This is a genomic window from Streptomyces sp. CY-1 (assembly GCF_047218265.1).
Taxonomy (GTDB): domain Bacteria; phylum Actinomycetota; class Actinomycetes; order Streptomycetales; family Streptomycetaceae; genus Streptomyces; species Streptomyces niphimycinicus.
Genome location: NZ_CP178393.1, coordinates 8055343 through 8286028, shown reverse-complemented (window position 1 = coordinate 8286028; position 230686 = coordinate 8055343). Strand labels below are relative to the sequence as shown.

Below are 230686 nucleotides of genomic sequence, written 5' to 3'. Positions count from 1 at the left end.
GATCCCGAAGCTCCTCGGGATCGACGACGGGAAGCGTGGTCGGCTCGGCCTCGTACGTGGGCGGCTCGTCGCCCACATACGCCGCCGCCGCGGCCCGCCAGGGCCGGGAGGGGTCGGGGTGAAGGTCGGGCCGGGACGGAACGGGCGGCCGGGCGCCACGTGGAGGCGATGGAGGGACCGGAGCCCCAGGACGCCCGGACGCGCTCCCCGGACCGGAGCGTCCGGGCGCGTCTCCTGAACCGGTGCGGCCGGGTGCGCCCCCTGAACCCGCGTCACCCCGTGGGTCACCGGCTCCCGCGCGGCCCTCTGCGGCGCCGGACCCCGCACGCCCCTGGGAGGGCGATGCAGCACCGGGGCCCTCGTAGCCCTGCGCGGACTCCGAGCCCGCACCGCCGCATGCCGCACCCGAGCCCCCGCCGCCCCATGCCGCACCCGGGTCCGTACGTCCCGACGCGGCACCGGAACCCGCGCTGCCACCCTCCGTCGCGGCGCCGGAACCCGCGCCGCCCCGAGCAGGCGGGGCCGATCCGGAGCCCGCGTCACCCCCTCGCCCGGCACCGGACCCCGCACCACCCTGGGAGGGCGATGCGGCGCCGGGGCCTTCGTCGCCCTGCGCGGGTCCCGAACCCGCGTCGCCCCATGCAGCACCCGAACCCCCGCCGCCCCAAGCGGCACCCGGATCCGTACGTCCCGACGCGGCACCGGAACCCGCGCTGCCACCCTCCGTCGCGGCGCCGGAACCCGCGCCGCCCCGAGCAGGCGGGGCCGATCCGGAGCCCGCGTCACCCCCTCGCCCGGCACCGGACCCCGCACCACCCTGGGAGGGCGATGCGGCGCCGGGGCCTTCGTCGCCCTGCGCGGGTCCCGAACCCGCGTCGCCCCATGCAGCACCCGAACCCCCGCCGCCCCAAGCGGCACCCGGATCCGTACGTCCCGACGCGGCACCGGAACCCGCGCTGCCACCCTCCGTCGCGGCGCCGGAACCCGCGCCGCCCCGAGCAGGCGGGGCCGATCCGGAGCCCGCGTCACCCCCTCGCCCGGCACCGGACCCCGCACCACCCTGGGAGGGCGATGCGGCGCCGGGGCCTTCGTCGCCCTGCGCGGGTCCCGAACCCGCGTCGCCCCATGCAGCACCCGAACCCCCGCCGCCCCAAGCGGCACCCGGATCCGTACGTCCCGACGCGGCACCGGAACCCGCATTGCCACCCTGCGATGCGGCGCCGGAGCCCGCGCCGCCCTGGGAAGGCGTCGCGGCGCCGGAACCCGTACCGCCCCGAGAGGGGGAGGCCGCAGCGCCCCCCGCCGCGGCGTCTGGCCCCGCCCCTCCCCGGTAAGGCGATGCGGCACCGGGCTCCTCGTCGGTGGGAGATCGCCACCCCTGCGGGCCACCTCCCGTGTCGGCGGCGGAGCCCGGGGCGGCGTCGCCCGGATCCCCCGTCCGCGGGCCCCAGGGGGCGCCCGCGGCCGGTCTCTGGTTGCCCGCGTCCTCGGCACCGGCGAGCGTGCGGGAGGCCGAATCGAACCGGTCGTCCACGGAGTCCGAGGCCGCGGCGGGCCCCGCGTCGGCACGCCGTGGGTCGTACAACTCGCCCCACCAGTCGTCCTCATGACGGCGTCGGTCGCCCTGCTGGCTCATCCCCACATTGTCCACAGGGAGGCTCCACGGGAACACCACGCGATGACCGGCACGAGGCCCGCCCAAGACCCCCTCAAGCCCATCGGGACGCGCCCTCGGGGAGGCCGGGCGGAGCCGAGAAGAGACAGCTCCCCGGCCCCGGCCCGCCGCCCCGCGCCGCCCGCCCTCAGCCCCGGTACGTCTCCAGGAGCCGCAGCCAGACCTCGCTGATCGTCGGGAACGACGGCACCGCATGCCACAGCCGCTCGATGGGAACCTCGCCCGCGATGGCGATCGTCGCCGAGTGGAGCAGTTCGCTGACCCCGGGACCGACGAAGGTGATGCCGATCGGATGGCCCCGGTCCAGGTCGACGACCATACGGGCCTGGCCGCGGTAGCCGTCCGCGTACAGCACCGCGCCCTCGACCTGGCCCATGTCGACGTCGACAACGCGGATGCTGCGGCCCTCGGCCTCGGCCTGTTCCGCGGTCAGCCCGACCGCGGCGACCTCCGGGTCGGTGAAGACGACCTGCGGTACGGCCGCCTCGTCCGCGGTGGTCGCGTACTCGCCCCAGCGGCCGGTGTCCAGCCGCTCGACGCCCCGCGCGCGTGCCCCGATGGCCGCGCCCGCGATCCGAGCCTGGTATTTGCCCTGGTGGGTGAGGAGCGCCTGGCGGTTGACGTCGCCCACCCCGTACAGCCAGCCGCCCGGTACGTCCCGCACCCGGCAGCTCTCGTCCACCGTCAGCCAGCCGCCCGGTTCGAGGCCGACCGTCTCCAGGCCCAGGTCATCGGTGTGCGGGGTGCGCCCGGTGGCGAACAGCACCTCGTCCGCCTCGAGCTGTTCCCCGCTCTCCAGGGTCACCGTGACCGGTCCGTCCGTCCCGCCCGGCCGGGCGAGGCCCTTCACCGACGTCCCGGTGCGGACCTCGGCCCCGGCCTCCCGCAGCGTCTCGGTCACCAGCTCGCCCGCGAACGGCTCGATCCGCTCCAGCAGCCCGGAGCCGCGCACCAGCATGGTGACGCGCGAGCCGAGGCCGTTCCAGGCCGTGGCCATCTCGCAGGCCACCACACCGCCGCCCACGATGATCAGCCGCTCCGGCACCGAGGAGGAACTGGTGGCCTCCCGGCTGGTCCAGGGGTGGACGTCGGCGATCCCGGGCAGGTCGGGCAGCGAGGCCCGGGTTCCGGTGCAGACGGCCACGGCGTGCCGGGCGGTGAGGATCCGCTCCTCGCCGCCGGATCCGTCCGGCGGTGTCACCGCGACCCGCTTCGGCCCGACCAGCCGCCCGTGGCCGCGCACCAGGTCGATTCCGGCCGACTCCAGCCAGGGGAGCGCACCGTCGTCCTTCCAGGCGCCCACCTGCTTGTCGCGGTGGGCGAAGACATCGGCCGCCGCCAGCGCTCCGCCGACCGCCTGCCGCAGCCCCGGCACCTGGCGCGCCTCGGACCGCGCGAGCACCGGGCGCAGCAGCGCCTTACTGGGGACGCAGGCCCAGTACGAACACTCACCGCCGACCAGCTCACGTTCCACGATCGCCGTGGAGAGCCCGGCCGCGCGGGTCCGGTCGGCCACATTCTCGCCGACCGGGCCCGCGCCCAGCACGATGACGTCGTACTCGTCCGTGGCCTGGTTCATCGCAACTCGCTCTCTCGTTCCGTATCACCGTCTCAGGGTCATCGTGGCGTCGAGTTACCGCGCACAGCCACCCGAATCGGTGTTTAGGTCGTGTGCTCTTGGTGCGGGTGGTGCGGGTCCCGCGGCTCATGCACACCGGTCGCGGGCACACCGAAGTGCGGGCGACAGTGATCGCATGACTGTTTTCACGGAACCCGAGGCCGGCTACCTCAGATCGCAGCGGATCGGCCGGCTGGCCACCGTGGACGCGGACGGCCAGCCGCAGGCGAACCCGGTGGGGTTCTTCCTCAACGAGGACGGCACGCTCGACATCGGCGGCTTCGCCATGGGCAGGACGAAGAAGTGGCGCAACGCCGGGACGCATCCGAAGGTGGCGCTGGTGGTCGACAGCCTGGTGAGCGAGCGGCCGTGGATGGTGTGCGGGGTGGAGATCCGCGGGGAGGCGGAACGGCGCATCGGGCCGCATGACCTCGGCGCCCAGTTGAGCGACGAGGTCATCCGGATCCATCCACGGTGGGTGTATAGCTGGGGCCTGGAGGACGTGCCCGGGGCCACGAGCCGGAGCGTGGACTGACCAGCGCCGATGAGCCGACGAGCCGATGCCCGGACAGGACGGGACGGGACGGGACGGGACTGGCCGGGCGGGGCGGGCCGGACGGCCGCCCCGAAGGCAAGAGTTCAGTCCGCGAACGCGGCCACGTACGACGCCACGCACTGCCCCGGTGTGGTCAGCGATGTGACGACATGGCCGTCCACGGTCACCGGCGGGTCGAGCGGCACCTGGAGCAGACGCTCGGAGTGGGCCCCGGTGAGCTGCTCGGCCGGTATCAGTGTCCAGCCCTCGGGGTCCCGGCCCACCTCGAACAGCACATTGAGCAGGTCCCCGGCGGGTGGCCGCACCGGGGCCACGGGCAGGACGGCGAGGATCGCGTCGTGCAGCGGCGGGTCGCTGTCGCGGGCGGGGAGCCGCAGCCCGCGCGGGTCGAGGTCGTCCAGGCCGACCGCGGGTTTCCCGGCGGCGTGGTGGGTGCGCGAGAGCACCGCGTGCAGCGGCTCGGACCACGCGCGCGCCACCGTCACGGCCGCGGACGGCACCGCGCCCCGTACCAGCGCCAGGTCCAGCTCGCCGTCGCGGACGGCATCGAGGCGCGCGGTCACCGGCAGATCGATCAGTTCCGGCTCGGCGGGGCGTTCGCTGTCGCGCAGGCGGTCCAGCGCCCGGTCGAGTCGTCGAGTGACGCAGGACGCCACGCCGATCCGCAGAGCGGCCGCGGGTTCTCCGGCGACCACCCGTACCCGGGCCGCCGCGGCGAGGGTCTCACGGGCCGCGGTGAGCACCCGTTCACCGGCCGGGGTGAGCCGTACTCGACGTGAGGTGCGTTCGAGCAGGACCACGCCGAGCTCGCGCTCGAGCCGGGAGATCTGCTGACTCACCGCCGGCTGCACGATACGCAGCCGCTGTGCCGCGCGCCCGAAGTGCAGCTCCTCGGCGACGGTCACGAAATAGTGCAGCGCTCTCAGTTCCATACCTCAGATCTATCACGCGATGTGATCGATGCTGAGCGTATGTGGTCATTGTTCGCCCAGGTCAGCCCGGCTGTGATGAGTACGAGCCCGCCGAAGCGGTCTTGCCCGCCGCCGCCACGACGCGGGAAGAGACGCGGAAAAACGCGGGGACATCCGAACGGAGAACAGAAGTGACCACAACAACCCTCGGAATCATCGGCACCGGCATGGTCGGTGCCGGGGTCGCCCGCCGCGCCGTCGACGCCGGTCTGAACGTCGTCCTGAGCAACTCACGCGGCCCGGAAACACTGGCCGATCTCGTCGCCGGGCTCGGCCGACGGGCACACGCGGCCACCCCGGCCGAAGCGGCGAGCGCCGGTGACCTGGTCATCGCGTCCGTGCCGCTGGCCACCCACGAGCGGCTGCCCCGGGCGGAGCTCGCCGGAAAGACCGTGATCGACCCGATGAACTACGCACCGAATCCCGACTGGAGGGTCCCGGAGCTCGACAGCGACGAGCTGACCTCCAGCGAACTGGTGCAGCGGCATCTCGCCGGCGCCCGGGTGGTGAAGGCGCTGCACTGCATCGGGCCCAAGCAGATGCTGGACCTGTACCGCCCGGCCGGAGCCCCCGACCGCACCGCGCTGCCGCTGTCCGGCGACGACCCGGACGCCAAGAAGGAGGTGGCCGACCTGCTGGACGTCCTCGGCTTCGACGCGGTGGACCTCGGTCCGCTGGCCGACAGTTGGCTCAGCGAGCCCAACACACCGCTGTACGCCTTCCCATACGTGGGGCGGCCGCCGTCCGGCCTGGCCCCGAAGGACCTGGTGGCCTGGGTCCAGCAGGCGCCCGGCGTGCCCGTGTCCGCCGCCCGGGTCAGGGAGCTCGCCGCCACCGCGGTGCGCGGGCCGGCGGGCTTCCGGATGTAGCGGCAGGCGATCCGCCCGCTCCCCGCGGCACGGCCGAGCAGAGCGCCGGCGCGAAAGACGACTCCGCCATGGACTGGAAGACATGCCCCTGGAGGACGTGGCCCTGGAAGAGCCGTCTCCGCGCCGAACCCGCGACCGCACCGCATGGGCCAGGCTCTGCCGCGTACCGCTACGGCTTGCGCATCGGTCCGCGCTTGCGCTCCATCATGTGGCGGCCGAGCGCCTGCCGCTGCTTCCAGTCGCGCCGCATCTCGGCTCGCAGCCGCGCGTCCGTACGGGCCGCGAGCCGCTCGTTCTCCCGCAGCAGTTTGCGGTAGCTCTCCAGCCGCCGCTCCGGCAGTGACCCGTCGTCGACCGCGGCGAGCACCGCGCACCCGGGCTCGACCTGGTGTGCGCAGTCGGGGAAGCGGCACCGCTCGGCCAGTTCCTCGATCTCGGCGAACGCCTGTGCGACACCGCCCTCGGCGTCCCACATCCCCACCCCGCGCAGCCCCGGGGTGTCGATCAGCACCCCGCCCGAGGGCAGGGGCAGCAGATCGCGGGTGGTCGTGGTGTGCCGCCCCTTGCCGTCGCTGTCCCGGATCGCCCGTACGTCCTGGACGGCCGCGCCCACCAGGGCGTTCGCCAGTGTGGACTTGCCCGCGCCGGACTGGCCGAGCAGCACCGATGTGCCGGGGGCGAGCAGGGCGGCCAGCTCCGCCACCCCCTCCCCCGTGGCGGAGCTGACCGGCAGCACCCGCACTCCGGGCGCCGCCATCTCGGTGTCGGACACCAGATGGGCCAGGGTGTCCGGATCGGGCACCAGATCGGCCTTGGTGAGGACGAGCAGCGGCTGGGCGCCGCTCTCCCAGGCCAGCGCGGTGAACCGCTCCACCCGGCCCAGGTCGAGTTCGGCGGCGAGGGAGACGGCGATGACGGCGTGGTCGGCGTTGGCCGCCAGCACCTGGCCGTCCGAGCGCTTCGACGAGGTGGACCGCACGAGGGCGGTACAGCGCGGCAGCAGCGTACGGACGTAACGCGGATCGCCCTCGGCGTCCACGGCGGCCCAGTCGCCGGTGCACACGATCCGCATCGGATCGCGCGGCGTCACCAGCTCGGTGTCCGCCCGTACGGTGCCCAGGGGCGTGATGAGATCGCACTGGCCACGGTCCACGCGGAGCACCCGCCCGGGCATCAGGTCCTGTGCGGCGTACGGGGCGAACGCGTCCGCCCAGTCGTCGTCCCAGCCATAGGCGGTGAGAACGTGCGAAGACGCGGAGTCGGAAGAAGTGTTCAACACGGAGGAAACCCTTCGAGGAGCGGCCTCCGCAGAGGTGTCAGCCGGAGGCCGCAGGGGTGGGAACGAGGAAGTCCTGAACGCGAGCAGCGCTCGCCACCGTGACCGTCATCAATGTCCTCACCTCCTGCTTTCCTCAACTCGTGGCAACACGGGCCAACACGGAACGGGGGAACCGTAGCCCACCCCCGCGCGAGGGCGCCATCCATTTTTCCGGTGGCCATTTTCCGGCGGCCATTTTCCGGCGGGGTGGGCGCGTTTCCGGCGGGGCGGGCGCGTCAGCGCACCGGGTGGTCGTCGTCCGCCGCGGTGCTGTCCGCCGCGCCGCCCGAGCCGTCCGCCGCGGATCGTACGTCCGGACGCCTCGGCGCCTGCCGGGGCGTCCGGGGCTCGCCCGACCCCTTCCCCGGGGGCTCCGAGGGCTGACCGGCGGACGTACTGGTCGACGCCTCCGAGGACTTCCCCGACGGCTTCCCGGCGGCCTTCTCCGCCGCCTCGCGCCTGCTGTGCAGCCGGGAGCGTATGTCCGCGTGCGGCAGGAACTGGGCCCAGCGCTCGGGGAACTCCGACGGCGGGGTGATCTCCGCCGCGCCGTCGTCCGCCGTGCGCTGGTCCCTCGCCCGCAGCCGGGCGGTCTCCTCCCGGGCGCGGGCGGCGCGCTCCGCTCGCCCGGCGGCCGTGGCCACCGAGGGCCAGACCCGGTCGATCGCGGCGTTGACCGCCGCCCCGACCAGCACCGCGAAGGCGGACACCCCGATCCACAGCAGCACCGCGACGGGTGCGGCCAGCGAGCCGTAGATCGTCGGGCCCTCGACCGTATGGATCAGATAGATCCGCAGCAGAAAGCTGCCCAGCACCCACATCGCGAGGGCCACCAGCGCCCCGGGGATGTCCTCCCGCCATGGCGAGCGCACCGGCACGGACACGTGGTAGAGCGTGGTGAGGAAGGCGATGGACAGCACCATCACCACCGGCCAGTACAGGATCCGTACGGGGTCCCCGCTGGACGGCAGCAGGCCGACCACCGCCTCAGGACCGATCACCATCAGCGGCAGCGCCACCGCCCCGACCAGGAGCGCCACCAGATAGAGCAGGAACGACAGCAGCCGGGTCCTGACGATTCCGCGCCGCCCCTCCAGCCCGTACATGATGGTGATGGTGTCCACGAACACGTTCACCGCGCGGGAGCCGGACCACAGGGCGATGGCGAAGCCGAGCGAGATCACATCGGGGCGGCCGCCCTTGATGACATCGTCCAGCAGCGGGCGGGCGATCTCCCTGACGCCCCGGTCGGACAGCACGGTGGCGGAGGCGTCGAGGATGTTCTGCCGGATGGTGGCCACCGTGTCGGTGCTGGTCCACGCGTCGAAATAGCCGAGCAGCCCGATCAGGCCGAGCAGCAGCGGCGGCAGCGACAGCAGGGTGAAGAAGGCCGCTTCGGCGGCGAGCCCGGTGACCCGGTACTCCATGCAGGAATCGACGGTGTCCTTCAGCAGCAGCCAGGCCATCCTGCGCTTGGACACATTGCGGTACAGGGCGCGGGCCTTGCGGAGCCGGCCGGACGGCTTCGGTGTTTCTTCTGCTGGCTGCACCTTCTCACCGTATCGGGCGTATTCATCGCCGCTCATCCGGTGACCAGGCCGAACCTTCGGCGAAGGCGTCGGCGGAGGGGATGCCGCGCCGACTCGGCACCACCCTCCGCCCGCCGCGCCCAGTGTCCGTACCGGATACAACATGCGCAAAGGTTGCGCCGCGTTGCAGCCGTCCGGACGGCCGGTGGGAGCGTGGCGGCCGCGGGTCAGCAGCCTCCGCAGTTGTAGTAGGTCACGTCCCAGTGGTTGCTCTCGCGCGCGTAGACGTTGCCCGAGCCGGACTTGTACTGCTGGGCGCCGTCACCGGGGCGCGGGCCGATGTTGGTGAAGGTGCCGGTGATGTAGTTGCTGAGGCAGCTCGTGGGGCTGAAGTCCAGCTTGTAGCCGTTCCAGTGGCTGTACGTACCGGAGGCGTGCCCGGTCTCCGTGCCACCGGTGATGGTCAGCGCGCAGCCGCTGGCCCCCTTGAGGGTGATGGCACCCTGCACACTGGTCAGGTTGATCTGCTCGAACGAGGTGCAGGTGGGGTTGTTGCGGTCCGAGCAGCCCCCGCTGGAGGTCCAGGAGATCCCGGCGCCGCGCAGCCGGTTCGCCGCGTCGGAGTGGCTGAGCTTGGCCGCCGCGACGGCGGAGGAGGCGTCGGAGGCCACGGTGGCGCTGGGGGCGGCCACCGCGCTCTGGGCGGTGAGAACGCCGGTGGTGGCGAGGACCGCGCCGCCGAGCAGGGCGCCGAGTCTGATCCGGGTGCTGGTCACAGCCATGGTCGTCTTCGTCTCCTTCAATTGCGGATCCGTGGGCCGTCCGGGACGGCGGCAGCACGATCCCAGCCCTGCGGGTCGGGCGGGCGGCCGACCGGGGAAATCGGGACAGCGGGATCGGAAACCGCCCGCGAGCTGCGAAGACGGCGGGCGCTGGGATGGCCGATGGGATGCCGGGCGGTGCCGGGAGCGGCGATCAGCTCCCCTTGGCCTCCTTGGCGCCCCTGGTCTCCTTGGCGCCCTTGCCCTCCTTCGATCCGGCGCGATAGGCGCGGTCGCAGGCTTTCCAGGCGCTGAAGTCTTGGGTGAGCGCCCACAGCCGATGGGCCGCCCGGATGTTCCAGTCCGGGTCCAGCGCCTGCTCCCGGGTGCCGCCCAGCTTGCGCAGGGTGCCGTCGTAGAGCTGGAAGACGCCCCAGTTCCGGGTGGCGTTGGCGTTGGGCAGCGTGTAGAGGGGATCGAGGTACGAGGCGCAGTCCGCGATGCCGACCGCGCGGTCGGGGTCCTCGGTGAAGACCTCGCGGATGCGCCGGGTGACCCGCTCGGGCGTCCAGGTGTCGAGCGGCTTCCCGTCGTTCTCGTAGAGCGCCCGCTTCGTCCGCTCGTCCACCGATCCGTTCGCCGTCAGCCCGGTGCGGAGCTGGAAGACCACGACCCGCATCTGGGTGGCCGGTCCGAAGGCCCCGTCGATGTCGAGTTCGCCGCCCGCGCGGGCGAGCAGCGACTGGAGCTCGTGCACACACGCGTCCGACTGCCCCATGCTCACCACGACCGGACAGCGGGAGGACAGCAGCAGCCGATCGTCGGAGGACCCGTCCGAGCCGTCCGACGACATCAGCGCCTTCCCTATGAACAGCGCGACCGCCACCCCGGCGGTGAGCACGGCCAGGGCGAGCACGGCGACCAGCGGCCGACGGCGCCACGGCGGCGGGGCGGGCGCGGGTTCAGGGGCCGGGGCCAAGCTCTCCGGCTCCGGCCCCGGCTCCGGCTCCGGCTCCGGCCCCGGCCCCGGCTCCGGCTCCGGCAATACGCCGGCCCCCGTCTCGGCATCCGGCACCGCCTCCGTCTCGCTCCTTGAGACGGCCGGGAGGGCCGGGACGGCTGACGCGCCGGCCCCCGTCCGAGCGGCGGATACGGCGGCCGGGGCGCGGGAGACGTCCCGTTTGCGCTCGGCGTCGGCCAGGACCCAGCGCCGGTGCAGCTCCAGCAGCTCCTCGCCACTGGCCCCGCACACCTTGCCGAAGCGTGCGATCACGTCGTAGTCGCCGGGCACGCTCGCCCCCGAGCAGTAGCGGTGCAGCGCCGAGCCGCTCACCCCGCTGCGGGCCGCCAGCGCCGCATAGCTCCGGTTCGTCCTGCCCTTGAGCTCGCGCAACAGCTCCGCGAACTCCTCCACATCCCCGGTCCCGGACACCCCGTCCCCGCCCTCCCCGCTTGAGCGATACCCGTCAAGGCGAGTCAACGGCGTCCATGGTTATCTGTCCACCATGAGCAGCAGCGTGACCACCTGGCACCTGGAGCAGACCGCTCCCTCGGATCTCAGCCCGGCCCAGGAGCCGCCCGCCACGGCGGGGGTGCGGATCGCCCGGGCCGAGGTGCCGAGCCCGGAGTTCAGCCACTTCCTCTTCACCTCGGTGGGCTCGGACGTGTCATGGACCGACCGGCTGCTGTGGTCGCGCGGGGCGTGGGAGGAGCATCTGCACCGGCCCGGTGTGGAGACCTGGGTGGCGTACGAGCGCGGGACCCCGGCCGGGTATATCGAGCTGGAGGGCCAGGACGAGGGCGTGGTGGAGATCGTGTACTTCGGTCTGCTGCCCGCCTTCCGGGGCCGCCGCATCGGCGGGCACCTGCTGACCTGGGGGACCTCCCGCGCCTGGGACATGGCCGAGCGCTGGCCGGACCGGGTGCCGACCAAGCGGGTATGGCTGCACACATGCAGCAAGGACGGGCCGTACGCGCTGGACAACTACCGCCGCCGGGGCTTCCGGGTCTTCGACGTCAAGACCGCGGACGAGGAGTGACCAACACCACAGCGTCTTGCGATACGAGACAGATTCGTCCGCATAGTGGATAAAGGTGGACTCGCCAGAGACCACCATGCGACGCTTCCGTCATGTCTCGAGCTGGAATTGCCTTGGTGAGTCGACGCCACGTCGACCTCGGCCGCATGTCCAGCGCCATCTGTCCGGCGGGCTGACCCGCACCTCATAGGGCTCCCCAGCCCCGGGCAGCACCAACGCATCCCCCGCACCCCTCGCCGCCCCCGACGACGTGGGCGAGCGCGCACGCCTCGACATCCCCCCGCCGCATCTCGCACCGGCCACCGCCGTACACCCTGCCCACCTGCGCATGCGCAGGTCAGACGGTGCGCGCCGACGTAGCACCCGCCGCACCAGAGTCGCATCGAAGGACATACACCGCCATGGCTGCCACCCCGGAACGCGCAAGCGCAACGCCCCGCCGCAAGGCCGGACGCCACCGCGGCGAAGGCCAGTGGGCCGCGGGGCACTTCACCCCCCTCAACGGCAATGAGCAGACCAAGAAGGACGATGACGGTCTCAATGTGCGGACACGCATTGAGACGATCTACGCCCATCGCGGATTCGACTCCATCGACGGCGCCGATCTGCGCGGCCGGATGCGCTGGTGGGGTCTTTACACCCAGCGCAAGCCCGGGATCGACGGCGGCAAGACCGCGATCCTGGAGCCGGAGGAGCTGGACGACGAGCACTTCATGATGCGCGTCCGGATCGACGGCGGCCGGCTGACCACCGAGCAGCTCCGGGTCGTCGGCGAGATCTCGGAGGAGTTCGCACGCGGCACCGCGGACATCACCGACCGGCAGAACGTCCAGTACCACTGGATCCGGATCGAGGACGTGCCCGAGATCTGGAAGCGTCTGGAGGCCGTCGGGCTGTCCACCACCGAGGCGTGCGGCGACACCCCGCGCGTGATCGTCGGCTCGCCGGTCGCGGGGATCGCCGAGGACGAGATCATCGACGGCACCTCCGCCATCGACGAGATCCACCGTCGCTACATCGGCAGCAAGGAGTTCTCCAACCTGCCGCGCAAGTTCAAGACCGCGATCTCCGGGTCGCCGGTGCTCGATGTGGTGCACGAGATCAATGACGTCGCGTTCGTCGGGGTGCGCCACCCCGAGCACGGCCCCGGTTTCGATCTGTGGGTCGGCGGCGGTCTGTCCACCAACCCCAAGATCGGCGTCCGGCTCGGCGCCTGGGTCCCGCTGGACGAGGTCCCGGAGGTCTGGGCCGGGGTCGTCTCGATCTTCCGCGACTACGGCTACCGGCGGCTGCGCACCCGCGCCCGGCTGAAGTTCCTGGTCGCCGACTGGGGCCCGGAGAAGTTCCGCCAGGTGCTGGAGGACGAGTACCTGAAGCGCCCGCTGATCGACGGCCCGGCGCCCGAGGAGCCCGTCCAGCGGTGGCGTGACCACATCGGCGTCCACCGCCAGCGGGACGGCCGCTACTACGTGGGCTTCGCGCCGCGCGTCGGCCGGGTGGACGGGGCGACCCTCACCAAGATCGCCGACCTGGCCGAGGCGCATGGCTCCGGGCGGCTGACCACCACCGTCGAGCAGAAGATGATTGTGCTCGATGTGACCGAGGACCAGGTGGAGTCGCTGGTCGCGGGGCTGGAGGCGCTGGACCTCCAGGTCAAGCCGTCCCCGTTCCGGCGCGGCACGATGGCCTGCACCGGGATCGAGTTCTGCAAGCTGGCGATCGTCGAGACCAAGGGGCGCGGCTCCTCGCTCATCGATGAGCTCGAGCGCCGGCTGCCCGAGTTCGACGAGCCGATCACCATCAACCTCAACGGCTGCCCGAACGCCTGTGCCCGTATCCAGGTCGCGGACATCGGTCTCAAGGGCCAGTTGGTCATGGACGCCAATGGCGAGCAGGTCGAGGGCTACCAGGTGCACCTGGGCGGCGCGCTGGGCCTGGAGCCGGGCTTCGGCCGCAAGGTGCGCGGGCTGAAGGTCACCGCCGCCGAGCTCCCCGACTATGTGGAGCGGCTGCTGCACCGCTTCCAGGAGCAGCGCGAGGACGGCGAGCGCTTCGCCACCTGGGCGGCACGGGCCAGTGAGGAGGCCCTCAAATGAGCGAACGTGCTGCCCCGTTCTACTGCCCCTACTGCGGGGACGAGGATCTGCGCCCTTCGGAGGAAGGGCATGGCGCGTGGGAATGCGCGTCCTGCAATCGAGCGTTCCGCCTGTCGTTCCTCGGGCTGCTGGCCAAGGGCCTGCGGCGCGACCCGGTCGATGAAGGGGACACGGCGATATGACCCGGCTTGCGCACACCGACCTCGAGGGGCTCGCCGAGAAGGCGGGCCACGACCTCGAGGACGCCCCCGCACTGGAGATCCTGCGCTGGGCGGCGGACACCTTCGGATCGCGTTTCTGCGTCACCTCCTCGATGGAGGACGCGGTGGTGGCGCATCTCGCCTCCCGCGCCTTCCCCGGTGTCGATGTGGTCTTCCTCGACACCGGCTACCACTTCCCGGAGACCATCGGCACCCGTGACGCGGTGGCCGCGGTGATGGATGTCAACGTCATCACCCTGACGCCCCGTCAGACGGTGGCCGAGCAGGACGCGGAGTACGGTCCCGAGCTGCATGACCGCGACCCCGACCTGTGCTGTGCGCTGCGCAAGGTCCGGCCCCTCGAGGAGGGGTTGCGGGAGTATGACGCCTGGGCCACGGGATTGCGTCGGGACGAATCGCCAACCCGCGCCAACACCCCGGTCGTTGGCTGGGACGCGCGGCGCCGTAAGGTGAAGATCTCCCCGATCGCCCGCTGGACCCAAGCGGATGTCGACGCCTACATCGCCGAGCACGGTGTGCTCACCAACCCCCTGCTGATGGACGGCTATCCCTCGGTAGGCTGCGCGCCCTGCACCCGCCGGGTTCTGGAGGGCGAGGACATCCGGTCCGGCCGCTGGGCGGGGAGCAATAAAACCGAATGCGGGCTGCACGGCTGATGGCTGTCGACCAGGAGAACGAGATGAGCGCCCCCACGACCACCGGTGCCACGGTGTGGCTGACCGGTCTGCCGAGCGCGGGAAAGACCACGATCGCCTATGCGCTGGCCGAGCGGCTGCGCGGCGAGGGCCGCCGGGTGGAGGTGCTCGACGGTGACGAGATCCGTGAGTTCCTCTCCTCGGGGCTCGGTTTCTCCCGCGAGGACCGGCACACCAACGTCCAGCGCATCGGCTTCGTCGCCGAGTTGCTCGCCTCGCACGGTGTCACGGTGCTGGTGCCGGTCATCGCGCCGTATGTGGACAGCCGCGAGGCGGTGCGCAAGCGCCACCAGCGCGAGGGCACCCCGTATCTGGAGGTGCATGTCGCCACGTCGGTGGAGGTGTGCTCGGAGCGGGATGTGAAGGGGCTGTACGCGAAGCAGGCCAAGGGGGAGATCTCGGGGCTGACCGGTGTGGACGACCCCTACGAGGCCCCTGCCGACCCGGATCTGCGCATCGAAACCCACAGGAACAGCGTGCAGGAGTCGGCGGCCGAGGTGCGGTTGCTGTTGAGTGAACGGGGAGTGCTGTGAGCCACGCACGCGCGGCCATCGCATCGCGGGCCATGACGCTCCCCGCACCCGGGGGCCGTGCCCACGGCGAGGAATCCGCCGATATGACGGGAAGCTACTACCGCAGCCGAGCGAACGAAAGGGGCGCGGCATGACGACCGTGACGGCGATCAACGCGGAAGAGGGCGCGGGCCTGTACGCGCTCGCGCACTTGGACGCGTTGGAGTCCGAGGCGGTGCACATCTTCCGTGAGGTGGCGGGTGAGTTCGAGCGGCCGGTGATCCTGTTCTCCGGTGGCAAGGACTCCATCGTCATGCTCCATCTCGCGCTCAAGGCGTTCGCCCCGGCGGCGGTGCCGTTCTCGCTGCTGCACGTGGACACCGGCCACAACTTCCCCGAGGTCATCGAGTACCGGGACAACACGGTGGCCCGGCACGGGCTGCGGCTGCATGTGGCCTCGGTCCAGGAGTTCATCGACGACGGCCGGCTGCGCGAGCGCCCGGACGGGACCCGTAATCCGCTCCAGACGGTGCCGCTGCTGGACGCCATCGAGAAGAACCGCTTCGACGCGGTCTTCGGCGGTGGCCGCCGGGACGAGGAGAAGGCCCGCGCCAAGGAGCGGGTGTTCTCCCTCCGTGACGAGTTCGGCGGCTGGGACCCGCGGCGGCAGCGCCCGGAGCTGTGGCAGCTCTACAACGGCCGGCACTCCCCCGGTGAGCATGTCCGGGTCTTCCCGCTCTCCAACTGGACCGAACTGGACGTGTGGCAGTACATCGCCCGGGAGAAGATCGACCTGCCGCAGATCTACTACGCACATGAGCGTGAGGTCTTCCGGCGCAGCGGCATGTGGCTGGCGCCCGGTGAGTGGGGCGGTCCGAAGGACGACGAGACCGTGGAGCGGCGCATGGTGCGCTACCGCACCGTGGGCGACATGTCCTGCACCGGTGCCGTCGAATCGGACGCGGTGACCATTGAGCAGGTCATCGATGAGATAGCCGCCTCCCGGCTGACCGAGCGGGGTGCGACCCGCGCCGACGACAAGCTGTCGGAGGCCGCGATGGAGGACCGCAAGCGCGAGGGGTACTTCTAACGATGACGAGCAATCTGACGTCCGAGGAGCAGGCCGCCGCGGCCGCCGTGGAGCGGTCCGCGGCCACCTCGCAACTGCGGTTCGCCACCGCGGGTTCGGTGGACGACGGCAAGTCCACCCTGGTCGGCCGGCTGCTGCACGACTCCAAGTCGGTACTGGCCGATCAGCTCGAGGCGGTGGCACACGCCTCGCGCAGCCGTGGCCAGGAGGCGCCGGATCTGGCGCTGCTGACGGACGGGCTGCGCGCGGAGCGGGAGCAGGGCATCACCATCGATGTCGCCTACCGCTACTTCGCCACTCCCAAGCGGCGGTTCATCCTCGCCGACACCCCCGGCCATGTGCAGTACACCCGCAACATGGTCACCGGCGCCTCCACCGCCGAGCTGGCGGTCGTCCTGGTGGACGCGCGCAACGGCGTGGTGGAGCAGACCCGGCGGCATGCCGCGGTCGCCGCCCTGCTGCGGGTCCCGCATGTGGTCCTCGCCGTCAACAAGATGGACCTGGTGGACTACGCGGAGCCGGTCTTCGCGGCCATCGCCGAGGAGTTCACCACCTACGCGGCCTCGCTGGGCGTCCCGGAGATCACCGCCATCCCGATCTCGGCGCTCGCCGGGGACAATGTGGTGACCCCGTCGGCGAACATGGACTGGTACGGCGGCCCGACCGTGCTGGAGCATCTGGAGACCGTGCCGGTGGGCACCGACCCGTCCCAGGACCCGGCCCGTTTCCCGGTGCAGTACGTGATCCGTCCGCAGACCACCGAGCACCCCGACTACCGCGGCTACGCGGGCCAGATCGCCTCCGGTGTGCTGCGTGTGGGCGATGCCGTCACCGTGCTGCCGTCCGGCCGGACGAGCACCATCACCGGGATCGACGCGCTGGGCGCGATGGTGGACGTGGCGTGGGCCCCGCAGTCGGTGACCGTGACGCTCGCCGACGACCTGGACATCTCGCGCGGGGATCTGATCGCGCCGAGCGACCACGCCCCGGAGACCACCCAGGACGTCGAGGCCACCGTCTGCCATTTGCACGACCGTCCGCTGCGAGTGGGCGACCGGGTGCTGCTCAAGCACACCACCCGCACCATGAAGGCGATCATCAAGGACATTCCGTCGCGGCTGACGCTGGCCGATCTGTCGCATCACCCGGCGCCGGGAGAGCTGGCCGCCAATGACATCGGCCGGGTCGTGCTCCGTACCTCCGAGCCGCTGGCGCTGGACGCGTACGAGGACTCCCGGCGCACCGGTTCCTTCCTGCTGATCGACCCGGCCGACGGCACCACGCTGACCGCCGGGATGGCGGGCGACTCCTTCGCGGCGTCGTCCGAGGGTGCCGAGGCGGCTCGGGACGACGAGGGATGGGACTTCTGACGATGGCCGGTGAGGTGTTCTCGACGTTCGCCAAGGAGGGCGGCCGCGTAGGCAGCGGGGCGCTCGGCAGCGGTCAGGGCGGGGTCGGACGATGTGCGCGCTGATGCCGCAGTCCGCCCCCGTCCAGCACCGCCGCCGAAAACCGTCTGATCTGCCGGGCGTCCTCTGACGCCGCCCCGGCCCGTCGAGAGGAACACCTCCGTGTCGTCTGCCCACCGTCTGCTCGCCCCGCGACCAGCCGAGCGCCCCCGCCGCCACACCCGGATCCTGGCGGCGGCGGCCGTCCTTCCCCTGCTGATGGGCGCGCTGGGCGCCTGCGGCTACGGATCGGAGAAGAAGACCGACGACCAGGGGTCCTCCGCCCTTCCCGCGGCCGGCGGTGAGAAGATCGACGGCCTGGACAAGGTGAAGGTCGGCTACTTCGCCAACCTCACCCACGCCACCGCGCTGGTCGGCCTGCGCAAGGGCGGCCAGATCCAGCAGGAGCTCAAGGGCACCAAGGTCTCGCCGTTCGTCTTCAACGCCGGTCCGTCCGAGATCGAGGCGCTCAACGCGGGCTCCATCGACATCGGCTGGATCGGCCCCTCACCGGCCATCAACGGCTATGTGAAGTCGCACGGCTCCAACCTCAGGATCATCTCCGGGTCGGCCTCCGGCGGCGTCAAGCTGGTGGTCAACCCGAAGAAGATCAAGACCCTCGACGACGTCAAGGGCAAGAAGATCGCCACCCCGCAGCTCGGCAACACCCAGGACGTGGCCTTCCTCAACTGGGCCGCGAGCAAGGGCTGGAAGGTCGACGCCCAGAGCGGCAAGGGCGATGTGTCGGTGGTCCGCTCCGACAACAAGGTCACCCCCGACGCGTACAAGTCCGGTGCCATCGACGGCGCGTGGGTGCCCGAGCCGACCGCGTCCAAGCTGGTCGCCGAGGGCGGCAAGGTGCTGCTTGACGAGTCCTCGCTGTGGCCGGACAAGAAGTTCGTGATCACGAATGTGATCGTCCGGCAGGAGTTCCTCAAGGAGCACCCGAAGGTCGTCGAGGCCGTGCTGCGCGGCTCGGTGAAGACCAACGCCTTCATCAAGGCCGACCCCGAGCAGGCGAAGAACGCGGCCAACGCGGCGCTCAAGGAAGAGACCGGCAAGCCGCTGCCCGCCGAGGTGATCGACCCGGCGTGGAAGTCCATCCAGGCCATCGACGACCCCCTGGCCTCGACACTGAACACCGAGGCGGCCCACGCGGTCCAGGCGGGTCTTCTGGAGAAGCCCGACCTCAAGGGCATCTACGACCTGGCCCCCCTGAACAAGGTCCTCAAGGCCGAGGGCAAGCCGACCGTCTCCGACGCGGGTCTCGGCGTCAAGTAGCCGCCCGTCCGTCCCCGTACGCACGGTACGCACGGTACGCACGTACGCATGCACCCATCCATCAGGAGGTGACCGGATGTCCCCGGCGCTGACCACCGAGAAGGACGACCGGGCGGACGCCGCGGCGGCGGGCTCACCCGGCCCCGCCGACCCCGCCGGATCCGTATCGATCGCCCACGTCCACAAGTCCTTCGGCCGTCCCGGAGCGGCCCAGGCCGTACTCGAGGACATCAACCTTCAGGTGCGGCCCGGGGAGTTCGTCTGCATCCTGGGCGCTTCCGGCTGCGGTAAGTCGACCCTGCTCAATCTGATCGCCGACCTGGACAAGCCGTCCGCGGGGGCCATCGAGGTCCCCGGCGGCCGGCCGGCCCTGATGTTCCAGGAGCACGCCCTGTTCCCGTGGCTGACCGCGGGGAAGAACATCGAGCTGGCGCTGCGGCTGCGCGGGGTGCCGCGCGCGGAGCGCAGGCCGCAGGCCGAGCGGCTGCTGGAGCTGGTGCGGCTCGGCGGCGCCTACGGCAAGCGGGTGCACGAGCTGTCCGGCGGTATGCGGCAGCGCGTGGCGCTGGCCCGTGCGCTGGCGCAGGACTCCAGCGTGCTGCTGATGGACGAGCCGTTCGCCGCGCTCGACGCCATCACCCGCGATGTGCTGCACGAGGAGCTGACCCGGATCTGGAGCGAGACCGGCGTCTCGGTGCTGTTCGTGACCCACAACGTCCGCGAGGCGGTGCGGCTGGCCGAACGCGTGGTGCTGCTGTCCTCCCGGCCGGGGCGGGTCGTCCGCGAGTGGACGGTGGACATTCCGCAGCCGCGCCGCATCGAGGACGCGGCCGTCGCCGACCTGTCCGTTGAGATCACCGAAGAACTGCGTGGGGAGATCCGCCGCCATGGCCAGCAGTAAGACCACCCGCGGCACCGCGGTCGACGAAGCCGACGGCGGCAGCGGCGGCGGGCAGTCCATAGAGAAGTCCGTGGAGAAGTCCACGGCGAAGGCGAAAGCGGGCAACGCCCAGGACCTGGCGGGCCTGGAGGCCGGTCTGGACGCCCTGGACACGGTGCAGATCAAGCGGGTCTCACCGGTCGAGGTGCTGGTCCAGAAGGTGCTGCCGCCCATCGTGGCCGTGGCCGTCGTCCTGGCCCTGTGGAAGGTGCTCGTCCTCGCGAAGGTCACCGACGACTACAAGCTGCCCGACCCGGGTCTTGTCTGGGACGCGCTGCGCCAACTCTGGCTTCAGGGCGAGCTGTTCGACATCGTCTGGACCAGCGTCTCGCGCGGTCTGTTCGGCTTCCTCATCGCGCTGGTGATCGCGACCCCGCTGGGTCTGATCGTCGCCCGGGTGAAGTTCATCCGCGCCGGTCTCGGCCCGATCCTGTCCGGGCTCCAGTCGCTGCCCTCGGTCGCCTGGGTGCCGCCCGCGGTGATCTGGCTGGGCCTGAACGACCAGATGATGTACACCGTCATCCTGCTGGGCGCGGTCCCCTCCATCGCCAACGGGCTGGTGGCCGGCATCGACCAGGTGCCCCCGCTCTTCCTGCGGGCCGGCCGCACCCTCGGCGCCCGCGGCCTGGTCAGCGCCCGGCACATCCTGCTGCCCGCCGCGCTGCCGGGTTACGTCGCCGGGCTCAAGCAGGGCTGGGCCTTCTCCTGGCGCTCGCTGATGGCCGCCGAGATCATCGCCAAGTCCCCGGACCTGGGCCTGGGGCTCGGCCAGTACCTGGAGAACCAGCGCAACAACTCCGATATGGCGGGGGTGCTCCTCGGCATCCTGATGATCCTCGTCGTCGGCATCGCCATCGAGCTGCTGATCTTCGCCCCGATCGAGCGCCGGGTGCTGCGCAGCCGCGGCCTGCTGGCGAGCGCCCGCTGAACGGAAAGCACTGACCGGAAAACCGCCAAACGGAAAGCCACCATGTCTGCCCCGACCCTGCTGATCATCGCCCACGGCAGCCGCGACCCCCGCCATGCGGCGACCGTCGACGCGCTGCGCGCGCGGGTGCGGTCGCTGCGGCCGGGGCTGCGGGTGGAGGCGGCGTTCCTGGAGTTCAACGCCCCGCGCGTACCGCAGGTGCTGGCCCGGCTCGCCGCGGAGGACGCCACCGAGGTGATCGCCCTCCCGCTGCTGCTGACCCGCGCCTTCCACGCCAAGACCGACATCCCGGCGGTGCTGCGCGAGGCCACGGCCCGCCACCCCCGCCTGTCCGTCCGCCAGGCCGCGGTCCTGGGCCCGTCCCCGCTGCTCATGGACGCCCTGGAACGCCGCCTGCACGAGGCGGGACTGCGCCCCGCCGACCGCCCGTCGACCGGGGTCGTCCTGGCCTCGGCGGGCTCCACCGACCCGGAGGCGATCGCGGTGATCGCTGAAATCGCGCGGGAGTGGCGGCACACCGGATGGTGCGCCGTGCGACCCGCGTTCGCCTCCGCCTCTCTTCCCCGCACCGAGGACGCCGTCCGCGCCCTGCGCGCGGCCGGCGTCGCCCGGGTGGCCGTGGCCCCCTACGTCATCGCCCCCGGCCGCCTCCCCGACCGCATCGCGAGCGGCGCCGAGGCAGCGGGCGCCGACCTCCTGGCCCCCGTCCTGGGCCCCGCCCCGGAACTGGCCCGCCTGCTGCTGCGCCGCTACGACGAGGCCCGCACGGCACCCCCGGCCCTGCTGACGGCCTAAGACGCCACAGGAACGACCGCAGGGCGGTGGCCCACCAGGGCACTTCTGTCGTTTTCGTCCTGGCAGGTTCCCGTCGGGCCGTGCGGCCACCGGTCACGGGAACAGCAGTAGTTTCCCGGTGGTCGTACGCGACTCGATGTCCGCGTGGGCCCTCGCCGCCTCCGCCAGCGGGTACCGATCGCACGGCCGCGGCCGTGATCGCCACCGTCCAAGGCGGTGTCACCGTCCTGCTCTCCACCGGCTCGGCGGAACACCTGGAGGCCGGGCTGAACCTCTGCCTGGACCACCTGCTGTCGTAGCCGCGCGAGCACCAACGAAGTCCAGGACCAGGGCGGTCAAGCGGCCTGGTCATGGTCGAGCACCGCGCTCCCGGGGCGGCTGAGCCACACCAGCCTTGCCGTCACGCCGTCCTCACCGCCGCCTCGCGCGAACCATCGAAGCGCCCGCTCCGGCGAGTTGAGAACCATCTGGCCGGTGCCGTCGGCCGTGATCACGTGGACGGGGCCCTCATGGAAGGCCACCCCCCACGCCGCGACACACCCGTCTTTCAGGCCGGGCCGCACCTCGCATTCCTGGACGACGGCGAAGAGCCTGGGCGCGACGGCGAGGACGAGTTCGCAGAGTTCCTTGTCGAAGAGTTCTGGGGAGTGCGGCGTCTCCATCTGGGCCTCCACGAGGACAGTAGGCTTCGGCTGCCGCTCATCGCTACGTGATGAGCGCGTCACGTAAAGTACGCCACAAAGTTGTGCCCGCCACAAGTTTGTGGCGGGCGTTGGGGGCCGACGGAGCTAAGGGACGAACGTCTGTCGGGTTGTCGAGAAGTCGGAGGTAACGGGCATGGCGGTGAGGAGTCAGCCCACGGCACGCCAGGAGCGGCTGGGAACGAACTGCGCAAGATGCGTGAAGCGGCGGGCCTGACCGCCCGAGAAGCGGCCGAACGGGTCGGAACAACCTCGGCCCAGATGAGCCACGTGGAGGCAGGACGGGCGGGCGTCAGCGAGGAGCGACTGCGCGGAATGGCGACGCACTACGCCTGCCTCGACGACGCGCTGATCGACGAGTTGGTCGCCATGGCCGCGGAACGCGACAAGGGGTGGTGGGAGGAGTACCGGGGGACACTCGCGCACGCAGCCCTGGATCTCGCCGAACTAGAGCATCGATGTCGCCGTTTGCGCACCTTCCAAGGTGTCTACATCCCCGGGCTTCTCCAGGTGGACAACTACACGCGTGCGCTCATGGCCTACGGGGTTCCCCAGCCGTCACCACGCCAATTGGAGGCGCTGGTCGCGTTCCGCATGCGACGGCGGGAGGTGCTCGACAGCGGATCGCCTCCCGCGTATGAAGCGGTCATTCATGAAGCCGCCCTGCGGACACTCGTCGCCAACCGGGACGTAGCACGCCGACAACTCGCCTTCATACTGGAACAAGGCGAGCGCCCCGGCGTCACCATCCGGGTGGTTCCGTTCGATGCCGAAGGGTTCGGCGGCGCCGGGACCCCCGTGCTGTACGCATACGGCTCGGTACCGAGGCTGGACACCGTACATATCGATGTGCCGCACGGCCCTATCCTGCTGGATGCGGAGTCGCAGCTCGCGCGGTATCGCGCATTCCTCGACAAGGCCCTGACGTTCTCCCTGTCGGCGGAAAAGTCTCAGGACTTCATCCACACCATCATGCGGCAATTGTGAAGGGCAGGATCATGGAAAATCCGGCGCCATGGCGGAAGTCGTCGTTCTCCGGGCCTGGTGAGACCAACGACTGTGTCGAAGTCGCCGCGGCGGGCCGTGAGATACGGATTCGGGAAAGCGACACGCCCGCCGACATCCTCACCACCACACCGGGCCGACTCGGAAGATTCATACGCGCCGTCAAGGCGGGGACGCTCGACCACCTCGCGCGGTAGCCGGCGGGGCTAGCGGGCCACCGCCGTGGCCGCCGCGTGCACCGCGCGGATCAGGCGTTCGTTCTCCGGGGCCGGGCCGCCCGGGTAGGCGAAGCGGCGGCGGTTGTAGCCGTAGGCCAGGCCGGTGCGGGGGTCGGCGAAGGTCTGGGAGCCGGCGGCGCCGCCGTGCCCGAAGGCGCCCGCGCCGAGGACGGGGTAGATGTCGCACAGGGCCTGGAAGCCGAGGCCGAAGGCTTTGTGGGCGCGCGATACGAGGTCGTAGCCGATCGAGTGGATCTGCGCGAAGGCGGCGGCCGTGTCCGGCTTGAGGAGCGGTGCCTTGCCGTCGAGTTCGCTGATCGCGGCCGCGTACATCCCGGCCAGACCACGCGCCGAAGCGACGCCGCCGAACGAGGAGGGGCCCTTGGCGCGTACGACGCGGAGGTTGGGCAGTTCCGCGAGGTCGACCATCTGCGGGTGGTTGCGGTTGAAGGCGATGCCGGTCAGGCTCAGCGGACCGGTCTCTTCGGCGTCGAGTTCGGCCTGCTGCGCGGGGGTGGGGAGCATGGGCAGCGTGGTGAGGAAGCGTGGTTCGTGCTCCTCGGGCAGTCCCAGGTGGAAGTCGAGGTCGTGACGGGAGCGGACGCGGGCCTCGAACAGCTCCTGGATGCTCCGGCCGGTGACGCGTCGGACCACCTCGCCGGTGAGCGCCCCGATGACCAGGGCGTGATAGCCGAAGGCGGTACCCGGTCGCCAGTACGGAGCCTGGGAGGCCAGGCGCTCGGCGATGACACGGTCGTCGGCGAGCTCCGCCGGGAGGAGACCGGCGTCGGCGCCGACCACTCCGGCCCGGTGGGACAGCACATCGCGCAGAGTGATGTCCTGTTTCCCCTCGACCCCGAACTCCGGCCAGTAGTGGCTCACCCGCTGGTCCAGCTCCAGGGTGCCGTCCTGGACGAGCAGGGCCACCACCAGGTGGGCCGCGCCCTTGGTGGAGGAGAAGACCCCGGTCAGGGAGTCCGCCGTGATCTCCGGCCCGGTCCACAGGTCCACGACCCGCTCACCGTCGACGTACGCCACTAACTGGGCGGCGTAGTCGCCGCCTTCGGCCGCCGCGACGGCGCCGAATTCCCGCCGTACGGGTTCGAAGCCTTCGGCGACGGTCCCCTGGGGTGCGTTCTGCTCGGTCGACACGAGTACTCCTCGGTGGTCATCGTCTGTCATCGTCGCGGATGTCACTATCGGCGCTCGTGCCGCTTCCGAACCTCGCCCGCGCACGGACTATTCCCCCTGGCCGTTCACCGTACGTTCCGCATACCGCCCTCCGTGTGTGTCGGCCCGGCCCCCGGGCGGCGCTGGACTTCCGGGCATGCGCAACGAAGAGAGCAGTGTCCGCCGTCGGCTCGGCGTCCGGATGGGGGCCGCACTGGGGGCCGCCGTCGTCGTCGCGGTCGTCCAACCCCCGGCGCTGGCGGCGCCGGATGCCGGGTCCTGGACGACGGAGACGGTGGCCCCGGGGGTGCGGATGCGGGCCGGGGTTCTTGGGGACGCGGACGCCAAGCCGGTCTGGACGGTCACCGTGCAGGGGCCGGGTTCCGCGCCGCTGGGCGACCGGGCTTGGGCGGACGACACGGCGGGGCGGCTGCGCGACGCGGGGTTCGAGCCGCGCGTCGAGCGCGTGGTGTGGCCCGCCTACGCGGACACCCCGCACGGCACCATGGGGTGGCGAGTGCGGGTGGGCTCGTACGCCGCCTCCGGTGAGGCGCAGGGCGCGCGTGAGAAGGTGGCCGCGGCCGGGTTCACGGCGGTGGCGGAGTGGACCGGCTACGACGCGCAGCAGCCCGCCGACCGGGAGAGCGTCCATGTGGCGGTGATCGACCCGGCCCGGTTCACCGGCACCGTGGCGGCCACGCATGACAGCAGCGTGGCGGACCGCGAGACCACCTCGTCGGTCGCCGCGAAGCGCCACTCCCTGATCGCCGTCAACGGTGGCTTCTTCGTCACCGCCGACGCCGACGGCGTCCAGGGCACGATGGCCGGAATCTCCGCGTACGACGGGCAACTGGAGTCGATGGCCGCCGGTTCGCGGGCCGCGCTGATCCTCGCGGACGGCGGCCGGCACGCTCGTATCGCCGACCTGACCAGCACGGTCACCGCGCGGGCGGGGTCGTCCAGATATGCGGTGCAGGGCATCAACCGGGTGCCCGGCAAGGTGCGCAACTGCGGCCGCCCCGGGGCCACTCCGACCGAGCTGCCCCGGCAGGATCTGACCTGTTCCGAGGCCGACGACCTGGTGAAGTTCACCCCGAGGTTCCGCGCCGAACTGCCCACCGGGCCCGGCACCCAGGTGGTGCTCGACGCCGACGGCCGGGTGGTCTCCACCGGCCCGCGCGGCGGCACGGTCCCGGCCGGGGGCTCCGTGCTCCAGGGCATCGGCGCCGCGTCCGACTGGCTGACGGCCCACGCCGTGCGTGGCGAGCGGATCGCGCTGGAGGAGGTCGTCCGGGACACCTCCGGCCGCCGGGTCCGGCTCGACTCCGACGACAGCATCGTCAGCGCCGCCCCCACGCTGGTGAAGGACGGCCGTATCGCCATCGACGCCGCCACCGAGGGCACCCTCGACCCGAAGAACCTCTCCTTCGGCTACGCCTGGTCGAATGTGCGGCAGCCCCGCACGATGGCCGGGCTCGACAAGGAGGGGCGGCTGATCCTGGCCACGGTGGACGGCCGGCAGCCCGGTGTGAGCGAGGGCTTCACCCTGGAGGAGGCCGCCCGCTTCATGCGCTCCCAGGGCGCCGTCCAGGCCCTCAACCTGGACGGCGGCGGCTCCACCGCCATGGCGGTCAACGGCAAGCTCGCCAACATCACCTCCGACGCGACGGGCGAACGCGCGGTGGGCGACACGGTCCAGGTACTGCCGTAGCGGGTCGCGCTCGTGTTCGGCTCACTCCTGTGGGTGACATTCACCCGTTCTGGCCGCCACCTCACGGCTCGGGCTGGAAGCGTCGGCAGTCGTCAGAGCTGCGTGCCATGCTGGAGCCAGGGAACACACGAGGAGGCGGTGGTGGCGATCATGAGCGTCGCTGAGACGCGAGTCGACGATCACGAAGGCCCCTGGACGGTCGAGGACGTCCTTGCGCTCTCGGAGCATCCGGCACGCGCCCGCTTCGAACTCGTGGACGGTGTCCTCATGCTGTCCCCTGCCCCCGACTGGGACCACCAGACGGTGTCTTCCGAATTGCACAGCCAGATCAAGGCCGCCCTGGCCCGGTCAGGCGCGCCGTTCCGCTCCGGCGAAGCGGTGAACGTGACGGGGGAATCGAGACTCTTCATTCCCGACATCGCCGTCGTCGACCGTGCCGCCGCTCCACGCGGCACACTGGCTGCGCCGCTCGAGGCTGCGGTGCTTCTGGGAGAGATCGTGTCGCCGTTCAACCGGGCCGCCGATCGCATCCTCAAGCCCGCGCTCTACGCCCAGGCGAAGGTACCCGTCTATTGGCGGGTCGAGATGGAGCCGGATGTGCGTGTGGTGGTGCACGAGTTGGACGTGGCCACCTACCGCGAGGTGGCCACGGTCACAGGAAAGCAGTCAGTCGACGTCGCCGGAGTGTTCACCGTCGACCTGGATCTCGACGCCGTGCGCCGCGAGTTGGAAGGCTGACTCCGGGGCCTGCACCTCGGCCATCTCGGTAGCGCACGAACCGCGTTCAGCATGCCCAGGGGCGCAACCGGCTGCCCGGTTGCGCCCCTGGGACTGATCACTTCAGCCGTATGAGACTTACTCGACGACCTTCAGCAGCTTGTTCGGCGTGCCGTCGCCCGGGTTGGAGATCTTGTCGGCGGTCGCGCCGTCCGTCAGCGCCTTCGCCACGTCGGCCGGCTTGGCGTCCTGGTGGCCGCTGAGGTAGACGGCGGCGGCGCCCACGACGTGCGGGGTGGCCATCGACGTACCGGAGATGGTGTTGGTGGCGTCGTCGCCGGTGTTCCAGTCGGAGGTGATGTCCGAGCCGGGGGCGTAGATGTCCACCACGTCGCCGTAGTTGGAGAAGTCGGACTGCTCGTCCTTGTCGGTGCTGGAGGCGACCGTGATCGCGTCCTTCACCCGGGCGGGAGAGCTCTGGCTGGCGTCGGAGGACTCGTTGCCCGCCGCCACGGCGAAGGTGACACCGGAGTCGATGGCCTTCTGCACGGCGGCGTCGAGGGCCTCGTCGGGGGTGCCGCCCAGGCTCATGTTGGCGACGGACGGGCCCTCGTGGTGCTCGGTGACCCAGTCGATGCCCGCGACGACCTGCTCGGTGGTGCCCGAGCCCTGGTCGTCCAGCACGCGCACCGCGACGACCTTGGCCTTCTTGGCGACGCCGTGCTCGGCTCCGGCGATGGTGCCGGCCACGTGGGTGCCGTGGCCGTTGCCGTCGTCGGCGCTGTCGTCGTTGTCGACCGCGTCGAAGCCGGACGTGGCCCGGCCCTCGAAGTCCTTGTGGCTGGTGCGGACACCGGTGTCGATGACGTAGGCGGTGACGCCCTCACCCGCGCTGTCCGGGTAGTTGTACGCCTTGTCGCCCTCGGTGTCCTCCTGGTCGATACGGTCCAGGCCCCACGACGGCGGGTTCTCCTGGGTGCCCTTGACCGTGTAGCGGTGGTTCTGGACCACCTTGGCGACCGACGGGTCGGCGGCCAGCCGCTTGGCCTCGGTGTCGCTCAGCCCGCTGGCCGAGAAGCCGTTGATGGCGGAGTCGTAGGAGCGGCTCAGCTTGCCGCCGTACTGCTCGGCGAGGTCCTTGCCCTCCGAGGCGGCCTTGACGGTCTTGCCGCCCTTGAGCATGACGATGTAGCTGCCGTCCACGGCGCTCTTCGACTGGGTGCCGTAGACGGTGCCCTCAGCGGGCTTCGCGGTGGTGGCCCCGGCCGGAACGGCCACGAAGACACCGGCGGTGACGGCGGTCGCGGCGGCTACGGCGAGGCCGAGTCGACGCGCGTTGCGCTGCTTGTGAACTGCCATGACGAGGGTTCCTCCTCGTGCGGTTGTGGGGGGTAATCCGCACCCGGATCGCGTCCGATCCCTCAAGTGCGTCAGATCCGGAGTGTGTTGGGGCCACTCCGGTTCTGACAAAACCCTGACTGATGAGTACGGGTCAATTCAAGATCCCCACGGATGTGTGACATAGGCAACGTTCTGCGCTTCGACCGCTCCCCGACCTCAAGGTCAACGCGCTTTGCGTGTAAGGGGCTCGCATCAGGGAGGGTAGGGCTGTCCCCCCTTCTTCGGATGGAGGGAACCACCGGAGGGTTCACCGGTCAGCAGGATGGGTCGGCCCACCGCCGCGGCCTAGCGTCATCCATGAGTGGCGGGGACGTTCCGCCACCAGGGCATAAGGGGATGTCGTGGCGGACACAGGCCGCTTGGAGAGGCCGCGCGGGATAGCCGCCCGCGCGGGCAGTTGGAGCGCCCGTCACCGATGGGCGGCGGTCGGGGGCTGGGTGCTGCTGGTCATCCTCGCCCTGGCCGTCGGCTCGATGACGGGCCGGGTGGATGTAACGGACAGCGAGCAGGTTCCCGGCGAGTCCGGGCGCGTCTCGACGATCCTCGACGAGGCGGGCATTGACTCCGCGGCCGGGGAAACCGTCCTGATCCAGGCGAAGGGCGGCGGACTCACCGCGAACGACCCGGCCTTCCACAAGGCGGTCGACGCGGTGATTTCCGGCGTACGCGACACCGGCAAGGTGACCGCCCTCCGATCCCCGTACGAGACCAAGACCATCTCCGCCGACCGGCGCTCCGCGCTGGTGCAGTTCGAGATGCGCGGCGACCCGGAGAAGGCGTCCGAGCACATCCAGCCGGTCCTGGACGCGGTGGACAAGGCCAAGGACCGCCACCAGGACCTGCGGATCGAGGAGTTCGGCGACGCCAGCGGCCAGAAGGCATTCGACGACGCGTTCGGCGACGACTTCACCCAGGCCGAGTTCTCCGCGCTGCCGGTGGCCCTGGGCATTCTGCTGATCGTCTTCGGTGCGCTGGTGGCCGCCCTGCTGCCGGTCGTGCTCGCGATGACGGCGTTCCTTGCCACCACCGGTCTGGTGGCGGTGGTCAGCCACTGGGTGCACATGAGCGACACCGCCAACTCCGTGATGCTGCTGGTGGGGCTGGCCGTCGGCGTCGACTACTGCCTGTTCTACCTGCGCCGGGAGCGTGAGGAGCGCGCCGCCGGACGGGATGCGCAGACCGCGCTGCGGATCGCGGCGGCCACCTCCGGCCGCGCCGTCCTGGTCTCCGGTGTCACGGTGATCGTGGCGATGGCGGGCATGCTCTTCACCGGGATCGCCGAGTTCAAGGCGATGGGGCTCGCCACCTTGATGGTGGTGGCGGTGGCGATGGTCGGCTCGGTGACGGTGCTGCCCGCGCTGCTCTCGCTGCTCGGTGAGCGGGTGGAGAAGGGCCGGATACCGTTCCTGGCCCGCGCCAAGCGGCGCGGCGGCGGCGAGAGCCGGGTCTGGCGCACCGTCCTCGGCCCGGTGCTGCGCCGTCCCAAGCTGTCGCTGGCCCTCGCCAGTGGCGCGCTGATCGCGCTGGCCGTCCCCGCCGTGGGGATGAACACCGCGAACCTCACCCTGGACCAGGAGTTCGGCGACCGGCTGCCGGTCGTCACCGCGTACAACCACATCGACGAGGCGTTCCCGGGCGGGTCCGACCCGGCCAAGGTCGTGGTGAAGGCGGACGACATCGACGCGGCGCCGGTACGCGACGCCCTGGCCCGGTTCCGTACCGAGGCCGTGGCGAAAGGCGCCTCCAAGGGCCCGGTCGAGGTGACCGTCCACCGGGAGCAGAACGTGGCCGTGGTGGAGGTCCCGCTGATCGGCGGCTCGGACGAGGGCAAGGCCGAGAAGAGCCTGAACGTACTGCGGGACGAGGTGCGCCCGGCGACGCTCGGCACGGTGGACGGGCTGGACGCCCCCATCGGCGGTTCGACCGCCTCCTCCAAGGACTTCAACGACAAGCTCGGCTCGGCCGTCCCCCCGGTCTTCGCCTTCGTGGTGGTCTTCGCCTTCCTGCTGATGCTGATGTCCTTCCGGTCGCTCACCATCGCGGTGACCTCCATCGTGCTCAACCTGCTGTCGGTGGGCGCCGCGTACGGCATCCTCACCGCGGTCTTCCAGCACGGCTGGGGCGCGGGGCTGGTGGGCGCGGAGGGCGTGGGCGCGATCGTCTCGTGGCTGCCGCTGTTCCTCTTCGTGATCCTGTTCGGGCTGAGCATGGACTACCACGTCTTCGTGGTCTCCCGGATCCGCGAGGCGCGCCTGGCCGGGCGCAACACCAAGGACGCGGTGGTGCACGGTGTCGTGACCACGGCGGGCGTGGTCACCAGCGCCGCCGTCATCATGGTCGCCGTGTTCTCCATCTTCGGCACGCTGTCGATGCAGTCCATGAAGCAGATGGGCGTGGGCCTCGCGGCCGCGGTCCTCATCGACGCCACCGTCATCCGAGGGGTGCTCCTCCCGGCCGCGATGCTGCTGCTGGGCGAGCGCAACTGGTACCTGCCGAAGTGGCTGCGGTGGCTCCCGGACCTCGCCCACGACGAGCCCGCCCCGGCCCAGCGGCCCACCGCCGTGGTGGGTGCCCACGCGAGGCCAGGCGCGGACGACCGGCCCCGGCACGCCAGGGTCTGACCGCTCCAGGCGCCCACGCAACCGCGCAACAGTCAACCGGTCACATGGTCTTCGGACCGTGTGGCCGGTTCGGCGTCTTGAGGAGTCGGGAGGGGAAAAGGCGTTGCGGCTGGGCGTACCCGGTCCCTACGGTGCGGGGATACGGCGGAGATCCGCATACGCGACGTTCGCGTACGCGCGCATGGGAGGAGCGACCGATGGGCGGAAGTCCCGGCATCGGCGTGTTCACCCGCGTCAACACCCGCGGCTGTGCCCGGGTGGCGTGTGCGCGCTTCTCGCCTTCGCTTACCCGCCGCCCGCGGCGCGGCCCCGGTGCCCTGGCCGGCCCGGACGCGCCCGGTATCCCCATGAGTCTGTGAGCGGCCCGAACCGCTGACTCGCCCGGTTTCCGATCGTCTCTCGCGGTGAGCCGATCCCTCCCTGTGAGCTGATTCCTCGCGGTGAGCCGATCCCTCGCGGTGAGCCGATCCCTTACCCCCACGCGCCCTCGGCCAGGGCCCCCGCCAGTCCAGGAATCACTCGTTCCGGGACGGGCGGCAGGGCCCGTTCCGCGCTGCTGCCGCCCGCCCGGCTCCCAAAGGACCGTGGCCGTGGCCCGCAATCGACATCAACCCCCTGTCCCCCGCCGCACCGAACGCGACCGCGCGAGGCGCGCGTACGGGCAGAACTTCCTCATCGACCCGGGCGCCGTCGCCCGCGTCGTACGCGCCGCCCGCCCCGGGCCCGGCGATCTCCTGGTGGAGGTCGGCGCGGGCAAGGGGGTGCTCACCGAGGCGCTGGCGCCGCGCTGCCGTGAGCTGATCAGCTATGAGATCGACCGGCATCTGATCCCGGGACTGCGGGAGCGGCTCGCCCGGTATCCGCGGGTCCGGGTGGTGCATCAGGACTTCCTGGCCGCGGCGCCGCCGAGCGAGCCGTTCGCCCTGGTCGGCAATGTGCCCTACGCCCGCACCGCCGAGATCGTGGCCTGGGCGCTGCGGGCGATGCCCAGGCTGACCTCCGCGACGCTGCTCACGCAGGCGGAGTACGCCCGCAAGCGCACCGGGGACTACGGCCGCTGGTCCCTGCTGACCCTACGGACCTGGCCGGAGGTCGAGTGGCGGCTGTGCGGGCGGGTGGCGCGCGCCGCCTGCCGGCCGGTGCCCGCGGTCGACGGCGGGATCCTGCGGCTGACCCGGCGGCCACGCCCGCTGCTCACCGACCCGGCGGCCCGGTCCGCCTACGCGGAACTGGTCGAGCTGGGCTTCACCGGGCTCGGCGGCTCGCTCCACGCGTCACTGCGCCGGAGCTGTCCCGCCCGCGCGCTGGACCGGGCGTTCCGGGCGGCCGGGCTGGGGCGGGACGTGGTGGTGGCGTATGTGACGCCGGAGCAGTGGCTGGTCCTCGCTCAGGGGTTGACCGAGGTGGTGACCGGAACGCGATCGGGCGTCTCGAAGGAGTCGATGGTGCGGGTGAAGTCCCGGGTGGACAACAGCAACTTGTAGATGATGGCCAGCTCGAAGACGAGCAGCAGCACACCCGATACGACGGTCGTCGCCACCACCGCGTCGACGGCCGGGCCGATGATGAACACGCCCATCTGAAACTCGATGCCACTGATGAGATGAGCGCGGATGCGGTGGCGCAGCAGGAAGTTCCGGCACCGGACCCACCACGGGAAGCGGCGCCGGAACTCCTGGTGCAGATCGACGACGGCGGGGCGGCGCCGGGCCGCCGTGGCGTCCAGGGGTGCCGTGGCGTCCAGGGGTGCCGTGTCGGCGTCAGCCGCCGTGGCTTCCAGTGACGCCACCGGCTCCAACGGAGCCACCGTGTCGCGGTCCGTCTCCAGATCGGCCTCGGGGTTCTCCCGCAGCAGGTCCTCCATGAAGGCCAGCTCGGCCTGGTTCTCGGCCTTGCGGGCCGCCCGCATCCGGGCCTTGATCTGCTTGCGCATCCCATGCCGGATCTTGAAGATCTCCAGCGAGTCGATGTAGCGCAGCGAGTCCAGGGACGCGACGGCCAGCGCCAGCCACAGATACAGGACGTCGTCGGTGCGCGCGTACTGGCCGCCCATCAGGGCGACCGAGCAGACCAGGACCCGGATCCGGTCGAAGACGAAGTCCAGCCAGGCCCCGAAGACCGAGCCGGTGCCGGTCAGCCGCGCCAGCTTGCCGTCCATGCAGTCGAAGATGAAGCTCACGTGGTAGAGCACGGCCCCGAGCAGCAGCCATCTCCAGTCGCCCTGAGCGAAGCACGCGGCGGAGCCGAGGCCCACCAGGAACGCACCCCAGGTGAGCTGGTTGGGGGTGGCCCGGGTGTGCCTGGCGATCCAGCGGACCAGCGGTGTGGCCACCGGGTCCACGAGCATGACGGTCCACCACGCGTCTCGCTTCTTCTCGGTGATCCGGCGGACCTCGGCGAGCGGCGGTATGTCTCGGGGCATGGTCAATCTTTCTGGCGTTAGACACGAATTCACCTGAAGGTAAGAAGCCGTTAAGGGAAGAGACAAGATGAGGCAAGGGCAACCTTTGCCGAGGGGTAACGGTCTGCTGGGGGGACCGGGTCCATGGCACGGCCAGGTGCACCGGCCTGCCGGTTCCCGCTGCCCTGGCCCTTCAGACGGTGTTGATCTGAGCCGGGTTCTCGGGGAGCCGCCAGTTGCCGCCGCGGTCCCCCTTCGAAAAGCGCGCGGCGAGGTCGGGGAGATGGAGGAAGCAGGCCAGTGCGGTGGTGGCCTGGAAGGCATCGATCGCACGCTGGGTCATCGGCATGCCCAGGCGAAGAAGGCGCGGATTCACTTGGCCCTGGATCTCGTTGACGAAGGGCCGCAGCACGCTGTCGTAGTTCGCCAGTGCGGTCGGCAGGTCGCCCGGGTGCCGGTTGATTTCACCGGCCAGGACGTAGGCGCCGACCAGGCCGCCGGAGATGCCCATACCGCTGTAGGGGGAGGCGCAGTGCGCGGCGTCGCCGGCCAGGACCACACGGCCCCTGGACCAGGTGTCGGTGCGCACCTGGACGACCTCCTGGGAGTAGAAGAACGGGCTCGTCTTCATGCCCTCGATGAAGCGTTCGGTCTGCCACCCGGCGTCGCGGAACCTGCCGGCCCAGAACTCCTGCCGGCGCTCGACGGGCGCGCGGTGGATTGCCGAGGCTTCCTCGGACTCCTCCCGCATCACGAAGTACGCCTGGGTCTCGGTCGGGTTGTGGCTGCGACGCATGATCTGGCGGCCGCCCGGGACCATGTAGGTGTCCCGGATGTTGCTGTCGGAGGCGATGCGCGGGACGAACCAGTAGGCCATGTGGATACCGACGCGCCAGTACGGGTCGAAGCCCTCGGGGAGGATCGCCCGCCGGATGCGTGATCCCTGCCCGTCCGCGCCGACCAGGAGGTCGAATTCGGCGGAGGACCCGTCGGAGAAGTGCGCGACGACCCTGTGTGTGTCCTGCTCGAAGCCGTCCACGCTCTTGCCGAAGACGTATTCGGTGTCGTCCTTCGTCGCGTCGTTCAGGATGCGCACCAGGTCACCGCGCATGATCTCGTACTCGGAGGTGAGGGACTGGCGGCCTCGCCCGGAGGTATTGGCCATGATCGTCGCCCTGGCCTTGCCGCGGCCGTCGATGAACGCGACGCCGGCCTCGTCCACGAGCTTGCCGCGGACGGCGTCGAGAAGCCCCATCCGCTCGACGGCCTCGATGCCCTGCCCCCGGAGGTCGACCTGGGCCCCGGTGGCCCGCAGCGCCGGGAAGCGCTCGACGACGGTCACCTGGTGGCCGCCCCGAACGAGCCAGAAGGCCAGAGCCTGACCCGCGACCCCGCCACCGGCGACGAGGACCCGCAGGGAGCGCGCTTCCGAATTTGCTGTCATGCCCACGTCCTAAAATCTATCAGTGAATGATTCTTTTCCAGAGTCATCTATCAGCGATAGATTGTCAACGTGACCAAGATGAACCGTGAGACCGTCATCGCCGAGGCGCTCGGACTGCTCGACGAGGTCGGACTGGACGCCGTCAGTACGAGGCGGCTGGCGAAGCGACTGGGCGTCGAGCAGCCGTCGCTCTACTGGTATTTCCGCACCAAGAGGGAGCTCCTCGCCGCCATGGCGGAGGCGGCGATGGCGCCCCATGCGACGGCACCGCTGCCGACGCCCGACGACGATTGGCGCGCCTGGTTCCTGGACAACACCCGCAGCTTCAGACGGACCCTGCTGATGCGCCGGGACGGCGCACGGCTCCACGCCGGCAGCACCCCCACCGGCGACCTCGATCGGATCCGCCGCAAGATGGGCTTCCTCGTCGCTTCCGGCGTGCCCGAGAGGGACGCGCAAATGGCGATGCTGGCCGCCAGTCGCTTCACGGTCGGCAGCGTCCTGGAAGAACAGGCGGACACCGGCCCCGGCGGCAGCACGGATCTACCGGCCGATTTGCCGCCGATCGATCACGATTCGGCGTTCGAGGCGGGCCTGACCCTCATCCTGGACGGCTTGGCACACCGAGCCGGGGTGCGGGGCACGCCTGTCGGCGAATGATCATTTGACGACAGCCAGGGTCCATTCCTCCGCGCGGAAGGGGCCCATGGCCAACCTGCCGGCCCCTCGCGTCCTACCGCCGGCGGCGGCTCCTATCGCTGGTAGCGGGCGAGCACCAGATTGCCGTCCTCGACCAGCCGCTTCCGTAGCTCCGCCATCCCGATCGCCCCGCTGTAGTACTCCTGGAGCGCCGGGGTGGCCACCTTGTCCTTCCACTCGGGATAGCCGCGCACGGACTGGGCGGGCGCCGGGCGCAGCCGTCCGGCCAGGGCGGCGCCGGTGGCCCAGCCGTGCCGACGGGTGTGCAGGGCGGGGTCGCGCAGCGCGGTCAGGCCCGTGGGGAGCATCCAGTCGCCGCGGGCGAGCCGCACCATATGCGGTGGGCGCAGGAAGAAGTCGATGAAGCGGGCCGCCTCCCGCTGGTACGGGCTGTCGGCGGCGATGGACAGCGTCTGGGGGCTGACCCCCTGCCGCTGGTCGCCGCCGGGCCCGGCCGGGGACGGCAGTACGGTCCAGGCGAAGCCCTTGGGTGCCTGCTGCACGATCTGCTGGCGGTAGGAGAAGCCGAGGGGCACCATCGCGTACTTCCCGCCGAAGAAGCCGGGGAGGGTGTCGGAGCCGCCCATGCCGAGAGTGGTCCGCGCGGCGCTGCGGTCGCCGCCCAACTGGTCGTGGATGACGCGCGGCACCCGCTGGTCGGCGGCGTCGAACCGGACGGTGACCTTGCCGTCCGCGCCCCGGTGGAAGACCTTGCCGCCGGTGGAGAGGGAGAGGTTGAGGGTCGCGGAGACGGGCTCCTTGAGCGGCCAGGCGACGCCGTACGTCCCGTCGCCGGTCAGCTCCCCCGCGGCCTCCTCGAACTCGGCCCAGCTCCAGGGCCGTTCGGGGGTGGGGATCCGCACCCGGGACCGCTCCAGCAGGGCGCGGTTGGCGATGAGCACCCGCGGCTCCTGGAGGAACGGCACCCCGTGGATGCCACCGGCGAAGGTGGCGGTCTGCCAGGTCCGGGGCGGGATCTCGTCCCTGAGCCGCTGGGGCAGCAGGTCGGTGAGATCGGCGAGATAGCCGCCATAGGCGAAGTCGGCGAGGTCGTCGGTGGCGTCGTGGATGATGTCGGGCGCCTCACCGCCCTCGAAGGAGGTGAGCAGTTGGTCGTGGACGCTGTCCCAACTGCCCTGGACGTAGTCGACCCGGATGTCGGGATGGGCCGCGTTCCATTCGGCCACGAGCTGCTTGTTGGCCTCGATGGATTCCCGCTGCCAGGCAAGGGACTGGAAGCGGAGGGTGATCCGGCCGTCGGCCGCCCGCCGCCGTCCGGGCGCGCAGGCGGAGAGCAGGGTTCCGGCGGCGGACAGCGTCCCGGCGGCGGAGGCGGCCAGCAGCGTTCGGCGGCGCATCAGTGCTTCACCGCCCCGGCCAGGGTGCCGCTGGTGATCCGGCGCTGGATGAACGCGAACAGCACGAGCGAGGGCAGCGTCGCCAGCAGTGAGGCGGCGGCGAGCGGGCCGAGGTCGGCGACGCCCTCGGTGCCGATGAAGTGGGTGAGGATGACCGGCATCGTCTGTTTCTGCGGGGACTTGAGCAGGACGAGCGCGAAGAAGAACTCGTTCCAGGCGGTGATGAAGGCGAAGAGGGCGGTGGCCACGATGCCGGGGGCCAGCAGCGGCATGGTGACCGAGATCAGCGTCCGCGCTCTGCTCGCGCCGTCCACGGCCGCGGCCTCCTCCAGCTCACGCGGTACGGCCCGGGCGTACCCGGCCAGCATCCACAGGGCGAACGGCAGGGACCACACCACGTACACCATGATCAGACCGGAGAGGGAGTCGATCAGGCGGACCTCCTTGAGCACCAGGAACAGCGGGATGATCACCAGGACGAAGGGGAACGCCTGGCTGACCACGATCCAGCCGGTGGCCGCCCGGGACAGCGGGGAGCGGTGGTGCCGGGCCATCACATAGGCCACCGGGGTGGCGATGACGACGGTGATGGCCGCGGCGGCGAGGGAGGCGATCAGGCTGTTCCCGGCGGACCGCAGCAGCGGCTGCTCGTCGAACGCCTGGCGGAAGTTGTCGAGGGTGGGGTGGTCGGGGATCCAGCCGGGGTGGAGGCTCGCCAGCTCACGCGGCGGTTTGAAGGCGGTGGAGACCAGCCACAGCAGGGGGAAGGCGAGGAAGACCAGATAGCCGAGGAGGGCGAGGTACTGGCCGGTGCGGGCCGCGCGGCGCCGGGCGGTGGGGCCGCGACGCACGGCGCTGGGGCGGAGACTCCTGGTGGTGGGGCGGAGACTCCTGGCAGTGGGGCGGAGACTCTTGGCGGTGGGGCGGGTGCTCATGCGTCGTCGTCTCCCTTCAGCCGGGCGACGAGATGGACGGCCAGCAGGATGGAGACCACCGCCACCAGCACACAGCCCATCGCCGCCGCATAGCCGAACTGGCCATAGCGGAACGCTTCTTCATAGGCGAAGAGCATCGGCAGCCGGGTGCGGCCGCCGGGCCCGCCGCCCGTCAGGACGTAGACCAGGGCGAAGGAGTTGACGTTCCAGATGAAGCTGAGGGCGCTGATGGCGAGGGCGATGGGCCTGATGGCGGGCCAGGTGACGGTGCGGAAGCGGCGCCAGGCACCGGCGCCGTCCATGGCCGCGGCCTCGTGCAGTTCGCGCGGCACGTTGGAGAGACCGGCCAGCAGGGTGACCGTGACCTGCGGAAGCCGTGCCCAGATGCCGACCACGACGACGGCGGGCAGGGCGGTGGACAGGCTGCCGAGCCAGTCGCGGTGGGTGCCCAGCGTCTCGTTGAGCAGCCCCGCGTCGGGGTGGTAGACCAGCCGCCACATGATGCCGACCACGACCTCCGGCATCGCCCAGGGAACGATCGCGAGCGCCCGCGACAGCCAGCGGAACCGCAAGTTCTGATTGAGCAGCAGCGCGAGCCCGAGCGCGAGCAGGAACTGCGGTACGGAGACGGCGACCGCCCACACCAGGCCGATCCGGAACGACTCCCAGAAGAGGGTGTCGCGCAGCAGGTCCTGGAAGTTGAGCAGCCCGATCCACTGGGTGGGGTCGGTGCGGCCCGCCTGGGAATCGGTGAAGGCGAGCACGATGCCGTAGAGCAGCGGGCCGACGCTGAGCAGGAGGATCGGGATCAGCGCGGGCAGCACCAGGAACCACGCCCGGTGGCCGCTCGCCGCGCGACCCGGGCCCTTGACGCGGGCGGCGCCGGACGGGGGCGGGGCCGAGCCCTGGTCCGAGCGCGCCGAGGCGGCGGTCACGGGTATCACGGCAGGGCCTCCTTCGGACGCGGTGGGAGGGCGGTCCGGTGGGAGAGCCCACGTCATCGTGCGGAGGGCGGGCGGTGCAGTCAAGCGGTTCACCTGCGGCAGCCGATGCGAGACTTGAGCGGGGGAACGCCCGGGACGCCCGGGACGACTGGGACGGCCGCGACCACCGGGACGGCCAGGCCGCCCGGGACGCCCGCCCGGGACTTGGGCGGGCGGGACGACGAGGAGTGAGGGGTGTGGCGGTGGCGGATGTCGCCTTGACGGAGGAACGGGCGCGGGCGGTGCTCTCGGCCGCGCTGCCGCCCTACCGGGCCGGTACGGCGGAGGCCCGGCTGCTCGCCCTCGGCGAGAACGCCGTCTTCGCCGTCGACAGCCTCTCCCTGGTGGTCCGGATCAGCCGCGATCTGGAGGTGTGGGACCGGGCCGCCCGGGAGCTGCGAATCGCCGACTGGCTCGCCCGGGAGGGGCTGCCCGCGGTACGTCCCGACCGGCGCTTCGGCCCCGAGCAGCCGCTTCCGTTCGCGGGCCACCTCGTCACGTACTGGCAGCGGCTTCCCGATCCCGTACGCCCCGCCGGGCCGCGCGACCTCGCGGAGTTGCTGCGCATGGTGCACGCGCTGCCCGATCCGCCCGCCGGTCCGCCCACCGATCCGCCCGCCGATCCGGCACCGCTCCCGCTGCCGCGCCGCGATCTGCTGGGCGGAATCGAGCGCTGGCTGCGGCTGGCCGGGGACGCGATCGACCCGGCGGACGCGGCGTATCTGCGCACCCGCCGGGACGACTTCGCGACCGCCGTCGAGGAACTGACCCCACGGCTCACCCCCGGCCCGATCCACGGCGACGCGCTGCCGCGCAATGTGCACATCGGCCCGGACGGCCCGGTGCTGGTGGACCTGGAGACCTTCTCGCACGATCTGCGCGAGCACGATCTGGTGGTGATGGCGCTGTCCCGGGACCGCTATGGGCTCGGAGCGGAGGCGTACGACGCGTTCGCGGCGGAGTACGGCTGGGACGTCCGCGAGTGGCCCGGCTGCGAGGTGCTGCGCGGCGCGCGGGAGACGGCGAGCTGCGCCTGGGTCGCCCAGCACGCCCCGGCCAACCCGGCGGCACACGCCGAATTCACCCGCCGAATCGCCTCCCTACGGGAGGATGACCCGACGGTGCGCTGGCACACGTTCTGAACGAACGGCTCCGGTTCAGGGGCCACGCTGCGCCGCACCACGCGGCACGCGGCACGCGCCTGCGGGTGTCCGGCGGTCCTTTCCCCTCCCCGCCCCTTCCCGTTACCAGGGGCTCCGCCCCTGGACCCCGAGATCTGGGGCGGAGCCCCGGCCCGGGGTCTGGGGCACAGCCCGGTCCGGGGTCTGGGGCGGAGCTCCAGTTTCGGGAAGGGGCGGGGAGGGGAGCAGCCCGCCGCAGGCGCGCACGACCCACTACCCCCATCACCGCTACCCCATCACCGCACCGGCCTCCCGCAGGGGCCAGCCGCCGTCCACGACCGCGTCGGGAGTGCCCTTGCGGCGCAGCCAGGACTGGAAGTCGGCCGCCCAGCCCGCGTACCACCCCACCTGCTTGCGGTGGAGGTCCCACAGCTCGAGCCCGGCGACCTCGCGGTGGCGCTCGGCCAGCGCGCGGGCGACCCGCACCGCCGCCAGCGCGTCCGCACCGGCGTCATGGGCGCGGTCGTGCACCACCCCGTACTCCCCGCAGACGGCCTCCAGCGTGCGCTTGCCCTTGCGATAGCGGTCGACCGCGCGGTCTATCGTGTACGGATCCACCACGGGGCCGGTCTCCGCGCCCTCCAGCCGCTCGCTCAGCGGGCGCAGCCCGTGCCGCCCCAACTCGGCGGCGAGCAGGCTGAGATCGAACGCCGCGTTGTACGCCACCACCGGAGCACCCGCGCGCCAGTGGGCCACCAGCACCTCGGCGACCTCCTCGACCACCTCAGGCGCGGACCGGCCCTCCGCCGCCGCCCGCTCATTGGTGATCCCGTGCACCGCCACGGCGCCCTCGGGGATGGGCACTTGGGGATCGGCCAGCCACTCGCGCCGCCCTATCGGCTCCCCGTCCCTCACCTCGACCACCGCCGCCGTCACAATGCGTGCCGTCCGCGGATCGGTGCCCGTCGTCTCCAGATCGAATCCGATCAGCAGCCCCCGATGCCAGCCCATGACCGCCCCTCCCTTTGTCGTACTTCCCCCAGGTGTGCACCACCTTCCCACGCACCACTGACAACGACCGGTGAGCCACGGCAAGGCAAGTCCTCAGACGTCTGAGGACTCTGTGTTAGAGTCCCGCCGTCCTCGGAAGATCGTTCAGGAAGGCGCGTGCGGGGTGGCGGAGACGGCACGGTTGCGGCACGGGCCCGTGGTGCCACGGGTCGAGAGCGCCCTGCGCGCGATGCTCGCGGAGGGCCGCTGGCGGCCCGGTGAGCGGCTGCCCAACGAGGTGGCGCTCGCCGCCGAACTGGGCGTGGGCCGCTCCTCGGTCCGGGAGGCCGTGCGGCTGCTGGCCCATGACGGGCTGGTGGAGGTGCGCCATGGCTCGGGCACCTACGCGGCCGAGCCCCCGGCCCCCACCGCGGACGGCGATATGCCGCGGCTGCTGCGCCGGGCCCGGCTGCGGGAGGTGTACGAGGTGCGCCGCGCCCTCGAAGTGGAGGCCGCCCGGCTGGCCGCCGGGCGGCTGCGCCCCGAGGACATCGGGCGGCTGCGGGACCGTCTCGCGCTGCGCGAGGAGCGGACCGGAGGCGATCCGGCCGCCTTCGTGGACGCCGATCTGGCCTTCCACCGGGCCGTGGTGGAGCTGTCCGGGAACGTCGTGCTGCTCGGCCTGTTCACCTCCGTCCTGCCGGTGCTGCGCGCCGCGCTGGTGGAAATGGTCATCTGTGAGACGGCACTGCCCGATGTGTCGTGCGCCCACGCCGAGTTGCTGGACGGGCTGGCGCGCGGGGACGCCGACGCCGCGATCGCGGCCACGGTCTCCCATCTCGAGGCCGTCATGGAACTCTTCGACAGCGAAAAGGAGGTGGCGGCCCCGTGACCGCCCCGGCCGTCCCCGTACTCAGGCTCAGCGATGTGGATGTGGTGCGCGACGGCACCCCGCTGCTGCGCTCGATCTCGCTCACCGTCCGCCAGGGGGAGCACTGGGCGCTGCTCGGCTCCAATGGCGCGGGCAAATCCACCCTGCTCAGCCTCGCGGGCGCGCTGGTGCACCCGACGCACGGCACGGTGGAGGTCCTCGGCCGCACGCTGGGGCGGGTGGATCTGCGGGAGCTGCGGTCGTTCGTGGGCCATGTCGATCCCCGGCATCCGCTGCGCTCCCCGCTGCGGGTGCGGGAGGTGGTGCTCACCGGGCTGACCAACACGGTGGAGCCGGTCCCCCGCCGCCACGCCACCCCCGAGCAGCGGGACCGGGCCGACCGGCTGCTGACCACCCTCGGCATGGGCGGGAAGCTGGACGCGCGCTGGCCGACCCTGTCGCAGGGCCAGCGCGGCCGGGTGCTGATCGCGCGGGCGCTGATGCCCCTCCCCCGGCTGCTGCTGCTCGACGAACCGGCCACCGGTCTGGACCTGGCCGCCCGTGAGCAGTTGCTGGAGAGCCTGGACACCCTGCGCCGGGAACACCCCGAACTGGCCACCGTCCTGGTGACCCACCATCTGGAGGAGCTGCCCGCCAGCACCACCCACGCGGTGCTGCTGCGCACCGGGGAGTGCCTGGCGTCGGGCGCGGTGGACGAGGTGGTGACCACCGACCACATCACCAAGTGCTTCGACCACCCGGTGCGCATCAGCCGCACCGACGGCCGCTGGGCCGCACGTGCCCTGCGGCCGTCGTACCAGGGCAGCGGCTCGTATCAGGTCTCGGGCTCATACGACGGATCGTGACGCCTGCGGCGGGCTGCTCCCCTCCCCGCCCCTTCCCCCGACTGGGGCTCCGCCCCGGACCCCGGGAGCCCCGCCACGCGGCGGACACCGCTAGGGGCAGGGCACCGGCTGGTCCCGGTCAGGACACCGGCCGGGAGTCCGCCCAGACGCTTTCGAACTCCTCGCGGTAGGTGCCGAAGAGCCCGCCCTCGCCTTCCTGACTCCCGCCCTCGCGGACGACGTCGCTGCCCCGCCCGCCGCCGCGCAGCACCAGGACCGGGGCCTCCATGCCCCGGGCCTTGCGCAGATACGGCTGGACGACCGCGAGGCCGTCCGCGCCGTCGCCGTTGACCAGGTAGGCGGTGAAGCGGGGGGTCTCGTCGAAGACATGGATCTCGAACGCGTCCGGGTCCCGCAGCCGGGCGCGCACCCGCCGCATATGGAGGATGTTCATCTCCACCGAGCGGCTCATCTCGCCCTTCTTCAGGCCGAGTTCGCGCTCCCGTCGCCGTACCGCGCTGCTCGCCGGGTTGAGGAAGAGCAGCCGGGCCCGGCAGCCGGATTCGGCCAGCCGGACCAGCCGGCGGCCCGAGTAGTTCTGGACCAGGAGGTTGAGCCCGATGCCGACGGCGTCGAGGCGGCGGGCGTTGCCGAAGAGGTCCTCGGCGGGAAGCTGGCGCTGTAGCCGCACCCGGTCGGGATGGACGCCCACGACATCGGCGTAGCGGTCGCCGACGAGGTCCTCGACGGCGTCGATGGGCAGCCGGTCGGCGGAGGGGGAGCCGGTGCCGCTGCCGAGGATCTCCAGCAGCCGGGCGGAGGCGCGCTCGGCCTGGGCGAGGACGGTCACGGACAGGGCGCGGTTGCGGGAGACCACATTGCGGGCGACCTCCAGCTCGTCCAGGGCCAGCTCGACCTCGCGGCGGTCGTCGAGGTACGGCTCGAAGCAGGGCCAGTGCTGGACGAGGAGTTCCCGCAACTGCGGGAGGGTCAGAAAGCTGACGACATTGTCGTCGGCGGGGTCGAGCAGATAGCCCTTGCGCCGGCTCACCTCCCGGACCGCGACCGCCCGCTGCACCCACTCCTGCCCGGCGGGGCCGGCGGCGGCGATGACCCAGTCCTCGCCGTGGACGGGTGCGTAGATGGGCCGCAGTACGGCGTTGACGACCGCGCGCAGCCGCTGTTCCACGAGGTTGAGCCAGATATAGGCCCGCCCGGCCCGGCGTGCGCGTGTGCGCACCTCGCTCCAGGCGTCGGCGCCCCAGTCCAGTTCCGCTCCGATCTCCATCGGCCGCACCAGGGACACCGCGCCGGGAGGTGCGTCGGTGGAGCCGTCACCCCCGGGACCTCCGTCACCGGGGGGCAGCTCCAGCCCGCCCGAGCTCACCTGTGCACCGCCTTCCGCCCCCATCCAACGATCACCGCAGACTACTGCGCTGGCGGGGGCGGTGCGACACTCAGGTCCTGCCTATCGGGTCAACGTCCCTCTTCTGTATGGCCGTTGTGTCCGGACAGTGCAGGAGGCGTGAGGGGATTCATAGCGGTGACGTCGCGCGGGGAGAGCTGGAAGCCCTGCCAGTGCAGCGGCATGGGCTCCTGGTCCTCATCCCGGGCGATGTGATGGAACCCGATGTTGACCCATGCGATCGGGTGTTTGAGGGTCTGGCCATTGACCCACTTGTCGACGCTCTTGCCCGCCCCGGCGCCGCAGTTGCGCAGATTGTTGCTGGCGAACTGCTCACACTTCTTGTACTCGGTGAAGTAGACGTCGTGTTTGGTGTAACTACGGCCCTGGTACTTGGTGGTGTGGCCGGGGACGATCTCATAGCTCCGCGGATGGCCGTCCTTGTTCTTGCCCACCGAGCTGACCACGCGCCACCACCGGGCCGCCGCCGCGTCGCCCGCCAGCTCCTTGGTGACCTTGGTGCGGGTGGTCTTGGTCTTCGGGATCCGCCCCGAGGTCGCGGTGGTCTTGGAGTCGTACTGCTCGATCTTGTTCTTGGACGAGCCGTCGAGCCCGAAGTTCAGTCGCCAGAAGACGTTGTGGGCATGGCTGGTGGCGTAGTCCTTGGCGCCCTTGCCGATGGGCCAGCCGCGGCCGTCGCCCGCGTCGTAGTCCATCGGGGAGAGCGTGCCGGTGGCGCCGACCTGCATGGTCATGGTGCCGTCACCGGCGAACCGCCACTCGGTGATGTACTCGTACCAGCCGACCTGGTTGACGGTGTAGACCAGCAGGTCCTTGCCCTGGAGCTGGTAGACCTTGTTGTCCTCGCCGCCGAAGCCCCCCGTGCCCATGCGGTAGGCGTGGCCGCGGGCCCGGGTGGTGGCGCACAGGCCCTTCACATTCGGGTGCTCGGGGTCCCAGGCGTCGGGCACCCGCACGGTCTTGATGGTGCCGCCGGGGCATTCGGCCGGGTCGAGCTGCTGGAGCCCCTGCGCGAAGCCCTGCCCGGTGAGGTCGTCGTACTCATTGCTGCCGTCGTCGTACGGCACATGGATCTGGCCCAGCTTGGCCGAGGTCAGCACCTTGATCGGGGCGCTTTCGCCCTTCGGCTGGTACGAGACCTTGTCGAGCACCAGCCCGGCGTTGCTCTCGTAGTGCCAGCACATCCGCCAGGTGGTGCCGCCGTCCAGCTTCTGCTCGATTCTGTACGGGGCACTGCAATCCGCCGCGGCCGGGCTCTGCGGGGCCGCCTGGGCGGTGCCGACCGGCCCGGCGGCGACCGCCACGGTGCCGAGCAGCGCCGAGGCGCCGATGGCCGCCGCGACCCGGGCACGGGCGCGGCGGAGCCTGCTTTCAGGCATGGGGAGACTCCTGTGATGAAGGTGAGGCGTAGGGGTATGCGCTGCGCCGGTGTCTGGCACCCAACTCAGCCGAGCTTGGCGACCTTGCGGGCGCTCAGGTCGATCACCATCTGCCGGGTGTCGATCCACGGGCCGTTCAGCACCCGGGTGAACAGCCGTACGCAGCGGTGCGCGCCGCAGTCCCCGACCGAGGCCGGACCGGGGTTGCCCTCGCCCGCGCGGTAGACGAAGCCGGTGACGGTGAGCTGGTCCGGGCGGGTCAGCGCCTTGCCCGTGGCGTCCTTGAAGTCCTTCTTCAGCCCCTCGCCCAGCTTGTCGGCCATCAGCAGCTTCGCGGCCTCCATCACCTCGTCGCGGTTGGGCGGCGGCTGGACCCCGTGCTGGGTGTCGGTCGCGGTCACCTTGCCGCTGCCGAGGTCGACCGTCTTGGTGACGTAGGTGTCGTCCTTGTAGTCGTAGTACGTGACGTCGGCGCGGCGCGGCGGGTCGGCGGCGCCCACCTCGTCGGGGCTCAGCTCCGTGAGGTCGGTGGAGATCAGCTCGGGGCCCTTGGCGCCCTTGACGTCCTCGCTGCTCAGCCGGAAGCCGCCGCCGCCCGTGAGGGTCCGGGCGCGCTTCATCTCATCGTCGGTCAGTGGATCGCGGCCGGTGCCGGTATGGCCCTGCTCGGGCGCGTCCTCCACCACACCGGGCAGTTGCCGGGCCGCCTGGCCCTGCTCCGCCGCCGAGCCCTGGGGTCCCCCGCCCGAGCCCTCTTTGCCGGACGCGCTCCCCGGGAGCGTCACCCCGATCAGGACCGCCGTGGCGGTGGCCGCCACGGCCGCGCCGGCCACCACTTTGCCCAGGTGGCGGTGCATCATCTTGCGCACATCCTCCCCCATTCCCCCCTGTCATCACATCGGACCGCATAGCGGGATACGCATACGCGGAGGTCACCCGGTAGGACGAACCGATATGGCCGTAGGTTGCCTCCCTTTTGAGGAAGTTCTGTTGAAAGAGCGGATGGGTCCGGTCAGTTGGGCAAGGATGCAGGGTCGGTCAGGTTCCGTCCGGTGCCCGGGGTGCTCGCGGCCCCCGGAGAAGAAGTGGAAGAGTCGACGTATGCAGGTCTGGCCGGGGCAGGCTTACCCCCTTGGCGCCACGTACGACGGCGCCGGAACCAACTTCGCGGTGTTCTCCGAGGCCGCTGTCCGCATCGAGCTGTGCCTTCTGCACGACGACGGCTCGGAGACGGCGGTCGAGCTGCGGGAGTCCGACGCGTTCGTGCGCCACGCCTATCTACCGGGGATCATGCCGGGGCAGCGCTACGGCTTCCGGGCCCACGGCCCGTACGAGCCGGAGTCCGGCCACCGCTGCAATTCCGCCAAGCTGCTGCTGGATCCGTACGCCAAGGCCCTCAGCGGGCGGATCGGCTGGGGCGAGGAGGTCTACGGCTACCGCTTCGGGCGCCCCGACAAGCGCAATGACCTCGACTCCGCCCCGCACACCATGGCGTCGGTCGTGGTCAATCCGTACTTCGACTGGGGGGACGACCGCCCGCCGCGCACCGACTACCACCGCACGGTCATCTACGAGGCGCATGTCAAGGGGCTGACCATGCGCCATCCCCGGCTGCCGGAGGAGCTGCGCGGGACCTACGCGGCGCTCGCCCATCCGGCGATCATCGAACATCTGACGGAGCTGGGCGTCACCACGCTGGAACTGATGCCCGTGCACCAGTTCGTCCACGACCACCGGCTGGCCGACGCGGGCCTTGCCAACTACTGGGGCTACAACACCATCGGCTTCTTCGCCCCGCACAACGCCTACGCCTCCTGGGGCGACCGGGGCCAGCAGGTGCTGGAGTTCAAATCGGCGGTCCGGGCGCTGCACCAGGCGGGCATCGAGGTCATCCTGGACGTGGTCTACAACCACACGGCCGAGGGCAACCACCTGGGCCCCACGCTCTCCTTCCGGGGCCTGGACAACGCCTCGTACTACCGGCTGACCGAGGACCGCCGGTACTACATGGACACCACCGGCACCGGGAACTCCCTGCTGATGCGCTCCCCGCACGTGCTCCAGCTCATCATGGACTCGCTGCGCTACTGGGTGACCGAGATGCATGTGGACGGCTTCCGCTTCGATCTGGCGGCGACGCTGGCCCGGCAGTTCCACGAGGTGGACCGGCTGTCGTCGTTCTTCGACCTGGTCCAGCAGGATCCGGTGGTGAGCCAGGTGAAGCTGATCGCCGAGCCCTGGGACGTCGGCGAGGGCGGCTATCAGGTCGGCAACTTCCCGCCCCTGTGGACCGAATGGAACGGCAAGTTCCGGGACACCGTGCGGGATCTGTGGCGCGGTGAGCCGAGGACACTGGCCGAGTTCGCCTCCCGGCTGACCGGCTCCTCCGACCTCTACCAGGGCGACGGGCGGCGCCCACTGGCCTCGGTCAACTTCGTCACCTGCCATGACGGTTTCACCCTGCGCGATCTGGTGAGCTACGACGAGAAGCACAACGAGGCCAACGGAGAGTCCAACCAGGACGGCGAGAGCTACAACCGGTCCTGGAACTGCGGGGTCGAGGGCGAGACCGACGATCCGGCGGTACGGACGCTGCGCGAGCGCCAGATGCGCAACTTCGTCGCGACCCTGATGCTCTCCCAGGGCGTGCCGATGCTCAGCCACGGCGATGAGTTCGGCCGCACCCAGGGCGGCAACAACAACGCGTACTGCCAGGACAACGAGGTCTCCTGGGTGCGGTGGCCGGACCACGTCAAGGGGCAGGACGGCGAGTGGGAGGACCGCTCGGCGCTGGAGCTGCTGCGCTTCACCCGCTCACTGGTGTGGCTGCGCCGCGACCATCCGGTCTTCCGGCGCCGCCGCTTCTTCCACGGACGGCCGGTGGAGGGCACCCATGACGAGCTGTCGGACATCGCCTGGTTCACCCATGAGGGCGAGGAGATGGTCCCGCGCGACTGGCAGGCGGCGCACGCCAAGTCCCTCGCGGTCTTCCTCAACGGCAGCGCGATCTCCGAACCGGGAGTGCGCGGTGAGCGGATCACCGATGACTCGTTTCTGCTGCTGTTCAACGCGCACCATGAGCCGCTGGACTTCGTCGTGCCCATCGACCACGGCAAGCAGTGGCAGGTCATCGTGGACACGGCGGTGCCGGAGGGGGTGGAGCCGGGCAGCGGGGCGAAGGTGGCGGCGGGCGACGTGCTGACCCTGGTGGACCGCAGCCTGATGGTGCTACAGCGGCCGGCCTAGCTCCGGGCATCGTCAGTGCTACAGCGGCCAGCCTAGCTCCGGGCATCGGCGGGGGGGCGCGGGTCGCGTCCGTTCGGGTGCGCGGGGCTCTCATGGGGCGCGCCCAGTGGGTACGTACGTTCCTATGACGGCTGACCCCGGCACACCCACCGCCACCTATCGCCTCCAGCTCCAGCCCGCCTTCCCGTTCGCGGCGGCGGAGCGAGCGGTGCCGTATCTGGCCTCGCTCGGCGTCTCCCATCTGCATCTGTCCCCCGTGCTGGAGGCGGTGCCCGGCTCCACCCACGGCTATGACGTGGTGGACCACTCCACCGTCCGGGCCGACCTTGGCGGCGCGGAGGGGCTGCGCGCACTCGCCCGTACGGCGCGGGCGCACGGCCTCGGGCTGATCGTCGACATCGTCCCGAACCATATGGCCGCCCCCGCCCCCGAGCGGCTCAACGGCCCGCTGTGGGAGGTGCTGCGGGACGGGCCGACGTCCGCGTACGCGCGGTGGTTCGACATCGACTGGCAGGCCCAGGGCAGCAAGGTGCTGCTGCCGGTGCTCGGCGGTCCGCTCGGCGAGGAGTGGGAGCGGCTGCGGATCGAGGACGGGGTGCTGCGCTACTACGACCACGCCTTCCCCCTGCGGCCCGGCACCGAGGGGCTGCCGCTCGCCGAGCTGCTGGACGCCCAGTGGTACCGGCTCGGCTGGTGGCGGCTGGCCCGCACCGAGCTGAACTACCGGCGCTTCTTCACCATCTCCGAGCTGATCGCGGTGCGGGTGGAGGATCCCGAGGTCTTCGACGCCACCCATGCCACGCTGCTGGAGCTGATGCGGGACGGGGTCGTGGACGGGCTGCGGATCGACCATCCGGACGGGCTCGCCGATCCGGAGGGCTATCTGCGGCGGCTGGACCGGGCGGTGCGGGCGGCGACGGACGAGACGAGGGACGGGGCGGGCGGGGGCGGCCGGTGGACCGCGTCGGAGGGCGGGGGCGGACGGTGGACGGTGGTCGAGAAGATCCTCGGCCGGGACGAGCGGCTCCCCGCGACCTGGCCGGTGGCCGGGACCACCGGCTATGACGCGCTGCACCACATCGACGGGCTCTTCGTCGACCCGGACGGGCTGGCGAAGCTGACCGTCCTCTATCGCGACTTCGCCGCTCCCCCGGCCGACCTCGGCGGCGACTGGCCCACGACGGTCCGCCGCGCCGCCCGTGAGGTGGTCACCCACGAACTGGCCGCCGAGGTGGCACGGCTGACGCGCATCGCCTCCCGTATCTGCGCGGCCGACCCCCGGCTGCGCGACCACGCGCCCTGGGCGCTGCGCACCGCGATCCGCGAGCTGCTGGTGCGGCTGCCCGTCTACCGTCCGTACGCCTCCGTGGGCGGCCCGCCCGCGACGGACGCCGACGCGGTGATGCTGGGCTCGGCGGCGGCGGACGCCCGGGAGGCGTTCACGGTGGAGCAGGAGGCCCGGGTGGTGCGGGTCGTACGGGACGCGGCGCTCGGCAGGCTCGGGGACGGCCCGGACCACCGCGACTTCTGCGCCCGCTTCGCCCAGACGGCGGCCGCGCTGCGCGCCAAGTCGGTGGAGGACACCGCCTTCTACCGCTACACCCCGCTGCTGTCGGCCGCCGAGGTGGGCGGCGATCCGGGGCGGCCGGCCGTGGCCCCCGAGGAGTTCCACGCCTTCGCCGCCCGGCGCTCAAGGGACTGGCCCGCCACCGGCACGGTGCTGTCCACGCATGACACCAAGCGCAGCGCGGACGCCAGGGCCCGGCTCGCGGCGCTCACCGAATGCCCGGACTGGTGGGGGCGGATGGTGGCGGAGCCGGCCCGCTCGGCCCCCGCCCCCGATCCCCAGTTGGCCTGGACGGCCTGGCAGACCGCGCTCGCGCTCGGCCACGGGGAGGCCGCACGGCTGGTCCCCGCCGTGCTCAAGGGGGTGCGCGAGGCGGGGCTGCGGACGACCTGGACGGAGCAGAACGCGGCGTACGAGGAGGAGGTGACCGCCTTCCTGGAGGCCGGGCCGTGCGCGGCCGACCCGTCGGTGTGGGCCGCGATCGGCGCCGAACTCGACGGACCGGCGCGGGCCAACGCGCTCGGCGCCGCCCTGCTGCACCTCACCATGCCGGGCGTCCCGGACCTGTATATGGGCACCGAACACCTCTATACGGCCCTGGTCGACCCGGACAACCGCCGCCCGCCCGCGCTGGGCGTCGAACCGACGGACGGCCCGTCGGCCGAAAAGCTGCTGCTCACCCGGGCAGCACTGAACCTGCGCCGGGAGCATCCGGAGTGGTTCGGCCCCGGGAGTACGTATACGCCGCTGCTCGCCTCCGGTCCGTCCGCCGAGCACTGCGTGGCCTTCTTACGAACGGACAGCGCGGACAGCACGGACGGCACACACGGCACACACGGCGGCGCCGTCACCGTCGTCACCCGGCTGTCGCGACGGCTGGCGGAGGCGGGCGGCTGGGGAGCCACCCGGCTGCCGCTGCCACCGGGCCGCTGGCGGGATCCGCTGAGCGGGCGGACGGCCGAGGGGTCCGCGCCGCTGGACGAGCTGCTGTCCGGGCTTCCGGTGGCGCTGCTGGTCCGGAGCTGACGGTCCCCGATGCTGATCCGGAGCTGACGGTCCCCGGGGCGCAGCGGGCCGCCGTCCCTCCTGACGGCCCGCCAGAAACCCGCCACGTCCACGTCCTGAAGCATTTACAGGTGGACGGGGGCGCGCTACGTTCACCAAGCAATTGGGAGCGCTCCCACACCGACGGTTCCTGACCCGTTCACGTCGAAGGGAAACACGCGCAATGCCTCGACGATTACTGGCTCTCGCCACTTCCGCACGCCCACCGGGCCCCTCCCGTGCGCGCAGGTCCGTACTTCTGGTCCTGCTCTCGGTCCTGCCCGCCCTGGGCCTCGTCTTCTTCTCCTCGGGCGGCGCTTCCGCGCATGGCGCGCCGATGGCGCCGGGCAGCCGCACCTACCTCTGCTGGAAGTACAGCCTGTCCTCGACCGGTGAGGTCAAGCCGACCAATCCGGCGTGCAAGGCCGCGTACGACAAGAGCGGTGCGACGCCCTTCTACAACTGGTTCGCGGTGCTCCGCTCGGACGGCGCGGGCCGCACCAAGGGATTCATCCCGGACGGCAAGCTGTGCAGCGGCGCGGCCACCGTCTATGACTTCTCCGGGTTCGACGTGGGCAGCAAGGACTGGCCGGTGACCCATCTGACGGCCGGCAAGTCGATGCAGTTCTCGTACAACGCCTGGGCCGCGCACCCGGGGTCGTTCCGCAGCTATGTCACCAAGGCCCCGATCGACCCGACCAAGCCGCTCACCTGGAACGACCTGGAGGACCAGCCGTTCAACACGGTGACGAACCCGCCGCTGTCCGGCCAGGTCGGCACGGTCGACGGCAAGTACACCTGGACGGCCGATCTGCCCTCCGGCAAGAGCGGGCGCCACATCATCTACACCGTGTGGACGCGCTCGGACAGTCAGGAGACCTTCTACAGTTGCTCCGACGTGGTCTTCGACGGCGGCAACGGCGAGGTGACGGTCCCCGGCGGCAGTGGCGGGGGCAGCGACCCCACGGATCCGCCGGGCAATCCGCCGACGGCCTCCTGCTCCGCCGCCCAGAAGGTGACCAGCACCTGGAACGGCGGCTATCAGGCCGAGGTGACGGTCACCAACTCCGGTGCCACGCCGATCTCCTCGTGGATGGTCGACTGGACGGTGCCGTCCGGGCAGCGGATCGACAGCGTCTGGAACGGCAAGCTGTCCGCAACCGGTTCCTCGGCATCGGTCACCAACTCCGACTGGAACGGTTCACTGGCCGCCGGGGCGTCGACGACCTTCGGCTATACGGCCGGTGGCGGCTCTCCGGACACGGCGGCCGCGCCGATCTGCATGGTGCACTAGTCTGCCTCTCACACCAGTCCACGCAGGTGCTCCGACCCGCTCATTGATCTGTCAGGTGCACCTCATCCCATGCCGGTCTGCCGCCCCTTCCCCCTCGTGGGCGGCAGGCCGGCCCCTCCCCAAAAAGGCGTGGACACAGCGACATCGGCGGCCATAGAGTGCGGGCACGCCCTGATACGAGGAAGGAGGCGAGAGCAATGGACATCACCACGTATCCGCGCTCCCGCCCCCTGTCCGCCGGGCGTATTCGCGTCTGATCCCATCGATCAGGCATCCGACCGGGAGCGCATCACTTTCCTGGAAGGAACCCCATGACCGATCTGGTCATCCGTCCTCTCACCGAGGACGACGCCCATCTGTTCCACACCCTGCGGGTCCCCCCGCTCGTCGGCCGGGGCTGCCTCGGCCACACCTACGCCACCGTCGGCCAGGGCGGCGAATATCGCCCCGAGTGGACCTGGGTGGCGCTGCGCGAGGGGCGGGTCGTGGCCCGCGCCGCGTGGTGGGGCGGCCCCGAGGACACCGCGCCCATCGCCCTGGACTGGTTCGACTTCGCCGACGGCGAGGCCGACGCCGCCGCCGAACTGCTGCGCACCGCACCGCTGCACACCGAGTACAGCCTGCTGGCCCCGCCCGGCTGGCGCGAACAGCCCGAACTGCGGGCCGCCGCCCAGGCCCGTATCGACGCCGCCGTGGCGAGCGGGCTGGCCCCCCTGGTCGAGCGCTACCGCTATGAGTGGACGCCGGAGTGCGGACTGCCCGAGCGCCCGGGGCGGCTGGAGTTCCGGCCGGAGCCCGATGACGCGGCGATCGAGGACGCGCTGCGCCGCATCATGCCGGGCTCGCTCGACGCGCACGACCGGCGCGCCATCGCCCGGGGAGGTGTCGATGCCGCGGTGCGGGAGCTGATGGACATCCTCGCCTGGTTCCCGTCGCCGCGCGAGTGGTGGCGGCTGGCCTGGACGCCCGAGGGGGAGCTGGTCGGCATCCAGGTGCCCGTGCGTAATCCCAATGGCCCCTGCGTGGGCTTCATAGGGGTCGTCGCCGAGCAGCGCGGCCACGGCTACGCGTACGACCTGCTCGTGGAGTGCACCCATGATCTGGTGGAGCAGGGCGCCACCAAGATCGCGGCGGCGACGGACCAGCCCAACCTCCCCATGGCCGCGCACTTCGCCAGGGCGGGGTACCCCCTCACCCAGGAGCGCATCGACCTCATCTGACCGGTGCCGCCCTGCTGCGCCGCCGGCGCCGCGTCCCGCAGCATGGTCGGGGACCGTCGGTCGAGGTGAGGAGAGGCCAGTGCTGTTCGAGGTGTGGGCGCCGCACGCCGGGCGGGTCGGGCTCCATGTGGACGGGCATGACCGCCCCATGGAGCCCGACCCGGGCCGCGCGGGGTGGTGGCGGGCCGAGGCCGAGGCCGGGCACGGGGCGCGGTACGGCTTCGCGCTGGACGACGGCCCGCCGCTCCCCGATCCGCGCTCCCGCCGCCAGCCGGACGGCCCCGAGGGCCTGAGCGCGGTGGTCGACCACTCCCGCTTCCGCTGGGAACGGGAGTGGTTCGGGCGGCCACTGCCGGGCGCGGTCCTCTACGAGCTGCACATCGGCACCTTCACCCATGAGGGCACCTTCGAGGCGGCGGCCGAACGGCTGCCGCACCTGGCCGAGTTGGGCGTCACGCATGTGGAGCTGATGCCCGTCTGCCCGTTCCCCGGGACCCATGGCTGGGGGTACGACGGTGTGGCGCCCTGGGCGGTGCACGAACCGTACGGCGGGCCGGAGGGGCTGGCGCGGTTCGTGGACGCCGCGCACGGGCACGGCCTCGGCGTGGTCCTGGACGTGGTCCACAACCATCTGGGCCCCGCCGGCAACCACCTCCCGGCCTTCGGACCGTACTTCACCGACACCCACCACACCCCCTGGGGCGCGGCGGTCAACCTCGACGCCCCCGGCTCCGACGAGGTGCGCGCGTACTTCACCGGCAGCGCGCTCGCCTGGCTGCGCGACTTCCGCCTGGACGGGCTGCGGCTGGACGCGGTGCACGCGCTGCGCGACAACCGGGCCCGGCACTTCCTGGCCGAGCTGTCGGCCGCCGTGGACGCGCTGGCCGCCCGCACCGGCCGCCCACTGTTCCTGATCGGCGAGTCGGATCTCAACGATCCGCGCACCACCACCCCGCGCGAGGCGGGCGGCCATGGGCTGCACGCGCAGTGGAACGACGACTTCCATCACGCCCTGCACACCTTTCTCACCGGTGAGCGGCAGGGCTACTACGCCGACTTCGCCGCCGAGGGGCCCGGGGCGCTGGTCAAGACGCTGATGGGCGGCTTCTTCCACGACGGCACCCATTCGACGTTCCGGGGCCGCCGCCACGGCACTCCGCTGACCCCGCACACCACCCCCGCGCACCGGCTGCTCGGCTACGCACAGACGCATGACCAGGTCGGCAACCGGGCGGTCGGCGACCGGCTCGCCGCCCGGCTCTCCCCCGGGCTGCTGGCCTGCGCGGCGGCCGTGGTGCTGTGCGCGCCCTTCACCCCCATGCTCTTCATGGGCGAGGAGTGGGGCGCCCGCACGCCCTGGCAGTACTTCACCGACCACCAGGATCCGGAGCTGGCCGAGGCGGTGCGGTCCGGCCGCCGCCGGGAGTTCGCCGCCCACGGCTGGGCGGAGGGGGACATCCCCGACCCCCAGGACCCGGCCACCCGGCTGCGGTCCTGCCTCGACTGGCGGGAGGCGGAGCGGGAGCCGCACCGGGCGCTGCTCGACTGGTACCGCCGGCTGATCGCGCTGCGCCGCGCCGAACCGGCCCTGACCGACCCCACCTGGGCGTATACGGGTCTGTCCACCGGTTCGGACGGCTGCTTCAGCTTTCAGCGCGGCCCGCTGCGGGTTCTGCTCAACCCGGGCGACCGGCCGGTCGAGACCTGGCTGGGGCCCCGGACCGGCGAGGTCACCGAGGTGGTCGCGGCCTGGCGGCGGATCGAGCTCCCGGGCCCGGACGGCATGCTGAGACTGCCGCCCGAGACCGCCGCCGTGCTGCGGCTGGGGCCGCGGCCCTGAGGGGCTCGGGCCTCTTCGGAGGCCCTGAGGCTCAGCCCTCCTCGCAACCCTGAGGCTCAGCCCTCCTCGCAGACCCTGAGACTCAGCCCTCCTCGGGGGTCAGCCGCAGCGAGATGGAGTTGATGCAGTAGCGCTGATCGGTCGGGGTGGGGTAGCCCTCGCCCGCGAAGACATGGCCGAGGTGCGAACCGCAGCGGGTGCACCGCACCTCGGTGCGGGCCATGCCGTGCGAGCGGTCCTCCAGCAGCTCGACGGCCGAGCTGTCGGCCGGGTCGTAGAACGACGGCCAGCCGCAGTGGCTCTCGAACTTCGTCTCCGAGCGGAACAGCTCCGCCCCGCACGCCCGGCAGGAGTAGACGCCGACCGTCTTGGAATCGGTGTACTCACCGGTGAAGGCACGCTCGGTACCGGCTTCCCGCAGTACGTGGTACTCCTGCGGCGTCAGCTCGGCGCGCCACTGCTCCTCCGGCTTGTCGATCTCGTACGCCATGGGGACGGACCTCCTCAGTTCTCCGGGCTCGTCAGACGGGCGAGAATCTCCGGACCGAGATCGGTCACATCGCCCGCGCCCATGGTGAGAACAAGGTCACCGGGCTTGGCCATTCCGGCGATCAGCTCGGGCACCGCGTTCCGGTCGTGTTCGGCGGTCACATCCGCCCCGCGGCGGGCCGCGGCGTCGATCACCAGGGCGCTGGTGATGCCGGGGACCGGGTCCTCACGGGCGGGGTAGATGTCCAGGACCACGGAGGCGTCGGCGAGCGCGAGCGCCTCGCCCATCTCGGTGCCCAGCTCCTGGGTGCGGCTGAACAGATGCGGCTGGAAGACCACCAGCACCCGGCCCTCCCCGGCGCCGCCGCGGATCGCCTCCAGGTCGGCGGCGATCTCGGTGGGGTGGTGGGCGTAGGAGTCGATCACCTGCACCCCGGCCGCGGTGCCCTTGAGCTGCAACCGCCGCTTGACGCCGGTGTACGAGGCGAGGGCGGGGGCCAGCTCGTGGGCCGGGACGCCGAGGGCGGCACCCGCGGTGAGGGCGGCGACGGCGTTGAGCGCGTAGTGGCGGCCGGGCACGGAGACGGTGAAGGTGATCTCCGCACCGCCCAGGGACTCCGCGAGCCGGACGGTGACCTCGCTGGTCAGCCCGTGCGGCTCGATGGCCAGCACCCGTACGTCGGCGCTCTGGTCCTCGCCGTAGGTGAGCACCCGCGGCGGCTCCTCGCCCCCGGTGACCCGGGCGGTCAGCTCACGGGCGCCGGACTGGTCGGCGGAGATCACCAGCGCGCCGCCGGGCCGGATCCGGCCGACGAAGGTCTGGAACGACGCGTAGATCTCGTCCATCGAGGCGTAGTTGGCGTGGTGGTCCAGCTCCACATTGAGGATGATCGCCACCTCGGGCGCGTACTTGTGGAAGCTGCGGTCGCTCTCGTCGGCCTCGGCGACGAAGATCTCGCCGTCGCCGTGGCGGGCGCTGGAGCCGGGGGCGTCCAGATCGCCGCCGATGACGTACGACGGGTCCAGGCCCAGGGTGCGCAGCGAGACGGCCAGCATCGAGGTCGTGGTCGTCTTGCCGTGGGTGCCCGCGACCGCGATCGGCCGGGAGCCGTCCATCAGCGCGGCGAGCGCGTCGGAGCGGTGCACCACCGGGATGCCGCGCTCGTGCGCCGTGACCATTTCGAGGTTGTCGGCGCGGATGGCGCTGGAGACGACGACGCTGGTGGCGTCGGCGGCGATGTTCCCGGCCGCGTGGCCGATGTGCACCGTCGCGCCCAGCTCGCGCAGTGCCCCGACGATCGGCGAGTCCTTGGTGTCGCTGCCCGAGACCTGTGCGCCGCGCATGGCGAGGACCTTCGCCACGCCCGACATCCCGGCGCCGCCGATGCCGATGAAGTGCGGTCGATCCAGCGCGTCGGAGGCGGTGCCGGCCGGTGCCATGTACGGGTCTCCCCTGGTTCTCGGTGAGTGCTGTCGGCCCGATTCTCGCACCCCCGGCGGCCCGCCCCGCCGATGGCCGCAAGGACCCGTGCCGCGGCTCGGTCGCCGGCCGTGGTCCGGTCTCACGCCGGCCGTGGTCCGGTCTCAGCCGCCGGCCGTGGTCCGGTCTCAGCCGCCGGCCGTGGTCTGGTCCTCGTCCACCGCGTGCGAGAAGAGCTTCAGCACCGGGACCCCCACCTTGTGGCGCGCCCGCGAGGCCCAGTCCCGGTGGAAGAACTCCTCCACGAAGTGCGGGGCGGTGAGCACGATCACCTCATCGGCCCCGGTCTCCTCCACGACACCGCGCAGCACCTCCAGCGGACGGCGCTGGACGACATGGCCCCGGGCCCGGCTCCCGGCCGCCTCGAGCGCGGCCACCGAGTGGGTCAGCGCCTTCTCGGCGGGCTCCAGCGCCTCCCTGCCCTCCGGCTCCTCCCCCTCCTGGGCGGCCTGCTCCAGCTCGCCGAGGGCGATGTCGTCGATCGCCCGCAGCAGCCGGTCCTTGCTGCCCCGGGGCTGCATCAGGACGACGAAGGAGACGGGATCATCGCCGTGCAAGGTGGTGACGAATTCCACGTCGGCGGGGGTCAGGGGCTTCTCAATCATCAATACGCTCGTGAACACGGCGGATGCCCTTCTCCTTCGCGATCCTTTTCGCGGGTTTACGGACGTTTTTATAAGTTATTGATAAATCCGACGGTAGCGGGTGAAAAGAAACCCGGCTTCCTCCAGGACGGAATCGAGGGTGAACTGTTCCGGTTCCCCCAGTTCGGCCCCGTCCATGATCCGCTTCGCGGCCCCCGCGGTGACCAGGGGGGCCACCGCCAGACACAGCTCGTCCAGCACCCCGGCCGCCGCGAACTGCGCCAGCAGCGTGGGGCCGCCTTCGGTGAGCAGCCGGGTGTGGCCCAGCTCCGCGAGCGCGGTCACGACCGCCGCCGCGTCGACCCGGCCGGACGGCCCCGCCCCGGCGAAGACCACCTCGGCCCCCGCCGCACGGGCCCGCTCGATCCGCTCCGCCGCGGCCGCCGCGCCCGTGATCACGATCGTCGGGACCAGCGGCTCGGTGAACAGCGGCATCGAGAAGTCCAGGTCCAGGCTCGCACTCACGACGGCGATCGCGGGCGCGGGCGCCTGGCCGAGCGCCGCCCGCCGTTCGGCGAACGCCTCACGGGCGCGCGCCGGGCGGTAGCCCTCCAGGCGTACGGTCTCCGCGCCCACCACCACGGCGTCGGCGAGCCCGCGCAGCACCCCGAAGATCCGCATATCGGCATCGGAGGACAGGGGCTTGGACCGGCCGTCGTGATGGGCCGCCCCGTCCAGCGAGGACACCATGTTGGCCCGCAGGAAGGCGCCCGAGGGGCCGTGCGGCGGCTCCGGATACGCGTAGGCGTCGGCCAGTTCGTCGAGGGCCCATTCACGGTCTTCGGCCGCGCGCTCTCCGGCGGTCGTTCCGGAAGAGCTGTCGGCAGACGTTCGGGCAGGCACGGGGAACAGGCGTCGCATAGGCCGCAGTGTGACATGCCTCCCTCTCGGACAGCGCTCGGGTGAAGAGCGACTACCCTGGATATCCGTGTCTGCACCAACCACCGCATCCGGCTCGGCAGGCCGCATAGCCGCCGAAGCCCCCGCCGCTCTCACCGCCCGTGCGCCGCAGGTCCCCGCGGAACGCCTGGTCGCCGAGATGGTGCCGCCTCCCCGCTTCGCCACCGTGAGCTTCGACAACTACATCACCGACCCCGGCCAGCCCAGCCAGGCCGAGGCGGTCGAGGCGCTGCGAACCTTCGCCGGACGGCTCGACGGCGGGGCGGGTGCCAAGGGCGGCCGCCGCAGGCACTGGTTCCGCCGGGAGGCCAAGCCCGCGGCGGGCGGCGGGCCGCGCGGGATGTACCTCGACGGCGGCTACGGCGTCGGCAAGACCCATCTGCTGGCCTCCCTGTGGCACGCCACCCCGGCCGCTCCCGAGCTGAAGGCGTTCGGCACCTTCGTGGAGCTGACCAACCTGGTCGGCGCGCTCGGCTTCCAGCAGACCGTGCGGACCCTGAGCGGCCACCGGCTGCTGTGCATCGACGAGTTCGAGCTGGACGACCCGGGCGACACCGTCCTGGTCTCCACGCTGCTGGGCAAGCTGGTCGAGGCGGGCGTGGCGCTCGCCGCGACGTCCAACACGCTGCCCGGCAAGCTGGGCGAGGGCCGGTTCGCCGCGGCCGACTTCCTGCGCGAGATCCAGGGGCTGTCCGCCCACTTCCGTGCCCTGCGCATCGACGGCGAGGACTACCGCCACCGCGGTCTGCCCGCGGCCCCCGCCCCGCAGTCCGACGAGACGGTCACCCGGGCTGCGCGCCACATACCCGGCGCCTCCCTGGACGACTTCCCCGCCCTGCTGGACCATCTGTCCCGGGTGCATCCGAGCCGCTACGGCGCGATGTGCGACGGCGTCCAGGCCGTCTGCCTGACCGGGGTCGGCCCGATACCCGACCAGTCGACCGCGCTGCGGCTGGTGGTGCTGGCCGACCGGCTCTACGACCGCGAGCTGCCGGTGCTGGCCTCCGGGGTGCCGTTCGACCAGCTCTTCAGCGAGGAGATGCTGAACGGCGGCTACCGGAAGAAGTACTTCCGGGCGATATCCCGGCTCACGGCCCTCGCCCGGGACGCGAAGGGGCTGGCCGACGCGGCGTCGTAGGGGCGCGTCGTAGGGCCGCTGAGCGCGGATGGGCGCGGCGCATGGCTGATCGACTGGCGACGCATCGGTGATCGGATGGTTCCCGTGCTCCCGCACCCGTGATACACACGTGCGGTCATCTTCTCTGTCCGCCAGCAGGGAGTTACCGCATGTCAGCGACACGGCGTCAGCTTCTCGGCCGCACCGGCGCACTGGGGGCCTCCATCGCCTCGATCGCCTTCACCGGCAGCGTCTCCGAACTCTTCGCCGGGACGGCCGCGGCCGTCGAACCGGATTCCCCGCCACTCGGCCGGGGCGGCTACGGCCCCCTGGTCCCCGACCCCGATGGACTGCTCGACCTGCCCGAGGGATTCCGCTACCGGGTGCTCTCGCGTGAGGGCGACGAACTCCGTTCCGGCGAGGGCAAGGTCCCCAGCCACTGCGACGGCATGGCCGCCTTCCCGGGCCGCACCGGCGACCGCCACGGCCGTACGCATCTGGTCCGCAACCATGAGAACCGTACCGACGCCGCGATCCGCGTCCCCGCGGTCAGCGGCCTCACCTACGACCCGATGGGCCTGGGCGGCTGTACCGCCCTGGAGCTCGACTCCGGCAACCGCGTGCTGTCCGAGCGGGTGGCCATCGCGGGCACCGCGGTCAACTGCGCGGGCGGCCCCACCCCGTGGCACACCTGGCTGACCTGCGAGGAGACCGAGGACCGGGCCGGTACCAACGGCTACACCAAGGACCACGGCTTCATCTTCGAGGTCGACCCGTACGATCCGCGCCGCACCGGCGCCGTACCGCTCACCGCCATGGGCCGCTTCCAGCACGAGGCCATCGCGGTCGATCCGCGCAGCGGCGTCGTCTACGAGACCGAGGACGCCTTCGAGAAGCCCTTCGGGCTCTTCTACCGCTTCCGGCCGAAGAAGCCGCTCGGCGGCATCGGCTCGCTACGGGCGGGCGGGAAGCTACAGGCGCTGCGGGTGCCGGGGGTGCCCGATCTGTCCACCATCCAGGAGCCCGGCACCACCTTCGACCGCGTCGAGTGGGTGGACGTCCCCGACCCGCTCGCCCGCCAAACCCCCATCCGCTTCCAGGACTTCGGCCCAGGTGGGATCACCCACGCCCAGAAGCTGGAAGGGTGCTACTGGGGCGGCTCGTCCGTCTACTTCGTCTCCAGCTTCGCCAAGAGCGCGGACGGCTCGGCGGCCGATCACTTCGGCCAGATCTGGCGCTACGACCCCGACCGGCGGCGCCTCACGCTGGTGATCGTCTTCGGCCCCGAGACGGATGTCCAACTGCCCGGTGAGTCCCCCGACAACATCACGCTCGCGCCCAGCGGCGGCCTGATGGTCTGCGAGGACGGCAACGGCGCCCAGCACGTCTACGGACTGACCCGGCGCGGCGAGGTCTATCCGATGGCCCGGGGCGCGCAGAACATTGGCACACCGGAGGAGCCCGAGTGGGGTGAGTTCGCGGGCGTCACCTTCGCGCCGGACCGCCGCACGATGTATGTGAACTGCTACACCCCGGGCACGACGTTCGCCGTGACCGGGCCCTGGGGCCACTGAGCGCTCCGCTGGAAGTGTCGCGATGCGTCGTCGGCCGACTGCGGCGCCGTCGTGGCCGGTCGCGCAGTTCCCCGCGCCCCTTCGGGGCGCTGCCCGAACCGTAGCGGACTTCCTCTGACCTGCTTAGCGCCGTTGCGCGGTGCTGGGGTGGGCTCTGTTCGGCGGCTTCGCCGGGCAGGGCCCACGGGGTGTCCGGCGGACCACGCGGCGGAGCCGCATATCGATGCTTTCCCCTCCCCGCCCCTTCCCGATACCAGGGGCTCCGCCCCTGGACCCCGGGGTCTGGGGCCCGGAGCCCGGGGCAGAGCCCTGCCACGCGGCGGAGCCGCACATCGAGGCCGTAGGAAGGGACGCGGAGGCAAGCAGCCCACCCGGCCGCGCCCCACTGCCACGGGCGCCACCCCCTGGACCCCCGGGCCCGGGGCAGCGCCCCGCCACACGGCGGAACCGCACATCGACGCCGCAGGAAGAGGCGAGGAGGGAAGCAACCCGCCCGCCCGCGCCCCACTGCCAGGGCCGCCGCCCCTGGCACCCCGGGGGTCCGGGGCAGCGCCCTGGTTGGGGAAGGGGCGGGGGCAGCCAGCCGTCGGCGGCAAGATCCGCCGGACACCTCCTAGCCGGAGCAGGCCGTGCGCTGGGCCTCCTGCCACTCGCAGACGGGGCACAGCGTCGCTCCGGGGCGCGAGGCGGGGTGCTCGGTGGGCTCGCCGCACAGCACGCAGTCCGCGTACGGCGGGCCCTCGGGAAGGTCCTTACGGTCGTCATCGACCCGTCGGTCGTCCATGACGCGTCGCTCGTCCATGGCCCCTCGATCGTCCATGACTCCTCGCTCGTCCATGGCCCGAACCCTACGACCGGCGGGAGCTGAGCGCGCAGACCAGCGCGGTCGCCCCGGCGGCGGCCACGGCGGTCAGGGCCAAGGGCAGCAGGGGCATCCTCACGGTGCCGCTGAGCGAGCCGTCGACCAGCCCCGACACGGCGGCGTTCGCGGGCGAGGCACCGGCCACCGACACCAGCAGCGCGGTGAGCATGGTGACCGGGATCGCCCAGCCGGAGCGGCGCAACAGCGGCCGGTTGCACAGCGCGCCGACGGCCGTGCCGAGCAGGGCGCACGCGAACGCGGCGAGCAGCCCGGCGACGGTCGCCTCCGGCACGGGGACCTCGTGCTGGTGGTCCGCGCTGTGCGGATCGCTGACGGCCGCGACGAGCAGCGTCCCCGGGGTGCCGAGCAGCAGCGCCGCGCCCAGCGCGGTCAGCACGGCGGCGAGATGCACCCGGGCCGGTCCGGCCGCCGCCGAGGCGCAGTCGCGCGCCGCGGCGGGCTCCTGGGTGACACACACCCGCACCAGCCAGGCGGCGACGGGCAGCAGCGCGGCGGCGGCGTAGCCGAGCGAGTCGAGGATCGGCTGCCCGGACTGCACCCCGATCCCCAGGAACGCGCCGTAGAGCAGCAGCGGCGGCAGCCAGCGGTGCGAGCGGGCCAGCAGGGCCGCCTGATAGCGCAGCAGCGCGGTCATGCCTCCTCCTTCGGCCCATCGACGGGCCCATGAAGCGCTTCGATGGGCTCCTGGGGCGCCTTGTCGGGTTCCTGAGCCCCTTCGGCGGGCTCGCGAAGCGAGGCGCTTTCGGCGGGCTCGCGAGGAAACTCGACGGGCTCGCCAGGCACCCCGGTGAGGCCCCGAGGCACCTCAGCCGCCCCGTGAGGCGCTTCGGTGGGTTCCTGCGGCGCTTCGGTGGGCTCGTGGGTGTCGCTGACGGTTGTCACCGTGCGGATGTGCCACGGCGGGGCAGCGGTCAGGAGGGTGCGGAGCAGGGCGTCGGAGTGGGTGGCGGCGACCGTCAGCCGTACGACCTGGCCCGCCGGACCGGCGGGCGCCTTACCGCTCCCGCCCCCGTGCGCTGCGGGGCCGTACTCGCGCACCGCCCCGCCCGGGAGCCCGGCGGGCAGCTCGGCCCCGGGCGGTCCCTCGGCCTCCACTCGGACCCATGCGTCGGCCGGGGCCGTGGGCCGTCCCGGCCGCCGCATCCCGGCCGGGGCCGTGCGCCGTCCCGGCCGCGTCCCGGCGGGGGATGACGGCTCACCGGCCGAAGCCGACGGGCCGGGCGCGGCCGGGGCGGGCGCGGCCGGGGCGGGCGGGCGCCCGCCCGGTGGCACGGGCTCCCGGCCGGGCGGAACCGTCGTTGCCTCCGTGTCCACCGGCACCAGTCGGGTCTCGGCGACGCGCAGGACCCGGTCCGGGGCCCCGGCGAGGCGGCGTGGGTCGTGGTCGACGAAGACGACCGCGCCGCCGTCGGCCACCCGCTCGGCGACCGCCGCGTCCAGCACCCCGCGCGCGGCTTGGTCGAGGCCGGTCCATGCCTCGTCCAGGACCAGCAGCCCGGGAGCGGCCAGCAGCGCCTGTGCCACGGCGATCTTCTGGCTGGTGCCCTTGGACAGCTCGGCGAGCGGCGTGCCGGCGTATCCGTCCGCCCCGAACCGTTCCAGCCACTCCCCCGCCCCGCGCGCCGCCGCGGCGCGGGACAGCCCGTGGATGCGGCCCAGGTGGGTGAGGTAGCCGAGGGCGGAGAACGGCAGCTCGGCCGGGAACCGCTCGGGGACGTACGCGGTGGCCGGGCGGCCGGTGATCCGGCCCGTGCTGGGGGCGTCGATCCCGGCGAGCAGCCGCAGCAGGGTGGACTTGCCGCTGCCGTTGCGCCCCTCGACTCGGGTCAGCGAACCCGGCGGCACCTCGAGATCGACACCGCGCAGCACCCAGGGCCCGCCCAGGCCGTACCGGCGGCCGACTCCTCGCAGTCTCATGGTGGTTGAGCATAGGCGGGGCGGCCGGGCCCGGCGGCCGCCGCCGCGGTCCTGGCACACTGGGCGCGTGACCAGCACCGACGCCAGCGCCGAAGTCCACAGCGAGACCGGCGCCCAGACCGGCACCGAGACCAGCGCCCAGACCAGCACCCGGGCAACCGCTCACCAGGGCACCGGATCCGGGGCCGACAGCAGCCCCTTCCGGCACTCCGAGACCGATCGGGACGCCGCGCCCCAGTTCGTCCTGCCCCTGGTGGTCCGGATCGAGAAGGCCGCGCCCCCGGCGCGCACGGACGCCCTGGAGACGGCGGCGCGCGCGGTGCTGGTGCTGCTGTCGGACGAGCGGGCGACGGCCGCGGACGGCGAGTGGGCCCAGGCCGTACGGGACTGGCAGGACGCCCGCATCCGCAAGGTGGTCCGGCGGGCGCGCGGCGCGGAGTGGCGGCGCGCGGGCGGGCTGCCGGGCATCACGATCATGGGCCGGGAGCCCGCCGCGACCGCTGCCGAGGACGGGCCGCCGCCGGCCGCCGAGGTGCGGGTTTTCCCGCCGGTACCGCTGGACGGCTGGCCCAAGGAGCTGGCCAAGCTCCAGGTGTCCGGCACCGACCTGGACGACCCCGAGCCGCCGCCCGCCCCCGATCTCAGCGGTCCGGTGCTGTGGCTGAGCCCCCATGTGGAGATGTCCGCGGGCAAGGCGATGGCCCAGGCCGGGCACGGTGCGCAGTTGGCCTGGTGGGAGCTGGACGACACGGTGCGGGCCGCCTGGCGCGAGGCCGGGTTCCCGCTGGCGGTGCGTACGGCATCGGCCGAGCGGTGGGACGAACTCACCACCAGCGGGCTGCCGGTGGTGCGCGACGCGGGGTTCACCGAGATCGCCCCGGGGTCCTGCACGGTGGTGGCCGACCATCCGGCACTGCGGCGGCCGTAAGGGCGTCGGCCCGCACCGGGCTCCTTCCGCGCGGGGGCTATCCCCTACGGCGGCGGATCGCGCGGATGGCGACCGGCGGGAGCACGCATGCGTTTGAGCCACCACGGGCACCGGCGGTGTGCGGTGGACGTGATGGCAGGATGAGGGAATGGTGACGAGTCAGCCGTGGGCAGAGCTCCACTGTGATCTCTTGGCGGCCCGGACGTTCGTGTACGACCCGAGCGGTTTTGCCTGCTCACAGCCGGTGTCCGAGCCGGAGAGCGCCGAGTACGCGGCTCATGGGTTCACGCTCGACGGGCGCTCGGTCAGGTTCCGTGTGGCCAAGACCACCCCGACGAAGGTTGGCCAGTTCGTCACCGTCTGGCAGCGGTCCGCGGAGGGGCCGATCCGGCCCTTCGACGCCGACGACGGAGTTGACCTCATCGTCATCAGCAGCCGTGACAGCGGCCAGTTCGGGCAGTTCGTGTTCCCGAGGGAGGTGCTGTGCGAGCGCGGGATCATGTCCCGGAACGGCTCCGCCGGGAAGCGAGGGTTCCGCGTCTACCCGCCGTGGGTGGCCACGGCCAATCGCCAGGCGGGCAGCACTCAGGCATGGCAGGTGAACTACTTCCTGCACCTCGGCGAGGACGGGTTCGAGGACGGGCCCGTTGACCTGGCGCGCGCCCGCGCCCTCTACCGCGCGTAGATCCGGAACCCGGAACCACCCGGCGCCGCGGCGGCCGTAAGGCCGCCCGCCGCGCCGGGGCTTATTCCGCGCCCAGCGGCTACCGCTTGCGGCGGCGGATCGCGCGGGTGACGACCGGCGGAAGCACATCCGCGGCGAGCCGCCGGACCGCCGTGGGACGGCGCGCCGCGGCGGCGGACGCCGGTGCGGTGGGCGCGGAGCGCTGCTCGGGGGCGGGGTCGCGCGGCTCACCGGCGTAGCGGGAGGTGGGCGGGGTCGGGTTCGCGGGCTTCCCCGAGAACCGCAGCACCCTGCGGCCCGCGATCTCCTGCACGCTGGTGTGCATCCCCTTGCGCCACTCCTCGTCCGCGAGCAGCTCGTCCTGGATGGGCTCCGGGTCGCCCCAGGTGCCGTAGAGCTTCTGCGTGGTCAGGCAGATGGGCCGCAGGCCCCGGGTGAACACCGCCTCCCAGGCCGCGGCGGCCACCCCGGGGGTGTGCTCGGAGCGGAAGTCGTCGAGGACGACGAGACCGCCGGGCACCAGCGTGCTGTGCGCGGTGCCGATGTCGCCCGCCACATGCTCGTACAGGTGCGAGGCGTCCACGTGGATGAAGCGGCAGGTGTCCGCGCCGACGTGGTCCGGCACGACGGAGGTCGGGCCCTGGAGGACGAACGGCAGCTCGTCCCAGAAGGCCAGGTAGTTCTGCTCGAATGCGGTGCGGGTCAGCGTGGAGTACGACTTGCGTGCCTCCGCCGCGTTCTTCTCGTCCGGCGCGTCCGCGTCGAAGAGGTCACAGACCGTGAAGCGCTCGTTCGCCCGCAGATACGCGGCGGTGAAGATGGCGCTCTTGCCCATGTAGGCGCCCATCTCCATCAGGTCCCCGTGCTGCCCGAGGCGCTCCTGGCGGGTCAGAAAGCGGTCGAACAGTACTTGGTCAAGGCTGGGGAACCAGCCCTTGACGTCATTGAGGCTGCGGGGACGCTGGGCCGCGGGGGCGGTGGTGACCGTCATGTGGCTCTCTGTTCGTCGTTGGCGGCGGTCCGGAGAGACGTGTCCGGTGATCGTGTCCGGGAGCCCCTGGGGGAAAGGATCCTCGGGGACGGGGTCCCGGGGGACGCGAGTGGCCGCCACGGTCGCAGTGAAAGGCAACGCGGGACCGTCTCCCTTGTGACCATTCTGTGACCACGCCTCCTCCGGAAGGTCTTACGGAGCGGTGACGGAACGGCGCGGGGGCGGGCCCCGGCGCCCGCCCGGGCCTAGCGTCGTCCCCATGCGTGTACTGGTCACCGGAGGTGCGGGCTTCATCGGCTCGCACATCGTCACCGCCCTCACCGAGCACGGCCATGAGCCGGTCGTCCTCGATGCCCTGCTCCCGGCCGCTCATCCGACGCCGCCCGCGGTGGACGGGGAGTGGATCCACGCCGATGTGCGGGACCGGGAGGCGGTGGTCGCGGCGCTGCGCGGCGTGGACGCCGTATGCCATCAGGCGGCGATGGTCGGTCTCGGCAAGGACTTCGCGGACGCCCCGGCCTATGTGGGCTGCAACGACCTGGGCACCGCGGTGCTGCTGGCGGCGATGGCGGAACGCGGGGTGCGCGAACTGGTGCTGGCCGGGTCGATGGTCGTCTACGGGGAGGGGCGCTACGACTGCCCCCGCCACGGCCGGGTCCGTCCCGGTCCGCGCGCCGAGGCGGATCTCGCGGCGGGCCGCTTCGACCCCCGCTGCCCCGAATGCGGCACATCGCTGCGGCCCGGCAAGGTGGAGGAGGACGCGCCGGTCGATCCACGCAATGTGTACGCGACGACGAAGCTGGCCCAGGAGCATCTGGCGGCGGCCTGGGCCCGGTCGGTGGGCGGCCGTGCGGTGTCGCTGCGCTACCACAATGTGTACGGGCCGGGGATGCCGCGCGACACCCCCTACGCCGGGGTCGCCTCCTTCTTCCGCTCCGCCCTGGCGCGCGGCGAGGCGCCCACGGTCTTCGAGGACGGCGGCCAGCGCCGGGACTTCGTCCATGTCCGCGACGTGGCCGCGGCCAATGTCGCCGCCGTGGAGGCGGCGCCGGAGGTGGTGGCCCCGTCCACGCTGACCGCGTACAACACCGGCAGCGACGACCCCCATACGGTGGGCGAGATGGCCGGGGCCCTGGCCACGGCGTTCGGCGGCCCGGCGCCCGTGGTGACGGGCGGGTACCGGCTGGGCGACGTACGGCATATCACCGCGTCGTCGCGGCGGATCCGCGAGGCCCTGGGCTGGCGCGCGGCGATCTCCTTCACGGAGGGCATGACCGCGTTCGCCCACGCCCCACAGCGCGCGGGGGTTTGAGGCTGGGGGTGAGGCTGAGGAGGGCTGAGGCTCAGGGGGTTTGAGGCTGAGGAGTCTGAGGCTCAGGGGGTCTGAGGTTGAGGGGCCGGGCTGCCAGGGCCGTGCGGGGGGTCGGGGCCGAGCTGACGGCGTCGCTCAGGTGACGGCGGCGGGGAGGCGGACCTCGAAGCGGCAGCCGCCGTCGACATTGCGGACCGCCGCCTGGCCGTCGTGAGCCTCGACGATGCCACGGACGATGGCCAGGCCCAGACCGGCGCCCGCCGGAGGTGTGCGGGCGTTGCTGCCGCGCCAGCCGGTGTCGAAGACGCGCGGAAGGTCCTCCTCCGGGATCCCGCCGCAGCCGTCGGTGACCGACAGCACGACCGTGTCCGCCTCCCGCTCCGCGGTCACCGCGACCGTGCCGTCCGCCGGGGTGCGGCGGACGGCGTTGACGAGGAGGTTCCCGAGCACACGGGTCATCTCCTTGCCGTCGGCCTCCACCGGGACGGGGTCCACTCGGTCGCCGATCAACTGAACGCCCAGCTCGCGGGCGAGCGGATCGACCCCGGCGAGGGCGTCGCCGATCAGGTCGTAGACGGAGATCCGGGTGGGGGTGAGGGAGAGCGCCCCGGCGTGGATGCGGGAGAGCTCGAAGAGGTCGCCGACCATCGTGTTCAGCCGCTCCACCTCGGTGCGGATGCGGCGCAGGTAGCGGTCCGGGTCCGGGGCCACCCCGTCCTCCAGCGCCTCGGACATCGCGCGCAGCCCGGCCAGCGGGGTGCGCAGATCGTGGGATATCCAGGCGACCAGCTCCCGGCGGGAGGACTCCAGGGCGCGCTCACGCTCGCGGGAGGCGGCCAGCTTGGCGCTGGTGGCGGCCAGTTCGCGGCCGAGCGCGGCGAGTTCGGCGGTGGCCTGGCCGTCGGGGGCGGAGAAGCTCCCGCCGTCCCCGAAGGAGCGGGCGGCAAGGGCCAGCGCGTTGCTGCGCGCCACCACCCAGCGGCCCAGCAGCAGCGCGGTGGCCAGGGACACCACGGCGGCCATGGCGCAGACGGTCGTGACCACCGTCAGGTCGTGCGGGGACAGGAACATCGCCCAGGCCACGGCCAGGGTCCCGGTGAGCATCGCCGTGACCGCGACGGCGGCGACGACGGCGAGGGACACCGCGACCGAGCGACCGCGCACCAGCCGCAGCGCAAGCGCGCCCAGCAGACCGGCCGCCGCCGCGCCGAGGAAGGCGAACGCCGCCATGAGGAACACATCACGCATCGGAGCCCGCCCCCCGCCCGTCGCCGTCCCGTCGTGTCCGGTCCCGTCCGTCGCCGCCCCGTCGCCCCTCGTCCGGTCGTGCCTCGTCCCGTGGGCCGTCGTCCGGTGGCCCCTCGTCGGCGGCCTCGGGCGGGGCGTCGAAGCGGTAGCCGATGCCCCAGACGGTCTGGATGAGCCGGGGCGCGGCGGGATCGTCCTCGACCTTTCCGCGCAGCCGCCGCACATGGACGGTGACGGTGGACAGATCTCCGAAGTCCCAGCCCCACACCTCGCGCATCAGCTCCTCGCGGGCGAAGGCCACCCCCGGGTTGCGCAGCAGAAAGGACAGCAGGTCGAACTCGCGCACCGTCAGGCCGAGTTCCCGGCCGTTCCGGGTGGCGCGCCGGGCCAGGGGATCGAGGGTGATCCCGGCGCGGTGTGCCACACCGCCCGGGGCGGGCGCGGACGAGCCGGGGACCTGCGGGCCGGTCCGGCCGCGGCGCAGCACCGACTCCACGCGCAGCACCAGCTCCCGTGGGCTGAACGGCTTGGTGACGTAGTCGTCCGCGCCGATCTCCAGGCCGAGGATTCGGTCCTCCTCGTCACCGCGCGCGGTGAGCATGATGACCGGCACCGGTCCCTTGTCGCGGAGCGCGCGGCACACCTCCAGCCCGTCCATACCGGGCAGCATCAGGTCGAGGACGACCAGATCCGGCCAGCGGGCGGCGGCGCGGGCGAGCGCCCCGGGACCGTCGGCGGCCTGGTCCACGGCGAATCCGGCCCGGCCGAGGTACCCGGCGACGACCTCGGCCACGGTCGGATCGTCGTCCACGACGAGCACGCGGGTGGGAGACGGGGTCTGCTGCATGCCCCACAGCGTGACACCGGGTCCGGCGCCAGGGTGCGGCAGGGAGCCCGCGGACCGGGCGACGTCCGTGTTTCGTAAGAACCTGAAGCCCGAAATGTCGCTTTCTCCTTCGTAGTGTGGTGCGGGTGACGAACTCGACCACCCCCTGTGCGGACGTCGTCCTGCCGTGTCTGGACGAAGCCGCCGCCCTGCCCTGGGTGCTGGCCCGCATCCCGGCCGGCTGGCGCGCCATCGTCGTCGACAACGGCTCCACGGACGGCTCGGCCACGATCGCCCGCGCCCACGGCGCCACCGTCGTGCACGAACCGCGCCGTGGCTTCGGCGCCGCCTGCCACGCCGGGCTCCTCGCCGCCGAGGCCGACATCGTCTGCTTCTGCGACTGCGACGCCTCGCTCGACCCCGGTCTGCTGACCTCCTTCGTGCGGACCGTCGCGGAAGGCGGCGCCGACCTCGTGCTGGGCCGACGGCGTCCCCAGGAGCGGGGGGCCTGGCCGATGCACGCCCGGCTCGGCAATATCGCGCTGACCCGCATGCTGCGCCGACGCACCGGCCTCACGCTGGGCGACCTCGGCCCGCTGCGCGCCGCGCGGCGCGAACCGCTGCTCGCCCTCGGCCTCACCGACCGCCGCAGCGGCTATCCGCTCCAGATGGTCGTGCGGGCCGCGGACGCGGGATGGCGGATCGAGGAGCGCGAGGTGCCGTACCGGCCGCGCACCGGGAAGTCGAAGGTCACCGGCACCTGGCGGGGCACCTGGCACGCGGTGCGCGATATGCGCGCCGTGCTGCGCCAGCCGCCGGTGGCCCACGACCTGGCCGCCGCCACGAGGGCCGCACGGTGAGCGCCGCGCCACGCGAGGGGGCGAACGCGGCGGAGGCCCCCTCGGCTCCCGACCGCCCCGGCTCCGGCCCTGACGCCGCCGACGGGCCGGTCGCCGGTGCGGGTATCCGTGCGGACACCGGCTCCCGGTCCGCCCACGAGGACGGGACGACGCTGCTCATCATCGCCAAGGAACCGGTGCCCGGGCGGGTGAAGACCAGGCTCACTCCCCCGTACACCCCCGCCGAGGCCGCCTCGCTCGCCGAGGCGTGCCTCGCCGACACGCTGCACGCCGTGCTCGCCATGCCCGCCCGCCGCAGGGTGCTGGTGCTCGACGGGCACCCCGGGCCATGGCTGCCGCCGGGGTTCGAGGTGGTGCCGCAGTGCGACGGCGGTCTGGACGAACGGCTCGCCGCGGCCTTCGCCGCCTGCCGGGGCGCCGCCCTGCTGATCGGCATGGACACCCCGCAGGTGACCCCCGCTCTGCTCGCCCCCGCGCTGGGCCCGAACGGCTGGCACGACTGCGACGCCTGGTTCGGCCCGGCCGCCGACGGTGGCTTCTGGGCCCTGGGCCTCGCGCAACCGGACCCCGGGCTGCTGCGGGGCGTGCCGATGTCCACCGCCACCACCGGTACCGCACAGCGGCGCCGACTGACGGACGCGGGGCTGCGGGTGCGTGACCTGCCGATACTGCGCGACGTGGACACGGCGGAGGACGCCGCACGCGTGGCGGCCGACGCCCCGGGCGGACGCCTCGCCCGCACCCTCGCCCGGCTGTCCCGGACCACCGCCCGATGAGCACGGCCGAGACAGTACGAGACGGATCCGTACACGAGGGACCGGTGCGCGAGGGATCCGTACGCGACGGATTGGTGCGAGACGGATCGGTATGTGAGCGGGCTCCCGCTCGCCGTGCGGCGGCCGCCTGGCATGCCGACCCCTATGTCCGGGCGCTGCACGCGGGCCAAGGTCCGCTGTTCCTGCGCCGAGCCGACGGCTGGATGCTGCCCTTGGACGTCGAACGCTGGTGTGCGGACGCCGACTCGGCCGACCGGACCGTGCTGCGGCGCTGCCAGGGCCCGGCCCTCGACATCGGCTGCGGACCCGGTCGGCTGGTGGCCGCGCTGGCCCTGCGCGGCCGCCCCTGCCTGGGCATCGACGTCAGCCAGGCCGCGGTCGCCCGAACGGTCCGTGCGGGCGGGCCTGCACTGTGCCGCTCGGTCTTCGAACCGCTGCCCGGCGAGGGACGCTGGGGCACGGCGCTGCTGATCGACGGCAACATCGGCATCGGCGGCGATCCCCGGGCACTCCTCGCGCGCGTCGCTCAACTCATAGCCCCCGACGGGCTGCTGCTGGTGGAGGCCGCGGCGGCCGATGTGGACGAGCGGGTGCGGGTGCGCGTGGACGACGGCCGGGGCGACATGGGAACGGCCTTCCCCTGGGCCCGGGTCGGCGTCCCCGCACTGCTGCACCACGCGCGCGTGGTGGGCTGGAACCCGGTCGAGCAGTGGACCGCGCGGGACCGGAGCTTTGTGTCGCTGCGCCGCACACCGCCCCTGCCCCGGTCCCCCACGGAGCGCTGAGCCGTGCCCGCGTCGCCGCGCGGCCTGCTGTGGCCCGGCCGACTCGCCCGATGGACCGGCCGGGTGCCTGATCAGCGCTCCGGCCCGGGCCCTCGCCCACCGGCCCGCGACCGCCTCGCACCACCGCCTGACGGCACGGACGAGCCCCGCCCGGCAGCGCGCCCCACTCCGGCCGTGCGGACTCGGACCGCCCGCCCGTGGATCACCCCGCTCGCGCTGGCCACGCTGCTCGGCTCGCTGATCGCCGTACTCGCCCTCACCTTCCGCAGGGACGACTTCCACACCGCGCCCGGCGTGCTCTCCCGCTGGTACGCCCTCGCCTGGGTGCTGTTCGCCGCGGCGGCGTGGACCGTTCGCCGCCTGGGCACCCGGCACGCCGCCGTCCTCGTGCTCGTGGGGAGCGCAGCGGTCGCCGCCACGGGCCTGCTCGCGCCGCCGCGCACCAGCACCGACGCCTACCGCTACGCCTGGGACGGACGTGTGCAGGCCGCGGGCATATCCCCCTATGACTACGCGCCCGAGGACCCCGCGCTCGCTTCGCTGCACGACCCCTGGCTCTTCCCGAAGGGCTCCGCCTGCCAGGGCCCGGACCGCGCCCCCGTCCGCCCGGCACCCGGATCTCCCACGCCCGGCGCCCACCCGCGCGCCAATCCGACGCCCGACCACCCCCACGGCACCCCCGACCACACGCGCGGCACCTCCGGCCCCGCCGAGCCGCGATGCACCCGCCTCAATCGCCCCGCGGTCCATACGATCTATCCTCCCGTCGCAGAGGGCTATTTCCTGCTTGTACACCGCTCGGCGCCGTCAGGTTCCACTCTCCTCCCGCTACAGACCGGCGGCGCACTGCTGTCCGTCGCCACCACAGCCGTGCTGCTCGCCGCGGCACGCCGCCGCCCCGATCCCCGCCTCGCGACCGCCCGCGCGGCGCTGTGGGCCTGGTGCCCCGCCGTACCGGTGGAGGCGGTCAACAACGCCCATGTCGACGCGCTGGGTGTGCTGTTGACCGTCGCGGGCCTGGTCGCCGCCCCCCGCCGCCGCGCCCTGGGCGGGGTGCTGCTCGGCGCGGCGATCGCGGCCAAGCTGCTGCCCGCCGTGACTCTGCCGGGTGCGCTCTCCGGCGTCCTCGCCACGAACACCACGAACACCACGAACACCAAAACCCCCAAGATCCCCAAGACCGCCAAGGCCGCCAAGGCCGCCAAGGCCCCCAAAAGCGCCGGGAGTCCCGCCGCCCCGACCACCCGGATCCGCCGCGCGGTGCCAGCGGCCGTGCGCCCTGCCGCCGCGATCGTGCTGCCCGCCGCGGCTGTGGTCGCGCTCGGCTACCTCCCGTACGTCCTGCTCTCGCGCTCCTCCGTACTCGGCTATCTCACCGGCTATGTGGCAGAGGAGGGGTACGAGACGGGCTCCACCGCAGCGGACGACAAGAACCGCTACGCGCTGCTGCGGCTGCTCCACCCCGCCCCGGAGGACTGGGCCCTGCCGGTGGTCGCCGCCGTCCTGCTCATGGTCGTCGCATGGGTGCTGCTGCGCGGCGATCCCGGGCGGCCCTGGCGCGGCGCGCTGGTGGTGACCGGGACCGCGTTCCTGCTGATGACTCCCGGCTATCCCTGGTACGCGCTGCTGGTGGTGGCGCTGGTGGCCCTCGACGGGCGCTGGGAGTGGCTCGGCCTGCCGCTCGCGGGAGTTGCCCAGTATGTGACGGCCCGTGCGGTCGACGACGGCGCATGGGCCGGGACGCTGGGGTACGCGGTCGCCGGTGCGGCGATCATGACCGGCTGGGCCGTGCGGGCCCTGCGGGCGGCTTCCGCTCCCCCGCCGCCGGGGCCCCACGCCGAGGTCCCGGACGGCGCCGCCACACCCGGATCGCCACCCGGATCGCCAGCCATACGGCCGAGGCGGCGAAGAGTCCCACGGTGATCAGCAGCCAGCGCGGCCAGAAGACGTCGGCGCTCAGCCCGGTCGCGTGCTCGTAGCGGCGCTCCTGCCGGCCGAGGATCAGTGGGAACCACACCAGCATCAGCAGCCCGGACAGGAAGACGGGCACCCGCACATGGTTGATCCAGCGGGCCGCGGCCGGGAGTACGGCGCCCACGGCACGGTCGGCGAGCGCGTACAGCGGAAGCAGCACCAGGTCATGGAGGAGGGCGGCGCCGACGATCCACAGCACGATCCCGAACCAGTCGCCGCTCAGCAGCCTGACCCCCGCGTAGCCGGTCAGCGCGAACGAGCACAGCAGCAGCACCAGGCGCAGCGGTGACTCCCGTTCCAGCCGCCGCAGCCCGAAGCGGTGGAGGACGGCCCGCGGCCCGAAGCGGCGCAGCGCGGCCTTCATACGGTCTCCCCGAAGCCACCTGCTCATACGGTCTCCCCCAAGCCCCCTCCTCATACGGTCTCCCCGAAGCCCCCTCATGCGGCCTCGCCCGAGCCCCTTCACGCGCTCTCCTCGAAGTTCCCGAAGGTCAGCCGGCCGACCCACTTGGTGTTGTGCACACCCGGGGCCCCGGGCACGATCACCCGCGCCGGATAGCCGTGGTCCGCCGACAGATCCGCGCCGTTGACCCTCAGGGCCAGCAGCGAGCGGGGGTCGCGGACCTGGACGTCGCTCAGCACGACGCGGCGGAAGGAGCCATGCCGCTGCACCGACTCCACCAGGACCCTCGGCGGCCGGTCGGCATGCCCCACCAGCGCCGCGAGGTCGGCCAGCCGCACCCCGTCCCACCGCTGATCGGAGGTCGACCACCCCTCCACACAGGCGATGGGCAGCGCCGCGCCGTGTCGCGGCAGCCGCAGCAACTGCTCCCGGGTGAGGACGGTCTCGCGGCCCGTCGCGCCCCGCACCACCAGCCGCCAGTCGGGCCCGATGTCGCGGGCTCGGACGCCGACGGCCATGGCGGTCTTGTTGATCTGGAAGCCGTTGGGACCCGACCCGGGGTTGCGGCCGTGCGGCGCGAGCACGGCGGTCTCGCGCAGCGGGCCGCCGATGCTCTGACCGGCCGTCACCACCAGCAGCGCGAACGAGCCGGTGCCGACCATGGCGAGCGCGCCCCGCCGTGACATGGTGGGCGCGGCCGGCTGAGGGCTGACCAGGCCGGTCTCGTCCGGCGGCTCCGGCTTGGTGTCCGAGGCGCGGGTGCGCAGTTCGGCCCGCAGATCGCGGCCGCGCAGCGCCCGCACCATGACCGGGAACCGCAGCACCACATGGACCACGAGGGCGGCCATGAAGATCCACGCCCCGTAGAAGTGCAGCGGGTAGAAGGACCCGGGGAAGATGTAGTCCAGTTGGACGTTGAGCACCCCGGTCGCGAACTCGAACAGCCCGCCGCCGACCAGCGCCAGCAGCGAGAGCCGCTCCAGCGCGTGCCCCACCGACCGCACCGGTGGCCAGATGAACAGCTTGGGGATGACCGACCACAGCTTGGCCAGCAGCACGGGGACGAGCACGATCCCGAGGGTGACGTGCACGCCCTGGTTGACGCGGTAGAGCCAGGAGGGGTTGGTCGGCCAGGTGAAGAGATAGAAGCCGAGCAGCCCCTTGTCCGGGGTCTGGTCGTTGACCGGGGACAGATCGGGGTTGTAGGCGGCGTACGACAGCAGTCCGGTCACGAAGAGCACGGGCAGGCCGAAGAGCAGGATCAGGCCGAACACAGACGTCAGCCAGGGGCCGCGCAGCGGGCTCCGCCACAGGGCCCGGCGGTCACGGTGGGTATGGGGAGGGTGGCTCATGGCATGACCGTAGGGCGGCCGCGCCGCGTTCCGGGGCCTTGAGGCCATGACGAAACGGTGACGTCAGCCGCCCTGCCGTAAGGATCTGACGGTCCGGTGACGGCGCGCGGCGCGGCGGCCCGGACGCGGGCTTCACGACGTAGCGTGACGTCGTGAAACTCCCTCTCCACAGCGGTATCGACACCCGGGCCGTCGAGAACGAGAAGCGGACCGGCCGCCGCCGGGACGTGCTGGCGGCCGCTGCCGCCGCCGTGCTCTTCACCGTCGCCGCCGTCGTCGGCACCCTGATCCAGCGGGCCGATCACTCGCTGTACGTCGACTGGGCGCCGCTGTACGCCGACTGGCTGCCCCATGTGGGCCCCGGCACGCCCGCCGCCCTGGCCGTCGCCGTCGCGGTCGTCGTGCACGGTCCCCGGCTCGCGGCGCGGCTGCCGTGGCGGGGGCTGCTGGGGGCCGTCTGGGCGGCGTCCATGGCCTGGATCTGGTCACTGGCGCTGGTCGACGGATGGCAGCGGGGGGTGGCCGGGCGGCTGACCGCGCGCCACGAATATCTGCGCGGTGTCGACCGGTTCCACGACATCGGCGCGGCCCTGCGCGGCTTCACCGGCCACATCCTGCTCACCCAGCCCGACCACTGGCCCGCCCATATCGCGGGCCATCCGCCGGGCGCCGTGCTCACTTTCGTGGGCCTGGACCGGCTGGGCCTGGGCGGTGGCGGCTGGGCGGGGGCCTTCTGCATCACGGTGGGCGGCTCGGCGGCGGTCGCGATCCTGGTGACGCTGCGCGCCCTGGGGCAGGAGCGGGCCGCGCGCGCTGCCGCCCCGTTCCTGGTCCTGGCCCCCGGGGCGGTCTGGGTGGGTGCCTCGGCCGACGGCTATTTCGCGGCCGTCGCGGCCTGGGGGCTCGCGCTGCTGGCGCTCGCGGCGACGCGTACGGTCCGGGCGGCCGGGGCGGTCGCGTTCGGCTCCGGGCTGCTGCTGGGGCTGACGGCCTATCTCTCCTACGGGCTGACGCTGCTGGCGCTGCCCGCCGCCGCCGTGCTGCTGCTCGTCCGTACCGCCCGGCCGCTGCCCTTCGCGCTGATGGGGGCGGCGGCGGTGGCCGGTGCGTTCACGCTGACCGGCTTCCAGTGGTGGGAGGGGTACTCGCTGCTGGTCGAGCGCTACTACCAGGGCGTGGCCTCGGACCGCCCGTACGCGTACTGGGTCTGGGCCAACCTCGCCGTCGCCTCGGTGGTCGCCGGCCCGGCCTGTGTCGCGGGCGCGCGGCGCATGCTGTCGGCGGTGCCGGACACCGTAAGGCGGCTGCGCCCGGGCGGTCCTGGCGCCCCGGACGGGCTCGTGGTGCTGACCTTCGCCGTGCTGCTCGCGCTCGTCGTGGCCGATCTGTCCGGGATGAGCAAGGCCGAGACGGAGCGGATCTGGCTTCCCTTCCTGGTCTGGCTGCTGCCCACCGCCGCACTGCTGCCCGCCATTGATCGTCGCCGCTGGCTTATGGCCCAGGCGTGTCTCGGACTGCTCGTCAACCACCTGCTTCTGACCGGTTGGTGAGGAGACCGATGTGAAGAGCACGTGATACTTCTGTGATACTGAGGGGGACGTACATCTGTACTGTTGCCAGGGGGCGGGACCCGTGAAGGCGCTGAAGATCGTGAAAGCGTTGAAGGATTTAAACGCGAAGAACGCCTATGGCGTGGCCGCGCCCATAGGCGCGCTCACGGCCGTGGCAGTCGTGGTGGCACTGCTGATAGCCCTGACCTCGCCGGGGGACGCGGGCGACACGCAGGGCGGGGACCTTCCCGCCGCCGCGGCGTCTCCCAAGTCGGACCGGGTCCCCAGGGAGCCCAAGAAGAAGGACAAGTACGCCCATTGGGACGGCAAGGTCAAGGTGCTCGGGGACGGCTCCACGTCCTACACCGGACCACAGCCGCATCAGCTCAAGCCCGAGAAGCTCAAACCCGGTGAGAAGCCGCCGCAGTTCGTGGTCTTCTCCTGGGACGGCGCGCTGGAGAACGACGACCATCTCTTCTCCCGCTTCCGCCAGGTGGCCAAGGAGAGCGACGCCACGATGACGTTCTTCCTGAGCGGCATGTATCTGCTGCCCAAGACGAAGAGCGACCTCTATCGGCCGCCCCAGCACAAGCCGGGCTCGGCCGCCATATCCTTCCCCACCGACGAGCACATCAGGGAGACCCTGGAGCAGCTCAGCGGGGCCTGGGAGGACGGCAATGAGATCGGCTCGCACTTCAACGGCCACTTCTGCGGCGCCAAGGGCGGCGAGGACTGGTCCACCCAGGAGTGGAAGAGCGAAACGGAGCAGGCTGTCTCCTTTGTGAAGCACTGGAAGACCAACACCGGCTTCACCGACGTCAAACCACTGCCGTTCGACTACGACGTGGAGCTGGCGGGCGGGCGCGCGCCGTGCCTGGAGGGCCAGAAGACGCTGATTCCGGCCATCAAGTCCCTCGGCTGGCGCTATGACGCCAGCTCCCCGGGCGACTTCCAGCTCTGGCCGTCCAAGATCGATGGGATCTGGAACTTCCCGCTCCAGCTCGTGCCGTACCCGGAGAGCGAGAAGCAGGTCCTCTCGATGGACTTCAACTTCCTCTTCAACCAGTCCGGCGACAGCACCGAGGGCGACCCGGCGAAGTACCCGGAGTGGGAGCGGCTGACCCGCGAGGGGTATCTGAACGGCTTCGAGCGGGCCTACAACGGCAGCCGCGCGCCGCTGTTCATCGGCAACCACTTCGAGACGTGGAACGGTGGCATCTACATGCAGGCCATCGAGGACGTGATGCGGAGCGTCTGCCGCCGCGACGGGGTGCGGTGCGTGTCGTTCAAGCAGCTCGCCGACTGGCTGGACGCCCAGGACCCGAAGGTCCTGGAGAAGCTGCGGATGCTGGACCCGGCGGAGTCGCCGGACTGGTCCACGTACACCAAGACCAAGTAGCCGCGACGGCAGTCCTGTTGCCGCGCTTCCCCCGGCGCTTATTCCGCCGCCCGGTCCGTCATATAGCTCTTCCAGATGTCCAGGGGGTAGGTGTCGCCCGAGGTCTCGGTGACTTCCCCGCCCATCCCCTTGAGCGGCATCAGCTCCTGCGACTTGGGGTCCACCCGGGACAGCGAGACCGCCGTCGACAGCTTCTTGGTGTAGCCGACGAACCAGGCGGACTTGCCGTCCTGCGCCGTGCCCGCCTTACCGGCCACCTCACCGGCCTCGGCCGCCCCGTGCGCCGCGCCGTCCGGGCTCTGGACGGCCCCCCGCAGCGCCTCGTCCACCTGCGCCGCGACCACCGGGCTGAAGGCCCGCCTGGCGCCGTCCTTGCGCAGTTCGAGCCGCTGCCCGCCGTGGGTGAGCCCGCTCACCGAGTACGGCGCGTAGTGGGTGCCCTCGGCGGCGAACGTCCCGTAGGCGCTGGCCATACGGATCGAGCTGGGCGTCGCGGTGCCGAGCGAGAACGCGGGCACCCGCGCGCCGAAGCTGCTGGGCAGCAGCCCCGCGTCGATGGACGCCCGCCGGACCCGGTCCAGACCGACGTCCATGCCCAGTTGGATCATCGGGGTGTTGATGGACCGCTCGATCGCCTGGCGCAGGGAGACCTGCCCATAGGAGGCGTCCCCGTCGTTGCTGGCCCGCACGATCTTGCCGCTGCGGTCCCAGTACGGCCCCTCGGGCGTATGCACCGCGATCTTGTTGTCGCCGTCGTAGAGCGTCGAGGGGGTCACGGGCGTCCGCTCCCCGTTGCGCTTCAGCAGAACGCCGTCGCGCAGCGCGGCGGCGTAGACGAAGGGCGTGAAGGAGGTGCCGGCCGGGACGTTGGAGGCGTTCGCGTCGTTGAATCCCTGCTCCAGATAGCCGGGGCCGCCGTACAGCGCGCGTATCGCGCCGCCGGGGGCCACCGAGGCGGCGCCGATCCGCACATGGCGGTCCTCGGGGCGCTGCTCGGGATCGAGGGTGTCCCGGGTCTTCGTCACCGCCTTGGCCAACGCCTGGACCTTCGGCTTCTCGAAGGTGGTGTGAATCTGATAGCCGCCCAGGTCGAAATCGGCGTCGGATATCTCGGTATGGGAGCTCACATACGCCTTGGCCGTCTCCACCAGATAGCCGACCTGACCGGTGAGCCCGGCCGGCTTGGGCGGCGCCTTGGGCTCGGGGAACGACGTATAGCGCGCCCGCTCGGAGCGGGAGAGCTTTCCGATGTCGACCATCCGGTCCAGCACCCACTTCCAGCGGTCGACGGCCCGCTTGTGGTTCTTGGCGCTGACCGTCGGATCGAATGTCCCGGCGCCCTTGAGCAGCGAGGCGAGCAACGCGCCCTCGCTCGCGTTGAGTTCCGAGACGTCCTTGCCGTAGTACGCGTACGCCGCCCGCTGAATGCCGTAACTGCCGCGCCCGAACCAGCTCGTGTTCAGATAGCGCTGAAGGATCTCCCGCTTGCTCATCCGGTCGTCCAGCTTGATGGCCATGAACATCTCGGTGAGCTTGCGGGAAAATGTCTGACGCTGATTCAAATAGGCATTCTTCACATACTGCTGGGTGATGGTGGATCCGCCCTGGGTCTCACCTCCCGTCACCATCCGTGTCACGGCGCGCATCAGACCGCTCGGGGACACTCCGCTGTCGGAGTAGAAACTGGCGTTCTCGGCGGCGAGCACCGCCCACTGGACATCCTGGGGCACCTTGCCCAGCGGCACCTCCTGCCGGTTCACCGGACCGGTGCGGGCCATCTCGGTGCCGTCCGCCCAGTAGTAGACGTTGTCCTGCTGGGTGGCGAAGTCGTTCAGATTCTTGGGTATATCGGTCTGGAGATACAGATAGCTCAGCAGACCGGTCAGACTACCGAGGCAGAACAGGAAGAGCAGGGTGATCTGACGCCACGACGGCAGCCAACGCCCCACACCACGCCGCCCCGCCCGGGGGTAGTCCAGCCGGACCCGCGCCACCGCCCAGCGGCGCAGCCGCATCCTCCGGCTCTGCGACGACGGCTTTCGGCGGTGCTTACGGTGCTTCCCCATGGCGTTGTCACTGCTGCCCAGCACGTGTTTCCCCCACGCTCGCTCCGCGCGCGGGCGCGGCACAAAGGTGTGATCTTCCATCCCCCCGGACCAGACCGATCCTATTTTCCCCTCTGAACGTCTGTCGCCACAGGGCCCCAATTTTTTGCAACAGTGACCATATTCAGCGACACCACCCACCCGGTGACCTTTCGCACCGCCCGGACCGCCCTCGGCCGACGGCCCCGCGTACGCCCCTGTGGCGTGCCGCTGCGAAGCTCAAATGAAGCTCTGAACCAGGGGGCCGGGGGATTCGTCCTCCTTCTACGGGGTCATCACCCCGGCACGCGAGAACAACACCGCGGGGGACGCGGTACGGAACGAGGAGGGGGAGCCATGGTGCGCCTCGGTACCGGAATCGGCTGGCGACCGGAGATCGCCGACGACATCGCGCTGCTGCCCGGCATCGACTGGGTGGAGGTGGTGGCGGAGAACATCTGCCCCGACCATGTGCCGGACGCGCTCCGGCGGCTGCGCGAACGCGGGACCACGGTGGTCCCGCACGGAGTGTCACTCGGCCTCGGGGGAGCCGAGCGGCCCGACCCCGAGCGCCTCCGGGCGCTGGCCGAGCGGGCCGAGGCGCTGGGCTCGCCGCTGGTCACCGAGCACATCGCGTTCGTCAGGGCCGGGGGGCCGCTGACCGCGTCACCGGCCATCGAGGCCGGGCATCTGCTGCCGGTGCCGCGGACCCGTGACGCGCTGGACGTGCTGTGCGAGAACGTGCGCATCGCGCAGGAGGCGCTGCCGGTGCCGCTCGCGGTGGAGAACATCGCGGCGCTGATCTCCTGGCCCGGCGAGGAGATGACCGAGGGCCAGTTCCTGGCCGAGCTGGTGGAGCGGACGGGGGTGCGGCTGCTCATCGACGTGGCCAATCTGCACACCAACCACGTCAACCGGGGCGAGGACCCGGCCAAGGCGCTGGACGAGCTGCCCACGTCGGCGATCGCCTACGTCCATGTGGCGGGCGGGGTCGAGAAGGACGGGGTGTGGCACGACAGCCACGCCCATCCGGTGACCCAGCCGGTGCTCGACGTCCTCGCCGAACTGTGCGCCCGTACGGCACCGCCCGGCGTACTGCTGGAGCGCGACGAGGACTTCCCGGCGGCCGGGGAGCTGGCGGGCGAACTGGACGCGATCCGTGGGGTGACGGCGGCGGGGGCGGTGGTGGGGACGGCTTCGGGGACGGCTTCGGGGACGGCGGAAGAGGCCGCCCCAGCGGTGCGGGCGTCGGCTCCGGTGAGTACGCCCGGCCCGGTGCGGGCCTCCGCCGTGCCCGAGGCTCCCGTGCCGGGCGCCGTCCGTGAGCGGCTGGCGCTCGCCCAGACCTCGCTGCTGTCCGCACTGGTCGGGGGCACCCCGCCGCCCGAGGGGTTCGACCGGCGGCGGCTGCGGGTGCAGAGCGCGGCGCTGACCGCCAAGCGGGCGTCCGTGGTCGCCAAGGTGGCCCCGGAGCTGCCGGAGATCCTGGGCACCGGCTACCGCCCGGCGTTCGCGCGGTACGCCGACGGCCGCCCGATGACCGGCGGCTACCGCCGCGACGCGCTGGCGTTCGCCGAGCATCTGCTGGCGGACGGACGGCCCGACGACCCGGCGGCCCGGCGCCGTCTGACGCTGTGGTGGCAGGAGCGGTCCGGGCCCGCGCCCCTGGCGTCCCATCCGGCGGCGCGGCTGGCCCGCCGGGTCCGGCTCGCGCTGAGCGGGCGGCGAGCGGCATGAGCGCGGCGGTGATCCTGGTCTACGCGGCCGTCGCGCTGTCGTCGGCGCTGCTCATCACCGGCACGGTCCGGGCCCGGCGCAGGGAGGCCGTGAGGCCGGTGGACGCCCGGGCGTACGACCTGCTGGAGGCCGCCTTCCTGGCGGGCGGTCCGGGCCGGATGGCGGACACGGTGATCAGCACGATGTACGCGGACGGGCGGCTGGCCATCGGCGACCCCGGAGTGGTCTCGGTGCGGCAGCCGATCGCGCGCGGCCCGGTCGAGGAGGACCTGCTGCGGCTGTGCGCCCGCTCCCCGCACGGCGCCCTGAAGTGGCTGCGCCGGGAGTTGATGCGCAGTGCGGCGGTACAGGCGATCGGCGACCGGCTGGCGGGGCGCGGGCTGATGGTGCGGCCGGACGCCCTCCGGTTCTGGCGGGGTGCGGCACGGGCGCAGAACACGCTCTGCGTGGTGGGCGTGTTCCTGGGCATCATGATGAGCGTCGGCTCCGCCGCCGACGGCGGACTCCCGCTGATCTTCGCGATCGCCCCCGCGCTCTTCACCGGCTTCCTCATCGGCGGCATCTGCGCCGGTGCGACCAAGCGCCGACTGACCGCCGCCGGTAAGCAGGCGCTGGCGGCGTACCGGAGGGAGTCGGGGATCGGCCTACGGCGGCACGCCCTGACCATCGGCCAACCGGCGACGGTCCCCGTCGCGGTCGTCGTCGCGCTGACCGGGGCGGCCGCCCTGACGGAGGATCCGCTGCTGCGGAAGCAACTGCTGGACGCGCAGAGGGTGCCGGGCGGATCCGGGTCGTCGACCGACTCGGGGTCTTCGGGCACCTCGGACTCCGGCGGCGGATCGTGGTGCGGAGGGGATAGCTCCGGCTGCGGAGGCTCCTCGTGCGGCGGCTCGTCCTGCGGCGGAGGCGGGGGGTCGTCGTGCGGCGGCTCCTCGGGGTCGAGCTGCGGCGGGGGCGGAGGCTGCGGGGGCGGCTGAGCCGCCACGCGCCGGGCCGGGTTGCCGCTAGTTGTCCGGGATGCCCGGCAGGGCGAGGGGGTACGGCTGGGGCCGCCGCGCACCACCACCCATCAGCGGGCGCCGGGTGGCGCGGCAGCCGCAGCCCGACCGGGCCGAGCCGCAGCCCGGCGCGACCGCCCAACCCCGGTGCCGACGACACCCCCACGCGCCACGACCGGCGGGCGCTGGGTGCGGGCGGCCAGGCCGAGCCGCAGCCCGATAAAACCGCCCCAGCGCCGACGCCCCCGCGCCACGACCAGCGGGTCCCGGGTGCGGACGGTCAACCGCAGCCCGACCGGCCGAGCCCCCGCAGCGGCGGCTGGTCCTGGAGACCTCCTGGGAGGCGCTGGAACACGGCGGCATCGCGCCCGGCAGCCTGGCCGGCAGGCGCCCGACCGGCGCACCCTGGAGCCCGTGCCCCGCACCTTCGTGCCCAACCCGGACCTCGACCCGCTGGCGGGCCCGCCTCGACGCGGACGACCTCGCCCGACTCGCCCGCGCGGGGATCGATCCGCTGGAGGTGGCCTCGTGTGCCTGGGCGGCGATGTCCGCCCCTTCGTGGCCGGGGCCGAACGCGGCGAGCACCACGTCCGCCTGCCCGTCCACCGTGGGAGGACGACCTGCGGGGCGGAGTCGGTGAGGATGTACTCCAGCCGCTCGTCCGGGTAGGCCAGGTCCAGCGGTACATACGCGCCGCCCGCAGCCGACCGTGCGGGTGTAGTCGTGGTGTTCCAGCGCCGCCCGCAGCCCGGTGTAACCGCCCGCACCACCACCAGCGGGCCCCGGGTGCGGGCGGTCGGCCGTAGCCCTGCCGGGCCGAGCCCCGCAGCCCGGTGCAACCGCCCAGCTCCCAGCGCCGATGACGACGCGCGCACCACCGCCGGAGCGCCCCGGGCACGGGCGGCCAGGCTGAGCCGCCGCCCGGTCAAACGGCCCACCCCGGTGCCGATGCCGATCGGTCAGGCATCCGCACCGATCCGCAGCGGCCCGGGCAACGCCGCCCGCGTCGCGGCCGTGCGGGTCGCGGGCGATCGGTCGCGGCCCTCGGGCAGGCCCTGCGGATCGCGCGCGACCGGTCGCGGGTCCTCGAACGGGGCGAGTCACGCCCGAGCGAGCTGCGTCCAGGCGAGCTGCGCGCCCGAGCGAGCTGTGCGTCCCGGCGAGTCGTTCATATCGTGAAAACCATGGCGCGACGGCGGCCCGGTCGAGTAGAACTCGGCCATGTTGTGGGTCCTTTTCCTGCTCGTCGCATGGGGCGCGGCAGTTGTCAGTTGCACGCGCCTGTGTCTGGCGGCGGTCGCCGCCGCTCAGCCGATGGATCCTGATCCGGCGGCGGATGCGAAGGGCCTGAGCCTGTACGAGGCGGCGTTTCTGTCCGGGGGTCCGCGGCGGGTGGGCGAGCTGGTCCTCGTCACGATGTACCGCGAGCGCCGGCTGCTGCTCGCCCACACCGGCTGGGTCACCGTCGTGGTCCCGGACGGGCGCGACGAACTGGAGCGGTCCGTGATCACCGCGATAGGGCCGGAGGGCCAGTCCCCGGTGCGGCCGGTGCGGGCGGCGCTCGTCACCGCCGCCCCGGTGCGGGCGCTGGGCGACCGGCTGGTGGCGGCGGGGCTCGCGGTGCCCGCCTCGGCGCGTACGAATGTGGCGGTCGCGGTACGGCATGTGCGGGCGGCCTGCGCGCTGGTTCTGGCGACGGCGGCCGCCGCGCTGCTGCTGGTGCCGCCCGCGGCGGGGCGTGGTCCGGTGGCCTCGTGGTTCATGCTGCCGCTGCTGCTGACGGTGAGCTGTCTGCTGATCGCCCGGGTCGAGGCGCATCCGTACTCGCGGTGGGCCTCCCCCGCAGGTCAGCGGCTGCTGGGCCGGATCGACGTGCCCCCGCGGCGGACCCTCGCCCAGCGCTCCGGCGGCGGCCCGGACGGCGGTGACGACGACGGCGAGCTGCTGACCGCGCTCGCGGTGCACGGCACCGTCGCCCTCCCCGACCGGGAGCTGCGCGCGGCGCTGAAGGGGCATTGGGGTCATTGACCCCGACACCGCGGCCCGGTGCTTTACATGGTCATCCGCCGCGCCAAATATCCCTTTCATCGCGCGATGCACGACGCGATGCACGAAGGGAGGGCCAGTGAGAGCAGCAGCGCTGTACGCCATCCTCGGCCCGCTGTCCCTGTCGCTGGCCATGAGCGCACTGCTCGCGACGCCCGCCACCGGCCGCCCGCTCGCCGCGTCCACCGCCCGCGCCGCCACGACGGCCGCCGCGTCCGCCCGGTCCGCCCCGGCCCCGGCCGGTGCGGCGGGCGCGCCCCTCACGGTCCCGGCCTCCCCCGCGACCCGTTCGGCATCCGCCGTCCCCGTCGCCACGGCCGCGCCCGCCTGGAGCTCCTGGTCCGGCTCGCCCGCCGCGGCCGCCACGGCCGCCGTCCCGCCCGGTGACGCTGCCGCGGCAAGCGGGGTGGCGCTCGCCGCCCGGCGCGCGGCGGAGCGGGGCATCGCGTTCCGCCGCTGTCCCCGCGCCGAGTCCCTGGACGCCCCCATCACCTGCGGAAAGGTCTCCGTACCGCTCGACTACGCCCGTCCCCGCGGCAAGCACATCGCCCTTACCGTCAGCCGGATCCGGGCCACCGGCCCCAAGGCCCGGCGTCAGGGGGCGCTGGTCTACAACCCCGGCGGACCGGGCGCCTCCGGTATGGCGTTCCCCGAGTACGCGGCCGAGGGGGCCTTCCGCCGCCTGGCCGCCGCCTACGACTTCGTCGGCTACGCCCCACGGGGCGTGGGCCGTTCGGCCCCACTGTCCTGCCAGCGGCCGTCGGCCTACGCCAAGGCGCCGACCAGCTCCCCGCCGCGCCCCACCGCCGCCTTCAAACGGCGGCTGGTGGCGCGGGCACACGCCTACGTCCGGGGCTGTGTGCGCCGCGCGGGCAGCGCGCTCGCGCACTTCACCACGCTGAACAACGCCCGCGATCTGGAGGTGCTGCGCGCGGCGCTGGGCCAGCGGCGGCTCACCTTCGTGGGCGCCTCGTACGGCACGTACTACGGGGCCGTGTACGCCACGCTCTTCCCGGGGCGGGTGCGCCGGATGGTCTTCGACAGCGTGGTCAACCCCGCCCCCCGGCGGATCTGGTACCGCGACAACCTCGACCAGTCGGTGGCCTTCGAGCGGCGCTGGCGGGACTGGCGCCGCTGGGTCGCCCGGCACCACACCGTCTACCACCTGGGCGGCACCGAGGAGCGGGTGCTCGCCTCGTACGAGAAGGCGCGGCGGCGGCTGGGGCACAAGCCCGCGGGCGGGGTCATCGGCACCGCCCAGCTCCAGAGCGCGTTCCTGCGGACCGGCTACAACGACGCCTACTGGGATCCGGCCGCCCGGGCGCTGGCCGCCTATCTGCTCGGTGACCCCGAGCCGCTGATCGCGCTCGCCGCGCCCGATCCCGCGCAGGCGGCCGACGACGAGAACGGCAACGCCGTCTACACCGCCGTGGAGTGCAACGACGCGCCCTGGCCGCGCACCTGGGCCGCCTGGAACCGCGACAACACCGCCCTCGCCCGCCGCGCGCCCTTCGAGACCTGGGACAACGTGGCGATGAACCTGCCGTGCGCCTTCTGGCCGCTGAAGCCCGGCCGCCCCCTCGACGTGGGGAACCTGGAGGCGGTGGGCCCCCGGACGGCTCGGGTCGCGCTGCCGCCGGTGCTGCTGCTCTCGGCGGAGCGGGACGCGGCCACCCCCTACGCGGGGGCGAAGGAGCTGTGGCACCGGCTGCCCGGTTCCTCGCTGGTGACCGAGCGGAAGGCGGGCACCCACGGGGTGTGGGGCGGGCCGAACGACTGCGTCAACCGCCATGTGGACACGTATCTGCTGACCGGGAGGACGCCGGGCCGGGCCGCCTCCTGCGCCCCGCGCCCGGAGCCCGCACCGCTTCCGGACCCGGCCCCGCTGCCCGAGTCGGGCAAGCAGCCGGCCGCGATCCCGGGCACGCCGTAAGAGGAAGCCGTAAGAGGACGTATCCGGCCGTAAGGGGATGCCGGGGCCCGTACGGGACGACCGTAAGGCCGTCCCGACCACCGTAAGAGCGTCAGGCCAGACCGGCGACGAGCTCGGAGACCGCCTTGCGCCGCCCGGTGTAGAACGGCACCTCCTCGCGCACATGACGGCGCGCCTCGGAGGCGCGCAGATGGCGCATCAGGTCGACGATCCGGTGCAGCTCGTCCGCCTCGAAGGCCAGGATCCACTCGTAGTCGCCGAGCGAGAAGGACGCGACCGTGTTGGCGCGCACATCGGGGTAGCCGCGCGCCATCTTGCCGTGGTCCGCGAGCATCCGGCGGCGGTCCTCGTCGGGCAGCAGGTACCAGTCGTAGGAGCGGACGAACGGGTACACGCTGACGTAGTCGCGCGGGTTCTCGTCCGCGAGGAACGCCGGGATGTGGGCCTTGTTGAACTCGGCCGGGCGGTGCAGCGCCATGTTGGACCACACCGGCTCCAGGGCCCGCCCCAGCCGGGTGCGGCGGAAGAGGTTGTACGCCTCCTGGAGGGCGTCGGAGGTCTCCGAGTGCCACCAGATCATGACGTCCGCGTCGGCGCGCAGCCCGGACACGTCGTAGGTGCCGCGCACGGTGACGTCCTTGGCGGCGAGCTGGGAGAAGAGCTCCTCGACCTCGTCGGCGTAGCCGGTGCGGTCCTCCGGCAGCACATCGCGCAGCCGGAACACCGACCACAGGGTGTAGCGGATGACCTCGTTGAGGTCCTTGGCCTTCTTACCGGCGTTGGGAGTCTTCTCAGGTGCAGCAGTCATGGCCCTATTCTCGCTCTCCGGCCGCGGAGCCCGGCTCCAGGGTGGCCGTCAGGGTGCCCAGCAGCTCGTCGGCCGCCTTACGGGCGCTGCCGACGCACGCCGGGATGCCCACCCCGTCGTAGAGCGCGCCGCACACCCCCAGCCCCGGCACCTTGGCGATCTCGGCGCGGATGCGGGCCACCCGGTCGAGATGGCCCACCGGGTACTGCGGAAGCCCGCCGTCCCACCGGTCCACCCGGCTCGCGACGGGCTTGGCCGTCAGACCGACGGCTTCGCCCAGATCGGTGAGCGACATCCTTACCAGGTCGGCGTCGTCCCGCTTCAGATCCGCCTCGTCGTCAAACCGCCCGATCGAGGTACGCAGCACGAAGAGATCGGGCCCGGCGTCCCGCAGCCAGCCCCATTTGCGGCTGGAGAACGTCGCCGCCTTGATCGTCCGGCCGTCGACCGGCGGCACCAGGAAGCCGCTCCGTTCGGCGAGCGCTTCCACGCCGGTGAGCGCGTCGCGCCGAAAAGCCATGGTGACCAGCGCCATCGAGGCGTAGTCGACGGCGGCCAGCTCGGTGGAGGCGGCCGGGGCCTCGGCGGCCAGCAGCCGGGCGGCGGCGGGCGCGGGGACCGCCAGCACCACGGCGTCGGCCGTCACCACCGGCGGGCCGTCAGTGCCGCCCGTGCCGTCAGTGCCGCCCGTGCCGTCCACCACGAGGGTCCAGCCGTCGCCGGTGCGCCGCAGCTCCCGTACGGGCGCCCCGGTGCGGATCTCGCCACCCGCGGCCCGTACGGCGTCGGCGACCGCGAGCGGCAGCCGGCCGATCCCGCCGTCGATGCCCATGAACACCGGGCCGTCCTGCCGTCGCGCGGCGCGCTCGACCAGCTCCCGGACACCGTCGGTCAGCGGGCCGCCGGAGCGGGCCACCTCGAAGAGGGTGGGGACCGAGGCGCGCATCGAGGTGCGGTACACATCGCCCGCGTACACCCCGCCCAGCAGCGGTTCGACCAGCCGGTCCACGACCTCGCGGCCGAGTCGCGCCGCGAGGTACTCGCCGAGCGCCACGTCCTCGCCGACCGGGGTGGGCGGCAGCTCCCGGTCGCGGGCGATCCGGGCCAGCCCCTCCTCCGAGATCACCCCGGACTCGGCCAGCGGCGCCAGATCGCCGGGGACGCCCATCACATGCCCCTTGGGCATCGGGCGCAGCCCGCCGCGCGTCCACAGGGAGGCGGTCGCGGTCGCGGGCGGCTGAAGCCGGTCGTCGAGGCCCACGGCGCGCGCCAGCTCGACGCCTTCCGGGCGGCGGGCGAGCATCGACTCGGCACCCAGGTCGACGGGTACGCCCTCGATCTCCCCCGCGCACAGCTTGCCGCCGAGCCGTCCCGACGCCTCCAGGACCGTCACCCGCGCCCCGCCGTCCAGCAGCCGGTGAGCCGCCGCGAGGCCCGCGATTCCGCCGCCTATGACCACGACATGGCCGGTGCGTCCCGTCCCCGGGGTGTTCGCCGCTCTCATGTGCCCACTCTCTCACCCGCCCCCAGGGCGTGATGTGCCGAGGCCGTCGCCAGATCGGCCTCGATCCGGGCCGCGGTGGCGCGCAGCGCCGGGAGGAGTTCGCCGCGGGCGCTCTCGGCGGTGCCGCGGCCCGCGTGGGTCGCCACGTTGAGCGCGGCCACCACCCGTCCGCGTGCGTCCCTTACGGGCACGGCGAGCGACCGCAGCCCCTCCTCCAGCTCCTGGTCGACCAGGGCGTGCCCCTCCCGCGCCGCGAGCTCCACGACCCGCGCCAGCTCAAGCACGTCGGTCACGGTGTGCCGGGTCAGCGGCCGGGGCCGCACCCCGGCGAGATGGGCGGCGCGGGCGTCGGCGTCCAGGCCCGCGAGCAGCACCCGGCCCATGGAGGTCGCGTAGGCGGGGAAGCGGGTGCCGATGGTGATGTTGACGCTCATGATGCGGACGGTGGGGACGCGCGCTATATAGCGGATGTCGCCGCCGTCGAGGACGGCCAGGGAGGCCGACTCATGGACGGTGCGGACCAGTTCGCGCATATGCGGCTGGGCGATATCGGTGAAGCCTCGCTCGGCGAGGGGGGCGTAGCCGAGCTCCAGCACGCGCGGCAGTGGCCGGAAGACCCGGCCGTCGGCCTCCACATACCCCAGCTCGACGAGGGTCAGCAGCGAGCGCCTGGCGGTGGCCCGCGCCAGCCCGGTGGCCTCCGCGACGGCGCTGAGCGTCATTCCGCCGCCCCGGCCGCCGCCGCCCGCCGTGGCGGTCTCGCCCCGGCCCGCGCCCTCCGCCCCGCCCAGTGCCCGCAGGACGGCCAATCCGCGCGCGAGCGACTGGAGGAACCCCGCTCCCAGCTCCCGCTTGGCCATCCGCGCGGGGTCCTCGCCCAGGGCCGTCGGCGCGCCGCCCGGGGTGCCCCAGGCGCGCTCGGCGGCGGGGCGTGGCCGCCCCCGCCCGGCCGCGGCCGCCAAGGCCGCCTCCATCGCCGGGACTTCCGCGCCCAGCGGCCCCAGCACCGCCGCCCGCAGCGAGTCCACGTCATGGCGGCTGGTGTGGCTGACCACGTTGACCGCGCAGGCGGCACGGCCCGAGGCGTCCCGTACCGGAACGGACACCGCCACCAGGCCCGGCTCGATGAGCTGGTCGTCGGCGGCCCAGCCGTCGCGGGCCGCCTCCTTGACGCGGGCCTCGAAGTCGCCGTCGGAGGCGGGCCGGTGGCGCGGCGGGACGGCGGGGAAGGAGGTGTCCAGGGGGTCCTCGGCGCTGCGGGCGCGCCAGGCGGCCCAGCCGGATCCGGACCACTCGGCGGCGAAGAGCGCACCGGGGGAACAGCGCTCGGCGGGCAGCAGATCGCCGATGCGGAAGGCGAGGGACATGGTGCGGCGGCGGGTCATCTGGACGACGAAGCGCACCCCGTCGCCGTCGGGGACGGCGACCGAGACCGACTCGTCCAGCCCGTCCGCGAGCCGCTCGGCGAACGGGCCGAGCGCGGCAGGCAGTCCGCTGGCCTCTAGATACGCGTTGCCCAGCTCCATCAGCCGGACCGACAGACCGATGTCGCGTCCGTCGAGCGTCACGTATCCGAGCTGTTCGAGGGTGCCCACCACGCGGTCGACCACGGACCGGGCGAGCCCCGTGCCGCGGACGAGATCGCCGGGGCGGACCGTCGTCCGTCCCTCGTGTGCGGCCAGCCGGGTCAGCTCGCGCAGCACGGCGAGGCCGCGCTCGAGAGGCCCGACGGGGCCATTGACAGGTGGTGGCACCGGGCTGAGACTCATCACCAGCCGATTATGAACGAAGTTTCACTCAGCGAACAAGTGCCGAGCCGCTTGGACCACCACAGCGAGGGGACGATGTGATGCGCACGACCGTCGGCATCATCGGCGGCGGGCCCGCCGGGCTGCTGCTCGCCCGTCTGCTGCACCGCGCCGGGATCGACTGCGTGGTGCTGGAGAGCCGGGACCGGGCGTACGCCGAGCGGCGCCAGCGGGCCGGGATCCTGGAACAGGGCACCGTGGATGTGCTGCGGGAGTGCGGCGCCGGCGGGCGTCTGGACCGCGAGGGGCTGCTCCACGAGGGCATCGAGCTGCGCTTCGAGGGCCGCGCCCACCGCGTGGACTTCCCCTCCGCCACCGGCGGCAAATCGGTGATGGTCTACGCCCAGACCGAGATCGTCAAGGATCTGATCGCGCTTCAGCTCGAGGAGCCGGGCGGTCCCCCGCTGCTGTTCGAGGCCGAGGCGCTGGCCATCGAGAAGCCGGACTCCGCCGCGCCCGTCATCCGCTTCCGCCACCAAGGCCGCGAGCAGACCCTGAGCTGCGACTATGTGGCGGGCTGCGACGGCTTCCACGGCATCGCCCGGCGCGCGATCCCCGCCGACCGGGTCCGCACCTTCGAGCACACCTACCCCTACTCCTGGCTCGGTGTGCTGGCCGATGTGGCGCCGTCCTGCGAGGAGTTGATCTACGCCCGCCATCGGCGCGGCTTCGCCCTGCACAGCATGCGCTCCCCCCAGGTCTCCCGGCTCTACCTCCAGGTGCCGAACGACACCGATCCGGCCGACTGGTCCCATGAGCGGATCTGGGACGAGCTGTCCGCCCGCTTCGCGCTCGACGGGGACTGGACGCTGGAGCGCGGCCCGATCACCGCCACCTCGCTCACCCCGATGCGCAGTTTCGTCCAGGAGCCGATGCGCCACGGGCGGCTCTTCCTGGCGGGCGACGCCGCGCATATCGTGCCGCCGACCGGCGCCAAGGGGCTCAATCTGGCCGTCACCGACGTGATCACGCTGGCCCGCGCCCTGATCCACCACCAGGGGACCGGCTCGGCCGAGCTGCTGGACGGCTATTCGCAGACCTGTCTGCGCCGGGTGTGGCAGGCCGAGCGGTTCTCGTACTTCATGACGGACACGCTCCACCGGCGCCCGGACGAGAGCCCGTTCGAGGACCGGGTGCGGCTCGCGCGACTGGAACGCATCGCCTCCTCCCCCACCGCCTCCGCCGAACTCGCCGAGAACTACGTCGGCCTCCCGCTGTCATGACGGCCCCGGGCCCGTTCACCCCCATGAGCCCACCGGGCCCCCGCGCCCCCGGCGGCCCGGACGCGGGCCGCTCGGTCGCGGGCCGGATGCTGGCGGTCCTCGACGCGTTCGACGCCTCGCACCGCTCGCTGTCCCTCACCGCCCTCGCCCGGCGCGCCGGGCTGCCGCTGGCCACCGCGCACCGGCTGGTCGCCTCGCTCACCCGCTGGGGCGCCCTGGAGCGCGACGCCACCGGGGCGTACCACATCGGGCTGCGGCTGTGGGAGGTGGCGACGCTCTCCCCGCGCGGGGTCGGGGTGCGCGAGGCGGCGCTGCCGTTCATGGAGGACCTGTACGAGGCCACCCACGAGAACGTCCAGCTCGCCGTGCGGGACGGCCTGGAGGTGGTCTATGTCGAGCTGATCTCGGGACATTCGGCGGTCCAGGTGCGCACCCGGGTCGGCAGCCGCTGGCCGCTGCACGCGACCGGCGTCGGTCTGGTGCTGCTCGCGTACGGGCCGCCACGGCTGTACGAGCGGGTGTGCGCCCGGCCGCTGCGCCGCTACACCGAGCTGACCATCCAGGACCCGCACCGGCTGCGGGCCGCCCTCGCCGAGGTGCGGCGCACCGGGATCGCGGTCAGCGACCGGCAGATCACCATGGACGGGCTCTCCATCGCCGCCCCGGTGCGCGGACCGCGCGGGGAGGTGGTGGCCTCGCTGTCGGTGGTGGTGCCGGCCGCGGAGGGGCGGGCCCCGGGGCTGATCCCGGCCGTGCGGGTCGCCGCCCACGGCATCTCCCGTACCCTCGCCGCCACCCTGGGGCAAGAGCCCGTCGCGGAGGCTTCCGGTCGGTGAAAGACCCCGGAGCGCGCCTTGCCGCGGCCGATATCCGGCCACATCCTGTGTGGCACATACCGCGCTGCCGAGCCTGAACGCCCAGGCCCGAAGGGGGACATGGAGACATGCCCGAAGTGACCGCAGAGCCCACCACGCAGGGGCGGGAGGCGCCCCGGGGCGGCTGGCAGCCCTACCACACCCTGTGGGCCATGCTGCTGGGCGGCTGGCTCTTCTCGTACGCCGACCGCACCATCACCGGCCCGGTCGTCACCTGGCTGATCGAGCACGACCACGCCATGCTGGGCTCCGCCAGCCATCCGCACGCGCTCGGCGGCCTGATCGGCAGCCTCTTCTTCGCGGGCTACATGCTGACCCAGTTCCCCGGCGGCTATCTCGGCGACCGCTTCGGGCACCGCACCATGCTCGCGGTCTCGCTGCTGTGGGCGGGGGTCGCGACCCTCGCCAGCGGCCTGATGACCGGGCTGATCGCCTTCGTCGTACTGCGGGTGCTCACCGGCCTCGGCGAGGGCGTCTTCTACTCCAACGACCGCTCGCTGATCGCCCAGCGCACCCCGCCCGCCAAGGCCGGTCTGGGCATGGGCGTCGCCATCACCGGACTGGCCATCGGGCTGACGGTCGCGACCATCAGCGCGCCGTATCTGATCGACTGGGGCGGGGAGGTGCTCGGCGAGGAGGACGCCTGGCGGATGCCGTTCCTGGTGCTGGGCGGTGCGACGCTGGCGTTCGGCTGGGTCACCGCGGTCTATATGCGCCGCATCGGCGGTCCGCTCAAGGCCACCGGCTCCACCCTGCGGCTGCTGGGGATCTCGGCGGTGCTGTGCGCCGCGGTCATGGCGGTCTATCTGATCGCCGACGGGGCGGGGCTGCCGAGCTGGGGCGTGGCCGTCCTGGAGTGCGTGCTGGCGTTCCTGCTCATCGGGGCGATCTTCGCCCGGCGGAGCGGCAAACTGGGCTCGGTCTCCCGGAACCGCAATGTGCTGCTGCTCAGCTTCGCCTTTATCGCGGTCATGTGGAATCTGTGGTTCTTCAGCTTCTGGTCGGTGTCGATCGTCGCGGACGCCGCCCACAGCTCGTTCCAGAACGCCGCGCTGGTGGCCACCTTCAACGCGGGCGCGGGCATCCTCGGCTTCCCGGCCGGGGGCCGGCTCTCGGACCGGGCGAAGGCCCGGGGCTGGGGGCGGCGGCCGCTGCTGATCGCGTTCACCGTGGTCCAGGGCCTGCTGGTGCTGGTGTTCGCCGCCTATTTGCAGGCCAATGAGAAGCCCTCCCTCTGGGTGATGTCCATCCTGCTCTTCGTGACCAGCCTGTTCTTCAACGCGCTCCAGCCGATGGCGCACGCGCTGCTCAACGATGTGGTCGACGCGGCCGAACGCGGCGCGGCCTTCGGCCTGTTCAACCTGGTCGGCGAGATCGGCGCGGTGGTCAGCCCGGCCCTCAGCGGCACCCTCTTCGACCACTACGGAAGCTGGACGCACGCGGTCTACATCGACGGCGCGCTGATGCTCGCCAGCGCGGGGCTGTATGCGCTGATCCGGGAGGACACCTCGCGCGCATAGGTTGGTCCCCTAAAGCCGGACATCCAGTGGCGGAGGGGCATACATGGCGGCGGCACGACGCATGGTGGTCATCGGGGGCGACGCGGCGGGCATGTCCGCCGCGTCGCGGGCGCGCAGGCTCAAGAGCCGGAGCGAGCTGGAGATCCTCGCCTTCGAGCGCGGCCAGTTCACCTCGTACTCGGCCTGCGGCATCCCCTACTGGGTCGGCGGGGTGGTGGGTGGCCCCGACGAGCTGATCGCCCGTACGCCCGAGACCCACCAGGGCCGCGGGATCGACGTACGGACGCACACCGAGGTCGTCGAGATCGATCTGGCCGGGCAGCGGGTCCTGGCCCGGGACGTCGACCCGCGAGGTACGGGCGACGAGCGCTGGCACGGCTTCGACGACCTGGTCATCGCGACCGGCGCCCGGCCGCGCCGCCCCGACATGCCCGGGATCGACGCCCCCGGCGTGCACGGGGTGCAGACCCTGGACCACGGGCGGGCGCTGCTGGAGACCCTGGAGTCCACCCGGGTCGAGCGCGCGGTCGTGATCGGCGCCGGATACATCGGGGTGGAGATGGCCGAGGCGCTCATCCAGCGCGGCTGCCAGGTCACCGTCCTGGAGCGCGGCGAACAGCCCATGTCCACGCTCGACCCCGACATGGGGCGGCTGGTGCGCGACGCGATGACGGGGCTCGGCATCGACACCGTGACCGGCGCCGAGGTCACCGAGGTGATCACCGGCGAGGACGGCCGGGTGCGGGCCGTGGCCACCAAGGTCAGCGAATACCCCGCCGACCTCGTGATCCTGGGCCTCGGAGTGGCCCCCGAGACCGGACTCGCCCGGGAGGCGGGGCTGCCGGTGGGCCCTTACGGCGGGCTGCTGACCGATCTGGCCATGCGGGTGCGCGGTTACGACAACGTCTGGGCGGGCGGTGACTGTGTCGAGGTCCTCGACCTGGTCTCCGGCCGCACCCGGCACATTCCGCTGGGCACCCACGCCAATAAGCACGGGCAGGTCATCGGCGCCAATGTGGGCGGCGACTACGCGACCTTCCCCGGTGTCGTCGGCACGGCGGTCAGCAAGGTCTGCGATCTGGAGATCGCCCGCACCGGACTGCTGGAGGCCGAAGCCCACGCCGTGGGCCTGAAGTTCGAGGCGGTCACCATCGAGTCGACCAGCCGGGCCGGGTACTACCCGGACAGCCGGCCGATGACGGTGAAGATGCTCGCCGAACAGCGCACGGGACGGCTGCTCGGCACCCAGATCGTCGGCCGAGAGGGCGCGGGCAAGCGGGTCGACATCGCGGCGGTCGCACTGACCGCCCGGATGACGGTGGAGCAGATGACGGCGCTGGACCTGGGCTACGCCCCGCCGTTCTCCCCGGTATGGGACCCGGTACTGGTGGCGGCACGCAAGGCGGCGGCAACCGTGAAAACCAGCCCCTCCGGCGTTTGAGGAGCGGGGTCCGGGACGGAGCCCCGGTTGTGGGAAGGGGCGGGTAGGGGAAAGCCCGCCGCAGGCGCACTCCCCGTACGCCCGCGTCAGGTCCGGCAACAAGCCGCCGGGCCACCGGGCCCCGCGCCCCCGGGCCACCGATCAGTTCGCGCCGTCGATGACCCGAAGCGCACCCCGCACCCGCTGCGCCACATGCCGGGGACAGCCCCACGCCTCCGCGTCAAAGGGCCGCTCAGGCGTCTCGTAATCCCGCGGCGCGTACAGATGGTTGAGATGCGCGCCGTAGGGGTCCTCGTGGAAGCCGAAGTGACGGCGCCCGACCAGCTCGGTCAGCACGTCCCAGGGATGCACGTCCCCATGCGGGCAAGGCTCACCCGCCGGGGCGCTCGCCGGCCCGCCCGCCGCGGCGATCCCCACCGAGCCGAGGATCGCCCGCAGATCCCGGTGGACGGCCTCGGGCGGGGCCTCCTCGCCCGAGGTCACCGACCAGCACGCGACCAGCAGCAGCACCAGCCGCTCACGCGGATCGGCCGGGCCCGCCGCGAACCGCCGCGCGGCCCACAGCCCGGCGTCCTCCGCGGCCTGTCCGTCCCGGCAGCGGAAGCGCACGGCGTGGGTGAGCCGTTCGACGTCAAGCCGTCCATCTGGACGTACGAGCACCTCGTCCAGATGGGCGGTGTCCCGAAGGCCGAACAGCCGCTCCCGGCCGGTGCGCAGATGCTCCAGCGCCTCGCGGGCGATGGCGGCGAGGAAGGCCGGGCACAGCCACGCCTCCAGCGGCGCCGTCTCCAGCTCCTCCCGGTGCCAGTGGCGGTAGACGCCCCGGCCGCCGGGGCTGAGCAGATGGATGCCCACGGTGGCCTGCTCCGCGGTGTCCCGGCCGACCTCGGGGTGGTCGCCCTCGCCGTGTGCGCAGGACGCGTCGCCGAGGCCGGGCAGCACCGCCTCCAGGGCGTCCACCATGGTGTCCAGGACCCGCCGGTCGCGGATCCGGCCGCTGGCGGCGTACCAGCAGGCGGCGTGCAGGACGACCACGAGCCCGGCGCGGTGATAGCCCAGGGGGTTGGCGACCAGGTTCCTGGCGTAGGCGGACAGCTCCTGTCCGGGGTCGACGGCCGCGCTCGGGTAGTCCCAGACGATCGAGCGCAGATCCTCGGCGCGGCGCGCGTCGCGGGCCGGGAGCCGGGGCGGGATGCCGCCCACGCTGCCGGGCGCGATGATGTCGACGGCGACCCGCGCGTACCCGGCGATGTCGCGCGGGCACAGCCACTGCTCCTTGGTCGCGTCGTCCTCCCAGTCGGGGTCCTCGTCCTCGGTCAACCCGTTGGTGAGCAGCGGCAGATCGTCCACGAAGTGGTCGATCCGGTCGTCCAGATCGCTCTCGTAAGGATGCGTCCGGTGGGCGCAGGGCAGGTCACGCAGCCGCCGGTCGGTGGCCTGGAGGGCCTCCAGGGCCGCCGCCGCGACGTCCTTACGGGAGAACCGGCCGATGTACGCGGCCATCATGACCAGCCCGAGCGTCCAGGCGTACGCCTCCTCGCCCGCGGGATCGGCCGCCAGCCGCCTGGCACAGTCCAGGACCGCCCGGTCCGCGTCGCCGCCATAGGTCTCGTGGAGTATGCCGTCCCAGTCGTCGACGAAATGGACACACTCTGGCGAATCTGACAGCGCGGTGGCGGGCATGTCGGTCATGCCCCTCACGACGCCACGGGAGGCACCCGGGTTCCCGCTTGGTTCAGACCTTCACAGAAGGTGCGCGCGATGCGCTCCTTGTGTGCACATACTCCACCAGCCGGGTCAGCGCGTCCGGGTCGGTGCTGGGCAGCACGCCGTGGCCGAGGTTGAAGATGTGCCCCTCCAGCCCCCGGGCGGCCTCCAGCACCTCCTCCGCCTTGGCCTCGACGGCCGTACGCGGGGCGAAGAGCACGGCGGGGTCGAGATTGCCCTGGAGCGCCTTGCCGGGGCCGACCCGCCGGGCGGCCTCGTTCAACGGCACCCGCCAGTCGACGCCCACGACATCCGCCCCCGCCTCGCCGAGCAGCCCGAGCAACTCACCGGTGCCCACGCCGAAGTGAATGCGCGGCACTCCGTATCCGGCGACGGCGTCGAAGACCTTCTTGGAGGCGGGCAGCACGCTGCGGCGGTAGTCGGCGGGGGCGAGGGCGCCCACCCAGGAGTCGAAGAGCTGGACGGCCGAGGCGCCCGCCTCGATCTGCACCTTGAGGAAGGCGGCGGTGATGTCGGCGAGCCGGTCGAGCAGCGCGGCCCACAGTGCCGGGTCGCCGTACATGAGCGCCTTGGTGTGCTCGTGATTGCGCGAGGGGCCGCCCTCGACCAGATAGCTGGCGAGCGTGAAGGGGGCGCCCGCGAAGCCGATGAGCGGGGTCGCGCCGAGCTCGCCGATGAGCGCGCCGACGGCCTCGGTGACGTACTTCACATCGTCCGGGTCGAGCGGACGCAGTCGCTCCAGATCGGCCCGGGTGCGGATCGGCCGCTCGACGACGGGCCCGACCCCGGGCTTGATGTCGAGGTCGATGCCGATGGCCTTGAGCGGCACGACGATGTCGCTGAAGTAGATGGCCGCGTCCACCCGGTGCCGGCGCACCGGCTGCAACGTGATCTCGGTGACCAGGTCGGGACGCATGCAGGACTCCAGCATCGCGGTGCCCTCACGCAGCTTGCGGTACTCCGGAAGCGAGCGCCCCGCCTGCCGCATGAACCACACCGGCGTATGAGGCACCGGCTCCCGACGGCAGGCCCGCAGAAAGGCCGAATCGGCTGTGGCACGAGCCGCGGCGCGGCCGGTCTGCTGCTGGCCCGAGGGCCGCTCATTGGCGCTCATGCCCCAAATCTTCGCACGGGCCGAACGAGTGACCCGCCAACCCGGGTGTTCCTCCCCGGTTAGGGCCCTCACTGCGCCTAGTCTTCCGGGCATGGCAGCGGTTCAAGGACACCTCTCGAACGGTGCTGACGGCCCTGACGGCACGGAAGCAGGCGGTGAGGACACCCCTCCCGCCTTCCGGCATGCCGTCGCCGCGCTGTGCGGTGTGCGGGTACGGCCCGAGGTGGAGCTCGACCCGACCCCACCCCCGCGTCGGCTCGCACCCTACTCGTACGCGCTGGAGGCGGTGGTCACCGGCGCGTCGGACGACGAGGAGCTGGCCGAGGGGAGGCTGATCCTGCTGCACGACCCGGCCGGGCACGACTCCTGGCGCGGCACCTTCCGCCTGGTCACCTTGGTCCACGCGGACCTGGAGCCGGAGATCGCGGCGGATCCGCTGCTGCCGGAGGTGTGCTGGTCCTGGCTCACCGGCGCGCTGGAGGCCCGCGGTCTGCCCTACGGGGAGCCCAGCGGCACGGTCACCCGGGCGAGCTCCCACTACTTCGGCGCGATGGGCGAACGGGAGCCGTCGACCCGGATCGAGATCCGCGCCTCCTGGACCCCGGCCGCCCACCCGGCCCCCGAACCGGCCCGCCCCGGCCCGCGGCGCCCCGAGCCCGCGGAAGAGGGCGCGGGCGAACCGCTGGGCGTGCCGGACACCGCGGGACATCTGGCCGCCTGGTGCGACCTCCTGTGCCAGATCGCGGGCCTGCCCCCGGCGGGGGCGGCGGAGGCGGGGGTCGTCTCGCTGCCCCAACGACGGGGCCCCCAGGCCCGCTGAGCGCCCCTTTTCGAGGCTCGGTTCGCCTCCGGGGCGCCTCCGCCTCCCCCGGCTACCGCTGGGAGGTGTCCCCGGCCGGAAGACCCCAGGACCCGGACGCTCGGCGACACCAGCGGCTCGACCCGGTTACCGACGGAATGTGCCCAGCCGGTGGTGCGGGACCCCGGAGGCGAACCGAGCCTCAAAAGACCAGACCTGATCGATCAGTCGTCCTAATTGCCCGAATTGTTACTCACCAAATCGTGATCATTCCCTAAAGCCAGGCCGTATCGGTGCCGAAGGACGTGATGACCCGTCCCACAACTCCCCAGGAGGCCTGGTGTCTGTTCTCCTCGAGCAACCGTCCAGCCTGGTCGCCTACCGCCCGAACAAGCCGACGGCCATGGTCGTCGTCGCCGACCCCCGCGTACGTTCCACCGTCACCCGCCACCTCTGGGCCCTGGGGGTGCGCGACGTCATCGAGGCGTCGTCCATCGCCGAGGCCCGTCCCCGCATCGGCAATCCGCGCGACATCTGCGTCGCCGATGTCCACCTTCCCGACGGCTCCGGCCTCACCCTGCTCTCCGAGACCCGCGCCGCGGGCTGGCCCAATGGGCTGGCCCTGTCCGCCGCCGATGACATCGGCGCCGTAAGGAACGCGCTGGCCGGCGGCGTCAAGGGCTATGTCGTCACCGGCACCCGCACCAACCTCGGCATTCCGGGCCGTCCCGGCACCGCCCCGCTCGGCGCCGCCGCCCGGATGCACCGCCGCCCGCCGGGCGCCCCCGGCCATCCCGGCGGCTACCGGGAGCTGTCGGGCCGCGAGGTCGAGGTGCTGAGGCTGGTTGCGGAGGGCCAGTCCAACAAGGCCATCGGCGTCTCGATGGGCCTGTCCGCCCTCACCGTCAAGAGTCACCTCGCCCGGATCGCCCGCAAGCTGGGCACCGGGGACCGGGCCGGCATGGTCGCGGTCGCCCTGCGCACCGGGATCATCCACTGAGCCGTATCGCCCGCCCGGCCGTCGCGCCTCTCCCCACCACCCCCGCGCCCGTCGACGGAACGTTCCGTCGACGGGCGCCCTGCGTACCCGCCGCACACAGCTACCCTTGACAGGTGACCGACGCCCAAGAGACCGCAGCAGAGACGACACTGCGAACCACCGGGGGCGCTCCTCCGGACGACCTCCCCCCGGCGCCGGTCCCCTTGCTGGAGCCGCGCGAGGGCATCCCGCCCGTCACCGCCGACGCGGACGCGCTCGCCGAGGTCATCGCGGCCTTCGCCGCGGGCCACGGCCCGGTGGCCGTCGATGCCGAGCGCGCCTCCGGCTACCGCTACGGGCAGCGGGCCTATCTGGTCCAGTTGCGCCGGGCCGGAGCGGGGACCGCACTGATCGACCCCGTCGGCTGCCCCGACCTCTCGGGTCTGGGCGCCGCGATCGCCGACGCCGAATGGGTCCTGCACGCGGCGACCCAGGATCTGCCCTGTCTGCGTGACATAGGCATGATCCCCGCCCGGATCTTCGACACCGAACTCGCGGGCCGGCTGGCCGGATTCGCCCGGGTGGGGCTCGGCGCCATGGTCGAGAACATCCTCGGATACGCCCTGGAGAAGGGCCACTCCGCCGTCGACTGGTCGACCCGCCCGCTGCCCGACCCCTGGCTGCACTACGCCGCGCTCGATGTCGAGCTGCTGGTCGACCTGCGCGACGCGCTGGAGGAGGAGCTGGAGCGGCAGAGCAAGCTGGAGTGGGCGCATCAGGAGTTCGCGGCCATCGCCGCGGCCCCGCCCGCCCCGCCGCGCAAGGACCCCTGGCGGCGGACGTCGGGGATGCACAAGGTCCGGCGGCGCCGGCAGATGGCCGTGGTGCGCGAGCTGTGGACGGCCCGGGACCGGATCGCCCAGCGCCGCGATGTCTCGCCGGGCAAGGTGCTGGGCGACGCGGCCATCGTAGAGGCCGCGCTGGCCCTGCCCGCGAACGCCCGCGCGCTGGCCGCGCTGAACGGTTTCGGCCACCGGATGAACCGGCGCCAGCTCGAACAGTGGCAGGCCGCGGTGGACCGGGCGCGGGAGCTGCCGGAGGCCGACCTCCCCCAGCCGGGCCAGCCGGTGGCCGGTCCGCCCCCGCCGCGGGCGTGGGCCGACAAGGACCCGGCCGCGGCGGCGCGGCTCTCCGCGGCGCGTGCGGCCGTCACCCAACTGGCCGAAGGGCTGAATCTTCCGCAGGAGAACCTGATCGCCCCGGACACCGTCCGGCGGCTGTGCTGGGAGCCGCCCGCCGAGCCGACGACGGATGCGGTCGCCTCCGTTCTCGCAGGTCACGGCGCCCGTCCCTGGCAGATCGACCAGGTGACCCCGGTGCTCGCGGCCGCCTTGCTGGCGACCCCGGCCTGATGTGACGCGCGTGGACCGGCGGCGGGCGCCGCCGGCCCGCGGCTGTGACCTTCAACCCTCCGGTCGTGAGGACTGGGCAGCTTGGTTACTCATAAGTAGCATGAGGTGGTGAGGCGCGCCCCGGGCGTGCCCGCAGCAGTGCCATCCCGCACCTGGAGGAGAGCCAACGTGCCTCGTACCGCTAGGGACGTCGTCTTCGTCGACGGCGTCCGGACCCCATTCGGCAAGGCGGGCCCGAAGGGCATCTACCATGAGACCCGCGCCGACGACATGGTCGTCAAGTGCATCCGGGAGCTGCTGCGCCGCAACCCGGATCTGCCGCCGGAGCGCATCGACGAGGTGGCCATCGCCGCGACGACGCAGATCGGCGACCAGGGCCTGACCATCGGCCGCACCGCGGGCATCCTGGCCGGGCTGCCCCAGTCGGTCCCCGGCTACGCCATCGACCGGATGTGTGCCGGTGCGATGACGGCCGTGACGACCACCGCGGGCTCCATCGCCTTCGGCGCCTATGACGCCGTCGTCGCGGGCGGCGTCGAGCACATGGGCCGTCACCCCATGGGCGAGGCCGTGGACCCCAACCCCCGCTTCGTCTCGGAGAAGCTGGTGGACGAGTCGGCCCTGTTCATGGGCATGACGGCGGAGAACCTCCACGACCGGCTGCCGCACATCACCAAGGCGCGCGCCGACGAGTTCGCGGTGCGCAGCCAGGAGAAGGCCGCCAAGGCGTACGCCAACGGCAAGATCCAGCAGGACCTGGTGCCGGTCTCGGTGCGCCGCACCTCCCCCGAGGGCGGCGAGCTGGGCTGGGGCCTGGCGACCGCCGACGAGCCGATGCGCCCGGGCACCACGCTGGAGGGCCTGGCCTCGCTGAAGACCCCGTTCCGCCCGCACGGCCGGATCACCGCCGGTAACTCCGCGGGGCTCAACGACGGCGCCACCGCCTCGCTGCTGGCCGCCGAGGACTTCGCCCAGGAGCTGGGCCTGCCGGTGCGGATGCGCCTGGTCTCCTTCGCCTTCGCGGGCGTCGAGCCCGAGGTGATGGGCTACGGCCCGGTCCCGGCGACCAAGAAGGCGCTCGCCAAGGCCGGTCTGTCGATCGAGGACATCGGCCTGTTCGAGATCAACGAGGCGTTCGCCGTCCAGGTCCTGTCGTTCCTGGACCACTACGGCATCGCGGACGACGACGCGCGCGTCAACCAGTACGGCGGCGCCATCGCCTTCGGCCATCCGCTGGCCTCCTCCGGTGTCCGGCTGATGACGCAGTTGGCGCGGCAGTTCGAGGAGCAGCCGCAGGTCCGCTACGGCATCACCACGATGTGCATCGGCTTCGGCATGGGTGGCACCGTGATCTGGGAGAACCCGCACTTCGAGGGGAACAAGTGACCAACACCGCAGAGCTTCTCAAGGGGGCGGCAGAGCTGTTCCCGGGCGAGGTCGTGACGCAGGCGCACGTCCGCCACCTCGATCTCCCCCAGGGCGCGGGCCGCTTCGCGCTCATCACGCTGGACAACGGCCTGGACCACACCAAGCCCACCACCTTCGGCCCGGCCTCGCTCGCCAATCTCAACACGGCGATCGACCAGGTCGAGAAGGAGGCGGCGGACGGCGAGATCACCGGTGTCGGCATCACCGGCAAGCCGTTCATCTTCGCCGTGGGCGCCGACCTCAAGGGCGTGGAGCTGCTCAAGCGCCATGAGGACGCGCTGGCCATCGGCAAGGGCGGCCATGACGTCTTCAAGCGGCTGTCGGCGCTCGCCGTGCCCACCTTCGCGTACTACAACGGCGCGGCGATGGGCGGCGGGGTCGAGGTCGGGCTGCACTGCTCCTACCGCACCGTCTCCGCGGCACTGCCGGCCTTCTCGCTGCCCGAGGTGTTCCTGGGCCTGGTCCCCGGCTGGGGCGGCTGCACCCTGCTGCCGAACCTGATCGGCGCCGACCGCGCGGTCTCGGTGATCATCGAGAACTCCCTCAACCAGAACAAGCAGCTCAAGGGCGAGCAGGTCTACGATCTCGGGATCGCGGACGCGATCTTCGAGGGCGCGGACTTCCTGGAGCAGTCGCTGATCTGGACCGCCGCCGTCCTCAAGGGCGAGATCGAGGTCGTACGGCCCGAGATCGACCGCGGCGACGCCTGGCACGAGGCCGTGGTGCGCGGCCGCGCCATCGCCGACGGCAAGGTGCACGGGGCCGCCCCGGCCGCCTACCGCGCGCTGGAGATCATCGACGCCGCGCGCAACGGTGACCTCGCCCGCGGCTACGAGGCCGAGGAGAAGGCGCTCGCCGACCTGATCATGGGCAGTGAGCTGCGCAGCGGCATCTACGCCTTCAACCTGGTGCAGAAGCGCGGCAAGCGCCCGGCCGGCGCCCCGGACAAGTCGCTGGCGCGCCCGGTCTCCAAGGTGGGCGTCGTGGGCGCGGGTCTGATGGCCTCGCAGTTGGCGCTGCTGTTCGTGCGGCGTCTGGAGGTGCCGGTCGTGCTGACCGACATCGACCAGGAGCGGATCGACAAGGGCGTGGGCTATGTCCACGGCGAGATCGACAAGCTGCTGCTCAAGGGGCGGATCAACCAGGACAAGGCCAATCGCCTCAAGGCCGCGGTGACCGGTTCGCTGGACAAGGCCGCCGCCTTCGGTGACGCCGACTTCGTCATCGAGGCCGTCTTCGAGGAGATGGGCGTCAAGCAGAAGGTGTTCGCCGAGGTCGAGGCGGTCGTGCCGGAGCACGCCATCCTCGCCACCAACACCTCCTCGCTGTCGGTGTCCGAGATGGCCTCCCAACTCAAGCACCCCGAGCGGGTCGTGGGCTTCCACTTCTTCAACCCGGTCGCGATCCTGCCACTGCTGGAGATCGTCCGCGGTGAGAAGACCGATGACGCGGCGCTGGCCACCGCCTTCGGTGTGGCCAAGAAGCTGAAGAAGACCGCGGTCCTGGTCAAGGACGCCCCGGCGTTCGTGGTCAACCGGATCCTGACCCGCTTCATGGGCGAGATCCAGAACGTCATCGACGAGGGCACCCCGGTCGACGCCGCCGAGCGCGCCATCGAGCCGCTGGGTCTGCCGATGTCCCCGCTGGTGCTGCTGGAGTTGGTCGGCCCGGCGATCGGTCTGCATGTCTCCGAGACGCTGCACGGCGCGTTCCCGGACCGCTTCACGGTCTCGGAGAACCTCCGGCGCGTGGTCGAGGCGGGCAAGCGCGGCTTCTACGTGCGTGCCGACGGCAATTCAGCCAAGCCGGAACTGGACCCGGAGGTCGCCGCGCTGCTCCAGCAGGGCGACACCGTCCTCACCGAGGAGCAGGTGCGCACCCGGGTGCTGGACGCCGTGGCGCAGGAGATCGGCCTGATGCTCCAGGAGGGCATCGTCGCCGAGGCGCAGGACATCGACCTGTGTCTGATCACCGGTGCGGGCTGGCCCTTCCACCTGGGCGGCATCACGCCGTACCTGGACCGCGAGGGCGTCTCGGAGCGGGTGAACGGGAAGGCGTTCCTGGCCCCGGGCGTCGCGAGCGTTCCCGCCTAGCGGCGGTGCATGGCAGGGCCCGGGTGCCGGGCGGGCGAAGGCCCGTCCGGCACCCGGGCGTTCCGGGGTGATCCACCGGCGGCACCGCCCCGCCCGCGCCACGGCCCGGCGGCAAGCACCCACCACCCGGATCCGGGGCGGGTCGTTCCGGGCGGTCGGGTCACACCCGGGACGGGAAAGGGACCGGTGGCACCTTCCACGGGCGCCGCGCCGCCGACGTAAGCGCCGGGCAGGGCGCGGCCTGGAACCGCGCTGCCGGGCCGCTCAGCCGCTTCCCACGCGGTTCCAGGCCCTCAGGGCCAGCCCGTCCTCGTCGGTCTTCTGACGGGCCACCAGGAGCCGTCCGTCCACTCCCAGGGCGGCCAGCACCACCCGGGCCCGCCCGTCCAGCGCCAGCGCCGGGGTATGGGCGCCCTGCTCGCCCGAGGGCGTCCACCACACCCCCGCCGCCTCGTCCTCGCTGGGGTGGGCGGCGACGGCCAGCCGCCCGGCGTCCTGGTGGGCCAGGACGGTGCAGTCGTGACCGTCCACCACGGCGCGCACCGCGGCGACCGGGCCGGTGCCCGTGGACCCGCCCAGCGGCGCGGGGGCCGGGGCGTCCGGCCGCCAGGCCAGCAGCTCGCCGCTGTCGGCGTCGCGCCAGTAGTGGGTGAGGGTGCCGGGGCTGGTCTCCACCACGGCCGCGGAATCCGGCCGGGCATCGGCGGGGACGTCCTCGCCCCGCTTCGGGGCGGCGCCGGGCGTGGGCTGGTACCAGCGCAGCGCGGCGCCCTTCCCGGCCGGTGCGAGCAGTTCGAGCCGGCCGTCGGCGGTCGCGGCCGCCGAAAGGCCGCCCAGCACATCCGTGCCCTTCCAGTCGGTCCAGCGCTCCCAGGTCCCCTTGGGGTCCTGCCGCCGCGCGCTCACCCCGCCCCCGGCGTTGCGGACGAAGACGCGCAGGGCGCCGGAGGAGTCCACCGCCATGGCGGGCGCGCCGGTCCGCTCGGCCTTACGGGGGTCCTTCGGATGCGGGGTGCCCAGCGAGTGCCACGCCGTCAGCGGGCGGCCGCTCTGGAACTGGGTGGCGTGGACGATGTCGACGCGCGCCGGCCGGCCCGCGCCGCCCGGCCGGCGCCGAAGCCCCACCAGATGCGCGTACCCCTCCGCGCTCTGAGCGACGGTCAGACTGACCAGGCCGGGGGCCTCGATCAGCCAGGGCCCCGTCCACTGCGGCCCTGCGGGCCGGTCTTCCGTCCAGCGCGCCACGCCGCCTGCCACCAGTGCATAGGCCGTGAGCCTGTCGTCCTTGCCGCGGAGCAACCGCAACGCCATGGCCCGCTGCCAACCTTCCCCGAGTTGGTCCACCTGATCGAACGATGTCCATAGTAATTTGCCTGCACTATGGATGGACTTGTGGTCGTCGATGCCGCCAATGTCATCGGCTCGGTTCCCGACGGCTGGTGGCGTGACCGCCGCGGCGCTGCCGAGCGGCTCCGCGACCGGCTGGCCGTCCTCGCCAGGACCGGGCTCCCCGACCGCCCGGGCGTGCCCGGCTGGGCCACCCGCCCTCCGGTGGACATCGTGATGGTGGTCGAGGGCGCGGCGCGGGGCGTGGAGCCGGTGGAGGGCGTACGGGTGGAGAGCGCGCCGGGCAGCGGCGACGACCGGATCGTGCAGGTGGTGGCGGCCCGTGACGAGGGGCGCCCCTGCCTGGTGGTGACGGCGGATCAGGGGCTGCGGGCCCGGGTCACGGCGCTGGGCGCGCTGACGACGGGCCCCCGGTCGGTCCGCCCCGACGGCTCGGCCTAGGACGGCGGGACCGGTCAGGCGGCTCCGCGCGGGCCCTGTTCCGTATGCGTCCCCGTCTCGGTCACCCGGCTGTGGCGGCGCCCGTACAGGAAGTAGACGACGAAGCCGATGACCATCCACACCGCGAACCGCAGCCAGGTCTCGGCGGGCAGATTGAGCATCAGCCACAGCGAGGCGACCACCGACACGATCGGCAGCACCGGCACCCATGGCGTACGGAAGGCGCGGGGCAGATCGGGCCGGGTGTTGCGGAGGATCAGCACGCCGAGCGCGACCACGACGAAGGCGAAGAGCGTGCCGATGTTCACCAGGGCCGCGAGCTGGGAGATGCTGGTGAACCCGGCGACGATGGCGATGATCGTGCCGAGCAGGATCGTCGAGCGGTAGGGCGTGCCGAAGCGCGGATGCACCCGGGAGAAGACCCTGGGCAGCAGTCCGTCGCGGCTCATGGCGAAGAACACCCGGCTCTGGCCGAGCAGCAGGATCATGCACACCGTGGTGAGCCCGACCGCGGCGCCGAAGCTGATGACGCCCGCGTAGAAGGGATGTCCGGTGGCCTTGAAGGCGTCGGCGAGCGGGGCGTCCACCGTCAGCCGGGTGTACTTCTGCATCCCGGTGACCACGATCGACACGGCGACATAGAGCACGGTGCAGATGAGGAGCGAGCCGAGGATGCCCCGGGGCATGTCCCGCTGGGGGTTCCTGGTCTCCTCCGCGGCGGTCGCCACCACGTCGAAGCCGATGAAGGCGAAGAAGACCACGGCGGCGGCGGTGAAGATGCCCTCGACGCCGAAGGTCGTCGGCTGGTAGCCGAACATGAGCTGGATCAGCGGTGCGGTGAGTCCCGAGCCCGAGATCGTGCCCTTGGCCTCGGGGATGAAGGGGTGGTAGTTGGCCGGGTCGATGAAGAACGAGCCCGCGATGATGACCAGCAGCACCACCGCCACCTTCACCGCGACCACCACCGAGGTGACCCGCGCCGACAGCTTCATCCCGAGGACCAGGATCACGGTGATCACCAGCACCAGCGCGGCGGCGAGTACGTCGAAGGACAAGCCGTGTGCCGCGTCGGGCCCGGACAGGGCGGCGGGCAGTTCCCAGCCGGCGTTGGCCAGCAGCGAGCGGATATAGCCGGCCCAGCCGACCGCGACCACGGCGGTGCCGAGCGCGAACTCCAGCACCAGGTCCCAGCCGATGGTCCAGGCGGGCAGCTCGCCCAGCGAGGCGTACGAGAAGGTGTACGCGGATCCGGCCACCGGCACGGTCGAGGCGAACTCGGCGTAGCAGAGCGCGGCCAGCGCGCAGACGATGCCCGCGACGACGAAGGCGAGGGCGGTCGCGGGGCCCGCCTGCTCCTTGGCGACGGCCCCGGTGAGGACGAAGATGCCGGTCCCGATGATCACGCCGACGCCGAAGACCGTGAGATCCAGGGCGGACAGCGACCGGGTCAGGGCGTGCTCGGGCTCCTCGGTGTCCTTGATGGACTGTTCGATCGACTTCGTCCGCAGATAGTCCGGCCGGGCCTTACGGCCGCCATCGCCACCAGTGCCGCCGCCGGAGCGGCCCTCGGGTTCCCGCTCGCTCACCGATGCCACCTCCGCGCCTGCTCGTGCCCCGTGGGCGCCCATCGTTCTGCCAACCGGGCGGCAGGGAGGTGCGCACACCCGAAGCCCCGGCCGATTCACCCGATGGGGGCGGGCCCGGGGGACGCACGCTGGGCCGGTCGGAGCAGGAGGCTCCGGCCGGCCCAGGCGGCGGAAAGGGGGGGCGGTGGCCCGGTGGCTCAGTCGCGCACCGGCTCGGCCGTCGTCGAGCGGGCCACATCGGCGCCGGAGCCCGCGTCCGCCGACTCGCTTCCGTAGCGGCCACCGATCCTGGAGACCAGCCCGGTGACCTGACGGGCGATGTCCGGTGCGGTCAGCCCGATCTCCGCCATGACCTCCTTACGGGAGGCATGGTCGAGGAAGCGCGGCGGGATGCCGAAGTCGCGCACCGGCATGTCGACGCCCGAGTCGCGCAGCGCCTGGGCCACGGCGGAGCCCACACCGCCGACCCGGCTGTTGTCCTCGACGGTGACGACGACGCGGTGGCGCTCGGCGAGGGCGGGCAGCTCCTCGTCGACCGGCTTGACCCAGCGGGGGTCGACCACCGTAGTGGAAATGCCCTGTTTGTCGAGAAGGTCGGCGATCTCCAGGCACATCGGGGCCAGCGCGCCCACCGAGACCAGCAGCACATCGGGCTGCTCGCGGTCGGCCGCCGCGGGCTCCCGCAGCACGTCCATGCCACCGATCCGGCCGACGGCCGCGACCGCCGGGCCCACCGCGCCCTTGGAGTAGCGCACCACGGTCGGCGCGTCCGCCACTTCCACGGCCTCGCGCAACTGGGCGCGGACCTGGTCGGCGTCGCGCGGGGCGGCGATCCGCAGGCCCGGGACGACCTGGAGGAGCGACATGTCCCACATGCCGTTGTGCGAGGCCCCGTCGGTGCCGGTGATACCGGCGCGGTCCAGTACGAAGGTCACCCCGCACTTGTGCAGGGCCACATCCATCAGGACCTGGTCGAAGGCGCGGTTGAGGAAGGTGGCGTAGACGGCGAAGACCGGGTGGAGCCCGCCGGTGGCGAGCCCGGCCGCCGAGACGGCCGCGTGCTGCTCGGCGATGCCCACGTCGTAGACCCGCTCCGGGAAGCGCTTGGCGAACTCGGTGAGCCCCACCGGGTGCAGCATGGCCGCCGTGATCGCGACGATGTCCTCGCGCTCCTCGCCGAGCTTGACCATCTCCTCGCCGAAGACCGAGGTCCAGTCGGCGCCGGAGGCCGAGATCGGCAGCCCGGTGTCCGGGTGGATCTTGCCGACGGCGTGGAAGCGGTCCGCCTCGTCCTGAAGGGCGGGCTGGTAGCCGCGGCCCTTCTCGGTGAGGCAGTGCACGATGACCGGGCCGCCGAAACGCTTCGCCCGCTGGAGCGCCGACTCCAGCGCCTCGATGTCATGGCCGTTGATCGGGCCGACGTACTTCAGCCCCAGGTCCTCGAACATGCCTTGGGGGGTGATGAAGTCCTTCAGCCCCTTCTTGGCCCCGTGCAGCGTCTCGTACAGCGGCCTGCCGACGACCGGGGTGCGCTCCAGCAGGTCCTTGCCGCGGGCCAGGAAGCGCTCATAGCCGTCGGTGGTGCGGAGGGTTGCGAGGTGGTTGGCCAGGCCGCCGATGGTGGGGCCGTAGGAGCGCTCGTTGTCGTTGACGACGATGACCAGCGGGCGGTTCTTGGCGGCGGCGATGTTGTTGAGCGCCTCCCAGGCCATACCGCCGGTCAGCGCGCCGTCGCCGATCACGGCGACCACATGGTCCTGCTTGCCGAGCAGCTCATTGGCCTTGGCGAGGCCCTCGGCCCAGCCGAGGACAGTCGAGGCGTGACTGTTCTCGATGACGTCGTGCTCGGACTCGGCCCGCGAGGGATAACCGGACAAACCACCCTTGCTCTTGAGCTTGGAGAAGTCCTGGCGGCCGGTGAGCAGCTTGTGCACATAGGACTGGTGACCGGTGTCCAGCAGTACCTTGTCCCGGGGAGACTCGAAGACCCGGTGCAGGGCGATGGTCAGCTCCACCACGCCGAGATTGGGGCCGAGATGGCCACCGGTCTTGGAGACGGCGTCGACGAGGAAGGAGCGGATCTCCGCGGCCAGCCGGTCCAGCTCCTCCGGAGTGAGCCGGTCCAGATCGCGCGGTCCCGTGATGCGGGTCAGCAGCACCCGTGCCTCCTTGCTTCGAGCGTCTCCATGGAGCTTGCCGGTCCGCCTGAGTCTAATGTTCCGCCCTCCGGCCCAGACCTCCCCCCATGCGATGTCCGTCACGCGTGTTCTTTTCAGACAGCCGCCCGGCGCCTCCGTGGAGGCACCGGGCGGTTGGGTGAGACGTGCGGGTCAGCCGCGACCCGCGGACCGTTGTGTCCTGCGCGACACCGAGTCGATGACGACGGCGGCCAGCAGCACCCCACCGGTGATCATGTACTGGACGGAGTTCGCGACGCCCAGCAGGTTCATCCCCGACGAGATCGAGCCGATGACCAGCATGCCGAGCAGCGCCGACCAGACCGAGCCCCGGCCGCCGAAGAGGCTGGTGCCGCCGATGACCGCGGCCGCGATGGCCTCCATCAGCAGGTTGCCGGTGCCGGCCTGCTGGCTGGCGGAGCCGATCCGGGAGGCGATCATGATGCCGCCGCAGGCGGCCATCAGCCCGGCCAGCGAGTAGACCGAGATCCGGATCGCGACGACGTTGATGCCCGCGCGGCGGGCCGCCTCGACGCTGCCGCCCAGGGCGATCACCTTGCGCCCGTAGGCGGTGCGGCGGACCACGAAGTCGAGGATCACCAGGACCGCCACGAAGATCACCAGGGCGAGGGGCAGGCCCTTGTACTCGTTCAGCCGCCAGGCCGCGGTGAAGGTGATCACCGCGAGCACGCCGGTGCGGACCAGGATCTCGCTCAGCGGCCGCGAGGGCACGCCGACCGCCTTGCGGCGCCTGCTGTCCAGGAACTGGGCGAGGAAGAAGCCCGCCGTCGCCAGCGCGGCCACCCCGTAGGCGGCGATGAGCTGGCTGAAGTAGTGGGCGGTGAGATCCCGCACGAAGCTGCCGTCGGCGATGCTGATGGTGCCGGTGGTGCCGAGCACCTGGAGCATCAGACCGTTCCACGCCAGCAGACCGGCCAGGGTCACCACGAAGGCCGGGACGCCTATCTTGGCGAAGAAGAAGCCGTGCAGCGCGCCGAGCAGCGCGCCGCTGGCGAGCGCGGCGAGCACCGCGATCCCCTCGGGCACCCCGTGGTTGACGTTGAGCACCGCCAACGTGGCCGCGGCCAGACCGCTGAGCGAGCCGACGGACAGGTCGATCTCGCCGAGCAGCAGCACAAAGACGATCCCGACCGAGATCATGCCGGTGCCGCCGAGCAGGATGGAGAGGTCGGAGAGGTTCTTGGGCGAGAGGAAGGCGCTGTCCTTCCACTGGAAGACGGCCCAGATGATGGCGATGCCGACGATGACCGGGACCGCGCCCAGATCGCCGCTGCGCATCTTCCGGCCGAACTCCGTCAGGTAGCCCCTGAACCCCTCCTGACGGACCAGCAGCCGGGGGTCGACGACGGTGACCGCGTCCTTGGCGACGGGGTTGACGTCGGCCGGGCCGCTCACCTTGTTGCCGCCGTTCGACGCGCCGCCGTTGCTCTTGTCGACGTTCGTGGTCACTTCGCGACCTCCCCGCTACGCGCCTTGCGGCGGGTCACGGCGTTGTCCGTGGCGCCGGTGATGGCGGAAATGATCTCTTCCTGAGAGGTGGTCTTCACATCGAAGATGCCGTTGTTGCGGCCCAGCCGCAGCACCGCGACGCGGTCCGCGACGGCCTTGACGTCGGCCATGTTGTGGCTGATGAGGATGACGGCGAGGCCGCGGTCGCGCAGCCGCTCGACCAGGTCGAGGACCTGCGCGGTCTGCTCGACACCGAGAGCGGCGGTCGGCTCGTCCAGGATCACCAGCTTGGGCTCGCCGAGCATCGAACGGGCGATGGCGACGGTCTGCCGCTGGCCACCCGAGAGCGAGGCGATCGGGATCCGCACACTGGGGATGCGGATCGACAGGGTCTGAAGCAGCTCACGGGAGCGCCGCTCCATCTCGACCTCGTCGAGCACCCCGGCGCGCAGGATCTCGCGGCCGAGGAAGAGGTTGCCGACGACGTCGATGTTGTCGCAGAGGGCGAGGTCCTGGTAGACGGTCGCGATGCCCAGCCCCTGGGCGTCGTGCGGCCGGGTGACCTGGACGGACTTGCCCTGCCACTCGATGACGCCTTCGTCGGCGGGGCCGACTCCGGCGATGGTCTTGACGAGGGTCGACTTGCCGGCGCCGTTGTCGCCCACCAGGGCGACGACCTCACCGGCGTGGACCTCCAGATCGATGTCGGTGAGCGCCTGGACGGCGCCGAACCGCTTGGAGATCCCGCGCAACGCCAACACGGGTCCGTTCGGCACGATGGCCAGCTCCGTTCCGGGCAGGGAGATCCCTGCTGTGTGACGGAGGGGAGAGCGCGCTCTCCCCTCGGTTGGGGGGTGTGTCAGGAGGCGGGCGGGCCGTCCGTGGGGGTACGGACGGCCCCGCGCCGCTACTTCAGACCGGCCTCGTCGCACGCCGCCTTGTACTTGGCGGTGCAGATCTGCGCGACCGTGTAGTTGCCGTCCTTGACGACGGTGTCCTTGATGTTCTTCTTGGTCAGCGAGATCGGGGTGATCAGCGTCGCCGGGATGTCCTTGTTGGTCGGGCTGTCCACCGTGTTGGACTCGTTGACCTTGTCGCCGCGGCCGAGCGCGATGGCCATCTCCGCGGCGGCGGCGGCCTCGTCCAGGTAGGACTTGTAGACGCTCATGTACTGCTCGCCGGTGACGACCCGGCGCACACCCTCGAGTTCGGCGTCCTGGCCGGTGACCGGGGGCAGCGGGTTGAAGCCGCCGCTCTTGAGCGCGGTGATCGCGCCGCCCGCCATGCTGTCGTTGGCCGAGTAGACGCCGATGATGTTCTTCTTGCCGAGGGAGGAAATGGCGCCCGTCATGGCCTCGTTGGCCTTGTCCGCGAGCCAGCGGTCGATGTCGTACGACTTGCCGACGTTCACCTTGCCCTTGAGGACGGACATCGCGCCCTTCTTGAACAGGGCGGCGTTGGGGTCGGCCTCCCAGCCGTTGAGCATCACGATCTTGCCGCTCTTGGCCTTGTTGCCGAGCGCCTCGAGCAGCGCCTGGCCCTGCACCTTGCCGACCGTCTCGTTGTCGAACGAGGTGTACGCGGAGACCGGGCCCTCGGCCAGCCGGTCGTAGGCGACGACGGGGATCCCGGCCTCGTCGGCCTTCCTGACCGAGGAGGCTATGGACTTGGAGTCCACCGAGTCGAGGATGAGCGCGTCGACCTTCTTGGTGATCATCGAGTCGACCTGCTGCTGCTGAACCGACGTGTCCGACTTGGCGTTGACGTAAAGGATCTTGCAGTCGGCGCAGAGCGCCTTGACCTTCTTGGTGATGTATGGCCGGTCGAAGTTCTCGTATCTGGCCGTCTGGTCCTCGGGCAGCAAGAGCCCGATCGTGAGCGGACCGGTCTTCTTCTTCTCGTCCTTCTTGTCGCTGCCGGCCTCCTTCGCCGAACCACAAGCGGCGAGGGCTACGGTCATCGACACGACAGAGGCAGCGAGAGCGACGCGACGCATCGTTGCGTTCATTTGGGGGTGACCTCCCTGACGAGGCCGCGTCATTGCGGCCGAGGTGGCTGGAAGTCAACTCGGCCGCCCGCATGGCGTCAAGAAGTAAATCCTTAACGAGATGGCAACGGTGCCATTCGTTATCTGAGTGAACGCAGCCGGACAGGCCGGATAGACGGAGCGTGACCGGACAAAGCCGCTCAGCCAAGACCGGTGCGGGCGGCCGCGATCCGGCGGTCAGGTGAGGGCCGGAGCCCCCGCCGAGAGCGCACCGTCCAGCAGCGTCGAATCCCCCATCTCGCTGAGCACCAGCGCCAGCGCGCCCAGCACCTCGGCCCGGCCGCCGAGCGCCCCGGGCATCACCGAGAGCTGATGGGCCGCGCTGGGAATCGCGTACCGCGCGACCGACTCCCGGATCGGCCCCAGCACCAGCTCGCCCGCCTCGGCGAGCTGACCGCCCAGCACCATCCGGCTCGGATTGATCAGATTGCAGAGGTTGGCCACTCCGCTGCCGATGTGCCGGCCGACATCCCCGATCACCCGCCGGCAGCCGGGGTCGCCCTCGCGGGCCAACTGCACCATGCGCTCCACGGTGAGATCCGCGCCATGGCTGGATTGCAGCAGCGGCAGCACATAGCGGGCCGCGGTGAAGGTCTCCAGACAGCCGCGGTTGCCGCAGCGGCACACCGGGCCCGACTCGTCGAGGGTGATATGGCCGATCTCGCCCGCCGTGCCGCCGGGGCCGCGGTAGATCTTCCCGCTGATCACCAGCCCCGCGCCGACACCGTCGGCGACCTTGATGTACGCGAGGTCGGCGACCCCGCGGCCGGAGCCCCAGACCAGCTCGCCCAGCGCGCCGAGGTTGGCGTCGTTGTCCACATGCACCGGCACCCCGAGCCGCTGCGCCAGGTCATCGCGCGGATTGGTGCCCGCCCAGCCCGGCAGGATCGCGGTCGAGCCCAGCGTGCCGGTCTCCACGTCGATCGGGGCGGGCACGCCGAGGCCGACGCCGACCACCTTGTCCTGGCTGAGCCCGCTGGCCGTGATCAGCCTGCTGACAAGCTGCTCCGCCCGGTCCAGCCCCTGCGCGGAGGAGGCGTCCACATCCAGCGGCTCGGCCTCCTCGGCCAGCACCTGATGGGCGAGGTTGCCGATGGCGACGCGTAGATGCGTATGGCCGAAATCCACCCCTACGACGATGCCCGCGTCGCCGCTGAGCGAGACGCTGCGCGCCCGGCGGCCACCCGCCGAGGTGGGGGTGACCTCGACCGTTCCGCCGTCCTTGAGCTCACGCACGATGTTGGAGACGGTGGCCGCGGACAGCCCGGTGGACCGGGCGATCTCCGCCTGGGTCAGCGAGCCCGCCATCCGCACCGCACGGACCACCCGCTCGAGATTGGCCCGGTGCAGCGACGACTGCGATCCCGGAGTCTCCACGCCCATCCACTCCCGCCTTCACGGACGGCACGACGGCCGCTCCGCCGGCCGGGCCGCAACAGTGAGGCCCAGCGGTGTCTCCAACATGTGAACTCTAAGCTGAGCCGCCACGGTTGTCCCACGTCAAGTCCCTGACCGCTCCGGGACGCCCGGCGGCACCTTCCGGGCAGCCCACAGCGCACGGCCCCGTCCTTTCCGTACGGCGGAAAGAACGGGGCCGCGAAAAGCGCTCTCCGGCCGCTCCTATTTGAGCGCGCCCGCGGTCAGGCCCGCCTGGACCTGCCGCTGGAAGAGGATATAGACGCCGAGCACCGGAAGCATCGCCAGCACCAGACCGGCGAAAAGCGCGGACCAGTCGCCCTTGTACTGCTGGCTGGCCGCGAGCTGCACAAGACCCTGGGTGAGCACCCGCTTGTCCTCATCGGTGTTGAGCACCGTGGGCAGCATGTACTGATTCCACTGGCCGAGGAAGTTGAAGATCCCGACACTGATCAGGCCGGGCTTCGCCATCGGCAGCATGACCTGGAAGAACGTACGGGTATGGGAGGCCCCGTCGATCAGGGCCGCCTCCGCCACCGAGGACGGCAGCGTCTTGAAGAACGAGGTGAGGAAAAAGACCGTGAACGGCAGCGAATAGGCGATATAGACCAGAATGAGCCCATGGAACGTATTGAGCAGGCTCATGTTCTTCATCACGAAGAACAGTGGCACCAGCGCCAGGATGATGGGAAAACTCATCCCGCCGACGAACATGAAATAGATGAATCGCTTTCCCGGGAATTCAAAGCGAGCCAGGATGTATGCCGCCATCGAGCCCAGCAGCATCGTCCCGATCAGGGAGCAGCCCACCACCAGGATCGTATTGAGGAAGAAGTCGCCGATGTTCGACTTGCTCCAGGCCCGGGTCCAGTTGTCGAAGTGCAGGGCGGAGGGCAGCCCCCAGGGCGAGGTGAAGATCTGCTTGTCGGTCTTGAGGGAGCTCATCACCGCCCACAGCAGCGGCAGGGTGACGAGCAGCCCCCAGACCACCAGGATGCCGTGCGAGAAGACGTTGAGAACCTTGCCCTCGCTGCCGATCCGGCCCTCGGGGGCGGCGCCCGGCGGCGGCTGCTTGCGGACGGGCCCGGCGGGCGGCGCCTCGTCCTCCTTGGTGACGCCCGGGAGTTCCGAGGGCTCTGCGTGCGAGGTCACTGTGGTACCCCCAGATCGGCGGTCGGGCGGCGGTGGCCGGGTGCGGTCGGTGTGATCGGCATCAGTACTCCAGCCGCTCGCGCCGGCCGAGCCTGGTCACGACGACCGCGAAGATCAGGGTGACGATGAGCATCGCGACGCCGATCGTGGTGGCCCGTCCGGCCTGCCCGTCGTGGAAGGTCTTGGTGTAGACGTAGTAGCCCATGACCTGCGTGGAGTCGGCGGGGCCGCCCGGCCCCACGGTCATGATCTGCACCACGGCGAACGCGTCGAGCGCGATGATGCCCATATAGATCCAGCCGGTCTGGACCGTGTCCCACAGCAGCGGCAGGGTGATCTTGAAGAAGGTCTTGATCCGGTTGGCCCCGTCGAGCAGCGCCGCCTCGTAGAAGTCCTTCGGGATGGAGCTCATCCCGGCGGAGAAGAGGACGACGTAGAAGCCGACGTTGCTCCAGACCATCACCGCCATCAGGCACCACAGCGCCAGCTTCGGATCGGCCAGCCACTCCTGCTGGAGCGACTCCAGGCCGATTCCGCCGAGGAAGGCGTTGATCGCCCCGTTGCGCGGGTTGTAGGTGAACTGGAACAGCAGGGCGACGATCGCGATCGACAGCACCTGCGGAAAGAAGTAGATCACCTTGTACAGGCCCGACCCGCGCACCCCGGAGATCGCCGAGTTCTTCCTCCCCCGGCCGCCCACATTGAGCATGAAGGCGAAGAAGAGCCCGAGGCCGAGCGTCACCAGCGGCACCACCAGCAGCAGCACGACATTGTGCCCGACCGCTTTCCAGAAGAGGTCGTCATGCAGCAGCCAGTTGTAGTTCTTGAACCCGACCATCTTGAAGTCGGAGCTCAGCCCGGTCCAGTCCGTGAAGGAGTAGTAGATGGCCTGGACGAACGGCGAGATCACGAAGACCGCGTAAAGGATCACCGGCAGGGCCAGGAACCCCGCGATGAACCGGTACTTCCCATGCTGCATTTCTACCGACCTCGGTCTTCCCCTACGGATAATGCCGCCGGCGACGCGTGGAGCCGCATCAGACGTGCTTGTACTTCTTGACGGCGTCGTCCTTGGCCGTTTCATCGGCGAACTTCTGGCACTTCTTGATCGTCTCGGCGGGGGTCATCCGGCCCGCCATCATCTCGCCGAGCGCGCCGACGCCGATCTGCTGCTTCTGGAGCGTCACGTACCAGTCCTGGAGCCGCGGGTTGACCACGTTCTTGCCCGCCTTGGTCAGCGCCTCCTGCGCCGACGCCAGACCCGGCGGCAGGCTGAGGCCCTCGGTGCCGCCGTTGAGGGAGGAGAGCGAGGAGACCTGCTTGATGAAGTTCTTGGTGGACTTCTCACCGAGCATGATCCGCAGCAGCTCCATGCCGCCCTGCGGGTTCTTGGCCGCCTTCGGGACGATGAAGGGCTCACCGCCGGAGGCCCAGAGGGTGCCGAACGGCAGCTTGTCGCTCTTGTCCAGGCCGGACGGCGCGGCCACCGCCATCTGGAAGTCCTTGGGCGTGGTCTTCTTCGCCTCGTTCTCCACCCAGGAGCCGTTGGGGATGAACAGCGCCTTGCCCTGGTTCCACGCGGTCTGGGACTCGATGTGGGTCAGACCGGGGGTGCCCTTGAGGATGTAGCCCTTCTTGTAGAGCTCGTAGTACGCCTCGAAGGCGGCCTTGACGGCCGGGTGCTTCCAGGCGTTCGGCTCCAGGTTGTCGATCGAGTCCAGGACCTCCCGGCCACCGATCTTGGCGATGAAGGGGTAGAGGCTGAACGGCAGGTAGTAGGGGAACTTGCCGGGGTAGGTCCAGCCCGCGACCCCCTTCTTCTTCGCCGCCTCGCAGACCTTGAGCATGTCGTCCCAGGTCTCCGGGTACTCCATGTCGAGCTTGGCGAGATTGGTCTTGGAGTACCAGACGCCGTAGACGGTGTAGGCGTAGTAGAGGATCCACACCGGCTTGCCGTCGAACTGGCCCATCTCCACGACACCGGGGCGCAGGGTCTCGCGCACCGTCTTGCTGGGGTCGTCGAGGGAGGGCGCGTCCAGCAGCGGGGTGAGGTCGGTGAGCTGGTTCTTGCCGACCAGGGTGCCCATGTCCATCTGCTCGGCGCCGGAGTTGTCGACGAGGTCCGGCGGGGTGCCGCCGTTGAACCGCGGCTGGAGCACGGTCTGGATCTTCTGGGTGGCCGCGTGCTTGACCTTGCCCTTGGTCTTCGGGAAGGCCGCGGCGTACTCCGCCTCGGCGTCCTTGGCGTACTGCTGCCCGAAGCCGCCGTCGAAGATGACGACGTCGAGCGCGGCGCTCTCATTGACCGCGAGCGGGTTCTTGGCGCTCTTCTTGCCCTTGTCGACCTTCTTGGCGTCGTCGTCACCGCCACTGGCACAGGCGGACAGCGCGCTCATCGCGGGCACGGAGATCAATCCGAGCGCCGCCGAGCGCTTGATCAGATCGCGACGGCCGACATCTGAGGTGGATCCCATGCTCAAGTCCTCGCCTTCGTCAGGACTCAGGCGGTGTAACGGTTTCCCGTACATACTCGCCTCCGGCGAGGGGCCCGACACCGCGGGTCAGTTGAAGCGTCAAGCGGAGTATTGCTGGGTGTACGCCGGGGAGTGCGGATGACCCGCCGAGACCCTCCGATATGGGCCGCGGTGCGGCCTTCCCCCTGGGGCGACAGGTATAGTCCACTGGGCCTCATATGGGCAAGATCGAGAGGTCATCGGGTATCAGTCTTTCCCGAGTTGAGACCTGCCCGACATACCGTAGGCGGAGACAGTCCGTGCGGCACGCCGCCGTGCGCGCTCCCCGAAAGGCGGTTCCCGTGTCCCGGAAGCAGCTCACCCTCGCCACCAGCATTGTCGTGACCGCGACACTCGCGATCACCGCTGGGTGCGGCTCCGGCAAAGGGGGCTCGGCGGCCGGGGACAGCAAGGGCGGCGCGGCGATAGGCAAGGGCATGGCCCAACTGCCGGTGGAGCCCACCCAGGCACCGACCGAGGAGCCCACCGACGACCCCACCGACGACCCGTATGACGGGCCGTCGGACTCCCCCACCGGGGGCTCCGGCCTGATCACCCCGGACGCCAAGATGGGGACGTGCGGATGGGGTTCGGACGGCAAGCCCTACGCCAATGTGAAGATCAGCAACTCCGGCTCCAGCACCGCCTACTACTCGCTGCTGGTCGGCTTCGTCGACAGCTCGGACAAGGCCGTGACCACCGGGGTGGAGTCCGACGCGGCCGTGGCGGGCGGCGCCGACAAGACCATCAAGGTGACCGGGCTCAAGGCGGACAGCTCCCACACCGCGAAGAAGTGCCGGCTCTCGCTCGCCACCAAGTCCGACAGCGCCGACTGAGTCCGGCCGCGGCTCAGCCTCACTGACGACATACCAGACACATCCCCATCGGGCGCGCCGAAACGCCCCCATGGACACGGGCCGTACCACCGATGGCGGTACGGCCCGTGTCGTACCGTCCGCCACGCGCAGCCCAATTGGCGGTTGTCCGCATCCTTGACACCACCCTCCCCCTGCCTCCCTACTTATCTCTGCCCGACCCAGAGGACAACGTTGTCAGACTCGTTGAGAGGCTGCGTATGCGACAGAGACGACCACAGAGACGATGGCGTGGGATCGGACGGACGGCCCCCCTGGTGGCGGCCGTCCTGCTGGCGGTGACGGCCCAGGGCGGTGCGGTCGCCGCCCCCGTCGGCCCGGCCTCCGCGCACCACGCCGACCGCACCTTCGCCTCGTCCTTCGAGTCGGGCGACCCCCAGCCCGACTGGCGCGACACGGTCGAGACCGGACCCGACGGCGAGAAGAAGGCGTCCGGGGTGGACGGAGGCTACTCCTCCGGGATCCCCGGCAATGTCACCGACAAGGTCACCGAGGTCCGGGCGAGCGGGGAGAACACCGAGGGCGGGGAGGTCAAGGAGAACCTCGTCGACGGCGAGCTCACCAGCAAGTGGCTGGCCTTCGACACCACCACCGCCTGGCTCGAGTTCGATCTGAGCGAGCCGGTGAAGGCCGTCCGCTACGCCCTCACCTCCGCCAATGACGCCCCCGGCCGGGACCCGAAGGACTGGACCCTCAAGGGCTCGGCCAACGGTTCCGACTGGACGGCGCTGGACACCCGTAAGGACGAGACGTTCTCCTCGCGCCAGCAGACGCGGGAGTTCTCCTTCGACGGCGCCAAGGCGTACCAGCACTTCCGGCTGGAGATCACCCGCAACGCCGGGGACAACCTGATCCAGCTCGCGGAGGTGCAGTTCGCGACCGGCGACACCACGCCGCCCGCGCCCACCGACATGCGCACCCTGATCGACCGCGGCCCCACCGGCTCCCCCACCGCCAAGGCCAACGCGGGCTTCACCGGCACCCATGCCCTGCGCTACGCGGGCACCCATAAGCCGGACGGCCGGGCGTACTCGTACAACAAGGTCTTCGACGTCGACACGGCCGTCACCCGGGACACCCAGTTGTCCTACCGGATCTTCCCGTCGATGCCCGAGACCGATCTCAACTACCCGGCCACCCATGTCTCGGTCGATCTCGCCTTCACCGACGGCACCTATCTGAGCGATCTGCCCGGCGCGGTCGACCAGCACGGCGCCCGGATGAGCCCGCAGGGCCAGGCCGCCTCCAAGACGCTCTACGTCAATCAGTGGAACAACAAGGAGTCGCGGATCGGCGCGGTCGCCGCGGGCAAGACGGTCGACCGGATACTCGTGGCCTACGACTCCCCCAAGGGCCCCGCGCAGTTCCGCGGCTGGGTGGACGACATCTCGATCGCCCCCAAGGCGCCCGAGAAGCCGCTCGAGCACCTGTCGGACTACGCGCTGACCACCCGCGGCACCAACTCCAGCGGCAGCTTCTCGCGCGGCAACAACTTCCCGGCCACCGCCGTCCCCAACGGCTTCAACTTCTGGACGCCGGTGACCAACGCGGGCTCCACCGACTGGCTCTACCAGTACGCCCGCGCCAACAACGCCGACAACCTCCCCACCATCCAGGCGTTCAGCGCGAGCCATGAGCCCAGCCCCTGGATGGGCGACCGGCAGACCTTCCAGGTGATGCCGTCCGGTGCGAACGGCACCCCGGACGCCGGGCGCACCTCCCGCGCGCTCCCGTTCCGCCATGAGAAGGAGACCGCCCGGCCGTATTACTACGGGGTGACCTTCGAGAACGGTCTCAAGGCGGAGATGGCGCCCACCGATCACGCCGCGGCCATGCGCTTCACCTATCCGGGTGAGGACGCGAGCGTCCTCTTCGACAATGTCACGGGCGACGGCGGGCTGACCCTCGACGCCGAGCACGGCGTCGTCTCCGGCTACTCCGACGTCAAGAGCGGACTGTCCACCGGCGCCACCCGGATGTTCGTCTACGGCGTCTTCGACACCCCGGTGAGCGCGAGCGGCAAGCTGGACGGAGACGGCGGCAAGGATGTCACCGGCTACTTCCGCTTCAAGCCGGGGAAGGACCGCACCGTCACGCTCCGGCTCGCCACCTCGCTGATAGGCGTCGACCAGGCGAAGGCCAACCTCGACCGGGAGCTGCCCGCCTCGACGTCGTTCGAGCAGGTCAAGCGGGCCGCACAGGCGCAGTGGGACAGCATCCTGGGCCGGATCGAGGTCGAGGGCGCGGACCGGGGCCAGCTCACCACGCTCTACTCCAGCCTCTACCGGCTGTACCTCTATCCCAATTCCGCTTTCGAGAACACGGGGACGGCGGCGAAGCCCCGGTACCAGTACGCGAGCGCCTTCTCGCCGGGCACCGGGGAGAACACCCCGACCCACACCGGCGCGAAGATCGTCGACGGCAAGGTGTACGTCAACAACGGCTTCTGGGACACCTACCGCACCACCTGGCCCGCCTACTCACTGCTCACCCCCAAGCGGGCGGGCACGATGGTCGACGGCTTCGTACAGCAGTACAAGGACGGCGGCTGGATCTCCCGCTGGTCCTCGCCGGGCTACGCCGATCTGATGACCGGCACCAGCTCGGACGTGGCCTTCGCCGACGCGTATCTCAAGGGCGTGCGGTTCGACGCCGAGGCGGCGTACGAGGCGGCGCTGAAGAACGCCACCGCCGTGCCGCCCTCGTCCGGTGTCGGCCGTAAGGGCATGTCCAGCTCGCCCTTCCTCGGCTATACGAGCACCGAGACCCATGAGGGACTGTCCTGGGCGCTGGAGGGCTATCTCAACGACTTCGGCCTCGCGAACATGGGCAAGGCGCTCTACGCGAAGACGAAGAAGGCCCGCTACAAGGAGGAGTCCGAGTACTTCCTGCACCGTGCGCAGGGCTATGTCTCGCTCTTCGACGACAAGGCCGGCTTCTTCCAGGGCAAGAACGCGGCGGGTAAGTGGCGCGTGCCCTCCGACAAGTACGACCCCCGGATCTGGGGCTACGACTACACCGAGACCAACGGCTGGGGCTACGCCTTCACCGCGCCCCAGGACAGCCGGGGCCTGGCCAACCTCTACGGCGGCCGGGCGGGCCTGGCCAAGAAGCTGGACACCTACTTCTCCACCCCGGAGACCGCCTCCCCCGAGTTCGCCGGTTCCTACGGCGGCGTCATCCATGAGATGACCGAGGCGCGGGACGTCCGCATGGGCAACTACGGCCACAGCAACCAGGTCGCCCACCATGTGACATACATGTACGACGCGGCGGGCCAGCCGTGGAAGACCCAGGAGAAGGTGCGCGAGGTGCTCTCCCGCCTCTACACCGGCAGCGAGATCGGCCAGGGCTACCACGGCGACGAGGACAACGGCGAGCAGTCCGCCTGGTACATCTTCAGCTCGCTGGGCTTCTATCCGCTGGTGATGGGCGGCTCCGAGTACGCGGTCGGATCGCCGCAGTTCACCAAGGCCACGGTGCATCTGGAGAACGGCCGCGACCTGGTCGTCAAGGCCCCGCGCAACAGCGAGCGGAATGTGTACGTCCAGGGCCTGAAGGTCAACGGCAAGGCGTGGAACTCCACGGCCCTCCCCCACTCGGTGCTCGCCAAGGGCGGCACCCTGGAGTTCGCGATGGGCGCCAAGCCGTCGGCCTGGGGCACGGGGAAGAACGCCGCGCCGTCCTCCATCACCAAGGACGACAAGGTGCCCACCCCGCGCCACGACCTGACGGTGCCGAGCGGCGGCACGGCCCTGCTGGACAACACCTCGGGGACGGAGGCGACCTTCGAGACGGTGGACCTGCCGATCACGAAGGCGGGCCGCGTGGTCCAGTACACCCTGACCTCATCCGACCGGAGCAAGGCCCCGACCGGATGGGTACTCCAGGGCTCGCGCGACGGCGAGAAGTGGCGGGACCTGGACCGAAGGTCGGGAGAGACCTTCACCTGGAACAAGCAGACCCGCGTCTTCTCGGTGCGCACGCCCGGTACGTACGAGCACTACCGCCTGGTGCCGGACGGCAAGGCGACGCTGGCGGAGGTGGAGCTGCTGAGCTGAGCCGTTGGGTGGGCCGGGTCCGGCGTTCGGACCCGGCCTGCCCGGCTGTAGATGCCAGTGGGCGAGTCTGAACGCATTACTCGGCGGCCAGGCCCTCATCCCGACCGGGCCGCGGTCGCCGGGGGCCGACGCGAGCAGAGCGGATCGCGATGATGAGGCGGAGCACGATGGTCGCGGCTCCGGCGGCTGCCGCCACCCATACCGAGATGAAGAGATCGGGCACCCAGTTCATGAGCTGGCCCAGGCCGATCCGATCTGCCACCTGAGCCAAGGCGATCCAGGGCAACGCGCCCGCCAGGCACCACAGGGCGGTCAGGACGGTACGGCGCAACGGGGAGCTGGGCATGGCCGGGCGCCGGAGGAGCAGAGCCGAGCGTCCGGCCGTGAGGATCAGGGCCATCGCCAGGGTGGTGGCGCCCCCGATGGTCCAGTAGTAGAGGGATGCGGATGCGCTGCTTGTGGGCGCCCGGCCGTCCGCGAGGAGCCGTGCGGCGCCGAAACCGACCTGCATGACCGCCTCGTCCTGGAGGAGTTCGTACAGGTTTTGCTGGAGGACGACGGCGATGTTCCGCTTGGGCAGCAGGAAGAACATGGCCGAGTAGCCGGGGGTCGCGCCCGTGTGCCAGATGGCTTCGTCGAGTGGTGCGTCCAGGCCGCCGACTCGCCAGCCCAGTCCATAGCCGGTGCCGGTACCGGTGGGCTGGAGTCTTCCTTCTTCGCGCATCAGCCGCACGGATTCGGGGGTGAGAACGGTATCGCCATCGGCGGTCCTCCCGCCGCGGAGCTGGAACGAGGCGAAGGCGGCGAGGTCGTTGAGGTCTCCGCCCAGATAGCCGTAGCCCGCGCCGTGGTCGTCCACGCCGTCGGCGATCGCGGTCGGTAGGCCCCACAGGAGCTGGTGGCCCGGGGGGAGGTTTCGCTTCCGGGCCGATGCCTGGCCGGTGATGGCGCTGTCCATGTCCGCCGGGTCGAGCACGGCCTGTCTGAGGTGGTCGGCGAAGGGGCGCCCGGTGACGGACTCGACAACGGCGGCGAGCACGAGGTAGTTGGCGCTGGTGTAGGCGTACTCGGTGCCGGGTGGGCCGATCGGCCGCAGATCGTCCAGGTCGCCGACGCGCTCCGCTGGACGGGGGCAATCGGCGGCGAAGCAGTCGGTGACCTTGAGTGTGGCCGCCTCGGGTATGCCGCCGGTCTGGTTGAGCAAGTGACGGATCGTCACCCGGGACGCATGCGCGGCGCCGCCGAATCGAAAGTTCGGCAAGTGGTCGACGACCCGGTCGTCCAGGCGGAGACGTCCATCCTGAACGAGGACCATCACAGCGCTCGCCGCAATCGGCTTGGCAACCGAACCCCACAGGAACGGTGTGTCGGCCGTAACACGCTCGCCATGTCCATCCGTTCCCCAGGACCGCTGGTGCACCGGGCCGTCGGGTCCGACCACGGCGTAGGAAAGTCCGGGTGTGCGGGTGGCCTTCATCCGGTCCTGAATGTAGGCGTCGATCGCGGCGTAGCGGCTCGGGCGGGTGGCGGCCGGGGCGGCCGGGGCGGCCGGGGCGCACAGGAGCAAACAGAGCAGGAGGGCCACCGTACTCGCGGCGGCGCGCCGTGGGCGGAAGCGCATGGGATTCCTCACCGTTTCCCGAAGGCAGGATAACCGTATAGCTATACGGTTTTTACCGTACGGTGGTACGGTTATCAAGTGCCGAGGACCGCCGACCATGAAGAACGCCGACGTCAGATCGCCGTCGCCGTCTGCGAACTCATCGCAGAAGACGGGCTCGATGCCGTCACTGTCGCCCGTACGGCCACTGCGGCCGGGATATCGGTCGGACTGGTGCAGCACTACTTCCGCACCAAGGACGAGATGCTGCTGCATGCGTTCAATGAGGTCAGCGCGGCCATCCGGAGCCGGGCCGACGAGCGGATCCGGGCCGGGGTCGAGCACCAGCGACCCATCTCGCGGGTCCTGGCCGAGGCGATGGCCGAGTTCATCCCCCTGGACGAGACACGCCGCACCGAGTTTCGGGTCACCAGGGCGTTCGCCGGACGCGCGCTGGACACCCCCGCCCTCGCCGAGGTCGATGTCGAGACCGCCCGGCAGTTGCGCAAGGACATTGCACAGGCTGTCCACAACGGCAAGGAGTGCGGCGAGGTCGAGGCGGACCTGGACCCGTGGCCCGCGGCCGTTCGCCTCACCGCCATAACGGAAGGACTGGCGATGCAGGTCTACCGCGATCCCGCCGGAGCGAACGGAGTGTCCGCGGCCGAGATGTCGGCGTCGGTGATCGCCGCCGAACTGGCCGCCGTTTTCACCGGAGAGTGCCGCCAATACACAAAGGGGACCGACACGTAGCCCCGCGTCGGCGGGCGGGTGCGGCAGCGGGCAAGGTCCCTTCGACTGCGACGGCGTGGCATGATCCGGCGGCTCCTGGGGGCACAGCGTCGCACTCGACGCCAATAGGACCCTCGGCACTTCCCGCGCGAAAGACGGCTGGACGCCTGGACGGCTGAGCGGGAACCAGGGACCGGGCACGTCTGGTGTGCGGTTCGCTCCCCGCCGCCCCCGCCGTCTCGCGCCTTCGGCGCCATTGAGCACGGGCGGGCGGGGTGGGCGGTCGGCGCCGCCGCCGGCCGACGGCCGGTGGGGGCGGGCGCCGGTGGCGCATGAGGCCGGTGGGGGCGCGCCTTTCGCGCGACCTCCGCACAGGGGATGCTCGCCCTCCCGGCACCCCTCTCAGAAACGTTTGACAAATCGTTTGCGTCAGATCAAGCATCTCGGAGTGCCCCAGGGGTCGCCGGCCCCGGCATCCTGGAAGCCCAATGGCGCCGAAGGCGCGGAAAGACGCCCCGATACGAGTGGCCGAAGCTCAGGCAGCCTCGGCACGCTCGAACGCGGGCGCAGCGGGCGCGGCGAACCACACGATCCGCGCGGTGAATCCCTTCTCCCGCCCGAACCACCACGTCGCCCGTTCGGGTGAAGTGAGGGTGAGTCGGTGCCGCCCGTTGGCGGTGACGACGTGCGCGCTCCCGTCCTCGTACGCCAGCCCCCACGCGGCGATTTCGCCGTCCTGCATGCCCGGCTCCACCTCGTACTGCACGGCGACGGCGAAGACGCGGGGCGCCTGGTCGAGTGCGAGATCGCAGAGTTCCTGATCGAAGTCGAAGGCAGCCATGGAAGTCTCCCGTCGGGAAGGGGAATTGAGCCACGCACGTACAGTGACGTGATTCACACCGTAGCGGACTGCGACTAAACCTTTACTTGGTTGGCTTCAAATCCTTTACAGATACCCTCTTGTGGGGGACAAGGGAGGGAACCGACATGTCACCGAGCAAGCCGCCAACCGCGCGACGACAACGCCTGGGCGCCGAACTCCGCAAGCTCCGCGAGCGCGCGGGAATGTCGGCCGCGACGGCAGCGGGTCGCTTGGGTGGTAACCAGACCCAGATCAGCAACATCGAGGCGGGCCGCCACGGAGTGAGCGCTGACCGCGTCCGGACGCTGGCTCGCCTCTACTCATGCGCGGATCAGGACTACATCGACGCACTCGCCGCCATGACCGGCACGCGCACGCGAGGGTGGTGGGAGGAATACCGAGAGTTCCTGCCGATCGGACTGCTCGATCTGGCTGAGGTGGAGCACCACGCCACCTACGTACGCGTCGCCAACATGGTTCCCATCCCAGGGTTGCTCCAGACCACCGAACACGCACGCGTGGTCTTCAGCGCGGGCATCCCGCAACTCGCACCCTACGAAGTGGAGCACCGCGTCTCGCATCGCATCAAGAGGCAGGCGATCCTCCACGGGGACACCCCGACTCGGCTGACGGCCATCATTCACGAGGCCGCACTCCACATGGGGTACGGCAGCTCCACCGTGGTCCGTGGGCAGCTTCAGCACTTGATCGACATGGGCGAGCGGGGGAACATCACGATCGTGGTGATTCCGTTCGGCGCTGGGCCGCTACCCGGCTCCGGCCAGTCGGTCGACTACCTCGGTGGCTCAGTACGACAGCTTGATACTGTCCAGCTCGATTCAGACCATGGCAATCAGTTGCTCGATGCAGAGGCGCATCTCGTCAACTACCGGAGCGTGCTGGACCGTATGGAGAGCTACGCCCTCAAGCCCAAAGCATCGAGGGACCTCATCTACCGCATCGCGCAGAGCATCTGAGAGGAAACCAACGTGCCCGCCTGGCGAAAGTCCTCGTACAGCGCCCAAGGCTCCAGTTGCATATACGTCGCGGAGGTGCCCGCCAACTGGCAGAAATCCTCCTACAGCCAAGAGGGGTCCAACTGCCTCTACGTCGCCGCCACAGCGCCCCACACCATCGCGCTCCGGGAGAGCGACGAACCGGACGTCATCCTCACCACCACCCCCGCCGCCCTCGGCACCTTCATACGCGCGGCGAAGGGCGGCGCGTTCGACGGCCCTATTGGGGACCGGTAGTGGCGGCCTCCGCGCCGTCGTAGTGCAGGCGGGCGCGCTCGACCTCGGGCAGGTTCTCGGCCGACCACGTCGCGAGCGTGGCGAAGAGCGGGCCCAGGCTGCGGCCGAGGTCGCTGATCTCGTACTCCACCCGGGGTGGGACCTCCGGGTGGTAGGTACGCCGCACCAGCCCATCGCGCTCCAGTTGCCGCAGCCGCTGGGTCAGCACCTTCGGTGTGACCGCGCCGATGCGGCGTTGTAGCTCCACGAACCGCTGACGGCCGTGCTCATGGAGCGTCCAGAGGATGGGCGTGGTCCAGCGGCTGAAGACGATGTCGACCACGGGGGCGATCGGGCACGCCTGTTCCGGTTCCTCGGACATAGTCACTTTCCTCTAGGTACCTACTATCCCCACGATGCTAGCTTCACCGTGCCGCGGCGAGGACAACGTCTGACACTACGGAACGGGGAGTTGCACATGATCGTGGTAACCGGAGCGACCGGGAATGTGGGTCGGCCGCTGGTGGAGGCGCTTGCCGCAGTCGGCGAGCAGGTGACGGCCGTGTCGCGACGGCCTACCGGCGCGGAGTTGCCGGAGGGGGTACGTCACCATCGGGCCGATCTGGCCGACCCGGGGAGTCTGCGGCCCGCGCTGGACGGGGCCGACGCGCTCTTCCTGCTCTTCGCGGGCGAGTTGCTGGCCGGAACCGCACAGACCGGCGCCCTTCTGGACGTCGCGCGGTCGGCCGGCGTACGGCGCGTGGTCCTGCTCTCCTCCCAGGCCGCCGGGACCCGCCCGGAGGCGGTGTCCCACGCCCCCATGCGGGCGTTCGAGGACGCGGTCCGGCCGTCGGGTCTCGACTGGACGATCCTGCGGCCCGGGGGCTTCGCCTCGAACGCCTTCGCCTGGGCCGAATCCATCCGTAAGGAGCGCATGGTCGCGACGCCCTTCGCCGACGTCGGACTGCCGGTCGTGGACCCTGCGGACATCGCGGAGGTCGCGGCCGCCGCGCTGCGGGAGCCGGGCCACGCGGGGCGTACCTACGAACTCACCGGCCCGGCGCCGGTCTCCCCGCGCCAGCAGGCGCAGACGATCGGGGATGCGCTGGGCGAACCCGTACGGTTCACCGAGCTGAGCCGGGAGCGGGCACGGGCGGAGATGCTGCGGTTCATGCCGGAGCCCGTCGCGGACGGCACCCTCGACATCCTCGGTGAGCCGACGGCCGCCGAACAGCGGGTGAGCCCCGATGTCGAGCGGGTCCTCGGCCGTCCGCCGCGCGCCTTCGCCGATTGGGCAATGCGCAACATCGCGGCCTTCCGCTGATCCCGGAATGCCAGGATGGCCCGCATGGCTACCGTCCTGGCATTCCACGCCCACCCCGACGACGAAGCGCTGCTGACCGGGGGCACGCTCGCCCGACTCGCCGACGAGGGCCACCGGGTGGTGCTCGTGGTCGCCACGGACGGCCACATGGACGCCGCCCCGCCGGGCCGCGAGCCGCCTCGTATGCACGAACTGCGGAAGAGCGCGTACGTGCTCGGCGTCGACCGCGTCGTCCACCTCGGCTACGCGGACAGCGGTCACGGCCCGCTCTTCTACGCCGACCCGCCGGACCGTACGCGCTTCGCCCGGGCCGACACGGAGAAGGCGGCGGAACAACTGGCCGCGATCCTGCGCGAGGAGAACGCGGCGATGCTGCTCACCTATGACCCCAACGGCGGCTACGGCCACCGCGACCACATCAAGGTCCACGAGGTCGGCCGCCGCGCCGCCGAACTGGCCAAGACCCCCAGGGTGTTGGAGGCGACGATCCCCCGCGACACCGTCGAACGCCTGCTACGACTCGTACGTCTCCTGGGTATCCCCCTGAAGCTCGACCCCGCCGAGCTGAGCACCCGCTTCAGCCCCCGCTCGGCCATCACCCACCGCTACGACGTACGCCGCTACGCCCGCCAGAAGCAGGCGGCCCTGGCCGCCCACCACTCCCAGATGAACGGCACCGGCCGCATGAGCGCCGTCATGCGGAGGATGCTCCGGCTGCCCGCCCCGCTCTTCGGCTTGCTGCTGGGCCGAGAGTGGTACATCGACGCCTCCCCCTCCCGGCCCGCGCGACGCTAGCTGTCGGCGAACAGATCCTCGGCGCGGGAGGCGGTCACAGCACGGTCCAGCCAGGCGTCGAGGAGGTCCAGATCCGTGCACGACTGAATACGGTCACGGGTCTCGGCCGTAACCTCAAGCCCCCGAAGGCTGAGCACGCGCAGAACATCTTTCGCACCTTTTACAGCCTGGCCCTGAGCCTGGCCCTCTGCCCGAACCTCGGCGAAGGCGCGCTGGGCGTGCTCGGAACGGAAGAAGTTCAGCAGCGCAGACATCAGATCTCTCCAGATTTCTCGTGCCGGGGTGTCTCCGAGACCGGCTTCAACGAGTTCGGCGTAGATGGTCGCCTGGTTGGGGTCGAGAGTGTTGAGCGTGGTCGCCAATGCCTTCAGTATGGCATCGACGTTTTCGGTCTTACTATGCGTAATCGCCGAGAACATGGCCATCGGAACATCCCGGACCACGTCCTTCGCGTCAGTGACGACGGGAGTGTTGCCGGGACCCAGAACAAGTGGGCGAACTGTCAGGGATGGGTGGTCGGGGATGCCGAGCGTGATCGGGCGGGCGGCCCATCGGGCCGTGGACTCGTCCGGGCAGAGCACGACCAGCACCGGCTGGTGACCGAACTTCGCGTGCATGTACGAGAGGTAGTAGGCCCAGGCCGCCGGCTTTTTCGGGTCTCTTCTACTCTGCGACTCGATGGCGAATAAATATGTGCCGTCGCCCTTGGTCTCGACCTGGAGCAGTGTGTCCACGCGTCTTTCAATCGGCGCGATCTCGGTGAGGTCTGGGCTGACGACAAACGCCCTGTCCGGCTCGGGGAAGGGGACGCCGAGGAGTTGTCTGAGTGCTCGGACAATGGCCCCCGTGTCCTCCTGGAAAATCCGGTGGAGGGCCTCGTGTGAAGAACTGACCATGCGTCGAAACCTAGAGAGATGAGGGCAAGTGCCGGTGGCACTTGCCCTCATCTCACTCGATCGTAGGTCGCGGCTCTTCGGGTTGACTCACTCAGCCGCGCGCCACCGCGAAGACGTGGAGATCGGCGTTGTCGGGCAGGGTCACGCTCTTGACCGTCTTGCCCTCGGGGACGCGGAACGCCTTCGTGGCGAAGATGTACGCGTCGACCACATCCTTGTCGCCGCCACTGATGTTGCGGTAGCCGGTCTTGGCGAGGGTCACGTTCCCGTACTGGACCGTTCCGCCGCCGCCTCCCACCGTCCAGTCGGTGAAGGACAGGTCTGCCTCACCCGAAGTGCCGTCGGTGTAGGTGACCTTGGCGGTGGCCTTCTGGTTGCCGTTGACGGCGCTGCCGATGAAGGAGAGGCCGGTGGACGGGGGCAGCGTGATGGTCCGGCCGGTGGTGGAGGCGTTGTCGGGGCGGCCGGGCGGGGAGGCGGGCCAGGTGTAGTCCAGGCCCTGGGTGGTCCCCTTGGCGCCCGGCGCGAGACCGGCGGCGGCGAGGGCCTGGCGGGAGTAGCTCCAGCCGCCGCCGTCGTAGTCGCCCTCGTCGTGCTCGCCGTCGTCGTCGGTCGCGCCGGTGTTGTTGTACGCGGCGAGCAGGGTGCCGGGGGCGGCGACGGTCAGTGTGATCGGCTGGACGACCTTGGTGTCCTCGCTGGTCACCGTCACCTTCGCATCGTAGAAGCCCTCGGCCGTGTCCTTCCCCGCGCGCAGGGAGATCTCCGCCGTGCCGTCCGGGCCCACCGTCCCGGAGGCGGGTGAGGCGGTGAGCCCGTCGGGGGCGTCGGCGGTGAAGCGCACCTCGGGGCGGTCGCCCTCGCCGACCGGGACGGCGGCCACCTTCACGGTCAGGCTCTCGCCCGGGGCGAGCGTGCCCGTGGTCGGTCCGACCCCGATCTGGTACGGCTGCTCGCCCTCGCGGAAGGAGGGCGGGGCGTCGGACGGGGACGCGCCCCAGGCGCGGTCGGGGGCGTCGGACAGGGTGTAGTCCAGCGTGCCGCCGTGCCGTACGAAGGACTCCGGCAGCCAGGGGCGGTCGCTCGCCCGCCCGTTCACCTTCAGCGACTGGACGTACGGCGCGTCGGGGGCGGCCTGCGGGGCGCGGATGGAGATGTCCCGGGCGCCGCGGTCGATCTCGATCCGCGGGAAGAGGGGCGAGGCCAGGACGAGTTCGGCGCGGGAGGGCACCTGCGGGTACATGCCGAGGGCGGAGAAGACGTACCACGAGGACATCTCGCCGAGGTCGTCGTTGCCGGGGATGCCGTCGGGCGCGGTGGTCCAGAGCCGGCGCATCGCGGCGCGCACGGTCTCCTGGGTCTTGTACGGCTGCCCGGCGTACGCGTAGAGGTAGGGGACGTTGATCGACGGCTCGTTGTCCAGCTCGGACTTCTCGCCGCCCGCCCCCGTGAGCGCCCAGCCCCCGTCGGCGTCGTGGAAGAAGGCGTCCAGGCGCTTGATGGCGGCGTCCTTACCGCCCATCGCGGCGAAGAGACCAGCGGGGTTGTGCGGGACCATCCAGGTGTACTGGGCGCTGGTGCCCTCGACGAAGCCGTTGCCGGTGGCCGGGGTGAAGCCGGTGACCCAACTGCCGTCGGCCTTACGGTTGGCGATATAGCCGCCGCTCTGCGGGTCGGCGGCGGCGTTGAAGTTGTTCTGCCACCACTGGGCGCGGTGCGCGAAGGTGTCCGCGGTGTCCTTACGGCCCGCGGCCCGCGCCAACTGCGAGAGGGCGAAGTCCGCGCCGGACATCTCCAGGGTCTCGGCCGCGCCGCCCCAGGCGTTGGAGACGGACGGCATGTAGTGCAGCTTGAGGTACTTGTCGAGGGAGGGCCGCTGGCCGGCCGACATGATGGGCTTGCCCGCCGGGCTGAGGTCCTTCTCGGTCGGCACGGTGGCCGCCTTGAGGAGCGAGTCGAGGGCGGCGTCGAGGTCGAAGTCGCCGCCGCCGAAGGCCCGGATCCCGGCGAGGGCGGCGGCCGACGGATCGCCGTTCATCACATGCGTCCCCGAGGCGCCCTGGAGCCAGCGGTCCCAGACGCCGCCGTTCTGCTGGGCGAGGTTCAGCAGGGACTGGGCGATGTCGGAGCCCGCCTCCGGCTCCAGCAGGGTGAGCAGTTGGAGCTGGGAGCGGTAGATGTCCCAGCCGGAGAACGTGCCGTACTGGGCCCGGTGGCCCCGGCTCACCCGGTGCACCTCACCGTCGCTGCCCCGGTAGCGGCCGTCGGTGTCGCTGATGACGTTGGGGTGCAGCAGCGAGTGGTAGAGCGCGGTGTAGAAGGCGGTGCGGTCCGCGTCCGCGCCGCCGCCGACCCGGATCGCGGACAGTTGCCGCCGCCAGGCGTCGTACGCCGCGGTGCGCACCTGGTCGAAGCCGCGCCGCGGCGGGTTCTCGGCGGCGAGGTTGGTCCGGGCGCCCTTGTCGCCGACGTAGCTGATGCCGACCTTGACGCCCACCCGGCGGGTGCCCGGGGCGAATTGGAGATAGCCGCCGGAGCCCTTCCCGGCCACCGGACGGCCGTCGGTGCCAAAGCCGCCGGAGCCGCCCTTCGCACTGGTGGTGCCGGGCCGCAGGGTGCCGTCCTGCCAGGTGCCCTGGGCGGTGAACGCGGTGTCGAAGACCGCGGTGAAGTGCAGGGTGTAGTAGCTGCGGCGCCCCTCGGGGTCGAGATAGCCGCAGAAGTTGCCGCCGGTGACCGAGCCGGAGACGGTGCGGCGCGCCGGGTCGATGGTGAGATCGGCGTCGCTGCTGCCGACCTCGGAGGAGGAGGTGCGGATCAGCAGGGAGGCGGTCTTGTCCGCGGGGTAGCTGAAGCGGGCCGAGCCGGTACGGGCGGTGGCGGTCAGCTCCGCGCCGGCGCCGGAGGCGAGGGAGACCTTGTAGCGGCCGGGCTCGGCGGTCTCGTCGGAGTGGCTGAAGTCGGAGGCGTAGACCTGGTCCTTGGTGTCGGCGGCGGGTGAGGAGGTGACCTCGCCCACATGGGGGAAGAAGGGGATGTCCCCCGCGCCGCCCGCACAGCCGGTGCCGGACATATGGGTGAGGCTGAAGCCGCGGACGCGGGTGGCGTCGTAGTGGTAGCCGCCGGGCGCGGCGGTACGGGTGGCGTCGCCGCGGGTGTTCTCCGGGCTCCACGACAGCATGCCGAAGGGGGCGACGGCGCCGGGGAAGGTGTTGCCGCCGGCCGAGCTGCCGATCAGCGGATCGACATACGCCGCCGGATCCTTGACCAGCGTCGGCGGCGGAGCGGCCGACGCTGGCGCGGTGGCCGCGGTGGCGAGGAGCCCCGCGGTCAGGGCCGCGGCCGCCAGGGCGGCCAGGAGTCTTGAGGGCATTGCGGTCCCACCTTGTCGGAAGGGCCGCGATCACCGGGTCGAACAAGCCGTGGGGACCGTACCGCACGGGGGCCGTCGGCCGTAAGAGTGCGCGAACGGTCTTGACAGGGACACCCGGTTGGCGGCGTACTGATCGTTAAAGTCATGCTGACAACGTTGTCGCGTTCGCCGGTCGAGCAAGCCGCTTCCGCGTACCGACAATTCCCTCACCGGACGCGCCATCATGGGCTCATGATCCTCCGCCAGTTGCGCGACACCGACGAGGACGCCGAGGCCGCCTGGGAGGTGGTGGCCGCCGCCTTCGGGGACGCCGCCGCCCTCGCGGGCAAGGACGACTGGCCGCCGGGGTACGTCGCCGAGATCCACGACCGGCACCGGCATCTCGCCCGTACCGACCCGGGCGGCTGCTGGATCGCCCTGGACGGCGCCGGGATGCCGCTCGGCGTGGCGCTGTCCGCGCGGCGCGAGGGCACCTGGGGGCTCGCGCTGCTCGCGGTGCTGCCCCGCGCCCAACGGCAGGGCGTGGGACGTGAGTTGCTGGCCGCCGCGCTGCTGTACGGACGGGGCTGCCTGCGCGGCATCATCTGCGGCTCCGAGGATCCGCGCGCGGCGAGCACCTACCGGCGTGCGGGATTCGCGCTGCATCCGGCGATGCGGCTGCGCGGCACCGTCGGACCGGAGACCAAGGAGCGGCTGTCCCCGCCCGACGGCGCCGTCCACGAGGGCGTGGCCCGGCACCGGGATCTGCTGGACTCGGTGGACCGCCGCACCCGGGGCGGCGCGCACGGCGCCGACCACGAACTGCTCCTGCGCCAGCGGCGGCTGCTGGTCGTGGACGACCTGGCGGGCAGCGGCTACTGCTACGTCGCCGAGGACGGCAAGGTCGAGCTGCTGGCCGCGACCTCGCGACGGCTGGCGAAGCGGCTGCTGACGGCGGCTCTGCTGTGCCTTCCGGAGGGCACCGACGCCCGGGTCCCGGCGCTGACGGCCGAGCAGCAGTGGGCGGTGGACGTGGGGCTCGAGGCCGGGCTCGAGCTGTCCACCGGCGGCTATGTGTGTCTGCGGGGGATGCCGCCGCCGACGCCGTACATCCCCTCCGGGACGTTTCTCTGATCGCAAGGCATCTGGTACGCGGACGGGCCGCACCCCGCCGGGGGTGCGGCCCGTCGCCGCTGCCGTAAGCCGTGCTTACTTGCGGATCAGCGAGCGCAGCACGTACTGCATGATGCCGCCGTTGCGGTAGTAGTCCGCCTCGCCGGGGGTGTCGATGCGCACCTTGGCGTCGAACTCCACCCCGCCGGCCTTGACCTTGACCGTCTCCGGGATGCCGCCCTCGTTGAGCGCGGTGACGCCGGTGATGTCGAAGGTCTCCTCACCGGTCAGGCCCAGCGACTCGGCCGAGGCGCCCTCGGGGAACTGGAGCGGCAGGACGCCCATGCCGATGAGGTTCGAGCGGTGGATGCGCTCGTACGACTCGGCGATGACGGCCTTGACGCCGAGCAGCGCGGTGCCCTTCGCGGCCCAGTCGCGGGACGAGCCGGAGCCGTACTCCTTGCCCGCCAGGATGACCAGCGGGGTCCCGGCGGCCTGGTAGTTCTGCGACGCGTCGTAGATGAAGGAGACCGGCCCGCCGTCCTGCGTGAAGTCGCGGGTGAAGCCGCCCTCGGTGCCCGGCGCGATCTGGTTGCGCAGCCGGATGTTGGCGAAGGTGCCGCGGATCATGACCTCGTGGTTGCCCCGGCGGGAGCCGTAGGAGTTGAAGTCACGACGCTCGACACCGTGCTCGGTGAGGTACTTGCCGGCCGGGGTGTCGGCCTTGATCGCACCGGCCGGGGAGATGTGGTCGGTGGTGACCGAGTCGCCCAGCTTGGCCAGGACGCGGGCGCCGGTGACATCCTCGACCGGGCTCGTCTCCATGGTCATGCCCTCGAAGTACGGGGGCTTGCGCACGTAGGTGGACTCGGCGTCCCACTCGAAGGTGTTGCCGGTCGGGATCGGCAGGGCCTGCCACTGGGCGTCACCGGCGAACACGTCCTGGTAGGACTTGTTGAACATGTCCTCGCCGATGGCGTTGGCCACGACGTCGTTGACCTCGGCCTCGGTCGGCCAGATGTCCGCGAGGAAGACCGGCTTGCCGTCCTGGTCGGTGCCCAGCGCGTCCGTGGTGATGTTCACCTTCATCGAACCGGCGAGGGCGTACGCGACGACCAGCGGCGGGGACGCCAGGTAGTTCATCTTGACGTCGGGGTTGATCCGGCCCTCGAAGTTCCGGTTGCCGGAGAGCACCGAGGTGACGGCGAGGTCGGCCTCGTTGACGGCCTTGGAGACCTCGTCCGGCAGCGGGCCGGAGTTGCCGATGCAGGTGGTGCAGCCGTAGCCGACGAGGTTGAAGCCGACCTTGTCCAGGTAGGGGGTCAGGCCCGCCTTGTCGAAGTAGTCGGTGACGACCTTCGAGCCCGGGGCCAGGGTGGTCTTGACCCACGGCTTGCGGGTCAGGCCCTTCTCCACCGCCTTCTTGGCCACCAGCGCGGCGGCGACCATGACGTACGGGTTGGAGGTGTTGGTGCAGGAGGTGATCGCGGCGACGGTCACGGCGCCGTGGTCGATCTCGTACGTCGACCCGTCGGGGGCGGTCACCAGGGTCGGCTTGGTGGGCACGCCGTTGGAGACGGCCGGGGCGTCGGAGGCCGGGAAGGACTCCTTGCCCGCCTCGTCCTCCTCCGCCTCGGCGACGTAGTTACGGACGTCCTGGGCGAACTGCTGCGCCGCCTCGGCGAGCACGATGCGGTCCTGGGGCCGCTTGGGACCGGCGATCGACGGGACGACCGTCGACAGGTCCAGCTCCAGCTTCTCGGAGAAGTCGGGCTCGGCGGCCGGGTCGAGCCACAGGCCCTGCTCCTTGGCGTACGCCTCGACGAGCGCGACCTGCTGCTCGGAGCGGCCGGTGAGCTTGAGGTAGTTCAGGGTCTCGTCGTCGATCGGGAAGATCGCGGCGGTGGAGCCGAACTCCGGCGACATGTTGCCGATGGTGGCGCGGTTCGCGAGGGAGGTGGCGGCGACGCCCTCACCGTAGAACTCGACGAACTTGCCCACGACGCCGTGCTTGCGGAGCATCTCCGTGATGGTCAGCACGAGGTCGGTGGCGGTGGTGCCGGGCTTCAGCTCGCCGGTCAGCTTGAAGCCGACGACGCGCGGGATCAGCATGGAGACCGGCTGGCCCAGCATCGCGGCCTCGGCCTCGATGCCGCCGACGCCCCAGCCGAGCACGCCGAGGCCGTTGACCATGGTGGTGTGCGAGTCGGTGCCGACCAGGGTGTCCGGGTACGCCTGGCCACCCCGGACCATGACGGTGCGAGCCAGGTGCTCGATGTTGACCTGGTGGACGATGCCGGTGCCCGGGGGGACGACCTTGAACTCGTCGAAGGCGGTCTGGCCCCAGCGCAGGAACTGGTAGCGCTCCTTGTTGCGGCCATACTCCAGCTCGACGTTCTGCGCGAACGCGTCGTTGGTGCCGAACTTGTCCGCGATGACGGAGTGGTCGATGACCAGCTCGGCCGGGGCCAGCGGGTTGATCTTCGCCGGGTCGCCGCCGAGCTCCTTGACGGCCTCACGCATGGTGGCGAGGTCCACCACACACGGCACACCCGTGAAGTCCTGCATGATCACGCGGGCCGGCGTGAACTGGATCTCCTGGCTGGGCTGGGCCTGCGAGTCCCAGTTGCCCAGGGCGCGGATGTGGTCGGCGGTGATGTTCGCGCCGTCCTCGGTGCGGAGCAGGTTCTCCAGCAGCACCTTCAGGCTGTATGGAAGCCGGGCCGACCCCTCGACCTTGTCCAGCCTGAAGATCTCGTACGATTCGTCGCCCACCTGCAAGGTGCTGCGGGCGTCGAAGCTGTTCGCCGACACGACAGTCTCCTTCATGCATGATTTCGCGCGTACCACCGCAATGCTGCCGTCACATGCCCGCGCCGATCCGCTAAGGTATGGCTAAGTTAGGTAAGCCTTACCGGTGCGGGGCGGCGATGCGTCCTCCAGCAGGTATCTCGATGTCGAGATAACTCTAGTACATCACCCTCGCGCGGTCATGCCCTGCCCGGGTGTGAGCGCGCCCCCGGGACGTGGGTATGGCGATACCGCGCTCGGCGCGGCGGCCGGGAGCGGCAGACTGGCCCGCGTGAAACGACTATCGGTGGATGTGGACGGCGTCACTACGCGGCTGGTTCGTCGATTCGGTCCACAGGTCGCCGAATGGTGCGCCGATGCGCCGAACCTGATCGCACGGTTGACGTCCCGCTGGGGCCTTTCCCTCGGCGCATCCCTCCCGGACGGTGCTTCGTCCATCACATTGCGGTGCCAAGGGCCCGACGGCACGCCCGCGGTGCTGAAGCTCAGTCCGGATCGGGCCCTTCTGGTCGAGCAGGCGGGAATGCTGGGGTGGTTCGCCGCCTCGGGCCGGGTGCCCGCCGTGCTGGCCGTCGACGAGGACGCGGGCGCGATGGTGCTGGAAGAGATCGTGCCCGGAACGACGGCGGAGGACCTGCCCGCCGCCTCGCTTCCCGGGCAGTGGTCGGAGCTGCTCGCCGCGTTGCACGGGGTCGCTCCGCCTCCGCGGCCGCCGCGGGTGCTGCGCGGCCGGTGCGAGGAGGCGTTCGCCCGTGTCGGCAGGCGGCTGTCCGAGCCCGCGATCGGTGCACGTCTCGATGTCACCGCGTGGGACAGGGCCATCCAGCGGTGCGAGCGGCTGCTGGACACGCAGGCGACCACCGTGTTGCTCCACGGTGACCTGCACCTGGGCAATGTGCTCGACGGTGGCGCGGAGCGCGGTCTGATGGCCATCGATCCGAAGGCATGTGTGGGTGATCCATGCTTCGACGCCGTGGACTACGTCGTGGCCGGCGCCGGGCTGGAGGGCGTCGAGACCCGCTGTGCGCGCGTGGCGGCGGCGTGTGGGCTCGATGGCGACCGGCTCCACGCCTGGAGCCAGGTGATCGCCCCGTTCGCGGCCATCGCCCACCTCGGTAACGGTGGTGCGGAGCCGGTGATCGATGAACTGCTCGCGTGGACCCGGTGAGAGCACCTGCTCACCGGGGTTCACCGGCGCTCCCCGGCGTTCACCGGCGTTCACCGGCGTTCACCGGTAAGGGTGACCGCTTGCCGTAAGGGCCCCGGGGGGCGGCGTTCCGCGTTAGACCTGAGGCCATGAGCATGTGCGCGGACGCGACCGACGGCCCCGGAACGGACGACGGCCGGGCCCGAACCGGCCCCGGTCACCTCCGAGTTCGGAACTGAGCCACCCCGGCCCCCGCGATACTGCTGCCATGGACCCGCACCTGCTCCGCACGTTCGTCTCCGTGGCCCGCTGCGGATCCTTCTCCGACGCCGCCCATGAGCTGGGCTTCACCCCGGCGGCGGTCTCCGAGCACATCGCGTCCCTCGAAGCGGATCTGCGCACGTCACTGCTGACCCGGCGGCCGATCATGCTCACCAGCGCGGGCGCACGGCTGCTGGAACACGCCGGTCCGCTGCTGCTGCGGCTGGACGCGGCGCGGGCCGACGTCGAGCGGCTGTCGGGGTCCGGCGCCGCCCGGCTGGTGGTGGGGGCCTCACCACTGGCGATGACCCCGAGAATCGCCGCGGCCCTGGACCGGGTGCGCCAGGCGCATCCGGCCATCCGGGCCTCACTGCGGATCCTCGGCCGCCGGGAGATCCCGGCGGCGGTGGCGTCCGGGGCACTGGACCTGGGGCTGGTCGACGGCCCGGCCACCCCCGCCGACGCCCTGCCGCTGCCCGAGGTGGGTCCGCTCACCTCGGTCACGGTCGCGGAGGCCCCACTGGTGGTGACCCTGCCCACCGGCCACCCGCTGGCCCGCCGGCTCGGCCTGCGGCTGGCCGACCTCGCCGACGCCCAGTGGCTGGACGCCCCGGACGCCGCCATGCCGCTGGCGCAACTGCGCGCGATGAGCCGGAGCAGCGGCTTCCGCGCCTCGCTGACGTACGAGGGCACCGATGTACGCGGCCTGGTCACCCTCACCGCCGCGGGCCACGGCCTGGCTCTCCTCCCCCACCCGGCCACCAAGGGAGCCCCCGGCATCGTCACGGCCCCCCTGATCGCCCCCCGCCTGGTCCACCGCACCGAACTCCTCCACGGCCCCGCGGTCGACGGCCCGGCCCGGACACTGGCGGCGGTGGTGACGGGGGATCGTCACCGGTACGGGTGACTGCTGGGCGCATTTGCCCAAGCCCATGGAGGATTGCGATAGACCTTGCGCAGTCGTCATGCTGCAGTTACGCCGCCTGGTGGAGGACCGATGAGCGCGCAACCCCATTCGGAAACAGCTTCGTATGTGGCCGACGACCCCGAAACCGCATTGAAGTACGCGATCCAGCACATCCGGGGGGATGACCGGGTGCAGATCGTGGAGGGGGTCATCGAGCAGTTGTCACCGACATGGGGCCATGAGAAGGCGGCGGACAAGATCCGCAATCAGATCGCGCCGGTCGTGTCCAAACTCGGCTGCGTATCGGGGTCGGGCAATCTAGATCTCCCCGGCTCCAGCAATTGGTACGTGCCAGATGTGGCGGTCGTACCCGAAGAGCTGGCGGAGGCTGCGGCACTGGTACCCGATCAAACCCTGCTGGTCGTCGAGGTGACCTCCGATTCAAACGGGGACACCGACCGGATCGTCAAGCGGCGCCGCTACGCGGAATACGGAGCCCCGCTGTACCTCCTGGTCGACCGGCAGCAGCGCGCCTGCACGCTCTATTCGGTGCCCGGCAGCCTCGGATACACCAAGGTGGACGGCCCCCACCCCTTCGGTACCCCGCTCCCGCTCCCGGAGCCGTTCGCCCTGGAGCTGGATACCTCCAAGTTCTGATGGGCTTCAGCCGACCGCGAGGCGGGTTCCGACCGGGAATGGCACTCGATCACCGAGAGGAACCCACCCGGACGGCCGTCACTCCTTCGCCCCCTCCGGTCGCATGCGCATCTCATATGTGAGATAGCCTCTTCTGCATGACTGACGACTACCTCTCACGTATCGGCAAGCTCATCCGTGACGCCCGCCAACACCGAGGCTGGACCCAGTCCCAGCTCGCGGAGGCGCTCGGCACAAGCCAGAGTGCGGTCAACCGCATTGAGCGGGGTAACCAGAACATCAGCCTTGAGATGATCGCCAGGATCGGCGAGGCCCTGGACAGTGAGATCGTCTCCCTCGGCTACGCGGGCCCGATGCACCTTCGGGTGGTCGGCGGCCGCCGTCTGTCCGGTGCCATCGACGTCAAGACGAGCAAGAACGCGTGTGTGGCGCTGCTGTGCGCCACACTGCTCAACGCGGGCCGTACGACACTGCGGAGAGTCGCCAGGATCGAGGAGGTCTACCGGATCCTCGAGGTCCTGGGCAGCATCGGCGTACGCACCCGCTGGATCAACGACGGCGCCGACCTGGAGATCGTGCCGCCCGCCGAGTTGGACCTCGAGGCCATGGACACCGAGGCCGCCCGCCGGACGCGCAGCGTCATCATGTTCCTCGGCCCGCTGCTGCACCGGATGAACCACTTCCGGATTCCCTACGCGGGCGGTTGCGACCTCGGCACCCGTACCGTTCAGCCGCATATGACCGCCTTGCGCCACTTCGGCCTCGAAGTGACCGCCACCGACGGGATGTACCACTCCGCGGTCGATCGCTCGGTCGCCCCCACCCGCGCCATCGTGCTGACCGAACGGGGCGACACCGTCACCGAGAACGCGCTGCTGGCGGCCGCCCGGCACGACGGCATCACGGTGATCCGCAACGCCTCGTCCAACTACATGGTCCAGGATCTCTGCTTCTTCCTGGAGGAGTTGGGCGTCAAGGTCGAGGGCGTGGGCACCACGACGCTGACCGTCCACGGCGTCGCCCACATCGACCGCGATGTGGACTACTCGCCCTCCGAGGACCCGGTCGAGGCGATGAGCCTGCTGGCCGCCGCCGTCATCACCGAGTCGGAGCTGACGATCCGCCGGGTGCCGGTGGAGTTCCTGGAGATCGAGCTGGCCGTTCTGGAGGAGATGGGGCTGGACCACGAGCGCGGCCGGGAGTACTCGGCGGACAACGGCCGCACCCGGCTGGTCGACCTGACCGTGCGGCCGTCCAAGCTTCAGGCCCCCATCGACAAGATCCACCCGATGCCGTTCCCCGGCGTCAACATCGACAACGTGCCCTTCTTCGCGGCGATCGCGGCCGTCGCCCAGGGCTCGACACTGATCCACGACTGGGTCTACGACAACCGCGCGATCTACCTCACCGAGCTCAACCGGCTCGGCGCCCACGTCAAACTGCTCGACCCGCACCGCGTCCTGGTCGAGGGCCCGACCCGCTGGCGCTCCGCCGAGATGATGTGCCCGCCCGCCCTGCGCCCCGCCGTGGTCGTCCTGCTGGCGATGATGGCCGCGCCGGGCACCTCGGTCCTGCGCAATGTGTACGTCATCAACCGGGGTTACGAGGACCTGGCCGAGCGGCTGAACTCGATCGGCGCCCAGATCGAGACCTTCCGCGACATCTGAGGCCGCGTCCGCCGCCGCACCGTGTCCGACCTGCGAGGCAGCACATCAGGAGGAGAAGGTGCGGCGGCAGCCGTGGGATCTTCCTGCCGGAGATGAGCCGGAGATGAGCCGGAGATGAACTCGCCTGCCGCTTGCCGCGTTGGTCGCGCGGCGAGGGTCAGGAGGACGGCCCCGGCGTCCCGGCCGACGCGTCACCCTCCGCGAGCTGAGCCCGCACACCGCGCGGCACCCGCACGCCGTGGCTGCGCAGATTGCCGATGAATCGTGCGACGAGCGGATCCGGTTCCCCGGCCGTCACCGCCACCAACTGCCTGATCCACCGCGGTGAGAACGGCCGCACGGCGCCCGGAAAGCCGTCGCTGACCGCGCTCACGGGGCATACGGCGATCCCCAGACCGGCGGCCGCGAGCTGTGGTGCGGCGGTGGTCACCGAAGTCCTCATCACCGTCTCCAGGCGCACCCCGGCGCGGGCGAAGGACTGGTCGAGCCAGGCGCTGAGGCCGTTGTCCGGTGCGAAGTGGACGAGCGGCGCGCCTTCGAGATCCTCAAGGCGTACGGCCGGCTGCCGGGCCAGCGGGTGGCTGCTGGGCGCCGCCAGCACGATCTCTTCCTCGGCGACGGCAGTGATCGTGAAGCGGTCGGACGAGGGAGTGGGCAACAGGGCGACATCGGCTTCGTCGGAGTCGACGAGGCCGAGTGCCTCGTCCATCGACGTGGACTCGCGCAAGGTGATCGCCACGTCCGGGTGGCGGCGGTCCCACTGGCGAATGACCGGGGCGAGCAGCGCCACGCTGAGGCTCTGCGCACTGACCAGCCGCAGCACCCCTCCGGCCGCCCGCCCCGCCGCACGTGCCGACCGCACCGCGGAGGCGGCCGCCTCGATCGCCCGTCTGGCATCCGCGACGGCGGCACGCCCCGCGGGAGTGAGCTTGACCCCCCGGGGTTCACGTCGAAGCAGGATCGTTCCGGCCTCGCGCTCCAGGGAGGCGATCTGGTGAGAGACAGCGGGCTGCGACGAATGCAGCAGCAGGGCGGCCTGCGTGATCGATCCGGAGTCCGCGACCGCGACAAGGCACTCCAACGCCCGGAGGGTAGCCATATATCAATCTTATCGCAGAGGGTCAACGCATGAATGACCTCGATACAAGGCCCTGGCCCTCCCTTCCGGCATGAGAAGAATCTATGGCAACTCGCATTTTTATCGATGATCCGACGGGAAGGATTCGTACCTCCCTGGCTGTTGGACTGGCCGACGAGGACGGGTGCACCACCTGTCCCGCGCAACATGCGTGGAGCATTCGATGCCGTATCGCGAGACCCCCACGTCGACGGCGGAGCGCGGTGGTCCTGAACCCTGAATCCGGCAGCAGCGGCACAAGTACCTGGCAGCAACAAGGAGAAGAGCACTCACCATGAGCGACATCAGCATCATCGGCCTGGGCCACATGGCCCGCGTTCTCGCCGCCCGCGCGCTCGATGGCGGCAACGCCGTCGAGATCATCGGCCGTGACGCGGCCAAGACCGCCGACATGGTCGGCGCGCTCGGACGCGGCGCGAGGCGGGGAAGATCGGCGCCGCCCCCGCCGGAGACATCGTCATCCTCGCCGTGCCCGCCACCAGCGCCGCGCCGGTCGTCCGTCAGTACGGGGACGCGCCGGCCGGCAAGATCATCGTCGACATCACCAACCCCTTCAACCCCACCGCCACCGGGCTGATCACCCCCGACGGCACCTCCATCGCGCAGCAGGTCGCGGGGGCAGCTCCCAAGAGCGCCCATGTCGTCAAGGCGTTCAACACCATCTTTGGCCATGTCCTGGCCGAGGACCGCCCGCTGGACGTGTTCATGGCCGGTGACGACGCACAGGCCAAGGCGAGCCTGTCCGCGTTCATCGAGAGCACCGGACTGCGCCCGCTGGACACCGGCGACCTGAAGATGGCGCGGTGGCTGGAGGGAGCGGGCCTGCTGATGATGGGCCTGGGCCGCCATGGCATGGGGAACTACGACTTCTCGCTCGGCGTCAGCCTTCCCGGCTGAGTGCCCCTGCGCCCGCCGCTCCGGCGCGTGACGCCATCCGGTCCATGCACAACACCGTGAGGCTGTCGGTCCGGTCAGCCCAGCGACGCGCTGGCCGCACGCAGTTCGTCCAGGGCCGCCAGGGCGTACCCGGCGAGCTCGTCCTTGCCGTCACGGTCGCCCTCGGACCATTCGGCGTACCCCCGCTTGAAGGCGAGAAGGCCCAGTTCGCCCGCGAGAGCCGCGGTCGGATCGGGTACGCCCCGGGCGACCAGAGCGGTCGTCATCGCGGCCGCCAGGCTGACGCTTTTGAGGGCGTCACGCTCCTGAAGCTCGGCGCTGGAGGCGATGGCCGCCTTCAGACGAGGGGCGAAGTCCCGGTTGACGGGGCCCATCGCGGTCGAGGCGCGCTCGAGACCGGAAGCGACCGCCTCGAGCGGGCTGGCGCCGTCGGGCGCCTCGGCGATCCCCTCGGCCAGCAGCCGGCTCAGCGTCTCCTGTCCGGCCACCAGCAGCTCGCGCTTATCGGGGAAGTGCCGGAAGAACGTGCTCTTGGTGACCCCGGCGCGCTCGGCGATCTGCGCGACCGTCGTGGCGTCGTACCCCTGCTCGGTGAACAGGTCGACCGCGGCCACGACGAGGCGTTCGCGCGCCCCTGGTTCCCACCTGCCCATGGCCCCATCATAGGCGATGGGACTCTTGTCCCATCACTCGGCTATAGTGATGGGACAAGAGTCCCATCACTCGCGGGAGAATTTCCATGCGCGTCTTCGTCACCGGTGGCACCGGCCTGATCGGGTCCGCCGTCGTCGCCGAGCTGCTCGGCAGCGGCCACACCGTCCTCGCACTCGCCCGCTCCGACGCGTCCGCACTGGCCGCCGAGGCGGCCGGCGCCGAGCCGCTCCGGGGAGCCCTCGCCGACCTGGACGTCCTTCGCGCCGGCGCCGCGCGGGCCGACGGGGTGATCCACCTCGCGTTCGCCAACGACTTCAGCAGCCCCGAGGCCCTCGCGAAGGCGGTCGCCGAGGAGAGTGCCGCCATCGCGGCCCTCGGCGAGGAGCTCGTCGGCAGCGACCGCCCCTTCGTCACCGCCTCGGGTACGCCCCATGTGCCGGGCCGCGCCTCCACCGAGGCCGACCCGCTCATGACCGATGGGCCGGTCGGTGGTCGCGGTCGCGCGGTCACGGCGGCCCTGGGCCTGGCCTCGCGCGGGGTCCGGAGCACGGCCGTACGCCTGCCGCGCACGGTTCACAACGAGGGCATGGGCGGGTTCGCCGGCCTGCTGACCGATATCGCACGCCGCACCGGCATATCCGGCTACGCGGGAGACGGCACACAGCGCTGGCCCGCCGTCCACGCGCTCGACACGGCGGTCCTCTTCCGGCTCGCCCTGGAGCGGGCGCCGGCCGGTAGCTGTTGGCACGCCGTGGCCGACGAGGGAGACAGGGTGCGGGATATCGCCGCGGTCATCGGCCGACGGCTGGACCTGCCGGTCGAGTCGGTGTCATCGGAGACCTACGGCCCGCTCGGCCCGATCTTCGCGACCGACCAGCCCTCGTCCAGCACCCACACCCGACAGGAGCTCGGCTGGGAGCCGAAGCACCCGTCCCTCCTGGAGGACCTGGAGAACATCCAGCCCTGACCGGCGGCCGGGAAGACCGGCTGGGCCCGCTGCCGGCGCTCACACCGGCAGCGGGAGGCCCTCACCGCCGGACCCTGGCGACCCGGCCGCCAAGCAGGTCGGAGGAAGTCCGCTACGGTTCGGGCGGCGCCCCGAAGGGGCGCGGGGCTGTGTCGATGTGCGGCTCCGCCGCGTGGGCGCGACCAGCCACGACGGCGCCACAGTCGGCCGACGACGCATCGCGACACTTCCAGCGGAGCACCTAGCTCCGGCATCCGTCGAGCAGCAGCCGAATGGTGAGGCGCGCGTCGTACTTCGGATCGACCCTCTCGCCGCCCGCACAGATATCGCCGATCGCGCGGATCAACTGGTAGGGGGTGATGTCGGCCGTGACCTCGCCCGCCTCCCGGGCGGCCCCGAGGATATCGGCGAGAGCCGGCACGAGGCGCTCGATGAACAGCGCGTGCAGGGCGCTGAAGCCGTCGGGATCGTTGCGCATGGCGGCGGCGAGCCCGTGCTTGGTCGCCAGGAAGTCCACGAAGAGATCGACCCATTGACGCAGCGCGGCGAACGGTGAGGCCGCCGTCGCCAGCAGGGTGGGCCCGGCTTCGGCGCAGGTGTCGACCTGGTGCCGATACACGGCCACGACGAGGTCCGCGCGCGTGGGGAAGTGCCGGTAGATCGTGCCCATGCCGACGCCCGCCGCGGCGGCGATCCGGCGCACCGGCGCGTCCACTCCGTCCGTGACGAACACCGACGCCGCGGCATCGAGCAGAGCCCTCTCGTTCCGCCGGGCGTCGGCGCGCTTGGCCGAGCTCGGCGTGGTCGACAACGGCTTGTCGCCTTCACTCACGGGGCGCTCCTGTCCTACGACCGCGCTTGCCAAGCGGAACGGCGCTCCGTATATTCGGAACATCGCTCCGCTTAACCGCGGATCCGGTGGCTCATGTCGCCGGACCTGCGCCGGCGACGCATGTATTCCCCCATGGACACGGCGCTCATCGCAACCGAAAGGCAGCTCCACATGCCCGCACCCGACACGGCCGCCCCGCGCGCCGTTCCCGCATCGACCACCGCGATCATCAGCGTCAAGCCGGTCGTGCTGCCCGCACCAGAGCGCGGCCACGACCTTCAGGTGCGCGTGTCGGCGCCGGTCTCCGGCAGCGGCCTGCCGATCGTCGTGCTCGCCCATGGCTTCGGCCTGTCGATGTCGTCGTACGACCCGCTGGTCGACTTCTGGGCCGCCAACGGCTTCGTCGTCCTCCAGCCCACATTCCTCGATTCGCTGACCCTCGGCATCGCTCCCGCCGACCCGCGGTACCCCGACATCTGGCGCATCCGGGTCCAGGACGTCGAGCGCGTACTGGACGAACTCGACCACATCGTCGCCGCGGTCCCCGGCCTCGGTGACCGCGTCGACAGCGACCGCATCGCCGTCGCGGGACACTCCTGGGGCGGACAGACCGTCAGCATGCTGCTCGGCGCGCGCGTTGTCGGCGCGGACGGGCAGCCCGGCCCCGACAAGACCGATACCCGGGTGAAGGCGGGTGTGCTGTTCGCCACGACCGGCATCGGCGGCGACACCTTGACGCCGTTCGCCGCGGAGAACTTCTCCTTCATGAGCCCCGACTTCGACCGCCTGACCACCCCGGCCCTCGTGGTCGCGGGCGACCACGACCAGTCCCTCCTCTCGACTCGCGGCCCCGACTGGTTCACCGATGTGTACAGGTACAGCCCCGGGGCCCAGAGCCTGCTCACCCTGTTCGGGGCCGAGCACTCGCTCGGCGGGATCCACGCCTACGGCGCCAAGGACACCACGGACGAGAGCCCCGAGCGCGTGGCGCTGATCCGGAAGGCTTCGTGGGCCTACCTCCGCAGCGCTCTCGGGATCGACGACCGGGATTGGAAGCAGGTGCGGACCGAGGTCGCGGAGGCCGCCGACCCGATCGGACGCATCGACGACAAATAGACCCGCCGCGGCATGGATCGATTGGGTGCCATCGACTCCGTAAGGGGCAGGCATAACAAATACGAAGGTCAAATCCCGGGCGACAAGGAATCAATCCACGGTCCCACCAGTTGACATGCATCGAATCTCCAGAATACCCGATGAGGAGGAACAATCGGTGTATGACAAGGTGAATTGGCCCGAGCGGTATGACCCGAGGACATCAGCCATCTACGCACTCAACGACATCGATGTGAAGGCACCGGTGTCACCCATAGCGTGGGGTGGCTAGATACCGAGGCCCGATACCACTACGCCGGCGACGATGTCGCCGGCGTAGTGGTTCACGGGGCCTCGTCCCTGCGGATGCGGTTATGCGGGCCGATTCGCCGGCGTCGCCGCTTCCGCTTCCGCCTCCGCTTCCGCGGCGCGGGCGAGGAGTTCGACCCAGTCCTGGTGATAGCGGTAGAGCGCACCGGGATTCTTGCGCCCCAGCTCCTCGAGGAAGAAGGGGCCCTGCTGCGTTTCCTCGCTCAACACGTGACAACCGTAGTCCGTGGGCGTGACGACCCACCCGTGGTACGCGCTCGAACCGGTTTCGTCGCCATCGACGAGCAGCTTCCACACCACCTCGGGGGCTCAAACTCCTGTACCGAACGGAAGACATCCTGTCCGGCCAGGTTGGTTTCGAACCGTGTACCAAGGCGCAGCGACTCATGGCCGTCAAGCAACTGGACATGCTCGACGCCCGGGTAGAAGCTGGGCCAAGCCTTGGGATCCACGAGCAGGGACCAAATCCTTTCGGGGGACGCTTCGACCTCGAGCTCGTTGGTGAAGTGAATCGGTGAGCGGCTGGGAACCATGACCTCGGGCCAATTAATGGCTTCGAACATATCGCACTCCAAATAACCGGCTTCCGTTCGCCGGATCGGCGGTATCGATAACAACCGTAGGGCAGAAGCCGACGAAATCCGAAGCCTGAAAACGTACACTTCCGAATAGCTCCCATAGGACTTCCGAATTACTTGGGCGAGGGTGGGAGTGGCGGGGCCACCCAGGTGCTGAGTGCCCTGCCTAGTCTGGGGAGGGTCAGGACATGACGGCGGGACCTCTTCGAAGGGGGTGAGGTGATGGCGGAGCGCGGGATCGCTCCCCGGCTGGGGGAGTTTCTGCGGGCTCGTCGGGCGCTGGTGCGGCCGGAGGACCACGGGATGCCGACCGGGACGCGTCGTACCCCCGGCCTGCGGCGTGAGGAAGTCGCCATGCTGGCAGGGGTCAGCACGGACTACTACGTCCGGTTGGAACAGGGACGGGACCGGCATCCGTCATCCCAGGTCATCGAGGCGTTGGCCGGTGCGTTGCGGTTGGAGGACGAGGCGGCGGCGTATCTGCGCCGGCTGGCCGCCCCGGGCACCTCGCGCCGCTCCCGGCGGGCCTGCCCGCAGGAGTACGCGTCGCCTGGCCTGGTCGGGCTGATGGATGCCTGGCCCAGTACACCGGCGCTGGTCTACGGGCGCTCCATGGATCTCCTCGCGGTCAACGCGCTCGGCAAGGCGCTGTTCTGCTGGCTGGAGGAGGAGACCAACCTGCTGCGTGCGATCTTCCTCAAGCCGCGGGCCCGCATCTTCTACCGGGACTGGGCGCGGATCGCCGAGGGATGTGTGGCGGCGCTGCGCGCGGCCGACGCCGATCCCGAGGACGCCCGGCTGGCCGAACTGGTGGAGGAGCTGTCGGTCGCGAGCCCCGACTTCGCCCGGCTGTGGGGCCGCCACGAGGTCAGGGCCAAGAGGGCCCAGACCAAGCGCTTCGACCATCCGGTCGTCGGTGAACTGACGCTGCGCTTCGAGAACCTGTCCGTCGCCGACGCCCCCGGCCAGCATCTGGTGGTCTATCACGCCGATCCGGACAGCCCCGCGGAACACGCGCTGGCGCTGCTGGGCAGCTATGCCGCCACCTTCACCGGCGATCCGGCAGTCCACCCGGACCGGTGACACGGGCCCGCGAGGGCCGGTTTCGCATGGCTGAGCGAGGCCGGACGAGGCCCGCTCCGAGAGAGCCTCACCCGAGAATTCCACCTTTTAGGAGCATTCATGACTGTTTGGTTTATCACCGGTGCCTCGCGTGGCCTCGGCCGGGAGCTGACCGCCGCCGCGCTCGCTCAAGGGGACCGAGTGGTCGCGGCCGCCCGCGATCCGCGAGCGGTCGTCGAGGCCCTGCCCGGGGCAGCCGACTCGCTGCTGGCCGTCCCGCTCGACGTCACCGACCAGGAGCAGGCCGCCGCGGCCGCCGCCGCGGGCATCGAGCGTTTCGGCAGGATCGACGTGCTGGTCAACAACGCCGGTTACGGGCTGTTCGGCGCCGTCGAGGAGATCTCCGACGCCGAGGCGCGGGGGCTGTTCGACACCAACGTCTTCGGCCTGCTCAATGTCACACGCGCCGTGCTGCCGACCCTGCGCGCCCAGGCGGCCGGCCGTATCGTCAACATCGGTTCGAGCGCCGGGTTCGCCACCGGTCTGGGCCGGGGCCTGTACGGCGCCTCCAAGTTCGCCGTCGAGGCGATCAGTGAGGCGCTGCACGCCGAACTGGCCCCCTGGGGCATCCATACGACCGTCGTCGAGCCCGGGGCGTTTCGTACCGAGTTCCGCTCTGCGCGCAGCCTGCGCCGGGCGACCGACCCCCTTCCGGCCTACGCCGATACGGTCGGCCCGTTCCTGACCGCGGTGGACGCCGGCGACGGCAACCAGCCCGGGGATCCCGCCAAGGCCGCAGCCGCCATCCTGCGACTGGCCACCGAGCCGGAACCCCCGCTCCGACTCCAGTTGGGCAGCGACTGCGTGTCTCTGGTCGAGGGCAAGCTCGGCTTCGTCGCCAAGGAACTGGACCAGTGGCGCGCGTGTGCCCTGACCACCGACTTCCGCTCCGCGTAGCGGGGGCTGTCCTCGCGGAATGCGCTCCTGACCTGTGTGGCGGTTCTACGCGCCGTCGGCGGCCACCGAGTTCCGGACCGCGTCCAGACCGGCGGTATGGGAAACCAGGGGCTCGTAGTCGAGTTCGGCCACGGCCTTGTCCGTGCGCAGAGTGCACGACTGCCCGAGGAACCATCGGGCGGGAACGGGCACCTCGTGGGCGGCGGTCTCGGCGTCCAGGTCGGGGATCGGCGTATCGACGCCATAGATCCCGAACAGCGTCTCCATGAATGCGCGCAGGATGACACGGTGCTGGTCGGTGACGAAGTACGCCTGGCCCGGCCGGCCGCGCAACCATCCGAGGATGAGCCCCTCGACGGCGTTGTCGACAAAGGTGACGTCGGTCGTGTGCCGGCCTCCGTCGATCCAGGCCAACTCTCCCGCCCTCGCCGCGGCCACCAAACCCTCGATGAGGATGCTGCCGGGACCCCAGACGAACCGGGGGCGGATCGACACCGTGGCGAATCCGGGGGCGTTCGCGTCGAGCACGATCTTCTCGGCGGCGGCCTTTGCCGCACTGTAGGCGGCTTGGGAATCCGGTCGCAGCGGCGCGGTTTCATCGACGTCCATGAGCGGGTCGCCGGCCAGGAGGGCAGCCTCGCTCCCGCAGTGGACGAACCGAGGAACCCGCGCGTAGCGGGCCGCGTCGACGGCCGCCCGGGTGCCGCGGACCGATACCTGCTCATGACGCGCGCGGTCAGCGGTGATGTCCGTCTCGGCAGCGAGGTGGAACACCACGTCGCTGCCGGTCACCTGGTCCCGCCACGTGGCCGGATCGGTCAACTCGCCGGGTACGGGCTCCGCGCCCGGCGCGGACACCTTCGCGGCCGACGCCTCGCTTCTGACCAGCACACGGACCGTGTGCCCCGCGTCGAGGAGCCAGCGTACCAGCACCTGGCCGATGAATCCCGAACCGCCCGTGATGAACGCCTGTGCCATGAGCCTCTCCCGCCTCGTGCGAGCCTCCTCGCTCGCCTTGGGCGAGAAGGTCTCGTGGGTTGCAGCGATCAGGGACTTCAAGGTCTTCCCTCAACAGCATTTATGTTGTGAAGGCTTGCCATAAGGGATATGGATGGCTGTGGTCGGGCGCGGGGGCAGCAGCCGGAAGGCGGGCGTCCGCCGCAGGACTGTTTGAATAAATTAGGAATAATTCTTGACAGGGTTTCGGCCGCGGGCCACAGTCTTCGCCGTGACGCCGTCGACGCCCGTCCGAGGGCGGCCGCGTCATGTCTCCTCCTGCTTCCCAAACCTCCGGAGAGGCACGTGTCTTCACACCCGCCCGCGCACAGACCCCGCCACCGAACGCTCACCCGCGGCGCCGTCGCGACCGCGATCGCGCTGGTCCTGGCCACGACCGCGGCCCCGGTGGCCATGGCCGCCCCCGCCGTGGACCAGGGGGCGCCCGACTACTACGACAGCGGGCTCGCCCCGACGCCCTATATGGGGTGGAACACCTACTACGGACTGGGGGCGCCCACCGAGAAGGAGGTGCGGGCGGTCGCCGACCGGCTGGTCGGCAGCGGGCTGCGCGACAGCGGATACGACATCGTGTGGCTGGACGGCGGCTGGCAGGCCGATGACCCCCGGGACGCCCAGGGGCGGTTGGCGGCGCATCCGGAGCGGTTCCCGTCCGGTATTCCGGCCCTCGTCTCCTACCTGCATCAACGCGGTCTGCGGGCCGGGATCTACACCGACGCGGGCACCTACGACGGCGGCAAGAGCTGTGGCCTCGGCAGCCGTGGCCACTACACCGAGGACGCACGGCAGTTCGCCGACTGGAAGATCGACGCGATCAAGGTCGACTTCCTGTGCGGCATCGGCGAGAAGCTCGACCCGGGCCCGGCGTTCAAGCAGTTCAGCGACGCGGTCGCGAAGTCCGGACGCCGGATGCTGCTGAATCTGTGCAACCCGCTCACCGACGACTGGGGCCTGCCGCACACCCCCGAGCAGGACGCGCACAACACCTACGCCTACGGCCCCACGGCCGCCGACTCCTGGCGCACCGGCACGGATATCGCCTGGGGCACCCCGAGCCCCGGCCAGTGGCCCAATGTGCTGCGCAATATGGACGCCAACGCCTGGCACCCCGAGGCCCAGGGGCCCGGCCACTACAACGACCCGGACTATCTGATCCCGATGCGCCGCATGACCGACGGGTCGTACGAGCTGACGGAGGAGGAGTCCACCACGCAGTTCGTGATGTGGGCGGAGATGGGTTCGCCGCTCGTGCTGGGCTCGGACCCCCGTACGCTGTCCGACTCGATGCTCCGGACGCTGCGCAACCCGGAGATCATCGCCGTCGACCAGGACCCGCTGGCCGTCCAGGGTGTGCGGGTGGCCACCGACTCCGTCGGCGATGTCTACAGCAAGGTCCTCTCGGGGCACGGCCGGCGCGCGGTCGTCCTGCTCAACCGCTCGGACCGGCCCGTCGAGCGCACCGTGAACTTCTCCGATGCGGCGCTGGGCGGCGCGGTCGCGGTCCGTGACCTGCGGGCGCGGGCCGACCGTGGGACGCACACCGGGTCGTACACCGTCGAGGTACCGGCGCATGGCACCGCGTTCCTCAGGCTCACCGGTGAGGACGCCCTCCCCGGTGCCGGCCTGGGCGCGAAGGCCACGGCGAGCCCGGCCGTCGTACGCGGTGGCGAGGCGCTGACCACGTTCTTCCGGGGGCCGGGCGGCTCGCTCGTCCAGCGGGCGGACGGCAGGACGCGGGACCTCGGCGGCCCGGGGCGGATCGGCCCGGCGCGGCTCGGCCCGGGGCGGCTCGGCCCGGCGCACGGGAAGATCCTCGGCCAGCCCGCCGCGTATGCCTCGGCGGGCGGGCGGATCGATGTCTTCGTGCGCGGCGCCGACTCCCGGGCGTACCGGCGGGTGTTCGCGGACGGGCGCTGGGGTGCCTGGCAGGACCTCGGCGGGAAGCTGACCGACGCGCCCTCCGTCGCCTTCACCGACCCCGGCCACTGGACGCTGTTCGCGCGCGGCGCCGACGGGCGGATCGCGCAGCGGGGGCCGTCGGACGGCTGGTCGTCGCTCGGCGCGCCGGGCGACCGGCCGACGTACGGCAGGCCGTCGGCCGTCGTGGACGGGCGGGGGCGGGTCCATGTGGCCGTGCGCACCTCGGCCGACGATGTGTGGACACGGTCGCGGGACACCTCCGGGCAGTGGTCGGCGTGGAGTTCGCTCGGCGGGACCGTCAGCGGCAGCCCGACGCTGGTCGCCGCGGGCGACGCGATGGTGCTGTTCGCGCGGGGCGGCGACTACACGCTCTGGCAGCAGCGGTACGAGAACGGCGCCTGGCAGGGGTGGAGCAAGCGGCGGGAGTTCCCCAGCGCCGCGTTCGACGGCGCGCTCGGGGCGGTCGCGGGCCGGGACGGTGTGATCGACGCCGTGTACCGCGGGGTCGATGGTTCGGTGCACCGTACCCAATTCAAATAAATTAGGTATTAATCTTGACGTGGTGCGAGCGCCACGCGAACCTGGATCCGCCGCGAGCGGGGGCCCGGCGGGCAGCGAGCAGCCGGGCCCGCCGAGTGGATCCACAAGGAGCACTCCATGACGAACCAGCACCCCGGCCGACGACTGCTTCTCGCCGGCCTCGGCGCCGCCGGGACCACAGCACTGCTCAGCGGCTGTGTCACCGCCAGTTCCTCCGGCAAGGGCTCCTCCGGGGGCGGCGCGGTGACCCTCCAGTCCAACCTGTCCGCCCCGCAGGCGAAGGCGGCCATGGAGGACCTCGCCGCCGCCTACGCCAAGCAGGGCTCGGAGCGCGCGAGCCTCAACACGGTTGCCGCGGAGACCTTCCGCACCCAGTTGCCGACGTATCTGACCTCGGCCAATCCGCCGGATGTGCTCACCTGGTACCCCGGCTCGGTGGCGGAGGCATACGCCAGGAAGAACCTGCTGCTCGACCTCGACGAGGTGTGGGCCTCGCCCGATCTGGGGCGCTACTCCACGGCGCTGAACAAGCTGTGCACCGCGGCCTCCGGCAAGAAGGTCTTCGTCCCCACCACCTACTACTGGTGGGGCATGTTCTACCGGAAGTCCAACTTCGCCAAGTGGGGCGTGCGCGAGCCGAAGAGCTGGGACGACTTCCTCGACCTGTGCGACAAGCTCAAGTCCAAGGGCGTCGCCCCGATCGGCCTGGGCGCGGGCGGCAACACCACCTGGGTGGCGTCCGCCTGGTTCGACTACCTGAACATACGGATCAACGGCGCCCCCTACCACCGCGAGCTCCTCGCCGGGAAGCACCGCTTCGACGACCCCGAGGTGCACAAGGTCTTCGACCGCTGGCGGGAGGTGCTGCCGTACTTCGACCCGAACGGCACCGCCGTGGCCTTCCAGGACGCCACGACCGCCCTGCTCAACGGCCGCAGCGGGATGATGCTCATCGGCACCTTCTTCGCCGACGCGGTGCCGAAGAACGCCCTCGACGACATCGACTTCTTCCGCTTCCCGGTCATCGACCCCAAGGTCCCGCTCGCCGAGGAGGCGCCCACCGACGGCTACTTCGCCAGCGCCCGCACCGGACGCCGGGACAAGGTCTTCGACCTGCTGCGCTATCTCGCCACGGCCGAGGCGCAGGAGATCTACGTCAAGGGCTCCTCGGGCACCGCGCTGCCCTGCCACCCCGATGCCAAGGACTCCGGGACGCCGCTGGTGAAGAAGGGCCGTAAGCACATCGAGGAGGCCGCGGAGATCACCCAGTTCTTCAACCGCGACTCCAGCGACGCCCTCCAGCCCGCGACGGACACCGCGCTGACCAAGTTCATCGCCAAGCCGAAGAGCGTCGGATCGATCCTCACCAACTGGCAGCGCGACGCCGAGAAGATCTGGCGGGCCTGACGTGGCCGTCCTCACCGCCCCCGAACGCACCTCCCCGGCCCCGCCGCCGCCCCGCGGCAGGCGGGCCAGGGGCCCTCGGCGCACTCCCCCGCTGGTGCTCGCCTTCCTCCTGGTCCCGCTGCTCGCCGAGGCCGTCTGGGTCTTCTGGCCCGCGCTCCAGGGCTTCTACCTCGCCCTGACCAACTGGGACGGGGTGTCGGCGCCCGAGTTCGTGGGCCTCGGCAACTTCCGCGAGATGACCCACGACGAGGTCTTCCGCACCGCCGCCGTCGACACCGTGCTGTGGCTGGTGCTGTTCGGCGGACTGTCCGCACTCCTCGGCCTCGGCGCGGCCCTCCTCCTCCAGCAGGAGCGCCGCGGGGTCGGCTTCTACCGCGCCGCCCTGTTCCTGCCGGTCGTCTTCTCCCTGGTCGCAACCGCCCTGGTCTGGCAGGCCATCTACCAGCCCGACGGCGTCCTGAACCAGCTCCTGGAATCGGTCGGCCTGGGCAGCCTGCGCCACGCCTGGCTCGCCGACCAGGACACCGCCCTGTACGCGGTGATCGTGCCCGCGCTGTGGCGCCAGGTCGGCTATGTGATGGTGCTGTACCTCGCCGGGCTCAAGGGCATCGACCCGGCCCTGTACGAGGCGGCCAAGGTCGACGGCGCCGGGCCCTGGCAGCGCTTCCGCCATGTGACGCTGCCGCAGTTGCGCGGTGTCAACGCCGTCGTCCTGTCCGTGATCATCATCGACTCGCTGCGCTCCTTCGACGTCGTGTGGTCACTGACCCGGGGCGGTCCCTATCACTCGTCCGAACTGCTGAGCACCTACATGTACTCGACCGCTTTCCAGTCCCTGCGGCTGGGATACGGCTCCGCGCTGGCGGTCGTCATCTTCGTCCTGGCCTTCGGCGTCATCGCCTCCTACCTCGTGCGCGCCTTCCGGGAGGCCGACTGATGTCCGCCACCTCCACCGCCGTGCGCCGCAAGCGCGCCGCGACCGCCGGATTCCACCTGGGCGCCGGTGCGCTGGCCGTCCTGTGGCTGCTGCCGATCGCCCTGGTCCTGGTGACCAGCCTGCGTTCCTTCGACGACATCGCCGTCCATGGCCTGGGCAGTTGGCCCCGCTCCTTCACTCTCGACAACTTCCGTCAGGCATGGGTGGACGGCGGCCAGCAGCGGGCCCTGATCAACAGCCTGGTCGTCACCATTCCGTGCGTGCTGGTGACACTGACCCTGGCCGCCATGGCCGCGTTCGCCCTCAGCCGCTACGAGGTGCCCTTCCGCCGCTCCCTGTTGCTGCTCATGCTCGGCGGCAACCTGCTCCCACCGCAGATCCTGCTCATCCCGGTCTCCAAGCTGAGCGAGCTGATGGGCGTCTACGACACGCTCCCCGCGCTCATCGGGGTGCAGATCGGCTTCGGCGTCGGCTTCTACGTCTTCGTCCTGCACGGCTTCATGCGGGCGATCCCGGTCGAGATCCAGCAGGCCGCGCTCATCGACGGCGCCGGTCCCTGGCAGATCTTCTGGCGGATCATCCTGCCGCTCACCCGCCCGGCGCTGGCCGCGCTCAGCGCGCTGTCCTTCACCTGGATCTTCAACGATCTGCTGTGGGCGATCACCGTGCTGCGCAGCGACAGCAAGATGCCCATCACCGGTGCCCTGATCGGGCTACAGGGCCAGTTCGTGTCGATGTGGAATGTGATCGCGGCCGGGTCCGTCATCGCCGCGGCGCCCACCGTGGCCGTCTTCCTGCGCTTCCAGCGCCACTTCGTGGCCGGGCTCAATCTCGGGGCGGTGAAATGACGTCGTACCAGCGCTGGACCCTGCGCACCGAGCACACCTGCTACACCGTCCGTCTCTCCCCCGACGGCCCGTGGGCCGAGCTGGACGCATGGGGGCCGCTAGGTGTCGAGACCGGTCCGTCCGCGCTGGACTGGTCGAGGCGCACCCACTTCATCACGCCCGCCGACGCCGCGCCCGCCGAGTATCTGCCGTACGGGCTGCGGCCGTTCACCGGGGCCGATCTGGTGGCGGGGCGCCCGGGTGCGGAGCGGGGAGTGTGGTGGGAGTTCGAGGGCGCCGAGGAGGGGCCGGGGACCCTGCGGCTCACGTTCACCGATGGACTGCTCGGTCTGCGTACGGTCCTGTGCTACGCCACGGTGCCCGGAACCGATGTGATCCACCGCTGGACCGAGCTCTCCTGCACGGGCGAGGAGGAGCTGCGGCTGGAGCGGTTCGACTCGGCCGCCGTGAACGTGCCCGTGACCGCCGGTGCCCGGCTGACGTACCTCACCGGCCAGTGGTCGCAGGAGTTCCAGCGGACCCAACTCACCCTCACCAGGGGCGCGTTCACCATGGGCAGCGGCCAGGGCGTGCCCGGCCACGCCTACGCGCCCTGGCTCGCGATCCAGGACGCGGCGGACCCCGGGGACCCGCCCGCCTATGGCGTGGCCCTGGAGTGGCCCGGCAACTGGCACATCACCGCGGAGGCCGAACCGGGCGGCGCCGTGCGCGTACGCTCCGGCCGCGTACCGCACGAGGGCCTGGTGCGGCTGGCACCCGGTAACACCCTCACCACACCGCGCCTCGCCTGCGCGTTCAGCTCCGAAGGGCTCGACGGGCTGTCCCGCGTCTGGCACCGCTACGAACGCCATCTGACCGGTGAGCGGCTGCACCGCCCCCGCAAGGTCCTCTACAACTCCTGGGAGGCCACCACCTTCGACGTCGACACGGCGGCGCAGCTCGAACTGGCGAGGACGGCAGCGGACATCGGGGCCGAGCTGTTCGTCGTGGACGACGGATGGTTCACCGGCCGCGCCGACGACACCGGCGGGCTGGGCGACTGGTATCCGGACCCGGCGGCCTTCCCGTCCGGCTTCGACCGGTTCGTGGCCGACGTACGGGCGCTGGGCCTGGACTTCGGCCTGTGGATCGAGCCGGAGGCCGTCAGCCCCGGCAGCAAGCTGTACGCCGACCACCCCGACTGGGTGTACCGGATCGACGGCCGCCCCGCCCGCCTGGTGCGCCATCAGCTCCTGCTCGACCTGGGCCGGACCGATGTCCAGGACTTCGTCATCGCGACCCTCGACCGGCTGCTGACCGGCCATGACATCAGCTACCTCAAATGGGACATGAACCGGCCGCCGACCGAGCGCGGCCGCCCCGGTGCCGGTCCCGCCGACCGTCTCGACCTGGACGCCCAGCATGTCGCCGGCTATCTGCGCGTCCTGGACCATCTGCGCACCGCCCACCCCCGGGTCACCGTCGAGGGGTGCGCGGGCGGCGGCGGGCGGATCGACCACGCGACCCTCGCCCGCACCGACGTGGTCTGGCCCAGCGACAACACCGCGCCCCTGGACCGGCTGGCCGTCCAGCACGGCTTCCTGCACGCCCATGCCCCGCATGTGATGAGCTCGTGGGTGACCGACGCCCCCGGCGTCTTCGACCCCCGTCCGCGCAGCCTCGCCTTCCGCTTCGTGGCCGCCATGTGCGGAGTCCTCGGCATCGGCGCCGACCTGCGCCGATGGGACGCCGGGCAGCGTGCGGAGGCCGCCGGATGGATCGCCCGCTACAAGGAGGTGCGCGATGTCGTCCACCTCGGCGAGGCCCGGCTGCTGGGCAGCCCGCCGGCCGCCACCTGCGGCGTGCAGTACGACGGCCCGGACGGGCGTACCGTCGTCGCCGCGCTCAGCACCGGCCGCCTGGACGGATCCCCGCTCGTCCCGGGGCGTGCGGCCCGGCTCCGGCTGCGCGGTCTCGACCCGGCCGCCCGCTACCGGGACGCCGCGTCGGCGACCACGTACAGCGGCGCCCATCTGCTCCACTACGGGCTGCCGTTCACCTGGAGCGCCGACCACGACGCGGAACTGGTGGTGCTGACCCGGCAGTAGAGCGCCGACCGGCCCATGTCCGCCCCCGCCCGCAGTACAGCGAAGGAGCCCGATCCCCCGATGGAACAGCCCCGCCGGTACGGTGACCGCTTCACCGCCCGCACGGCCGTGGTCACCGGAGCCGCCTCCGGCATCGGTGCCGCCACCGCCGAACGCCTCGCCCAGGAGGGCGCCGCCGTCGTGCTCGCCGACATCGCCGAGGAGCGCGGCGCGGCGGTCGCCGAGCGGATCCGCGTGGACGGCGGCCGCGCCCGCTTCGTGGCCGCCGATGTCTCCGCGGCGGAGGACTGGGCGCGGATCGCGGCCGCCGCCCGCGGCTTCGGGCCGGTCGATCTGCTGGTCAGCAATGCCTACAGCGTCGACGTCACCCCCGCCCACGAAATGTCCCTGGACTCCTGGCAGCGGCAGCTCTCCGTCAACCTCACGGGCGCCTTCCTCGGGTTCAAGGCGGTCCTGGACGATCTGCGCTCCCGCCGCGGAGCCGTCGTCCTGACCTCGTCCGTCCACGCCCACAAGGGCATCCCCGGCCACCCCGCCTACGCGGCCTCCAAGGGGGCGCTGCTGTCACTGTGCGGGCAGCTCGCCGTCGAGTACGGGCCCGAGGTGCGGGTCAACGCCGTGCTGCCCGGCCCGATCCTGACGGCGGCCTGGGACCGGGTGTCCCCCGAGGACCGCGCGCGCAGCGTCGCCGAAACCGCGGCGGGCCGGTTCGGCACCCCGGAGGAGGTGGCCGCGGCCATCGCCTTCCTGGGCTCCCCTGAGGCCGCCTACATCACCGGTGCGAGTCTTGTCGTGGACGGCGGCTGGAGCGTCGTCAAGTCCTCCGCATGACCACCGCGATCAGCTCGCAGCAGAAAGGCACTACGACATGACGCCCTACGCCCGCCGCGGCGTGCACGGCCAGACCGTGGAGGCCCTCGCCCGCCGCATCCTGGGCGGCCAGATCCCCGAAGGAGCCACCCTGGACCTGATCGCCCTCCAGAGCGAACTGGACGTCAGCCTCACCGCCCTGCGCGAGTCGCTGAAGGTGCTGGCCGCCAAGGGGATGGTCGACGCCCGTCAGAAGCGCGGCACCTTCGTACGGAACCGCTCGGACTGGAATCTGCTCGACGCCGACGTGCTGCGCTGGCAGTTCCACAGCGACCGCACCACCGACGCCGACCGCGCGCTGCTGCGCAACCTCGCCGAGGTGCGCTCCATCATCGAACCGGCGGCCGTACGCCTGGCCGCCGAGCGGCGCACCGACGCCGACCTCGCCGCCCTGGACGCCGCCGTGGACGCGATGGGGGTGGGCGGCTCGGACGCCGCCCACGCGGTGGAGGCCGACCTCGCCTTCCACCGGGCCCTGCTCGTCGCCACCCACAACGAACTCCTCGAACGCATGGAGATGGTGATCGAGTCGGGCCTCGCCCACCGCGACCGCATCGTGCACAGCTCCCCCCACAGCCAGGACCCCGTACCCGCCCACCGCGCCGTCCTGGACGCCGTGCGCGCCCGGGACCCGCACGCCGCCGAGGCCGCCATGCGGGCCCTGCTCGACCAGGCAGGCCGCGACCTGGACCGGGTCGGCGGCTCCGACAACGACATGGAAAGGCCCTCTGGCCAGTGAAGATCACCCGTATCGAGACCTTCGCCGTGCCGCCGCGCTGGCTGTTCTGCCGCGTCGAGACCGACGACGGCGTGGTCGGCTGGGGCGAGCCCGTCGTCGAGGGGCGCGCCGAAGTGGTCCGCGCCGCCGTCGACGTCCTCGCCGAATACCTGATCGGCAAGGATCCGCTGCGCATCCAGGACCACTGGCAGGTGCTCACCAAGGGCGGCTTCTACCGCGGCGGACCCGTGCTCTCCAGCGCCGTCGCCGGGCTCGACCAGGCCCTGTGGGACATCGCCGGCAAGACCTACGGCGCCCCGGTGCACGCCCTGCTGGGCGGGCCCGTGCGCGACCGGGTCCGGGTGTACGCCTGGGTCGGCGGCGACGAGCCCGCCGAGCTGTCCGAGCAGATCACCGCGCAGGTCGAGGCGGGCTTCACGGCGGTGAAGATGAACGGCGCCGGGGCGACCTCTCCGGTGGCCACCGCGGCCGAGACCGCCGCGGTCGTCGACCGGGTGGCCGCCGCCCGCGAGGTCCTCGGCCCGGACCGCGATGTGGCCGTCGACTTCCACGGACGCTTCACCGCCGCCACCTCCCGCCGCGTCCTGGCCGAACTGGGCCCCCTCCATCCGCTGTTCGTGGAGGAACCCGTCGTCCCCGAGCACAGCCATCTGCTCCCCGGCCTGGTCGCCTCCACCCCGGTGCCGCTGGCCACCGGTGAACGGCTCTACGGACGCACCGAGTTCCTGCCCGTGCTCGCCGCCGGTATCGCCGTCGCGCAGCCCGATCTGTCCCATGCGGGCGGCATCTCCGAGGTGCACCGCATCGCCTCGCTCGCCGAGACCTACGGCGCCCAGCTCGCCCCGCACTGCCCGCTCGGCCCCATCACGCTGGCGGCCAGCCTCCAGGTCGCGTTCGCGACGCCGAACTTCCTGATCCAGGAGCAGAGCCGCGGCATCCACTACAACAAGGACGCCGATCTGCTGTCCTACCTCGTCGACACCGAGCCGTTCCGCTTCGTCAACGGCCATGCGCCCCGCGGCGACGCCCCCGGCCTGGGCATCACCATCGACGAGGCGGCCGTACGCGCGGCCGACCGCACCGGTCACACCTGGCGCAACCCGGTCTGGCGGCACCCCGACGGCTCCTTCGCGGAGTGGTGACAACGGTGCTGGAGATCGTCACCGACCCCGCGCACGGCGGCCGCTGGACCTCGCTGCGCGCCGGGGACCGCGAATGGCTGTGGCACGGTACGGCGGCCGGACGGGACCAGGTGGCGCCCGGGGACGCCTTCGTGGACGCGGGCGGCCTGGAGGAGTGCGTCCCCACCGTCCGCGGCGCCCCGGACCACGGCGACGCCTGGTCACGTCCCTGGAAGCGGGAGGGGGACACGGACACCGTCCGGTGCGACCGGTTCACGCTGGCGCGCACGATCCGCGGGACGGCCGACGGCGCGGAGGCCGGCTACGTCCTTCGCGCCGACCCGGGCTTCCGCTTCGTCTGGGCCGCCCACGCGCTGCTCGATCTGTCCCCGCGGGCGACCCTGCGCCTGCGCGACGGGGCACGCGCCCGGCTCTTCCCGGAGGCCGCACCGCTGCTGGACCGGCCCTGGCCGAACGGGGCGCCGTGGGTGGCGGGCGACTGGCCCGCGCCCCTCGGCCTGCCCCTGGACCGGCTCGGGCCGGACGACGGCACCGCGGTCGGCGCGGTCGTGGACGCCCCGCGCGTCTGCGTCCACGACGGCACGGGCCGCCTGGCCTTCGCGCTCGAGGCCGACGGGCAGCCGCTGTCCATCGCCGTGTGGCGCAACCTCGGCGGTTTCCCCGCCGAACACCCCTATCGCAGCACAGGAGTCGAGCCGATGCTCGGCCGGGTCTTCGACCTCGCCGACGCGGGCCCCGGCGACGCCGCGCGCGTGCCCGCCTCCGGCGAGGTGCGCTGGCGGCTCACGCTCGGCGCGGCCTGCCGCTGCCCCTGAATCCGCCTGTTCCGCCTGTTCCGCCTGTTCCGCCTGTACCTACGAGGAGTTCGAGGAGTTCCCCCTGTGGACCTGCGAGCCGCCCTGGCCGCCCATCGGCTGGTCGCCGTCGTACGCGGCGACGACCCCGAGGCCGCGCTGCGCACCGTACTGGCCCTGGCCGACGAGGGCATCGAGCTGATCGAGGTGTCGCTGTCCGGCACGGACGCCCTGACCGTCATCGAGCGGGCCCGCGAGGCCCTCGGCCCCGGCCGACCCCTCGGCGCGGGCACCGTGCTCACCGCCGAGGACGCCCACGCCGTCCGGCGGGCGGGCGCCGACTTCGCCGTCACCCCCGGGCTGGGCGCGGGGATGTCCACCGCACGCGAGCTGGGCCTGCCGGTCCTGGCGGGGGTCATGACGCCGACCGAAGTCATCGCCGCGCGGGCGCTCGGCGCCGAGGCGCTGAAGATCTTCCCGGCCGCGCAGGCGGGCGGCCCCGGCTATCTCAAGGCCCTGCGGGGGCCGTTCCCGCACGAGCCGTTCGTACCGGTCGGCGGCGTGGACGAAGCCGCGGCCCGCGCCTACCTGGCCGCCGGGGCGACCGCGGTCGGCATCGGCTCGCCGCTCGTCGGCGACGCGGCCGACGGCGGCAGCACGGCCGCCCTGCGCGCACGCGCCCGCGCCTTCCGTACCGCCGTCCAGGAGGCCACAGCGTGACCGAGGAGCCGCGCCCGACCCGCCCCGACCGCCTCGACCTCGGCGAGGGCATCCGCTGGACCGGCGAGGCCCTCGTCCTGGTCGACATCCTTCAGGGCCGCCTGCTGACGGCCCCCCAGGACCCCAGCGCGCCCCTGCGGACGCTGGCCGAACTGCCCGTCCCGCTGGGCGCGGTGGCGCCCGTGGCGGACCGGCCCGGCACCTGGATCGCCGCCGCGGGCACCGGGATCTGCCTGCTCGGCCCCGACGGCGCCACCACCTGGCTGGCGCGGCCCGAGGCGGCTGCCCGCCCGGCCCGGCGTATGAACGACGCCGCCGCCGACCCGTCCGGCAGGTTCTGGGCGGGCAGCATGGGCTACGACGCCGACGAGGACGCGGGCTCCCTCTACCGGGTGGACCACGACGGCACGGTCACCCGGGTCCTCGACGGGATCACGGTGCCGAACGGGCCCGCGTTCACGGCCGACGGACGCGCCATGTATCTGGCCGACAGCGCCCGGGGCGTCGTCCGGCGCTACCCCGTCGACCCGGCGACGGGCGGGCTCGGCGCACCGACGACGTTCGTCACGGTGGACGGCGGCAGCCCCGACGGCATGGCCGTCGACGACGAGGGTGGCGTGTGGATCGCCGTCTGGGGCACCGGGACGGTGCGCCGTTACCGGCAGGACGGCGCACTCGACCGCACACTGCGGCTGCCCGCCGCCCAGCCCGCCGGAGTCTGCCTCCAGGGCGATGTCCTGCACATCACCACGGCCCGGGTCGGGCTCACCCGGCCGGGCCCCGACGACGGTGCCCTGTTCGCGGTCCGGGTCGAGGTGCCGGGCCCTCCGGCGGCCGTCTATCGCCCGCACCCCGGTGCCGGGCCCGGGTCGGCACCGGCACAGGCGCACGCATGACGGCCCCATGGCGCCCGGCGGCCGGACCGGTGGTCTGCGTCGGCGAGACGATGGCCGCGCTGGCCCCCGAACCGCCCGACTCCGTGGAAACCGGCGAGAGTCTGCGGCTGTCCGTGGCGGGCGCGGAGTCCAACGTGGCGATGTACCTCGCGGATCTGGGCCTCGCCGCCGTATGGCTCTCGGCCCTCGGCGACGACCCGTTCGGCCGGCGGGTGCGGGCCGCCGTCGCCGCGGCGGGCGTCGACGTCTCGGGCGTACGGTCCGATCCGGACCGGCCGACGGGCCTGCTCGTGAAGGACCCGGGGCCCACCGGCACCCGTGTCCACTACTACCGGCGCGGTTCGGCGGCCTCGGCGCTGGGGCCCGGCATCCTGGACGATCCGCGGCTCGGGTCGGCGGCACTCCTCCACCTCACGGGCGTGACCCCCGCGCTCTCCCCGTCCTGCGCCGCCCTGGTGGAACGGGCGCTGGCCACCCCCGCGCCCGACCGCCCGTACGCCATCGGCTTCGACGTCAACCACCGCCCGGCGCTGTGGCCGGACGGCACGGCCGCCACGGTCCTCCGCGATCTGGCCGACCGCGCCGACATCGTCTTCGTCGGCCTCGACGAGGCGCAGCACCTGTGGGGCGCGGACCTCGATACGGGCGGCGTCCGCACGCTGCTGCCGCATCCGCGCCTGCTCGTGGTCAAGGACGGCGGACGGTCGGCGACCGCCTTCGGCGACGGCACGGAGGTCACGGTCGCGGCCCTGCGCACGGAGGTGGTGGAGCCGGTCGGCGCGGGGGACGCCTTCGCCGCCGGTTTCCTGGCGGGGCTGCTGCGCGACGGGCACCTGACCTCGGCGCTGCGGCTCGGCCACATCACGGCCGCGTCCGCGCTCCGGGTGATCGGGGACCACGGCCCGCTGCCGGACCCCGCGACGGTCGAGCGGCTGCTCGGGCTCGGCGAACGGGCCTGGGCGGAGCGGAACATTCCCGAGCACGCGGGGCAGGCGCCGTCCGCACCGCCGCTCACCGGTTGACCAGCGGCCGGAACGCGGCCCGCACATCGGATGTGGCGGCGCTGACGTACCTGTTCGACGCCGGGCCCGCGCCGGAGCTGCCGGAGTAGTACGTGATGATCGCCGGGCAACTGCTGCCGCCGATCTGGAGGGTGCGGTGGGACACGAGCCTGCCGGTGCGCAGCTCGTAGACCTTCACCGGGACCGCGATCTTACGGAACGTCACATAGGTGGTGGAGCCGGAACCCCTGGCCCGATACGGGCAGGTCTGGACGGAGTCGCCGAAGGTGTCCGCGCCCATGCAGACCACCAGGACGGCGTCGGCGGCGTCCGCGGCCTTCCAGGAGCCGGGGAGTTTGTCCGAGTGGTCGTCGCCGTACGTCTCCTGGCCGTAGAAGAGGGCGCGGTTGGTGCCCTTGCCCATGGGCTTGGCGCCGCTGTACTTCGCGGGCTTGGAGCAGTACGCGGGCTGGGCGCCGGTGCCCGGCGCGAGCAGACCGCGGACGCCTGCCAGTTCGATGCTCAGCCTGGCCTTCTTGGCGCCCGTCCGGGCCCTGGCCGCGAGGCCGTCGCCGGGGTACTGGTCGAGCAGCCGCTTGTAGTGGGCCTGGGCCGACTTCCAGTCGCTGCGCCCCATGAGGTCGTCACCGCAGGCGACGAGCGCCGCGGGCGCGGTTCGCCGGGCCGTGGCGGCGGATCGGTCCAGTACGTCATGGCTCCGCTTGCGCTCGCGGAGCCAGTCGGTGACGGCGACGGTGGCACAGGGGTCCTTGGCGGGCAGGCCGCGGAGGAAGCGGGTCAAGGTGGTTTCGACCGTCTTCCCGTTGCCGGGCTGGGCGAGGACCGAGGCGAGGGTCTCGAAGCCGCCCTCCAGGGAGGCGGTGTCACCGGTCAGCCCGGTGGTGAGCTGCCCACCGGCCCGCTCCAGCCGACGGCAGTCCTCGACGATCTCATCGCCCCGGGCGGCCAGCGGTGCGTCGGCCATGCGGGGCCCGAACCACACTCCGCCCTGAGCACTCACCACCTTCGCGCAGTCGCCGCGTTCACGGGCCTCGGCGACGCTCCCGCCGACCCTGGAGGCGTCGAACCGCAGAAGCCCCACCGCCAGCAGCACCGGCAGCGTCACGCCGAGCGCGATCAGTCGGTGACGGCGCACCGCGCCCCGGCCCGCGCCCTGTCCCGCCTTTCCGTCCTTTCCGCCCTTTCCACGCGCAAGGAACCACCCGTGGGTGATGACGGCCGTCCACCACACGCCCACGGCGACCTCGTACGAGGGACTGGCGGTCGAGACCAGCAGGGAGACGAGCACGACGGTGCCGGCGACGGCGAGAACGGCGAGCCCGCGCCGCCGCAGCAGCAGATAGCCGACGCCCAGCAGGGAGGCGTTGCCGAGGGCGACGGCCGGCGGGTCATGCGGCCGGGGCGCGGGCGGCGCGGGCTCCGGCACGGCGAGGGTCGATTCATCCATCCTGATCTCTTCCCGTCACGGCGTGGGTGCGCAGGGCGCTCCATGGTTCACCCCGGCCCTTGGGACCCCTCCCGAAGAGATCAGCGCGGGAGGCTCATGGGGCGGGGAACGCCGACGTTCCCGGGAAGAAAACAGGAGGTGGGATCGGGTGTTTTCTGCCGTAAATAACCGATATGAAACAAACGCACCCACCAGGCCCTAGGTCCCGCCAAGAGTGGTCCACGGCCCCTTCCGGCACTATCGTCCGCTTCATACCGTCAAGGGCCGCGGTACTCCGTTTTCACGCCGACCGACTGGACCCCTTCCGTGCCCGATCCCTCCCACGCCGCCACCTGGCGCTTCGCCCTGCCGCACACGACGGCCGCCGTACCGCTGGCGCGTGCGCTGATCCGGAACACCCTGGCGGATATCGGGGCACCCGTGGACGGCGACACGGCGGAGCTGCTGACGGCCGAGCTGGTGGCCAACGCGGTGCGGCACACGGACGGCGACGAGCCGATAGAGCTGGTGGTGGAGCTGGTGCCGACCGGCGGCTGGCAGGTCGAGGTGCACGACCAGGACCCGAATCCGCCCGGCGGGCTGGACTCGCTGGGGCGCCCCGAAGGGCCCAAGAGACCCGACGGCCTCGCCGAGGGCGGACGCGGGCTGCTGCTGATCCGGACCCTCAGCGCGGACGCGGGCTACCGGCCGACCCCTTACGGCAAGGCCGTCTGGTTCATCCTTCCGCCCACGGGAAGCCCCGCGGGCGGCCCCACGGAGGGCCTGGCGGACGGCCCGGCGGAGCCCGCCACGGAAGGCCCTACGGAGCGCTGAGGGTCGCGACCAGCACCGCCTTGATCGTGTGCATCCGGTTCTCCGCCTCGTCGAAGACGACGGAGTGCTCGGACTCGAAGACCTCGTCGGTGACCTCCAGCTCGGTCAGCCCGTGCCGCTCGTGGATCTCCCGGCCGACGTCGGTGCCCAGATCGTGAAAGGCCGGCAGGCAGTGCAGGAACTTCACGGCGTCGTTGCCCGTCGCGCGCAGCACGTCCATCGTCACCGCGTACGGCCCGAGCAGCGCTATCCGCTCGTCCCACACCTCCTTGGGCTCGCCCATGGACACCCACACATCGGTGGCGACGAAGTCCGCGCCGCGCACGCCCTCCTCGACGTTCTCGGTGAGCGAGATCCGGGCGCCGGTGGACGTGGCGAGCTGGCGCGCCAGCTCCACGATGGTGTTGTCGGGCCACAGCAGGCTGGGCGCGACGATGCGGACGTCCATGCCCAGCAGGGCACCGGTGACGAGGTAGGAGTTGCCCATGTTGTACCGGGCGTCGCCGAGGTAGGCGTAGGCGACCTGGTCCAGCGGCTTGTCGCTGTGCTCGCGCATGGTCAGCACGTCGGCGAGCATCTGGGTGGGGTGCCACTCGTCGGTGAGGCCGTTGTAGACGGGCACCCCGGCGTGTGCGGCGAGTTCCTCGACGACGCCCTGGCCGTGCCCCCGGTACTCGATCGCGTCGTACATCCGGCCGAGCACCCGCGCCGTGTCCTTGACCGACTCCTTGTGACCGATCTGCGAGCCCACCGGATCGAGATAGGTCGTGGAGGCGCCCTGGTCGGCGGCCGCGACCTCGAAGGCGCAGCGGGTACGGGTGGAGGTCTTCTCGAAGACCAGGGCGATGTTCTTGCCCCGCAGCCGCCGCTCCTCGGTACCCGCGCGCTTGGCCGCCTTCAACTCGGCCGCCAGCTCGATCAGGCGACGGAACTCGTCGGCGGTGAAGTCCAGCTCCTTGAGGAAGTGGCGGCCGGTGAGGTCAATCGCCATAAGGGTGGCTCCTAGGTCACGGCGAATACGGCGGATCAGGGGCTACGGCGAGGGCGCCGCGGCCAGGAACCATGGAAGCATATACGATGCTCTGCATATATACGGAGACCGGGGGGTGAACCCTGGCATTACGGGTCCGCGGGCTCGCGTTACGGGTCCTCGGGCTCGCTTACGGGTCCGGGGGATCGTTTACGGCTCCACCGGGTCCCGCTCGACCGGGCAGCTCATGCACCGCGGCCCGCCCCGGCCCCGGCCCAGCTCGCTGCCCGGGATGTCGATGACCTCGATCCCGCACTTGCGCAGATAGGTGTTGGTCGTCGCGTTCCGCTCGTAGGCGACCACCACGCCCGGCTCGACCGCGAGCACATTGCAGCCGTCGTCCCACTGCTCGCGCTCCGCCGCGTGGACGTCCTGGGTCGCCGTGAGCACGCGGATGGAGTCCAGGCCGAGGGCCGCGGCTATCGCGCGGTGCATATGCTCCGGCGGATGGTCGGTGACCTTGAGGTCCTTGCTGCCCGCACCCGGCTCGATGGTGTACGAGCGAAGCATCCCCAGCCCCGCGTACTGCGTGAAGGTGTCCCCGTCCACCATGGTCATCACGGTGTCCAGGTGCATGAAGGCCCGCCCCTTGGGCATGTCGAGCGCCACGATCGTCCGGGCCGAACCGGCCTCGAAGAGCCGGTGCGCGATCATCTCCACCGCCTGCGGAGTGGTCCGCTCGCTCATCCCGATCAGCACCGCGCCCTTGCCGAGCACCAGCACATCACCGCCCTCGATGGTCGAGGGATACGCGGCCTGCCCCTCCGACCAGACGTGGAAGTCCTCCTTGGCGAAGAGGGGGTGATGGCGGTAGACGGCCTCGTAGTGCACCGTCTCGTGCCAGCGGGCGGGCCAGCGCATCGCGTTGATCGACACCCCGTCGTACACCCACGCGGAGGCGTCCCGGGTGAAGAGGTGGTTCGGCAGCGGGTTGACCAGGAAGTCGTCGGGCTCCATGGCGTGGAAGCGGACGGAGACCGGCTCCGGGTACCGCCCCAGATACTCCCGCTTGGTCATGCCGCCGATCAGCGCCTCGGTCAGCTCGGGGGCGCTCAGCTCGTCGAAGGCGGCGCGCAGATGGTCGGTGGCCAGGGGCCCGTACTCCTTCTCGTCGAAGACCCGGTCCAGCACCAGCGCCCGCGCCTCCGGCAGGCCCAGGCTCTCGGTGAGCAGATCCCCGAAGAGATGGACCTCGACCCCGCGGTCGCGCAGGACGTCGGCGAAGCCGTCGTGCTCCTGACGGGCGCGGCGCACCCACAGGACGTCGTCGAAGAGGAGGGCGTCCTTGTTGGTGGGTGTGAGCCGCTTGAGCTCCAGGTCGGGGCGGTGCAGTATGACGCGGCGCAGCCGCCCGGCCTCGGAGTCGACATGGAATCCCATGTCCCCATCTTCGCCGCTCGCGGCCCGTTGTGAACGCCCGGCGACACGGAACACTGGCGCTGATCGGGATGGCCACGGCGGTTCGGCCTCGGTTCCGCCGCGGTTCCGCCGCGCGGGGCAGGCCCGCCGTCGGCTGCGGGCGGCTATCCGGCCGCGATCACGACTATTAGCACCAGGGCCACCGCGATGAACCCCAGCAGGGCGGAGACCCACAACTGGCCGGGCTTCAGATCGAGCCCGCCGCCGTCGTCGGCGCCCCGGCGCCGCCACCGCCGCCGTGTTTCGCGCCGGGTGGCGCGGGCCGCCGCCTCCTCGTGCTCCCGGCACTCCTCGGCCACGCCGCCGAACAGCGCCTTCCAGCCCTTCTCGCCGAACCCCGTCATCTGCCGGGTGCCGACGATCCGGCGCACCACCTCACGGCCCGCGCCGTCGGCGGCCGTCCACAGGCCGGGCAGCACGCACGCCATCAGCTCCGGCACCGCGCCGCGCCGCGCGTACGGGCGGACCAGCCCCTCGTACAGCATCAGCGCGTTGCGCACCCGCAGTCGGCGGCCGGGGTCCGCGGCCGGTCCGTCCGCACCGCCCTGGGCGCGGGGCGGGGGGTCGAGATAGAGCTGGGCGAGCAGCACCTTCTCGCAGACCGCGTCCGCCAGCTCCGGTCCGCGCTCGGGCGCGCGGCGCACCAGCTCGACCACGACACGGGCGGCCCGCTCGGCGGGCAGCCCCTCGTCGAGCGCGCTCAGCAGCAGGCCGTCATCGGCCCCCCGCAGCGCCGCGGGCAGGTCGTCCCCGCCGTGGCGCAGTGCCTCGCGCAGCAGCCGCGCCCCGGTGACCGAGACTCGGCGAACCCCCGCGCCCGCCGTCCTCGCCCGCTCCGCCGTGGTGTCGTCCCTGGTCTCCCTGGTCTCCGTGGTTGTCGGGTCCTCTGTCTCTTTCACCATCGATGTCTCTCTCCTCACAGCGCCTCCAGCACCTCCCGTATCCGCGTGGCCGCCGCGGCGTCGAGCGGCTCGTCGCCGTCCTGCGCCAGCCGCGGCAGAAAGCCGCACAACACCGTCAGTTGCCGCTCGTCGCCGGCCGCCCGCCGGATCCAGCCGACCAGCGCGTCCTCGGCAGCCCCGGCCGATCTGGCCCAGGTCAGCGCGGCCCGCAGCAGCTCGGCCAGCCGGGGCGCGCACCCCGGATGGGCCGCCAGCACCGCCGTCGCCAGCGGCCAGGCGGCGTACGGCTCCAGCTCGGGCACCTCGCACAGCCCCCACAGATGCGAGGTGCGGGTGGTGACCGCGCGCAACACCGTGAGCAGCGCCAGGTCCCGGCGGGGCCGCCGGGTGTCGCGCAGCCAGCGGGTGAGCGCGGTCAGTACGGTCTCCGGTTCGGTCCCGGCCAGCAGCCGCAGCACGCTGTGGGAGGTGGTGCGGCCGTCGTCGGCGCAGGCGATCCGGCCGAGTTCCGCCAGGGACGCCGCGACGGAGCCGGCCGCCAGGCCGTAGCCGTGGGCGAGCGCGGCGGTCTCGCGCTCCCGCTCGTCGTCGCCGCGCGCCCAGTCCCGCAGCAGCCCGTGCACGGCGGGGCGCACCTCCGGGGCGCGGGCCGCCTCGGCCAGTGCGGTGGCCGCCGCCATCCGCTGCACCGGGCTGTCGGTACGGGCCAGCGGCAGCGCCAGCTCGGCCAGGCCGTAGAGGTAGTCGCGGGCACACAGCACACCCGCGGCGACCGCCGCGCGCACCCACACCTGGGGGCGCGGATCGTCGCAGAGTCCGCGCAGCCAACGGGCCATCGGGCCGCGAAGGTTGTGGTGGGCGTCCCAGGACTCGTGGAGCACGGCGGGCGCCAGCCGGCGCCCCTCGAACCACACCGCGCGCACGGGCACCGACGCGTCCCCGAGGTCCTCCACCCCGTCGCCGTGGACCGCGCGCGCCGTGGCGAGCGAGGCCCCGGGGCGGGCGGCGAACAGCGGACGCCCTGGCGCGTACTGCGGATCGAGCGTGACGGCCAGTTCCCAGGCCAGCAGTTCGGCGGCCTCCGCCATGAGGCTGTGCGCCGAGCCGTTGAAGACGGCGAGCGCGATCCGCAGCGCGGCGGCGCGCAGCGCGGGCAGCGCGGCGGGCAGCGTGCCGGGGCGCCCGGCTTCCAGGAACCACGCACGGGCCTGGTCCGGGGCGAACGACCGGCAGTGCTCCAGCAGCCGCTCCTCGGACAGCCTGCCCTCGGCGTGCGCGGCCAGCAGGCCCGCGAGCCGGGCGGCCTCACCGGGGCGCGGCTCGTCCAGACCGAGCGCCTCGGCCAGTTCGGGGCGCCGGGCGGTGGCGCGGGCCGTCTCCAGCAGCCCGGTGGGGCGGTCGGCGAGCAGTTCGATGAGGTGGCGGTCGAGAACGTCGGCGGCGGCCGGGGGCTCGTACGGCACGGCGTGGCGGCGGCCGCGCAGCAGCCGGTCGGCGGCCGGGCCGCCCGCGACCAGGACGACGCAGAACGCCTCATGCCCGGCGAAGTGGGCCCGCAGCCGGTCCAGCAGGGGTTCGACCGCGAAGTCCGCCTGATCGGCGGGGAGTTCGAGGAGATAGCCGTGGCCCCGCTCGGTCTTCTCCACGACGGAGGCCCCGTGGGGGAGGCCGGGCCCGAGTGGGAGGACGGGGTCATGCGGGGTGCCGGGCCCGTACGGGACGCCGGACCCTAGCGGGGTGCCGAGCCCGTACGAGATGCCGAACCCTTGCGGGATGCCGAGCCCATGCGGGATGCCCAGCCCATGCGGGATGCCCAGCCCATGCGGGATGCCGGCCCCCAGCCGGGAGACCCCGCCGTCGGCCAGCTCCGACAGCTCCGCGAGGAGGGCGAGCCCGGTCCAGGCGCGGCCGGTGCCGGGTTCGCCGCACAGCGCCAGCAGGCCGGTGCGCCGCAGATGGTCGCGCATCGCGGCATAGCCGGGGACGGTCCGGTAGAGCCGACGCAGCCGGTCCAACTCCTCGCGGGGCACCGGGCCTTCGGGGAGGGGGTACGGCGCCGGTTCGGCGCAGAGCCGGGCCGGGCCGACGGCGATATGCAGATGGGCGCGCGCCTCGCGCGCCGTGCGGGCGCCGCCCGGCTGGCCCGCCCCGTCCAGCGGGCCGCTCTTGGGGACGTCCAGCCGTCGTACCCGCGACTCCGCCGGGGCGTCGACGTCTTCCGATGCGCTCATCGCCCGCCGTCCTTCATGCCGTGGCCCCCGATTCCCGCTGTGGTGATGGTGATGGTGGTGGGGTGTCGGTGAATGCCCGAAGCGGGCGGCGGGGTTTCTCCCCCTGCCCGCCCCGCCGCCCTTCTCCGGTGCGGGGCACTGGGCCGTGCGCACCCCCGTCGCTCACGGTCCCGCGCCCTTTGTGCCACTCCAGGGTCGCCGGGGAACGGCGGGGCGGCTGTAGCCGTTTACACAGTCGCGGAGAACGCGTGAGACGGCGCGCCCGCGCTCAGTCGCGAGGGCAGTCGCGGGGGTCGGTCGCGGGGCGCGCCGGGATGTGCTCCCCCGTCGCGCGTCCCTCGGCCAGCAGCCGCAGCAGTCCGATGTCCATCACCACGAAGCGGCGCGAGGCGGTCCGGACGACGCCCTGGCCGCGCAGCAGCCGCAGCGCCTTGGCGACGGCCTCCCGGGTCGAGCCCACCGCGGCCGCGATGTCGTGCTGCGGCAGCGGCAGATCGACGGTGATCGCCCCGTCGGCGGCGGGGTGGCCGGTGCGCTCGGCGAGTTCGACGAGCCGGGCCGCCAGCCGTTGGAGCACCTTCTCCGAGGCGAGTGACCGCCGCTCCCCGTCTGAGCTGCGCAGCCGGGAGCTGAACTGACGCATGATCAGCACGGTCGCGACGGGACGCGCCGCCAGATAGGCCCGGAACCGGTCGCCGGAGACCACCACCGCCTCCATCCGGCCGAGCGCGGTGACGGTGGCGCTGCGCGAGCCGTGGTCCACCGCGGCCTGGTCGCCCACGACTTCACCCGCCCCGCGCAACGCCAGGATCAGCCGCACCCCGCGCTCGGTCTCCACCGAGATGGTGGCCCAGCCGGAGGTGATCGCGACGACGAAGGTCGTACGGTCGTGCTCGCGCAGCACGACCTCGCCGGGGGCGTAGGCCCGGGGTGTGCCGAGGGCGAGCAGTGCGCGCCGGTCATCGGCGGGAAGGGCGTGCAGAAAGGGCCGTCCGTCCTCGAAAAGACTCATCCGCCCTCCCCGCTCAGCTCGTCGTCGTCATGCCTGCGGAGAACCCAGGGACGGTCAGCACGCTAGGGAGCTGGCACGGGCACGTCAATGGTGCCGTAGCGGGTCCGTGCCGGATCCGCCGTTCTCCCCGGGATCGACCCGAACTCCCGTACGCAACGCGGCGCCCGCGACGGTCGCGAGCGCCGCGGTCACCGCCGTGAAGACCCACCCGGCGCGCAACGCGTCCAGCCCCGGCCGCGCGGCGCCCCCGGTGATCATGACCAGCGCCGCGACGCCCAGGGCCGAGCCGCCCTGCCGGGACATCATGAGCACCCCGGAGCCGAGCGACAACTGACGGGCCGGAAGCAGTCCGGCGGCCGAGAACATCACCGGCTGATAGAGCCCCGCGCCGATCCCGGTGAGCACCAGCCCGGGCATGAACTCCATGGCGTAGTGCGCACCGTCGCCGCCCGCGAGGAGCAGCCACCACACCGGCCCCGCGGCGAAGCACAAGCCGCCCACGACGGCCGTGGTCCGCTCCCCCAGCGCCCGGACGATCCGCCCCGACAGCATCGACACCACCAGGACGGTGAGCGGCCAGGGCGTGACGGCAAGGCCCGCCCGGGCCGAGGGCCAGCCCCACGCCCCGGTGAACAGCAGGGTCGCGGCGAGGATCGAGGCGGCGTAGGCGAGGAAGTAGCTGAGCAGCCCGAGCGTGGCGGCGGTGAAGGCACGGGTCCGGAACAGCGCGGGGTCCACCACCGGATCCGGATGGCGGCGTACGTGCGCCACGGCCAGGGCGCCCGCGATCAGGCCGACGGCGAGGAAGCCGAGGGTGGCCGGGGCGCCGTAGCCCCAGTCCGCGGCCTCGACGCAGGCGGTGGTGAGGGAGCCGGTGCCGAGGAGGACGAGCAGCGTGCCCAGCGGATCGAGGCGGCGGCGCTCACCGGGGACGGGGCCGATGCGGACGGGCCCGGTACGGACTGGCCCGATGCGGACGGGCCCGGTGCGCGGCAGCAGCCGCAGCCCGGCCACCCATGCCAGCAGCACCACGGGCGGATTGACGAGGAAGATCCAGCGCCAGTCGAGGGCGGCCAGCAGACCGCCCGCCACCGGCCCCGCACTCGCCGCGACCGCGCTCACCGCCGTCCAGACGCCGACCGCCGTGGCCCGTTCACGCGGCGGGAAGGCGGGCAGGGCGAGCGAGAGGGAGGTGGGCACCAGGACGGCCGCCGCCACCCCCTGCACCACACGCGCCGCGATCAGCGTGCCGAGCCCGGGGGCGGCGCCGCAGGCGACCGAGGCGAGCCCGAACAGCGCGATGCCGGTCAGGAACGAACGCCGCCCACCGATCGCGTCGGCCAGCCGGCCGGCCGGGACCAGCAGCGCCGCGAGCACGATGGTGTAGGCGTTGAGCACCCAGGACAGCTCTGCGGTGGAGGCGGAGCGGAAGTCCGCGCCGATCGCGGGGAAGGCGATATTGACCGCGATCATGTCGAGCACGGCGAGGAACTGGGCCGCCGACGCGACGGCGAGGATCAGCCAGCGCCGACGGCTGGGGGTGGGGGCCGGATCGGGGGCCGCATCGGGGGTGGCCGCGGGCACACCGCTCCCCTGGGCCTTCGAGGAAGGGGTCGTCATGCCCGTCCAGCATCGGCCCCGAGCCACGGCGGAACGAGTGGCAGGAGTGACAGCATGCGCTACATTTTTGCCATGCGGTCCATAGCCCTCGCCGTCACCCCGGGCATGCCGATCTTCGACCTGGCGGTGCCCTGCCATGTCTTCGGCACCGATCGCCCCGGACTCCCCGACCCCTGGTACGAGCTGCGGGTCTGCGCGATCGGACCGGGCGGTGCGAAGGCCGGTGACCCGGTCGCCACCCGTTCGTGGTTCGCCGCCCACACCCCGTACGGCACCGAGGAGCTGATCTCCGCCGACACGGTGATCGTCCCGGCCTCGGCCGATGTGCGCGGCGATCCGCCCGAGGAGCTGATCGCAGCCCTGCGCGAGGCCCATCGGCGCGGTGCCCGCGTCGTGTCCCTGTGCTCGGGCGCGTTCACCCTCGCCGCGACCGGACTTCTCGACGGCCGTACGGCGGCGACCCACTGGATGTACGCGGCGCTGTTCGCCGAGCGCTATCCGGCCGTACGGCTCGATCCGTCCGTGCTCTACGTCGACCACGGCGATGTGCTGACCGGGGCGGGGTCCACGGCCTGCATCGACGTCTGTCTGCATCTGGTGCGCGAGGACTACGGCACCGAGGCGGCCAACACCCTGGCCCGGCAGCTCGTCGCCCCCGCCCACCGGCCCGGCGGCCAGGCCCAGTACATCGAGGCGCCGCTGCCCGAGCGCACCGACGACTCGCTCGCCCCGCTGCTGCACTGGGCCGCCGAGCGGCTGCACGAACCGCTGACCGTCGCCGACCTCGCCCGCCGCGCCCACACCAGCCCGCGCACCCTGGCCCGCCGCTTCCACGCCGCCACGGGCACGACGCCGCTGCGCTGGCTCCAGGGCCAGCGGATCGCGCGCGCCCGGGAGCTGCTGGAGGGCGGCGATCTGCCGGTGGACCGGATCGCGGAGCTATGCGGTCTTGGCACGGCGGCCAATCTGCGCCGCCACTTCACCCGGGCGGTGGGGGTGCCGCCACACGACTACCGCCGTGCGTTCCGGGCCCGGGAGGCCCGGGCACCCTCGGCCGTCTGAGCCCAGGCGGCCGGGGCCCCAGAGCCTGGGCCGCCAGGCCCTACGGGGTGTGCGACGGACCACGCGGGACTTCGCCCCTGGCCCCCGGGGTCCAGGGGCGAAGTCCCGACTTCCAGCCCCTCCGGCGCTTGAGGAGAGGAGTCTGGGGCAGAGCCCCGTCTCCCAGCCCCTCCGGCGCTTGAGGAGAGGAGTCTGGGGCGGAGCCCCAGTTGTGGGAAGGGGCGGGTAGGGGAGCAGCCCGCCGCAGGCGCCACAATCCGCCGGACACCCCTGGACCGTCGTCCCTACAACCGCGGGTCCACCGGCTCCGACTCCAGCGCGAGCACCGCGAACACGGCCTCGTGGACGCGCCACAGCGGCTCGCCCTCCGCCAGCCGGTCCAGCGCCTCCAGCCCGAGTGCGTACTCCCGCAGGGCGAGGGAGCGCTTGTGGCCGAGATGGCGCACCCGCAGCCGGTCCAGGTTCTCCGGGCGGGTGTACTCCGGGCCGTAGATGATCCGCAGATACTCGCGGCCCCGGCACTTCACGCCCGGCTGGACCAGCCGGCCGTCGCCCTTGCGGACAAAGCCCTGGAGGGGCTTGACCACCATGCCCTCGCCGCCGGCCGCCGTCAGGTCCAGCCACCACCGCACGCCTTCGGCGACCGACGCCTCGTCCTCGGTGTCGACGATCAGCCGCCGGGTGGGAGCCAGCAGCCGGGCGCCGTGGTCGTCGGCGGCCGGCTTCTCGGCCTCGATCATCCGGTCGATCAGGGCGAGCTGCTGATCATGGGGCAGTGCGGTGGCGAGGTTACGGCCCTGGGCGGCCAGGATCTGGAACGGCGCCATCCGGATGCCCTCCAGCCCGTCGACCGGCCAGCAATAGCGCCGGTAGGCGTCGGTGAACGCGGCCGCGTCCGACGCCCGTTCGCGCTGCTTGCCCAGAAGGGCGGACACCTCGACACCGCGCGCCTCCGCCCCCTCCAGCGCCGCGAGAACACCGGGGAAGACGGCGCGAGAGGCGGCGCCCACCGCCGCGTACTGGTTGCGCAGCAGCCCCTCCGCCTTGAGCGACCACGGCATCAACTCGGCGTCCAGCAGCAGCCAGTCGGTGTCCAGCTCCTGCCACAGCCCGGCGCCGTCGATGGAGCGGCTCAGCACGCGCAGCACGGTCTCGGTGAGCTGGACGTCGTCGAAGAACGGGCGTCCGGTACGGGTGTGGATCGTGCCGGAGGCGCCGTCCGGCGCGCCGAAGCGCTCCCGTGCGAGGTCCGCGTCACGGCAGACCAGCGCCACCGCACGGGAGCCCATGTGCTTCTCCTCGCAGATCACCTGGCGCACCCCGTCCGCGCGGTAGGCGGCGAACGCCTCCGCCGGATGTTCGAGGAAACCACCGTCGGCGGCTCCGCCGCCGGTCCCCTCCTTGGAGGTGGCGGTCGGCGCCATGGTGGGCGGGAGATAGCCGAGCAGCCGGGGGTCGACCGCGAACCGGCTCATGACCTCCAGCGCCGCCGCCGCGTTCTCCTCCTTGACCGCGATCCGGCCCATATGGCGGGTCTCGACGATACGGCGGCCCCGCACATCGGCAAGGTCGAGCGGGCGGCCGTCGGCGCCTCCGGGGGCCTCGGTGGTCAGCGGTTTGACCGGTTCGTACCAGACCCGCTCGGCCGGGACGTCCACCAGCTCACGCTCCGGCCAGCGCAGCGCGGTCATCCGGCCGCCGAAGACACAGCCGGTGTCGAGGCAGATGGTGTTGTTGAGCCAGGAGGCGCGGGGGGTGGGGGTGTGGCCGTAGACGACGGCGGCCCGGCCGCGGTAGTCCTCGGCCCACGGATAGCGCACCGGCAGCCCGAACTCATCGGTCTCCCCGGTCGTCTCCCCGTACAGGGCGTGCGAACGGACCCGACCGGAGGTGCGGCCGTGGTACTTCTCGGGCAGCCCGGCGTGACACACCACCGGCGCCCCGCCGTCCAGTACGTAGTGGCTGACCAGCGACTCGATGAACGCCCGCACCCGCTCGACGAAGTCCGGGTCCGCGGTGTGCTCCCGGTCCAACTGCTCCACGGTCTCGGCGAGGCCATGGGTGACCCGCACCTTGCGGCCCTTGAGATAGCGGCCGAGCTTGTTCTCGTGGTTGCCGGGCACGCACAGGGCCGCGCCGGAGGCGACCATGCCCATCACCAGGCGCAGCACCCCGGGGCTGTCGGGGCCGCGGTCGACGAGGTCGCCGACGAAGACCGCCGTACGGCCCTCGGGGTGGGCGGCGTCGACCGGGCGGCCGGACTCGTCGCGGCGCAGGGCGTAGCCCAGCTTGCCCAGCAGGGTCTCCAGCTCGGAGCGGCAGCCGTGGATGTCGCCGATGATGTCGAACGGGCCGGTGAGATGGCGCAGATCGTTGTAGCGGCGCTCGGTGACGACCTCCGCGGACTCGACCTCCTCGACGCCGCGCAGGATGTGCACCTTGCGGAACCCCTCGCGCTCCAGGGCTTTCAGGGAGCGGCGCAGCTCACGGCGCTGGCGGGGGATGACATGGTCGGGCATCCCGGCGCGGTCGGGGCGCTGGGCGTTGCGCCGGGCGCACTCGCCCTCGGGGACGTCGAGGACGATCGCCACGGGCAGGACGTCATGCTCGCGGGCGAGCCCGATCAGGCTGCGGCGGGACTCGCCGCGGACGTTGGTGGCGTCGACGACGGTCAGCCGCCCGGCGGCCAGCCGCTTGTCCACAATGTAGTGCAGCAGGTCGAAGGCGTCGGGGGTGGCGCTCTGGTCGTTCTCGTCGTCGGCGACCAGCCCCCGGCAGACATCGGAGGAGACGATCTGGGTGGGCAGGAAGTGGTGCCGGGCGAAGGTGGACTTGCCGGATCCTGTGGTGCCGACGAGCACCACGAGGGACAGGTCGGGCACGCCGATCGGGCGCTTCTCCTCGGTCATGCCGCCGCCTCCTTCGTCGTGATCGCGGTGCGGTCGCCGCTTCGGCTGTCCGTGCCGTGGTCGCCGCCCTCGGCGGCCATGCGGAAGAGCGCGAGCTGGGTGGGCGGGCCGACCTCGGGGTCCTGGGGGCCGACGGGGCGGAACTCCACCGCGTAGCCGTGCCGTTCGGCGACCTGCTCCGCCCAGGCCCGGAACTCCTCGCGCGTCCACTCGAAGCGGTGGTCGCCGTGGCGCATCCGCCCGGCGGGCAGGGTCTCCCAGCGCACGTTGTACTCCACGTTGGGCGTGGTCACCACGACGGCCTTGGGCCGCGCGGCGCCGAACACCGCGTGCTCCAGGGCGGGCAGCCGGGGCGGATCCACATGCTCGATCACCTCGCTGAGCACCGCCGCGTCATATCCGGCGAGCCGGGAGTCGGTGTAGGTGAGCGCGCCCTGGATCAGCCTCAGCCGGGCCGACGACTTCCGCTCGACCGAGCCGGTGTCCAACCCCGGGCGGTCCTGCCCCGGACGGTCCGGCCCCGGACGGTCCAGCCGCAGCCTCCGTGCCGCCTCGTTGAGCGCGCGCATCGACACATCGACGCCCACGATCTCGGTGAACCGCGCCTCCTTCAGCAGCGCGCCCAGCAACTGGCCCTGGCCGCAGCCCAGATCGAGCACCCGGGCCGCCCCGGCCCCGCGCAGGGCGTCGAGTATCGCCTCCCGCCGCCGTACCGCCAGCGGCACCGGCCGCTGCCCGGACCCTTCTTCGCCGTCGTCCTCCGCCGGCGACTCGGCCGCCGGTTCGCCGGTGGCGCTGTCGATGGCGCTGTCGACGGCGCTGTCGATGGCGTTGTCGATCTCCTCCGCCTCGGTGTCGTCGGCCTCGGCGAGCCGCGCCAACTCCAACCGCTCCAGCGCGCTGCGCGTCAGCGACCAGCGCCGGGCCAGATAGCGGTTGGTGATCAGCCGCTGCTCGGGGTGGCGCTCCAGCCAGCCCTCGCCGGAGCGCAGCAGCTTGTCCACCTCGTCCGGAGCGACCCAGTAGTGCTTGGCGTCGTCGAGCACGGGCAGCAGCACATACAGATGGCGCAGCGCGTCCGCCAGCCGCGGCTCGCCCTCCAGCACCAGCCGTACGTACCGCGAGTCGCCCCAGCGCGGGAACTCCTCGTCCAGCGCCACCGGCTCGGCCGTCACCGCCCAGCCCAGCGGTGCGAAGAGCCGCTCGACCAGGGCGGCGCCACCGCGGGCGGGCAGCGCGGGCACCTCGATCCGCAGCGGCAGCGCCCGCTCCGGCAGCTCGGGCCGGGCCTTGCACTGGCCCCTGAGCGCACTGGAGAAAACCGCGCTCAGCGCGACGGCCAGCAGTGAGGAGGCGGCATACGGGCGGTCGTTGACGTACTGCGCGAGCGCGGAGTCGGGGGCGCCGCCCCGGCCCTTGCCGCGGCCCCGCCGCACCAGCGCCACGGGATCCACTTCCAACAGCAGCGCCGCGGTGCAGCGTTCGGCGGTCGCCTCGGGATAGAGGACATGCGCGGTGCCGTAGGAGGTCGAGAACCGCTGCGCCTTGTCGGGGTGCTTGTGCAGCAGAAACCCGAGGTCGGTCGCGGGGCGCTCGGCGGTGCCGGTGGTGGTTATCGTCAAGAACACCCGTCCGAGTATCGCCCGGTGCCCCTTCCTCGCCTAATGGTTTCTCACCACGGCCGACAGCTCCGCGATCCGCTCCGGCCCCACCCGGCAGCAGCCGCCGATGAGCCGCGCCCCCGCGTCCCGCCATGCCTTCACCCGCCCCGGGTCGAAGGTCGCCCGGCCGCGCCAGCTCCGTGCCGTGGCATCCCACTCCTCTCCACTGTTCGGATAGACCACCACCGGCTTGCCGGTGATGTCGGCAGCGATCTCCACGGCCCGGTCGGCGTCGCCCGGCTCACAGCAGTTGACGCCCACGGCGATCACCTGGTCGACCCCCGCGGCCAGGGCGAACGCCTCCCTCAGGGGCTGCCCGGCCCGGGTGGTCTCCCCCGCGATGCTGTAGGAGAGCCATACCGGCACCCCGCATCCCTCGACGGCGCTCAGCAGCGCCGCGGCCTCATCGGCGTCCGGCACCGTCTCCAGCGCCAGCGCATCCGGCCCGGCCGCGGCCAGCGCCTCGATCCTCGGCCGGTGGAACCGCGCCAGCTCGGCCACGCTCAGTCCGTACCGCCCGCGGTACTCGCTGCCGTCCGCCAGCATCGCCCCATAGGGCCCGACGGAGGCGGCGACCCACACCGGCTCCGGGGCCCGGTCGTCCGCGGCCCGGTCACCGCCCGCCGCCTGGCCGCCCTCGGCCTGGTCACGAGCCGCCACCCGGTCGCCCGCCGCCGCCCGCTCGGCCCCCGTGCGCGCCAGCTCGACACTGCGCCTCAGCAGCGCCGTGGCCTCCTCATGGCCCACGCCCCGGTGCGCGAAGCCCTCGTAGGTGGCCTGATAGCTGCTGGTGATGAGCACCCGTGCGCCCGCCCGTGCGTATGCGGTGTGGGCCGCCTCGATCTGCCCCGGGTCATCGGCCAGCAGCCGGGCCGACCACAGCTCGTCGGAGAGATCGCAGCCCTGTGCCTCCAGTTGGTTGGACAACCCGCCGTCGAGGACGAGCGGTCCGCGCTCCAACGCGGTGGCCAAGGACGTGCGGGATACGGACATCACGGGTGCTCCTGGTGGTTCGCTCAGCCCAACTGGGCCTGGACCTGCGAAGAAATCAGCTCCAGATGGTCGAGGTCCTGGAGGTCCAGCATCTGGAGGTACATCCGGGAGGCGCCCGCCTCCGCATAGCGGCCGATCTTGTCGACGACCTCGGCCGGGGAGCCCGCCAGCCCGTTCTCCTTCAGCTCCTCGACCTCCCGGCCGATCGCCGCGGCCCGCCGGGCGACCTCGGCGTCGTCCCTGCCCACGCACGCCACGAGCGCGTTGGAGTACACCAGGTCGTCGCCCTTGCGGCCGGTGGCCTCGGCCGCCTTCCGCACCCGGCCGAACTGGCGCTCACTGTCCTCGACCGAGGCGAACGGCATATTGAACTCGTCCGCGTACTGGGCGGCCAGCCGCGGTGTACGCGTCGCCCCCTGGCCGCCGATCAGCACCGGCACCTTGCTCTGCGCGGGCTTGGGCAGCGCCGGGGAGTCCACGAGCTGGTAGTGGGCACCGTCGTAGCCGAAGGTCTCGCCGACCGGGGTCTGCCACAGCCCGGTGACGATGGCGAGCTGCTCCTCCAGCCGGGCGAACTTCTCCTTGGGGAAGGGGATCCCATAGGCCCGGTGCTCCTCCTCGAACCAGCCCGCGCCCAGGCCCAGCTCGACTCGTCCACCCGACATCTGGTCGACCTGCGCGACCTGGATCGCCAGCACTCCGGGCAGCCGGAAGGTGGCGGCGGTCATCAGCGTGCCGAGCCGGATCCGCCGGGTCTCGCGGGCCAGCCCGGCCAGGGTGATCCAGGCGTCGGAGGGGCCCGGGAGGCCGTCCACGCTTCCCATGCGCAGATAGTGGTCGGACCGGAAGAAGGCGTCGAATCCGAGGTCCTCGGTGGCCTTGGCGACGGTGAGCAGAGTGTCGTAGGTCGCCCCCTGCTGGGGCTCGGTGAAGATGCGAAGATCCATGACCCCCATCCTGCCTCTTCACGCGGCACCACCCCACTCCCCGCCCCACTCGCGGAACGTGAGATGCCGGAGCATCCCGTGCACCCGGTCCCGGGCCTCGTCCGCCGCGTCGATCGCCTCCACGCACTGCCAGTACAGCGCCTCCTCCTCCGTATTGGCGGCGACCCCGACCAGTGCGAACCCCGCCTCCGCGAGCAGATCCCCCAGCGCCAGCAGCACCTCTCTCGGATCGCGCACCTCCGAGAGCTGTGCGGCCCGTAAACCGCCGCCGCGCAGCGTGGGGTGGTGCAGCGCCGGGTGGAACAGGGCGCCGCGCGCCCGCCCGCCCGCCTCGCACAGACCGCGCGCCTCCGCTCGCGCGGCCGCCGGGCCACTCACCACGAAATAACCGCCGACCGCCTCGGCCAACGCTTGAACCTGCCAGGCTTCGGCCACGATGTCGTGCACGCCTCCGGCCTTCGCCAGGGCGTGCCGGGTGACACCGATCAGCCGCATCGCGTCCATTCCCCGCACCCCTCTCAACGGACTTCCGAGCCCGTCACTCCTCCACTACCCAGAGTGATGACTAACAGGCCGAAAAGCTAGGGGAATTCAGGAATCTGTTGACAACAGTTGCGGTGTGGATAACTTTTTCACTACGGAGAGTGACGAAGCGGAGGGTTAGGGGGCCTGCGGGCCATCCGAGATAACGGTTCACCGGCAGAGCGCCCGTTCACTGTCATAGTCCCCCGTTCACCGCCAGACCCCCCATTCACCGCCAAAGACCCCGTTCGCGGTCAGCGCCTCTTCACGATCAGGGCCCGTTCGCGGTCAGCGCCCTCCGTTCACCGGAAAGCGCCCCTCGTTCCGGTCGATCTTCGCCGAGAGCGCCGCGAGCGCGTCGATCCCCAGCACCTCGCAGAACTGGAGCAGATACGCCAGCACATCGGCGACCTCGTCCTCCACCCGGGCCGCCGCGCCCTCGTCCTCCATCACCCGCGCCGACTGCTCCGGCGTCAGCCACTGGAAGATCTCCACCAGCTCCGACGCCTCGACGCTCAGCGCCGCCGCGAGGTTCTTGGGGGTGTGGTACTGCTGCCAGTCGCGCGCCGCCGCGAAGGCGGCCAGCCTGCGCTGTAGCGCCGCCACATCCAGGCCGTCGGTCCGGCCGTCGCTTCGGTCGCCGGTCCGGCTGTCGGTTCGTCGCTCGCTCTCATGGGACTCGCTCACGCCCCAGGTCTACCACCGTGACGGGGGCATCCCCGACCGCCCCCGTCACGTCCCCCACCGTCCCCACGAGCCGGATGTGCCCCCGTGCGCACATCCGGGCCGCCACCCCCAGGAGCTCCCGCGCCTGCCGCCGGTCCAGACACCGGTCGAAACCGTCGGCCAGCACGGTCAGCACCTGCCGCGCGGGGAGCACATCGGCCGCCGGGTCCACGGCCAGCACCCCGGGCCCGGTCAGCAGCACGAGCGCGAGCGCGAGATAGCGCAACTCGCCGTCGCCCAGCCGCTCCACGGGCATCGCGCCGAGCTCCCCCTGCTCGACCAGGGCCCGCACCACCCCGTCCGCGTGCCCCTCGGTGACCAGGCCCTCCACCGGCCCGACGCACCCCGCGCGGACCGCCGCGACCAGCGCCGCATGGCGCGTGCCGCACTCCCGGCTGGTCCGCCGCAGCACCGCCGCCAGGTTCTCGCAGCCGCCGCGCAGCCGCCCGTCCCTCGGCACCGCCGGCGCCCGCATCCGCTCCGGCCGCGGATCGCAGGGGAAGACCGAGCGCAGCGCGATGACCACCTGCTCGGCGGCGGCCAGCGCGAGCCGCTGACCCTCCGTCGTGCCCGCGACCCGCAGCGGCAGCAGCGAGGTCGCCAGCCGGTCGTCGGGCAGCGGAGCGCGGGTCACCGCGACCGCCCCCGCCGTATGCCAGGCGGCCTGGACACAGCGCCGCCCCGGGTCGCGCAGCGCCGTCTCCAGCAGCGTCTCCCCCGCCCCCGTCATCCGCTCGCCCACGATGCGCAGTTCGGGCTCGGCCTGTACGGCGACGTCGAGCCGCACGGGCCCGACCGGGCCGTCCACGGTGCAGCCGATACGGAAGCCGCGCCGCCCCTGCCGGTCCGGCCGCGCCCGGCGCGGGATGTACGCGGCCGGGTCGCGGAACACCTCCGCGAGCCGCGCGCCGCCCGCGAGCCGCGCGAGCGCGGCGTACGCCTCCAGCACCCCGGACTTACCGCTGCCGCTCGGACCGGAGATCAGGGTCAGCGGGCCCAGCGCGAAGGCGGCGCGGCGGTGGGTCTTGAAGGCCGACAGCCTCAACTCGGAGACGATGGGCCGCAGTTCGGTCCTGGCGGGCAGGAGCCCGGATGCGCTCATGCTCCGGAACATATCTCTGGCACATACCGCTGAACCGTTACGCCTTCCGTATCTTCCTACCATCGGGGGATAGCCGCTGTGGCTCATGATGACCGAGGGGCGGCGGATGACCGGAGATCCGGGAGTTGTACGGGCGCCCTGACGAGCCGCACGAGGGCATCGACGAGGTGCGGCGGATGGCTTGTCAGGAAGCGGACGGGGCGGTGGGCGGGGTGCCCGCGGCAGGCCGCCACACGCTCCAACTTTGTCAGCAACATGTCAGTCCGCACCACTTCACGACCCGACCGCCAACCGGCACCGGAGACTCTTACGGTGGCCGTCGGCCCGGGCTCGAGAGGTGCCATCAGCACGGATGCTGATACGCGGGCCACTCCCCTAAACCCTTTGGCGGAGGCGCTCTCAGCCCCCAGGTCGATTTCCACGGGGACCCATGGTGCGGCCTGAATAGCTGTCCTAGCGTGCCCCTTACTGGAACCTTAAATCCCTAAGGAGCGTCATGTTCGGGCGAATAGGACGGTTTTCCGTCCACCGTCCATGGCTGGTCGTCGCGTTGTGGGTCATCGCGGCGGTCGGCCTGGCCATCCTGGCCCCACCGCTGAAGTCCAGCACCGACCAGGCCGACTTCCTGCCGTCGCGCTATGAGTCGGTGAAGGTCACCAAGCTCCAGGAGCATGCGTTCCCGCAGCAGGAGAGCGCGGCCGCCATCCTGGTCTACCAGCGGTCGGACGGCGGAAAGCTCTCCGAGGCCGACAAGGCCGCCGTCACCAAGGCGACCGCGGGGTTCCAGGACAAGAAGTACGAGACCTTCAAGTCCGTGGTGACCACGCCCGAGGCCGTCTCCAAGGACGGCAAGATGGCGCTGGCCAACATCTACTCGACCAAGAAGGACGTCTACGACGAGGACACCCAGCAGTCGATCAAGGACCTCCGCGAGGACCGCGACACGCTGCTGAAGGGCACCTCGCTCAAGGTCGATGTGACCGGTCCTGCGGCCTCGGGGCTCGATGCCACCGAGTCCTCGGGTGACACCGACGCCATGATCATGATGGCCACCCTGGTCCTGATCATCGTGCTGCTCGGCGCCATCTTCCGCAGTCCGCTCATCGCGCTGATGCCCGTGCTGATGATCCTGGTGATGTTCATCATGGCCCAGGGTCTGATCGCCACCGCCAGCGACTGGTTCGGACTCGAGGCCGACAGCAGCGTGTCCGCGATCCTGATCGTGGTGCTGTTCGGCGTCGGCACGGACTACATGCTGTTCCTGCTGTTCCGCTACCGCGAACATCTCCGTAAGGGCCAGCAGCCCAAGGAGGCCCTGGTCGACGCGGTCACCCGGGTCGGCGAGACCATCGCCTCGGCGGCCGGTGCGGTCATCGTGGCCTTCCTCGCCCTGGTGCTGTCGACGATGGGCAGTCTGCGTGCCATGGGGCCCTCGCTGGCGATCTCCGTCGCGGTGACGCTCGTGGCGGCCCTCACCCTGGTCCCAGCGGTGTTCTCGCTGCTGGGGACGAAGGCGTTCTGGCCGTCCAAGGCATGGAAGAAGGCCCCCCGCAACCGGCTCGCCAACGGCGCCGGCTCCCTGGTGTCGCGCCGTCCCGGGCTGATCGCCGCGGTGTCCGCCGGTGTGCTGGCGGTCCTCGCGGTGGGTGCGCTCGGCTTCAAGGCCCAGTTCGACACGGACAGTACGCTCCCCAAGGACCTGGAGTCCGTCCATGCCATGGCGGAGCTCCAGAAGAGCTTCTCGGCCGGCGAGTCCGACCCGAGCCTGGTCTACGTCCAGTCGAACGGCGGCAAACTGGACGCCTCGGCGCTGACCGGGTTCCGGCAGAAGCTGACGGCGGTCGAGGGCGTCGGCGAGGTCTCCCCCGCCGTGCTCAACCCCAAGGGCGACGTGGCCCAGTTCAGCGTGGTGCTGAAGTACCGGCCCGCCTCCGACAAGGCCATCGAGCTGGTCTCCGGGGAGCTGCGGGACACCGCGCACGGCTCCGCGCCCGAGGGCTCCAAGGCCCTGGTGGGCGGGTCGACCGCGGTGCTGGCCGATATCGAGGACGCGGTCAACCACGACTACCGGCTGGTGTTCCCGGTCGCGGGCCTGGCCATCATGCTGATCCTCGGCCTGCTGCTGCGCAGCGTGGTGGCGCCGCTGTATCTGATGCTCGCCGTCGGCCTCGGCTTCGCCGCGACCCTGGGCTCCACGGTCTGGCTGTTCCAGAACGTCCGGGGCGAGGACGGCCTGCTCTTCATGCTGCCGATCATCGTCTATCTCTTCGTGGTGGCGATCGGCACGGACTACAACATCCTCATGGTGGCACGGCTGCGGGAGGAGGTCAGGAAGGGCAAGACGCCGACCGAGGCGGCCCGGCTCGCGGTGTCCCAGTCGGCGCCGACGATCGGTTCGGCCGCCATCATCCTGGCGGGCACCTTCGGTGTGCTGATGCTGGCCAGCAACACCATGCTCCAGCAGATGGGCTTCGCCGTGGCCTTCGGCATCCTGCTCACCGCGTTCATCATGGCGCTGCTGCTGGTGCCGACGGTGACCGCGATGCTCGGCTCCAAGGCGTGGTGGCCCAACCACCGCCACGACTCCCCCGACACGTCCGGCGCCTCCGGCCCCGGGCGGGCCGAGGAGCCCGATGCGGCGGGCGAGACCGTACGGGTGTGACCTGACACGCCCGAACGACCCGGTGGCCCTTCGCGACATCGTCGCGGAGGGCCACCGGTGCGAGAGGCGGTCCCCGACGCCGAGCACAAAGCCGATCGCAACGCACCGAAGAAGCTGATCGCAGCGCACAGAAGGACAGCTCGATGGACCGGTGGGACCAGGTGGGGCGGCTGGCCGCGTACGGAAGCGCCGCCGCCATGGCACCGTATGCCATGATCAAGGTGTCGTGGGTGGTCGGCTCGCTGCTCGGACTGGCGCCGGTCGGGGCCGGGTTCGGGCTCGTCGAGTGGGTGGTGCTCAACACGGTGACGGTCGGCATGGCGGCCGTCGGGATCACTCTCGGGCTGGCGCTGGCCCGGCCCTGGGGGATGCGGCTGCCCGGGGTGCCGCTGGTGTTCTGCGCCTGGGTCGGCGCGGGGTTCCTGGTGTCGATGCTGCCGTACGCGCTGGCCGACTCGCTGCTGTCGGAGCCGGACACCTCCGGGGGCGACAACGACCCCAAGATGCCCGGCTGGGAGGCGGCGCTGATCCAGTTCGGCTTCATCGGCATGGGCCTGGGCCTCACCCTCGCGCTCCCCGCCTATCTGCGCAGGCGCTGGCCGGAGGCGTTCACCGGCCGGGGCGGCGGGCCCTCACCGCTCGGCCGGGCGGCCGTGGCGCTCGGTGCCGCCGTCGGGCTGATGTGGCTGTACTGGGCGGCGGGCGGCACCACCGGGCTCGCCCACCCCGCCGAGGGTCGCGCCCCCTGGCGACTGCTGTGCGGGATCTGCGGCACGTGGGCGCTGGTCGCCGCGTTCGCCGTGGCACGACCGGGCCGCGAAGGACCAGGACGGCTCCCCCGCTGGCTGCCGTCGGTCCTCGGCTGGCTCGGCTCGGGCTCGCTCTTCGCGTGGAGCGGCTGGAAACTGCCCCTCACGCTGTACGTCGCGCTCGCGGCGCCCCCGGACGTCGCGCTCCCCGAGCGGTTGGGCCTCGCGATCACCCTGCACCTGTGCGCCGTCGTGGCGGGTGGCGCGATGATGTGGACGCTCACCCGGGGCCCGTCCCCGACCCGCCCGGAAGTGGCCGCCGCCCCGCCCGGCTGATGCCGCGCGGGCACGCCGAGGCCGGGGCCGCCCGCCTCAGCGCCCCTCGCGCGTGGGCTCCAGCACCGCCACGCACTCCACATGGTGGGTGACCGGGAAGAGGTCGAAGGCGCGGGTGCGGCGCGGGGAGTAGCCCTCCTCGCGGAAGTACTTCAGGTCGCGGGCGAGTGCCGCCGGGTCGCAGGCGACGTAGGCGATGCGGCGGGCACCCAGGGCCGCGAGGCGGGTCACCGTCTCCTTGCCGGCGCCCGCGCGGGGCGGGTCCAGGACGATGAGGTCGGCCTCGGTGATCCCGGTGCGGGGCAGCACCTGCTCGACCTTGCCGTGCTCGACGCGGACCCGCTCCAGGTCCTGGAGATTGTGCCGGGCGTCCTCCACCGAGCGCTTGCTGGACTCGATGCCCAGCACCGCGCCGCGCTCCCCCACCCGCTCGGCGATCGCGCCCGCGAAGAGGCCGACCCCGCAGTACAGATCGAGGGCCGTCTCGCCCTGGCGGGGCATCAGGCCCTGCATGACGGCCTCGACCAGGACATCCGCCGCCTTGGGGTGGACCTGCCAGAAACCGGCCTCGCCGACCCGCCAGGTGCGGCCCGCCGCGCGCTCGCGGACGAAGGGGCGGCCGTGGACGCGGTGCACCAGACGGGTCCGCTCACGGCCGCGGGACTCGCTGACCCGCAGCACCGAGACCGGCCGGTCCAATTCGACGATCGGCAGCCGGCCGCCGGGGCGCGGGGTGAGGACGACCTGGCGGTCGGAGGAGCCGGTGGCGGCGATGGCCTCCACGGTGGCGATCTGGGGCCATTCGCGCTTCTCGACGCCGAGTTCGGTGACGCCGGGGGCGGCGATCAGGCAGTGGTCGACCGGCTCGACCTCATGCGAGCGGTGGCGGCGCAGTCCGGGCCGGCCCTGCTCGTCCACCGCGTACTGCACCCGGGTGCGCCAGGCCGGGACCTCGCCGCGGGCCACCTTGTCGCCGGGCGCGGGCTCGACCGTGCCGTCCCAGCCCGCCTCCTCGGGGGTGAGTCCCGCCAGCCGGGCGAGCTGCTCGGTGATCACCTCGGCCTTCAGCCTGCGCTGGGCGCCGGGGGCCGCGTGCTGCCAGTCGCAGCCGCCGCATTTGCCGGGGCCGGCGAACGGGCACGGCGCCTCGACCCGGTCCTTGGAGGCGTCCAGCACCCGCACCGCGTCGGCACGCAGGAAGCGCGCGCCCTCCTCGCCCTCGGTCACCCGGGCGACGACCCGCTCACCGGGCAGCGCGTGCCGGACGAAGAGCACCTGGCCCTCGCCGGTCCGGGCGATGCAGTGGCCGCCGTGCGCCACCGGGCCGACCTCGACCTCGTACTCCTCGCCGACCAGCGATGCCTTGGGTTCACTTTGCATGGCGGGTTCAGGCTCCAGAGGGGGTGAGGGGGCGCGGTGGGACAACAGCCCACCAGTCTACGTCGCGCCCGCCCGCACCCCGTCACGCCCTGGTGCCCCGGGACCACGGGCCTACCGTCAGGGAACCTGCGAGGTGACGCCCGGCTTCTCGCCCTTGGGCCCCTTCTCGCCCTTCTCCCGCTTGGCCGGGATCACCGGGCCGCGTCGCACCGCCCCCGGGGCGTTCCACTCGGCCCGCTTGCGCGCCCGCTTCCGGGCCAGCTCGGAGGAGTCGAGCTGCCACGGCACGGAGGTGACCATGACGCCCGGGGTGAACAGCAGCCGCCCCTTGAGCCGCAGCGCGCTCTGGTTGTGCAGCAGATGCTCGTACCAGTGGCCGACCACGTACTCGGGGATGAAGACGGAGACCACATCGCGCGGGCTCTCCCGGCGCAGGCTCTTGACGTAGTCGATGACCGGCCGGGTGATCTCGCGGTAGGGCGAGTCGAGGATCTTCAGCGGCACATCGATGCCGCGCTCCTGCCACACCCGCTGGAGCGCCTTGGTCTCGGCGGGGTCCACATTGATGCTCAGCGCCTCCAGCCGGTGGGAGCGCATCAGCTTGGCGTAGGCCAGGGCGCGCAGCGTCGGCTTGTGGACCTTGGAGACCAGCACCAGGGAGTGCACCCGGGAGGGGCGCACCTCCTCCTCGTCGAGCTGTTCGGTGGCCGCCGCGAGCTCCTCGGAGACGCCGTCGTAGTGGCGCCTGATGGCCGTCATGGTGACGTAGAAGATGACCATGCCGAGCAGGGCGACCCAGGCGCCGTGGGTGAACTTCGTCAGCAGCACCACGACCAGCACCAGGCCGGTGAAGAAGGCCCCGAAGGTGTTGATCGCGCGGGCGCGGACCATCCGGCGGCGGGCGTTCGGGTCCCGCTCGGTGGCCAGATGGCGGTTCCAGTGCCGCACCATGCCGGTCTGGCTGAGGGTGAAGGAGACGAAGACGCCGACGATGTAGAGCTGGATCAGCCGGGTGGAGTCGGCCCCGTAGAGGTAGACCAGGACCGCGGCGGCCGAGGCGAGCAGCACGATGCCGTTGGAGAAGGCGAGCCGGTCGCCGCGGGTGTGGAGCTGGCGGGGCAGATAGCGGTCCTGGGCCAGGATCGAGCCGAGCAGCGGGAAGCCGTTGTACGCGGTGTTGGCGGCCAGGAACAGCACCAGCGCGGTGGCCGCGGCCAGCACCACGAAGAAGAACGAGCCGTCGCCGAAGACCGCGGCCGCGACCTGCGAGATCACCGGGTTCTGGGTGTAGTCGGCGCCGAGCGGGGTGCCGTTCTTCAGCAGGTCCTGCGCGGGGTTCTCGGCCATCTTGACGTTGGTCACCAGGGCCAGCGTGATGATGCCGACGAACATGGTCACGGCGAGGCCGCCCATCAGCGCCAGCGTCGTCGCCGCGTTACGGCTCTTGGGCTTGCGGAAGGCGGGCACGCCGTTGCTGATCGCCTCGACGCCGGTCAGCGCGGCGCAGCCGTCCGAGAACGCGCGCAGCAGCAGGAAGATCAGCGCGAAGCCGGCCAGTCCGGTCTGCTCGGCGTGGACCTCGTAGCCCGCGGTGGGGGCCTTCATGTCGTCACCCAGGACCAGCCCGCGGTAGGCGCCCCACAGGATCATCACGAAGACGCCGCCGACGAAGACATAGGTGGGGATCGCGAAGAGCTTGCCCGACTCCCGTACGCCCCGCAGGTTCATGAGCGTCAGCAGCAGGATGATCCCGACCGCGCACAGTGTCTTGTTCTCGACGAAGAAGGGGACGGCCGAACCGAGGTTCTCCACACCGGAGGAGATCGACACCGCCACCGTGAGGACGTAGTCGACCAGCAGGGCGCTGGCGACCGTCAGACCCGCCTTGGGGCCGAGGTTGGTGGTGGCGACCTCGTAGTCACCGCCCCCGCTGGGGTACGCGTGCACGTTCTGGCGGTACGAGGCGACCACCGTGAACATCAGCACGATGATGGCGATCGTGATCCACGGGCTGTAGTGGTAGGCCGACGCACCCGCCACGGATAGAACGATCATCACCTGCCCCGGCGCATACGCGACGGAGGACAGGGGGTCGGAAGCGAAGACGGGGAGCGCGATGCGCTTGGGGAGGAGAGTCTCCCCCAGCTTGTCGCTGCGCAGGGCCCGCCCGATCAGGATCCGTTTCGGGAGGTCGGTCAGTTTGGACACGCAGAGGATCGTAAGGGGTAGCCGGGGCCCCCGCCCACCCGCCCACCCCCGGGAATAGGGGCGGGCGGGAGCAGTGCGGCGGAGGCGATCAGGCCAGGCGCGCGGGGAGCGTGCGGTGGCCGTTGGAGATGAAGGACTCCACCGGCTCCAGCGGCTCCTGCCCGGATGCGAGCGTGAGCCCCGGGAAGCGGTCGAAGAGCGCCGGGAGCGCGATCGCGGCCTCCAGCCGGCCCAGCGGGGCGCCGACGCACAGATGGACGCCGTGGCCGAACGCCAGATGGCTCTTGAGCCGCCGGGTGACGTCGAAGCGGTCCGCGTCCTCGCCGTGCACCTCCGGGTCGCGTCCGGCGGCCGCGTAGGCGGCCAGGATCGCGTCGCCCTTGCGCAGCACCACGCCGCCGTCCAGCTCGATGTCCTCCACGGCGTAGCGCAGCGGCAGGTTGGCGACCGGGGCGGAGTGCCGCAGCGTCTCCTCGATCACATCGTCCCAGGTGGCCCGGCCGGCCCGGACGTGCTCGAGCTGTTCGGGCCGGGTGAGCAGCGCGTGGATGGCGTTGTCCAGCAGGTTGACCGTGGTCTCATGACCGGCCGAGAGGAACAGGGCGAGGGTGTCGGTCAGCTCCTTCTCGCTGAGCTTGGAGCCGCTCTCCTCGTCCCGCACCGCGATCAGCCCGCTGGTGAGGTCGTCGCCGGGCCGCTCGCGCTTGGTGGCCACCAGCTCGCCGAGGACGGCGTACATCTCGTTGAAGGTGGCGGTGACCTCCTCCGGGGAGGCGGAGGTGTGGAAGATGCTGTCCACGACCCGGCGCATCCGCTCGCGCAGGTTCTCGTCGTCGAGCCCGAACAGCTCGGAGATCACCTGGATCGGCAGCGGGTACGCGTACGCCTCGCGCAGGTCGACCACCTCGCCCGGGGCGGCGGCCAGGTCGTCCAGGAGCGTGGTGCAGATCTCCTCGACGCGCGGCCGCAGGGCGGCGGTGCGCCGGGCGGTGAACGCCTTGGAGACCAGGGTGCGCAGCCGCCGGTGGTCGGCGCCGTAGGCCGTGAACATGTTCTCGACGGCGACCCAGGTGATCAGCGGCCACTCGGGCGTGATCTCACCGTTGATCCACGCGGGCCAGTGCTGCCGGGGGTCCTTGGAGACCCGGGGGTCGGTCAGCAGCTCCTTGAGGGTGCGCTGGCGGGTTATTGCCCACGCCACCACGCCGTCAGGAAGCTCAACAAGCGTCGCCTCGCCGCCTGCGGCGACTCGGGCTGCCTCTCCGGCGATGTCGCGGCCGGCGGGGTCGAGGACGATGGGACGGGATTCCATTGGCTGACTCCAGAGGTCTCGTCGAATCGGACCGGCTCGGACATGGGCGCCGCGAACGGCTCGTGCGCGGCCACCGCTTGGGCGGGGAAGCGCACCGGGAGGGCGACCAGAGCGCGGGCGAAGGGCCCGGTCCGCCAGGTCAGCCGCTCGACGGGGACCGCCAGCTCCATGTCCGGGAGGCGGTCCAGGAGCCGCTCGATGGCCACGGAGGCGATCACCCGGGCGGGCCGCTCGGCGGGGCAGCGGTGGGCGCCCGCGCTCCAGGCCAGATGGGCCCGGTTGCCGGACCGGCGGTCGGAGGCCAGGGACGCCTCGTGGTTGGCCGCGGCGTAGCTGATGAGCACCGGTTCGCCCCTGCGCAGCCGTACGCCCGCCACGTCGCAGTCGTACCGGGGGAACCGGGTGCCGTAGTTGGCCATCGGCGGGTCGTTCCACAGGACCTCGTCCAGCGCGTCCTCGACGGGCATGCTGCCGCCGGACAGCTCACCGGCGAAGCGGTCGTCCGACAGCAGCAGGCGCAGCGCGTTGGCGATCAGATTCTGCTGAGGGTCGGTACCGGCCGCCATCAGCAGGATCATCTGCTGCATCAGCTCGTCGTCGGTGAGCTGCGAGGGATGCGCGATCAGCCAGGAGGTGACGTCGGCGGAGAGCTGCTTGCGCTTGTCCGCCAGCAGGCCGGAGATCCAGTGGAGCAGCGCGTCGTTGGCCGCCGCCGCCTCTTCGCCACTGTCGAAGAGCTTCATCATCGTCTCGACCAGCTTCGGCCCGTCCGCCGGGCGTGCGCCGAAGAGCTGGTTGAAGACCAGCAGCGGGAGCACCGACGCGTACTCGGTGATCAGGTCGGCCTCGCCCCGGGAGGCGAAGGCGTCGATCAGCGTCTCGGCGCTGCGCTCGACGTATTCGCTGAGGGCGTGCGGATCCACCCGGTCCAGGCTGTCGGTGATCGCCCCGCGCAGCCGGGCGTGTGCCTCCCCGTCGGCGAACAGCGCGTTCGGCCGGTACATCAGCATCGGGGCGACCGGGTTGTCCGGCCCCACGCTTCCGTCCTGCATCGCCCGCCAGCCGCGCGGGTCCTTGGCGAACCGCTCGGTGTCGCGCAGGATCTCCAGGCCGAGCGGGTAGCTGGTGACCAGCGAGGCGTACACCCCCGGCGTCAGCTCGACCGGTGCGATCGGCCCATGGGTGGCGCGCATCCGCGCATAGGCGCCGTGCGGGTCGGCGGCGAACTCGGGACCGTACATCGGTACGGCCCCGCTGTGCCCGGTATCGCCCACGGCCTCGGCGGGGCCCGCGTGCGCGGGGCAGCCCGGTGGGGGAACGGGGCCGGCGGCTGGACGGTTGGTCACACGATCTCCTGAGAACTACGGTTCTGCCGGTCCTGTAGGTATTGGACGAGGGCGATCAGCGCGTGGGTGGAGGAGATCCGGTCCCGGGCGTCGCAGGTCACCAGGGGGGTTTCCGGAAGCAGATCGAGGGCCTCCCTGACCTCCGGCTCCGCGAAGCGGGGAGAGCCCTCGAACTGGTTGACGGCGACGGCGTACGGCAGTCCGTGCTCCTCCAGGACGGCCATCACCGGGAAGGACTGCTCCAGCCGCCGGGTGTCGGCCAGGACGAGCGCGCCCAGCGCCCCGTTGGTCATGTCCCGCCACAGCCGGGTGAAGCGCCGCTGTCCCGGCGCGCCGAACAGATAGAGCACCAGGGACTCGCTGAGGGTCAGCCGGCCGAAGTCCATGGCGACGGTGGTGGTCGTCTTGTCCTCGGTGCCCCGCAGATCGTCGATGAGCGCACCGGCCTGCGTCATCGTCTCCTCGGTGCGCAGCGGCCGGATCTCGGACAGCGAGCCCACATAGGTCGTCTTGCCGACGGCGAAGTGCCCGACGACCAGGATCTTCGCCGCCACCCGCACCGTATGGGACAGATAGACCGCCTTGTCGTCAGAGGCGAGCGCGGAGTCCATCGAGCACCTCCTGGAGAAGCTGGGTGTCGGGGATCTCGGCGGCGGGGATCGGGGACCGGGTGGAGACGTGGCCGCTGTCCACGAGGTCGCCGAGCAGGACCTTGGTGACGCTGACGGGCAGCTCCAGGTACCCGGAGACCTCGGCCACCGAGAGCGCACCGCCCAGGCACAGCTCCATGACCCGCCGCTTCTCGGGGCTGAGCCCGGTGAGCGGCCGGTCGGGGTGGGCCATGACCAGGGTCACCAGGTCGAAGGTGTTGCGAGTCGGGTAGGCACGGCCGTCGGTGACCACATACGGCCGTACCAACCCTCGTTCGCGCCGCCCCGGACTCATGCGTGGCTGCCGATCCCCTGCCGCGGGAGGCCCTGCCGCGGCGGGCTGGTGAGCTCCTTGCCGAGCCGGTCGACCAGCTTCTGCATCCGGTAGCTGACCGCCTCCATGTCCACGGCCTCGGTGGCCGAGACCGCCAGATACGCGCCGGGCCCGGCGGCGATCAGGAAGACGTACCCGCCGACGAACTCGACCAGCGTCTGCTGCCAGGGCGTCTCATGCGGATCACAGAACTCGGAGGTGGAGCGGCTGATCGACTGAAGCCCGGAGAGTGCTGCGGCCTGGCGCTCGGCCTCGTCGCGGGCGATGCCCTCGGAGTACGCCCGCAGCATCCCGTCCGCGGAGAGCAGGATCGCGTGCCGTGCCTCCGGCATCTTGACGACCTCGTCGAGCATCCAGCCGAGCTCGTTGTTGAGATGGTCGTTCATGCCTGGCGATTCCCTTCGTCATGGTGAGGGGCGGAGTTCTGGGTGTCGGCACGGCCGGAGCGGGTGCCGCGCGCGAACGCGCCCAACCGCGAGGCGGTTTCCTCCGCCGAACGCGCGCGGTGCGCGCCGGTGTCGTCGGATTCGGCGGCGCCGGTCCGCCCGGCCCCCATGGACCAGTCGGCGGTCGGCGGGGTGGCGGCGGCCTGCCGGCGGCGGCGCTTGGGCAGTCCGCCCTGCGTGGTGCCGTACACGCGGGTGGCCTCGTCGTCGCCCAGGGACGGCTGGGGCGCCGGGGCGGGTGCCGGTGCCGGGGCGGGCGTGGGGGCAGGAGCGGGCGCCGGAGGCGGGGCCTGGGGCGGCACCTGGGCCCGGGGCGGGGTCTGGGCCTCGGCCGGAGCGGCATGTGCCTGCCGCGCTCTTCTGGGGGCGCGGGTACGGCGGGAGGGCAGGGTGTGCAGCGGCTCGGCGCCCTCGGGGTCCTGCGCCGCGGCGGCCGGCCGGCCGTCGGGGTCGATATGGGTGAGCAGCTCGCTCGGGAGGAACAGCACGGCGCGCACACCGCCGTACGGGGACCGGGTGTCCACCGAGACGCTGAAGCCGTACCGCGCGGCCAGCAGGCCCACCACGGCGAAGCCGAACTGCGGCGGGTCGCCGAGCCGGGAGACGTCCACGGCGCGCTGGCCGGAGAGCAGGGCGGCGGCCCGCTGGACCTCCAGGCCGTCCATGCCCACACCGGCGTCGTCGATCACGATGCAGGCCCCGTTGTGCACCGGCTGGAGGCTGACCTCGACCGAGGTGTTGGGCTGCGAGTGGCGGGCGGCGTTGTCCAGCAGCTCGGCGACCGCGAGCACGACGGGCTCCACGGACCGGCTCACCACGGCGACGTCGATCAGCGCGTGCACCTGCACCCGCTGGTAGTCGCGGATCCGCGACTTGGAGCCGCGGACGACATCGGTCAGCGAGGAGGCCAGCCGCTGACGGCCGGGCCAGGAACCGCAGAGCACGGCGATGGCCTGGGCGCGCCGGCCGAACTGGGCGTTGGCGTGGTCGATCTCCAGCAGGTCCCGCAGCACATCGGGGTTGTCGTGCCGCTCCTGCATCTCGGAGATGGACACCTGCTGCTCGTTGGCGAGTCCCTGGACGGCTCGCATGGACGCCTTGAGCGCCGCCTTGGCGGAGGCGTCGGCGCGCGTCTGTGCCTTGTCCACCGCGCGGGTGAACTGTTCCATGACGGCGTGCAGGCTCTGCGCGAAGGCCGTACCGGCCAGTTTCTCGTCCCGCAGGCCCGGCAGCGGGCCGGGCTGGCTCAGCACATCGGCGATCGAGGGGAGCCGTACGTCGACGAGGTGCTGCACCTCCTCGTCACGGGAGCGCAGGCTGTCCTCGAGAGTGGCGTTTCGCCTGCGGACTCCGGCGGTGATCTGCCGCTGGCGGATCAGAAGCACCAGGACGACGAGAAGCGCGGCGGCCAGACACCAGCTCACCGCCTCCGTTATGTGATCAGTCATCAGGAACCTCGTGCAGAAGAACGCGGGCGCGGAAGGAACGATTCAGAGCCCTGATGTCCCGTCCGGAAACGGAATACGGCGATCATCTTAGCCATGTTGTGACCTAGTATCCGACGCCCGTGACAAAGTTCGAACCAGCGGCAATCGCTCGGCATTTGTCATGTGGTTTCGGTGAAGATCCGGGATTTCAGGCAAAGATGAAGGGTTGCGACCACCGATGAAGCGCCGTAACCCGGGCCCACCGTAGTCGTCGAGGCTGATCACCAACAGCCTTTTCACTCCGCGTCCGCAACCGGAAATGATCGTTGCCCTTCGCTGTCCAGTGCCTTCTCTGTGCTTCTGCGATCACCTCCGACCGCCTCCCCGCATCGCCGATCATCGCGGGAACTTTCCCGCTATGTCATACGTCACCACGTTCATCTCCCGACCGTCGCGCGCGGACGAGGGAGCGGGCCGCCGGTGCGGATACGGTTGGGTACAGGTGCCGCGGCGGCCGACTCCCGTCGTCCCCGGGCACCGGCATCGGGGTCCCGCCCCGCTGTCGCCCCGTAGGTCCTGGAAGGAAGATGTGAGCAGGGTGTTTGCGCAGGTCGGCACGGTCATCTGGAGTGCGGGGTAAGACGCATGCATATCGTGATCATGGGCTGTGGCCGGGTGGGCGCGGCCCTCGCCCAGACCCTGGAGCAACAGGGGCACACGGTCGCGGTCGTCGACCAGGACCCCACCGCCTTCCGCCGCCTGGGTGCGGGCTTCGGCGGGCGCCGGGTGACCGGCGTCGGCTTCGACCAGGACACCCTGCGCGAGGCGGGCATCGAGGAGGCCGGGGCCTTCGCCGCGGTGAGCAGCGGTGACAACTCCAACATCATCGCGGCCCGGGTGGCCCGCGAGATGTTCGGGGTGGAGAACGTGGCGGCCCGTATCTACGACCCCCGCCGCGCCGAGGTCTACCAGCGCCTCGGCATCCCGACCGTGGCCACGGTGCGCTGGACGGCCGACCAGATGCTGCGGCGGCTGCTGCCGTCCGGTGCGGAGCCGCATTGGCGGGACCCCAGCGGCGGGGTGCAGCTCGCCGAGGTGCACATCTCCCCCTCATGGGTGGGCCACAAGGTCAGCGTGCTCCAGGAGGAGACCGGAGTGCGGGTCGCGTTCCTCACCCGGCTCGGCGAGGCGATGCTGCCGACCTCCGGGACGGTGCTTCAGGAGGGCGACCTGGTGCATGTGATGATGCGCACCGACGAGGTGGAGAAGGTCGAGGCAGCCTTCGAAAAGGGCCCTGAGGAGGCGAACCGATGAGGGTTGCCATTGCGGGTGCGGGCGCCGTGGGGCGTTCCATCGCGAGCGAGCTGCTGGAGAACGGGCACGAGGTGCTCCTCATCGACAAGGCGCCGACCGCCATCTCGGTGGAGCGGGTGCCGCAGGCCGAGTGGCTGCTGGCCGACGCGTGCGAGATCACCTCGCTGGACGAGGCGGCCCTCCAGCGCTGCAATGTGGTCATCGCGGCCACCGGTGACGACAAGGTCAATCTGGTCGTCTCGCTGCTCGCCAAGACCGAGTACGGGGTGCCCCGGGTGGTCGCCCGGGTCAACAACCCCAAGAACGAGTGGCTGTTCAACGAGGCATGGGGCGTCGATGTCGCCGTCTCCACCCCGCGTCTGATGTCGGCGCTGGTCGAGGAGGCGGTGAGCGTCGGCGATCTGGTGCGGCTGCTCCGCTTCAGCCACGGCGACGCCAACCTGGTGGAGCTGACGCTGCCGCCGGAGGCGGCGCTGGTGGGCACCCGGGTCGGCGATGTGGAGTGGCCGGAGGACACCACGCTGGTCACCATCATCCGCGGCACCCGCGTGCTGACCCCGAACAAGGACGATGTGCTGGAGGCCGGTGACGAGCTGCTGTTCGTCGCGGCACAGGCGCGCGAGGAGCAGCTCGAGCAGTTGCTGTCCGTCCAGCGCCAGGACGCCGCGGTCTCAGTGGCTTCAGTGCCGGGGCGGTGGCTGCCGGTCGGCCGATTCGGTACGCGCCTCGGACACGATCTGGTCGGTCCACTCCGAGAGCACCGGATCGGCGGCGGCCGCGCCAACCTGGGACTTCCGCTCCCGCTCGGCCTTCTCCTCCGCCTCCATCTCCGCGATCACATCGATCGGCGGCGGGGCCTTCGCGAGGAAGATCCAGGTCAGATAGACACAGAGCAGGAACGGCGGAATGCCGAGCGCGACCTTCACCCAGCCGAGCTGGGTGGCGTCCCCCCACCAGTAGAGCGGGAACAGCACCGCCGACTTGGCCAGCAGAATCAGCCCCCACGCCCAGGTGGACCGGGTGTAGGCGCGGAACCGGCCGGGGTTACGGGTGCGCCAGGAGAGGTTCTCCTTCAGCATCGGCCCGAGCAACACCCCGATCAGCGGAAAGCGGAAGATCGCCGAGAGAATGTAGGCGATCGCCAGGCCCAGGGTGTAGAGCATGCCCGGCAGATAGAAGTTCTTCGCGTCGCCGGACATCATCGCGAAGATCGCGCCGAACGCGACCCCGAACACCCCGCTGAAGGCGTGCTTCAGCGTCTCCTTGCGCACCAGCCGGGCGACCGCCAGCAGCACGGTGAGACCGAGCGCGGCGATCGCGGCGAGGTGGATGTCGCGGTTGATCGTGTACAGCAGAACGAAGACCAGACCGGGGACGGTGGTGTCCACCATGCCCCGCACCCCGCCGAACGCCTCCAGGAGCGCGGTGTCCGCCGCCGCCCTGCTGTCGGCGGCGGCGCTTCGGTGCCCGGTCGGGGTCGTCTTGTCGTCTGGCGTCACCGGCTACTCCTGTCCGAGCGGTCGGAGTTCGTACTTCGGATTGAACAGCACCCGGCGCCCATGGCTCATGGAGATCCGGCCCGAGGCGATCAGCTTGCGCCCCGGTTCTATCCCGATGATGGAGCGACGGCCCAGCCACACCACGTCCAGCGCGGCGGTGCCGTCGAAGAGCTCCGCCTCCAGCGCGGGCACTCCGGCCCGCGGTCTGAGCGTCACCGTGCGCAGCGTGCCCGTCACCTTGACGATCTGACGGTCGCCGCAGTCGCCGATCTTGGTGCAGCCCGCGGCCTCCGCGTCCTGCTGGAGCTCGGCGGAGTGCAGTTCCTCCTGGGAGCTCGACAGCCGGTCCAGCATCCGCCGGAACCGGCCGACCGGTTTGTCGGACCTGACTCCCCTGTCGGCCCCGTCGGAGGGGTGGGGTACGGAACTCATACGGCCAGCGTACCGGTGCGCCGACGCCGAAACGCCGTCCCGCACTCATCGCCCGCCCCACTCACCGCTCGAACCGGTAGCCCATCCCCGGCTCGGTGACGAAGTGCCGCGGATGCGAGGGATCGGCCTCCAGCTTGCGGCGCAACTGCGCCATATAGACCCGCAGATAGTTGCTCTCGGTGCCGTACGAGGGGCCCCAGACCTCCTGAAGCAACTGCTTCTGGCTGACCAGGCGGCCGGCGTTGCGCACCAGGACCTCCAGCAGATGCCATTCGGTGGGCGTCAGCCGCACATCGCGGCCGTCGCGATGGGCCTTCTTGGCGGCCAGGTCGACGGTGAACGCGTCGGTCTCCACCACCGCCGAGTCGTCCGGCTGCCCGGCGGGCTCGGCACGGCGGACGGCCGCGCGCAGCCGGGCGAGCAGCTCGTCCATGCCGAACGGCTTGGTGACGTAGTCGTCCGCCCCGGCGTCGAGGGCCTCGACCTTCTCGTCCGAGGTCTGACGGGCGGAGAGCACCAGGATCGGCACCCGGGTCCAGCCCCGGAGCCCCTTGATCACCTCCACCCCGTCCATATCGGGCAGGCCGAGGTCGAGCACGATCACATCGGGATGGCGAGCGGCTGCCAGCCGGAGCGCGGTGGCGCCGTCCGCGGCGGCGTCGACCTCGTACTTGCGCGCCTTCAGGTTGATCACGAGGGCGCGTACGATCTGCGGCTCGTCGTCGACCACAAGCACCCGGTTCATGTGGCGGGCCTGCCTTTCCGTGTCGTTGTGCCTGACGTGGAGCCGACCTGGACCGGGAAGCCGGGGTCGACCGGCGGGCGGCCCGCGGCGACACCCAGCGTGAGCACCATGGTCATACCGCCGCCCGGGGTGTCCTCGGCGGTCAGCCGGCCGCCCATGGCCTCGGCGAAGCCGCGGGCGACGGCCAGCCCGAGGCCGACCCCGGCGCCACGCGGGGCGTCCCCGTACCGCTGGAAGGGCTCGAAGATGCGGTCCTTCTCGCTGTCCGGCACGCCCGGGCCGCCGTCGGCCACCCGCAGCTCCACCCGGTCGCCGAGGGCGCTCGCGGAGACCAGCACGGGGCGGTCCGGCGGGCTGTACTTCACCGCGTTCTCCACGATGTTGGCGACGCCGCGCTCCAGCAGCCCGGGGTCGACCGCGACCATCGGCAGCTCCTCGGGGATGTCGAGGGTGACCTTGGCCATGGGGACGCCGACGAGCGCCATCGGCACCACCTCGTCCAGGTCGATCTCCCGGATGAGCGGGGTGACGGTGCCGGTCTGGAGCCGGGACATGTCCAGGAGGTTGCCCACCAGGTGGTCCAGCCGGTCGGCGCCGTCCTCGATGCCCTCCAGCAGCTCGGCCTCGTCCTCCTCCGACCAGGCGACGTCATCGGAGCGCAGGGAGCTCACGGCCGCCTTGATGGCCGCGAGCGGGGTGCGCAGATCGTGGCTGACGGCGGCGAGCAGCGCGGTGCGGATGCGGTTCCCCTCGGCCAGCTCACGGGCCTGCCCGGCCTGCTGGGCCAGCCGCTGCCGGTCGAGGACGACGGCGGCCTGGGCGGCGAAGGCGGCGAGCACCCGGCGGTCCTCGGCGGGCAGAACCCGGCCGGAGAGCGCGAGCGCCATATGGTCGCCGACCGGCATGTCCACCTCCGCGTCCTCGGGCCGTTCGGGCGCCGGGGTGCCCTCGTGGCTGCCGACGCTGCCCGCGCAGGTCCAGGGGGCGACATCGCTCTCCCGCTCCAGCAGCGCCACCGAGTCCATGGCGAACGTCTCGCGGACCCGCTCCAGCAGCGCCTCCAGGCTGGTCTCGCCGCGCAGCACGCTGCCCGCGAGGAACGACAGTATCTCGGACTCGGCCCGCAGCCGGGCGGCCTGGTGGGTGCGGCGGGCGGCGAGATCGACCACGGAGGCCACACAGACGGCGACCGCCACGAAGATCGCTATGGCGACGATGTTCTCGGGGTCGGCGATGGTCAGGGTGTGGGTCGGCGGGGTGAAGTAGTAGTTGAGCAGCAGCGAGCCGACGGCCGCCGAGGCGAGGGCGGGCACCATGCCGCCCAGCAGGGCGGCCAGCACATTGAGGAACAGGAAGAGCAGCACCTCGTTGGCGAAGCCGGGCCCGGCCTCGGAGGCGAGGGTGGCGCCGGTGCCGGTGAGCAGCAGGGTGAGCAGGGCCGGTCCGGCCACCCCGACCACCCAGCCCGCGATCAGCCGGGAGCGGCCGAGCCGGGCGCCGCGCGCCACCGGCAGCCCGCGGCCCTTGGCGACCTCGTCATGGGTGACGATGTGGACGTCCAGGTCGGGCCCGGAGTCACGGGCGACCATGGTGCCCACCCCGGGTCCGAAGACGTACTGCCAGGTCTTGCGGCGGCTGGAGCCCAGCACGATCTGGGTCGCGTTGACACCGCGGGCGAACTCCAGCAGCGCCCCCGGGATGTCCTCCCCTATGACGTGGTGGAAGGTCCCGCCGAGGTCCTCCACCAGGGTGCGCTGGACCGCCAGCTCCTTGGGGGAGGCCGAGGTCAGGCCGTCGCTGCGGGCGATGTAGACGGCGAGGATCTCGCTGCCGGAGCCCTTGGCCGCCATCCGGGCGGCGCGGCGGATCAGGGTCCGTCCCTCCGGGCCGCCGGTCAGCCCGACGACGATGCGCTCACGCGCCTGCCAGGTGGAGCGGATGGAGTGCTCGTCGCGGTACTGCTGGAGGTATTCGTCGACCCGGTCGGCGGTCCACAGCAGGGCCAGCTCGCGCAGCGCGGTCAGGTTCCCGGGCCGGAAGTAGTTCGAGAGCGCGGCGTCGACCTTGTCGGGCGCGTAGATGTTGCCGTGCGCCATACGGCGGCGCAGCGCCTGGGGCGACATGTCGACCAGCTCGATCTGGTCGGCCCGGCGCACCACCTCGTCCGGGAGGGTCTCCCGCTGGCGCACCCCCGTGATCGACTCCACGACGTCGCCCAGCGACTCCAGGTGCTGGATGTTGACGGTGGAGACCACGTCGATGCCCGCGCGCAGCAGCTCCTCGACGTCCTGCCAGCGCTTTTCGTTGCGGGAGCCGGGGACGTTGGTGTGGGCCAGCTCGTCGACGAGCGCGATGGCGGGGCGGCGCGCCAGCACCGCGTCCACGTCCATCTCGGTGAAGGTGCTCCCCCGGTACTCCAGCTCCCGGCGGGGCACCTCCTCGAGCCCGTGCATCATCACCTGGGTACGGCGACGGCCATGGTGCTCCACGAAGCCGACCACGAGGTCCGCGCCCCGCTCGACCCGGCGATGCCCCTCGGACAGCATCGCGTATGTCTTGCCCACGCCCGGTGCCGCACCGAGGTAGATCCGCAACTTTCCGCGTCCCATACCCCTATTTTCCCTGTTGGACGGCGCCTGAGCTCATGGCGAGCTGCCAGAGGGCGACGCTTTTAGAGCAAACCCCGTCCCCGGCCGGGCCGGCCGTTCCTTGACGGCTCCCTTACGGTCGTCGGCGCCGTCTTGACGCTCCTTTGACGCCCGGCCGTCCAACCCTTAGGGAGCCCATGCGAAAAGCCGGTGGGCCGTACTCCGCAGAGAAGAGTACGGCCCACCGGCAGACGCTCACCTCGGGCCGGGCCTTACGCCGTCGGCTCAGCCGGATGTGAGCGAGCAGCCCGCCAGGGCGTCGAGACCGGAGGGGGCGGTCGAGCCCTGGCGGGAGAAGGAGAGTTCGATGCGGTCGATCGTCGAGGCCCGCTTGTCCTTCAGCGGGCCCAGGATGGCGTTCTGCACGAAGTTGGGGCCGCCCTCGCCCTGACTGGCGCCGAGCCGCTTGTTGGCCTCGTCGAGCTGCGTCTGGAGCAGCGCGATATTGCGGTCCACCTCGGCCTGGGCGGCGGCCGGTACGCCGCTGATCTTCGAGGCGACGTCCGGGCAACTGATCGTCTGGCCGGAGCCCGCGTCGGCCCCGCCGCCCTGTTCGGCTCCCCCGCCCTGCTCGGCCCCTCCGCCCGCGGGCTCGGAGGCGGGGGCGGTCGGGGTCGCGCCGCTGTCCGCCTCGCCGCCCGCGCCGGTGCCGGTGCCCGCTCCCGCCTCACCTCCCGAGAGGGTGCACTCGGCGAGCGCGTCCAGCCCCGTCGGCTTCTCGGCGCGCCGTCCGATGGAGATCGCGATGCGGTCCAGGGTGGACTTCCGCTTGTCCGCCAGGGGACCGAGGATGGCGTTCTGCACGAAGTTGGGGCCGCCCTCGCCCTGGCTGGCGCCGAGCCGCTTGTTGGCCTCCGCTAGCTGCGTGTCCAGCAGGGCGAGGTTGCGGTCCACCTCGGCCTGGGCCTGCGCCGGGATCTCCGGGAGGGAACCGGCGACGGCGGGGCAGCTTATGGTCTGGGCGGCCTTGGTCGACGCCTTGGCGTCGCCGCCGTCGTCGTCCTGATCGGCCATGGCGGCTCCCACCACGACGGCCGCACAGGTGATACCGCCGATCGCGCCGGAGACGAGGATTCTCCGGCGGTGCAGTAACGGAAGGCCACGCGACATCTGATCACTCACCTCGTTGAGGTCGGACAGGGGGTGTGTCTCGCGACGCGCCCTCTCCCCCTCGGAGCGTCACAAGGTCTCGCGCCCATGAGTACGGCCTGTGTGGCCGGTGTGTTCACCGTGTCGCGGGAAATCCCCGAAGCGGCCCCCGGAAAACGCCGAAGGGGCCCGGGGGCCCTGCCCCGGGCCCCTTCGGACCTTGTCTCCTGCCGTCGCGCGACGACGGCTCAGCGGACCTCGGAGATCTCCGGGCCGCGCTGGAGCCGGTCGGCGCCGCCCGCGAACCGCGAGCCCTGCGCCTCGTCCTGCTGCACCCCGTCGGGCACCATCTGCGCGTCGTCCGGCAGCTTGAGGACGATCGGGTCGCGCGGGGCCATCGGGCCCTCGCCGCGCACCACGACCGTGTCCCGGAAGATCGCCTCCAGGAGGCTGCCGGTCTCGGGCTGCACCGCGCCCTGCCCGGAGATCACACCGCGCAGGAACCAGCGGGGCCCGTCCACACCGACGAAGCGGACCACCTGCACACCGTTCTTGCCGTCCGGGAGCTGCACCGGGACCTGGGCGCGCAGCTCCCAGCCGAGCGGGCCCTCGACCTCGTCGACGACCCCGCCCTGTTGGGTGATGCCGGTGGCGATCTCGTCGCGCACCTCGCCCCAGATGCCTTCCTTCTTGGGCGCTGCGAAGCCCTGGAGCTGCACGGCGCTGTCCCGCAGCACCACGGTCGCGGCGACGATCGCGTCCCCCGCGACCTCCACCCGCAGCTCCATGCCCTCGACGCCGGGTACGAACAGACCACCGAGGTCCACCCGGCCCTCGCCGGGCTCGCGCACCTCGGACACGTCCCAGGGGCCCTCGGGGCGCGGGGCCGGCGGCAGGCTCACCCGGCCGGCCTCCACGGGTGCGGCGGTGTCCTCAGCGCCGTCCGCGTCCTCCGCGTCCTCGGCCAACTCGTCGGAGGTCACGTCGAGCGACTCGACGTCCTCCTTGCTGCGCTTGCGGCGACGTCCGAACACGTCATCGTCCTTCCCGGTCGGAACCGACCGAAGCGTATCCATTCCCACCCGTTGTGCCGTCCACGGCGGCATGACCGCCGGTGGACCCGAAGCCCCCTTCGGCCCGCGCCGACCCGGAAAGCTCCGCCACCTCCTGGAAGCGCACCTTCTCGACCTGCTGGACGACCAATTGGGCGATCCGGTCGAAGCGCTCGAACCGCACGCTCTCACGCGGGTCCAGATTGACCACGATCACCTTGATCTCTCCACGGTACCCGGCATCGATGGTCCCCGGGGCATTCACCATGGCTACGCCGCAGCGCGCGGCAAGTCCGGACCGTGGATGCACGAAGGCGGCATACCCCTCCGGGAGCGCGATAGACACTCCGGTGGGCAGAACCGCGCGCTCCCCCGGAGCCAGCTCGGCCGCCTCGGTGGTGACCAGGTCGGCCCCCGCGTCGCCGGGGTGGGCGTACCCGGGGATCGGCACCTCGGGGTGCACCCTGCGGATCGGCACGTCGATGGGCAGCGGACTCATGGGTTCACCTCGAAAGCGCGCGCGACCTTCACCTGGTCCGGATCGGCGAGCGCCGCGTCGATCTCCTCCGCCCGGCCGTTCTCGACGAAGTGGTCGACCCGCACCTCTATGAAGAGGGCCTGCGCCCGCAATGCGACGGGGCCGTCCGGAGCGCCGAGCCGGCCCGTGGCCGAGCAGTAGACCTTACGGCCGTGCACGGCGGTCACCCGTGCCGCCAGATGCAGCTCGGTGCCGACCGGCACGGGCCGTACGAAGTCGGTCTCCAGCCGCCCGGTCACCGTGATCACCCGCTGGAGCCAGTTGAGCGACCCGAGCGTCTCGTCCAGCGCCGCGGCCAGCACCCCGCCGTGGGCCAGGCCCGGCGCGCCCTGATGGCCGGTGCCCACCGTGAACTCTGCGGTGACGCTCACGCCCTCGCCCGCCCGCGCGATCAGCCCCAGGCCCCCCGGCTGATCGCCGCAGCCGAAGCACTGGTCGTAGTGCGCCCCGAGGGGCTTCCCGGGCGCGGGCGCGTCGGGATGGCGCACGGGTGCCGTGGCACCCTCCGGCGGCGTCAGCCCTGTCGTTCGTCCAGTCACAACGGCTGACCTTACCCGCGAGAACAGTCCGGTTCGGCGGCCATGCCAAGCTGATACGCATGCAGCCTTACGAAGAACGCCTCAGCGCGCCCCGTTCCTGGTGGTTCATCGCCGTTCTGATCGGGGTCTCCGTGGGGTTGATCATGCTGCCGTTCGGCACGCTGCCGATGCTCGGCGGGCTGATCGGCGGTGCGGCGCTGGCCTGCGTCGCGGTGAGTTCGTACGGGTCGGCCCGGGTGCGCGTGGTGGCGGACTCGCTGGTGGCCGGCGAGGCGCGGATCCCGGTGTCGGCTCTGGGGACCCCGCAGGTGCTGGACGCCGACGAGGCGGCGGCCTGGCGGAGCTACAAGGCCGATCCGCGGGCGTTCATGCTGCTGCGCAGCTACATCCCGACCGCGCTGCGGGTGGAAGTCACCGATCCGGAGGACCCGACACCGTATGTGTATGTGTCCACACGGAACCCGGAGGCGCTGGCCGCCGCTCTCACGGCCGTGCAACCCGCCTGAGCGGGGCGCGCGAGGGGCTTACCCCTCCAGGCGCAGCGGAAGGTCCCAGGGGACCTGCTTGGCCCGCAGATCCTTGCGGACCTTGCGTGCGAGCCTCTTGGTGTCGCGCCGGTTCATCGCGGCACCCACGGTCGCGCCGACCATGAAGGGCATCAGGACCGGCATGTTCCGGAAGCCGCGTCTGAGGACCTGCTGCCGCAGCTCGCGCCTCATCTGGACGCCCAGGGCCGCGTTGACGCTCGCCGGCTGGGCGACGTCGATACCGCGCTCCTCGGCCCAGCAGCCGAGATATCCGATGGCGCGCTGGCGCACCGTACCGGGCGCCCGCACGCCGTAGACCTCGTGCAGCTCGGCGATGAGCTTGAACTCTATGGAGGCCACGCAGACGATCTCCGCGGCCAGCTCGGTGGGCATGGCGGGCGGGGCCGGCAGCATCGCCGCTGCACCGACGCCCGCGCCCACTGTGGCGGTGCCGCCCGCGGCACCGGCCACCAGTTTGTCCGCGAGCTCTTCGGGGCCGAGCCCCGGGAACTGCTTGCGCAGCGTCGCGAGATCGCGGACCGGAATGCGTGGAGCATTGGCGATGATCCGGTCGGCGACCGCGTAGACCCCCGCTCTCGCGCGCTCACCGCCTCTTCGCACACCGCGGCCGAGGCTGGTCGCGAGCGAGGCCATCCGGCCTCGCTCGGCCTCGTCCACGTCGTCGTGCTCCGCCTCCACGCCGACCCCGCGGCTCAGGCCGCGCAGTCGCGGCAGATCGGCTGGCCGTTCTTGGTCTCGGCGGCCAACTGGCTGCGGTGGTGCACGAGGAAGCAGCTCATGCAGGTGAACTCGTCCGCCTGACGAGGCAGCACCCGGACGGACAACTCCTCATTGGAGAGGTCCGCACCGGGCAGCTCGAGTCCCTCGGCCTGCTCGAACTCGTCGACGTCGACGGTGGACGCCGACTTGTCGTTCCGCCGGGCCTTCAGTTCCTCGATGCTGTCCTCGTTGACGTCATCGTCGGTCTTGCGTGGGGTGTCGTAATCCGTTGCCATGTCGCTCTCCCCCTCTGGGTGTCTGTGGTGTCTCCAGCGCACGTAACGCGTGAGAGGCCGGACTTGTGCCCGACCCGAGGCGGAGATTTTGCCTCACATCAAGGTCTGTTACTCAATCGACACCCAACCGCACCCCTGAAGAGGTGATCGGGTTGGATGGCCATCGGGACCGTACACGGTCCGAATGTCGCACTCGCATGCGCCATGACGTGTACTTCCCGTGATCACGGTCCCCGAAAACCCGGATTTTCCCGGCTTTCCGTCAACCGTGACGATCACGCAGAGTATATGGCCGGAAAATCGCCCATGTGATCGATCACACAGCCTACCTCGGGCGGGCGGATCACGAAAATTCCGCCCAAAGCGAACACCTCCCGGGCAGGCCCCCGGCCTCGGGTTTCCCGGTGTCAGACCGGGAGTACCACCCGCATCACCAGGCCACCTCCCTCACGCGGCTCCGCCGCGATCCTGCCGCCGTGGGCGCGCGCCACGGACCGCGCGATCGACAGCCCGAGGCCGACGCCCTTGTCGCTGCCGGTGCGCTCGGTGCGGAGCCTGCGGAAGGGTTCGAAAATGTTGTCCATCTCGTAGGCGGGGACCACCGGACCGGTGTTCGCCACCACCAGCACGGCCTGGCCCGGCCGGCTCTCGGTGGTGACCTCCACCCAGCCGTCCTCCGCGATGTTGTACCGCACCGCGTTCTGCACGAGGTTCAGCGCGATCCGCTCGAGCAATACTCCATTGCCCTGGACCACCGCCGGAGCGCGCCGGCCGCGCAGCTCCACGCCCTTGCCCTCGGCCTCCGCCCGGACCTGCTCCATCGCCTGGGAGGCCACCTCGGCGAGATCCACCGGCTTGCGGTCGACGATCTCGTTGTCGCTGCGGGCCAGCAGCAGCAGCCCCTCCACGAGCTGCTCACTGCGCTCGTTGGTGGCCAGCAGGGTCTTGCCGAGTTGGACCAGTTCCGGGGACGCCTGCGGGTCCGAGAGCTGCACCTCCAGCAGGGTGCGGTTGATCGCCAGCGGGGTGCGCAGCTCATGCGAGGCGTTGGCGACGAACCGCTGCTGGGCGGTGAACGCCCGGTCCAGGCGCTCCAGCATCTCGTCGAAGGTGTCGGCGAGCTCCTTGAGCTCGTCGTCCGGGCCGTCCAGCTCGATCCGGCGGGACAGGTCCGAGCCCGCCACCTGGCGCGCGGTCCGGGTGATCCGGCCGAGCGGCGAGAGCACCCGCCCGGCCATCGCGTAGCCGAAGGCGAAGGCGATCACGGACAGCCCCAGGAGGGCTATCAGGGAGCGGCGCAGCAGCCCGTCCAGGGCCAACTGGCGCTGCTCCTTCATGCAGGTGTTCAGGACCGCGTTGAACTGGTCCGGGCTGCTCTGGCCGATGATCTCGGGGCAGGTGTTGTTGGTCGGCTGGACACTGCCGCCGACCAGTTTGAACGGCAGCTCGTTGCCGACGTGCAGGGCCTGGGCGGCCAGCAGGTAGATGATCGTCAGCAGCACCACCCCGGCGATCAGGAACATCCCGCCGTACAGCAGGGTGAGCCGTATCCGGATCGTGGGGCGCAGCCAGGGGTTGGGGCGCGAGGCGCCCTGCGGGTCCCAGCTCGGCTTGGGCGGTGCCGTCGGCGGCAGCGGGGTCGGAGTCGTCGCCATGCCGGATCAGATCCGGTAGCCCGAGCCGGGGACGGTGACGATCACCGCGGGCTCGCCCAGCTTGCGGCGCAGGGTCATCACGGTCACCCGCACCACATTGGTGAACGGGTCGGTGTTCTCGTCCCACGCCTTCTCCAGAAGCTGCTCCGCGGAGACCACGGCGCCCTCGCTGCGCATGAGCACCTCCAGGACCGCGAACTCCTTCGGCGCGAGCTGGATCTCCTTGCCGTCCCGGAACACCTCGCGGCGGTTGGGGTCCAGCTTGATCCCGGCGCGCTCCAGGACGGGCGGCAGGGCGACGGTCGTCCGGCGGCCGAGCGCCCGCACCCGCGCGATCAGTTCGCTGAAGGCGAAGGGCTTGGGCAGATAGTCGTCCGCGCCGATCTCCAGGCCCTCCACGCGGTCGCTGACGTCGCCGGAGGCGGTGAGCATCAGGACCCGGGTGGGGATGCCGAGTTCGACGATCTTGCGGCAGACGTCGTCGCCGTGCACGAGGGGCAGGTCCCGGTCGAGGACGACGACGTCGTAGTCGTTGACGGCGATGCGCTCCAAGGCGGCGGCTCCGTCATACACGACGTCGACGGCCATGGCCTCCCGGCGTAGTCCGGTGGCCACCGCATCGGCGAGCAGTTGCTCGTCCTCGACGACGAGTACGCGCACGTCGTTAGTCCTTCCTTGATTGCCGCACTGGGCATGATCTCGCCAAACTCGATGAGTGTTCGGCGCCTCCATCCTGCCTCGAAGTCTCATAAACCGGCGGTAAGAGGGATCGCCCCGGGATCCCGGAGCCCGATCATGGACGCGGTGGTGGGGGCGGCAGCGGCTGGAACGCCGAATTCAGATTCTTTCGGGCCCGAGGTTTCCGCCCAGGACGGGGTGGGGAGGACGACTGCACACCCGCGATCACGCCTTGTCTCCGGCATCTCTGACCCTCATTGCCGTCGGCAAGGGCCACGCACGTGATCGTCCCGCCGTCGGCACACCCCCGTGCCACCGACCCACGACGAGGGGGCGCACATGGACGCGTTCACCGCAGGCATTCTGCAGCGCATAGAGAACACCAAGACCGATCTCATTCGCGCCCGTGAGACGGGCGACGATTTTCTTGTGGACGTGGAGCAGTCGGAGCTGGAAGACCTCCGTCGCCTCGCCGCCGAGCACGGCGTCGAAGTAAGCGCCTCGTTTGCTTGATCCCTTGTGGATTCCGGACCCGATCCAGATCCGGATTCCGCTCCATGTAGCCGATTCCCATTCACCTCCGGATGGTGATCCAGAAAGCATCCGGTAACCACGCCGAAGCGCCCCGGTGTCCTCGTGACTCCGGGGCGTTTCCGTGTGTGGGCGGTGGGTGTGGAACGGGGGCATGTGGACCGGGAGCGCGCGGCCCCGGGGGCGTGCGGCCCCGGGGGCGTGCGGCCCCGGGGGCGGGATCAGTCGTGCCAGGCGCCCAGGTCGTCCAGAAGCCCCCTCAGCGGCTCGAAAAGGCCGGGGGCGGCGGCGATGGTCAGCTCCGTGGAGGCAGGGACGCCAGGCCGCCCTCCGGTGAGCGCGCCCGCCTCGCGCGCTATGAGCGCACCGGCCCCGAAGTCCCAGGGGTTGAGCCCGCGCTCGTAGTAGCCGTTGAGCCGCCCGCAGGCCACATCGCACAGATCGATGGCGGCCGATCCGCCGCGCCGGATGTCCCGCACCCGCGGCAGCACATCGTTGAGCACCCTGGCCTGCCCGATGCGGCGCTCGCGCACATACCCGAAGCCGGTGCCGATCAGCGACTCCTCCAGCGGGGCCGCGGGACGGCAGTGCACCGGCTCCCCGTTCAGCCGGGCGCCCTGGCCCAGGACCGCCTGAAAGGTCTCGCCGCGCATCGGGGCGATCACCACCCCGACGACCGTCTCGCCGTCCTGCTCGGCGGCGATGCTGACCGCCCACGACGGCAGGCCGTAGAGGTAGTTCACCGTGCCGTCGAGCGGGTCGATCACCCAGCGCACCCCGCTGCTGCCCGCGCTGTCGGCGCCCTCCTCCCCGAGCACGCCGTCCAGTGGGCGGCGGCGCGCGAGGAGGTCGGTGATCAGCTTCTCGGCGGCGATGTCCATCTCGGTGACGACGTCGATCGGGCTGGTCTTGGTGGCCGCCACCCCGAGGTCGGCCGGGCGGCCGTCGCGCAGCAGGTCCCCCGCGCCACGGGCGGCCTCCAGCGCCGTCTCGAGGAGTTCGGTCATGAGCGGGTCGGTCATCGTGCTCCTTAGCGGATTGCCCGGACGGGCGGCGGCGGTGGCGGGGCGGGGACGCTCAGTCCGAGCCCGCGGCGGCGGGGCGCGGCGAGCGGGCCGGACAGCAGCCCACCGGGCATACGTCATGGCTCGGGCCGAGGGCGCCCAGGGCGCAGCGCTCCGGGGCGGCCGCGGCCCGGTCCTCGGCGAAGCGCTCGGTGGCCGCGCGCTCCAGCACCAGATCGCGCACGGCGGCGGCGAACCGCGGATCGGCGCCGACGGTCGAGGCGCGGGAGACCGGCAGCCCCAGCTCGGCGGCCTTGGCCGTGGCCTCGGTGTCGAGGTCGTACTTGACCTCCATATGGTCCGAGACGAAGCCGATCGGGACCATGACGACGGCGGGCACGCCCTCGCCGTGCAGCTCCTCGAGGTGGTCGCAGATGTCCGGTTCCAGCCAGGGGATGTGCGGCGCTCCGCTGCGCGACTGGTAGACCAGCCGCCAGGGGTGCGGGGCGCCGGTCTCCTCGCGCACCGCGTCGGCGATCAGCCGGGCCACATCGAGGTGCTGGGCGACATACGCGCCGCCCTCCCCGTCCTCCGTGTGCGCCTCCACCGGGCCCGAGGTGTCGGCGGCGGCGGTCGGGATGGAATGCGTGGTGAAGGCGAGATGGGCCCCGGCGCGGCGGTCCTCGGGCAGCTCGGCGAGGGCGGCCAGCGTGGCGTCCACCATGGGCCGTACGAAGCCGGGGTGGTTGAAGTAGTGCCGCAGCTTGTCGACGCGCGGCAGCGGCAGCCCCTCGCCCTCCAGCGCGGCCAGGGCGTCCGCGAGGTTCTCGCGGTACTGGCGGCAGCCGGAGTACGAGGCGTAGGCGCTGGTGGCCAGCACCAGGATGCGGCGGTGGCCGTCGGCGGCCAGCTCACGCAGGGTGTCGGTCAGATACGGCGCCCAGTTGCGATTGCCCCAGTAGACCGGCAGGTCCAGGCCGTGCTCGGCGAAGTCCTTGCGCAGCGTGTGCAGCAACTCGCGGTTCTGCGCGTTGATCGGGCTGACCCCGCCGAAGAGGAAGTAATGCCGGCCGACCTCCTTCAGCCGCTCGCGGGGGATGCCCCGCCCGCGCGTGACGTTCTCCAGGAACGGCACCACGTCCTCGGGGCCTTCCGGCCCGCCGAAGGAGAGCAACAGCAGTGCGTCATAAGGGTCGGGGGAAGGCTGTACTGACTGATCCGGCATGCTTCCGATCCTGCCACCAGCCGCTGACAGGCGGGAAACGGCCCTGCGCGAACCAGCGACCTGCCCGTAATCTGTATCAGCTCGTACGATCCTTACCCTGCTCACGGCGGAGCCTGCCTTGCCCAGTACCAGCCCCTATCGTGCGATCTTCGCCGCCCCCGGAACCAAGGAGTTCTCCGCGGCCGGCTTTCTCGGGCGGATGACGCTGTCCATGGCGGGCATCGGCGTGGTCACCATGGTCTCCGAACTCACCGGCCGGTACGGGCTCGCGGGCGCCCTGTCGGCCATGCTGGCGCTCTCCGCCGCCTGCGTCGGCCCGCAGATATCCCGGCTGGTCGACCGGCACGGCCAGCGCCGGGTGCTGCGCCCGGCGACCCTCGTGGCGCTCACCGCCGTCTGCGGGCTGCTGCTGAGCGCGCACCGGGGCTGGCCGGACTGGACGCTGTTCGTCTTCGCCGCCGGGGCCGGCTGTGTGCCCAGCGTGGGCTCCATGGTGCGGGCCCGCTGGGCGGCGATCTACGGGGACTCCCCGCGCGAGCTGCACGCCGCGTACGCCTGGGAGTCCATCGTCGACGAGGTCTGCTTCATCCTCGGGCCGGTCATCTCGATCGGGCTGTCCACCACCTGGTTCCCGGAGGCGGGCCCGCTGCTGGCCGCCTGCTTCCTGGCGGCCGGGGTCTTCTCGCTGACCGCGCAGCGGGCCACCGAGCCCGTACCGCATCCGCGCGGGCAGCACACCGGCCGTTCGGCGCTGCGCTCGCGCGGGCTCCAGGTGCTGGTGGTCACCTTTGTGGCGACCGGCGCGATCTTCGGGGCGATCGACGTGGTGACGGTGGCCTTCGCCGAGGACGAGGGCCACAAGGGCGCGGCGAGCCTGGTCCTGGCGGTGTACGCGCTGGGCTCCTGTCTCGCGGGCGCGGTCTTCGGGCTGCTGCGGCTGAGCGGATCGGTGTCCCGTCGTTGGTTGTGGGGTATTTGTGCGATCGCCGTGAGTATGATCCCGCTCCAACTGGTCGGGAACCTGCCGTTCCTGGCCGTGGCGCTCTTCGTCGCGGGCCTGGCCATCGCACCCACGATGGTCACCACCATGGCCCTCGTCGAACGCCATGTACCACGCGCGCATCTGACCGAGGGGATGACCTGGGTGAGCACCGGGCTCGCGGTCGGGGTGGCGCTCGGCTCGTCGGCCGCCGGATGGGTGGTGGACGCGGCCGGCGCCCGGGCGGGGTACGCGGTGCCGGCCGTGGCCGGGGTGTTCGCGGCGGCGGTGGCGTTCCTCGGGTACCGCCGGCTCCGGCCGGCGCCACAGCGGGAGGGGTCGGGTGCGGATGGCCGTCAAGACCATGAAGACCGTACGGAGCAGCGTGTGGCGTAACTGGGCGGGGAATGTGACGGCCCGCCCGGTGCGGAGCGTCGCGCCGTCGTCCACTCAGGAGCTGGCCGAGGTGGTCCGCCGGGCCGCGGCGGAGGGGCTGAAGGTGAAGGCGGTGGGCTCCGGGCACTCCTTCACCACCACGGCCGCCACCGACGGGCTGCTGATACGCCCCGACCGCATGGCGGGCGTGCGCGGGCTGGACCGCGAGGCGGGGACCGTGACCGTGGCGGCCGGCACCCCGCTCCGGCAGCTCAACGAGACGCTGTCGGCCCATGGGCTGTCGCTGGCCAATATGGGCGACATCATGGAGCAGACCGTGGCCGGGGCGACCGCCACCGGCACCCACGGCACCGGCCGGGACAGCGCCTCGATCGCCGCCCAGATCAAGGGTCTGGAGCTGGTGACGGCGGATGGTTCGGTGCTGCGCTGCTCGGCGGCGGAGAACCCGGAGATCTTCGCGGCCGCCCGGATCGGGCTCGGCGCGCTGGGCGTGGTCAGCGCGATCACCTTCGCCGTGGAACCGGAGTTCCTGCTCACCGCGCGCGAGGAGCCGATGCCCTTCGACCGCGTCATGGCCGATTTCGAAAGGCTCGTGGCCGAGAACGAGCACTTCGAGTTCTACTGGTTCCCGCACACCGGCAACTGCAACACCAAGCGCAACAACCGCAGCACCGGACCCGCCGCCCCGGTGGGCCGGGTCAGCGGCTGGGTGGACGACGAGCTGCTGTCCAACGGCATCTTCCAGGTGGCCTGTTCGGTGGGCCGGGCGGTCCCCGCCACCATCCCCGGAATCGCCAAAATCTCCAGCCGCGCCCTGTCCGCCCGGACCTACACGGACATCCCTTACAAAGTCTTCACCTCTCCGCGCCGAGTGCGCTTCCTGGAGATGGAGTACGCCGTGCCGCGCGAGGCCGCGGTCACCGCGCTGCGCGAGCTCAAATCGACCGTCGACCGGTCCGGACTGCGGGTCAGCTTCCCGGTGGAGGTGCGCACCGCGCCCGCCGACGACATCGCGCTGTCCACCGCCGCCGGGCGCGAGACCGCGTACATCGCCGTCCATCTGTACCGGGGCACCCCGCACCGGGCGTACTTCACGGCGGCCGAGCAGATCATGATCGCCCACGGCGGCCGTCCGCACTGGGGCAAGCTGCACAGCCGCGACGCCGGCTACCTGTCCGGGGTCTATCCGCGGTTCGGGGAGTTCACGGCGGTACGCGACCGGCTGGACCCGGACCGGCTGTTCACCAACGACTATCTGCGGCGGGTGCTGGGCGACTGACGCGTCACTGCCCGCCGGTGGCGCCGGGCGTGGGCGTGGCGTCGCCGGAACCGTCCGTTCCGCCCTCCGTGGCACCGCCGGACGGGGTCCGGGACGGGCCGGGGGTGGCGGGCGCGGAGGTGCCGGGCGCGGTCGTGCCGCCGGTGCCGCTCTCGGGACCGGAGCCCTTGCCGGACCCGGACGATCCGGGCGAACCGGGCGTCGGTGCGGTCGACGCGTCGACCGCACCGCCCCCGTGGGAGGTGCGCGGGGACGGTGTCTCATCCCCGCCGCCCCGGGAGGGGCTCCGGGACGGGGCGGCCGGGCCGCGGCGCGAGGGGCCGGGGGTGGACTCCGACCCGGAGGAACCGCCCACGCTGTCGCTGACGGTGGTTCCGCCCCGGCTCTCCCCCCAGACGTTGGACACCGGGCCTCCGGAGAACATCTCGATCCCCGTGATGACGCTCATGGCGAGGACGAAGACCGCCAGCGCCCCGAGGACATGGCGCCGCCTCCCGCGCAGCCGGGTGCCGTGCGTGGTCGGCTCGCCGTACGTACCGGGGGCCGCCGCCACGCGCGGGGGCGTGAGGGGCCCGGTGGGCCGCCGGGGCCCCGTCTGGACCCGCACCTCCTTGATCTGCTCACCGGTGCAGTGGAACAGGTGCTGGAAGACGGTGCCGCCCGCGGTCGCCACCACGCTCATCACACCGGCGCCCAGGATCGTCCCGTAGACGCCCAGTTTGGAGGCGAGCACCGCGGCGGCGATGGCCGCCAGCGCGCTGCCGGCCACCTGGGCCACGCTCAGCTCCATCCGCCCGCTCTTGTGTTGTCGGTCGCCGTCGGCGTTGCCCTGCATCTCCCGCCTCGCTTGGACATTCGTTCCAGCCTGCTGGGAGAAGTGACCGATAAACGAAGCAGATCGTTCCGATTCTGTCGTTTCTGTGAAACTTGCCACCCAAATTGGGCCTCACTTCGAAGGATTCAGGCTCCGATCCCCCTTCCGGCCATGAACTCGGCTGGCGTGCCGCTCCACCCGAGCGGCCCGAATGGAGTACTGTGGCGAGCCCTGGCCCCGCTTTCCCGTCCGGCCGCCCGGACCCAGCGGGAGGGGTCAGAGGGCGGCAACCAACCGGCCCGGGCAACTCGGCAAAGTTGTGGCAGGCTGCACCCGGGCAGGCCACACTCGTCTAGCGGGAGAGCAGCGACGCAACCGTGACGTCGGCAGGCACCACCCGGGAGGTCCCCATGCCCGAACTGCGTGTCGTGGCCGTCAGCAACGACGGCACACGGCTGGTGCTCAAGGCTGCGGACAGCACGGAGTACACGCTTCCCATCGACGAGCGACTGCGCGCCGCGGTGCGCAATGACCGCGCTCGGCTCGGCCAGATCGAGATCGAGGTCGAGAGCCATCTGCGGCCCCGTGACATCCAGGCCCGTATACGTGCCGGCGCCACCGCCGAAGAGGTCGCGCAGATGGCGGGCATCCCTGTCGACCGCGTGCGGCGCTTCGAGGGCCCGGTGCTGGCGGAGCGCGCCTTCATGGCCGAGCGCGCCCGTAAGACTCCCGTGCGCCGCCCCGGCGAGAACACCGGACCGCAGCTCGGCGAGGCCGTGGCGGAGCGGCTGCTGCTGCGCGGCGCCGAGAAGGACACCACGCAGTGGGACTCCTGGCGGCGCGACGACGGCACCTGGGAGGTGCTGCTGGTCTACCGGGTCGCCGGTGAGCCGCACTCGGCGAGCTGGACCTACGACCCGCCCCGGCGGCTGGTCCAGGCGGTGGACGACGAGGCGCGGGCGCTGATCGGCGAGGCCGACGACACACCCGAGCCCAGCTTCCCGTTCGTGCCGCGGATCGCCCGGCTGCCGCGCGACCGGGATCGGGACCGCGACCGGCCGTCGTCCGAGCGCTTCGACGACGACTCCCCGGTGGCCACGCCCGCGTCCGCCTCGCTGGACGACGGTCTCGGTGAACGGGACTCGCTCACCAGCCTGCTGGAGGCCGTGCCCAACTTCCGGGGCGATATGGTCGTGCCGGAGGCGCCGGTCGCGTCGGCCGCTCCGCCGGAGGAGCCCGACGAGGAGCCGGAGGCCGTCGAGCCGCCCGCCTCCGCGGCCAGCGCGGGTTCGGCGTACGCGGATGTGCTGATGCCGCGTTCGGTGGCGGGCCACCGGGACCGGCTGACCGGTACGACGGACCGGCAGGCGGAGGCGGACGGCGTCCGCCCGGGCCGCCGGGCCGCGGTGCCGAGCTGGGACGAGATCGTCTTCGGCACCCGCCGCAAGAAGCAGGAGTAGCAGCGGAGGAAGCCGCCGGCCGCACCACGGCCGGCGGCGGCCGATCCGGGCCCCGCCACCGCACGCCGGTGGCGGGGCCCGTCGGCGTGTTCAGCCCCGCTCGGGGCCCGTGGCCACCGGACGGCCGCCGTCCGAGGACCATTCGCTCCAGGAGCCGACGTACAGGGCCGCCGGAACGCCCGCCACGGCCAGCGCCAGGACCTGGTGCGCGGCCGAGACCCCGGAGCCGCAGTACACCCCGACCTCGGCGTCCTCGGTGGCACCCAGGGCCGCGAACCGCTCTGCCAGCCGGTCGGCGGGCAGGAAGTGCCCGTCGGCGGTGACGTTCTCCACCGTGGGGGCGGAGACGGCGCCCGGGATATGGCCGCCGACGGGGTCGATGGGCTCGACCTCGCCCCGGTAGCGCTCGCCCGCGCGCGCGTCCAGCAGCACCCCGCGCCGCGCGAGCGCCGCCGCGTCGTCGGCCTCCAGCAGCGGCAGGGCCCCGGGCCGCGGGACGAAGTCGCCCTCGGGCGCGTCCGGTTCATCGGTGGTCAGGGCGCCGCCGACCGCGGTCCAGGCGGACAGACCTCCGTCCAGCACCCTGACGGACGGATGCCCCGCCCAGCGCAGCAGCCACCACGCGCGCGCCGCGGCCCACCCCTGTCCGCCGTCGTACGCCACTACGCGCCGGTCCTGGCTCACCCCGGCCCGGCGCATCGCGGCCGCGAACGCGGAAAGATCGGGCAGGGGGTGACGGCCGGTCTTCCCGGGCGGGGCCGCCAGCTCGGTGTCGAGATCGACGTAGACGGCACCGGGCAGATGCCCCGCCTCGTATGCGGGGCGGCCAGGCGGCCCGCCGAGTTGCCAGCGCACATCGAGCAGGAGCGGAGGCTGCTCCTCCGCCAGCTCACTCATGAGATCGGATGCGGTGATGATGGCATGCATAGGAACCATCCTTGCGTAGATATCTCTGCGTCGATTGGACCACCCGGTCACCCGGTGTACGTCCGAGTGACACCAGAGCGCAATGAAGCCGAAACGGACGTGCGGTAGTAATTCAGACATTCTGCTGCGGGGCATGGCGAATTGCGGTTCCGCCAGGGCGCCATGTGCGACAGGTGGTGAAAACATCGGTCGGGCCCCCCGCATCAGCACCTCCGCACGACCGCCCCGCGCCGCCGACCGGCCCGGGGCCGCATGTCCACCACGATGGTCCGAGGAGAGATTGACGTATGACCGAGGCAGCGACTCGGCGCACACCGGGCACGCCCTGCTGGACGAGTCTGATGGTGCACAGCCTTGCCGCGACACAGGACTTCTACCACTCCCTGTTCGGCTGGGAGTTCACACCGGGCCCACAGCAGCTCGGCGCGTACGTCCGCGCGGTCCAGGGCGGCAGGCCAGTCGCCGGGTTGAGCGAGCTGCCTCCGGAACGCCATCTGCCCGTGGCCTGGACGACCTATCTGGCGTCCGACGACGCCGATGAGACCGCCGAGATGATCCGCGCCTGTGGCGGCACCGTGGCGGTCGGCCCGCTGGACGCCGACGAGGCCGGCCGGACGCTGATCGCCGCCGACCCCGAGGGCGCGGTGTTCGGCGTGTGGCAGGAGTCCACATACACGGCGGAGGAGACCGGCGCGCCGGGCACCCCGGTCTGGCATGAGCTGCTGACCCGTGAGGGCACCGGGGTCCACAAGTTCTACCGGATGGTCTTCGGCTACCAGGCGGAGACGGCGACCGGGGAGGAGCCCGGCTGCCGCACCCTGCATCTGGACGGCCGGCCGGTCTGCGCGATCCAGAGCGTGGGCGACGCCCTGCCGCGCGACCGGGGCCCGTACTGGATGACGCACTTCGCGGTGGACGACGTGGACGACACGGTGCGCCGGGTGACCGAGCTGGGCGGTCAGGTGGTGCGGCCGCCGTCGCGGGGAGCGACCGGCCACCGGGCCACGGTGCGGGACCCGGAAGGGGCCGCATTCACCGTCGTACGGCGCGCCGAGGGATAGGCGGGAGCGCCGGCCGGAGGGCCAGGGGCTGTTCCGCGGGACAGCCCCTCAGTCGACGGGCAGCACATCCGGCGACAGGGCGGCGGCGCGCGCTCCGGCTGCCGTCACCCGGCGCCGGTGGTGACGTCGGCACAGCACCTCGTAACCGACCTCGCTCTCCGGCCGGTTGACGTCGCCCACGAAGACCTGGGCGCCCTCGACGACCATCTGGCCGCCGACGGTACGGGCGTTGTGGGTCGCCCGGGCGCCGCACCAGCACAGCGCCTCCACCTGAAGCACCTCCACCCGGTCGGCGAGCTCCACCAGGCGCTGGGAGCCGGGGAAGAGCTTGCTGCGGAAGTCGGTGGTGATACCGAAGGCGAAGACGTCCAGCTCCAGGTCGTCGACCACCCGGGCGAGTTGGTCGATCTGGGGCGGGGTCAGGAACTGCGCCTCGTCCACGATGACGTAGTCGACCCGGCCCCCGGCGGTCAGTGCCTGGACCACATGGTCGTAGAAGTCGAGGTCGTCGGCGACCTCGACCGCCTCGGTGGCAAGACCCAGCCGTGAGGAGAGCTTGCCCTCGCCCGCCCGGTCGTCCCGGGTGTAGATCATCCCTTGGAGCCCTCGCGCCGAGCGGTTGTGCTGGATCTGCAGAGCGAGGGTGCTCTTTCCGCAGTCCATCGTTCCGGAAAAGAACACCAGCTCGGGCATGGGAAAGCGGAGCCTTTCGTTGGGCGGGGGTGAACGGGGGCGCTCAGGAGCGTACTTCGAGGAGCGGCACGAGCTGCTCCACGGGGGTCATCGAACCGTGCAGCCCGACCATGGCGGACTCCTTCGGCTCGGTGTGCGAGGCGACGATCGCGACGTCGTCGCACGCGGCGGCCACGATATCGCCGATCCGCCGGTAGACCCGGTCGTCGACGCCCTTGACCCCGCCATCGGCACCGCCGGGCCCGCCGAACCAGCCCGCCTCGATGGCCTCGTCACGGCCGGCCACCCACATCCGCTCCCCCAGCACCTCGCGCCAGACGGCCAGCACATCGCCCGCGGCGCCGGGAACGGCGTACACATGGCGGGCGCGGCCCTCGCCGCCCAGCAGCGAGACGCCCGCGCGCAGCTCCCAGTCCTCGTCGAAGTCGATGCGCGACTCGGGGTCGAACGGGATGTCGATCATGCCGTGGTCGGCGGTGACATAGAGCGCCGAGCGGGGCGGGAGCTGTTCGGCGAGCCGCTGGGCGAGCCCGTCGACATAGCGGAGCTGATCACGCCACTCGGGCGAGTCCACACCGAAGCGGTGCCCCTTGCCGTCCACCTCGCTGTAGTACGTGTAGACGAGCGAGCGGCCCGCGGCGCCGAGTTGCTCGGCCGCGAGGTCCATCCGCTCCTCACCGGTGAGCCGCCCGTGGAAGGTGCCGCCGCTCAGCGCGATCTTGGTGAGCGGGGTCTCGGCGAACGTCGGCGCGGAGACCTGGCAGGTGTGCACGCCCGCGGCATCCGCGAGCTGGAAGACGGTCGGATACGGCTGCCAGTCGTGCGGATCCGTCCAGGGCTGCCAGCGCAGTTGGTTCATCAACTGGCCGGTGCCGGGGTCCCGCACCGTATAGCCGGGCAGGCCGTGGGCGCCGGGCGGCAGGCCGGTGCCCACCGAGGCGAGCGAGGTCGCGGTGGTGGAAGGGAAGCCCGCGGTGAGCGGCTTCCCGGCACCGCCCAGCGAGCTGGGCAGCAGCGAGGTCAGGAAGGGCGCCTCGCCGGGGTGGGCGCGCAGCAGCTCCCAGCCGAGGCCGTCGACCAGGAAGACACAGACGCGGTCGGCGGGGGCGAGCCCCAGACCGGAGGAGAGCCCCGGGACCTCCTGGCCCGCGGCGACGGCGGGCAGCAGATCGGCGAGCGAGCCGGTGCCGTACTTCGGCAGCGGCGCGGAGCGGGGGTCGAGCGGGGTGGGCTCTGGCCAGAAGGAGGCGGCGGAGGGCAGTGGGCCGGTGGCGGAGCCGGACATCAGCGGCCGGTGTCCGGCGTGGCCGCGGTGGCCTCGGAGAGCGCCTGGGCGAAGGCCAGGGTCTGGCGGACGGTGTCGGGGCCGTCCCCCGCCTCGCTGACCCGCAGGCTGAGGTCGTCGGCGGTGGACGAGCCCGTATAGCCGTGGTCGGCCTCGCAGTTGGGGTCGCCACAGGCGGCGGGCTCCAGGTCGAGGCGGCTGACGGCCCCCCAGCCGATGGTCAGCACGACCTCACGGGGCAGCGTGCCCGGTGTGTACGACTCGGGGTTGGCCACGACCCGGCTGAGCACGACCGAGGAGATCCGCTGGAGCTTCACGGACTCGGTGGAGGTGGTGGCGTACGGCGACGGGGAGGTGCCGTCCGCGGCCTGCTCGTCGGTGTGGCTGACGATGAAGCGGTTGCCGGTGAGGACCAGCACCGTGACATGGCGGCGGACCTCGTTGGCGTCGAAGGTGGTCTCCTGATGGACCAGGTACGACACGATGGGCTCACCACCCACGGCGGCCTCCACCGCTTCGGCCACGAGTGCCGGGTAATAGCCGCTGCGCTCGATCGCCGCGCGCAGCCCCTGGGTCGTCGTACCGGTCTTCGCCATGTGCACCATCCTACGGGGCCGCGCCGACACCGGCGCCGGTGCCCGCCAAGGCGCCGGCCGACTCAGTAGGCGGGCATGTGGCGGGGACCCAGGTCGGTGCGCGGGGGCGGCGGGGCCAGCCGCGCCGAGGCGCCGAGCACGGAGAGGCCCTGCTGGGCGACGACGACGGGTTCGAGGTCGACGGCGACCATCTCGGGTTGGTCGTCCACCAGGCGGGACACCCGCAGCAGCAGCTCCTCCAGGGCCGCGGTGTCCACCGGCTTGGAGCCGCGCCAGCCGAACAGCAGCGGCGCGGTCCGGATGGACCGGATCAGCTCGGCGGCGTCCCGGCCGGTGACGGGGACGAGGCCGTGGGCGGTGTCCCCGAGCAGTTCGGAGGGGGCACCGGCGAGCCCGAAGGAGAGCACGGCCCCGGCGGCGGGGTCGATGGCGGCCCGTACGACGGTGTCCACACCGCGTGGCGCCATCCGCTGCACGACCAGCCCCAGTTCCTCGGGGCGGCCCAGGTAGTCGGTCAACTCGGCGTAGGCCCGGCGCAGTTCCGTCTCGCTGCCCAGCTCCAGCCGTACCCCGCCCAGGTCGGCGCGGTGGCGCAGATGGGCGGCGGTGGGCTTGAGCGCGACCGGGAAGCCGAGCCGCTCGGCGGCCCGCACGGCGGCGTCGGGGTCGGGCGCGGGGAGGGCGGGCAGCACGCTGACGCCGTAGCGGGCCAGGAGGCGCTGGGTGTCGGCGGCGGACAGCTCGACGCCGAGGCCCGCGTCGTCGCCGGGGACGCCGGCCGTGGCTTCGGCCTTACCGTCGCCGGGCCCGCCGCGCGTGGCTTCGGCGGTCCCGCCGCCCGTGCCGTCGGCCGTAGGGCCGTCGCCCGGGGTGCCGTCGGCCGGGGCGAGCAGCACCTGGATGTCGGCGGCCGCACCCGCCTCGTCGATGTCCTCGTACTCGGGGACCCGCCCGGGCTCGGCGGCCTCCTGCCGCCAGTGCGCGTACCGCACGGCCTCGGCGAGCGCGCGCACGGCCCGCTCGGCGGCGGGGTAGGCGGGGATCCGGCGGGTGCCGGGGGCGGGCTCGCCGCCGGTGCCGGCAAGGGCCTCCGCGAGCTCCTGGATCTCCAGGTGGACCACGGCCACCGGTTTGTCCGGACCGGGCCCGGAAGCCTGGGCCGCCTCCCTTACGGCCGTCGCGAGGGCCTCCGCACCGCCGTCGCCGTCCCCGGGGCCCGCGTTTCCGTCGCCGACCGAGGGGATGGCGGTGACGACGACGGCGTCGCAGGCGTCGTCGGTAAGGGCCTCGGTCAGGGCGCGCCGGAAGTCGTCCGGGGCGGCGGCCGTGGTCAGGTCGCGGGGCGGCAGCGGGCGGAGGCCCTCGGTGAGGCAGGCGTCGTAGGTGATCAGGCCGAGCGATTCGGAGTTGCCGAGGATGGCGACGCGCGGACCGGCGGGCAGCGGCTGGGAGGCGAGCAGCACCCCGGTGTCGGCGAGTTCGGTGACGGTGTCGACCCGGATGACGCCCGCCTGCCGCAGCAGATCGGAGACGGTGGCGTCCGGGATCTGGGTGGTGGGCACGGCGTGGCCGGTGGGGGCGCTGCCGGTGTGGCGGGCGCCCTTGACGACGACCACCGGTTTGACGGCGGCGGTGCGCCGGGCGAGCCGGGTGAACTTGCGGGGGTTGCCGATCGACTCCAGGTACATCAGGACGACGTCGGTGCGCGGATCGTCGTACCAGTACTGGAGGAGGTCGTTGCCCGAGACGTCGGCGCGGTTCCCGGCGGATACGAAGGTCGATATCCCCGCGATCCCGGCGAGGCTCGCCAGCCCGGCGCCGCGCCGGTGCAGCCCGGACAGCAGCGCGATGCCGATCGCCCCGGACTGGGTGAACAGGCCCAGCCGGCCGGGGTTGGGCAACTGCGGGGACAGGGAGGCGTTCAGCCGGACGCCCTCGGCGGTGTTGCTGACGCCGAAGGCGTTGGGGCCGATGACGCGCATACCGTACGACCGGGCCTGGCGGACGAGGTCGCGCTGCCGGTCGCGGCCCTCGCTCCCGCTCTCGGCGTATCCGGCGGAGAGCACGACGAGGCCCTGGACGCCGTGCTCGCCGCATTCGGCCACGACGGCGGGCACCCGCTCGGCGGGGACGGCGACGACGGCGAGGTCCACGGGCTCCTCTATGGCGCGCAGCGAGCGGTGGGCCGGGACGCCCTCGGGCTCCAAGTGCACCATGTCGTCGGGGAAGGCGTGGTTGACGGCGTGGACGCGGCCCGTGAAGCCGCCGTCCAGGAGGTTGCGCAGTACGGTGCGGCCGACGCCGCCGGGCGTGCGGCTGGTGCCGATGACGGCGACGGAGCCGGGCGCCAGCAGCCGCTGGACGGAGCGGGCCTCGGCCCGCTGCTCGCGGGCGCG

At 71.8% G+C, this 230686-nt stretch carries 197 protein-coding genes and 3 pseudogenes (2 of these 200 running past the window's edge); 97 read left to right on the top strand and 103 right to left on the bottom strand.

What is annotated here, in order from left to right; all coding sequences use genetic code 11:
- Both ACK1X7_RS35635 and ACK1X7_RS35630 read right to left on the bottom strand, forming a co-directional pair.
- Positions 1–76: the start of a protein phosphatase 2C domain-containing protein gene (locus ACK1X7_RS35635; protein ID WP_413116136.1), read on the bottom strand. The gene continues 887 nt to the left of window position 1, outside the view; 76 of the gene's 963 nt are visible here — the first part of the coding sequence; it begins with the start codon at positions 74–76; the stop codon falls past the left edge of the window.
- A gap of 1726 nt (positions 77–1802) precedes the next feature.
- Complete coding sequence (locus tag ACK1X7_RS35630; RefSeq protein WP_385138027.1) at positions 1803–3254, bottom strand: dihydrolipoyl dehydrogenase family protein; 1452 nt, start codon at positions 3252–3254, stop codon at positions 1803–1805.
- A gap of 175 nt (positions 3255–3429) precedes the next feature.
- Between ACK1X7_RS35630 and ACK1X7_RS35625 the strand changes: the two genes are divergently transcribed.
- Positions 3430–3828: a PPOX class F420-dependent oxidoreductase gene (locus ACK1X7_RS35625; protein WP_385138029.1), complete on the top strand. Its 399-nt coding sequence runs from the start codon at positions 3430–3432 to the stop codon at positions 3826–3828.
- Between the two features lie 104 nt (positions 3829–3932).
- Here ACK1X7_RS35625 and ACK1X7_RS35620 read toward each other — a convergent pair whose 3' ends face one another.
- Positions 3933–4781: a LysR family transcriptional regulator gene (locus ACK1X7_RS35620; protein WP_382949599.1), complete on the bottom strand. Its 849-nt coding sequence runs from the start codon at positions 4779–4781 to the stop codon at positions 3933–3935.
- 41 nt (positions 4782–4822) lie between these two features.
- Between ACK1X7_RS35620 and ACK1X7_RS35615 the strand changes: the two genes are divergently transcribed.
- Entirely contained in the window at positions 4823–5689 is an 867-nt protein-coding gene (locus ACK1X7_RS35615; protein WP_385138032.1) for an NADPH-dependent F420 reductase, read from the top strand.
- Positions 5690–5858: 169 nt separating this feature from the next.
- Here the strand turns inward: ACK1X7_RS35615 and rsgA are convergent, their stop codons facing one another.
- The 4 genes from rsgA to ACK1X7_RS35595 form a co-directional block, all read right to left on the bottom strand.
- On the bottom strand, positions 5859–6968 hold the full coding sequence (gene rsgA / locus ACK1X7_RS35610; RefSeq protein WP_413116135.1) for a ribosome small subunit-dependent GTPase A: 1110 nt from the start codon (positions 6966–6968) through the stop codon (positions 5859–5861).
- 275 nt (positions 6969–7243) lie between these two features.
- Complete coding sequence (locus ACK1X7_RS35605) at positions 7244–8557, bottom strand: YihY/virulence factor BrkB family protein (RefSeq protein WP_413116134.1); 1314 nt, start codon at positions 8555–8557, stop codon at positions 7244–7246.
- Between the two features lie 206 nt (positions 8558–8763).
- Entirely contained in the window at positions 8764–9318 is a 555-nt protein-coding gene (locus ACK1X7_RS35600; protein WP_361502085.1) for a hypothetical protein, read from the bottom strand.
- Positions 9319–9511: 193 nt separating this feature from the next.
- Positions 9512–10729, bottom strand: a complete 1218-nt coding sequence (locus ACK1X7_RS35595) for a helix-turn-helix domain-containing protein (protein ID WP_413116133.1) — start codon at positions 10727–10729, stop codon at positions 9512–9514.
- 73 nt (positions 10730–10802) lie between these two features.
- On the opposite strand from ACK1X7_RS35595, the gene ACK1X7_RS35590 reads away from it, so the two are divergent.
- The 12 genes from ACK1X7_RS35590 (at position 10803) to ACK1X7_RS35535 (ending at position 21342) form a co-directional block, all read left to right on the top strand.
- Positions 10803–11336, top strand: coding sequence for a GNAT family N-acetyltransferase (locus ACK1X7_RS35590; protein WP_385138039.1), 534 nt, complete (start codon positions 10803–10805; stop codon positions 11334–11336).
- Between the two features lie 92 nt (positions 11337–11428).
- A complete protein-coding gene (locus ACK1X7_RS35585) occupies positions 11429–11512 on the top strand; it encodes a putative leader peptide (protein ID WP_309471194.1) in 84 nt (27 codons plus the stop codon).
- A 225-nt stretch (positions 11513–11737) separates the two neighbouring features.
- Positions 11738–13432 (top strand): nitrite/sulfite reductase, encoded by a 1695-nt coding sequence (locus ACK1X7_RS35580; protein ID WP_385138041.1) that lies wholly within the window; start codon positions 11738–11740, stop codon positions 13430–13432.
- Positions 13429–13614 (top strand): hypothetical protein, encoded by a 186-nt coding sequence (locus ACK1X7_RS35575; RefSeq protein ID WP_385138043.1) that lies wholly within the window; start codon positions 13429–13431, stop codon positions 13612–13614. Before ACK1X7_RS35580 ends, ACK1X7_RS35575 begins: the two co-directional genes overlap by 4 nt.
- On the top strand, positions 13611–14309 hold the full coding sequence (locus ACK1X7_RS35570) for a phosphoadenylyl-sulfate reductase (RefSeq protein ID WP_413116132.1): 699 nt from the start codon (positions 13611–13613) through the stop codon (positions 14307–14309). Before ACK1X7_RS35575 ends, ACK1X7_RS35570 begins: the two co-directional genes overlap by 4 nt.
- The gene (gene cysC, locus ACK1X7_RS35565) at positions 14309–14881 is read left to right on the top strand and encodes an adenylyl-sulfate kinase (RefSeq protein ID WP_390792883.1); all 573 of its coding nucleotides are present in this window, start codon (positions 14309–14311) and stop codon (positions 14879–14881) included. The genes ACK1X7_RS35570 and cysC overlap by 1 nt, the downstream gene beginning before the upstream one ends.
- 130 nt (positions 14882–15011) lie before the next feature.
- Entirely contained in the window at positions 15012–15950 is a 939-nt protein-coding gene (gene cysD, locus ACK1X7_RS35560; RefSeq protein WP_363995197.1) for a sulfate adenylyltransferase subunit CysD, read from the top strand.
- 2 nt (positions 15951–15952) lie between these two features.
- Entirely contained in the window at positions 15953–17320 is a 1368-nt protein-coding gene (locus ACK1X7_RS35555; protein WP_385138045.1) for a sulfate adenylyltransferase subunit 1, read from the top strand.
- A 201-nt stretch (positions 17321–17521) separates the two neighbouring features.
- Positions 17522–18679: an ABC transporter substrate-binding protein gene (locus ACK1X7_RS35550; protein ID WP_390792797.1), complete on the top strand. Its 1158-nt coding sequence runs from the start codon at positions 17522–17524 to the stop codon at positions 18677–18679.
- Between the two features lie 76 nt (positions 18680–18755).
- Complete coding sequence (locus ACK1X7_RS35545) at positions 18756–19580, top strand: ABC transporter ATP-binding protein (protein WP_361499853.1); 825 nt, start codon at positions 18756–18758, stop codon at positions 19578–19580.
- On the top strand, positions 19567–20547 hold the full coding sequence (locus ACK1X7_RS35540; RefSeq protein ID WP_385138051.1) for an ABC transporter permease: 981 nt from the start codon (positions 19567–19569) through the stop codon (positions 20545–20547). The genes ACK1X7_RS35545 and ACK1X7_RS35540 overlap by 14 nt, the downstream gene beginning before the upstream one ends.
- Positions 20548–20589: 42 nt before the next feature.
- Complete coding sequence (locus tag ACK1X7_RS35535) at positions 20590–21342, top strand: sirohydrochlorin chelatase (RefSeq protein WP_385138052.1); 753 nt, start codon at positions 20590–20592, stop codon at positions 21340–21342.
- Positions 21343–21435: 93 nt separating this feature from the next.
- On the opposite strand, the gene ACK1X7_RS35530 is transcribed toward ACK1X7_RS35535, so the two are convergent.
- Both ACK1X7_RS35530 and ACK1X7_RS35525 read right to left on the bottom strand, forming a co-directional pair.
- Positions 21436–21510, bottom strand: coding sequence for a hypothetical protein (locus ACK1X7_RS35530; RefSeq protein ID WP_382950030.1), 75 nt, complete (start codon positions 21508–21510; stop codon positions 21436–21438).
- Positions 21511–21677: 167 nt separating this feature from the next.
- A complete protein-coding gene (locus ACK1X7_RS35525; RefSeq protein ID WP_390792796.1) occupies positions 21678–22004 on the bottom strand; it encodes a hypothetical protein in 327 nt (108 codons plus the stop codon).
- A gap of 234 nt (positions 22005–22238) precedes the next feature.
- On the opposite strand from ACK1X7_RS35525, the gene ACK1X7_RS35520 reads away from it, so the two are divergent.
- Together ACK1X7_RS35520 and ACK1X7_RS35515 are read left to right on the top strand one after the other, a co-directional pair.
- Positions 22239–23030, top strand: a complete 792-nt coding sequence (locus ACK1X7_RS35520) for a helix-turn-helix domain-containing protein (RefSeq protein ID WP_413116131.1) — start codon at positions 22239–22241, stop codon at positions 23028–23030.
- Positions 23031–23041: 11 nt separating this feature from the next.
- Positions 23042–23245, top strand: a complete 204-nt coding sequence (locus ACK1X7_RS35515; RefSeq protein WP_385138058.1) for a DUF397 domain-containing protein — start codon at positions 23042–23044, stop codon at positions 23243–23245.
- A 9-nt stretch (positions 23246–23254) separates the two neighbouring features.
- Here ACK1X7_RS35515 and ACK1X7_RS35510 read toward each other — a convergent pair whose 3' ends face one another.
- Positions 23255–24418, bottom strand: coding sequence for a serine hydrolase domain-containing protein (locus ACK1X7_RS35510; protein ID WP_385138060.1), 1164 nt, complete (start codon positions 24416–24418; stop codon positions 23255–23257).
- Between the two features lie 175 nt (positions 24419–24593).
- Here ACK1X7_RS35510 and ACK1X7_RS35505 point away from each other — a divergent pair, with 175 nt between their 5' ends.
- Positions 24594–26147 carry a phosphodiester glycosidase family protein gene (locus ACK1X7_RS35505; protein WP_413116130.1) on the top strand — a complete coding sequence of 518 codons (1554 nt, stop codon included), beginning with the start codon at positions 24594–24596 and terminating at the stop codon, positions 26145–26147.
- 150 nt (positions 26148–26297) lie between these two features.
- The gene (locus ACK1X7_RS35500; protein ID WP_413116935.1) at positions 26298–26885 is read left to right on the top strand and encodes a Uma2 family endonuclease; all 588 of its coding nucleotides are present in this window, start codon (positions 26298–26300) and stop codon (positions 26883–26885) included.
- Positions 26886–27002: 117 nt separating this feature from the next.
- Here ACK1X7_RS35500 and ACK1X7_RS35495 read toward each other — a convergent pair whose 3' ends face one another.
- Entirely contained in the window at positions 27003–28223 is a 1221-nt protein-coding gene (locus tag ACK1X7_RS35495) for a S8 family peptidase (protein ID WP_385142823.1), read from the bottom strand.
- A 383-nt stretch (positions 28224–28606) separates the two neighbouring features.
- On the opposite strand from ACK1X7_RS35495, the gene ACK1X7_RS35490 reads away from it, so the two are divergent.
- The 3 genes from ACK1X7_RS35490 (at position 28607) to erm (ending at position 32370) form a co-directional block, all read left to right on the top strand.
- The gene (locus tag ACK1X7_RS35490; RefSeq protein ID WP_413116129.1) at positions 28607–30886 is read left to right on the top strand and encodes an MMPL family transporter; all 2280 of its coding nucleotides are present in this window, start codon (positions 28607–28609) and stop codon (positions 30884–30886) included.
- A gap of 197 nt (positions 30887–31083) precedes the next feature.
- The gene (locus ACK1X7_RS35485; RefSeq protein WP_382949670.1) at positions 31084–31245 is read left to right on the top strand and encodes a hypothetical protein; all 162 of its coding nucleotides are present in this window, start codon (positions 31084–31086) and stop codon (positions 31243–31245) included.
- 231 nt (positions 31246–31476) lie between these two features.
- Positions 31477–32370 (top strand): ErmE/ErmH/ErmO/ErmR family 23S rRNA (adenine(2058)-N(6))-methyltransferase, encoded by an 894-nt coding sequence (erm, locus tag ACK1X7_RS35480; protein ID WP_413116128.1) that lies wholly within the window; start codon positions 31477–31479, stop codon positions 32368–32370.
- Here erm and ACK1X7_RS35475 read toward each other — a convergent pair.
- Together ACK1X7_RS35475 and ACK1X7_RS35470 are read right to left on the bottom strand one after the other, a co-directional pair.
- A complete protein-coding gene (locus ACK1X7_RS35475) occupies positions 32274–33308 on the bottom strand; it encodes a CDP-alcohol phosphatidyltransferase family protein (RefSeq protein ID WP_413116127.1) in 1035 nt (344 codons plus the stop codon). The genes erm and ACK1X7_RS35475 overlap by 97 nt on opposite strands.
- A 172-nt stretch (positions 33309–33480) precedes the next feature.
- Positions 33481–34731 (bottom strand): FAD-dependent monooxygenase, encoded by a 1251-nt coding sequence (locus ACK1X7_RS35470; protein ID WP_385142835.1) that lies wholly within the window; start codon positions 34729–34731, stop codon positions 33481–33483.
- A 78-nt stretch (positions 34732–34809) separates the two neighbouring features.
- On the opposite strand from ACK1X7_RS35470, the gene ACK1X7_RS35465 reads away from it, so the two are divergent.
- Complete coding sequence (locus ACK1X7_RS35465; RefSeq protein ID WP_390792880.1) at positions 34810–35391, top strand: TetR/AcrR family transcriptional regulator C-terminal domain-containing protein; 582 nt, start codon at positions 34810–34812, stop codon at positions 35389–35391.
- Between the two features lie 92 nt (positions 35392–35483).
- Here the strand turns inward: ACK1X7_RS35465 and ACK1X7_RS35460 are convergent, their stop codons facing one another.
- Genes ACK1X7_RS35460 through ACK1X7_RS35450 form a run of 3 tightly spaced genes read right to left on the bottom strand, consistent with a single transcriptional unit; the run spans position 35484 to position 38667 of the window.
- A complete protein-coding gene (locus ACK1X7_RS35460; protein WP_385142840.1) occupies positions 35484–36788 on the bottom strand; it encodes an ABC transporter substrate-binding protein in 1305 nt (434 codons plus the stop codon).
- Entirely contained in the window at positions 36788–37723 is a 936-nt protein-coding gene (locus ACK1X7_RS35455) for a carbohydrate ABC transporter permease (RefSeq protein WP_390792791.1), read from the bottom strand. The genes ACK1X7_RS35460 and ACK1X7_RS35455 overlap by 1 nt, the downstream gene beginning before the upstream one ends.
- Entirely contained in the window at positions 37720–38667 is a 948-nt protein-coding gene (locus ACK1X7_RS35450) for a carbohydrate ABC transporter permease (protein ID WP_361501437.1), read from the bottom strand. The genes ACK1X7_RS35455 and ACK1X7_RS35450 overlap by 4 nt, the downstream gene beginning before the upstream one ends.
- Before the next feature lie 257 nt (positions 38668–38924).
- On the opposite strand from ACK1X7_RS35450, the gene ACK1X7_RS35445 reads away from it, so the two are divergent.
- Positions 38925–39848: a phosphotransferase gene (locus tag ACK1X7_RS35445; protein WP_413116934.1), complete on the top strand. Its 924-nt coding sequence runs from the start codon at positions 38925–38927 to the stop codon at positions 39846–39848.
- A gap of 267 nt (positions 39849–40115) precedes the next feature.
- Here ACK1X7_RS35445 and ACK1X7_RS35440 read toward each other — a convergent pair whose 3' ends face one another.
- Positions 40116–40838 carry a 3'-5' exonuclease gene (locus tag ACK1X7_RS35440; RefSeq protein WP_385142849.1) on the bottom strand — a complete coding sequence of 241 codons (723 nt, stop codon included), beginning with the start codon at positions 40836–40838 and terminating at the stop codon, positions 40116–40118.
- 163 nt (positions 40839–41001) lie between these two features.
- Between ACK1X7_RS35440 and ACK1X7_RS35435 the strand changes: the two genes are divergently transcribed.
- Both ACK1X7_RS35435 and ACK1X7_RS35430 read left to right on the top strand, forming a co-directional pair.
- A complete protein-coding gene (locus ACK1X7_RS35435) occupies positions 41002–41709 on the top strand; it encodes a FadR/GntR family transcriptional regulator (RefSeq protein ID WP_385142852.1) in 708 nt (235 codons plus the stop codon).
- Entirely contained in the window at positions 41706–42554 is an 849-nt protein-coding gene (locus ACK1X7_RS35430) for an ABC transporter ATP-binding protein (protein ID WP_385142855.1), read from the top strand. The genes ACK1X7_RS35435 and ACK1X7_RS35430 overlap by 4 nt, the downstream gene beginning before the upstream one ends.
- Positions 42555–42672: 118 nt before the next feature.
- Here the strand turns inward: ACK1X7_RS35430 and ACK1X7_RS35425 are convergent, their stop codons facing one another.
- From ACK1X7_RS35425 to ACK1X7_RS35415, 3 genes are all read right to left on the bottom strand, one after another.
- A complete protein-coding gene (locus ACK1X7_RS35425; RefSeq protein WP_385142859.1) occupies positions 42673–43920 on the bottom strand; it encodes an SAV2148 family HEPN domain-containing protein in 1248 nt (415 codons plus the stop codon).
- Positions 43921–44009: 89 nt separating this feature from the next.
- Entirely contained in the window at positions 44010–45338 is a 1329-nt protein-coding gene (locus ACK1X7_RS35420; protein WP_385142862.1) for a copper amine oxidase, read from the bottom strand.
- A gap of 65 nt (positions 45339–45403) precedes the next feature.
- On the bottom strand, positions 45404–46198 hold the full coding sequence (locus tag ACK1X7_RS35415) for a Tat pathway signal sequence domain protein (RefSeq protein WP_385142865.1): 795 nt from the start codon (positions 46196–46198) through the stop codon (positions 45404–45406).
- Between the two features lie 241 nt (positions 46199–46439).
- Here ACK1X7_RS35415 and glgX point away from each other — a divergent pair, with 241 nt between their 5' ends.
- The 5 genes from glgX (at position 46440) to treZ (ending at position 55549) form a co-directional block, all read left to right on the top strand.
- Positions 46440–48584: a glycogen debranching protein GlgX gene (gene glgX / locus ACK1X7_RS35410; protein ID WP_413116126.1), complete on the top strand. Its 2145-nt coding sequence runs from the start codon at positions 46440–46442 to the stop codon at positions 48582–48584.
- 124 nt (positions 48585–48708) lie between these two features.
- Positions 48709–51177: a malto-oligosyltrehalose synthase gene (treY, locus tag ACK1X7_RS35405; protein WP_390792789.1), complete on the top strand. Its 2469-nt coding sequence runs from the start codon at positions 48709–48711 to the stop codon at positions 51175–51177.
- Between the two features lie 202 nt (positions 51178–51379).
- Positions 51380–52489, top strand: a complete 1110-nt coding sequence (locus ACK1X7_RS35400; RefSeq protein WP_398159973.1) for a lytic polysaccharide monooxygenase — start codon at positions 51380–51382, stop codon at positions 52487–52489.
- A gap of 311 nt (positions 52490–52800) precedes the next feature.
- Positions 52801–53709: a GNAT family N-acetyltransferase gene (locus ACK1X7_RS35395; protein ID WP_385142876.1), complete on the top strand. Its 909-nt coding sequence runs from the start codon at positions 52801–52803 to the stop codon at positions 53707–53709.
- 79 nt (positions 53710–53788) lie between these two features.
- Positions 53789–55549, top strand: coding sequence for a malto-oligosyltrehalose trehalohydrolase (gene treZ / locus ACK1X7_RS35390; RefSeq protein ID WP_413116125.1), 1761 nt, complete (start codon positions 53789–53791; stop codon positions 55547–55549).
- Between the two features lie 82 nt (positions 55550–55631).
- Here the strand turns inward: treZ and msrB are convergent, their stop codons facing one another.
- From msrB to ACK1X7_RS35370, 4 genes are all read right to left on the bottom strand, one after another.
- Positions 55632–56039: a peptide-methionine (R)-S-oxide reductase MsrB gene (gene msrB / locus ACK1X7_RS35385; protein WP_078644451.1), complete on the bottom strand. Its 408-nt coding sequence runs from the start codon at positions 56037–56039 to the stop codon at positions 55632–55634.
- Positions 56040–56053: 14 nt separating this feature from the next.
- Entirely contained in the window at positions 56054–57478 is a 1425-nt protein-coding gene (gene murC, locus ACK1X7_RS35380) for a UDP-N-acetylmuramate--L-alanine ligase (protein WP_385142881.1), read from the bottom strand.
- 168 nt (positions 57479–57646) lie between these two features.
- Positions 57647–58123 (bottom strand): indole-3-glycerol phosphate synthase, encoded by a 477-nt coding sequence (locus ACK1X7_RS35375; protein ID WP_385142884.1) that lies wholly within the window; start codon positions 58121–58123, stop codon positions 57647–57649.
- A 75-nt stretch (positions 58124–58198) separates the two neighbouring features.
- Complete coding sequence (locus ACK1X7_RS35370; RefSeq protein WP_385142887.1) at positions 58199–59023, bottom strand: pyrimidine reductase family protein; 825 nt, start codon at positions 59021–59023, stop codon at positions 58199–58201.
- A 67-nt stretch (positions 59024–59090) separates the two neighbouring features.
- Between ACK1X7_RS35370 and zapE the strand changes: the two genes are divergently transcribed.
- Both zapE and ACK1X7_RS35360 read left to right on the top strand, forming a co-directional pair.
- The gene (gene zapE, locus ACK1X7_RS35365) at positions 59091–60200 is read left to right on the top strand and encodes a cell division protein ZapE (RefSeq protein WP_385142891.1); all 1110 of its coding nucleotides are present in this window, start codon (positions 59091–59093) and stop codon (positions 60198–60200) included.
- A 149-nt stretch (positions 60201–60349) separates the two neighbouring features.
- On the top strand, positions 60350–61753 hold the full coding sequence (locus ACK1X7_RS35360) for an alkaline phosphatase PhoX (RefSeq protein ID WP_390792786.1): 1404 nt from the start codon (positions 60350–60352) through the stop codon (positions 61751–61753).
- A 613-nt stretch (positions 61754–62366) separates the two neighbouring features.
- Here ACK1X7_RS35360 and ACK1X7_RS35355 read toward each other — a convergent pair.
- The 3 genes from ACK1X7_RS35355 to ACK1X7_RS35345 are packed head-to-tail and all read right to left on the bottom strand — an operon-like array spanning position 62367 to position 64553.
- Entirely contained in the window at positions 62367–62591 is a 225-nt protein-coding gene (locus tag ACK1X7_RS35355) for a hypothetical protein (RefSeq protein ID WP_361513529.1), read from the bottom strand.
- A gap of 10 nt (positions 62592–62601) precedes the next feature.
- Positions 62602–63270 (bottom strand): ABC transporter, encoded by a 669-nt coding sequence (locus ACK1X7_RS35350; RefSeq protein ID WP_385144568.1) that lies wholly within the window; start codon positions 63268–63270, stop codon positions 62602–62604.
- Positions 63267–64553, bottom strand: coding sequence for an ABC transporter ATP-binding protein (locus ACK1X7_RS35345; RefSeq protein WP_413116124.1), 1287 nt, complete (start codon positions 64551–64553; stop codon positions 63267–63269). The genes ACK1X7_RS35350 and ACK1X7_RS35345 overlap by 4 nt, the downstream gene beginning before the upstream one ends.
- 67 nt (positions 64554–64620) lie before the next feature.
- Between ACK1X7_RS35345 and ACK1X7_RS35340 the strand changes: the two genes are divergently transcribed.
- Positions 64621–65481 carry a peptidyl-tRNA hydrolase gene (locus tag ACK1X7_RS35340; RefSeq protein ID WP_385144572.1) on the top strand — a complete coding sequence of 287 codons (861 nt, stop codon included), beginning with the start codon at positions 64621–64623 and terminating at the stop codon, positions 65479–65481.
- A gap of 148 nt (positions 65482–65629) precedes the next feature.
- Positions 65630–66166 (top strand): MepB family protein, encoded by a 537-nt coding sequence (locus tag ACK1X7_RS35335; RefSeq protein WP_385144574.1) that lies wholly within the window; start codon positions 65630–65632, stop codon positions 66164–66166.
- 79 nt (positions 66167–66245) lie between these two features.
- Here ACK1X7_RS35335 and ACK1X7_RS35330 read toward each other — a convergent pair whose 3' ends face one another.
- Positions 66246–67157, bottom strand: coding sequence for a class I SAM-dependent methyltransferase (locus ACK1X7_RS35330; protein ID WP_385144576.1), 912 nt, complete (start codon positions 67155–67157; stop codon positions 66246–66248).
- A 259-nt stretch (positions 67158–67416) separates the two neighbouring features.
- On the opposite strand from ACK1X7_RS35330, the gene ACK1X7_RS35325 reads away from it, so the two are divergent.
- Complete coding sequence (locus ACK1X7_RS35325; RefSeq protein ID WP_385144578.1) at positions 67417–68469, top strand: NAD-dependent epimerase/dehydratase family protein; 1053 nt, start codon at positions 67417–67419, stop codon at positions 68467–68469.
- Between the two features lie 135 nt (positions 68470–68604).
- Here ACK1X7_RS35325 and ACK1X7_RS35320 read toward each other — a convergent pair whose 3' ends face one another.
- Together ACK1X7_RS35320 and ACK1X7_RS35315 are read right to left on the bottom strand one after the other, a co-directional pair.
- The gene (locus ACK1X7_RS35320; protein ID WP_413116123.1) at positions 68605–69717 is read right to left on the bottom strand and encodes a sensor histidine kinase; all 1113 of its coding nucleotides are present in this window, start codon (positions 69715–69717) and stop codon (positions 68605–68607) included.
- Positions 69710–70564: a response regulator transcription factor gene (locus tag ACK1X7_RS35315; protein WP_385144582.1), complete on the bottom strand. Its 855-nt coding sequence runs from the start codon at positions 70562–70564 to the stop codon at positions 69710–69712. The genes ACK1X7_RS35320 and ACK1X7_RS35315 overlap by 8 nt, the downstream gene beginning before the upstream one ends.
- 116 nt (positions 70565–70680) lie before the next feature.
- Between ACK1X7_RS35315 and ACK1X7_RS35310 the strand changes: the two genes are divergently transcribed.
- The 4 genes from ACK1X7_RS35310 (at position 70681) to ACK1X7_RS35295 (ending at position 74887) form a co-directional block, all read left to right on the top strand.
- Complete coding sequence (locus ACK1X7_RS35310; RefSeq protein WP_385144584.1) at positions 70681–71403, top strand: glycosyltransferase family 2 protein; 723 nt, start codon at positions 70681–70683, stop codon at positions 71401–71403.
- 104 nt (positions 71404–71507) lie between these two features.
- Positions 71508–72179, top strand: a complete 672-nt coding sequence (locus ACK1X7_RS35305; RefSeq protein WP_385144618.1) for a TIGR04282 family arsenosugar biosynthesis glycosyltransferase — start codon at positions 71508–71510, stop codon at positions 72177–72179.
- Complete coding sequence (locus ACK1X7_RS35300) at positions 72176–72964, top strand: methyltransferase domain-containing protein (RefSeq protein WP_385144586.1); 789 nt, start codon at positions 72176–72178, stop codon at positions 72962–72964. Before ACK1X7_RS35305 ends, ACK1X7_RS35300 begins: the two co-directional genes overlap by 4 nt.
- A gap of 174 nt (positions 72965–73138) precedes the next feature.
- Positions 73139–74887 (top strand): glycosyltransferase 87 family protein, encoded by a 1749-nt coding sequence (locus ACK1X7_RS35295; RefSeq protein ID WP_413116122.1) that lies wholly within the window; start codon positions 73139–73141, stop codon positions 74885–74887.
- Here the strand turns inward: ACK1X7_RS35295 and ACK1X7_RS35290 are convergent.
- Together ACK1X7_RS35290 and ACK1X7_RS35285 are read right to left on the bottom strand one after the other, a co-directional pair.
- Positions 74790–75302 (bottom strand): annotated as a pseudogene (locus ACK1X7_RS35290) (hypothetical protein); the annotation flags it as partial. The gene ACK1X7_RS35295 and the pseudogene ACK1X7_RS35290 overlap by 98 nt on opposite strands.
- A 98-nt stretch (positions 75303–75400) precedes the next feature.
- Positions 75401–76693: a molybdopterin-dependent oxidoreductase gene (locus tag ACK1X7_RS35285; protein WP_413116121.1), complete on the bottom strand. Its 1293-nt coding sequence runs from the start codon at positions 76691–76693 to the stop codon at positions 75401–75403.
- A 152-nt stretch (positions 76694–76845) separates the two neighbouring features.
- Between ACK1X7_RS35285 and ACK1X7_RS35280 the strand changes: the two genes are divergently transcribed.
- A complete protein-coding gene (locus tag ACK1X7_RS35280) occupies positions 76846–78243 on the top strand; it encodes a hypothetical protein (protein WP_385144592.1) in 1398 nt (465 codons plus the stop codon).
- 142 nt (positions 78244–78385) lie between these two features.
- Positions 78386–79642 carry a hypothetical protein gene (locus ACK1X7_RS35275; protein ID WP_385144620.1) on the top strand — a complete coding sequence of 419 codons (1257 nt, stop codon included), beginning with the start codon at positions 78386–78388 and terminating at the stop codon, positions 79640–79642.
- Between the two features lie 38 nt (positions 79643–79680).
- Here the strand turns inward: ACK1X7_RS35275 and ACK1X7_RS35270 are convergent, their stop codons facing one another.
- Positions 79681–81732, bottom strand: a complete 2052-nt coding sequence (locus ACK1X7_RS35270; protein WP_413116120.1) for a transglycosylase domain-containing protein — start codon at positions 81730–81732, stop codon at positions 79681–79683.
- Positions 81733–82083: 351 nt separating this feature from the next.
- Here ACK1X7_RS35270 and ACK1X7_RS35265 point away from each other — a divergent pair, with 351 nt between their 5' ends.
- The 3 genes from ACK1X7_RS35265 to ACK1X7_RS35255 all read left to right on the top strand — a co-directional run bounded on the left by ACK1X7_RS35265 (position 82084) and on the right by ACK1X7_RS35255 (position 85101).
- A complete protein-coding gene (locus ACK1X7_RS35265; RefSeq protein ID WP_413116119.1) occupies positions 82084–83463 on the top strand; it encodes a DUF692 domain-containing protein in 1380 nt (459 codons plus the stop codon).
- Entirely contained in the window at positions 83460–84440 is a 981-nt protein-coding gene (locus tag ACK1X7_RS35260; RefSeq protein WP_385144598.1) for a TIGR04222 domain-containing membrane protein, read from the top strand. The genes ACK1X7_RS35265 and ACK1X7_RS35260 overlap by 4 nt, the downstream gene beginning before the upstream one ends.
- A 340-nt stretch (positions 84441–84780) precedes the next feature.
- The gene (locus tag ACK1X7_RS35255; protein WP_413116933.1) at positions 84781–85101 is read left to right on the top strand and encodes a hypothetical protein; all 321 of its coding nucleotides are present in this window, start codon (positions 84781–84783) and stop codon (positions 85099–85101) included.
- Between the two features lie 460 nt (positions 85102–85561).
- On the opposite strand, the gene ACK1X7_RS35250 is transcribed toward ACK1X7_RS35255, so the two are convergent.
- Entirely contained in the window at positions 85562–85684 is a 123-nt protein-coding gene (locus tag ACK1X7_RS35250) for a hypothetical protein (RefSeq protein WP_385144600.1), read from the bottom strand.
- On the opposite strand from ACK1X7_RS35250, the gene ACK1X7_RS35245 reads away from it, so the two are divergent.
- Together ACK1X7_RS35245 and ACK1X7_RS35240 are read left to right on the top strand one after the other, a co-directional pair.
- The gene (locus ACK1X7_RS35245) at positions 85683–86489 is read left to right on the top strand and encodes a TIGR04222 domain-containing membrane protein (protein WP_383139720.1); all 807 of its coding nucleotides are present in this window, start codon (positions 85683–85685) and stop codon (positions 86487–86489) included. The two genes, ACK1X7_RS35250 and ACK1X7_RS35245, sit on opposite strands and share 2 nt — an antisense overlap.
- Before the next feature lie 97 nt (positions 86490–86586).
- A complete protein-coding gene (locus ACK1X7_RS35240) occupies positions 86587–88440 on the top strand; it encodes an alpha/beta hydrolase (protein WP_413116118.1) in 1854 nt (617 codons plus the stop codon).
- Between the two features lie 91 nt (positions 88441–88531).
- Here ACK1X7_RS35240 and hemQ read toward each other — a convergent pair whose 3' ends face one another.
- Genes hemQ through ACK1X7_RS35225 form a run of 3 tightly spaced genes read right to left on the bottom strand, consistent with a single transcriptional unit; the run spans position 88532 to position 92521 of the window.
- Positions 88532–89248: a hydrogen peroxide-dependent heme synthase gene (gene hemQ / locus ACK1X7_RS35235; protein ID WP_216347829.1), complete on the bottom strand. Its 717-nt coding sequence runs from the start codon at positions 89246–89248 to the stop codon at positions 88532–88534.
- Between the two features lie 4 nt (positions 89249–89252).
- Entirely contained in the window at positions 89253–90752 is a 1500-nt protein-coding gene (gene hemG, locus ACK1X7_RS35230; protein WP_390792774.1) for a protoporphyrinogen oxidase, read from the bottom strand.
- On the bottom strand, positions 90749–92521 hold the full coding sequence (locus ACK1X7_RS35225; RefSeq protein WP_385144622.1) for an IclR family transcriptional regulator domain-containing protein: 1773 nt from the start codon (positions 92519–92521) through the stop codon (positions 90749–90751). The genes hemG and ACK1X7_RS35225 overlap by 4 nt, the downstream gene beginning before the upstream one ends.
- A gap of 80 nt (positions 92522–92601) precedes the next feature.
- Here ACK1X7_RS35225 and ACK1X7_RS35220 point away from each other — a divergent pair, with 80 nt between their 5' ends.
- From ACK1X7_RS35220 to ACK1X7_RS35205, 4 genes are all read left to right on the top strand, one after another.
- Positions 92602–93783, top strand: coding sequence for a 4-hydroxybenzoate 3-monooxygenase (locus ACK1X7_RS35220; RefSeq protein WP_385144606.1), 1182 nt, complete (start codon positions 92602–92604; stop codon positions 93781–93783).
- Between the two features lie 23 nt (positions 93784–93806).
- On the top strand, positions 93807–94619 hold the full coding sequence (locus tag ACK1X7_RS35215; protein WP_385144608.1) for an IclR family transcriptional regulator: 813 nt from the start codon (positions 93807–93809) through the stop codon (positions 94617–94619).
- A 107-nt stretch (positions 94620–94726) separates the two neighbouring features.
- Positions 94727–96178, top strand: a complete 1452-nt coding sequence (locus tag ACK1X7_RS35210; RefSeq protein WP_385144610.1) for an MFS transporter — start codon at positions 94727–94729, stop codon at positions 96176–96178.
- A 43-nt stretch (positions 96179–96221) separates the two neighbouring features.
- Positions 96222–97619, top strand: a complete 1398-nt coding sequence (locus ACK1X7_RS35205; protein WP_385144612.1) for an FAD-dependent oxidoreductase — start codon at positions 96222–96224, stop codon at positions 97617–97619.
- Between the two features lie 141 nt (positions 97620–97760).
- On the opposite strand, the gene ACK1X7_RS35200 is transcribed toward ACK1X7_RS35205, so the two are convergent.
- Positions 97761–99311, bottom strand: a complete 1551-nt coding sequence (locus tag ACK1X7_RS35200; protein WP_413116117.1) for a hypothetical protein — start codon at positions 99309–99311, stop codon at positions 97761–97763.
- Between the two features lie 43 nt (positions 99312–99354).
- Positions 99355–100461 carry a uroporphyrinogen decarboxylase gene (gene hemE / locus ACK1X7_RS35195; RefSeq protein ID WP_216345900.1) on the bottom strand — a complete coding sequence of 369 codons (1107 nt, stop codon included), beginning with the start codon at positions 100459–100461 and terminating at the stop codon, positions 99355–99357.
- A gap of 91 nt (positions 100462–100552) precedes the next feature.
- Here hemE and ACK1X7_RS35190 point away from each other — a divergent pair, with 91 nt between their 5' ends.
- The 5 genes from ACK1X7_RS35190 (at position 100553) to ACK1X7_RS35170 (ending at position 107172) form a co-directional block, all read left to right on the top strand.
- Positions 100553–101281 carry a DUF3000 domain-containing protein gene (locus ACK1X7_RS35190; RefSeq protein WP_385144616.1) on the top strand — a complete coding sequence of 243 codons (729 nt, stop codon included), beginning with the start codon at positions 100553–100555 and terminating at the stop codon, positions 101279–101281.
- A gap of 319 nt (positions 101282–101600) precedes the next feature.
- The gene (locus ACK1X7_RS35185) at positions 101601–102260 is read left to right on the top strand and encodes a response regulator transcription factor (RefSeq protein WP_014055528.1); all 660 of its coding nucleotides are present in this window, start codon (positions 101601–101603) and stop codon (positions 102258–102260) included.
- Between the two features lie 113 nt (positions 102261–102373).
- Positions 102374–103651 carry an HRDC domain-containing protein gene (locus ACK1X7_RS35180; RefSeq protein WP_385146643.1) on the top strand — a complete coding sequence of 426 codons (1278 nt, stop codon included), beginning with the start codon at positions 102374–102376 and terminating at the stop codon, positions 103649–103651.
- 168 nt (positions 103652–103819) lie between these two features.
- The gene (locus ACK1X7_RS35175) at positions 103820–105037 is read left to right on the top strand and encodes a thiolase family protein (RefSeq protein WP_216345897.1); all 1218 of its coding nucleotides are present in this window, start codon (positions 103820–103822) and stop codon (positions 105035–105037) included.
- A complete protein-coding gene (locus tag ACK1X7_RS35170; protein WP_385146641.1) occupies positions 105034–107172 on the top strand; it encodes a 3-hydroxyacyl-CoA dehydrogenase NAD-binding domain-containing protein in 2139 nt (712 codons plus the stop codon). Before ACK1X7_RS35175 ends, ACK1X7_RS35170 begins: the two co-directional genes overlap by 4 nt.
- 264 nt (positions 107173–107436) lie before the next feature.
- On the opposite strand, the gene ACK1X7_RS35165 is transcribed toward ACK1X7_RS35170, so the two are convergent.
- Positions 107437–108483: a hypothetical protein gene (locus tag ACK1X7_RS35165; RefSeq protein ID WP_385146639.1), complete on the bottom strand. Its 1047-nt coding sequence runs from the start codon at positions 108481–108483 to the stop codon at positions 107437–107439.
- A gap of 69 nt (positions 108484–108552) precedes the next feature.
- On the opposite strand from ACK1X7_RS35165, the gene ACK1X7_RS35160 reads away from it, so the two are divergent.
- Positions 108553–108960, top strand: coding sequence for an NTP pyrophosphohydrolase (locus ACK1X7_RS35160; RefSeq protein ID WP_385146637.1), 408 nt, complete (start codon positions 108553–108555; stop codon positions 108958–108960).
- Between the two features lie 14 nt (positions 108961–108974).
- Here ACK1X7_RS35160 and ACK1X7_RS35155 read toward each other — a convergent pair whose 3' ends face one another.
- The 9 genes from ACK1X7_RS35155 to ngcE form a co-directional block, all read right to left on the bottom strand.
- A complete protein-coding gene (locus ACK1X7_RS35155; RefSeq protein ID WP_385146635.1) occupies positions 108975–110546 on the bottom strand; it encodes an amino acid permease in 1572 nt (523 codons plus the stop codon).
- Positions 110547–110743: 197 nt separating this feature from the next.
- Entirely contained in the window at positions 110744–112705 is a 1962-nt protein-coding gene (dxs, locus tag ACK1X7_RS35150; protein ID WP_361495739.1) for a 1-deoxy-D-xylulose-5-phosphate synthase, read from the bottom strand.
- 171 nt (positions 112706–112876) lie between these two features.
- Positions 112877–114193, bottom strand: coding sequence for a sugar ABC transporter permease (locus ACK1X7_RS35145; RefSeq protein WP_385146629.1), 1317 nt, complete (start codon positions 114191–114193; stop codon positions 112877–112879).
- Positions 114190–114969, bottom strand: a complete 780-nt coding sequence (locus tag ACK1X7_RS35140; protein WP_079059090.1) for an ATP-binding cassette domain-containing protein — start codon at positions 114967–114969, stop codon at positions 114190–114192. Before ACK1X7_RS35140 ends, ACK1X7_RS35145 begins: the two co-directional genes overlap by 4 nt.
- A 131-nt stretch (positions 114970–115100) precedes the next feature.
- A complete protein-coding gene (locus ACK1X7_RS35135) occupies positions 115101–116201 on the bottom strand; it encodes a substrate-binding domain-containing protein (RefSeq protein WP_385146627.1) in 1101 nt (366 codons plus the stop codon).
- Between the two features lie 216 nt (positions 116202–116417).
- Complete coding sequence (locus ACK1X7_RS35130) at positions 116418–117617, bottom strand: ROK family transcriptional regulator (RefSeq protein WP_361495743.1); 1200 nt, start codon at positions 117615–117617, stop codon at positions 116418–116420.
- A gap of 243 nt (positions 117618–117860) precedes the next feature.
- The gene (locus tag ACK1X7_RS35125) at positions 117861–118808 is read right to left on the bottom strand and encodes a carbohydrate ABC transporter permease (RefSeq protein ID WP_385146625.1); all 948 of its coding nucleotides are present in this window, start codon (positions 118806–118808) and stop codon (positions 117861–117863) included.
- Positions 118809–118869: 61 nt separating this feature from the next.
- Positions 118870–119787 carry a carbohydrate ABC transporter permease gene (locus tag ACK1X7_RS35120; RefSeq protein WP_361495733.1) on the bottom strand — a complete coding sequence of 306 codons (918 nt, stop codon included), beginning with the start codon at positions 119785–119787 and terminating at the stop codon, positions 118870–118872.
- Positions 119788–119845: 58 nt separating this feature from the next.
- A complete protein-coding gene (gene ngcE, locus ACK1X7_RS35115) occupies positions 119846–121282 on the bottom strand; it encodes an N-acetylglucosamine/diacetylchitobiose ABC transporter substrate-binding protein (RefSeq protein WP_385146623.1) in 1437 nt (478 codons plus the stop codon).
- 341 nt (positions 121283–121623) lie between these two features.
- On the opposite strand from ngcE, the gene ACK1X7_RS35110 reads away from it, so the two are divergent.
- Together ACK1X7_RS35110 and ACK1X7_RS35105 are read left to right on the top strand one after the other, a co-directional pair.
- Positions 121624–122157: a PT domain-containing protein gene (locus ACK1X7_RS35110; protein ID WP_385146621.1), complete on the top strand. Its 534-nt coding sequence runs from the start codon at positions 121624–121626 to the stop codon at positions 122155–122157.
- A gap of 239 nt (positions 122158–122396) precedes the next feature.
- Positions 122397–126257 (top strand): GH92 family glycosyl hydrolase, encoded by a 3861-nt coding sequence (locus ACK1X7_RS35105; protein WP_413116116.1) that lies wholly within the window; start codon positions 122397–122399, stop codon positions 126255–126257.
- Positions 126258–126333: 76 nt separating this feature from the next.
- Here the strand turns inward: ACK1X7_RS35105 and ACK1X7_RS35100 are convergent, their stop codons facing one another.
- Positions 126334–127878, bottom strand: a complete 1545-nt coding sequence (locus ACK1X7_RS35100; RefSeq protein WP_413116115.1) for a serine hydrolase domain-containing protein — start codon at positions 127876–127878, stop codon at positions 126334–126336.
- Between the two features lie 78 nt (positions 127879–127956).
- Here ACK1X7_RS35100 and ACK1X7_RS35095 point away from each other — a divergent pair, with 78 nt between their 5' ends.
- The gene (locus tag ACK1X7_RS35095) at positions 127957–128610 is read left to right on the top strand and encodes a TetR/AcrR family transcriptional regulator (protein WP_390792765.1); all 654 of its coding nucleotides are present in this window, start codon (positions 127957–127959) and stop codon (positions 128608–128610) included.
- Between the two features lie 514 nt (positions 128611–129124).
- On the opposite strand, the gene ACK1X7_RS35090 is transcribed toward ACK1X7_RS35095, so the two are convergent.
- Positions 129125–129430, bottom strand: coding sequence for a hypothetical protein (locus ACK1X7_RS35090; RefSeq protein WP_385146613.1), 306 nt, complete (start codon positions 129428–129430; stop codon positions 129125–129127).
- A gap of 146 nt (positions 129431–129576) precedes the next feature.
- Here ACK1X7_RS35090 and ACK1X7_RS35085 point away from each other — a divergent pair, with 146 nt between their 5' ends.
- Positions 129577–130428 (top strand): helix-turn-helix domain-containing protein, encoded by an 852-nt coding sequence (locus tag ACK1X7_RS35085; protein ID WP_385146611.1) that lies wholly within the window; start codon positions 129577–129579, stop codon positions 130426–130428.
- Positions 130429–130440: 12 nt separating this feature from the next.
- Complete coding sequence (locus ACK1X7_RS35080; protein ID WP_385146609.1) at positions 130441–130704, top strand: DUF397 domain-containing protein; 264 nt, start codon at positions 130441–130443, stop codon at positions 130702–130704.
- Here ACK1X7_RS35080 and ACK1X7_RS35075 read toward each other — a convergent pair.
- Positions 130688–131065: a winged helix-turn-helix transcriptional regulator gene (locus ACK1X7_RS35075; protein WP_385146607.1), complete on the bottom strand. Its 378-nt coding sequence runs from the start codon at positions 131063–131065 to the stop codon at positions 130688–130690. The two genes, ACK1X7_RS35080 and ACK1X7_RS35075, sit on opposite strands and share 17 nt — an antisense overlap.
- A gap of 96 nt (positions 131066–131161) precedes the next feature.
- Here ACK1X7_RS35075 and ACK1X7_RS35070 point away from each other — a divergent pair, with 96 nt between their 5' ends.
- Both ACK1X7_RS35070 and ACK1X7_RS35065 read left to right on the top strand, forming a co-directional pair.
- Complete coding sequence (locus tag ACK1X7_RS35070) at positions 131162–132007, top strand: NAD(P)H-binding protein (protein WP_413116114.1); 846 nt, start codon at positions 131162–131164, stop codon at positions 132005–132007.
- 24 nt (positions 132008–132031) lie between these two features.
- The gene (locus tag ACK1X7_RS35065; protein ID WP_398159962.1) at positions 132032–132802 is read left to right on the top strand and encodes a PIG-L deacetylase family protein; all 771 of its coding nucleotides are present in this window, start codon (positions 132032–132034) and stop codon (positions 132800–132802) included.
- On the opposite strand, the gene ACK1X7_RS35060 is transcribed toward ACK1X7_RS35065, so the two are convergent.
- Entirely contained in the window at positions 132799–133698 is a 900-nt protein-coding gene (locus tag ACK1X7_RS35060; RefSeq protein ID WP_385142364.1) for a hypothetical protein, read from the bottom strand. The genes ACK1X7_RS35065 and ACK1X7_RS35060 overlap by 4 nt on opposite strands.
- A gap of 91 nt (positions 133699–133789) precedes the next feature.
- Entirely contained in the window at positions 133790–137071 is a 3282-nt protein-coding gene (locus tag ACK1X7_RS35055; protein WP_413116113.1) for a GH92 family glycosyl hydrolase, read from the bottom strand.
- A gap of 231 nt (positions 137072–137302) precedes the next feature.
- On the opposite strand from ACK1X7_RS35055, the gene ACK1X7_RS35050 reads away from it, so the two are divergent.
- Positions 137303–138184 carry a GNAT family N-acetyltransferase gene (locus ACK1X7_RS35050; RefSeq protein WP_385142360.1) on the top strand — a complete coding sequence of 294 codons (882 nt, stop codon included), beginning with the start codon at positions 137303–137305 and terminating at the stop codon, positions 138182–138184.
- Positions 138185–138259: 75 nt separating this feature from the next.
- Here ACK1X7_RS35050 and acnA read toward each other — a convergent pair whose 3' ends face one another.
- Positions 138260–140977 (bottom strand): aconitate hydratase AcnA, encoded by a 2718-nt coding sequence (gene acnA / locus ACK1X7_RS35045; protein WP_385142358.1) that lies wholly within the window; start codon positions 140975–140977, stop codon positions 138260–138262.
- A gap of 283 nt (positions 140978–141260) precedes the next feature.
- Here acnA and ACK1X7_RS35040 point away from each other — a divergent pair, with 283 nt between their 5' ends.
- From ACK1X7_RS35040 to ACK1X7_RS35025, 4 genes are all read left to right on the top strand, one after another.
- Positions 141261–142142: an aminoglycoside phosphotransferase family protein gene (locus ACK1X7_RS35040; RefSeq protein WP_385142372.1), complete on the top strand. Its 882-nt coding sequence runs from the start codon at positions 141261–141263 to the stop codon at positions 142140–142142.
- A 247-nt stretch (positions 142143–142389) separates the two neighbouring features.
- Positions 142390–143289 (top strand): LysR substrate-binding domain-containing protein, encoded by a 900-nt coding sequence (locus ACK1X7_RS35035; protein WP_390792761.1) that lies wholly within the window; start codon positions 142390–142392, stop codon positions 143287–143289.
- Between the two features lie 90 nt (positions 143290–143379).
- Positions 143380–143946 (top strand): Uma2 family endonuclease, encoded by a 567-nt coding sequence (locus ACK1X7_RS35030; RefSeq protein WP_390792760.1) that lies wholly within the window; start codon positions 143380–143382, stop codon positions 143944–143946.
- A gap of 137 nt (positions 143947–144083) precedes the next feature.
- Positions 144084–145613 carry a helix-turn-helix domain-containing protein gene (locus tag ACK1X7_RS35025; protein WP_385142351.1) on the top strand — a complete coding sequence of 510 codons (1530 nt, stop codon included), beginning with the start codon at positions 144084–144086 and terminating at the stop codon, positions 145611–145613.
- A gap of 157 nt (positions 145614–145770) precedes the next feature.
- Here ACK1X7_RS35025 and ACK1X7_RS35020 read toward each other — a convergent pair whose 3' ends face one another.
- Entirely contained in the window at positions 145771–146712 is a 942-nt protein-coding gene (locus ACK1X7_RS35020; RefSeq protein ID WP_390792759.1) for a LysR family transcriptional regulator, read from the bottom strand.
- A gap of 313 nt (positions 146713–147025) precedes the next feature.
- Here ACK1X7_RS35020 and ACK1X7_RS35015 point away from each other — a divergent pair.
- Positions 147026–147648, top strand: a pseudogene (locus ACK1X7_RS35015) (NADPH-dependent F420 reductase).
- 74 nt (positions 147649–147722) lie between these two features.
- Here the strand turns inward: ACK1X7_RS35015 and ACK1X7_RS35010 are convergent.
- Positions 147723–148301 carry a TetR/AcrR family transcriptional regulator gene (locus ACK1X7_RS35010; RefSeq protein WP_216341242.1) on the bottom strand — a complete coding sequence of 193 codons (579 nt, stop codon included), beginning with the start codon at positions 148299–148301 and terminating at the stop codon, positions 147723–147725.
- Between the two features lie 86 nt (positions 148302–148387).
- On the opposite strand from ACK1X7_RS35010, the gene ACK1X7_RS35005 reads away from it, so the two are divergent.
- A complete protein-coding gene (locus ACK1X7_RS35005) occupies positions 148388–149269 on the top strand; it encodes an SDR family oxidoreductase (RefSeq protein WP_390792757.1) in 882 nt (293 codons plus the stop codon).
- Positions 149270–149510: 241 nt separating this feature from the next.
- Here ACK1X7_RS35005 and ACK1X7_RS35000 read toward each other — a convergent pair whose 3' ends face one another.
- Positions 149511–150101, bottom strand: a complete 591-nt coding sequence (locus ACK1X7_RS35000) for a TetR/AcrR family transcriptional regulator (protein ID WP_385142342.1) — start codon at positions 150099–150101, stop codon at positions 149511–149513.
- Positions 150102–150272: 171 nt separating this feature from the next.
- On the opposite strand from ACK1X7_RS35000, the gene ACK1X7_RS34995 reads away from it, so the two are divergent.
- Entirely contained in the window at positions 150273–151217 is a 945-nt protein-coding gene (locus ACK1X7_RS34995) for an alpha/beta hydrolase family protein (RefSeq protein ID WP_385142339.1), read from the top strand.
- A 351-nt stretch (positions 151218–151568) separates the two neighbouring features.
- Here the strand turns inward: ACK1X7_RS34995 and ACK1X7_RS34990 are convergent, their stop codons facing one another.
- A complete protein-coding gene (locus ACK1X7_RS34990; RefSeq protein WP_413116978.1) occupies positions 151569–151826 on the bottom strand; it encodes a hypothetical protein in 258 nt (85 codons plus the stop codon).
- Complete coding sequence (locus ACK1X7_RS34985) at positions 151730–152059, bottom strand: SRPBCC family protein (RefSeq protein WP_413116932.1); 330 nt, start codon at positions 152057–152059, stop codon at positions 151730–151732. The genes ACK1X7_RS34990 and ACK1X7_RS34985 overlap by 97 nt, the downstream gene beginning before the upstream one ends.
- Positions 152060–152326: 267 nt before the next feature.
- Between ACK1X7_RS34985 and ACK1X7_RS34980 the strand changes: the two genes are divergently transcribed.
- Entirely contained in the window at positions 152327–153187 is an 861-nt protein-coding gene (locus ACK1X7_RS34980; RefSeq protein WP_390792755.1) for a helix-turn-helix domain-containing protein, read from the top strand.
- A 99-nt stretch (positions 153188–153286) separates the two neighbouring features.
- Complete coding sequence (locus tag ACK1X7_RS34975; RefSeq protein WP_413116112.1) at positions 153287–154123, top strand: oxidoreductase; 837 nt, start codon at positions 153287–153289, stop codon at positions 154121–154123.
- A gap of 45 nt (positions 154124–154168) precedes the next feature.
- On the opposite strand, the gene ACK1X7_RS34970 is transcribed toward ACK1X7_RS34975, so the two are convergent.
- Entirely contained in the window at positions 154169–155101 is a 933-nt protein-coding gene (locus ACK1X7_RS34970) for an NAD-dependent epimerase/dehydratase family protein (RefSeq protein WP_413116111.1), read from the bottom strand.
- A gap of 432 nt (positions 155102–155533) precedes the next feature.
- On the opposite strand from ACK1X7_RS34970, the gene ACK1X7_RS34965 reads away from it, so the two are divergent.
- From ACK1X7_RS34965 to ACK1X7_RS34910, 12 genes are all read left to right on the top strand, one after another.
- Positions 155534–157600: a glycoside hydrolase family 27 protein gene (locus ACK1X7_RS34965; RefSeq protein ID WP_413116931.1), complete on the top strand. Its 2067-nt coding sequence runs from the start codon at positions 155534–155536 to the stop codon at positions 157598–157600.
- 117 nt (positions 157601–157717) lie between these two features.
- Complete coding sequence (locus ACK1X7_RS34960; protein WP_390792752.1) at positions 157718–159007, top strand: ABC transporter substrate-binding protein; 1290 nt, start codon at positions 157718–157720, stop codon at positions 159005–159007.
- A gap of 1 nt (position 159008) precedes the next feature.
- Positions 159009–159944 carry a carbohydrate ABC transporter permease gene (locus tag ACK1X7_RS34955; protein WP_390792751.1) on the top strand — a complete coding sequence of 312 codons (936 nt, stop codon included), beginning with the start codon at positions 159009–159011 and terminating at the stop codon, positions 159942–159944.
- Entirely contained in the window at positions 159944–160792 is an 849-nt protein-coding gene (locus ACK1X7_RS34950; RefSeq protein ID WP_385142321.1) for a carbohydrate ABC transporter permease, read from the top strand. Before ACK1X7_RS34955 ends, ACK1X7_RS34950 begins: the two co-directional genes overlap by 1 nt.
- Positions 160789–162879, top strand: a complete 2091-nt coding sequence (locus ACK1X7_RS34945; RefSeq protein ID WP_413116110.1) for an alpha-galactosidase — start codon at positions 160789–160791, stop codon at positions 162877–162879. The genes ACK1X7_RS34950 and ACK1X7_RS34945 overlap by 4 nt, the downstream gene beginning before the upstream one ends.
- Before the next feature lie 60 nt (positions 162880–162939).
- Complete coding sequence (locus ACK1X7_RS34940; RefSeq protein ID WP_385142315.1) at positions 162940–163710, top strand: SDR family NAD(P)-dependent oxidoreductase; 771 nt, start codon at positions 162940–162942, stop codon at positions 163708–163710.
- Positions 163711–163747: 37 nt separating this feature from the next.
- Positions 163748–164488: a FadR/GntR family transcriptional regulator gene (locus ACK1X7_RS34935; RefSeq protein ID WP_382949926.1), complete on the top strand. Its 741-nt coding sequence runs from the start codon at positions 163748–163750 to the stop codon at positions 164486–164488.
- Positions 164485–165630, top strand: a complete 1146-nt coding sequence (dgoD, locus tag ACK1X7_RS34930) for a galactonate dehydratase (protein ID WP_385142311.1) — start codon at positions 164485–164487, stop codon at positions 165628–165630. Before ACK1X7_RS34935 ends, dgoD begins: the two co-directional genes overlap by 4 nt.
- A complete protein-coding gene (locus tag ACK1X7_RS34925; protein ID WP_413116930.1) occupies positions 165627–166445 on the top strand; it encodes a hypothetical protein in 819 nt (272 codons plus the stop codon). The genes dgoD and ACK1X7_RS34925 overlap by 4 nt, the downstream gene beginning before the upstream one ends.
- Positions 166446–166511: 66 nt before the next feature.
- A complete protein-coding gene (locus ACK1X7_RS34920; protein WP_385142305.1) occupies positions 166512–167144 on the top strand; it encodes a bifunctional 4-hydroxy-2-oxoglutarate aldolase/2-dehydro-3-deoxy-phosphogluconate aldolase in 633 nt (210 codons plus the stop codon).
- Positions 167141–168040 carry an SMP-30/gluconolactonase/LRE family protein gene (locus ACK1X7_RS34915; protein WP_385142302.1) on the top strand — a complete coding sequence of 300 codons (900 nt, stop codon included), beginning with the start codon at positions 167141–167143 and terminating at the stop codon, positions 168038–168040. Before ACK1X7_RS34920 ends, ACK1X7_RS34915 begins: the two co-directional genes overlap by 4 nt.
- On the top strand, positions 168037–169062 hold the full coding sequence (locus ACK1X7_RS34910; protein WP_390792747.1) for a sugar kinase: 1026 nt from the start codon (positions 168037–168039) through the stop codon (positions 169060–169062). The genes ACK1X7_RS34915 and ACK1X7_RS34910 overlap by 4 nt, the downstream gene beginning before the upstream one ends.
- Here the strand turns inward: ACK1X7_RS34910 and ACK1X7_RS34905 are convergent.
- Entirely contained in the window at positions 169052–170509 is a 1458-nt protein-coding gene (locus ACK1X7_RS34905; protein WP_385142296.1) for a hypothetical protein, read from the bottom strand. The two genes, ACK1X7_RS34910 and ACK1X7_RS34905, sit on opposite strands and share 11 nt — an antisense overlap.
- Positions 170510–170815: 306 nt before the next feature.
- Here ACK1X7_RS34905 and ACK1X7_RS34900 point away from each other — a divergent pair, with 306 nt between their 5' ends.
- Positions 170816–171322, top strand: a complete 507-nt coding sequence (locus ACK1X7_RS34900; RefSeq protein WP_385142294.1) for an ATP-binding protein — start codon at positions 170816–170818, stop codon at positions 171320–171322.
- Here ACK1X7_RS34900 and argF read toward each other — a convergent pair.
- From argF to ACK1X7_RS34870, 6 genes are all read right to left on the bottom strand, one after another.
- Entirely contained in the window at positions 171309–172313 is a 1005-nt protein-coding gene (argF, locus tag ACK1X7_RS34895) for an ornithine carbamoyltransferase (RefSeq protein ID WP_390792746.1), read from the bottom strand. The two genes, ACK1X7_RS34900 and argF, sit on opposite strands and share 14 nt — an antisense overlap.
- Positions 172314–172502: 189 nt before the next feature.
- On the bottom strand, positions 172503–173732 hold the full coding sequence (locus tag ACK1X7_RS34890; RefSeq protein ID WP_014055466.1) for an arginine deiminase: 1230 nt from the start codon (positions 173730–173732) through the stop codon (positions 172503–172505).
- Positions 173733–173875: 143 nt separating this feature from the next.
- Positions 173876–174673, bottom strand: coding sequence for a hypothetical protein (locus ACK1X7_RS34885; RefSeq protein ID WP_413116109.1), 798 nt, complete (start codon positions 174671–174673; stop codon positions 173876–173878).
- A gap of 14 nt (positions 174674–174687) precedes the next feature.
- A complete protein-coding gene (locus ACK1X7_RS34880) occupies positions 174688–176904 on the bottom strand; it encodes a hypothetical protein (RefSeq protein WP_413116108.1) in 2217 nt (738 codons plus the stop codon).
- Between the two features lie 268 nt (positions 176905–177172).
- Positions 177173–177916 (bottom strand): Crp/Fnr family transcriptional regulator, encoded by a 744-nt coding sequence (locus ACK1X7_RS34875; protein WP_385142283.1) that lies wholly within the window; start codon positions 177914–177916, stop codon positions 177173–177175.
- Between the two features lie 84 nt (positions 177917–178000).
- Entirely contained in the window at positions 178001–179536 is a 1536-nt protein-coding gene (locus ACK1X7_RS34870; RefSeq protein ID WP_390792744.1) for an MFS transporter, read from the bottom strand.
- Positions 179537–179590: 54 nt separating this feature from the next.
- Between ACK1X7_RS34870 and ACK1X7_RS34865 the strand changes: the two genes are divergently transcribed.
- Positions 179591–180598 (top strand): GlxA family transcriptional regulator, encoded by a 1008-nt coding sequence (locus ACK1X7_RS34865; protein WP_385142277.1) that lies wholly within the window; start codon positions 179591–179593, stop codon positions 180596–180598.
- A gap of 284 nt (positions 180599–180882) precedes the next feature.
- Here the strand turns inward: ACK1X7_RS34865 and ACK1X7_RS34860 are convergent, their stop codons facing one another.
- The 7 genes from ACK1X7_RS34860 to ACK1X7_RS34830 form a co-directional block, all read right to left on the bottom strand.
- Positions 180883–183507, bottom strand: a complete 2625-nt coding sequence (locus tag ACK1X7_RS34860; RefSeq protein ID WP_413116107.1) for a polynucleotide kinase-phosphatase — start codon at positions 183505–183507, stop codon at positions 180883–180885.
- The gene (locus ACK1X7_RS34855; protein WP_390792742.1) at positions 183504–185135 is read right to left on the bottom strand and encodes a 3' terminal RNA ribose 2'-O-methyltransferase Hen1; all 1632 of its coding nucleotides are present in this window, start codon (positions 185133–185135) and stop codon (positions 183504–183506) included. Before ACK1X7_RS34855 ends, ACK1X7_RS34860 begins: the two co-directional genes overlap by 4 nt.
- Before the next feature lie 33 nt (positions 185136–185168).
- The gene (gene mmuM, locus ACK1X7_RS34850) at positions 185169–186161 is read right to left on the bottom strand and encodes a homocysteine S-methyltransferase (RefSeq protein ID WP_390792741.1); all 993 of its coding nucleotides are present in this window, start codon (positions 186159–186161) and stop codon (positions 185169–185171) included.
- 23 nt (positions 186162–186184) lie between these two features.
- The gene (locus ACK1X7_RS34845) at positions 186185–187108 is read right to left on the bottom strand and encodes an LLM class F420-dependent oxidoreductase (protein ID WP_385144179.1); all 924 of its coding nucleotides are present in this window, start codon (positions 187106–187108) and stop codon (positions 186185–186187) included.
- Between the two features lie 18 nt (positions 187109–187126).
- Positions 187127–187612, bottom strand: coding sequence for a DUF6099 family protein (locus tag ACK1X7_RS34840; protein WP_078644322.1), 486 nt, complete (start codon positions 187610–187612; stop codon positions 187127–187129).
- Between the two features lie 306 nt (positions 187613–187918).
- The gene (locus ACK1X7_RS34835; RefSeq protein WP_385144187.1) at positions 187919–188242 is read right to left on the bottom strand and encodes a nucleotide pyrophosphohydrolase; all 324 of its coding nucleotides are present in this window, start codon (positions 188240–188242) and stop codon (positions 187919–187921) included.
- Positions 188243–188300: 58 nt separating this feature from the next.
- The gene (locus ACK1X7_RS34830) at positions 188301–189458 is read right to left on the bottom strand and encodes an ATP-binding protein (protein ID WP_390792740.1); all 1158 of its coding nucleotides are present in this window, start codon (positions 189456–189458) and stop codon (positions 188301–188303) included.
- 496 nt (positions 189459–189954) lie between these two features.
- Between ACK1X7_RS34830 and ACK1X7_RS34825 the strand changes: the two genes are divergently transcribed.
- A complete protein-coding gene (locus tag ACK1X7_RS34825) occupies positions 189955–192120 on the top strand; it encodes an MMPL family transporter (RefSeq protein ID WP_390792739.1) in 2166 nt (721 codons plus the stop codon).
- Between the two features lie 143 nt (positions 192121–192263).
- Positions 192264–193205 carry a hypothetical protein gene (locus ACK1X7_RS34820; protein ID WP_390792738.1) on the top strand — a complete coding sequence of 314 codons (942 nt, stop codon included), beginning with the start codon at positions 192264–192266 and terminating at the stop codon, positions 193203–193205.
- Between the two features lie 36 nt (positions 193206–193241).
- On the opposite strand, the gene ACK1X7_RS34815 is transcribed toward ACK1X7_RS34820, so the two are convergent.
- The 8 genes from ACK1X7_RS34815 to ACK1X7_RS34780 all read right to left on the bottom strand — a co-directional run bounded on the left by ACK1X7_RS34815 (position 193242) and on the right by ACK1X7_RS34780 (position 202329).
- On the bottom strand, positions 193242–194585 hold the full coding sequence (locus ACK1X7_RS34815; RefSeq protein ID WP_385144171.1) for a class I SAM-dependent RNA methyltransferase: 1344 nt from the start codon (positions 194583–194585) through the stop codon (positions 193242–193244).
- Positions 194586–194702: 117 nt separating this feature from the next.
- Positions 194703–196793, bottom strand: a complete 2091-nt coding sequence (locus ACK1X7_RS34810; RefSeq protein ID WP_390792736.1) for an APC family permease — start codon at positions 196791–196793, stop codon at positions 194703–194705.
- Positions 196794–196881: 88 nt separating this feature from the next.
- Complete coding sequence (locus tag ACK1X7_RS34805; RefSeq protein ID WP_385144167.1) at positions 196882–197997, bottom strand: cytochrome P450 family protein; 1116 nt, start codon at positions 197995–197997, stop codon at positions 196882–196884.
- Positions 197979–199451: a cytochrome P450 gene (locus ACK1X7_RS34800; RefSeq protein ID WP_390792735.1), complete on the bottom strand. Its 1473-nt coding sequence runs from the start codon at positions 199449–199451 to the stop codon at positions 197979–197981. The genes ACK1X7_RS34805 and ACK1X7_RS34800 overlap by 19 nt, the downstream gene beginning before the upstream one ends.
- Positions 199448–200062 carry a GTP-binding protein gene (locus ACK1X7_RS34795; RefSeq protein WP_385144164.1) on the bottom strand — a complete coding sequence of 205 codons (615 nt, stop codon included), beginning with the start codon at positions 200060–200062 and terminating at the stop codon, positions 199448–199450. Before ACK1X7_RS34795 ends, ACK1X7_RS34800 begins: the two co-directional genes overlap by 4 nt.
- Positions 200040–200396, bottom strand: a complete 357-nt coding sequence (locus ACK1X7_RS34790) for a DUF742 domain-containing protein (protein ID WP_385144163.1) — start codon at positions 200394–200396, stop codon at positions 200040–200042. The genes ACK1X7_RS34795 and ACK1X7_RS34790 overlap by 23 nt, the downstream gene beginning before the upstream one ends.
- The gene (locus ACK1X7_RS34785) at positions 200393–200821 is read right to left on the bottom strand and encodes a roadblock/LC7 domain-containing protein (protein ID WP_211123298.1); all 429 of its coding nucleotides are present in this window, start codon (positions 200819–200821) and stop codon (positions 200393–200395) included. Before ACK1X7_RS34785 ends, ACK1X7_RS34790 begins: the two co-directional genes overlap by 4 nt.
- Positions 200818–202329, bottom strand: coding sequence for an ATP-binding protein (locus tag ACK1X7_RS34780; protein ID WP_385144161.1), 1512 nt, complete (start codon positions 202327–202329; stop codon positions 200818–200820). The genes ACK1X7_RS34785 and ACK1X7_RS34780 overlap by 4 nt, the downstream gene beginning before the upstream one ends.
- Positions 202330–202953: 624 nt before the next feature.
- On the opposite strand from ACK1X7_RS34780, the gene ACK1X7_RS34775 reads away from it, so the two are divergent.
- Together ACK1X7_RS34775 and ACK1X7_RS34770 are read left to right on the top strand one after the other, a co-directional pair.
- Entirely contained in the window at positions 202954–203622 is a 669-nt protein-coding gene (locus tag ACK1X7_RS34775; protein WP_059141662.1) for a potassium channel family protein, read from the top strand.
- Positions 203619–204290, top strand: a pseudogene (locus ACK1X7_RS34770) (potassium channel family protein); the annotation flags it as partial. The gene ACK1X7_RS34775 and the pseudogene ACK1X7_RS34770, both read left to right, overlap by 4 nt.
- A gap of 12 nt (positions 204291–204302) precedes the next feature.
- Here the strand turns inward: ACK1X7_RS34770 and ACK1X7_RS34765 are convergent.
- From ACK1X7_RS34765 to ACK1X7_RS34730, 8 genes are all read right to left on the bottom strand, one after another.
- Positions 204303–205121 (bottom strand): DUF3159 domain-containing protein, encoded by an 819-nt coding sequence (locus ACK1X7_RS34765; RefSeq protein WP_385144159.1) that lies wholly within the window; start codon positions 205119–205121, stop codon positions 204303–204305.
- A gap of 3 nt (positions 205122–205124) precedes the next feature.
- Positions 205125–205553 (bottom strand): OB-fold nucleic acid binding domain-containing protein, encoded by a 429-nt coding sequence (locus ACK1X7_RS34760; RefSeq protein ID WP_014055423.1) that lies wholly within the window; start codon positions 205551–205553, stop codon positions 205125–205127.
- Positions 205554–205614: 61 nt separating this feature from the next.
- Positions 205615–206298 carry a response regulator gene (locus ACK1X7_RS34755; RefSeq protein ID WP_361494890.1) on the bottom strand — a complete coding sequence of 228 codons (684 nt, stop codon included), beginning with the start codon at positions 206296–206298 and terminating at the stop codon, positions 205615–205617.
- Entirely contained in the window at positions 206295–208907 is a 2613-nt protein-coding gene (locus ACK1X7_RS34750; RefSeq protein ID WP_413116106.1) for an ATP-binding protein, read from the bottom strand. The genes ACK1X7_RS34755 and ACK1X7_RS34750 overlap by 4 nt, the downstream gene beginning before the upstream one ends.
- Positions 208908–209171: 264 nt before the next feature.
- On the bottom strand, positions 209172–210056 hold the full coding sequence (locus ACK1X7_RS34745; RefSeq protein WP_413116105.1) for a hypothetical protein: 885 nt from the start codon (positions 210054–210056) through the stop codon (positions 209172–209174).
- Positions 210057–210283: 227 nt separating this feature from the next.
- On the bottom strand, positions 210284–211069 hold the full coding sequence (locus ACK1X7_RS34740) for a DUF3710 domain-containing protein (protein WP_093465219.1): 786 nt from the start codon (positions 211067–211069) through the stop codon (positions 210284–210286).
- A 1-nt stretch (position 211070) separates the two neighbouring features.
- On the bottom strand, positions 211071–211586 hold the full coding sequence (gene dut / locus ACK1X7_RS34735; RefSeq protein WP_413116104.1) for a dUTP diphosphatase: 516 nt from the start codon (positions 211584–211586) through the stop codon (positions 211071–211073).
- Positions 211583–212164 (bottom strand): PaaI family thioesterase, encoded by a 582-nt coding sequence (locus ACK1X7_RS34730; RefSeq protein ID WP_385144152.1) that lies wholly within the window; start codon positions 212162–212164, stop codon positions 211583–211585. The genes dut and ACK1X7_RS34730 overlap by 4 nt, the downstream gene beginning before the upstream one ends.
- Before the next feature lie 59 nt (positions 212165–212223).
- Between ACK1X7_RS34730 and ACK1X7_RS34725 the strand changes: the two genes are divergently transcribed.
- Positions 212224–212670 carry a DUF3093 domain-containing protein gene (locus ACK1X7_RS34725; RefSeq protein ID WP_361494881.1) on the top strand — a complete coding sequence of 149 codons (447 nt, stop codon included), beginning with the start codon at positions 212224–212226 and terminating at the stop codon, positions 212668–212670.
- 18 nt (positions 212671–212688) lie between these two features.
- Here ACK1X7_RS34725 and ACK1X7_RS34720 read toward each other — a convergent pair whose 3' ends face one another.
- From ACK1X7_RS34720 to ACK1X7_RS34705, 4 genes are all read right to left on the bottom strand, one after another.
- Complete coding sequence (locus ACK1X7_RS34720; protein ID WP_385144150.1) at positions 212689–213390, bottom strand: hypothetical protein; 702 nt, start codon at positions 213388–213390, stop codon at positions 212689–212691.
- Positions 213391–213404: 14 nt separating this feature from the next.
- On the bottom strand, positions 213405–213707 hold the full coding sequence (locus tag ACK1X7_RS34715) for a DUF4193 domain-containing protein (RefSeq protein WP_009714537.1): 303 nt from the start codon (positions 213705–213707) through the stop codon (positions 213405–213407).
- Between the two features lie 407 nt (positions 213708–214114).
- Positions 214115–215362, bottom strand: a complete 1248-nt coding sequence (locus tag ACK1X7_RS34710; RefSeq protein WP_361494879.1) for a sensor histidine kinase — start codon at positions 215360–215362, stop codon at positions 214115–214117.
- A 6-nt stretch (positions 215363–215368) separates the two neighbouring features.
- A complete protein-coding gene (locus ACK1X7_RS34705) occupies positions 215369–216022 on the bottom strand; it encodes a response regulator transcription factor (RefSeq protein ID WP_014055413.1) in 654 nt (217 codons plus the stop codon).
- Between the two features lie 357 nt (positions 216023–216379).
- Here ACK1X7_RS34705 and ACK1X7_RS34700 point away from each other — a divergent pair, with 357 nt between their 5' ends.
- A complete protein-coding gene (locus ACK1X7_RS34700; protein WP_014055412.1) occupies positions 216380–216553 on the top strand; it encodes a hypothetical protein in 174 nt (57 codons plus the stop codon).
- Positions 216554–216792: 239 nt separating this feature from the next.
- Here ACK1X7_RS34700 and ACK1X7_RS34695 read toward each other — a convergent pair whose 3' ends face one another.
- Together ACK1X7_RS34695 and ACK1X7_RS34690 are read right to left on the bottom strand one after the other, a co-directional pair.
- Entirely contained in the window at positions 216793–217593 is an 801-nt protein-coding gene (locus ACK1X7_RS34695) for an inositol monophosphatase family protein (protein WP_385144148.1), read from the bottom strand.
- A gap of 55 nt (positions 217594–217648) precedes the next feature.
- Positions 217649–218800, bottom strand: a complete 1152-nt coding sequence (locus ACK1X7_RS34690; protein ID WP_385144146.1) for a ferrochelatase — start codon at positions 218798–218800, stop codon at positions 217649–217651.
- Positions 218801–218918: 118 nt separating this feature from the next.
- On the opposite strand from ACK1X7_RS34690, the gene ACK1X7_RS34685 reads away from it, so the two are divergent.
- Together ACK1X7_RS34685 and ACK1X7_RS34680 are read left to right on the top strand one after the other, a co-directional pair.
- Positions 218919–220175, top strand: coding sequence for an MFS transporter (locus ACK1X7_RS34685; protein WP_385144144.1), 1257 nt, complete (start codon positions 218919–218921; stop codon positions 220173–220175).
- Positions 220129–221454, top strand: a complete 1326-nt coding sequence (locus ACK1X7_RS34680; protein ID WP_385144142.1) for a D-arabinono-1,4-lactone oxidase — start codon at positions 220129–220131, stop codon at positions 221452–221454. The genes ACK1X7_RS34685 and ACK1X7_RS34680 overlap by 47 nt, the downstream gene beginning before the upstream one ends.
- Positions 221455–221458: 4 nt before the next feature.
- Here ACK1X7_RS34680 and ACK1X7_RS34675 read toward each other — a convergent pair whose 3' ends face one another.
- A complete protein-coding gene (locus ACK1X7_RS34675) occupies positions 221459–222289 on the bottom strand; it encodes a hypothetical protein (RefSeq protein WP_413116103.1) in 831 nt (276 codons plus the stop codon).
- A gap of 356 nt (positions 222290–222645) precedes the next feature.
- Here ACK1X7_RS34675 and sepH point away from each other — a divergent pair, with 356 nt between their 5' ends.
- Positions 222646–223728 carry a septation protein SepH gene (gene sepH, locus ACK1X7_RS34670; RefSeq protein ID WP_398159942.1) on the top strand — a complete coding sequence of 361 codons (1083 nt, stop codon included), beginning with the start codon at positions 222646–222648 and terminating at the stop codon, positions 223726–223728.
- 90 nt (positions 223729–223818) lie between these two features.
- Here sepH and ACK1X7_RS34665 read toward each other — a convergent pair whose 3' ends face one another.
- A complete protein-coding gene (locus ACK1X7_RS34665) occupies positions 223819–224655 on the bottom strand; it encodes a sulfurtransferase (protein ID WP_385156443.1) in 837 nt (278 codons plus the stop codon).
- Between the two features lie 287 nt (positions 224656–224942).
- Here ACK1X7_RS34665 and ACK1X7_RS34660 point away from each other — a divergent pair, with 287 nt between their 5' ends.
- Complete coding sequence (locus ACK1X7_RS34660) at positions 224943–225716, top strand: VOC family protein (protein WP_385156446.1); 774 nt, start codon at positions 224943–224945, stop codon at positions 225714–225716.
- Between the two features lie 48 nt (positions 225717–225764).
- Here the strand turns inward: ACK1X7_RS34660 and ACK1X7_RS34655 are convergent, their stop codons facing one another.
- The 4 genes from ACK1X7_RS34655 to ACK1X7_RS34640 form a co-directional block, all read right to left on the bottom strand.
- Positions 225765–226409: a thymidine kinase gene (locus tag ACK1X7_RS34655; RefSeq protein WP_385156449.1), complete on the bottom strand. Its 645-nt coding sequence runs from the start codon at positions 226407–226409 to the stop codon at positions 225765–225767.
- Between the two features lie 43 nt (positions 226410–226452).
- Entirely contained in the window at positions 226453–227694 is a 1242-nt protein-coding gene (locus tag ACK1X7_RS34650; RefSeq protein ID WP_382957778.1) for an alkaline phosphatase family protein, read from the bottom strand.
- Positions 227694–228290, bottom strand: coding sequence for a DUF5998 family protein (locus tag ACK1X7_RS34645; protein WP_030842663.1), 597 nt, complete (start codon positions 228288–228290; stop codon positions 227694–227696). Before ACK1X7_RS34645 ends, ACK1X7_RS34650 begins: the two co-directional genes overlap by 1 nt.
- Positions 228291–228352: 62 nt before the next feature.
- A protein-coding gene (locus ACK1X7_RS34640; RefSeq protein WP_390792731.1) for a GNAT family N-acetyltransferase crosses the window boundary here: on the bottom strand, positions 228353–230686 show its 3' portion. 582 nt of this gene lie beyond the right edge of the window; the window shows 2334 of its 2916 coding nt (coding positions 583–2916); its start codon lies off the right edge, out of view — the gene reads right to left on this strand; its stop codon occupies positions 228353–228355.

Coding starts and splice junctions, on each gene's coding strand:
- ACK1X7_RS35630 (WP_385138027.1), bottom strand. CDS start 3,254: ATGAACCAGGCCACGGACGAGTACGACGTCATCGTGCTGGGCGCGGGC.
- ACK1X7_RS35625 (WP_385138029.1), top strand. CDS start 3,430: ATGACTGTTTTCACGGAACCCGAGGCCGGCTACCTCAGATCGCAGCGG.
- ACK1X7_RS35620 (WP_382949599.1), bottom strand. CDS start 4,781: ATGGAACTGAGAGCGCTGCACTATTTCGTGACCGTCGCCGAGGAGCTG.
- ACK1X7_RS35600 (WP_361502085.1), bottom strand. CDS start 9,318: ATGGCTGTGACCAGCACCCGGATCAGACTCGGCGCCCTGCTCGGCGGC.
- ACK1X7_RS35590 (WP_385138039.1), top strand. CDS start 10,803: ATGAGCAGCAGCGTGACCACCTGGCACCTGGAGCAGACCGCTCCCTCG.
- ACK1X7_RS35585 (WP_309471194.1), top strand. CDS start 11,429: ATGTCTCGAGCTGGAATTGCCTTGGTGAGTCGACGCCACGTCGACCTC.
- ACK1X7_RS35580 (WP_385138041.1), top strand. CDS start 11,738: ATGGCTGCCACCCCGGAACGCGCAAGCGCAACGCCCCGCCGCAAGGCC.
- ACK1X7_RS35575 (WP_385138043.1), top strand. CDS start 13,429: ATGAGCGAACGTGCTGCCCCGTTCTACTGCCCCTACTGCGGGGACGAG.
- ACK1X7_RS35570 (WP_413116132.1), top strand. CDS start 13,611: ATGACCCGGCTTGCGCACACCGACCTCGAGGGGCTCGCCGAGAAGGCG.
- cysC (WP_390792883.1), top strand. CDS start 14,309: ATGGCTGTCGACCAGGAGAACGAGATGAGCGCCCCCACGACCACCGGT.
- cysD (WP_363995197.1), top strand. CDS start 15,012: ATGACGACCGTGACGGCGATCAACGCGGAAGAGGGCGCGGGCCTGTAC.
- ACK1X7_RS35555 (WP_385138045.1), top strand. CDS start 15,953: ATGACGAGCAATCTGACGTCCGAGGAGCAGGCCGCCGCGGCCGCCGTG.
- ACK1X7_RS35545 (WP_361499853.1), top strand. CDS start 18,756: ATGTCCCCGGCGCTGACCACCGAGAAGGACGACCGGGCGGACGCCGCG.
- ACK1X7_RS35540 (WP_385138051.1), top strand. CDS start 19,567: ATGGCCAGCAGTAAGACCACCCGCGGCACCGCGGTCGACGAAGCCGAC.
- ACK1X7_RS35535 (WP_385138052.1), top strand. CDS start 20,590: ATGTCTGCCCCGACCCTGCTGATCATCGCCCACGGCAGCCGCGACCCC.
- ACK1X7_RS35525 (WP_390792796.1), bottom strand. CDS start 22,004: ATGGAGACGCCGCACTCCCCAGAACTCTTCGACAAGGAACTCTGCGAA.
- ACK1X7_RS35520 (WP_413116131.1), top strand. CDS start 22,239: ATGCGTGAAGCGGCGGGCCTGACCGCCCGAGAAGCGGCCGAACGGGTC.
- ACK1X7_RS35515 (WP_385138058.1), top strand. CDS start 23,042: ATGGAAAATCCGGCGCCATGGCGGAAGTCGTCGTTCTCCGGGCCTGGT.
- ACK1X7_RS35505 (WP_413116130.1), top strand. CDS start 24,594: ATGCGCAACGAAGAGAGCAGTGTCCGCCGTCGGCTCGGCGTCCGGATG.
- ACK1X7_RS35500 (WP_413116935.1), top strand. CDS start 26,298: ATGAGCGTCGCTGAGACGCGAGTCGACGATCACGAAGGCCCCTGGACG.
- ACK1X7_RS35495 (WP_385142823.1), bottom strand. CDS start 28,223: ATGGCAGTTCACAAGCAGCGCAACGCGCGTCGACTCGGCCTCGCCGTA.
- ACK1X7_RS35485 (WP_382949670.1), top strand. CDS start 31,084: ATGGGCGGAAGTCCCGGCATCGGCGTGTTCACCCGCGTCAACACCCGC.
- ACK1X7_RS35475 (WP_413116127.1), bottom strand. CDS start 33,308: ATGCCCCGAGACATACCGCCGCTCGCCGAGGTCCGCCGGATCACCGAG.
- ACK1X7_RS35470 (WP_385142835.1), bottom strand. CDS start 34,731: ATGACAGCAAATTCGGAAGCGCGCTCCCTGCGGGTCCTCGTCGCCGGT.
- ACK1X7_RS35465 (WP_390792880.1), top strand. CDS start 34,810: ATGAACCGTGAGACCGTCATCGCCGAGGCGCTCGGACTGCTCGACGAG.
- ACK1X7_RS35460 (WP_385142840.1), bottom strand. CDS start 36,788: ATGCGCCGCCGAACGCTGCTGGCCGCCTCCGCCGCCGGGACGCTGTCC.
- ACK1X7_RS35455 (WP_390792791.1), bottom strand. CDS start 37,723: ATGAGCACCCGCCCCACCGCCAAGAGTCTCCGCCCCACTGCCAGGAGT.
- ACK1X7_RS35440 (WP_385142849.1), bottom strand. CDS start 40,838: ATGGGCTGGCATCGGGGGCTGCTGATCGGATTCGATCTGGAGACGACG.
- ACK1X7_RS35420 (WP_385142862.1), bottom strand. CDS start 45,338: ATGCCTGAAAGCAGGCTCCGCCGCGCCCGTGCCCGGGTCGCGGCGGCC.
- ACK1X7_RS35415 (WP_385142865.1), bottom strand. CDS start 46,198: ATGATGCACCGCCACCTGGGCAAAGTGGTGGCCGGCGCGGCCGTGGCG.
- glgX (WP_413116126.1), top strand. CDS start 46,440: ATGCAGGTCTGGCCGGGGCAGGCTTACCCCCTTGGCGCCACGTACGAC.
- treY (WP_390792789.1), top strand. CDS start 48,709: ATGACGGCTGACCCCGGCACACCCACCGCCACCTATCGCCTCCAGCTC.
- ACK1X7_RS35400 (WP_398159973.1), top strand. CDS start 51,380: ATGCCTCGACGATTACTGGCTCTCGCCACTTCCGCACGCCCACCGGGC.
- ACK1X7_RS35395 (WP_385142876.1), top strand. CDS start 52,801: ATGACCGATCTGGTCATCCGTCCTCTCACCGAGGACGACGCCCATCTG.
- msrB (WP_078644451.1), bottom strand. CDS start 56,039: ATGGCGTACGAGATCGACAAGCCGGAGGAGCAGTGGCGCGCCGAGCTG.
- murC (WP_385142881.1), bottom strand. CDS start 57,478: ATGGCACCGGCCGGCACCGCCTCCGACGCGCTGGATCGACCGCACTTC.
- ACK1X7_RS35375 (WP_385142884.1), bottom strand. CDS start 58,123: ATGATTGAGAAGCCCCTGACCCCCGCCGACGTGGAATTCGTCACCACC.
- ACK1X7_RS35370 (WP_385142887.1), bottom strand. CDS start 59,023: ATGCGACGCCTGTTCCCCGTGCCTGCCCGAACGTCTGCCGACAGCTCT.
- ACK1X7_RS35360 (WP_390792786.1), top strand. CDS start 60,350: ATGTCAGCGACACGGCGTCAGCTTCTCGGCCGCACCGGCGCACTGGGG.
- ACK1X7_RS35355 (WP_361513529.1), bottom strand. CDS start 62,591: ATGGACGAGCGAGGAGTCATGGACGATCGAGGGGCCATGGACGAGCGA.
- ACK1X7_RS35350 (WP_385144568.1), bottom strand. CDS start 63,270: ATGACCGCGCTGCTGCGCTATCAGGCGGCCCTGCTGGCCCGCTCGCAC.
- ACK1X7_RS35345 (WP_413116124.1), bottom strand. CDS start 64,553: ATGAGACTGCGAGGAGTCGGCCGCCGGTACGGCCTGGGCGGGCCCTGG.
- ACK1X7_RS35335 (WP_385144574.1), top strand. CDS start 65,630: ATGGTGACGAGTCAGCCGTGGGCAGAGCTCCACTGTGATCTCTTGGCG.
- ACK1X7_RS35330 (WP_385144576.1), bottom strand. CDS start 67,157: ATGACGGTCACCACCGCCCCCGCGGCCCAGCGTCCCCGCAGCCTCAAT.
- ACK1X7_RS35325 (WP_385144578.1), top strand. CDS start 67,417: ATGCGTGTACTGGTCACCGGAGGTGCGGGCTTCATCGGCTCGCACATC.
- ACK1X7_RS35320 (WP_413116123.1), bottom strand. CDS start 69,717: ATGCGTGATGTGTTCCTCATGGCGGCGTTCGCCTTCCTCGGCGCGGCG.
- ACK1X7_RS35315 (WP_385144582.1), bottom strand. CDS start 70,564: ATGCAGCAGACCCCGTCTCCCACCCGCGTGCTCGTCGTGGACGACGAT.
- ACK1X7_RS35300 (WP_385144586.1), top strand. CDS start 72,176: ATGAGCACGGCCGAGACAGTACGAGACGGATCCGTACACGAGGGACCG.
- ACK1X7_RS35285 (WP_413116121.1), bottom strand. CDS start 76,693: ATGAGCCACCCTCCCCATACCCACCGTGACCGCCGGGCCCTGTGGCGG.
- ACK1X7_RS35265 (WP_413116119.1), top strand. CDS start 82,084: ATGGTGCGCCTCGGTACCGGAATCGGCTGGCGACCGGAGATCGCCGAC.
- ACK1X7_RS35260 (WP_385144598.1), top strand. CDS start 83,460: ATGAGCGCGGCGGTGATCCTGGTCTACGCGGCCGTCGCGCTGTCGTCG.
- ACK1X7_RS35245 (WP_383139720.1), top strand. CDS start 85,683: ATGTTGTGGGTCCTTTTCCTGCTCGTCGCATGGGGCGCGGCAGTTGTC.
- ACK1X7_RS35250 (WP_385144600.1), bottom strand. CDS start 85,684: ATGGCCGAGTTCTACTCGACCGGGCCGCCGTCGCGCCATGGTTTTCAC.
- hemQ (WP_216347829.1), bottom strand. CDS start 89,248: ATGACTGCTGCACCTGAGAAGACTCCCAACGCCGGTAAGAAGGCCAAG.
- hemG (WP_390792774.1), bottom strand. CDS start 90,752: ATGAGAGCGGCGAACACCCCGGGGACGGGACGCACCGGCCATGTCGTG.
- ACK1X7_RS35225 (WP_385144622.1), bottom strand. CDS start 92,521: ATGAGTCTCAGCCCGGTGCCACCACCTGTCAATGGCCCCGTCGGGCCT.
- ACK1X7_RS35220 (WP_385144606.1), top strand. CDS start 92,602: ATGCGCACGACCGTCGGCATCATCGGCGGCGGGCCCGCCGGGCTGCTG.
- ACK1X7_RS35215 (WP_385144608.1), top strand. CDS start 93,807: ATGAGCCCACCGGGCCCCCGCGCCCCCGGCGGCCCGGACGCGGGCCGC.
- ACK1X7_RS35210 (WP_385144610.1), top strand. CDS start 94,727: ATGCCCGAAGTGACCGCAGAGCCCACCACGCAGGGGCGGGAGGCGCCC.
- ACK1X7_RS35205 (WP_385144612.1), top strand. CDS start 96,222: ATGGCGGCGGCACGACGCATGGTGGTCATCGGGGGCGACGCGGCGGGC.
- ACK1X7_RS35200 (WP_413116117.1), bottom strand. CDS start 99,311: ATGACCGACATGCCCGCCACCGCGCTGTCAGATTCGCCAGAGTGTGTC.
- hemE (WP_216345900.1), bottom strand. CDS start 100,461: ATGAGCGCCAATGAGCGGCCCTCGGGCCAGCAGCAGACCGGCCGCGCC.
- ACK1X7_RS35190 (WP_385144616.1), top strand. CDS start 100,553: ATGGCAGCGGTTCAAGGACACCTCTCGAACGGTGCTGACGGCCCTGAC.
- ACK1X7_RS35165 (WP_385146639.1), bottom strand. CDS start 108,483: ATGGCGTTGCGGTTGCTCCGCGGCAAGGACGACAGGCTCACGGCCTAT.
- ACK1X7_RS35160 (WP_385146637.1), top strand. CDS start 108,553: ATGGATGGACTTGTGGTCGTCGATGCCGCCAATGTCATCGGCTCGGTT.
- ACK1X7_RS35135 (WP_385146627.1), bottom strand. CDS start 116,201: ATGAACGCAACGATGCGTCGCGTCGCTCTCGCTGCCTCTGTCGTGTCG.
- ACK1X7_RS35120 (WP_361495733.1), bottom strand. CDS start 119,787: ATGCAGCATGGGAAGTACCGGTTCATCGCGGGGTTCCTGGCCCTGCCG.
- ngcE (WP_385146623.1), bottom strand. CDS start 121,282: ATGGGATCCACCTCAGATGTCGGCCGTCGCGATCTGATCAAGCGCTCG.
- ACK1X7_RS35105 (WP_413116116.1), top strand. CDS start 122,397: ATGCGACAGAGACGACCACAGAGACGATGGCGTGGGATCGGACGGACG.
- ACK1X7_RS35100 (WP_413116115.1), bottom strand. CDS start 127,878: ATGCGCTTCCGCCCACGGCGCGCCGCCGCGAGTACGGTGGCCCTCCTG.
- ACK1X7_RS35090 (WP_385146613.1), bottom strand. CDS start 129,430: ATGGCTGCCTTCGACTTCGATCAGGAACTCTGCGATCTCGCACTCGAC.
- ACK1X7_RS35085 (WP_385146611.1), top strand. CDS start 129,577: ATGTCACCGAGCAAGCCGCCAACCGCGCGACGACAACGCCTGGGCGCC.
- ACK1X7_RS35075 (WP_385146607.1), bottom strand. CDS start 131,065: ATGTCCGAGGAACCGGAACAGGCGTGCCCGATCGCCCCCGTGGTCGAC.
- ACK1X7_RS35070 (WP_413116114.1), top strand. CDS start 131,162: ATGATCGTGGTAACCGGAGCGACCGGGAATGTGGGTCGGCCGCTGGTG.
- ACK1X7_RS35065 (WP_398159962.1), top strand. CDS start 132,032: ATGGCTACCGTCCTGGCATTCCACGCCCACCCCGACGACGAAGCGCTG.
- ACK1X7_RS35060 (WP_385142364.1), bottom strand. CDS start 133,698: ATGGTCAGTTCTTCACACGAGGCCCTCCACCGGATTTTCCAGGAGGAC.
- ACK1X7_RS35055 (WP_413116113.1), bottom strand. CDS start 137,071: ATGCCCTCAAGACTCCTGGCCGCCCTGGCGGCCGCGGCCCTGACCGCG.
- ACK1X7_RS35050 (WP_385142360.1), top strand. CDS start 137,303: ATGATCCTCCGCCAGTTGCGCGACACCGACGAGGACGCCGAGGCCGCC.
- ACK1X7_RS35035 (WP_390792761.1), top strand. CDS start 142,390: ATGGACCCGCACCTGCTCCGCACGTTCGTCTCCGTGGCCCGCTGCGGA.
- ACK1X7_RS35030 (WP_390792760.1), top strand. CDS start 143,380: ATGAGCGCGCAACCCCATTCGGAAACAGCTTCGTATGTGGCCGACGAC.
- ACK1X7_RS35025 (WP_385142351.1), top strand. CDS start 144,084: ATGACTGACGACTACCTCTCACGTATCGGCAAGCTCATCCGTGACGCC.
- ACK1X7_RS35020 (WP_390792759.1), bottom strand. CDS start 146,712: ATGGCTACCCTCCGGGCGTTGGAGTGCCTTGTCGCGGTCGCGGACTCC.
- ACK1X7_RS35010 (WP_216341242.1), bottom strand. CDS start 148,301: ATGGGCAGGTGGGAACCAGGGGCGCGCGAACGCCTCGTCGTGGCCGCG.
- ACK1X7_RS35005 (WP_390792757.1), top strand. CDS start 148,388: ATGCGCGTCTTCGTCACCGGTGGCACCGGCCTGATCGGGTCCGCCGTC.
- ACK1X7_RS34995 (WP_385142339.1), top strand. CDS start 150,273: ATGCCCGCACCCGACACGGCCGCCCCGCGCGCCGTTCCCGCATCGACC.
- ACK1X7_RS34985 (WP_413116932.1), bottom strand. CDS start 152,059: ATGGTTCCCAGCCGCTCACCGATTCACTTCACCAACGAGCTCGAGGTC.
- ACK1X7_RS34980 (WP_390792755.1), top strand. CDS start 152,327: ATGGCGGAGCGCGGGATCGCTCCCCGGCTGGGGGAGTTTCTGCGGGCT.
- ACK1X7_RS34975 (WP_413116112.1), top strand. CDS start 153,287: ATGACTGTTTGGTTTATCACCGGTGCCTCGCGTGGCCTCGGCCGGGAG.
- ACK1X7_RS34970 (WP_413116111.1), bottom strand. CDS start 155,101: ATGGCACAGGCGTTCATCACGGGCGGTTCGGGATTCATCGGCCAGGTG.
- ACK1X7_RS34965 (WP_413116931.1), top strand. CDS start 155,534: ATGGCCGCCCCCGCCGTGGACCAGGGGGCGCCCGACTACTACGACAGC.
- ACK1X7_RS34960 (WP_390792752.1), top strand. CDS start 157,718: ATGACGAACCAGCACCCCGGCCGACGACTGCTTCTCGCCGGCCTCGGC.
- ACK1X7_RS34950 (WP_385142321.1), top strand. CDS start 159,944: ATGTCCGCCACCTCCACCGCCGTGCGCCGCAAGCGCGCCGCGACCGCC.
- ACK1X7_RS34945 (WP_413116110.1), top strand. CDS start 160,789: ATGACGTCGTACCAGCGCTGGACCCTGCGCACCGAGCACACCTGCTAC.
- ACK1X7_RS34940 (WP_385142315.1), top strand. CDS start 162,940: ATGGAACAGCCCCGCCGGTACGGTGACCGCTTCACCGCCCGCACGGCC.
- ACK1X7_RS34935 (WP_382949926.1), top strand. CDS start 163,748: ATGACGCCCTACGCCCGCCGCGGCGTGCACGGCCAGACCGTGGAGGCC.
- ACK1X7_RS34910 (WP_390792747.1), top strand. CDS start 168,037: ATGACGGCCCCATGGCGCCCGGCGGCCGGACCGGTGGTCTGCGTCGGC.
- ACK1X7_RS34905 (WP_385142296.1), bottom strand. CDS start 170,509: ATGGATGAATCGACCCTCGCCGTGCCGGAGCCCGCGCCGCCCGCGCCC.
- argF (WP_390792746.1), bottom strand. CDS start 172,313: ATGGCGATTGACCTCACCGGCCGCCACTTCCTCAAGGAGCTGGACTTC.
- ACK1X7_RS34890 (WP_014055466.1), bottom strand. CDS start 173,732: ATGGGATTCCATGTCGACTCCGAGGCCGGGCGGCTGCGCCGCGTCATA.
- ACK1X7_RS34885 (WP_413116109.1), bottom strand. CDS start 174,673: ATGGTGAAAGAGACAGAGGACCCGACAACCACGGAGACCAGGGAGACC.
- ACK1X7_RS34880 (WP_413116108.1), bottom strand. CDS start 176,904: ATGAGCGCATCGGAAGACGTCGACGCCCCGGCGGAGTCGCGGGTACGA.
- ACK1X7_RS34875 (WP_385142283.1), bottom strand. CDS start 177,916: ATGAGTCTTTTCGAGGACGGACGGCCCTTTCTGCACGCCCTTCCCGCC.
- ACK1X7_RS34870 (WP_390792744.1), bottom strand. CDS start 179,536: ATGACGACCCCTTCCTCGAAGGCCCAGGGGAGCGGTGTGCCCGCGGCC.
- ACK1X7_RS34865 (WP_385142277.1), top strand. CDS start 179,591: ATGCGCTACATTTTTGCCATGCGGTCCATAGCCCTCGCCGTCACCCCG.
- ACK1X7_RS34860 (WP_413116107.1), bottom strand. CDS start 183,507: ATGACCGAGGAGAAGCGCCCGATCGGCGTGCCCGACCTGTCCCTCGTG.
- mmuM (WP_390792741.1), bottom strand. CDS start 186,161: ATGTCCGTATCCCGCACGTCCTTGGCCACCGCGTTGGAGCGCGGACCG.
- ACK1X7_RS34845 (WP_385144179.1), bottom strand. CDS start 187,108: ATGGATCTTCGCATCTTCACCGAGCCCCAGCAGGGGGCGACCTACGAC.
- ACK1X7_RS34840 (WP_078644322.1), bottom strand. CDS start 187,612: ATGGACGCGATGCGGCTGATCGGTGTCACCCGGCACGCCCTGGCGAAG.
- ACK1X7_RS34830 (WP_390792740.1), bottom strand. CDS start 189,458: ATGAGCGCATCCGGGCTCCTGCCCGCCAGGACCGAACTGCGGCCCATC.
- ACK1X7_RS34825 (WP_390792739.1), top strand. CDS start 189,955: ATGTTCGGGCGAATAGGACGGTTTTCCGTCCACCGTCCATGGCTGGTC.
- ACK1X7_RS34820 (WP_390792738.1), top strand. CDS start 192,264: ATGGACCGGTGGGACCAGGTGGGGCGGCTGGCCGCGTACGGAAGCGCC.
- ACK1X7_RS34815 (WP_385144171.1), bottom strand. CDS start 194,585: ATGCAAAGTGAACCCAAGGCATCGCTGGTCGGCGAGGAGTACGAGGTC.
- ACK1X7_RS34795 (WP_385144164.1), bottom strand. CDS start 200,062: ATGGACTCCGCGCTCGCCTCTGACGACAAGGCGGTCTATCTGTCCCAT.
- ACK1X7_RS34790 (WP_385144163.1), bottom strand. CDS start 200,396: ATGAGTCCGGGGCGGCGCGAACGAGGGTTGGTACGGCCGTATGTGGTC.
- ACK1X7_RS34785 (WP_211123298.1), bottom strand. CDS start 200,821: ATGAACGACCATCTCAACAACGAGCTCGGCTGGATGCTCGACGAGGTC.
- ACK1X7_RS34780 (WP_385144161.1), bottom strand. CDS start 202,329: ATGACTGATCACATAACGGAGGCGGTGAGCTGGTGTCTGGCCGCCGCG.
- ACK1X7_RS34775 (WP_059141662.1), top strand. CDS start 202,954: ATGCATATCGTGATCATGGGCTGTGGCCGGGTGGGCGCGGCCCTCGCC.
- ACK1X7_RS34760 (WP_014055423.1), bottom strand. CDS start 205,553: ATGAGTTCCGTACCCCACCCCTCCGACGGGGCCGACAGGGGAGTCAGG.
- ACK1X7_RS34755 (WP_361494890.1), bottom strand. CDS start 206,298: ATGAACCGGGTGCTTGTGGTCGACGACGAGCCGCAGATCGTACGCGCC.
- ACK1X7_RS34750 (WP_413116106.1), bottom strand. CDS start 208,907: ATGGGACGCGGAAAGTTGCGGATCTACCTCGGTGCGGCACCGGGCGTG.
- ACK1X7_RS34745 (WP_413116105.1), bottom strand. CDS start 210,056: ATGTCGCGTGGCCTTCCGTTACTGCACCGCCGGAGAATCCTCGTCTCC.
- dut (WP_413116104.1), bottom strand. CDS start 211,586: ATGAGTCCGCTGCCCATCGACGTGCCGATCCGCAGGGTGCACCCCGAG.
- ACK1X7_RS34725 (WP_361494881.1), top strand. CDS start 212,224: ATGCAGCCTTACGAAGAACGCCTCAGCGCGCCCCGTTCCTGGTGGTTC.
- ACK1X7_RS34715 (WP_009714537.1), bottom strand. CDS start 213,707: ATGGCAACGGATTACGACACCCCACGCAAGACCGACGATGACGTCAAC.
- ACK1X7_RS34710 (WP_361494879.1), bottom strand. CDS start 215,362: ATGGCGACGACTCCGACCCCGCTGCCGCCGACGGCACCGCCCAAGCCG.
- ACK1X7_RS34700 (WP_014055412.1), top strand. CDS start 216,380: ATGGACGCGTTCACCGCAGGCATTCTGCAGCGCATAGAGAACACCAAG.
- ACK1X7_RS34695 (WP_385144148.1), bottom strand. CDS start 217,593: ATGACCGACCCGCTCATGACCGAACTCCTCGAGACGGCGCTGGAGGCC.
- ACK1X7_RS34690 (WP_385144146.1), bottom strand. CDS start 218,800: ATGCCGGATCAGTCAGTACAGCCTTCCCCCGACCCTTATGACGCACTG.
- ACK1X7_RS34680 (WP_385144142.1), top strand. CDS start 220,129: ATGGCCGTCAAGACCATGAAGACCGTACGGAGCAGCGTGTGGCGTAAC.
- ACK1X7_RS34675 (WP_413116103.1), bottom strand. CDS start 222,289: ATGCAGGGCAACGCCGACGGCGACCGACAACACAAGAGCGGGCGGATG.
- ACK1X7_RS34665 (WP_385156443.1), bottom strand. CDS start 224,655: ATGCATGCCATCATCACCGCATCCGATCTCATGAGTGAGCTGGCGGAG.
- ACK1X7_RS34660 (WP_385156446.1), top strand. CDS start 224,943: ATGACCGAGGCAGCGACTCGGCGCACACCGGGCACGCCCTGCTGGACG.
- ACK1X7_RS34655 (WP_385156449.1), bottom strand. CDS start 226,409: ATGCCCGAGCTGGTGTTCTTTTCCGGAACGATGGACTGCGGAAAGAGC.
- ACK1X7_RS34650 (WP_382957778.1), bottom strand. CDS start 227,694: ATGTCCGGCTCCGCCACCGGCCCACTGCCCTCCGCCGCCTCCTTCTGG.
- ACK1X7_RS34645 (WP_030842663.1), bottom strand. CDS start 228,290: ATGGCGAAGACCGGTACGACGACCCAGGGGCTGCGCGCGGCGATCGAG.